Source organism: Pseudomonas petrae (genome assembly GCF_021728295.1).
GTDB classification, from domain to species: Bacteria; Pseudomonadota; Gammaproteobacteria; order Pseudomonadales; family Pseudomonadaceae; genus Aquipseudomonas; species Aquipseudomonas petrae.
This window is the reverse complement of the sequence record NZ_JAKJXE010000005.1, coordinates 229296-410882: the sequence shown is the minus strand read 5'-3', so window position 1 is coordinate 410882 and position 181587 is coordinate 229296. Positions and strand designations below refer to the sequence as shown.

Here is a 181587-nt window from a genome sequence, read left to right as displayed (position 1 = left end):
CCTTGCCTCAATAAAGCTGCAAGCGATCTCAAAAAAATGCCCCGTCTCAGCGGGGCATTTTCATGTGCAGCGACCCGTCAGTTCACCCACACCCCAACATGGTAATGCCAGCCATCGCCCCGGCTTTCCCAGTACGGATGTTGATAGCGATAGCCCGGCCGTACCGCTTCCCAGTGGCCGTGCTCGGCGACGTATCGGTTGCCGTTCCAGCGCCAGTAGCCGTGGGACCAGACATAGCCCGCGCGCGGAGCGGGTTCTTCTTCGATGACGCGCACCGGCGGCGCTTGCGGGGCGACGACTTCGACGTATTCGGCGCGGGGCGCGGGTCGGTCTACGACTCGCCGCTCGTGCACCACTCTTTCTTCCACGCACCCCGTCGCCAGGGCCAGCGCGCCAATCAGCGCTATGTATCGTAGAGACATATCGTCACCTCAGACTTTTCCAGACTCTGCTGCTCGCCGTGTTTTCTAACGGGGCAGCCGGCTTGCTACAGGTTTGTTGTAACAGGTGCTTTCTGTCTGGGGGCTGAATCGGCGGGACTTACAGGAGAGTTGGCGATCATCGGCGGGGGTAGGGCGCATCAAGAATGATGTCCCGAAGGGGCTGCGCTGGCGAGGCGATAGGTGTCGCCTCACTCCATGCGCATCAAAAAATCAGATGCCAACTGTCAATTGCGGACGGCTGAGGAAGCTGGTTCGGGTGGGCGGTGGCGAGAGTTGCTTGAGGTCGCCGTCGGTCATGGCCGCAAGGATCTTGATGGCGCTGTGGCCCTGTTCGATGGCAATGCCGAACTGGATGCTTTCGATCAAGCGACGCAGACGCTTGGGCGAGTTGCGTTGCTCAGCGCTAAGCAGGCGTTTGGCGACCACGCCTGACTCATTCGACAGTGTCAGCATGATGGTCCCGTCCAGGCCCTGAATACTCAAGTTGACCCGGTAGTCGGGATGGAAAGCGTCGGTGATCAGTTGAAAAGGGTTATCCATGGCCTGTTACCTGTTAACGATCTGCATAAGTTGACTGGGGGTGAATCCCTTTAGTTCTCGAAGCCGATCAACGGTTAATGATTCCTGCCCTGGCCGCTCTCGCTGAAGTCGCGGTGATATCCATAAGTGGTCCGTTGAAACGTCGTCTCATTGAGCGAGTCACTGCGCGCGGAGCCAATAAGTTCGCGGCGTGCAGGTGAGGTGTAAGCTCGACGATACAAAGCTTGCAGGGTTTGGGCCACAAGGGACGAAAGGTGTAAATGCTTCTAATAGCTGGCCCTCGGGGCTCTGAATCGAGAAGCAGGTCATTGTTTCGGCATCCATCTTGTACTGGCGAACTGCTTGGCATATTCCCACTTGGCACCATTTGCGCGCTTCATGCGTTCTTTGTGTGCGTAAGGTCGCAAATGAACTCGCCGCGTATTTATTGCGGCTCTTCATTCGAGCGCTCGGCGCTTGGTGACCGCGCAAAAAAAGGGGCGGGCCCGTTTCCCGGCCCACCCCTCATTAAGCAGTTCAGTGTTTCAAGGCTGCTGCATCAGCCGTGCAATGCTTCATCCTTCTCGAGAAATTCTTCTTCGAGCAACGCATCAGCACTGACGGGCTCGTCATCCAGATCGCTTTCAATCACCGGAGCCGCGCCGCGTTTGTTGCCGCGCAGTTTTCCGAAAAGATGTTCCAGGGCGTGGTCCAGTTTGACCGCTGCGCCATCCACTGCCTGATCGATCGAATCGGCCTTGTGGGTCACGGAAATAGGTTGGTGTCCTTTTGGCCGGGCTTCCATCTGGCAACGGATGTCATGCGGGCCGGGCTTGTCGCCGTTTTCGTCGTTGATGTGGACTTCAACGCGGGTCAGATCCTCTTCGTATCGTTCGAGCGTAGTTTCAACCGTGGTTCGTACCCACTCCTCCAGACGGACGCTGTTTTCGATGTGGTTATCGCTATTGACCTGGATTTGCATAGTTCTTCCCTTACTTTGGCTTGCTCGGGAGAGTCTGGACGAGGTGTTTTTCGTCTGCCCTCATTCACAGTGTTGGCGCCGATCCACGAACAATTCAACCCCTTGGAACCGAGAATATATTTCGCGAATGCGGGAACTCGACCGGCAGGTCCATTTTTACTGGGCTGCGCCTTTTCAGGGTCTAGTTTCAGGTGCTGCAGATTTGTGGCGAGATTCGTCGGACATCTTTTGCGCATGAGAATATTTATCATTAATATCGCGCCTCGCATCCTCCCCTCACCTCGTGCATGAACCATGATCGATCCGCCTCCGTCCTTGAACTCAGCGTGTCAGGACCTCGACCACGAGGCTCCGAAGGCTGCACGCGCGCGGTTTCTGGAGGTGTTTCTGTCCCAGCGTCCGCAAATGGAGGCGCTGGTCAGCCGAAGAGTGGGTTGCCGAGCGACGGCGGCGGACTTGGTGCAGGACCTGTTTCTCAGGTTCTGGCGGCGTCCGCTGGTGCAGGTCGAGGAGCTCAACACGTACCTGCTGCGCTGCGCTGGCAATATCGCCATTGACCATCTGCGCAATGAAAGCACCCGCGCCCGGCTCAGCGACGAGCTGCTGCCTGACGCGCATCGGCCTGAGACTGACGAACCTCAGGCGGCGCTGGAGGCGAGCAATGATCTGCGCCACATCGAAACGGCGTTGCGCGGATTGCCGGCGAAAACCCGGCAGATCTTCCTGCTCAACCGTATCCACGGACGCAAGTACGCCGAAATCGCCAAGGCCATGGGGCTTTCGCAGAGTGCCGTGGAGAAACACATGATGCGCGCCCTGCAGGTCTGCAAGGCGAGCATCAATCGGGACGTCGCTCGGGTTGTGCCCCTTGTCGGGAAATCCGGAGGTGGACGTCGATGAACGCCTTTCCTGATCCGAATGCTCATCCCGATATCGATCCCCACACCATGGCCCTGAGCTGGCTCAGTGTGTTGCACAACCAACCGACTATTGCCGATCAGGCGCGTTTCAGCCGCTGGCTGCACGCCGATCCTGCCCATGCCGAGGCTTACGCTCAGGCTCAGGTGCTGTGGGAACTCAGTGAAGAGCCTGCCGCCACACTGGCCGACGAAGACGCCGCCGCGCTCGACGCCCTGCTGCGGAAAATGGACGCGCCCACGCCGCAAAGGCTGCCGCGCTGGGGAGCGGCGCTGGCGATGGCGGCGTGTCTGGTGCTGACGGTGAGCGTCGGGCTTGGCTGGAATCCGCAGCGCTGGACAGAGGATTTGGGCGCCGATCATGTGTCGGCACCGGGGCAGGTCCGGACAGTGACACTGGCAGACGGGTCGCAGGTGACGATGGACGCCGACAGCGCGATCGCCGTGCATTTTGACGACGGAGAACGGCATGTCGAGTTGCGCCGTGGCGCCGCATTCTTTCAAGTCACCCACACCGGCGAGCCGTTTGTGGTCGATGGCGGACGCGGGGAAACCCGGGTGCTGGGCACGCAGTTCGAAGTACGGTTGCAGCCGGCCGGGGCGCAAGTCACCGTGCTTTCGGGGCGCGTTGGCGTCAAAGCGGCCGCCGATGCCCCGCAGCAGATTTTGACGGCAGGTCAACGGGCCAGTTATGACCGTGAACGCACCGGCGATCCGCAGCCCATCGACAGCGAAAGCCAGTTGGCCTGGCGTCAGGGCTGGCTCAATTACGCCCGCACACCCCTTGCTGACGTTATTAGCGATTTGAACCGCTATTACCCGGGCCGGATCATTTTGCTCAACGATCAGCTGGCCGCGAAGACCGTCAGCGGCAGCTTCCCCAGTCGAGATCCGCAGGCCGTGCTGGCGGCGTTGAAATCCGTCGTTGGTTTTCAACAGTACGAAGCGCTCGGGCGGGTGATTGTGATCCGTTGATCGCAAGCGAGTTGAGGTGTATCGCATTCAAACGGGGTTGGTTGATGTGAGAAGTAGGTTCGGCGTTTTGGTGATAGCGGTCTGGAGCGCGTGCGCTCAGGCAGCCGGGCCGGCCTACGACTTTTCGATCCCGGCCAAACCGCTGTCCCAGGCCCTCAGGGATTTCAGTCGGGTGACAGGGCAGGGCGTGATTTACACCCAGGATGCGCCCTACACCGTCGATGCCCCGGCGTTGATTGGCCCGTTCAGTGCGGAACAGGCGTTAGGCCTGCTGTTGAGCACGTCCGGCCTCACGTTCCGCCGTGCCACCGACGACACCTTCACGCTGGAATCCCGGCCCGCTGAGGGCGCGGTCACCCTTGGCGCGACGCAGATCGATTCCACTCGCAGCGGTGCCTATAGCTATCAGCCGCCTGCCGAGACATCGGTGATGCGCAGCGCGACGCCGCCGCTGGAAAACCCGCAGGCGGTCAGCGTTGTTCCGGCGCAAGCGTTGAGCGATCAGGCGCCGCGCAACCTAGACGATGCGCTGGCAAACGTGAGTGGCGTGACCCAGGGCAACACCCTCGGCAGCACCCAGGACACGCTGATGAAGCGCGGGTTTGGCGACAATCGCGACGGTTCGATCATGCGTGACGGCATGCCGGTGGTGCAGGGTCGCAACCTGAATGCCACGGCCGAGCGCGTCGAAGTTCTCAAGGGACCGGCGTCGCTGCTGTATGGCATTCAGGACCCGGGCGGGGTGATCAACGTGGTCAGCAAGCGCCCGCAGTTGCAGTCGGCCAACGCTCTGACCGCTCGGGGTTCAAGCTACGGCGCAGGCAAAAACGGCAGTGGGGGAACACTTGATAGCACCGGCGCGTTTGGTGGCGCTGGACGGGCGTCGACCGGGCTGGCGTATCGCTTCATTGCCGACCACGAGGATGAAGATTACTGGCGCAATTACGGCGTACATCGTGAATCGCTGATCGCGCCGTCGCTGGCCTGGTATGGCGATGACACCGAAGTGCTGGCGTCCTACGAGCACCGGGAATTTCTCTCGCCGTTTGATCGCGGCACCGCGATTGATCCACGCACCAATCATCCGTTGGATATACCTTCCACCCGACGTCTGGACGAGCCCTTCAACAACATGGAAGGGCGCTCGGATCTGTATCGATTCGAGCTCGACCACACGTTCGACGACACCTGGAAAGGTCACCTCGGTTACAGCTACAACCGCGAGACCTACGACGCCAGTCAGGTGCGCGTGACCGCCGTGGACCCGGCAACCGGCACGCTGACCCGCTCTATCGACGGGACCGGCAACGCCCTGAGCACCGATCGTTTCACCACGCTCACGTTGAGCGGCGACACCTCGCTGGCGGGCTTGCGGCACGAAGTGCTGATCGGCGTCGACGACGAATACCGCAAAGTCGCGCGGGGTGAATTGATCCGCCAGAAAAGCCAAGGCACGTTCAGCTACGTGAATCCGGTGTATGGCCAGGAAGCGGAGGGCACTCAGGTCAGTGCGACGGACAGCCATCAGCTCGACATTCTGCGCACTGACTCGGTGTTTGCTCAGGACTCCGTGCACCTCACAGATCGCTGGATTTTCGTCGCGGGTGCGCGCTACCAAGTGTTCGATCAGCAGGCAGGCAAAGGCTCGCCGTTCACGCGCAACACCGATTTGAACGGGCAAAAGTGGATTCCGCGAGCGGGCGTCGTTTACCGCTACAGCGATGAGCTGTCGGTGTATGGCAGTTACACCGAGGCGTTCAAGCCCAACTCCAGCATCGCTACGCTGGCGGGCGGCACGGTGCTGGATTCCGCAACGTTGCCGGAGGAATCCAGGGCGTGGGAGCTGGGTACCAAGTGGGATCCGGCCGACGGGATCAGTGCGACGCTGGCGCTGTTCGACATCAGAAAGCGCAACGTGCTGGTGGCGAATTTTGACTCGCTGACGGCGAACACGGTGTACACCACCGCAGGTCAAGTGCGCTCCCGGGGTCTGGAACTGGACGTGAGCGGGCAGCTGTCAGAGCGCTGGAGCCTGATTGGCGGTTACGCCTTCACCGATGCCTGGGTGGTTGAAGACCCGACGTTGAAGGGCAACCGCTTGCAGAACGTGCCCCGGCACAGCGGCTCCATCTCTGCGGTGTACGACTTTGGCGCAGTGTTGGGCGCCAGCCGGCTGCGGGCGGGAGCAGGCGCCCATTACGTCGGCGAACGTGCGGGCAATCCCGACAACGACTTTGACCTGCCCGGCTACACCGTCGCCGATGCCTTCGCGACCTATGAAACTCGTCTGGACGGGCAGAAAGTGAAGTTTCAGCTGAACGTGAAAAACCTGTTTGATCGCACCTATTACAGCTCCGCGGTGAGCCGTTATTTCGTGTCGCAGGGGGATTCGCGGCAGGTGGTCATGGCGACGACTCTGGAGTTTTAAGCCGTTACAGGCTGACCCGGTTCTGCCGGTAGACGCTTGATCCCTGTAGGAGTGAGCTTGCTCGCGAAGGCTTTGTTTCCGGCCATGCAGAATCGGTGGGAGTACCGGCCTCTTCGCGGGCAAGCGCGCTCCTACAGTTTTATATGGGGTTGACCAGTTGGTGTTGGTGGCTCTTGAAAAGCATTTACTGAAACGCAGCCCTGTACTCGCCTGCCGTCGCGCCGACTGACTGTTTGAACCGGTTGCTGAAGTGGCTGGCGCTCGCGAAGCCGCATTCCAGGGCAATCTCGCCAAACGGCTTGCGCGTCGAACGCAGCAGTTCTCGTGCGCGGTTGAGGCGCCGGGCGAGCATGTATTGATGAGGCGGCAGGCCGAAGCTTTCGCGGAACATCCGCGCGAAGTGGTATTCCGACAGCGCGCACATTCTTGCCAGTTGCCCGAGGCTTAACGGCTCGGCCAGATTCAGCTCGATGAACTCCACCAACCGACGGCGCAAGTGCGGGGCCAATCCGCCCTTCAAGCGCAATCCTTCGCGCAATCCCACTTGGCGCAGGACCATATGATCGAGCAGCTCATGGGCCAGGCTGCTGGTGAGCATGCGGTCGCCGGGCTCGCTCCAGTCCATGCGGATCAGGCGATGAAAGCGCTCGGCCTGTAGCGGATCATCCAGAAACGTGTGCTCCTGCAACGCCAACTGGCGTGGCTCGCGATCCAGCAGCGTGACGCAATTGAGGGCGAACTGTTCCGGGCTGATGTACAAATGCGCCAGACGGATTTCACCGTTCACCACCCAGGAAGACTGATGGCCGGCTGGCAGCGTGCAGATCTTGTCCGGAGCGCCTTTTCTGTCCGGTTGATCGCGGCGGAATGTCCCGGTGCCGCCGCCGATGTAGCACGACAGGGTGTGGTGCGTCGGCGCGTGGTAGTTCTGCGCGTCATGACGATTGTTCCACAACGCCGCCATCACCCCGTCACCCAAGGGTGCGCACTTCTCCAGCTGCGCGTGGGGCGAGCTGTTCAGGGATTGAAAAACCTGGATGGTTTCGAGTGACGACATGGGGACTCCTCTACGCCTCGCATCCTACTCCGAGCGCTGCCGCCTGCCAGCGGGATGACGATCAAATGCGCAAGTTTCTGCAAGTGAGCGCAGACCCGCGCCGCCAGACTGAGGCTTCACTGGGGAGCCCGACATGAACATCACGTTGTATCTGCTGACCGTTTTGATCTGGGGCACGACCTGGATCGCCTTGAAACTGCAACTGGGCGAAGTCGCTATTCCGGTGTCGATCGTCTACCGCTTTGGACTCGCGGCACTGATCATCTTCGCCCTGTTGCTGGTGACCGGGAAATTGCAGAAGGTCAATCGGCGCGGGCAGCTCATCTGTCTGGCGCAAGGGCTGTGCCTGTTCTGCGTCAACTTCATGTGCTTCTACACCGCCAGCCAGTGGATCCCGACCGGTCTGGTGGCGGTGGTGTTTTCCACTGCGACACTGTGGAACGCGCTCAACGCCCGGATCTTCTTCAAACAGAAAATCGCGCGCAACGTGGTGATGGGCGGCACGTTGGGGCTGATCGGTCTGGCCTGCCTGTTCTGGCCGGAGTTAGTCGGGCACAGCGCCAGTCGCGAGACCTTGATCGGCCTGGCGCTGACCCTGCTCGGCACGCTGTGTTTCTCGGCGGGAAACATGCTTTCCAGCCTGCAACAGAAGGCCGGCCTGCGCCCGCTGACCACCAATGCCTACGGCATGCTGTATGGCGCGACGATGCTGTGCGTGTATTGCGTGCTGAGCGGCACGCCGTTCGCGTTTGAGTGGAACGCGCGGTACATCGGCTCGTTGCTGTACCTGGTGATACCGGGCTCGGTGATTGGATTTACCGCGTATCTCACCCTGGTCGGCCGCATGGGCCCCGAGCGCGCGGCGTATTGCACGGTGCTGTTTCCGGTGGTGGCGTTGAATGTGTCGGCGTTTGTCGAAGGCTACCAATGGACCGCCCCCGCATTGATGGGGCTGGTGCTGGTGATGGCCGGGAACGTGCTGGTGTTCAGGAAACCGAGGGTGGTTGTGCCGGTGGGTGCGAAGTTGGCGTGATGGGCAACAGTGAGGAGCCGGCGATCAGAAAACCTGTGGGAGCCGGCTGATCGTTCCCGCGCTCTGCGTGGGAATGCAGCCTGTGACGCTCCGCGTCACCCTGCCCGAATGGCGCGGAGCGCCGGGAACACCATTCCCACGGGGACCGTGGGAACGATCATGAGGTATCGCGTCCAGTCAAAAGGGCGGCTCAGCCCTTCCATACCTGCGCATTCACCAGGTCCTGCGGCTTCTCGCCCAACAGCGCGGCGCGCAGGTTGGCGTAGGCGCGGTCGGCCATGGCCTGGCGGGTTTCGTCAGTCGCCGAACCGACGTGGGGCAGCGTTACTGCGTTGCTCCGGGCGAACAGCGGCGATTCAGACAACGGCTCTTTTTCGTAGACATCCAGACCGGCGCCGCGAATCGTGCCGTCCTGCAGCGCTTTGATCAGCGCCGGTTCGTCGACGATCGGGCCGCGGGCGATGTTTACCAGGATCGCGCTCTTCTTCATCAGCGACAGCTCGCGGGTGCTGATCAGGTGCTGGGTCTTTTCGCTGAGCGGCACCACCAGGCAGACGAAATCCGACTCGGCCAGCAGCTGATCCAGCGTACGGAATTGCGCGCCCAGTTCCTGCTCGATGGCGGTCTTGCGGCTGTTGCCGCTGTACAGGATCGGCATGTTGAAACCCAGACGACCGCGTCTCGCAACCGCTGCGCCAATGTTGCCCATGCCTACGATGCCCAGGGTCTTGCCGTATACGTCGGTGCCGAAATGCGGCGCCTCGATGCTGCGCTTCCAGTTGCCGGCTTTGGTGTAGGCGTCCAGTTCGGCGACGCGGCGGGCGCTGCTCATGATCAGCGAGAAGCCCAGGTCGGCGGTGCTCTCCGTCAGCACGTCGGGGGTGTTGGTCAGCATGATCCCGCGTTCGGTGAGGTAGCCGACGTCGTAGTTGTCGTAACCGACCGAAATGCTCGACACCACTTGCAGCTGTTTGGCATTCGCCAGTTGCTCACGCCCCAGCTTGCGACCGGCGCCGATCATGCCGTGGCTGTGGGGCAGGGCTTCGTTGAACTGCTCGTTCAGATCACCCTTTTTCGGGTCGGGGATGATCACGTTGAAGTCTTGCTGCAGGCGCTCGGCCATTTCCGGGGGCACGCGGCTGAAGGCAAGGACGGTCTTTTTCATCGGATAGCTTCTCTCGGGCAGGTCAGAAGGGCATTGCGTAGCAAGCTAACATTCTTGCCGAGGGATTGGCAGGGTCGATGGGGACGTCGCCCGTTGTGGCCGAGCGTTAAACCGTCTCCGGCAACACATGGGTCTGCAGGTCCGCTTCGTGGGCCGCCATGATTTCCGGCAGCGAGCCGCGCAGGTACTCGACCCAGGTTTTGATCTTCGCATCCAGGTACTGCCGCGACGGGTAGATCGCGTACAGGTTCAGCTCGTGGGACCGGTACTGCGGCAATACCCGCACCAGCGAGCCATTACGCAGGCCTTCGATGGCCGAGTAGATCGGCAGAATCCCGATGCCCATGCCACTGCTGATCGCCGCCTGCATGGCGTCGGCCGAATTCACCAGAAACGGCGAGCTGGTGATGGTCACGGTTTCCTGGCCTTCGGGGCCGTCGAACGCCCACTTTTCCAGCGGGAACACCGGGCTGACCAGGCGCAGGCAGGCGTGATTGAGCAGGTCAGCCGGCCGGTGCGCCATGCCGAATGCCTTGATGTAAGCGGGCGAGGCGCAAACGATGCTGTAGGTGATGCCCAGTCGCTGGGACACGAAGCCCGAGTCCGGCAGCTCGCTGGCGAGCACGATGGACACGTCGTAACCCTCTTCCAGCAGGTCCGGGACGCGGTTGGTCATGGTCAGGTCGAACGACACGTCCGGGTGATTGCGCCGGTAGCGGGCAATGGCGTCGATGACGTAATGCTGGCCTACGCCGGTCATCGAATGGACTTTCAGCTGCCCCGCCGGGCGCGCATGGGCGTCGCTGGCTTCGGCTTCCGCCTCTTCCACGTAGCCGAGAATCTGTTCGCAGCGCAGCAGGTAACGCTTGCCCGCTTCAGTCAGGGCGATGCGCCGCGTGGTGCGGTTGAGGAGTCGGGTTTGCAGGTGTGCTTCGAGGTTGGAGACAGCGCGCGAAACGTTTGCGGTGGTGGTGTCCAGTTGAGCGGCGGCAGCGGTGAAGCTGCCCGCTTGCGCCACGCAAGTGAAGGCGCGCATGTTTTGCAGAGTGTCCATTGGCCGTTCTCAGGTGAGATAGCAAATTGTGACATGAAGTAACTGATCCATGTCAGCCATACCAAAGGATTATCTCCGGATCCGTAACAAAGATTCGCAGAAGTCCCGGCTTATCGGCGGGCTAGACGCGCCCTAGAATCGCCGCAACATCGATTCCCCCTCCATTCAGGTAATTGCAGCAGTGCCGCGTCGTCTCGTCAGAGGGCTCAAGCCCCTCAGTGTGTGGGCTTTAACGTTACTCATCAGCGGCTGCATCGGAACTGGCGGAATCGCCCCACAAGGCACAGCGTTGTCGCCCGACGCGCTGGCCACCGACGACGCCATCAAGGCGGCCGACAAAGACGCCCACTGGCCGGCCGGTCAGTGGTGGCGCGCCTATGGCGACGAACAACTCAATCGCTGGATCGAACTGGCCGCGCTGGGCAGCCCCAGCCTGGCGATCGCTGCTGCGCGGGTGCGTCAGGCCAAGGCCATGGCGGGCATTGCGGAGTCGGCGGAATCCCTGCACATCTCCGGCGATAGCACGTTGAAACGGCATAACTGGCCGACGGATCAGTTCTACGGCCCGGGTGAGCTGTCGGACACCAGCACGTGGGACAACAACGCTTCGCTGGGCCTGAGTTATTCCCTTGATCTGTGGGGCCAAGAGAGCAATCACTCCGAACAGGCGCTGGACATGGCGCACATGAGCGCAGCGCAGGAGCGTCAGGCGCAGCTGGAATTGCAGGACAACATCGTCCGCGCGTACATCCAGCTGTCGCTCAACTACGCCCAGCGTGACATTGCCGAAGCGACCCTCGCGCAACAGCAGCAGATCGTTGATCTGGCCCAGCGTCGTCTCAAAGGCGGCATTGGTACCCATTTTGAAGTCAGCCAGGCCGAAACTCCGTTGCCTGAAACTCATCGCCAGATAGACGCCCTGGACGAGGCAATTGCCCTGAGCCGCAATCAGATCGCGGCGCTGGCGGGCAAAGGCCCGGGCGAGGGCGCGAGTCTGCAGCGCCCGACGCTTTCGCTGAACGCCGCGTTGAAGTTGCCCTCTGCGCTGCCCGCCGAATTGCTGGGCCAGCGTCCGGATGTGGTCGCCAGTCGCTGGCGAGTGGCGGCGCAAGCACGGGGTATTGATGTGGCCCATGCCGGGTTTTATCCGAACGTCGATCTGATGGGCAGCCTTGGTTACATGGCCACCGGCGGCGGCATGCTGGAATTCCTCGCCGGCAAGAAATTCAACTACAGCGTGGGCCCGGCGATCACCTTGCCGATCTTCGACGGCGGGCGTTTGCGTTCCGAACTGGGCGTGGCGTCAGCGGGCTATGACGAAGCCGTCGCGCAGTACAACCAGACCCTGGTGATGGCGCTGAAGAGTATTTCCGATCAACTGATTCGTCGCGAGTCGATGGACAAACAGCAACAGTTCGCCGATCAATCCGTGGCCGCCGCGCAGAATACCTACGACATCGCGATGGTTGCCTTTCAGCGCGGCCTGACCGATTACCTCAATGTGCTCAACGCGCAGACGCTGTTGTTCCATCAGCAGCAGGTGCAGCAACACGTCCAGGCCGAACGCCTGACGGTGCATGCGGAGTTGGTGGTGGCGCTGGGCGGCGGGTTGATGGCCGGCAACGACTCCCCCGCGCCGGAAAAGACCGCTGCGCCGAAAACGCCGGTGTCGTTGGCGGTGTTTGATCGGTGAGCCAGATGATCTTTCACCGCACGGACGGGCCCCATCGCGGGCAAGCGCGCTCCTACAGTGGAATGTGTTTGTCCGATAACGCGCGATCGGACATCGAGATGGGTGGGCCTGCCGAAACGCGATCCTTTGCCTACGCCGACGGGACTGCCGAAACGCCATCACCTGTGGGAGCGCGCTTGCCCGCGAATGCGTCGGATCAGCCACCACAGGGTTTGAATTAAGATGGTGCGAAATTGGCTCAAGTCCCTCGAATGGCGTCGCGGCCTGAACGATTGGGCACGCAGTGATGGCGTGACGTGGATCTACATCGGCAAGGTGCTGACCGCGGCATTCCTGACGTACTGGATCGCCATGCGCCTGGAGCTGGCGCAACCGCGCACGGCCATGATTACCGTGTTCATCGTCATGCAGCCGCAGAGCGGTCAGGTGTTCGCCAAGAGTTTCTACCGCTTGCTCGGCACGCTCGCCGGCTCCGTGGTGATGGTCACGCTGATGGCACTGTTCGCGCAAAACAGCGAGCTGTTCCTCGGCAGCCTGGCGATCTGGGTCGGCTTCTGCTGCGCCGGCGCCGCGCGCTATCGCAACTTTCGCGCCTACGGTTTCGTGCTGGCCGGCTACACCGCCGCGATGACCGGATTGCCAGCGCTCGCTCACCCGGACACCTCGTTCATGGCGGCCATGTGGCGGGTACTGGAAATCTCCCTCGGCATCGTCTGCTCGACTCTCGTCAGCGCCGCGATCCTGCCGCAAAGCGCTGGCGCGGCGATGCGCAATACCTTGTATCAGCGCTTTGGCACCTTCGCCCAATTCGTCATCAACGGCCTGCGCGGCGAGAGCGATCCGGCGTCGTTCGAAGCCAGCAACGTGCGCTTCATCGCCGATGCCGTGGGGCTCGAAGGCCTGCGCGCCGTCACCGTGTTCGAAGACCCGCACATGCGCCGACGCAATGGCCGGCTGAATCGCCTGAACAGCGAATTCATGACCATCACCACGCGCTTCAACGCCTTGCATCAATTGCTGGAACGCTTGCGTCGGCGCGGTGTGACGCCGGCGGTTCAGGCCATCGACCCCGGCCTGGCTGCGCTGACCCGGTTGCTGGAGCCCTTCGCCGGGCGTGCGCTGACCAACGCCGACGCCGCGCTGCTCGCCAATCGGTTGAGCGTGTACAAGGCCGATTTGCCCGAACACGTGCGCAGTCTGCGTGCCGAGTTCGTCAAGACCGGGCCCAGCGACGACGACCTGCTGGATTTCCACACCGCGTACGAATTGCTGTATCGCTTCGTCGACGACATGCACGACTACGCCCAGACCCACGCATCCCTGGCCGATCACCGCCATGCGCGGGAGAAGTGGGTCGAGCCGTTCGTGTCCACCACCAGTTGGCTGTCTTCGCTGGCATCCGGCGTGCGCGCGACGTTTATTCTCGGGGTCATGTCGGTGTATTGGGTGGCGACGGCCTGGCCGAGCGGTGCGTCGATGACCCTGGTGTCTGCCGCCACAGTGGCGCTTTCCGCGACAACGCCGAACCCGAGGCGCATGTCGTTCCAGATGGCCTGCGGGACGTTCCTGGGGGCGGTGCTGGGGTTTTTCATCACCTTTTTTGTGCTGCCGCGCATCGATGGTTTTCCCCTGCTGTGCATGGTGCTGGCGCCGGTGTTCGTGCTCGGGACGTTCCTGACCACGCGGCCGCAGTGGGTGGGATATGGGCTGGGGCTGCTGATTTTCTTCAGCATCGGCTCGGCGCCGGACAACCTCACGGTCTACAACCCGTATGCCTTCATCAATGACTACATCGCCATGGTCCTTGGCATGCTGCTGTGCGCGGCGGCGGGGGCGATCATTCTGCCGCCGAACAGTCGCTGGTTGTGGGAGCGGCTGGAAGGCAATCTGCGTCAGCAAGTCAGTTTCGCCATCAGCGCGCCGCTGCGCGGGATCCGCTCCAGCTTCGAAAGCCGCACCCGGGACCTCCTGCATCAGGCCTATGGACTGGCCGCCGGCAAACCGGAAGTGCAACGCAACCTGCTGCGCTGGATGTTCGTGGTGCTGGAGATCGGCCACGCGATCATCGAGTTGCGCCGCGAGCAGGACATCCTGCCGGTGCACCCCAGCTACGAATCGCAACCTTGGCGGCAAGCGATTCGCGCCATGGGCCGCTCGCTCATTCGGCTGTTCATCCAGCCTGATCGGCACAACCTGTCGCGCAGCCTGTCGGCCGTGGACCACGCCATCGTCTGTGTGCAGAACACCGACGAGCCCTTTGCGCCGCACTTCGACACCTCGGCGTTGCGCCGGGTGAAAAGCTACCTGCACTTCATCCGCACCTGTCTGTTGGACCCGCAATCGCCGCTGGCGGGCGCTGCGTCGGAGCAGGTGTCTGCGGCCTCGCCGCAAGGACAACCCAATGCCTCGTGAACTCGCTTTCCACGGCGTTTACATACCGACCGTGACCGTCATGTTTCTGGTCGCGATGGTGCTTTCCTGGGCGCTGGACCGCTTCATGTCCGGGCTCGACCTGTACCGTTTTTTCTGGCATCCGGCGCTGCTGCGTCTGAGCCTGTTCAGCTGCATTTTCGGCGCCATGGCGCTCACTGTTTACCGTTGAGGCACGTTGGTTGAGATGAAAAAGCTCTTCAGTCTGATCGCAACTTTGTTGATTCTGGCGCTGGCCATCTGGATCGGCCGGCTGCTGTGGATTCACTATATGGACACGCCCTGGACCCGCGACGGTCGGGTGCGCGCCGACGTGATCAACGTCGCCGCCGATGTCAGCGGCGTGGTGATCGATGTACCGGTGAAGGACAACCAGCCGGTGAAAAGAGGTGATCTGTTGATGCAGATCGATCCCGAGCACTATCAGCTGGCGGTGAAGCAGGCGGAGGCGATGGTGGCGTCGCGCAAGGCGACGTGGGAGATGCGCAAGGTCAACGCCAATCGACGCAAGGACATGGACGCCCTGGTGATCTCCGCCGAAAGCCGCGAAGACGCCAGCAACGTTGCCACCTCTGCCCAGGCGGATTATCAACTGGCGGTCGCGCAGCTCGAAGCCGCGCAATTGAACCTGCAACGCACCAAAGTGCTGGCGGCGGTCGACGGCTACGTCACCAACCTCAACGTGCATCGCGGCGACTACGCGCGCATCGGCGAAGCGAAGATGGCCGTCGTCGACAGGAATTCGTTCTGGGTGTACGGCTTCTTCGAAGAGACCAAACTGCCCCACGTCAGAATCGGCGATCCGGCGGATATGCAGTTGATGAGCGGCGAAGTGATGAAGGGCCACGTCGAGAGCATCGCCCGCGCCATCTACGATCGCGACAACCCGGAGAGCCGCGAGCTGATCGCCGACGTCAACCCGACGTTCAACTGGGTACGACTGGCCCAGCGTGTGCCCGTGCGCATTCACCTGGATCACGTGCCTGAAGGGGTTGTGCTGGCGGCGGGAATCACCTGCACGGTGATTGTGAATCCCGAAACGGAAGGCTCAGCACAGAACCTGTAGGAGCGCGCTTGCCCGCGAAGAGACCTGTGCGTCCGACGCATCTCTGTCGTCCATGCTGACGCCTTCCCGGCAAGCGCGCTCCTACACTTTGAGCTGCACCATGCGCCAGATTTGTGTCCTGCCGGAGGATGCAGGAGCGTGGTTCGTCCCGCGATCTGTTGCGCAGCGACGGTGACTGGGTTAACGCGATACGTCGGCTCAACACAAAACCTGTAGGAGCGCGCTTGCCCGCGAAGAGACCTGTGCGTCCGACGCATCTCTGTCGTCCATGCTGACGCCTTCCCGGCAAGCGCGCTCCTACACTTTGAGCTGCACCATGCGCCAGATTTGTGTCTTGCCGGAGGATGCAGGAACGTGGTCTGTCCCGCGATCTGTGCGCTGCGAGGGTGACTGGGTGAACGCGATACGTCGGCTCAACACAAAACCTGTAGGAGCACGCTTGCCCGCGAGAGGCCGGTGCGTCCGACGGATCTCCGTCGTCCATGCTGACGCCTTCGCGGGCAAGCGCGCTCCTACACTTTAAGCTGCACCATGCGCCAGATTTGTGTCCTGCCGGAGGATGCAGGAGCGTGGTTTGTCCCGCGATCTGTTGCGCAGCGACGGTGACTGGGTTAACGCGATACGTCGGCTCAACACAAAACCTGTAGGAGCGCGCTTGCCCGCGAAGAGGCCTGTGCGTCCGACGCATCACTGTCGTCCATGCTGACGCCTCCCGGCAAGCGCGCTCCTACACTTTGAGCTGCACCATGCGCCAGATTTGTGTCTTGCCGGAGGATGCAGGAACGTGGTCTGTCCCGCGATCTGTGCGCGGCGAGGGTGACTGGGTGAACGCGATACGTCGGCTCAACACAAAACCTGTAGGAGCACGCTTGCCCGCGAGAGGCCGGTGCGTCCGACGCATCTCCGTCGTCCATGCTGACGCCTTCGCGGGCAAGCGCGCTCCTACACTTTAAGCTGCGTCACACAGCAGACTCGCGTCCTGCCGGAGGATGCAGGAGGCCCGCGGTGGTATTCAGCCCTTCTTATCCAGCTTGAAGCGCTTACTCAGAATCCATTCGAGCAATGCCTTGGGCAGCAGCCGTTCCATGAGTGGCAGCGCGCGGCTGCCGTTGCCGGATCGCAGCAGACGCGGTGGATTGCTGCGTTGCACGGCGGTGAGCACGTCGCGGGCGAAGTCGGCGGCGGGTGTCGGATTGCCCTGCGAAGCATTGGCCCGGGCGCGGATGCTTTCACGCCACGGCCACCACGGCGAATCCGGGTGAATCACTTGCTCGGCCTCGTGGCTGGCGTTTTGCGCAAAATGGGTGTCGATGGCGCCCGGCTGGACTTCCATCACGCGTATCCCGAAGGGCGCCAGTTCCATGCGCAATGCGTCGGTCATGGCATGGACGGCGGCTTTGGACGCGCAGTACGCGCCCGCGAACGGCGTAACCAGCACGCCCGAAACGCTGCCGATATTCACCACCAACCCCTTATTGCGGCGCAGCGATGGAAACAGCGCGCGCGTCACGCCGACCACGGAAAACACATTGGTCTCGAACTGCCTGCGCATGGCCTCGACACCGCCATCCAGCAGCGGGCCAATGCCACCGTAGCCTGCGTTGTTGATCAGCACGTCGAGCCCTTTGCCGTGTTGATCAAGCTCGCAGACCAGCAGATCAATCGCAGCGCTGTCATTGACGTCCAGGGCCACGGCATGAAAACCGGCAGTGGTCAGCGCCTGCACGTCGGCCGGCTTGCGTGCGGTTGTCCAGACTTCATGGCCTGCCGCTTTGAACGCATCCGCCATGGCGCGGCCGATGCCGCTGGAACAACCGGTGATCAACACCACAGACATGGTTCAGTCCTTGAAAAAAGAGAAGGGCGGCGCTCAGCCGGAGAACGTGCCTTGCAGGCGTTCGGCGCGGAACTCCAGGGTCTGCGGCCGATAACCTGGTCGCAGCGGTGGCATCGGCAAGCAATCTTGCCACTGACTGCCGGGCAACAAATCGCCCGGCCCGCGATAACGCGGCGCGGTGTAAGTGTCTTCGGCCAGATTCACGGTATCGCCCGGCGCGTAGGCCGCGATCTTCCAGCGCAGTTCGGTGAGCGAAACAGTGTTGCCGTTATCGATCAGCACCAGCAACGGGCGACCCGTCGGGCATTGCTGCGGCGCATAGTTCACGCGCATTTGCAGGCGCTCAAGGCGCTGCTCGTCGCGGCTGTCTTCCCAGACCACAAACGCCGCCACCACTGCCAGCCCAAGCGCCGCCGCCAGTGAAACGGGCAGGGCTCTGGAGGGGTAACGCAGGAGCAGGACCAGCCAGGTGAACAGAAGTACGGCGCCGAAAATCATCGTGTCGATCTCGCGATTGCAGATGCGGGCATCGTACCGAAAGGGGAGGGATAGACCAAATGCCTGACTTCGCCAGTGGCTCCTGTTAATCGGAATTGAGCTAAAACTCCCGCGCCCCCCTTGCGAATAACGATAGGCGAGGAAGAGGCGCGAGCTGATGTGAAACTCGTTTTGACCGAAGATCAAAGTGAGGCGGATTGGCCGCTGCCTACACCTTACCCATGCGGCTTCTCGACATTGAGCTTACGTGAACGTGTAGTAGCCAGACTCCAGGCCCTTGACGAAAACATCTCCGTTTTCGATGTGCAAATAGCTGAGCACTCGGACCCTGTCACCCGCTTTAAAGTCGTTTTCTTGGATAACGACCTGCGTTTCTTGACCATTGACCACTGTGCCTGACCCATAAGGACCCGAATCAGTGTCGCCCACCAGGATTAAAATAACGGTGTCGTAGTAAGCGGATTCAAATGCCGGAAGAATCAATGTCAGCTTTGAACCCACCGGTATTTGGAAGTTTGCAGCGTCCTTGATAGACGGGGTGGTCAGTTTTTTGGCTTCTGCTTTGTCAAGCTCTCGTAATTTCTTGCCTTGGGTGATTTCTTTTAATTTCGCGTCCCAGTTCATGATGATGTTGCTCCTGAATATCAGCGAGGCGGTGTGCCTCTGCTATCCAAGCTATAGCGAGGCTATCAGCGTGACAACTGTCACTACTGACAGGTAGCGATGAGCAAAAAACGCGGGTGTGCACAAATAACGGACTGCGTTATCCAGTTAGAAAAGAAACAGTGAACTTGGTCAACGCGTATAGCCAATCGATCTACCTGGTCTTGACGTTGTCGCGGATAAACCGCACATGACGTGTTCCCACATTCAAATAAAAAAGCCCCCGAAAACCCTCTGCGGATGGGGAATACGCAGAGAGTTGACGGGGGCTAGTACTACTCGGTAAAGCGGTATTAACGCGCGATGGTCTGCGTCTTCACGCCGGCTTCGATGCCGGGGGTGGAGCGGCCGTAGACGTCTTCGAAACGTTCGATGTCGTCTTCGCCCAGGTAGCTGCCCGATTGGACTTCGATGATTTCCAACGGGATCTTGCCCGGGTTGCGCAGGCGGTGAACCGAGGCAATCGGGATGTAGGTCGACTGGTTTTCGGTCAGCAGGAACACGTTGTCGTCGCAGGTGACCTGAGCGGTACCCGATACAACGATCCAGTGTTCAGCGCGGTGGTGGTGCATCTGCAGCGACAGGCTGGCGCCAGGCTTGACGGAAATGCGCTTGACCTGGAAACGGCCGCCCATGTCCACGGAGTCGTACGAGCCCCATGGGCGATAGACTTCGAGGTGGTTCTGGGTTTCGCTGCGGCCTTGCTCGTTCAGCGTGTTGACCAGTTGCTTGACGCCCTGAACCTTGTCTTTGTGGACGATCATCATGGCGTCTTTGGTTTCGACGACGACGATGTTGTCCAGGCCGATGACGGTGACCAGTTTGCCGTTGCCCTGAATCATGCAGTTGCGGCTGTCCTGAATAACGACATCGCCCTTGGCAACGTTGCCGTTCTCATCTTTGGCGTGCACGTCCCACAGGGACGACCAGCAGCCGACATCGCTCCAGCCCGCATCAAGCGGTACTACACACGCGCGTTGGGTTTTTTCCATGACGGCGTAGTCGATGGAGTTGTCCGGGCAGCAGGCGAAGCTCGCCTCGTCCAGGGAGATGCTGTCGCCTTCGTGCTTGCTGCGCTCGAGGGTCAGCAGGCAATTGTCGTAGATGTCCGGATCGTGCTTTTTCAGCTCTTCCAGGTAACGGCTGGCGCGGAACAGGAACATGCCGCTGTTCCAGTAGTAACCGCCGGCCTGGACGAATTCCTGGGCGCGTTGTTCATCAGGCTTTTCAACGAACTGCTGCACGCGGCTGACGCCTTCCGGCAGCAGGGCATCGGCGGTGGACTTGATGTAGCCGTAGCCGGTTTCGGGCTTGGTCGCCGGGATACCGAACAGCACCATTTCGCCGCGCTCTGCAGCAACGGTGGCCAGGGCCAGCGCGCGTTGCAGGGCTTTCTGATCGTTGATCACGTGGTCGGCTGGCAGCACCAGCATCAACTCGTCGCGACCTTCGTTGGCCAGCATCATCGCGGTGATGGCAACGGCTGGCGCGGTGTTGCGACCAAACGGTTCCATGATCACGGCCTGAGTTTCCAGGCCCAATGCATTGAGCTGCTCGGTGACGATGAAGCGGTGATCCTTGTTGCACACCACAACCGGGTGCTGCATGCCGTCGAATTGCAGGCGCTCGACGGTCTGTTGGAACAGGGTGTGGTCGCCGGTCAGTGCCAGGAACTGTTTAGGAAACTGTTTACGCGAAAGAGGCCAGAGTCGGGAACCGCTGCCACCTGACAAGATCACTGGAATCATTTTGTTTCTCCGTTAAGCAAAAATCGTTCGAATGGGCTGTAGGTCTTTTCGGTCTTTCTGGTTTTTGTCTTGCATCGCCCGGCGCCCTCATGGCTGTCTGCTTGCTCCGCAGTGCCTGACGCCGAACGCTTTATCCGTGGCAGCGCGCGGGTGATCACGCGCGCTGCCGGCGGCCTCTCGGCCAGATTCAAATCTGTTACTGAGTGCCCGTCGGGCGCTTGACCCAGACTGGCGACAGGCTGCTACCGCTGCCGGTGACGTACAGCACGGCGGCCTCACCACGCTCCAGTGCAACTGGCTTCAGGTCAGCCACTTTCTTGTCGCCGTCAAACAGCGCGAAGCTGACTTTGACCGGGTTGATCTCACGCTCGCCGGTGCCCTTGGCAGACACAGCCTTGACCACGTCGGTCTTGCCGTCAGCGGTTTTCAAGGTCAGCGCCTTGTCGCTCAGGTTCTGTACGCGAACCAGAGACTTCTGCTTGTTCTTGAACGGCGGCTCTTCAACCAGTTGCGGGGAGCCGGATGTGTTGTTGACGATGGTGTAGTAGTGATCGCTGGCCAGTTTCACCGGCAGCGACTGGCTGCCGATCTTGGCGGTGTAGTCGCCCTGTGGCATGAAGCCGAAATCACTGCTGGCCAATGGGCCGACTTCGTTGAGGCTGGTGTTGCCGACGCTGGCGGAGATTTCGCTGCTGCTGGCGTTGTAAACACGCACGAAGGTCGAGCCTTTTGGTGCGGTCGGGCCATACAGGGCGGCGTCGCCGGCGAATGCGGAAAGGGATACGAAGCCCAGGCTCGCGGCCAGCACGCAGGTTTTCAGCAGGTTGGTTTTGCTCGAACGCACTGGCATTGGGTTCTGCGAAGTCATAGTCAAAGAGTCCTCTCAGTTTTGCGCCCGGTTGGGCGACTTGGAGTTGTTGGCGTTGTCCGCCAGATTCTGTTGGGGGTCACGGGCCTTTTTGAGTTCAGCGATCCACTGTGGGTCGAACTCGGTCAGGTCGTTGTGAGCGGGCAGGTAGCGTTCAGGGAATTCCCAGATCAGCACCTGTGGTGGGCTGCTTTTGAAGGCGTCGGTCTGCAGATACTTGAGCATTGGCAGGATCGGGCCATGGCCGTCTTCGGCGTAATTCACGACGTCTGCGTGCAGGGCCTGTTTGAGCGCACCGGCGAAGTTCCAGTTGGGGTTGGCGCTGTAGCTGGTGCCGACCAGACCCACCGCAACCGAGTCGTCAGCGAACAGGGCATCACCGCTTTCAGCGTCAGCCTGAGCCGGGTTGGTGCTGCGCTGTTGCAGGTCGTCCGGCTTGGGCAGCAGGTTGCTGAACAGCGGATCCAGCGGCAGGAAGTTGGTCAGATCGCCCTTATAGGGTTCGGTCGTCTTGGCTTCGGTGACGAAGTTCTGCGGTTCAACGTTCAGCGGTACTTGCTTGCTGATCACGTCACCCAACTGCTGGGCGACGATTTCCGCGCCCATTGGCGTCCAGTGAGTGTCGGTGCGCAGGAATACCTGGCCCTTCTCCTTGGCGCTTTGCAGCGGCGTCAGCAGATCCGGGGCAAGGATGCCGGCCTGATTCACTTGAGCGTGGAACTGCTGATACAGATCGGTGTGCAGCGTGGCCGGTTTGTTGTCACCGACGTGCTCCGGGTACAGACGCGTCTTGGCCGGAATAATCGCCAGCACCAGTTGCGTGCCTTGCTTTTTCAGGGTGTCTCGCACGCCCTGAATGATCGCCAGGTTGTCCGCTTCGTTCTGCTCGCTGTTGGCAACGGCGTCGAATTCTTCGTCGGTGTACAGCCACTGGTCTTTGCCCAGGATCACGCCCGGACGACCTTCGTTGAACACCTTGTAGTCCAGCGCCGCCCAGAGGTTGGTGCCCAGACGCTTGATCGGAAATGCTTCGTCGTAGTGGGTTTCCACCGCTTTGGTCCAGTGACCATTGAGCACGGTGGTTTCTTTCGACGTCGAGAAACCGATGAAGCTGCGCAGCGACCACAGGCCCAGCACCAGCAGAATCGCCAGAAACAGGAAGATGTAGAGGAAACGTAATGAACGGGTCATGTCAGGCTCCTCAGAACTGGAAGTAAAGGAACGGCGAGAAACTGGCCGCCGAGAGTTTCAGGATGGATGCAACAAACGCCAGCAGGATCAGGGCGCGCATGACATAGCGCGACCAGTCGGCGGTCCAGTAGGCAGGCTGAACCTGCGCTTCGGTGCCGACGATGTAACCCGGTTGATGGATGCTGCCCGGCTTGTCGCCTGGCACGGCCTTGATCAGGCCTGGCTCGGCAGCGGCAGGGCCGTCGGCCTGCACGGCTTTGTCGGTCGGCTTGGCCGGTGCCCGGTTGCGGTAGAAATCACGCAGGCCGAAGAAGGCGAGGGTGATGTACGCCACGACCAGGGTCGCCACTTGCAGGCCTGTGAGGCTTGCACGGTTGAGTTCCGACAGCCCGAAATCGCTGAAGCTGAACATGGCGCCGTACATGCGGGCGGCAACGTGCAGGTTTTCCGAGCGGAAGATGACCCAGCCCATGACCACCAGCAGGAAGGTGAACGCCCAGCGAACCACGTTGAACGTGCGCGGCGCAGTGTTCAGGCCGATGGCTTTTTCAATCGCCAGCCACACACCGTGCCAGGCACCCCAGACGATGTAAGTGATGTTGGCGCCGTGCCACAGACCACCCAGCAGCATGGTCAGAAACAGGTTGCGGTAGGTCGCGACCTTGCCGCCACGGTTGCCACCCAGCGTGATGTAAAGGTAGTCACGCAGCCAAGTCGACAGGCTGATGTGCCAGCGACGCCAGAACTCGGTGATCGATTGGCTGATGTAGGGCTGTTTGAAGTTTTCCATGAAGCGGAAACCCATCATCAGACCCAGGCCGATCGCCATGTCGCTGTAACCGGAGAAGTCGAAGTACAGCTGAGCGGTGTACGCCAGCGCGCCGAGCCATGCGTCACCTGTGGTCGGGTTCTGCAGGGCGAAGCAATGGTCGGCGACCACCGCCAGCGTGTCGGCAATAAAGACTTTCTTGATGAAGCCCTGCATGAACCGCGTGCAGCCTTCGGAGAACTTGTCGAGGGTATGCGTGCGATTGTTGAACTGATCAACCAGGTCGCGGAAACGCAGTACCGGCCCTGCAATCAGGTGCGGGAAGATCGCCACGAACGCTGCAAAGTCGATGAGATTTCGCGTTGCCGGCGTGTCGCCACGGTACACATCGATGATGTAGCTGATGGACTCGAAGATGTAGAACGAGATACCGATCGGCAGCAACACGTGGGTGAGGATGAACGGCTCAAGACCGATCGACGTCATCATTGCGTTGATGCTGTCCACGCCGAAGTTGGCGTACTTGAAGTAGCCAAGGATGCCCAGGTCGACCACCACGCCAAGCAGCAGCCAGCGCTGTGCCGGTTTGGTTCTGACCCCGGCGGCGCCTACGCGCAGGCCGATCCAGTAGTTCCACAGCGTCACACCTGCGAACAGTGCCAGGAAGTCCACTCGCCACCACGCGTAGAACACGTAGCTGGCGACCAGCAGCAGCAGGTTGCGATAGCGTTGCCCGCTCAGGTAGTACAAGCCGAGAAACATCGGCAAGAACAGGAACAGGAACACGTTGGATGAGAAAACCATCCTTTATCTCTCCATTTGTCCAACATCAAAGGCCGAAGCCCCCCCAGACCCCCCACGAAAAATGGAGGGGTGAAACGTAGATCTGAACTTCCGACGCTGACCCTGTAGGAGCGCGCTTGCCCGCGATGAGGCCAGTACATCCGACACAGTTATGTCGTCTGGAAAATCGCTTTCGCGGGCAATCGCGCTGCTACATTTTCACGTGGAGGCTCTTACGAACCGTCTTTGTCACCCTTTTCATGCGTCGGGTCATAAGTGCGGGTCAGGTCGCCGCCGAGGCGGAAGTTCTTGAACGGTTGCATCTTGTGTTTCTGCTCAAGCACATCCGGGCCGCAGTCATACAGCGAGCAGTACGGTTCCAGCCAGGCGAATTTCATGTCGGTTTTCAGGTCCGTCATGTCCTGCTTTTCACCGTCACGTGCTGCAAATTCGCTCCCTGAATTCTTCACGCCAGCCAGCACGCGATCACCCAGACGCTTGAGCGCACCGTTGTTTTCCGGACGCAGATCGACACCGTTGGCCTGGGCGAAACTCGCAATCATGGCCAGCGGCGGAAGCGCGTAGTTGTGGTACGCCAGCGCGCGTTGTTTGCGCTTGAGCTCGTTTGGCAGGAAACCTTGCGGGTCAACCTGATTGGCGGCGATCTTGAATTCCTTCACCGACCAGTCGAACAGGTCCTGGCGATTCGTCGCGACTGCCGTGGACATCACGGACCAGGCCGCCCAGTACGAGTGGTTGTTAGTCTTGTCGAGCGGCAGATTGTTCCAGTCGCTGACGACGTGATCCGCCAGTTTGCTGAACCAGGCTTCGATAACCTGCGTTTCCTGCTGGCGGGTGGCCAGAGGATGCGACTCGGAGAACTTCAGGCGCAGGTAGGCGGACGACATGCTGCCCAATGCCCATTTGCGCATCGACTTGCCGGTGTGGTTGAAGTCGGTCGACTCCAGCGCATCGGCCTTGGCCCATGTGGTCAGCATGTTCAGCGCGCAATCGAGCTGTTCAGGGCGACCGTCACGCATGTACTGCATCACCACCTTGCTGGTGGCGCGCTCCATGTTCGTGATGTCTTTGGTCGCGTCACGAAACGCCTGCTCGGAAGCAACGTTCAGCGTGGCGCGCGCCTTGTCCGAACCTTCGTATTTGCTGCGAAACTGCAGCGGGCCGGTGTAGGGCTGCGGTGCGGCGTCACAGCTGAACTTGCCCTGGCCCGTCTTGAATTTCTCGACACCTTCGTAGTAACCCTGCGGCGGCACGAGTGTCGACGCAGCGCTGGCGCCGGTGGCGAACAACGCCGAAGACATCATCGCCAGCGACAGAAGGGTAGGGAGCATCAGTTTTGGAGTGTGCATAAGAGCCTCATAACCCGGCTTGCGCGGTTTGATGCGCGACATTCGGGAACACGTTGCGTTTGCATACTTTCGCTTCGACCTGCTGTGGCGCAGCGCCCGCTTCCGGACCCTGCACTTCCAGTGCGAGCAATTGCTGGTCAGCCCAGTCCTTGTCATCGCGCAGTTCGAAGGAGAAGCGCCCGTCGGTTTCAGATGTTTCAGGTTTTTCGATCTTCAAGTCTTCGTGGCGACCGTTCATGTACCAGAGGCGCGCCTGAAGGGTTTTCACCGAGTTGTCGGCGAACTTGATGTCGATCTGATTACTGCCGTTGCGCACATCCTTAATGCCGTTTTTGCCGTTGACCAGCAACTCGTTGATCCCTGGTTTGAGGGTGGTGCTGGTGCTCATTAACGCCGGTTTGCCTTCACAGCCGTTGTCCAGCAGCGACATCATCTGGCGATAGATGGTCTCCTGATCCAGGCGGTAAAGCGGCGAGAATTCCCAGATGAGAATCTTCGGCGGGTGTTTCTGGAAGTCTTCGCTGCCCAGGTACTGCAGCATCGAACCTTCAAGGCCGCCGCCGGGGAAGGCGACGTTCAGCACATCAGCACCAATGTATTCCTGCAAAAAGCCGGAGAAGTTGTAGTTCTTCCCGCTGTGACTGGTACCGACCAGTGTGATTTCCGGGTTGCCGGAGTCACCAAACAGGTCGCCGTCGGCGGCTTCGCCTTTGGGTTCTGTCTCAAACTGGTCCATGTACTGGATGGCATAACTCGTGCCGCACAATTGACCGGCCATATTGTGCAGAGTGCCCTTCTTGCCCATGCGACCTGACAAGTGGGTCTCGAATTCACGGCGCGGAACACCGGCGAAGGCCTGCATCTTCTTCACGGAATCAGCGACGATTTTCGCCGTGCGCTGAGCGCCATACGGCGTCCAGTGCTGGTCACCGCGGAAGTAGAAATCGTGGGCCTGTTGCTCGTTGGTCAACGGCGACAGGTCCGGGACGGTGTAGCCCATTTTCGCGAAACGACCGAGCATGGCCTGGTAGTTACGCAACGCGGTGTTGTAGTCGAACTTGTCGCGTTCAGCCGGGAACAGCTTGTTGCGATCGACCAGCCCGCGGGTGGGTTGATACACAACCACCAGCTCGACACCCTTGCTCCTGAACGCGTCGTGCAGCATTTGCATGCGGCGATAGCCTTCAGGCGTGGTGTCGAATTCGGTGCGCAGATCTTCACGGGTCCGGAACAACCAGTCGCCCTCGGCCTGAACCAGCGTGGTGAAGTTCTGCTGGTAGCGGCTGACGTAGTTTTTTTCGTCGTGCGCTTCAGGGCACAGACTGCAGCAAGGCTCGGCAGTGAAGCTCGGGGCAGTGGTGTCCGCTGCATACGCGCCATTGCTGGCGGCGAACAGTGCAGCGGTCAGGCCCGAGAGGCTGAGCAGTTTGATCAAATGTGCGTGCATAGAAATATCTTCCTCAGTCCCGGAGTTGTTTCTGGCTTTCGACCGGGTCGATCAACACGGCTTTCTGTTGGCGCACCAGCAGATCGAGGATTTCGTCCTGACGGTCGCCCAGTACACCGTTAAAGCTGATCCCGCTGGCTTTGGTCGGTGCGAGCATCGAGACTTTGTACAGCTCGACGCTCAGAGGCGAGTCGATGGACAGCGGGCCTGAACCGTTGGAGGTCAGTTCGCCGCCGACCATGATCAGCGAGACTTCGGCATCGAATGGATCGAGCTTGATGTCGCGGTCAGTGTCCGACAGGTCCTTGATGTGGCCGTAGACGCCCATCAGACCGTTACCGATGGCCAGGTTTTCGTACAGCTTGATGTTGGTGCTGTTGCGAACCCGGATGCCGTGACGCTTGTTGGCGAACACACGATTGCCCCACAGCAGGTTGTCGGCACTCTCATACAAGGTGATGCCGTCGGTGTGGTTGCGGTAGATCTCGTTGTACGCCACCAGGTTGTTCACGCTGTTACGGTCAAGGACGATGCCGGACAGGTGGTTGTCGTAGCTTTTGTTGTTGATGATGAAGCTGTCGTTCACCTCACGGGAGACGATGATCCCGTGCTTTTTCTTGGTCCCGTACACCGTGTTCTCGGCAATGATCAGACCGTGGGAACGGTCATGGGGGTCGATGCCGTAGATGATGTTGTCGTGGTAGGTGCTGCCCTTGACCACGAAGTCGCGGGTTTCATAGCAGTAGAAGCCGTACCACATGTCCGAGAAGTCAGAATTAACGATCCAGCCGGTTGGCTCGGCGCGGTTCATCTGCGCCTTCATGTTCGGCGTGTACTGGGAAATACTGATGCCGTACGACTTGCTGTTGTTGTAACCCAGGCTCGCCACTTTGGTGTTGAACATGTAGGTCTGGGTGCCGCCCCAGGACAGCAGGAACGGACGGAATTCCTTCGGCGCCTTGAACGTCGACGGGCCGTTGGCTTTCTCGCTCCAGCCGGTCAGCTTGGTGTCCGACATAAACAGCAGGTTGTCGTTGACCAGAAACGCACCGGCATCCTGAGACAGGCGCAGCTCGGTAGTCTTCTTGTCAATTTCGAAGATGCCGTTCTTGCCGACAACGATCGGCAGACGCGCCAGGAAGACGCCCGGGGAGGTTTCGCTCAGGTACTGTTTAGGCACCTTCTTTGCCAGCTCCTGCAGGGTCATGTAGCCATCTTCGATGAAGATCGCCTGTGGGATGCCGTGCTGACGGGCTACCCATTCGGCCATCTTGTTGTCACCGCCGATGAATTCCTTCAGCGAGTCTTCCTGCATCATGCGTTTGATCGCAACCTTGCCCGGCTTGCTGCGCACGATCTTCTTCTGCATGGCCTGCTGGGTGTAACCCGAGAGGTCAGGCAGTTTTGGTTTGTCCATCAACAGCGGCTCAATGGGCGGACTGCTGATGGTGTAAGTCTTGGCCTGGTGCAGGCCTTTGACCACCACATCCTTGCCATCCGCCGGATGCGTCGCAGGGGCGGGAACCGGCAACGGGCTGTTGGCCATGGCCGCAGTGCTGGCGAGCAGCAGGGCGCTGCTCAGCACAGCGCTTTCCAGCAGGGCATAGGGCCATGCCCGGTGACGCAATCTGCTTGCTTGACTGTTCATCTCATTGCACTCCTATCGCGGCTTGCATCAGAAGCGCCAGATGACGTCGACGATGGCGCGGTGCATGTAATCGTCTACACCGCTGTGATACGCATCGCCCGGTTTGAACACGCCTGCACGCAGACGAATCAGCGCCGACGGTTCGTCGAACGACTGGCTTACCGCAGCAGGCAGCAGGCCTTGCTTGAAGTACTTGGTGACGACGAGGTCCATTTCCTGGCCCAGGTCCTTGCGGCCGTCTTCGAGCGGCAGCGAGGCAAATGTGCTGACGCCATCGTCATCGACATTTTCCTGAGCAGGGTTGATACCCGCGCCGCCGATTCCCGAATGGCCGTCGACACGACGGAACTTGTGGTAGATCAGCGAGGCGTCGTACTCGTCCTGCATCTGCCAGGACGCGAACAGCGAGCCCGACTCTACGTTGGCCATTTCGCCCTGGAACGCTTCACCGAAGCGATGCACGCGCGAGCGGGTACCGGTCCAGTTCGAGCGGTTGCTTTCCAGACCGTTCTGCTCGTAGTTCTTGCTGGCGCGGGAGTAGGCGCCGCCCACTTGCCACATCGGGTCCAGACGGAAACGCAGGCCCAGGTCGGTCGCCCAGCCGTTGACGTTTTCGTTGTTCTTCTCACCGGCCACGTACTGGTCGCCAATGGGGTCGTAAGTGGTGCCGATGCGGTCACGATCGCCGGTCAGCCAGGTCAGGCTGCCCCAATAGTTGACGGTGTTCAGGTTGCGGTAGTTGTACGCGTCGCTGTTGGCCTGCAGACCCAGCCAGGTCAAGTCGCCACGCGAAGTCTTGTCCAGATCGTCGATGGCTGAGCCCTGTTGTTTCAGGCTGCCGCCGTCATGACTGTGGTGAGCACGAACGCCGGCCCATTGGCCTGGCGTCCACTGGTATTCCACGTCGCCATAAAGGTGCGAGCGATCCTTGTCCTGTGCCGACAGCTCGGTCAGGTCTGTGCGGTATTCGCTGAAGCGCTGGGCGGCCCCCACTTCTGCCTTGAGCAGGGTGGTGTCGAAGGTCCAGTTCACCGCTTCGATGTTGGTGTCGTGCCACTGACCGTCGTCATTGCGCAGACGCTGCCGACCGACCTTCAGGATCTCGCCAGGGTAAGGCGTGAAACCGCGGTAGCCGATCCAGAATTCGCGCAGGGCCGCGTAGCTGTCATCCACTTTGCGGCTGTTTGACGTGCTGCGTGAACGTTGGGCGCTCTGACCGTTTGCGTCAGTGACCTGTTGATCCAGCGGGTCGGTCTGAATGGTGTCGGTAGCCGTGACTACCTGGCCCATCGCGTAACCGCTCCAGTTGCCCCACTCGCCATACGCCCACGGACGCAGATCCAGGCCGACACCGTTGACGTCGCCACCGCTGCGGGTACCGAGGTCACGGTCGTCTTCCATCTGGCCGGTCGCTTTGACTTCGATGCCGAAATTCTGAGTATCGGTCAGGGCTGCCAATGTCGGCGTGGCCCAGATCAGGGAGAAGCCCAGACCGAATCCGGCCGCCATCAGAGGGTTCAACTTAAGCTTCATAGAGGTGCGTCCCCGCCGTCTTTTTCTTCTTGCAGTGTCTGCAAGGCCAACGCGTTTTGCGCGGTTGTGCCGCGGACCTGCTGTTCTCGCTGGAGAAGACTCTGCGCCTGGGCGCGCTTCTCAGGCGGCAATTGTTCGTTCAGTTGTTGCGCAAGATCCGTCGCTTGCGGTGTGCCCTGGGCCAGTGCGAGCTGGCCGAAGACCCATGCGTTGATCGGATCAGGCTTGATACCTTTGCCTTGCGAGAACAACTGCGCGAGGGCGAAGTCGGCACTGTTCTGGCCACCGCGTGCGGAGGTCAGCAACTGCTCGACAGCTTTCTGCGGGTCTGGATGGCCCAGATAACCCCGGCGATAAAGCTGGCCCAGGTAGTAATGCGCGGAGATTTGCGTCGCAGCAGCCTTGGTCAGGTGCTCTTCGGCTTTCTTCGCATCCGGCAAGACCAGCTTGCCTTCGTAATACAGCTTGCCCAGCAGCAGTTCGGCGCGCGGTTGATCCGCAGCACGGCCGTTGTCCAGGTATTCCATCATTTTGTTGACGTCACCCAGCTCGGGGAAGTCGTACAGCAACTGCGCCAGGCTGACCCAGGAAGCGGGGTAACCGGGGGCAACTTTCTCCAGCAGCGATTGCGCGGTCTTTTCGTCCGGCTTGCCGAGGGTCGAATCCGCCAGCACGCGAGCGACGCTGTCGACACGCATGGCAGGTACGCTGCCCATGGCGTAGCCGCTTTGCATCTGCTCGATCAGCGCAGCCTGTTTGTCGGCTTCGCCGCGCTTCTGGTAGACCGTCGCCAGCTCGGTGTAGCAAACGTCAGTGGTGCGCAGCGCTTGCTTGCAGATGCTTTCGACTTCTGCCAGATGCTGGTCGTAGGTCCCTTGGGTGCGATACAGCAGCACCTGGGCCAGACCCGCTTCCGGGTAACCGGTAGCACGCCATTCGTTGATCTTCTGCTGCGCGTTCACGTTCGGGAACGTGTGCGGGTATTGCAGATAGAGCATCGCCAGCGGAATCAGCGTGCCGGCCTCGCCATTGGCGAAGGCCTTCTTCAACAGACCTTCGGCTTCACGTTGCTCGGCTTCGGTGGAGTTCGGCTTGACCGCCAGCAACTTGCCCAGACGCGATTGCGCCCGAGGCGAAGTGGCGGCTGCAGCGCGATAAGTCGCCTCGGCCTGCTTGATCAGCTCCGGGTCGCGGGTACCCACCTGGATATCCGCGAGGCCGACCTGTGCATCGCTGTAGCCCAGGTCCGCCAGTTGCCGATAGTTTTGCTCCGCCAGCGCGGTGTCGCCGCGTTTCAGGGCTTCGTTGGCCAGGCGCTGATCGGGCAGGCCGGCACAGCCGCCCAAACCGATAGCGATCGCCAGGCTCAACAATGTAGGGGCTGACAAGCTTCGTAGTGGGCTAGCCATGTTTAGAAACCTGCCGCCGTGGCTTTATCGATCAACCAGTTCAGCGACGGGCCGCGGGTGCTCACCACTTCAACCGGACGACCTGCCAGGCTGCTGTTGATGGCTTCGTCAGGCTGGATCTGAACGCGGATGTCGGAAGACAGGTCAGCAGGGCTCAGGGCCGTGGCGCTGACGATCTTGCCGCTGTGGTCGCCGTCTTCGCCAGCGACCTGGAAGGTCACGCGAGCGCCCGGCTGTACATCGGCGAACTGACGGTAGGTGAAGCGAGCATCGACATTGGCGGCAACGTTGCGCGGGACCATCTGGAAGATCACTTGACCTTTGCTTGCGTACTGACCGTCGGCGACCAACTGCTTGGCCACGACGCAATCGCAAGGGCTGGTCATGGTGCCGGCCAGTTGACGACCAAACAGCTCTTCGATTTTGGCCGGCTGCATTTCGTCCGGGTCCAGGTTGCCTTTCAACATGTCCAGCATGCTGGTGTTGAAGGTGGCCAGCGGTGCGCCTTTGGCGACGTTGCCGTTCGGCGTAACCAGGCTGGTCACGGTGCCTTCACGGGGCATGGTGACATCCAGGCTAGGTACGCTGACCAGGCCCGACGTGGAGTGGCTGACGAAGTACATGCCATAGACCGATTTGGCGACGAAGCCGAACGCAATCACACCAACGGCGAAGATACCGATGCTGAAGGTCACGGCGCGCAGACGACCGAAAGCGCTCAGGCCGCTGCCGCTGTCTTTGGATTTGCGTGCTTTGGTGAAGTTATCGCGCTGCAGGGTCGCAAGCACTTCGCCCATGCTGATGAGATCGCCCGACAGGTGCGAAGTGATCAGGTGACGCAGGGTCGAGATGTCTTGCGATTCCAGATTCTGGAACTGGCAGCCGACACGGCCGGTGTTCGAATCGATGGTGCGCACTTGCAGGTCGACGTCCATTGCCAGACCGAGGTTGTCGATCAGGAACTGCAGACGACCCTTGATGACCTCACCGACGCCTGGACGCAGGTTGGCAGGAGCGACAAAGCTCAGACCGCCTGCGGAAAGGTCTTCGACACGCACCAGCGGAGCGTTCGGCTGACCATTGAGCAGTCGCAGTTTGGCCGGGATCTTGACCCGTGCGTGCTGACGCTGGGCTTCGGATTCATGTACGACATTGGCATTCACGGCTGTATTCATGGTGGTAATTCCTGATTAATCGAGTTGATCCATTGTTTCGGTCAGAGGCCCGGTCAGACCATTGTCAGCAGCACGGCAACGAAGATGCTGCCAGCCGAGAAAGTCATGGTCCGCGACGACCAGGTGTTGAACCAACCCTGGAAGCTGGCCATGTCGCGGCTCAGTTTTGTGTCCTGGCGGGTCCAGGACTGTCGGTCGAGACGGAAGAAGACGTAGATCTTCATCAATGCGCCGACGATCTGGTTGTAATAGAGAATCATCGGATACGCCGGCCCGATCTTGTGCCCGCTGCACGACAGCAGCAGGGTCAGGATCAGACGTGTAATGCCGATCCACAGCAGGTATGCGAGCAGGTATTCGATGCCGAACTTGAGGCTTGCCAGCATGGCGACGGTCAGGCCAAGGATCGACGTCCACATCGACACGCGCTGGTCGAACAGCACGATGCTGGTGAAGACCCCGAGACGGCCAACACCAAGACCCAACGCACGGGAGTTCTGCCGAAGGTTGTTGCCGTACCAGCGGTACATCAGCTTGCGGCTGGCCTTCAGGAAGCTTTTTTCCGGCGGGTGCTCAACGGTGTTGATCGCGGCATCCGGCACGTAAAACGTGTCGTAGCCCAGGCGCATCAGGCTGAACCAGCTGGACTTGTCGTCGCCGGTCAGGAACTTGAAGCGGCCCAGACGCCAGTGCTGCAGCGAGTCGCTTTCCACGTCGGCGATGAAAGCCGGGTCCGTCACCACGGTGGCGCGGAACACCGACATACGGCCGGTCATGGTCAGCACGCGCTTGGACAGCGCCATCGAGCACATGTTGATATGACGCTGAGCGAAACGCAGCTTGTGCCACTCGCTCATGATGTAGCCGCCGCGTACTTCACAGAACTCGTTGGTGGTCAGGCCGCCGACGTTGCCGAACAGCTGGAACCACGGAACCGTTTTCTGCACCACGCCTTCAGCCAGAACGGTGTCACCGTCGACCACTGCAACCACGGCGCGGTCGTCCGGCATGTGGCGGGAGATGGCGCGGAAACCGAACGCCAGACCATCACGCTTGCCGGTACCGGCGATGCGCACGAAGTCGAGCTTCACGTGCTCCGGCGGGTTGTACTTGGCCCACAGTGCCTTGACCAGTAGCTCGTCGGACATTTCCACCAGGGAGCACACGATGGTGGTCGGGAAGCCGCAGTTGATGGCTTCGCGAATCACCGAGCTGTACACCTGAGCGGTGGTCAGCGCATCGATACGAAAGCTGGTGACCATCAGGAACACGTGGGACGGATCGGCTGCCTTGCCCAGCTTGCGCACTTTACGGCGCAGGTGCGGGTAGACGATGTACAGGAAAATCATGCCGCGCACGAAGTGCGTTGCGCCCATCGAGTAACGCCAGATACCGACGATACCGATCAGGAAAATGAAATCTTTGGAGTGCGAGTCAAACAGCGATGCAGGCAGCGCCATGGCAATGGCCGCCAGCAACGTCAGATAAAACAGCCAACCTGCGGCCTGGAGGAAGCCGTGCTTCAGCCTTTGCATAGTGTGTATCCCTAAGTCAGTTGCAACCTCAAGCCGCAAGCTTCAAACCTCCAGTCGCAGGCGCTGACGCCCGGGACTGAAGGGATGAAGCCTGAAACTTGCAGCTCGTGGCTTGCAGCTCGCTGTGTGTTACCAGCAGATACCTTCGATTTGACCGTTTTCGGTGGTGGTGCCTTTCATGAAGCCCACCAGGTCAATCACACGCTTGCCGGCTGGCGCATTGTTGGCGAGTGCACGGAAGCGCTCGTCGCGGTTGCCCAGGATGATCACGTCGGAGTTGTTGATGACTGCGTCGAAGTCCGAGTTCAGCAGGGACGAAACGTGCGGGATCTTGGACTCGATGTAGTCTTTGTTGGCGCCGTGAACGCGAGCGTATTCGACGTTGCTGTCGAAGATGCTCAGGTCGTAGCCTTTGCCGATCAGCATTTCTGCCAGCTCGACCAGTGGGCTTTCGCGCAGGTCATCGGTACCGGCCTTGAAGCTCAGACCCAGCAGGGCGACTTTGCGAGTGTCGCTGGCAGCGACGATGTCGAAAGCGTTCTGAACCTGGGAAACGTTGCTGCGCATCAGGGAGTTGAGCAGGGGGGCTTCAACGTCCAGAGTGCTGGCGCGGTAGGTCAGGGCACGGACGTCCTTCGGCAGGCAGGAACCGCCGAACGCGAAGCCTGGGCGCATGTAGTACTGCGACAGGTTCAGAGCCTTGTCCTGGCAGACCACGTCCATCACTTCACGGCCGTCGACGCCGACTGCCTTGGCGATGTTGCCGATTTCGTTGGCGAAGGTGACCTTGGTCGCGTGCCATACGTTGCAGGTGTACTTGATCATTTCGGCAACGGCGATGTCCTTGCGGATGATCGGTGCGTCGAGTTCTTCGTACAGGGACTGCAGAACGTCACCGGACGCTTTGTCGAATTCGCCGATGACGGTCATCGGAGGACGGTCGTAGTCAGCGATCGCGGTGCTTTCACGCAGGAATTCAGGGTTGACCGCAACACCGAAGTCAACGCCGGCTTTCTTGCCCGAGCAGTCTTCGAGGATCGGGATGACAACGTTGGCGACGGTGCCCGGCAGAACGGTGCTCCGCACGACGATGGTGTGACGGGTGCTCTTGTCACGCAGTACGAAGCCGATTTCGCGGCAGACCGATTCAATGAAGTCCAACTCCAGATCGCCGTTCTTCTTGCTTGGCGTGCCGACGCAGATCATCGACAGGTCAGTGGCGCGAATGGCTTCGGAGAAGTCGGTGGTGCCGCGCAGTTTGCCGGTCTTGATGCCGGTCTCCAGCAACTCGCCCAGACCTGGCTCGACGATCGGCGACTTGCCGCTGTTGATCAGGTCGATCTTGGCAGCGGAGATGTCCACACCAACAACATCATGACCACGCGCCGAGAGGCAGCCCGCGCAGACTGCACCGACATAGCCCAAACCAAAGATGCTGATACGCATAGTAATCTCCTCGATGTTTACGCCATTAGTTGGCCGAATATAAAAACTGTCTTACAACTTTCGCGCACTCGTACGCACGGCAAATGAATGTCGCGTGACAAGCACAGGCAGAATTAAGGGGTGAGTTACCTATATGAAAGGCAAACCCGAATGTTACAGATCAACAGTGTCGAGTCGCCCATACATATTTATATAGGTTCCCGATCTGGGATGTGGCAGGCACTCCAACGGATGGGTTGCGCGTCATGCTCAGGCGGTCAAGGACAAGGCTTTTGGCCGTCTCCCGATGAATCAGCCCCGATTCACGACTGCGGGCACCCGAATGGTGCTAGCTCATTTCACTTCAACTAGTTTGGTGCGTGACTCCTTGTACGTACCACTTGACCGACGGGTCTAACTTCGTTGAGAAGCAACTTCCAGATCTGTCCATGTGCCATGTAAGAGATCTCCTACATGGGGGACGAGAATTGTTACGGGATGTAGGAGCGTGGGCATTCCCCATAAGTTCCGGGCCGCTCGTCCTCTTTTTGAGATTTTTCGTACACTCAATGGTTTTTCACGGGATCCAACACGCGGGCAATCAAGGTTTGAGCCTTGGTTTATAAGGCTCTGGCCGGCTTGCAGACTGGAGTGCCACTAGTTCAAATCAACAGAACGAAATCTGAAAAAAAAGTTGTTAAATTTTTGAGAAAAAAAAGAACCATTAGTTTTTGACTTTTAGTTGGCGCCAATTAGTCGGCAGCACTACCGTTTGTCCGCGCAAACTGCAGGTTATGAACTAAGTAAGTGTGGGAATTTGCGACAAGATCACTGTTTGTCTTTGCCGCCGGTTGGGTGGGCGCATGCATTCGAATGATGGGATTAGTCGTTTCGCGTTAAAACGACTGGATAGTTGCCTTTCGAAACGCACCGAAGTGGGGATCAAATGGCGTCGCGGTGCCCGTCAACGGTTGGAAACGGGCAGGCGTTTTGGCGCTGGAAAGGAAAGATACACTCAGGCGTCTTGTTCGTCGCGCAGGAAAATAAGCTTGTCCGGGGAGGACAGCTCTTTGCTGTATCGATAGCCGTGGGCGTCGAACTGCGTCAGGTCCTTGGGCTTGCCGATGCGCTCGGAAATCACGAAGCGAGTCATCATCCCCCGGGCCTTCTTGGCGTAGAAACTGATGATCTTGTACTGACCGTTTTTCTGGTCGCGGAACTCGGTTTCGATGACACGGGCATTGAGTGCCGGACGCTTTACCGCTGAAAAATACTCGTTCGACGCCAGGTTGAGCAGCACGTCGTCGCCTTGTTCTTTCAGCGCTTCGTTCAGCCACCCGCTAATGCGGTCGCCCCAGAATGCGTAAAGATCCTTGCCCCTCGCGTTCGCCAGCTTTGTGCCCATTTCCAGCCGATACGGTTGCATCAGGTCCAGAGGACGCAGCAATCCATAGAGCCCGGACAACATACGCAGGTGCTTCTGGGCGTACGTCAGATCGGGTCCGCTCAGGGTGTCGGCGTCGAGACCGGTATACACGTCGCCCTTGAATGCCAGCAGCGCCTGTTTGGCGTTTTTGGGAGTGAAGGCCGGATTCCAGCTGCCAAAGCGGGCGGCATTGAGGCCCGAGAGTTTGTCGGACAGGTGCATCAGCTCACCAATCTGCGCCGGGGTCAGGTCGCGCAGCTGGCTGATGAGCTCCTGGGAGTGATCCAGAAATTGCGGCTGGGTGTAACGCGTGGTGGTGGGCGGCGTTTCGAAATCGAGGGTTTTGGCTGGGGAAATCACCATCAGCATGGGCAGGTCTCCTTTAATCGTCGGGCGATTCTAGGGGTTGCGTGCGGATCACTCCAGCTATGGTGTCGACAGGCGCGCTTCTACGGCAACGATGCCTGAATCCGGCAGTCTGGCCCAGGGCAAATCCGCTATAGTGCTTCGCCGGTTTTCGGCCTCTTTATCAAGGATTGGGAGCACGTCGTGTTGCGCATGCTGTTATTGATCGGAGCCTGTTTGCTGGGGCTCAACGCACAGGCGGCCACGGGCGAAATTGCGATGCTGGATCGCGCAGTCTGGCCGGAGGCTCTGGAAACGCCGCAGCTGTTCGACGTCGCGTCTCGCGCGCAAATTCTCAGCTTCGCCCATCAGTTGCTGGAAAGCGAAAACCTCAGTGACGCCCAGCTTGGGGCGCGCCTGGGCCTGCGCCAGATCAATCTGCCGACGGTGAACCTCATCCGCACACGGTTATGGACGCGCCTGTTCGAGAACTGGACATTCGCTGAAAAAACCTGTGACGCCGACGCCTCGTTCTGTGTGCTGGTTGACGATGTGCCCATGCTGCGCCAGCGCGCCGCCGAATACAAAGTGGCCGATGATTCCTTCTATGCGCAGTGGGCAGCGCCGGCCGATGCCTTCAACCAGCGTTATCTCAACGAACTGTTGCGCATGGCCGCCTTGTTCCCGCAGACCAGCAGCGAGATCGAGCGCTACAACTCCGACGAACTCAGCGGCGAGGAAATGCCGGACCGGACCTTCCTGCTCAACTTCGAGAGCGGTCCGACCGTCGCTGATGGGGCCACGGACTGGCTGGCTGACTTCATGCGCCAACAGAAGATCACCGCGACGTTCTTCGTCCTGGGCAAAAGCCTGCAGAGTCGTCTCGACAGCACTTCGCCGCAAGCGCTGCAAAACGTCTACCGGCAGCAATGCGTCGGCCTGCAAGGCTGGGAGTTCAGGTCCCATGCCCACTGGCGCGACTGGCAAGACTCCATCGAGCGTACGGCCGCGCTGGTGCAGCAGGTGCTGCCGGACAATTTCGTGCCGCTGTTCCGCCCGCCTTACGGGCATCGTCGTGCCGACAGCGCGCCGTTCTTCCGTGATCAGCAGCTGCGTGTCTCGCTGTGGAACATCGATTCCCAGGACGGCACCGGACGCATCAGCGCCGAGCAGGCTGCCAACCGGGTGCTCACGCTGATGCTGCTCTGGCGGCGCGGCAATGTGGTGTTCCATGACAGCACGGACAAGCCTCAGCAGGCGGTGCCATGGCTGATGGCCAATACCGCGCAAAGCGGGGTGATGTGGGAGGACTGTCATATCTATCCGCAGCAGTTGGCGGACGAAGAAGATGTGCCGGATGAGGAGGCTGACACGCCGGACAATGACGCCGCCGAAGAGCCGGTCGATCAGCCGGGTGCAGCGGTCAATCAGACGGCACCGCCAGCGAAACAAAAGGAATAGCGAGGGGGGGTATTTCGGAAATTTCTGAGGATTTGTCCCGGACCGGACTTCCGACTTTAAACGCGGCTGACCCATCCGCCAAGGGCTATTTCGCCCCCTGAAAAATAAACTTCAAAAAGCGCCGAAACGCGTTTTTATGTCATCGGTTTTGCGGTATTACGACAACAGACCGCCGAACCCTGCAACACAGGTGGCGTCATTCCAGACCCCACTTTGCGCAATTTTCTCCTGCCTCAAGGGGAAAGCCTCGGCGGCCTTTTCGTGGCGCAGCATCGCTGTGTGTTGCGTCACTTGGCTACTACAAAGGTGAGCGAGTATGGATGACCACGGACGCACCCCTTCCTCTAACCAGCCAATCCTCTACGTGCTCGATACCAACGTATTGATCCATGATCCAAACGCGCTTCTGAATTTCGAAGAACATCACGTTGCACTCCCCATGACGGTCCTGGAAGAACTGGACAAGCTCAAGGCGGGCAAGCACTCGGTGGCTGCTGAATGTCGGCAGGCGATCCGGTTGATTGACAAGACACTCGGCGAAGCGACCCCGGAGGAGGTCGAAAAAGGCGTACCGATCGATCGCGGTACAGGCGTTTTCAAAGGTTATCTGTCCATCCTCATGAACAAGCGGCAAGAGCCCAACCGTCTGCTGCCCGACAACCTCAATGACAACATCATCATCAACCAGTTGATCGACCTGCATGCGCGGAAAAAGGACACGCGTATCGTACTGGTCACCAAAGACATCAATATGCGCCTCAAAGCGCGGGCCTGCGGCATCGAGGCCGAGGATTACAGCACCGACCAACTGGTCGACGACGTGTCGATGCTGTCCCGCGGTTACCACAACATGACCGGCTCTTTCTGGGACCGGGTGAGCAAAGTCGACACCCGTCAGGATCACGGCCGTACCTGGCACAAAGTGCAGATGATCGAGCAGATTCCGTCTGTGCACATCAACGAATTCATCATTGATGAGCAAGGCTTCGTGGGTTGGGTCAAAGGCGTCAAACCTGATGAGTTGCTGTTGCTGGACATGCATCAAGAACCGCTGCTGCACCAGGAAGCGTGGGGGCTGAAGCCGCGTGACATCTATCAGGGGCTGGCGCTGTTCGCGCTGCTCGATCCGGATATTCATCTGGTCAACCTGTCCGGCGCGGCCGGTTCGGGCAAGACCATTCTCGCCTTGGCCGCTGCCATCGAGCAGACCATGGTCAGCAAGCGTTATCGGCGCATCATCGCCACCCGTAGCGTGCAGGGGCTCGACCAGGAGATCGGCTTTCTGCCCGGCACCGAAGCGGAAAAGATGGAGCCATGGCTTGGCGCGATCACCGACAACCTGGAAGCGTTGCACATGGATGACGAAAACACCCATGGCAGCGTCGATTACATCCTGAGCAAGGTGCCGCTGCAGTTCAAATCCCTCAACTACATTCGGGGCCGAAGCTTCCAGCAGAGCCTGATCCTGATCGATGAATGCCAGAACCTCACGCCGCACCAGATGAAAACCATCATCACCCGTGCCGGCGCCGGTTCCAAAGTGGTCTGCCTGGGCAACCTTGCGCAGATCGATACCCCTTATCTGTCGGCCACCAGTTCGGGGCTGACCTACCTGACGGAGCGCTTCAAGGATTTCCCCAACGGCGTACACATCAGTCTGCAAGGTGTCCCACGCTCGATCCTGGCTGAATACGCGGAGAGCCATTTGTAAAACGGTTTTGAATCTGCAGGAGCGCGCTTGCCCGCGAATGCGTCAGATCAGTCATAGAGATGTTGACTGACACAACGCGTTCGCGGGAAAGCGCGCTCCTACAGTTCGGGTCGCATCGGCGTTACAATCCCCGCTCCTGTTCAGGAGTCATCCCGTGCTCACTCATCTCGATTCCCAAGGTCGCGCCCACATGGTCGACGTCACTGAAAAAGACGTGACGTTCCGTGAAGCCGCGGCCGAAGCGCGCGTGCGCATGCTGCCCGAAACCCTGCAAATGATCGTCGCAGGCGGGCATCCCAAAGGGGACGTATTTGCCGTCGCGCGCATTGCGGGCATTCAAGCCGCGAAGAAAACCAGCGATCTGATTCCCCTGTGTCATCCGTTGATGCTTACGGGCGTGAAGGTCGAACTCACCGCCGAAAGTCCTGACACCGTGCACATCGTTGCTCGCTGCAAACTCTCCGGCCAGACCGGGGTGGAAATGGAAGCGTTGACCGCCGCCAGCATCGCCGCCCTGACGATCTACGACATGTGCAAGGCGGTGGACCGCGGCATGACCATCGAGCACGTGCGGCTGCTCGAAAAACTCGGTGGCAAGAGCGGACACTTCATCGCCGACGACCAGGTGAGCGCCCAATGACCATTCACGTGCAAGTCCAGTTCTTCGCGCGTTTTCGCGAAACCCTCGGCACCGAGAGCGAGAACCTCGAAGGCGTGTTCGCCACCGTCGACGCCGTGCGCCAGCATTTGCTGGAGCGCGGCGGTGTGTGGGAAGTGCTGAGCGAGAAAGGCATCATGTGCGCCCGTAATCAGGAGCTGTGCTCCCTGGACACGCCCGTTGAGCCGGGCGATGAAGTGGCGTTCTTTCCCACCGTCACCGGAGGCTGATATGAGCGTGCGAGTGCAAGCCGCCGCGTTCGATCCAGGCGCGGAAGTCAACGCCATGCACGACGCCAACGTCGGCGTGGGTGCGGTGGTCAGCTTTGTGGGCTACGTACGGGATTTCAACGACGGCCGTGAAGTGGCGGGGATGTTCCTCGAGCACTACCCCGGAATGACCGAGAAAGCGCTGCTCAACATCGTCGACGAAGCGCAACAGCGCTGGCCGCTGCTCAAGCTGGAAGTGATTCACCGGGTGGGCGAGTTGGCGCCGGGCGAGCCGATTGTGTTCGTCGCGGCAGCCAGCGCCCATCGCCAGGCCGCGTTCGAGGCCTGCGATTTCGTTATGGATTATCTGAAAACCCGAGCGCCGTTCTGGAAGAAGGAAAACACCTCAGAAGGCCCGCGCTGGGTTGAAGGGCGCGACAGCGACCACAAGGCTGCGGATCGCTGGAAATAGGAGGGCTAAACGCACGTAACTGTAGGAGCGCGCTTGCCCGCGAATTGCGCTATGTCTGTGACAGGCGGGCCAATTGACCCACCACGTTCGCGGGCAAGCGCGCTCCTACAAATAGCCATCATTCCGCCGCAGGAATCGCCCGCTGCACGCGCACCACCGGCCGTAACAACACGGTCGGCGGCGTTTCGCAGCTGATCTTGCGGCCCAGCTTCTCTTCGATCGACGGCAGCTGATACGAATCGTCTTCACCGGCGAAGCTGATCGACACGCCGTCTGCGCCTGCACGACCGGTGCGGCCGATGCGGTGCACGTAGTCGTCCGGGACTTCCGGCAGCGTGAAGTTGATCACGTGACTGATGCCGTCGATGTGGATCCCGCGCCCCGCCACGTCGGTGGCCACCAGCACGCGAATCTTGCCTTCGCGAAAGCCTTCCAGCGTCTTGATGCGCTTGTGCTGTGGCACGTCGCCTGAGAGCTGCGCGGCATTGATGCCGTCACGCACCAGGCGCTCTTCAATACGCCGCACTTCGTCCTTGCGGTTGGCGAAGACCATCACCCGCTCCCAACCGTGATCATTGATCAGGTTGAACAACAGCTTGTACTTGTCGGCGCCGGCCACGGCATAGATGTGCTGCTCGACGGTGTCGCTGGCGACGTTCAGCGATTCGATCTCGACAATCGCAGGATCTGTCGTCCACTGCTTGGCCAGGTTCATCACGTCTTCGGTGAAGGTGGCGGAGAACAGCAGCGTCTGGCGCTCGCCCTTGTGGGGAGTCTGGCGAATGATCGAGCGAACTTGAGGAATGAAGCCCATGTCGAGCATGCGGTCGGCTTCGTCCAACACCATGACTTCAACCATGTCCAGGTGCACGTCGCCGCGCTGGGCGAAGTCCAGCAGGCGGCCTGGTGTCGCGACCAGAATGTCGCAGTGGCGTGCTTCGAGGTGCTTGAGCTGCTTGTCGAAATCCATGCCCCCCACGAACGTCATCACGTTGAGGTCGGTGTACTTGGTCAGCGCCTCGGCGTCCTTGGCGATCTGCACCACCAGCTCGCGGGTCGGCGCAATGATCAGCGCGCGGGGTTCACCCATGTAGCGCTCTTTCGGGGGAGGCGTCTGGGTCAGCTGGGTAATGATGGAAATCAGGAAGGCGGCGGTCTTGCCGGTGCCGGTCTGGGCGCGGCCGATGGCATCTCGGCCTTTGAGGGTGTAACCCAGAACGCCAGCCTGGATCGGCGTGCAGTACGGGAAGCCCAGGTCCTGGATGGCATGCATCAATTCGGGGGCGAGGGGAAAATCGTGAAAACGGGTTTTGCCTTCCAGGGGCTCGACGGCGAAGTCTTCGAGGTTCCAGGGAATGACGACGGGCTTTGGCGCACGTTCTCGGCGCGGGCGTTCAGCCCTGACGGGCGATGTAACGGCCGGTGCGGTGGCTGCCAAATGCTCGGGCGCAGGCACGTGCACTTCTGCTGCTGACGGTTCCCGCGAGACGCTTTCGGTCTGGCGCTGGGGGACGGGGAGGGGAGCAGCAGGCGCGAGCGGCTCAGCCTCGCTTTTTCCGAACATCTTTTTAAGTGCTTTGAGCACGGTGATCTCATCGATTGATTTAGGAATGTACGCCGGGGAGTGTAAAGCAAGAACCCGGCGCGGCGTAGTGTCCTAGCAAATCCGCAACGTAATTGGAAGGATCAAATGAGTGGACTAGCGAAGCTTATCCGCGAGCCAGACACCTATGTCGGAAATTTCCTGCGGTAACACTTGGTGCTCCATTGAGTATTCCTGCCATGTCACGGTGACGCCCTGGGCCTTCAAATGCTCGTAAGCCGCTCGCCCCATGGCATGCAGAACCACCGGGTCATTGCTGCCGTGCAAGCAATAGGCCGGGATGCGTTGCTGGCTGGCGGACAGGCTCATTTCGTCGCTGAAAGTCGGTGCGTAAGTGGACAGCGCGAGCACGCCGCCGAGGGGGCCTTCCCAGCGCAGGAAGGCGGTGTGCAACACCACCGCGCCGCCCTGGGAAAATCCTGCCAGGAAGATTCGGGCCGGGTCGATGCCGCTGTCGCGTTGCTGTTCGATCAGCTTGATGACGTCTTGCGCCGAGCCTTCCAGCTCGCCGCTGTCGATGGCGCGGGCCGGGCTCATGGCCTTGATGTCATACCAGCTGGGCATCGCGTAGCCACCGTTGATGGTGACCGCCCGGGTCGGCGCCTGCGGCAGAATGAACCGCGTGGTCTTCAGCGTCTTCTGCAGCATCTCGGCCACCGGCAGGAAATCGTAGCGATCAGCCCCCAGGCCGTGCAGCCAGATCACGCAGGCGTCGACTGCCAGTTCCGGGTCGATGATCAGCGGTTCAGTCATGTGTGCTCCATTAGTGTGCAGTGCCGTCGGCGCAGCGCTTTAAGGCGGTGCGTTGGGCCGTCAACGTGGGATTCATCATGTCGCAAGGTTACAAGTTTTGATCTTGACCTGTCGCTAATTCGACATTGCCAGCATGGTGGTACGAGCTTTGCTACACAACCCGCGGAGTGAAGGCGATCACCTCGGGCGGTAACACTAATAGGCTATCAAGCAGACAGCCCAGTGTTGCGTCAGAGGCAGCATGGAATCATCGAGCAGGATTCCCGGCACGATTCGCTTTGAACCTCGGGGTTCAAGGACATCATGGGGCTTCAGTCTGCTGGACTCGCAACATGCCGAACACGCGATGACCAGATGCCTGGCGTCGGTGGCGGTAAACGGGTTCAACGTCGCATGACCCAAAAACAAGCCAACGCGGGTCATGAATGCCTCACAAGGGTGCGACGGGGCTAAGGCTCCTACACAACAAAGAGCAAACTGGAGGTTTGAATGAAGATGTTGAAATCCACCCTGGCTGTAGTGGCCGCCGCTGCAGCGCTCGGTCTGACCGGGTTCGCTCAAGCGGGTGCCAAGCTGGACGCCATTCAGAAGAAGGGCTTTATTCAGTGCGGCGTCAGCGACGGTCTGCCAGGCTTCTCGGTTCCGGACGCAAGCGGCAAGATCCAGGGCATCGACGCCGACTTCTGCCGCGCCGTCGCTGCTGCGATTTTTGGCGACGCGACCAAGGTCAAGTTCAGCCAGCTGAACGCCAAAGAACGCTTCACCGCGCTGCAGTCCGGCGAAATCGACATCCTGTCGCGTAACACCACCTGGACCAGCTCCCGCGACGCGAGCATGGGTCTGGTGTTCCCGGGCTTCGTCACTTATTACGACGGCGTTGGCTTCCTGGCCAACAGCAAGCTGGGCGTGAAAAGTGCCAAGGAACTGGACGGCGCTACAATCTGTATTCAAGCCGGTACCACCACTGAGCTGAACGTGTCGGACTACTTCCGCGCCAACAACCTCAAGTACACCCCGATCACGTTCGACACCTCCGACGAAAGCGCCAAGTCGCTGGAATCCGGTCGTTGCGACGTACTGACCTCCGACAAATCCCAGCTCTACGCACAGCGCTCCAAGCTGGCCTCGCCGAAGGATTACGTCGTTCTGCCTGAAACCATCTCCAAAGAACCGTTGGGCCCTGTTGTCGCCCGTGGCGATGAAGATTGGACCACCGTTGTTCGCTGGGTCGGTTACGCGCTGCTGAACGCGGAAGAAGCTGGCGTCACGTCGAAAAACGTTGAAGCCGAAGCCAAATCCACCAAGAACCCTGACGTGGCCCGCTTGCTGGGTGCCGACGGCGATTACGGTCCGCAGCTGAAGCTGAAGAAAGACTGGGTCGTGCAGATCGTCAAGCAAGTCGGTAACTACGGCGAAATCTTCGAGAAGAACCTGGGCGCAGCCACTCCTCTGGAGATCGCTCGCGGTCAGAACGCTCTGTGGAACGCTGGCGGCATTCAATACGCACCACCTGTGCGTTGATTGACCTGCGCCCGGCTGCGTGAATCGCAGCCGGGCGCTTTGTTGCATTTCTTCCGGGGCACTCCATGCAAAATCAAATCAGCGCACCAAAGCAGAGGCTCAGCCTCAGCGACCCTAAAGTGCGTGCGTGGCTATTTCAGATAATTACGGTTGTCGCCGTAGTCGCGATGGGTTGGTATCTGTTCGATAACACCCAGACCAACCTGCAACACCGGGGTATCACCTCAGGTTTCGGTTTCCTTGAAAACAGTGCCGGTTTCGGCATCGCGCAGCACCTGATTCCGTTCACGGAGTCGGACACCTACGCGCGGGTTTTCCTGATCGGTTTGCTCAACACGCTGCTGGTGACGTTCATCGGCGTGATCCTTGCGACTCTGCTGGGCTTCATCGTCGGCGTCGCGCGTCTGTCCAACAACTGGATCATCAACAAGCTGGCGACGGTTTACGTTGAAGTCTTCCGTAACATTCCGCCGCTGCTGCAGATACTGTTCTGGTACTTCGCGGTGTTCCTGACCCTGCCGGGTCCAAGGGCTGCCCACGGGTTTCTCGGGTCGTTCTTCGTCAGCAGCCGTGGCTTGAACATGCCTGCCGCGATTGCCACCGATGCGGCGTGGCCGTTTGTCATCAGCGTGGTGCTGGCCATTGTTGCCATCGTGTCCATGACGCGCTGGGCGAACAAGCGCTTCGAAGCCACGGGTGTACCGTTCCACAAGTTCTGGGCAGGCCTTGCGCTGTTCATTGTGATCCCGGCGCTCTGCGCGCTGGTCTTCGGTGCGCCGGTGCATTGGGAAGTGCCTGAGCTGAAAGGCTTTAACTTTGTTGGCGGCTGGGTGTTGATCCCGGAACTGCTCGCACTGACCCTCGCCCTGACGGTGTATACGGCAGCCTTCATCGCCGAAATCGTGCGCTCGGGCATCAAGTCGGTGAGCCATGGCCAGACCGAAGCGGCACGCTCGCTGGGCCTGCGTCCCGGGCCGACGTTGCGCAAGGTCATCATTCCGCAGGCGCTGCGGGTGATCATTCCGCCATTGACCAGCCAATACCTGAACCTGGCGAAGAACTCGTCGCTGGCTGCCGGTATCGGTTACCCGGAAATGGTTTCTCTGTTCGCCGGTACCGTGCTCAACCAGACCGGCCAGGCCATCGAAGTCATTGCCATCACCATGAGCGTGTACCTGGCGATCAGTATCAGCATTTCCCTGCTGATGAACTGGTACAACAAGCGCATTGCGCTGATCGAGCGGTGAGGAAACGCGCATGACATCCCATACTTTCAAACCCGACATGCCACCGCCGAGCAAAGTGTTCGGCCCGGTGGCATGGATGCGCCAGAACCTGTTCTCGAGCTGGATCAACACGCTGTTGACCCTGTTCGCGATCTACCTGATCTGGCTGGTTGTTCCACCGCTGCTGAGTTGGGCCATCTTCGATGCCAACTGGGTCGGCACCACGCGCCAGGACTGCACCAAGGCTGGCGCCTGCTGGGTGTTCATCGAACAGCGCTTCGGCCAGTTCATGTACGGCTACTACCCACAGGCACTGCGCTGGAGGGTTGATCTGACCGTCTGGCTGGCGATCATCGGCGTCGCGCCGCTGTTCATCAAGGTGATGCCGCGCAAGGCGATCTACGGCCTGTCGTTCCTGTTCATTTACCCAATCGTTGCCTACTTCCTGCTGCATGGGGGCGTGTTCGGCCTGGATCAGGTCGCCACCAGTCAGTGGGGCGGCTTGATGCTGACTTTGGTCATCGCCACGGTGGGTATTGCTGGCGCGTTGCCGCTAGGCGTGGTGCTGGCTTTGGGGCGTCGCTCCGAAATGCCGGCCATTCGCGTGATGTGCGTGACGTTCATCGAGTTCTGGCGAGGCGTCCCACTGATCACCGTGCTGTTTATGTCGTCGGTGATGCTGCCGTTGTTCCTGCCTGAAGGCATGAACTTCGACAAACTCCTGCGCGCGCTGATCGGTGTGATTCTGTTCCAGTCGGCGTACGTGGCCGAGGTGGTTCGCGGCGGCATGCAGGCCATTCCGAAGGGTCAGTACGAGGCGGCTGCGGCCATGGGCCTCGGCTACTGGCGCCGCATGGGGCTGGTGATTCTGCCGCAGGCCCTGAAGATGGTCATTCCCGGCCTGGTCAACACCGTGATTGCGTTGTTCAAGGACACCAGCCTTGTGATCATCATCGGCCTGTTCGACCTGCTCAACAGCGTCAAACAAGCTGCCGCCGACCCCAAGTGGCTCGGCATGGCGACCGAGGGTTACGTGTTCGCGGCCCTGGTGTTCTGGATCTTCTGTTTCGGCATGTCCCGCTACTCCATGCATTTGGAGCGTAAGTTGGACACAGGCCACAAGCGTTAGGAGTTTTGTGATGAGTGAAGCTATCAGTAAGCCTCTGGGCGCCGAAGGCATGATCCGGATGGAAGGCGTACACAAGTGGTACGGCCAGTTCCACGTGTTGAAAGACATCAACCTGAACGTGCGTCAGGGCGAGCGTATCGTTCTGTGCGGCCCCTCGGGCTCCGGCAAGTCGACCACCATTCGCTGCCTCAACCGTCTGGAAGAACACCAGCAGGGTCGCATCGTGGTCGATGGCACCGAGCTGACGTCGGACCTGAAGCAGATCGAGACGATTCGTCGCGAAGTCGGCATGGTGTTCCAGCACTTCAACCTGTTCCCGCACTTGACCATCCTGCAGAACTGCACGCTGGCGCCGATGTGGGTGCGCAAGATGCCCAAGCGCAAGGCCGAAGAAATCGCCATGCACTATCTGGAGCGCGTGCGCATTCCGGAACAGGCTCACAAGTACCCGGGCCAGCTGTCCGGTGGTCAGCAACAGCGGGTGGCGATCGCCCGCGCGCTGTGCATGAAGCCGAAGATCATGCTGTTCGACGAGCCGACCTCGGCCCTCGACCCGGAAATGGTGAAAGAGGTGCTCGACACCATGGTTGGCTTGGCGGAAGAAGGCATGACCATGCTCTGCGTGACCCACGAAATGGGCTTCGCCCGCACCGTAGCCAACCGCGTGATCTTCATGGACAAAGGTGAAATCGTCGAACAAGCCGCGCCGAACGACTTCTTTGACAACCCGCAGAGTGATCGCACGCGCCTGTTCCTCAGCCAGATCCTGCATTGATCGGTTGAAGTGGCAGCGTGAGAAACCCGGGCTCAGGTCCGGGTTTTTTATGCCTGCTGATCGCCCTGCGGGAGCGCACTTACGCACACATACCTGTAGGAGCGCGCTTGCCCGCGAAAAATCTGTCAGGCGATGACGAGAGGTCGGATGTACCTAAATCTTCGCGGGCAAGCGCGCTCCTACAGCATTGCGTACGTGCGCTCCAACGTGCTCCGGGCAGAAGCACATCTGCGGGTCTTGAGACTGTACCCAATCCGTCCCAAAACTTGTGTTCCGTGCTGTTCTCGAACAGGATGCCTTCTTTGCGCAATGCGCTGTTACATCCTCCTGCCCCCACGAGAATCCCATGACGACCAAGGCGCCGACGGCGAGCAGTCCCCGTTCCAATGCTTCGAATTACCACGACATCGACGAGCTGCTGATCGATGCAGAAGCCGATGACGCGCAAGTGCAGCAGCAACATCCCGTGCTCAAGCGTCCGTGGTTCCTGTTGTTGGGCCTGGTGTTGGTGGCGCTGAACCTGCGTCCGGCGTTGTCGAGCATGGCGCCGTTGTTGAGCGAAGTGTCACGAAGTCTGGGGCTTTCTGCGGCCACGGCCGGGTTGCTGACCACGCTGCCAGTATTGTGTCTGGGGCTGTTTGCGCCGCTTGCGCCGATCCTTGCGCGGCGGTTCGGCAGCGAGCGGGTGGTGCTGGGCATTCTGCTGACGCTGGCCTGCGGCATCATTCTGCGAAGCTCGTTGGGCGAGTTCGGTCTGTTCGCCGGCAGCGTCATGGCCGGCGCCAGCATCGGCATCATCGGGGTATTGCTGCCCGGCATCGTCAAGCGCGACTTCGCCAAGCAGGCCGGCGCCATGACGGGCGTCTACACCATGGCGCTGTGCCTGGGCGCTGCTGTCGCGGCGGGCTCCACGGTTCCGTTGAGCGAAGCGCTGGGTAACGGCAACGGCAGTGACTGGACACTGGGGCTTGGATTCTGGATCGTGCCGGCGATTCTCGCCGCAATCTTCTGGTGGCCGCAGACGCGCCAGCGCCACGGCCAGCATCAGGTGGCCTACAGGGTGCGTGGCTTGCGCCGCGATCCTCTGGCCTGGCAAGTCACCCTTTATATGGGCCTGCAATCGTCGCTGGCCTACATCGTGTTCGGCTGGCTGCCGTCGATCCTCATCGGGCGCGGACTGACTGCCACTGAAGCCGGGCTGCTGCTGTCCGGTTCGATCATGGTGCAACTGATCAGCTCGCTGACCGCGCCGTGGCTGGCCACGCGTGGCAAGGATCAGCGCATCGCCATTGTGCTGGTGATGCTGCTGACACTGGCCGGTCTGTTCGGCTGTCTGTATGCGCCGCTTGAGCAGTTGTGGGGCTGGGCCGTGGTGCTCGGCGTGGGGCAGGGCGGCACGTTCAGCCTGGCACTGACGCTGATCGTGTTGCGCTCGCGCGACTCTCACGTCGCCGCCAATCTGTCGAGCATGGCCCAGGGCTTCGGCTACACCCTGGCGTCACTCGGCCCATTTGCGGTGGGCGTCGTGCATGACTGGACCGGCAACTGGGACTCGGTGGGCTGGATCTTCGGCATCATCGGCGTCGCCGCGATCATTGCCGGCCTTGGCGCCGGGCGCGCGCTTTACGTGGGTGTCACCAGCGAGAAAGTCTGAGGGACGGTATTTCCCCTGCGAATGCTCATGGCAAAACGCCGTGCGGCCGCTTATCGTGCAGGCACCCTATTTCCATGGACGGCGTTCCTATGAGTGAGACCTTTTCGAGCGAGCATAACAGCGCGTTGATCACACGCTTTTACGAGGCATTCAGCCGTCTGGACGCCGAAACGATGGCCGCCTGTTACAGCGAAGACGTGCTGTTCAGTGATCCAGTGTTTGGCGAGCTGCGCGGGCGGGATGCCGGCGACATGTGGCGCATGCTGACCTCCCGCGCCCGTGACTTTTCGGTGGTTTTCGATCACGTCCGTGCGGATGCCACGACCGGCGCTGCGCACTGGGTCGCGACCTACCTGTTCAGCCAGACCGGTCGCACGGTGGTCAACGACATCCAGGCGCGGTTTGTTTTTCGGGACGGCAAGATCTGCGAGCATCACGACCACTTCGATCTATGGCGCTGGTCGCGTCAGGCGCTCGGTGCACGGGGCGCTTTAATGGGGTGGGCGCCGTTTGTGCAAAACGCCATCCGTGCACAGGGCCAGAAAGGGCTGAAGGCTTTTCAGGCCAATCGCTGACGCTTTGATAGAATCCGCTCCCCCCCTAATGCGCCACGGTCCTGCATGTCTGAAGCCGAAATCGCCACCGCAACCGTGCCCGAAGCCACGCCGGTCAAATCCTGGTTCGTGTATCTGGTGCGCGCGGCCAATGGCGCGTTGTACTGCGGCATCAGCAACGATCCGCAGCGCCGCTTTGCTCAGCATCAGAGCGGCAAAGGCGCGCGTTTTTTCAGTTCGAGCCCGGCGTTGGCGCTGGTGTATGTCGAAGTCTGTCGCGACAAGGGGGATGCCCTGCGTCAGGAACGCCTGATCAAAAAACTGCGCAAAAGCGCCAAGGAATGCCTGGCATCCAGCTACATCCAGCCGAGTGATGCCGCGCCATCAGCCTGAGCGGGTATGCCGTGAGGGCGCAGGAGGCTAAGCTGGGGCTTTCCCCCTGCGGATGGCCCGAAGCATGTCTGAGTTGATTCTTCATCACTATCCAATGTCACTGTTCGCCGAAAAAGCCCGGCTGATGCTGGGCTTCAAAGGCCTGTCGTGGCGCTCGGTCAACATCCCGTCGATCATGCCAAAGCCCGACCTCATGCCCCTCACCGGTGGCTATCGCAAAACCCCCGTTCTGCAAGTGGGCGCGGACATCTACTGCGACACCGCGTTGATCGCCCGGCGCCTGGAGCAGGAAAAGTCTTCGCCAACCTTTTACCCCGAAGGTCAGGAGTTCACTTCGGCAAGCCTGGCGGCGTGGGCGGATTCGGTGCTGTTTCTGCACGCTGTCAGTCTGGTATTTCAACCTGCTTCCATGGCTGCGCGTTTTGCCAAAGTCCCGCCTGAGGCCGTGAAGGCATTCGTTGCCGACCGCGCCACGTTGTTCAATGGCGGCAGCGCCAATCGCTTGCCACTGGAAGTGGCTCAGCATCAATGGCCGACGCTGATGGCGCGGCTGGAAACTCAGCTTGAGCGCAACGGTGATTTCCTCTTGGGCTCGCCCTCGATTGCTGATTTCTCGGTGGCTCACACCTTGTGGTTCCTCAAACAAACGCCTGTCACCTCCCCGCTGGTTGATGCCTATCAGGCGGTGCTGAGCTGGTACGAGCGGGTTATTGCTTTTGGCCATGGAGCACCAAGCGAATTGAGTTCGGGCGACGCCGTTGAAATCGCGCGTGCTGCTACCCCGGCGCCGGTGCCTGACGAAGATTTCACCGACCCGAATGGTTTTACCGTCGGCCAGCAGGTCACGGTGTCTGCGGTGGATTACGGCGTTGACGCGGTGGCGGGGGAGCTGGTGTTCAGCGGGCGCGAAGAGATCATCCTGGGCCGCGAAGACGACCGCGCGGGCACCGTGCATGTGCACTTCCCGCGCTTCGGTTTTCAAATCAAGGCGGTTTGAGTATCTGATGTGAAGATAAGCCCGGTGCAACGCCGGGCTTTATCGCGGCGCCGAATAAGCGCTTTGTTTTAATTGCGCATCAATCTGATGTATTAATGCACAGTCGTCGCTACTGTCAGTTGTGACAGTTGTTAAAAAAGCCACGCGGCTTACTCTCTTGTTTCATCTTGAATAAAAGTTGTCCGGTCAAGGAAAACGTCGGTGCCCCCGGGTGCCGCCGTTATCTTCAAATGCTCTGTGACATCGGACGGTTTATTTCCAGGGACAGGAGAGTACGTCATGGCCAACGCAAAAACGTTCGGGGTACCGCTACTGGTTATTGCACTGCAATGCGCTGATGTTTATGGGGCCAGTTGTGCTGATACGGCCAACGCGCTGAGACGTCAATATAACGATACAAGGGAAAACTGCGGCAAAGCCTCGTCACCTGCGTTTCTGTGCAACGGCGTTATATTCAGGGCTACCATTCCGTCGGATGACTACAACTCTTGGGATCCGAGCCCGGCCTCGGTCAAAAGCGGCGGTACGTCGTTCTCCTACCTGCGCAAGGACGCCAAGTTTTCCCGGCTCGTCCGCTATGAAAACAATGGCTACGTGCTCTTTCCCATCCAGGGTCTGCCGACGGACAAGACCCCCTACAACGTGCTGTGTACGTTCCCGATGGACGGCGGCACTGACTCGCGGATCGATAAAGGCTGCGGCACCTCGCCGGTGGCGACCGCGCCAGGCAAAGGCGCTGAATGCTTTTCGCAAAAGATCGAGACCGGTCGCCAATGGGCAGAACAGTACAAGACGCAGACCAAGGGCGATAACCGCAACGAGTGCGGTTTTGATGTGCGCGATCCGCTGGACCGGCACGCAACCGACAACTTCAATGCAAGTTTGAGCGCCATGCGCGAGATGGGAAAGACGTCTTTCAATAAGCAGAATGAACTCAGGCTGGACACCTGGAGTGCTGAAACGCCTGATAAGAACTTGCCGATTCAGGCCTTTTTCTATTTGCCCGAACCTGGGGGCGGCAAAGACGATGCCCGGTTTGATCAGCAACGCTATTACTCACAAACCGGTGTCTGGGTGCCGATTATCGCAATGACACTTCCGGATTCCCCCTCTAAAGACGCAACTTTTTCCTGTGACGCCGATGATCAGGCCGTCTCTGAATCGGGCAAGACCATCAATCGCTATATCCAGTCCGCCACGTGGGAGTTACGCCCTGACCCGGGCACGGGAGACGAAGAGTGGTCACTGTCGGTCGTGCTGACCGAATGGGGCAAGAAGCAAACGGGCTCTTCAGGCTCTGACGCGGTGTATGCCGAATTGGTCCGCAAGTACAAAAACGATTTTCAGTGGAAACAAAATGACGGCGGTGGCATGCGCCGTCAGTTGGTGTGCCACTTCAACATCGCGCGCAATAAAAGTGAATTCAATCTGGAGCCGTTCCGCCCCGATCTCTCTGAAGAGAAGGCCGAGGCGGCGGGTTGCAATCCGGTTTGACCCCGGCCAGCCAAGCGTTCGGTGTTACTTCAGCGCAGCGAGAATCTGCTCTTCGCTGAAGCCTCTGATCAGCGTGCCGTTCACGTCGATCAGAGGAATACCGCGACCGCCGAGCGCCTCATACGCTTTGCGCCCTGCAGCGTCCTTTTCGATATCGAATTCGGTGTAAGGGATGCCTTTGCTGTCGAGAAACCGCCGTGTCTGTTTGCAGTAGCCGCACCAGTCGGTGGCGTACAACGTCACCTTCGCGTTGGCCTGCGCGTGTTCCGATAAAGCTGAGGAGGGGTGAACCAGGTTTTCGATCTTGCCCCAGTTCTGGTACACGACCACCACCAGCATGATGAGCAAGAACTTCTTCAGCGTACGAACGAACATTCGGGTCTCGGCTCCTCGGCAGGGCTCAGCGGCGTTTAAGCTGATCGGTCAACTGAGTGGGCAGACCTTTGATGATCAGCGTGCCTTTCTCTTCGTCGTACTCGATTTTGTCGCCCAGCAGGTGCGCTTCAAAGCTGATCGACAGACCTTCGGCGCGGCCGGTGAAACGGCGGAACTGACTCAGCGTGCGCTTATCCGCAGGAATCTCGGGCGACAAGCCGTAATCCTTGTTGCGGATGTGATCGTAGAAGGCGCGCGGGCGGTCCTCGTCGATCAGGCCGGACAGCGCTTCCAGGGCGATGGGCTCGCCCATTTTACTCTGGCTGCTGGCGTAGTCGACCAGCGCCTTGGTCTTCTCGCGGGTCGATTCTTCCGGCAGGTCTTCGCTCTCGACGAAATCACTGAAGGCCTTGAGCAGGGTGCGGGTCTCGCCCGGTCCGTCGACGCCTTCCTGGCAGCCGATGAAGTCGCGGAAGTACTCGGAAACCTTCTTGCCGTTCTTGCCCTTGATGAACGAGATGTACTGCTTGGACGCCTTGTTGTTCTGCCACTCGGAAATGTTGATGCGAGCCGCAAGGTGCAGCTGGCCCAGGTCCAGATGCCGGGACGGCGTAACGTCCAGCGCTTCGTTCACCGCCACGCCTTCACTGTGGTGCAGCAGGGCGATCGCCAGGTATTCGGTCATGCCCTGCTGGTAGTGCGCAAACAGTACGTGACCGCCGACCGACAGGTTCGACTCTTCCATCAGCTTCTGCAGATGCTCGACCGCGATGCGGCTGAACTGGGTGAAATCCTTGCCCTGATCGAGATATTCCTTCAGCCAGCCACTGAACGGGTGCGCGCCGGACTCGGCATGGAACAGACCCCAGGCCTTGCCCTGTTTGGCGTTATAACTTTCGTTGAGGTCCGCCAGCATGTTCTCGATGGCCTGCGACTCGGCGAGTTCCGAGTCCCGGGCGTGGAGCACGGCGGGCGTGCCGTCGGGTTTTTTGTCGATCAGGTGGACGATGGCGTGGCGGATCGGCATGGATTTCTCGGCTGCTGAAGTGGAACTGAACGGGACCAGACCAGGCCCGTGCGAAGGTCGGCAAGTGTACCGCAGACGGGCCCCGGAACGCTCTGGAAGGGCCGAAAACGCTGACCTGGGCCCATTAATATGACTTTTTTACGCCTCTCGGGCGATAAAGCTGACCAAATGGGTAGGTAGGGGCGGATATTTGCGTTGCGCTGTGCTAGTTTTGCCCGGTCCTGAGCGCCCAAGCGCGCCAGGCGTGCAGTTTGTGGGCGTTCGGCCGAACCAAAGGCCGTTTACAGTATCTACATTTCGCGTCTGTACCACACTCTGCAAACCATTCGAATTTGATAGGGAAGGAACACCACCATGGCTCTGACTAAAGACCAATTGATCGCCGATATCGCAGAAGCAATCGACGCGCCGAAAACCACCGCGCGCAACGCTCTCGACCAATTGGGTCAAATCGTCGCTGACCAACTGGAAAACGGTAGTGAAATCACTCTGCCAGGCATCGGCAAACTGAAGGTCACCGAGCGTCCAGCACGCACCGGCCGCAACCCTTCGACTGGCGCAGCCATCGAAATCGCCGCCAAGAAAGTAGTCAAGTTCGTACCAGCCAAGGTGCTGACTGACTCGGTCAACAAGTAAGCGAAAACGCTGCTTGGATGAGGAAACCGTGTGACGGAGCAATCCGGACACGGTTTTTTTGTGCCCGCTATTTCTTGAAGGGGTTGCACCCGGCCGCTTTCGCCGCTGCCTCTGACACCACCGGGCGGAAGGGTTCCAGGTTCCAGTCAGCGCGTTGTGGATAGTTGCGCACGATGCAGGCGATTTGCTGCTTCATGCTGCCTAAGTCTCTTTCTTCATTGCGCCACTGCAGGTCCGAACCACGCAAGTCGTACAGCTCCTGATAAACGTCTTGCTGCTGACTCGCCTGCACTTTTTTGCCAAGCTCAGTCAGCACGACATTCAGCGTCCACTCCGTTTTACCCGTGCCTGGGTCCAGGCGCTGCTCCCAGTTGCTCCATGCGATGTATTTCGCGGTCACGTTGTGGTTGAGGTTCAGCGACACCCTTTGATCGGCGGCGCTGTAAGTGAAGCGTTGCCCTGGCGGCCGGGTGAAATCGATATTCAGAATGGGCACCGCGTAGCCCTGATCATAGAGTTTGCGTTGAAAGCTGCGCGCGTTGGCCAAGCCGTCCTGCTGTACCGCCGCTTTACCGTTGTCGCCTCGGACGGGGTAGTTGAACGTATTCTTGCCCTGGTAAATAAACGCATCGATGTCATCCATGATGTCGCTGCCGCCGGCGGCATTCTTGAGCATGAATTCGTTGAAGAAGTCCTTGCGCGAATAAGGGTCGGCGTTGGTGGTGGTCACTCTGGCTTCATGGGCCTGGATCATCGCGTCCCACTGCGCAGGCACTTCGGCGTTCCACGAGCACTGTGTCGTCTGAATCGGTTGTCGGGCGCCGCCCTGGTATTTCTGTTTCCACTGATCGGCCGTGTTGACGTTCTGATCGGCGCAGGTGCCGTAGGCCCATTCAGCGTTCTTGTTCGCCGTAGTGGGTTGGGAAGGGGGAACGAACGTGCTGTCGTTGAAGGGGCCGCAGCCGTACCACTTGCGATCCGGTCCGGTGTAACCATCGAAGGTGTAGATACAGGCCCAGCCCTCCTGCTTGACCGGGAGCTGCAGCGCGAGCCCGTCCGTTGGCGTCCTGAGGATGAAGCCAGCGGGGTGAACAAGCACTGTTGTGCTCAGGTCCCGGCGTATCCAGGTGTAGGACGTTGCCCCGGTTTGCAGGGCGTAGGGACTGTAATCCCAAGGATTGAAGTTGCCGTCATTGACCATCCGCAACGTGATGCCGCTGCAGTAGTAATGGCCCCGGGCGGCGCCGGTGTCCGGCTCTGTGCAGTGGTTGTCGATCCGGTTGTAACTGGCGTTGATGCGCCTGACAGTCTCGACCGGATCAAGGTTTTTTTTCAATTCAACTGCCCACGACGGGCAGTTCCAGACCATCAACACGCAGATAACGCAGGCTAAAGCGCGCATGGCTGACCTCCTTGTGCTGGGGCACGCGACGAGGATTCAGCTTATGAACGAGGATGTTTGCCGTCTACTGGTAGAAATGACACTACCATTTGGGACTCAGGGCTTGCGCGCGGTCCAGCGCTGTTCCCGCCAAGCGTGCTGACGAGGTCTGTCCTGAAAGGTCCAGGCGACGAAGCGGCTCTGTTTCTGACCCTGGCCCATCTCCACCGTATGGCTTTCAATGGCCCCGGCTTTTTTCAGCGCGCTTTGAATCAGCGGCAGGTTCGACGCCTTGGACACCAGCGTGCTGAACCACAACACCTGCGTCGCCACTTGCGCACTTTCACTGATCAACTGCGTCACAAAGCGCGCCTCGCCACCTTCGCACCACAGCTCCGCAGCTTGACCGCCGAAATTCAGCACCGGCAACTTGCGTTTGGGGTCTGCCTTGCCGAGGGCTCGCCATTTGCGCTGGCTCCCGCTTAATGCTTCCTCAGCCGAGGCGTGGAAGGGCGGGTTGCATACGCTGATGTCGAAGCGCTCATCGGGATGCATCAAGTGGGTCAGGATGTGCTTTTGATGGGTCTGCTCCCGAAAGCTGATGCTCTTGCTCAAGCCGTTGGCTTTGACGATGGTCGTCGCCGACGCAAGGGCAATCTTGTCGATGTCCGAGCCCAGGAACGACCAGCCGTATTCGCCCTGACCGATCAGCGGATAGATGCAGTTGGCGCCCGTGCCAATGTCCAGCGCTGTGACAGACGCTCCGCGCGGGATAACCCCGTCGTTGCGTTCCGCCAGCAGGTCAGCCAGAAAGTGCAGGTAGTCCGCGCGCCCCGGGATCGGCGGGCAGAGGTAGTCCGCCGGAATATCCCAGTGTGCAATGCCGTAGAAAGCTTTAAGCAATGCGCGGTTGAACACCCGCACAGCGGCCGGATTGGCGAAGTCGATGCTTTCCTTGCCATAGGGATTCAGGATCACAAACTTGCCCAGTTCGGGGCTGCTTTTGATCAAGCGGGGAAAATCGTAATGACCCTGATGGCGGTTGCGCGGGTGCAGGGTGGCTTTCTCACGCGGCGCGGCAGGCTTGGCCTGTTGAACAGGTTTGGCTTTCTTGCGCGCAGGTTTGGTGTGCAGTGGGTTTGTCATGGGTATCAATTCAGGTGACAGACACCGCACCCCTGTAGGAGCGCGCTTGCCCGCGATGACATCGGATTGAACGCCGCAGTCCCTACGATGGACTGATGGCGTCTGGGCTGGCCTCATCGCGGGCAAGCGCGCTCCTACAAGGATTTCGTTGCGACTGCCAGCCCGGTTGCAGGCTGGCAGGGCATTTCATCTGGAAGATGATACTTACAAACTCGCGATCCGCGCGTGCTGCTCGGCCAGTTTGCCCAGCGCCTGTTCGGCTTCGGCCATCTTCGCGCGTTCCTTGGCGATCACATCAGGCGGCGCCTTGTCGACGAACGCGGCATTGGACAGCTTGCCGCCGACCCGCTGCACTTCGCCCTGCAAACGCTGGATTTCCTTGTCCAGACGCGCCAGTTCGGCGTCCTTGTCGATCAGGCCGGCCATCGGCACCAGCACTTCCATCTCACCGACCAGAGCGGTCGCGGACAGTGGTGCTTCGGCGCCGGCTTCCAGCACGGTGAACGATTCAAGCTTGGCCAGCTTTTTCAGCAGGTGCTCGTTCTCGTTCAGGCGGCGCTGGTCTTCGGCGCTGACGTTCTTGAGGAACAACTGCAGCGGCTTGCCCGGGCCGATGTTCATTTCGCCACGGATGTTGCGCACGCCGAGCATCAGACTCTTGAGCCACTCGATGTCGCCTTCGGCTGCGACGTCGATGCGCGCATCATTCGCGACTGGCCACGGTTGCAGCATGATGGTCTTGCCTTCAACGCCGGCCAGCGGCGCGAGGCGCTGCCAGATTTCTTCGGTGATGAATGGCATGAACGGATGCGCCAGACGCAATGCGACTTCCAGCACACGAACCAGCGTACGACGGGTGCCACGCTGACGCTCGATCGGCGCCGTCTCGTCCCACAGAACCGGCTTGGACAGCTCCAGGTACCAGTCGCAATACTGGTTCCAGATGAACTCGTACAGCGCCTGCGCCGCGAGGTCGAAACGGAACTGATCCAGCTGACGGGTCACTTCGGCTTCAGTACGTTGCAGCTGCGAAATGATCCAGCGATCCGGCAGCGAAAGCTCGAACGCTTCGCCGTTCTGACCGCAGTCTTCGCCCTTGTCGAGCACGTAACGCGCAGCGTTCCAGATCTTGTTGCAGAAGTTGCGATAGCCTTCGACGCGACCCATGTCGAACTTGATGTCACGACCGGTAGACGCCAGCGAGCAGAAGGTGAAGCGCAGGGCATCGGTGCCGTAGCTGGCGATGCCGTCCGCGAACTCGTCGCGGGTCTGCTTTTCGATCTTCTTGGCCAGCTTGGGCTGCATCATGCCGGAGGTGCGTTTCTGCACCAGGGCTTCAAGCTCGATGCCGTCGATGATGTCCAGGGGATCAAGGACGTTGCCCTTGGACTTGGACATTTTCTGGCCCTGACCATCGCGTACAAGTCCGTGGACATACACGATCTTGAACGGCACTTGCGCGGTGCCGTCTTCGTTCTTCACCAGATGCATGGTGAGCATGATCATCCGGGCAACCCAGAAGAAAATGATGTCGAAGCCGGTAACCAGCACGTCGGTCGGGTGGAAAGTTTTCAGGAAATCGGTCTGCTCAGGCCAGCCAAGGGTGGAGAACGTCCACAGGCCGGAACTGAACCACGTGTCGAGCACGTCGTTGTCCTGCTGCAGGGCAACGTCAGGACCCAGGTTGTGCTTGGCGCGGACTTCGGCTTCATCGCGGCCGACGTAAACCTTGCCCGACTCGTCGTACCAGGCCGGAATGCGGTGGCCCCACCAGAGCTGACGGCTGATGCACCAGTCCTGAATGTCGCGCATCCACGAGAAGTACATGTTCTCGTATTGCTTGGGCACGAAGGCGATGCGTCCGTCTTCAACGGCGGCAATGGCGGGTTCGGCCAGCGGCTTGGTCGACACGTACCACTGATCCGTCAGCCACGGCTCGATGATGGTCCCGGAGCGGTCGCCCTTCGGCACTTTCAAGGCGTGGTCGTCAACGCTGACCAACAGGCCGGCGGCGTCGAACGCGGCCACGATCTGCTTGCGCGCCTCGAAGCGGTCCAGGCCGGCGTACTCGGCAGGGAGAGTGCCATCGACAGTATCGTTCAGCGTGCCGTCGAGGTTGAACACTTGCGCAGCGGGCAGCACGGCAGCGTTCTTGTCGAAGATGTTCAGGAGTGGCAGGTTGTGGCGCTTGCCGACGTCGTAGTCGTTGAAGTCGTGGGCCGGGGTAATCTTCACGCAGCCGGTGCCGAATTCAGGGTCGCAGTAGTCGTCCGCAATGATCGGGATGCGACGGCCTACCAGCGGCAGCTCGACGAACTTGCCGATCAGCGCCTTGTAGCGCTCGTCGTTCGGGTTCACGGCAACAGCCGCGTCGCCGAGCATGGTTTCCGGGCGGGTCGTGGCGACGATCAGATGGTCCAGACCTTCAGCGGTCTTTGCGCCATCGGCCAATGGGTAGCGCAGGTTCCACAGATGCCCCTTCTCGTCGTGGTTTTCCACTTCGAGGTCGGAGATCGCGGTGTGCAGCTTGGTGTCCCAGTTGACCAGACGTTTGCCACGGTAGATCAGGCCGTCTTCGTGCAGACGTACGAACGCTTCTTTAACGGCTTCGGACAAACCGTCGTCCATCGTGAAGCGCTCGCGGCTCCAGTCGACCGACGAGCCCAGGCGACGGATCTGACGGCTGATGTTGCCGCCGGACTGATCCTTCCATTCCCAGATTTTTTCGAGAAATTTGTCGCGACCCAGATCGTGACGGCTCAGGCCCTGGGCTTCGAGCTGACGTTCCACCAGCATCTGCGTGGCGATACCGGCGTGGTCGGTGCCCGGCTGCCATAGGGTGTTGCGACCCTGCATGCGGCGGAAGCGGATCAAGGCGTCCATGATCGCGTTATTGAAACCGTGGCCCATGTGCAGGCTGCCGGTGACGTTCGGCGGCGGAATCATGATGGTGTACGAGTCGCCCGCGCCTTGCGGAGCGAAATAGTTTTCGGACTCCCAGGTCTGGTACCAGGAAGTTTCGATGGCGTGCGGCTGGTAGGTCTTGTCCATGCGAGGCGGGAACCTGATCTGCTTTGAGTCGGAAAAGCCGACGAGTATAGCTTTTCAAGGCGGCGTCAAGCTACAAGCGGGAGGTCGGCGGCTATGAGCGGTGATGCCCGGAATCGTCGCGGGCATCTGTAGGACTGCGCTTGTCCGCGATGCCGGGTCGGGAAAGAGGACGGGTTCAGCTGTTGTATTGACTCAGCAGCCGTTCCATCCGCGCATCCAGGCGGCGTTTGATCTCGTTCTCGATGTGCGGGGCGAAGTCGTCGATCACGTCTTGCATGATCAATTGCGCAGCGGCACGGAGCTCGGCGTCCAGGTGCAGCAGCGCATCAGCGTTCGGGGCCTTGGCGCTCGAAGCGTTACCAGCTGGCGCCGGAGGTTTAATAGCCGCCGGGGGCTCGGGCGTTAGCAGGGGAATGTCGTTGAGGTGGGCTTCGTGTTCATCGAGCGTCACGACCTGGCCGGTGACCACGTCAAACAGCAGCGGAATCTGCTCGTCGCTGTGCACGGACTCGGTCAGCAGGGGAGGCTGGGCCGGATCATCGCCCAACAGTTGGCGAATGGACTCGAGGTCATCCAGCAGGTGCGCTGAATCTTTCAGGTGTTTTGAATTATCCATCGTGTGCTCAAAGACGCTGCAGCCGGTGATCTTGCAGAGGATAGCCCTGTTCGCGGTAGAAGCGAAAACTCTCGCGCGCCGCTAGGCGGATGGCTGGGTCCTCGACAACGATCTCGGCGACACGCGCGAATCGTTTGAAGAATTCCGGGATGCGCAGGTCGAGATTGACCAGCAGATCCTGATGTTGGCCGGGGTCGCTGCCGATACCCAGCGCCACGGGAGCGTCCTGATCGTCTTCGACCGAGCCATGGGGAACGAAAGCTTCGCCCCGGAAGCGCCACAGTCGGGCGTCCAGTTCCTCGCGTTGCTCGGCATCGCTGCAATGCAGGTACACCCGATGGCCGAGGCGCCAGGCTTTGTCGGTGAGTTTGCAGGCGAAGTCCAGGCGCGCGACGGGGTCGGCACTCGGCAGAATGTAGAAATCGACTTGGGTCATGGGTGATTCCAGAACGCTGAACGCGCCGACCGGGAGGCCGGCGCGTATGCAGCGGCTTAAACGCCAGCGCGGTCGATCAGGTATTGGGTCAGCAGCGGAACCGGACGGCCCGTTGCGCCTTTGTCCTTGCCGCCGCTCAGCCATGCCGTACCGGCGATGTCCAGGTGCGCCCACTCGTAGGCTTTGGCAAAGCGCGAGAGGAAGCACGCTGCGGTGATGGTGCCGGCCTTCGGTCCGCCGATGTTGGCGATGTCGGCAAACGGGCTGTCCAGCTGCTCCTGGTACTCATCGAACAACGGCAGCTGCCAGGCACGGTCGTCGGCGCGCTTGCCGGCTTCCAGTACCTGCGTGATGAGCGCGTCGCTGTTTCCCAGCAGGCCGGATGTGTGACCGCCCAGTGCGACGACACAAGCGCCGGTCAGCGTGGCGATGTCGATCACGGCCTGTGGCTTGAAGCGTTCGGCGTAGGTCAGCGCGTCGCACAGCACCAGACGGCCTTCGGCGTCGGTGTTGAGGATCTCGACGGTCTGGCCGCTCATGGTCTTGACGATGTCGCCCGGACGCGTCGCGTTGCCGCTCGGCATGTTTTCAGCCGCCGCGACGATGCACACCAGGTTGATCGGCAGTTGCAGTTCGAGCACGGCGTTCAACGTGCCGAAAACGCTCGCGGCGCCGCACATGTCGAATTTCATTTCGTCCATGCCCAGGCCCGGCTTGAGGCTGATGCCGCCGGTGTCGAAGGTGATGCCTTTGCCGACCAGCACGAAAGGCTTTTCGCTTTTCTTGCCGTTGGAATACTGCATGACGATCAGGCGTGGTGGCTGAGCGCTGCCTTGACCGACCGCCAGGAACGACCCCATGCCCAGCTTTTCGATGTCTTTCTCATCGAAGACTTCGACCTTGAGGCCCTTGTTGGCTTTGCCCATTGCCTTGGCCTGCTCGCCCAGGTAGGTCGGGTGGCAGATGTTCGGCGGCATGTTGCCCAGGTCACGGGTCACGGCCATGCCGGCGGCGATGGCTTGTGCATGTTTGGCCGCGCGCTCGACGTCGGCGACGTTGGCCTTGGCGGTCAGCAGGATGACTTTTTTCAGGGCGCGAGGATCGACTTTCTGGCTCTTGAACCGATCGAAGACGTATTCGCCGTCGGCCAGGGTCTCGACCAACAGGCGGTTCTTGCCATAAACGTCGCGATTCTTGACGTTCAGTTGATCGAGGGCAAAGGCTGCATCGACGCCACCCAGGCTTTTCAGGGTGCTGAGCGCGCCGCTGATGATTTTGCGGAACTGACGATCGTTCAATTCCGGCTCTTTGCCTGAACCGACCAGCAATACGCGTTCGGCTTTCAGGTTGGGCAGGCTGTGCAGCAACAGGCTCTGGCCGATCTTGCCCGACAGGTCGCCGCGCTTGAGTACAGCGCTGATGGCGCCGCCGCTCAGGGTGTCGAGGGTGTTTGCGGTATCGCTCAGCGTGCGGCCTTCACCGACGGCAACCACCAGTGTGGCGGTCTTCAAGGTTTCTGCACTGACGCTTTTAACAACCAATTCCATGTCGGGGTCCCCGAATAAACTGTGAGTTATCGCACTTGAGCACACGGCTCGGCAGCGGCGCAGAGGTATTTACACCGGCATGCCTGCGGCAAGGCCCGCAGTTTGACCCTGCGAGCCAATGGATGACAACCCCGTCCGGGTGCGCGCGTGTGCCGGTTGCAGAAGTATCCCGCGCGCGCAGTGACAGACACACCCAATCACAGGATAATGCCGCATATTTTTTTGGTGGTTCGCCGTCCCGCGCATCATGGCTGATCCATTTCATTGTCATGCCGCCTTAGCGTGACAACCCTGGAGTGTCTGGTTTGATTGTCTTCCGTTACCTGTCCCGAGAAGTGCTGGTTACCCTGAGCGCTGTCAGTGCTGTGCTGCTGGTAATCATCATGAGTGGCCGCTTCATCAAATACCTGGCCCAGGCCGCATCGGGCATACTCGATCCGGGCGTGCTGTTTCTGATCATGGGTTTCCGTCTGCCGGGCTTCCTGCAACTGATCCTCCCCCTGGGGTTGTTCCTCGGGATTCTCCTGGCGTACGGCCGGTTGTACCTCGAAAGCGAAATGACCGTACTGGCCGCCACCGGCATGAGCCAGCAACGCCTGCTGCTGATCACCCTCGCCCCGGCTGCGCTGGTCTCGCTGCTGGTTGCCTGGCTCAGCTTCAGCCTCGCCCCCCAGGGCGCGACCCAGTTCCAGCTGCTGATCAACAAGCAGGACGCGATGACCGAATTCGACACGCTGGTGCCGGGTCGCTTCCAGCTTCTGCGTGACGGCAGCCGCGTGACCTACACCGAGACCATGAGCGACGACCGCATCAACCTGGGCGGCGTGTTCATCTCCGAGAAGAAGCTCGACGAGAAGAAAGACCACGGCATCACCGTGCTGGTCGCTGAAAAAGGCCGGCAGGAAATCAAGCCCGATGGCACGCGATACCTGATTCTCGATAACGGCTATCGCTACGACGGCAACCCCGGTCAGGCCGATTACCGCGCGATCAAATACGACACCTACGGCGCCTTGCTGCCCAAGCCGGACATCAGCGATGAGATCACCGACCGCGATGCCATCTCCACCAGCGAATTGCTGAATGGCGAAGACACCCTGCGCAACAGGGCCGAGCTGCAATGGCGGGTTTCGCTGCCGATCCTGGTGTTCATCGTGACGCTGATGGCCGTGCCGCTGGCCCGGGTCAACCCGCGTCAGGGTCGCTTCCTCAAGCTCCTTCCGGCGATTCTTCTTTATATGGCTTATCTCACCATTCTGATTGCTGCGCGCGGTGCGCTGGAGAAGGGCAAGATCCCGATGGGCCTCGGCCTGTGGTGGGTGCATGCGCTGTTTCTGGCCATCGGACTGGCGTTGCTCTACTGGGAGCCTCTGCGCCTGAAGATCGCAAGTCGCCGCAGCGTGTCGGGGGTGGCTCATGGTTAAGCTTGATCGTTACATCGGCAAAAGCGTGTTCATGGCGATCCTCGCCGTACTGGGGATCATCCTCGGGCTGGCCTCGCTGTTCGCCTTCATCGACGAGATGGCCGACATCAGTGACACCTACACCTTCTGGGACGCTGGCAGCTTTGTCGTGATGACGGCGCCGCGCCGCCTTTACGACATGCTGCCGATGGCCGCGCTGATCGGTTGCCTGATCGGTCTCGGCGCGCTGGCCAGCAGCAGCGAACTGACGATCATGCGTGCCGCCGGTGTGTCGATTGGCCGTATCGTCTGGGCGGTCATGAAACCCATGCTGGTGCTGATGGTGGCCGGGCTGTTGATCGGCGAGTACGTTGCGCCGGTAACCGAAGCCTCGGCCCAGGCCGCACGCTCGCTGGCTCAAGGCACCGGCGACGCGCAGAGCGCCAGGCACGGTCTGTGGCACCGTCAGGGTGAGGAGTTCATCCACATCAACACGGTGCAACCGAACGGGCTGCTGTATGGCGTCACCCGTTACCATTTCGACGACCAGCGCCACATGCTGACGTCAAGCTTCGCCAAGCAGGCCAACTTCAAGACCGATTACTGGTTGTTGAAAGACGTCACCACGACGGTGTTCCACGACGGCCGCACCGAAGTGGTCACCGCCCCTGAAGAGCGCTGGAACGTCGCGTTGAGCCCGCAGTTGCTGAGCACGGTGGTCCTGCCGCCTGATTCGCTGTCGATGACCGGACTTTATGGCTACGCGCGTTATCTGGCCGATCAGGGGTTGAACAACGGTCGTTACTGGCTGGCGTTCTACACCAAGATTCTTCAGCCGCTGGTGACTGTGGCGCTGGTGCTGATGGCGATCTCCTTCATCTTCGGGCCGTTGCGCTCGGTGACGTTGGGGCAACGTGTCTTCACGGGCGTGCTCGTGGGCTTCACCTTCCGCATCGCTCAGGATCTGCTGGGCCCGTCGAGCCTTGTGTTCGGCTTCTCGCCACTCTTCGCCGTGCTGATTCCGGCAGGTGTATGCGCCCTGGCGGGCATCTGGCTGCTGCGTCGCGCTGGCTGATACCTGCTGCGTTCAGAAAAGCCGACCCCAGGGTCGGCTTTTTTGTGGGCGCATTGCACAGGTAGGGGAAGTCCGCGAGTGCGTTTCTCCACTGAACTGCGGCTGATGATCAGCTGCGGATGTACGCGAAACTCTGTAGGAGCCGGCTTGCTGGCGAACGCGTCGTGTCAGTCGCTGGATGGCACCGGTTGATCGGTTTCGCCAGCAAGCCGGCTCCCGCGGACCGTATCTCTCCGGTAAATGGTGGGAGTGTCGGCTTTTCCTGGGCGGGCTCACTTGTTGGTTCTGGGGACTCGCACCAGTTGTGTCTCGGAATACAGGTCATGCCAGCAGCGTTTCTGTGTGTCGTACAGGCTCCAGAAGAAACCCAGCCCGATACACAGCCACGATGCGATGGCGACGACGAAGCGCAGCAGTGCTTGCCACAGGCTGATGGCCGTTCCATTGGCGTTCTGCACGCGTATTCCCCAGACCTGCATGCCCAGGGTCTGGCCCGCGTGGGTCCAGAAATGGGCAAAGAAGCCGAACAGCGTGATCAGCAAAATCGAGGACAGCAGCGGGTCGGCATCAAGAGCGCCGGACTCGGAGAGCTGGCGCAGTCTGGCTTCGCCGACAACCCCCATCCAGACCAGCTTGTAGAGGAAGGTGGTGACCATCATCAGCGCCACGCACAGCAGCGCGTCGTAGCTGATCGCAGCCATGCGCCGGCCCAATCCCACGGCGGGAAAGTCGCCTTGGGGGCGTAACACCTGCGCGTCATTGTCAGCTGAGGTCATGGCAGCGCTCGTTCACACGGGAGCGGGCAGTTTACGGAATCACAGGCCAAAAAAAGCCCCTGATGTTGGCCATCAGGGGCTTTTGCGTTGCTAATCAGGCTTCAGCTTGTACTTCGTCAGCCTGCATGCCTTTTTGGCCCTGCACCGCGACGAACGTCACTTTCTGGCCTTCTTTCAGACTTTTGAAGCCGTTGCCTTGAATAGCGCGGAAGTGGACGAACAGATCCGGACCGCTTTCAGGAGTGATAAAACCAAAACCTTTTTCATCGTTAAACCACTTAACGGTGCCGCTCTGACGTGTAGACATTTTCTTATTCCCAAGCGCATAAAATTAATGACAGTCTCTTTCACACGAAAGAGTACTGGGCTGGTTGCAGGAAGAAGAAACGTAGAGCGGGATGTAGCATTGCTTTTGGCGCTACTGCCCGGGTCACGATCCCAGCGACCCATGCAAACACAGTCGAGAAACTCTACGCTAACTCTCGTCGAAAAAACAAGCCCCGTTTGGGCCAGTATTCATGGGGGGTTTCGGCTTTTTTAAAAACATTAACCACGTTCGGGAGATCGATAGTTTTTACTGTTTAGAGGGTTATCGAAGTTCAATATTTTGACAGTTTTGAATGCACTTAACGCTGGCGTCAGACTGCGGCACTCGCACAGTTTAATGCACTGTTGCGGTGCCGCATTTTTTGACGATGTTACTTAGCCGCGGAAGTAACGTGGCGGAACGAAAGGGGTTTTCGTCACTTGCATAGGAACCTTCTTGCCGCGGACGATTGCCCAGACCGGTGTTTCCAGCGCGGTGAAACTGGCGTTGACATAGCCCATCGCCAATGGCGCGCTCAGCGTCGGGCCAAAGCCGCCGCTGCAGACTATCCCGATGGTCGTTCCATCAGCGTCAACGATTTCAGCGCCCTCGCGCACCGGCGTACGTTCTTGCGGCAACAGGCCTACACGTTTGCGCGCCGCACCGCTTTGGTGCTGGGCGAAGATCTTGTCGGCACCGGGGAAACCCCCTGCACGCGCACCGTCGGCACGACGCACTTTGGAAATCGCCCACAGCAGGTTCGCTTCGATCGGCGTGGTGTCGGCGTCCATGTCATGGCCGTAGAGGCAAAGGCCGGCCTCCAGTCGCAGCGAGTCGCGCGCGCCCAGGCCGATCGGCGCCACTTCAGGCTCCGCGAGCAGTCGACGCGCCAGGGATTGCGCCTGATCCGCCGGCACCGAAATCTCGTAACCGTCTTCACCGGTGTAGCCCGAGCGGCTGACGAAGCAGTCGATGCCGTCGATCTTCGTCGAGGTGTACTGCATGAAGGTCATCTTCGCGACTTCCGGCGCCAGCCGCGCCAGTGCGGTGACGGCATGCGGACCTTGCAGGGCGAGCAATGCGCGTTCGTCGAACAGCGGCTTGATCTCGCACTGGCCGCCAATGTGTTGCTTCAGGTGCGCCAGGTCTTCGTTCTTGCAGGCGGCGTTGACCACCAGCATGAGCTGATTGTTACCCAGGTTGGCGACCATCAAATCGTCGAGAATGCCGCCGTTTTCGTTGGTGAACATCGCGTAGCGCTGCATGCCGACCGGCAGATCGATGATGTCTACCGGCACCAAGGTTTCCAGCGCTTTCGCTGCGTTCGCCCCGCTCAACAGGATCTGACCCATGTGCGAAACGTCGAACAGGCCGGCCTGATCGCGGGTGTGCAGGTGTTCTTTCATGACCCCGGCGGGGTACTGAACAGGCATGTCGTAGCCGGCGAATTCGACCATTTTCGCGCCGAGTTCACGGTGCAGGGCGTTGAGCGGGGTCTTCAGCAATTCGGTGGTCATGGGGGACTCCTTGAAAGCGGTTCCGGGTTCCCTGCGCAGGGCAGGGAATCCAATGAATTCGGGCTGATGTCAGCACTCGATGATGTTCACGGCCAGCCCGCCACGGGCTGTTTCCTTGTATTTGCTTTTCATGTCGGCGCCGGTCTGGCGCATGGTGCGGATCACTTTATCCAGCGAGACAAAATGCTGGCCGTCGCCGCGCAAAGCCATACGCACGGCGTTGATGGCCTTCACCGAACCCATGGCGTTGCGTTCGATGCACGGCACTTGAACAAGGCCGCCGATGGGGTCGCAGGTCAGACCGAGGTTGTGTTCCATACCGATTTCAGCGGCGTTTTCCACTTGTTGAACGTTGCCGCCCAGAACTTCGCACAGCGCGCCGGCCGCCATGGAGCAGGCCACGCCGACTTCGCCCTGACAGCCGACTTCGGCGCCGGAGATCGAGGCGTTCTCTTTGTAGAGAATGCCGATGGCCGCCGCCGTGAGCAGGAAACGCACGACGCCATCCTCGTTCGCCCCGGTGATGAAGCGCGTGTAGTAATGCAGCACCGCCGGAATGATGCCGGCCGCGCCGTTGGTGGGCGCGGTGACCACACGGCCGCCGTTGGCGTTTTCTTCGTTGACCGCCAGCGCGTACAGGTTGACCCAGTCGAGCACCGACAATGCATCACGCAGCGCGGCTTCCGGGTTTTTGCACAACTGGCGATGCAGCGCTGCCGCACGTCGTTTGACCTTCAGGCCGCCCGGCAAGATGCCTTCGTTGCGGCAACCCGCTTCGACGCAGTCCTGCATGACCTGCCAGATGTGCAACAGGCCTTGGCGGGTCTCGGTCTCGGGGCGCCACGCGGCTTCGTTGGCCAGCATGATCTGGCTGATCGAAAGCCCGCTGGCGGTGCAGTGTGCCATCAGATCCCGTGCCGTTTTGAAGGGATACACCAGCGGCGTCTGGTCTTCCACGATGCGGTCTGCGCCAGCGGCTTGCTCATCGACCACGAAACCCCCGCCGACCGAGTAATACTCTCGGCTGCGCACTTGCAGGCCGGAGGCATCGAAGGCACGGAAAATCATGCCGTTGGGGTGGTAGGCCAAGGGTTTGCGGATCATCGCCAGGTGATGCTTTTCGATGAATTCGATGCTGTGCTGGCCGAGCAGGTTCAGGCGTTCGCTGCTGCGAATCTGTTGCAGCCGAGCCGCCACAGTTTCGGTATCGACAGTGTCGGGATGCTCACCTTCAAGGCCCAACAGTACGGCTTTGTCGCTGCCGTGGCCTTTGCCGGTGGCGCCGAGTGAGCCGTAAAGCTCGACTTTGACGCAGATGATGGTTTCCAGCAGGCCATCGCGCTGCAAGCCTTCGGCAAATCGCGCCGCCGCTCGCATCGGGCCCACCGTGTGGGAACTGGAGGGACCAATGCCGATCTTGAACAGGTCAAATACGCTCAGCGACATGATTGGGTTCCGGGATTGTTCTTATTAGGTAAAGTCCCTGTGGGAGCCGGCTTGCTGGCGAACGCGTCAGATCAGTCAACATGAATGTTTATGATGAACGAGTTCGCCAGCGAGCTGGCTCCTCCAGAGATCGGCGCTCTGATGCAAACACATCGGAGCGCCTGGAACTGCCGCTTATGCGTAGTCTTCGATGGACGGGCAGGCGCAGATCAGATTGCGGTCGCCGAACACGTTGTCGACGCGACCGACCGGCGGCCAGTATTTGCTTTCGATTAACGACGCCACCGGGTAAACGGCTTGCTCGCGGCTATACGGATGGCTCCATTCGCCTACCAGCTCAGCGGCAGTGTGCGGCGCGTTTTTCAGCGGGTTGTCGTCCTTGTCCAGCACACCACTTTCGACCGCGCGGATTTCTTCGCGGATCTTGATCATGGCGTCGCAGAAGCGGTCCAGCTCCTCTTTCGATTCGCTTTCGGTCGGCTCGATCATCAACGTGCCCGCGACCGGGAAGGACATGGTCGGGGCGTGGAAGCCGAAGTCGATCAGGCGCTTGGCGACGTCATCAACGCTGATACCGCTGGTTTCCTTCAGCGGGCGCAGATCGAGAATACATTCGTGCGCAACCAGGCCGTTGCTGCCGGTGTAGAGCACGGGGTAGTGCTCTTCCAGACGACGGGAAATGTAGTTGGCGTTGAGGATCGCCAGTTGCGAGGCGCGCTTGAGGCCTTCGCCGCCCATCATGCGGATGTACATCCAGGTGATCGGCAAGATGCTCGCGCTGCCGAACGGCGCCGCGCAGACCGCGCCTTCCTTGCGCTCCATTCTGGCGTGACCCGGCATGAACGCCGCCAGGTGTGATTTCACGCCGATCGGGCCAACGCCCGGGCCGCCGCCGCCGTGGGGAATGCAGAAGGTTTTGTGCAGATTGAGGTGCGACACGTCGCCGCCGAACTTGCCCGGCGCGCAGAGGCCGACCATGGCGTTCATGTTGGCGCCGTCGATGTACACCTGGCCGCCGTTGTCATGAACGATGCCGCAGATTTCGCGGATGCCTTCTTCGAATACGCCGTGGGTCGACGGGTAGGTGATCATCAGCGCCGCCAGGTGCTCGCGGTGCTCGACGGCCTTGGCGAGCAGGTCTTCGATATCCACGTTGCCGCGGGCATCGCAAGCCGTCACGACCACGCGCATGCCGGCCATGTTGGCGGTGGCGGGGTTGGTGCCGTGGGCCGATGACGGAATCAGGCAGATGTCGCGACGCTCATCGCCACGGCTCTGGTGGTAAGCGCGGATCGCCAGCAGACCCGCGTACTCGCCCTGGGAGCCAGCGTTCGGCTGCAGGGAGATCGCGTCATAGCCGGTGGCGGCGCAGAGCATCGCTTCCAGTTCATCGGTCAGTTGTTGATAACCGGCGCTTTGCTCGGCCGGGGCAAACGGGTGCAGGTTGCCGAACTCGGCCCAGGTCACCGGGATCATCTCGCTGGCAGCGTTGAGCTTCATGGTGCACGAGCCCAGCGGGATCATCGTGCGATCCAGCGCCAGGTCCTTGTCCGCCAGGCGACGCAGGTAGCGCATCAGCTCGGTTTCGGAGTGATAGCGGTTGAACACCGGATGGCTGAGGATTGCCGACTGGCGCTTCAACTCGGCAGGCAGGCGCGCTTCCACGCTGTCAGCCAGCGCGGCGAAATCAGGCAGGGCCTGACCTTCTGCAGCGAAGAGAGACCACAGCACTTCGACGTCGGCTTGCTTGGTGGTTTCGTCCAGCGAAACGCCCAAACGCTCGACGTCTACTTCACGCAAGTTGATCTCGTGTGCCCGCGCCTTGGCGTGCAAGTCGGCGGTCTTGGCGCCGGTGTTCAGGGTGATGCTGTCGAAGAAGAATGACTGCTCGGCCTTCAAGCCCAGCTGGCTCAGCCCTTCGGCGAAAATCGCGGTCAGGTGATGCACGCGGTTGGCGATGCGCATCAGGCCACGCGGGCCGTGGTACACGGCGTACATGCTGGCGATGTTGGCGAGCAGAACCTGCGCGGTGCAGATGTTGCTGGTCGCTTTCTCGCGACGAATGTGTTGCTCGCGGGTTTGCATGGCCAAGCGCAGGGCAGTCTTGCCGAAGCGGTCGATGGACACACCGACCAGTCGGCCGGGCATGTCGCGCTTGTAGGCGTCGCGGGTAGAGAAGTAGGCCGCGTGCGGACCGCCGAAACCCAGCGGCACACCGAAGCGCTGCGCACTGCCGATGGCCACGTCAGCGCCAAATTCGCCGGGCGGGGTGAGCAGGGTCAGGGCCAGCAGGTCCGCTGCCACGGCGACCAGGGCGTTGGCGGCATGGAAGCGCTCGACCAGTTCGCGGTAGTCGAACACGTCGCCATTGCTGGCGGGGTATTGCAGCAGCGCGCCGAAAAACTCGCTGGCATCGGTCAGTTGAGACTCGTCCGCGACAACCACTTCAATGCCCAGCGGCTCGGCGCGGGTTTGCAGCACGTCGAGGGTCTGCGGGTGGCAATGGGCGGAGGCGAAGAACTTGTTGCTGCTCTTGTTCTTGCTCAGGCGTTTGCAGAAGGTCATGGCTTCGGCGGCGGCGGTGGCTTCGTCGAGCAGCGAGGCATTGGCGATCGGCAGGCCGGTCAGGTCGCTGATCAGGGTCTGGAAGTTCAGCAGCGACTCCAGACGGCCTTGGGAAATCTCTGGCTGATACGGCGTGTAAGCGGTGTACCACGCCGGGTTTTCCAGCAGGTTGCGCAGGATCGGCGCCGGCGTGTGGGTGTTGTAGTAACCCTGGCCGATGTACGTTTTAAACAGCTGATTCTTGCCGGCGATGGCTTTGATGTCGGCCAGCGCGTCGGCTTCGCTTTGCCCGGCGGACAAGCCGAGAACGCTGGTGCCTTTAATGGATTCAGGGATGACGCTGGCAGTCAACGCATCGAGGGAGTCATAACCCAGGGTGGTGAGCATGGCTTTTTCATCAGCGGCACGCGGGCCGATGTGGCGGGCGATGAACTCGTTGGCGGTGCTCAGTTCAATACGGTCAGTCATTGCGCGCTCCTCAGGCTTCGGCGTTGGCTTTGATCAGACGATCATAGGCGTCTTGGGTCAGCAATTGGCCGACAGCATCGGGATTGGAAGGAATAAAGCGGAAGAACCAGCCTTGGCCGAGCGGTTCTTCGTTGACCAGTTCGGGGTTGGCGTCCAGCGCGGGGTTGGTTTCGACGACTTTGCCATCAAGGGGCATGTACACGCCGCTGGCGGCTTTGACCGATTCGACGGTGGCCGCTTCTGCGCCCTTGTCGTAGGACTGCAGCTCCGGCAGTTGCACGAAAACCACGTCACCCAGTGCATCCTGCGCAAAGGCGGTGATGCCGACTGTGACGCTGCCATCAGCTTCGGCGCGCAGCCACTCGTGGTCTTCGGTAAAACGCAACTCGCTCATGAAATCTCCCCAGATGGCAAATCGCCCGTTATGCCCGGGCGTGATGGGGGAGTGCATAGCAAGTTTGCGGCCAAGGTGGGGGAGGGTGCCGTAAACGTTGGTTTCGGGCGATGGCTGTGTGTTTTCGCGGGGCAGCTGCTGGAACGAAATCGATACGCGGTACGTATGTTCAGGCAGGGGTGAATGAGCGACGGCCTACGGGACCTGAGGTGCGGGCGGTTGGAATGATTTCAATACGGTGTTTCGAAATCATTCCACGCAAGTGCGCTCTCATTCGCAGTGAATCCTTTTAATCCGGATCTTTCACGCTTATGCCATTCAGGAACAGATCTACCAAATGCCCAATACGCGTTTTAGATGAACCGTCATTTTCAATCGCGAGGGAAATGGCAGTTATTACGTAAATGAAATCCTCGTAAGTGACGTCGCGGCGGATGGTGCCTGCCTCTTGTCCACGCTTGAGGAGTCGATGCCCTTCTGCGGTGATCGCAGTACACCCTGGCGTCCCGCACTGGAAAACCATCCCGATCGAAGCAGCAAGGCTTTGATAAGTGCTCGTGTCCTTGGCCAGCTCCTCTAAATAAGCTCGCACCGCCTCGCCAGGGGTGAGATCCGGGTCGCGCGCACGGCTGGTCTCCGCCAGCGACAAGAAACGCTCATTGCTGGTAGCAGCCAACAGTGCCTCGCGCGTGGGAAAGCGACGATAAAGCGTACCGATGCCAACGCCTGCGCGCTTGGCAACTTCTTCCAAAGAAACGCCCGCTCCTTTTTCCAGGAAAAGCGCCTCGGCGGCAGTAAGGATCAGTTCGCGGTTTTTCTGCGCGTCAGCCCGGAGGCCAGGTTCAGTACTCAATTTTTTTCCTCTTTCGCTTGTCAAGCGGAGGCTACCTCCATATCTTATGTGGAGCAATCCTCCACTTATTAGATGGGTACCGGGAAATGACTAGGCGCTTCGAAAACAAAGTCGTAGTGATAACGGGTGGCAGCGATGGCATCGGCCTCGCAACGGCGAAACTTTTCGCCACCGAAGGTGCATACGTATACATCACAGGGCGCCGGCAGGAACTGCTCACCGAAGCCGTCAACGAAATCGGCCACGGGGCGGTCGGTGTGCAGGGTGACGTCGCCAACGCTGCTGATGTCGCTCGGCTTTACGATCAAATCCAGCGCGACCACCAAAAGGTCGATGTCGTGTTCGCCAATGCGGGCATTTACGAGGGCGCTCCACTCGATGCGATTGACGATACGCACTTCGACTCGACCTTTAACGTCAATGTCAAAGGCATGGTATTCACCGTGCAAAAAGCGCTGCCACTGATGAAAGCGGGAAGTGCCGTCGTCCTGAACGGCTCCATCGCTGGCAGCAAGGGCCTGCCAAACCAGTCTATTTACAACGCCAGTAAGGCGGCGGTGCGCTCGTTCGCCCGAAGCTGGACGAATGAACTCAAGGAGCAAGGCATTCGCGTGAAAGTGGTCTCGCCGGGTGGAACGGAAACACGCATGATCCGAAGTTACCTCGACTCACAACCAGAGGTCGAAGAGGCGCTGAATAAAAGCGTTCCGCTTGGGCGGTTGGGGGAACCGAACGAGGTAGCACGGGCAGTCCTCTTCCTGGCATCGAGCGAGAGCAGCTTTGTCGCTGGACATGAGCTTTTTGTCGATGGCGGTGTGGCCGCCATCTAGGCCTCGGGCTAATTTCGTCGAGCCCCATACCGGGTAATGCAATATCGAGCGTAGTCGAGAAGTCTTGAGCGACTGCGCGGCCTGTGTGCGACAGGACATCTCGTCCGGGTGTATCACTTTTCAGTCTTTCCCCGGAATCCCGTATTTCCGCAAGCGGTGGGCGATCGCCGTGTGGGATGTCTGTAGTCGCGCGGCCAATTGGCGCGTCGAGGGATACTGGCTGTAGAGCTTTTCCAACAGCGACTTTTCAAAATCCTCGACCGCCGCTTCAAGGCTTTCGATTTCGCCATCACTGCCCCTCGCCACCGACGTGCCGGCGATGTCGAGGTCGCCGATGTCGACCAGCGAGCTGTCACAAATGGCCGCTGCGCGGAAGATCACGTTCTGCAACTGGCGAACGTTGCCCGGCCAGCGATTGCCAAGGAGGGCAGGGTATGTAGTCGGCGCAAGGCGGCAGACCGGTCGCTGAATCTGCGTGCAGGCCTGCTCCATGAAATAGCGCGCCAGCATCAGGATGTCCTGACCGCGTTCACGCAGCGGTGGCACGTCCAGGTTGAGCACGTTCAGGCGATAAAAGAGATCTTCGCGAAAAGTGCCCTCCGCGACCATTTTCTCCAAGTCGCGGTGGGTGGCGCTCAAGATGCGCACGTTGACCTGCACTTCCTTGTCGCCGCCTACCCTCCGAAAGCTGCCGTCATTGAGAAAGCGCAGCAGTTTGGCTTGCAGGTATGGCGACATTTCGCCGATCTCGTCGAGAAACACCGTGCCCTTGTTGGCGAGTTCCATCAGGCCGGGTTTGCCGCCCCGTTGAGCGCCGGTGAAGGCGCCAGGTGCGTAACCGAACAGTTCACTTTCGGCGAGGTTCTCCGGCAACGCCGCGCAGTTCAGTGCGAGAAAAGGCGCTCCGTTGCGCGCGCTCACTGCATGACACGCCCGCGCCACCAGTTCCTTGCCCGTACCGGTTTCGCCCTGAATCAGCAGCGGCGCGTCCAGTGCCGCGACCCGCTGTGCGCGGGCTTTAAGCGTGCGGATCGGTGCTGAGTCGCCTAACAGCGCATCGAAGCCTTCGGCGTGATCGTGATGCAGTGCGGACAGGCGTTCGCCGATTCGGCTCGGTTGATAAAGGGTCAGCAATGCGCCCGCGTTGGTGATCGGCGTCGCGTCCAGCAGCAAGGCTTCGCCGTTCAGCGTGACTTCCCGCAGCGGCAGGCGAAAGCCGTTTTCCAGCAGCGCCGATTGCAGGCCCGCATCGGAAAACAGCTCGCCAATCGACTCGCCCGTCGGTTCCCGGCCATACAACGCAACCAGCGCCGGGTTCGCCAGCAACACATGGCCGGCACTGTCGAGGGCAAGCACCGGGTCGGTCATCGCTGCCAGCAGGGCGTCGAGCTGCAAGTGGCGGCGCTGGCCGGGAAGGATGTCGACCACCGTGATCGCTTCCACGCCGCGCACGCGAAACAGCCGGTCCTTGAGTTCTTCAAGCACGTCATGGCTCAGCGTCGGCGCGTCGATATAGACGTTCGGCGGCACCATTTCCACGGCATCGAGGTTCAGGTTGCGCGCGCCGAGGATGGCCAGCACTTCCTGGGTGATGCCGACGCGGTCAATGAACGTGACGTGAATGCGCATGGGGAGGGATAGGGTTCGCGGGAGTGAGGTGGGCGATTATGCCAGTAATCTCATTGCCCATCCCGAGACCGTGAAAGCGCGCTGGTCTATTCCAGATGCTCCGGCTTCACCGGATCACCGGATTTCATGTCGAGCTTGTGGCGGATGTCCTCGAACATCTGGTCGTACTCGCCGTGCATCGCGTGCAGGTCGGTGGTTCTCGGCAGGCCATGCTTCTCGAGTCTGCGCGAGGCCTCGCTGGCGAAGTTGTAGGCCTTGTCCTTGGGCAGTTCGAAAGTTTCATTGACCGCCTGGCCACTGATGTCGCCTTCCAGGGTGAACTGCATGCCCGGACCCGAATCGGTCTGGCTGACTTCGTAACGGATATGAAGGTCGTAGCCGACATCGTGTGGTTGCAGAGCGGGGTGGACGATGTGCAGATGACCTGGCTCGAACATGACGATGGCTCCTGGGAAAGTGAATGCACCTAAGAAGACAGACCCATGGGGCCGCCTCGGGTTCATACGCGACGCGAGGTTTGTGGGACCGGCTTTAGCCGGGAAAGCGTCAGACGTCACACCCCGGAACTGACAGTGTTCAAACCGGCCTCTTCCCGGCTAAAGCAGGTCCTACATTTCAGTGTCCGGGAGTGTCGTTACGATTGGGCGACGGAGACAGCGGCTGTGCGGGCGAAAGGCGAGAAGGCTCAGGCCGTGACCATATCCACAGATTGACCAGCACCATTCCGGCCACTGCGAAGTAGATCCACCAATTGTGTTTCAGCAGCACCAGCATCATGACCGCGCAGATCAGCATGGTGACCGTGGCGCTGATCTTAGCCTTGCGCGCAATCATCTTGCCGTTTCGCCAGTTGCTCAGCATCGGTCCGAACAGCCGATGGTTTTCAAGCCAGGCGCTTAAACGCGGCGAGCTTCGCGTTGCCGCCCATGCCGCCAGCAGAATGAATTCGGTGGTGGGCAGGCCCGGAATGAAAATCGCGATGATGCCGATGGTCAGGCTCACGTAGGCGAGAATGCCAAACAGGATGCGGGACAGTTTGCTGCCGGGTGGAGTACTGGTCATGGTCTCGGTAATGCAGAGTGAGCAGGTGTTGCGGGATTTTCACGTCCCGCAAAGGCGCTCAGCTTATCAGTGCCGAGCCCAAAAGACCCGGCGTCAGGCCGGTTCGGCTTCAGACGCTGGAGCGTAGGCGTGTTGCAGCAGCACGTTGAAGCGTTCGAAGGCCGCCACCGCACCGCGGTCTATCTCGCGCTCCTGCTCGGCGTTGAACGGCAGATCGTCAATGATCCTGATGAAGCGTTTCCAGCCATCGGCTCGACCGCCTGACGGTTCTCCCAGATGGCGGGCGCCGAAGGTCTCGCTGAGGTTCAAGGCCACGGCGCGTTTGATCAGAAAGGCGGCGCCCAGCTTCGAACCCTCCGACACGAACAGCCAGCCCAGCGCCTCGGCAAGATTGGGCGCATCGACGGCACCGGCGACGGGGCCGGGAAAGGGAGCCTGAAGGTCGAGCAGATCGGCTTTGGCCTGTTCGGCGCGGCAGCGATCGGGCAGGTCGGCAATCAGCTCGATCAACTGCGGGTGCGTGTACAGCGTTTTCAGTTCTTCCTGAAACAGGTATTGGGCGCTGAGGAACCGGCGGTAGCTGGCCAGCGTTTCGAACGGCGCGTTGGCTTTCACCGCTTTGTCGAGTTGTTCATGGGGGGCATGGGTGATCTGGTTCAGTCGTTGCGAGCGACGAATCGAGTGGTCGGTCATGGGGTCTTCCTTGTAAATGAGGCGCTTGTTGACGAGACGAGCAAGCGTCGCAGGAGCGTAAAAATCACGCGCCTGCAACGGGACTCGATCAGATGTTCCACACCACGTTGACGGCAAAATTGCGGCCTGGCTGGGTCAGTCGGTCGAGGTTGGCGGGGGCGGTGGCGCCTGCTTCGCCGACACTGTCGTAGCCGCGCACGTCGTCCCACAGCCAGTATTTTTTGTCCGCCAGGTTGTACAGGCCGCCGCTGACCGTGACGTCGTCGGAGACTTTGTAATAACCCGTGAGGTCAACGAGACCGAAGCCCGGGGTCTTGAACCGGGTAGCACCGTCGGGGGCGTAGTAGTTGCGGGTGTCGACGCGCGTTTTGCGTTTGACCAGCGTCCAGTTCAGCAAGCCGCCGTATGTGTTCTGGTCATAACCCAGGCCCAGCACGCCGGTGAGCGGGTTGATGCTGTTGATGGGCTGGCCGGTGTCGTTGTTGCGGCCGTACAGATAAGCCAGCGAGCCTCGGGTGTAGAGGCCTTCGGGTGCGCCGAAGCTGTCCAGGTTCAAACGACCCTTGAGCTCGATGCCCTTGATCGTGGCGTGCTTGATGTTGTTGGACTGGAAGGTCGTGGTGGTGGACTTGGCGGGAATCACCGCGTCCTCATTAATGAAGTCGCGGTACGTGTTGTAGAACACCGCGAGATCAAACGTGCCCTCGTCGAAGTGACCGCGCAGGCCGGTTTCGTAGCTTTTGCTAGTCTCCGGTTTCAGGTCGGGATTGGGCTCGACGACGTAATTGCCCCGGGTGTTCTCGAAGCGGCCATACAACGCCTTGGCGCTCGGCGTGCGGAAACCCTCGGCGTACTGGCCGTACCAGGTGTAGGCGTCGTTGAACGCATACGTCAGCCCTAGCTTGGGTGACAGGCGATGCCATTTTTTCGTGCTGTCGTCGAACTGGCTCTTGCTGGTCAGGTTGACGCTCTTCAGGAATGAGTCCGTGGCATGCGGGTCAAGCGCGGTGTAGTCGTAGCGGGCGCCGGGCATGAAGGTCCAGTCGCCCCATTTGATCTGATCCTGGGCGAACAAGGCGTAGCTGGTGATCGTCGGGTTCGGAAAGTCGTTGGTGGGTGCAACGATGTCCGACGAGGTGGTACTGACTGCGCCGAGAGTGCGACAGCTTCCGAGGACCGACGCACAGGTGGCTGATCCTGTTCGAAGCCCTGTCACCTTCTGTTGCTTGAGGGTCGTGCCGTACGTCAGCAAGTGCTGGGTGTCGCCAATGTCGAATGCTTTATCCAGCTGTGCGTCGAGGATCCATTGGCGTTCTTTGTACTGGGTGTCGCGCGTGCGCCAGACATCTCGCAAAACCGCCCCGCTTCTGGGGTTAGAGGGCAAATACCTTTCAAAGGTATTTTGATCAGTCTTGGCAATCTGATAGTTCAAGCTCCACTTGGCGTTGTCGGCCAACAGACTGTCCAGCGCAAAACTGTTTTCCAGGCCAAACCGCTCTCGAGTGATAACGTCGTTCCCTTCGCGTGAACCGTAGTAGCCGAAGCCACGACCCTCGTTGAAAGGCCCTCCCACCACACTCTTCTGATTCGTATGGGTATCGTCCTTGTACTTCTCGTAAGTGAACGCCAGACGATCATTGTCGCCATAGTTCCAGCCCAGCTTTGCCAGCACATTGGTGGCGCGGGCGTCTTCCGGGTTGGCCGCCGTGCGGGACAGCCCGGTCCCGCCATGCTCACCGTAGGACTCGGTCTCGTGGCCGTTGCGCTGACTGACGTGCAGCAAACCGTCCACATCCCCCGCGCGGCCGGCAACCGTGGATGAGTTCAGCCAGCTGTTGTCGGCCGAGCTGTAGCCGGTTTTCAGGCGGGCACCGACATCTTTGCCCGGCTTGATGATGTCCTCGGGGTCGAGGGTGTAATAACTCACCGCCCCGCCAATGGCGCTGCTCCCATACAGTGCCGACGCAGGTCCGCGCAGGATCTCGACGCGCTTGATGATCTCCGGATCCACGTAATTGCGGTGAGTATTGGCGAAGGGACCCTGGAAGAAATTGTCCGGCACTTCGACGCCATCCACCTGCGTCAGGATCCGGTCGCCATCGATGCCGCGAATGTTGTACCCGCTGGTGCCCGCGCGCTGGCCAGCCCCGCCCACGGAAACGCCAGGCTCGTCGCGTACCAGGTCGCGAATGCTGTTGACGTTGCGCCGATCCAGTGCCGCGCGGTCCTGTACCGTCACCGTACTGGGCACCGAATCCACTGATTGCGCCTGACGCGTGGCGCTGACCGTGATTTGCTCCAGTTCCAGCGCGCTGTCTTGCTCGGCGGCAGCGACGGCGGGGCTGTGCAGGGCTGCAGTGAAAATGGCGATCGTCAGCAGCGAAAGCCCGAAGTGGTGAGTGGCTTTGGGTGAGGAGAGTGGTACGAGGTTGAAGCTGGACAGCATGGATAGCGCTCCCTGTCGTGCGGGTCGTCATAGTTGTTGCGAGATGATTCAAATAGGAATCAATTGCATTGGCTATGACTAGACGTACGGGCTGCGGCTATCGCGTAAAAATAATTTCGGTGAGTGTCAGGACACCAGATTCGAAGCAATGGCGCCGCAGGCGGGCGAGCACAGTCCGGCGCTATGTTTTTTTCCGCGCAGCCAGCACCGCTGCGGCATCGAACACCGGTTGCGAGTGCCACACGGCTTCGGCGCTGGCGAACGCTTCGCGGTGGGCGGGATCGGCTTCGAGCCATTCCAGAAAACGCGCGTGTGTTGCGGCATCGGCGATTTCCAGTTCGATCAGCCAAGTCAGGGCCTGATCCATCGTCTCGGCGCGCGCCGCCTCGGCCTGGGTGCGGCGGGGTGATTGGGCGTCCGTCAAGCAGCGTCCTCGGTTCCACGGTTTGGGCGGCAGTGTAGCGTCACTCTCAAGCACCAGCTGACGATTCTTGCGGATGATGCTCAGTGATCCAGACGCGCGGCCACGCTCAGGCAGACCGTCATGATCAGCTTCAGTTCTTTTTGCACGGTGCTGGTGGACACCCCCAGTTGCTCGGCGATCTCCAGATAACTCGCGCCGTGGAGCCGACTGAGGGTGAAGATTTTCTGCTGCCGGGGCGACAGGGTTTCCAGGCTCGCGCTCAGGCTTTCCAGCAGACGGATGGCGTGGGCGGCATCCTCCAGCGCGGAGTCGGGTGCGACGACATTATGGATATCGCTAATCGGCGCATCGTCAATGATGGTGCGCGCGTGAGTGCGCCTGGCGCGCAGATGATCCAGCGCCAGATTGCGCGCGGTCTGGAAAACGAAGGGTTCAAGGTGCTCGATGGCTCGCTCGGTGAGCGCGCGGGTGACACGCAGGTAAGTTTCCTGGAGCAGGTCTTCGGCGGTGGTGTGGCTGCGGACCATGCGCTGAAGCGTGCGCAACAGCATGGTTCGCCGGGCGAGAAAGACAGTATTGAAGTGCGACTGAGTCACGGGGACACCCGACCAGAATTCAGCAGATGATAATGCTTATCATCTGGAGGTCAGGTCAAGGCAGGGATTTGCACAGATTGTAAGGGCCGTTCACCGGGACGGCAGTCATTACTGAGGGAGGGAGTTTGATCGCGAAGAGATCGGTGCATCCGCTGACTATCCAGCGGCTTGAAGTCCGTCTTCGCGAGCAAGCTCGCTCCTACACAGGGTGATCCCGTTACTTACTCGGCGTTCATCAACGCCAGGCAGTTATCCAGCATGCGGTTGGAGAAGCCCCATTCGTTGTCGTACCACGCCAGCACCTTCAGCAGTCGACCGCTGACTTTGGTGTGGTTCGCATCGAAGATCGACGACAGAGGGTTGTGATTGAAGTCGTGGGACACCAGCGGCAGGGTGTTGTAACCGAGGATTTTCGAATGCTGCGCCGCTTCTTTCATGATCGCGTTAACCTCTTCGGCTGTCGCATCGCGCTTGAGCTGAATGGTCAGGTCGACCAGCGACACGTTGATCACCGGCACACGCACGGCCATGCCGGTCAGCTTGCCCGCCAGTTCCGGCAGCACCAGACCGACCGCTTCGGCAGCGCCCGTCTTGCTCGGGATCATCGACTGAGTCGCCGAACGCGCGCGGTACGGATCGGTGTGGTAGACGTCGATCAGGTTCTGGTCGTTGGTGTAGGCGTGGATGGTGGTCATCAGACCGCTCTCGATGCCCAGCTCACGGTTCAGCACCTGAGCGACCGGCGCCAGGCAGTTGGTGGTGCACGACGCGTTGGAGATGACCTGATGGGACTGGCGCAGCACGTCATGGTTGACGCCGTAGACGATCGTCGCATCAGCGCCTTTGGCCGGTGCTGAAATAATCACTTTCCTGGCGCCGGCGGTGATGTGCGCGGCGGCCTTGTTGCGATCCGTGAACAGACCGGTGCATTCGAACACCACGTCGATGTTCAGGGATTTCCACGGCAGCTCGGCCGGGTTGCGGATGGCGCTGACCGCAATTCGGTCACCATTGACGGTCAGGCTTTCCTGATCGTGTTCGACGGTGCCGTCGAACGGCCCGTGCACGGTGTCGAATTTCAGGAGGTGGGCGTTGATCTCGCTGTCGCCCAGGTCATTGATGGCGACGACTTGCAGGTCTTGACGGTAGCCTTGGGTATAGAGTGCGCGTAGGACGTTGCGGCCGATTCGGCCAAAGCCATTGATTGCGATGCGGAGAGTCATACACCCGTCCTCAAGAATTTGTTGTTGGAATTACAAGATTATTCTCATAAAAATAGAAAACAACCCCTTTTAGTGGCAGTATTTTGTTTTATCTACAAATAGAAACCCGTCTGGCCGTCACAACTGGCTGAAAATCAAGTGCTTGCCGCCGCTCACGTCTGAGCCCGGATTTGATCGCAGCCTGGTGAAAGCGCCTGAACGGGTGACCACATCCGCTAGCCTGGAGTCCATGACATGCATCCCCGCGTCCTTGAGGTAACCGAACGGCTGATTGCTCGCAGCCGTGAAACCCGTCAACGCTACCTGCAATTGATCCGGGGTGCGGCGAGCGACGGGCCGATGCGCGGCAAGTTGCAATGTGCCAACTTCGCCCACGGCGTCGCGGCATGTGGTCCCGAAGACAAGAACAGCCTGCGCATGATGAATGCGGCCAACATTGCCATTGTCTCTTCCTATAACGACATGCTCTCGGCCCATCAGCCGTACGAACACTTCCCCGAACAGATCAAAAAAGCGCTGCGCGAAATCGGCTCGGTGGGGCAGTTTGCCGGCGGTGTTCCGGCGATGTGCGATGGCGTCACCCAAGGCGAGCCGGGCATGGAGTTGAGTATCGCCAGCCGAGAAGTCATTGCGATGGCAACGGCCGTGGCGTTGTCCCACAACATGTTCGACGGCGCGCTGATGCTGGGCATCTGCGACAAGATTGTTCCGGGCTTGCTGATGGGCTCGCTGCGTTTCGGTCATCTGCCGACGATTTTTGTGCCGGGCGGGCCGATGGTGTCGGGCATCTCCAACAAAGAGAAAGCCGACGTGCGTCAGCGCTACGCCGAAGGCAAAGCAACTCGCGAAGAGCTGCTGGATTCTGAGATGAAGTCCTACCATGGCCCGGGCACCTGCACGTTCTACGGCACGGCGAACACCAACCAGTTGCTCATGGAAGTCATGGGTCTGCATCTTCCGGGCGCCTCTTTCGTCAATCCTTACACGCCGCTACGCGATGCTCTGACACGCGAGGCGGCGTTCCAGGTTACGCGTCTGACTAAACAAAGCGGCGACTTCATCCCTCTCGGAGAGATTGTGGACGAACGTTCGCTGGTCAACTCGATTGTTGCCCTGCACGCGACGGGCGGTTCCACCAACCACACGCTGCACATGCCGGCGATTGCCCAGTGCGCGGGCATTCAGCTGACCTGGCAGGACATGGCCGATCTCTCGGAAGTCGTGCCGACCCTGTCCCACGTCTACCCGAACGGCAAAGCCGACATCAACCACTTCCAGGCCGCCGGCGGCATGTCCTTCCTGATCCGCGAGCTGCTCGATGCCGGCCTGATGCACGAAGACGTCAATACGGTCATGGGCCGTGGTCTTCGTCGCTATACCCAGGAACCGTTCCTGGAAGAAGGCACGCTGGTATGGCGCGATGGCCCGATCGAAAGCCTCGACGAAAACGTCCTGCGCCCCATCGCACGTCCGTTCTCGGCCGAGGGCGGCCTGCGGGTCATGGAAGGCAACCTGGGCCGTGGCGTGATGAAAGTCTCCGCCGTTGCGCTGGAGCATCAGATCGTCGAAGCACCCGCCAAAGTCTTCGAAGATCAGCAAGACCTCGCGGACGCCTTCAAGGCCGGTGAACTGGAATGCGATTTTGTGGCGGTCATGCGTTTCCAGGGGCCGCGGTCCAACGGCATGCCGGAGCTGCACAAGATGACGCCGTTTCTGGGCGTGCTGCAGGACCGTGGGTTCAAAGTGGCGCTTATTACTGACGGGCGTATGTCCGGCGCGTCCGGGAAAATCCCGGCGGCGATTCACGTTTGCCCTGAAGCCTCCGACGGCGGACCGCTGGCGTTGGTGCGTGATGGGGATCTCATTCGTGTCGATGGCGTGAAAGGAACGTTGCAAGTTCTGGTCGAACCGGCAGAATTGGCCGCCAGAGAGCCGGCCATCGGTCGCTTGTCACATAACGTGGGCAGCGGGCGCGAACTGTTCGGCTTCATGCGCATGGCCTTCAGCTCGGCAGAGAAGGGTGCCAGCGCCTTTACTTCGAATCTGGAGACGCTCAAGTGACATTGGCGATGGTGGGTGATATCGGCGGCACAAATGCGCGGTTTGCCATTTGGGAAGACGATCAGTTGCATTCGATCCGCGTGTTCGCAACGGTCGATTACGCCAGCCCTGAAAAGGCCCTGACGGTCTATCTGCAGGACCTGGAATTGCAGCGCGGTGATGTCACCTCCATTTGCCTGGCCGTGGCCGGGCCGGTGACCGGCGACGATTTCCACTTCACCAACAGCCACTGGAAGATCAACCGGCAGGCGTTCTGCGCCGAGCTGAAGATCGACCACCTGATCCTGGTCAACGACTTCACTGCCATGGCCTTGGGCATGACCCGCCTGAAGGACGACGAGTACCTGACCGTGCGCCATGGCAAGGGCGATCCTCGTGGTGCGCGGGTAGTGATCGGGCCCGGCACCGGATTGGGCGTCGGCACGTTGATCCGCTCTGGCGAAGCCCGCTGGTCAGCCGTACCCGGGGAGGGCGGTCACGTTGATCTGCCGATCGGCACGCCTCGCGAGGCCCTGCTGTGGATGCGTTTGATGGCGACCCATGAGCACGTCAGCGCCGAGACAATTCTGAGTGGCGCCGGCCTGTTACTGCTTTACCAGGTCAGCTGCGGGCTGGACGAGATCGAGCCCGAACTCAAATCCCCGGCGGCCATCACCTCGGCGGCGCTCAAGGGCGATCCGGTCGCCAGCGCGGTGCTGGAGCAGTTCTGCGTGTTCCTCGGGCGCGTAGCGGGTAACAACGTACTGACTGTCGGCGGACGCGGCGGCGTGTATATTGCCGGTGGCGTGATTCCGCGCTTCGTTGATTTCTTCATGCAGAGCGGCTTCAACAAGGCGTTCGCCGAGAAGGGATTGATGAAGGATTATTTCAATGACGTGCCGGTCTGGCTGGTCACGGCTGAGTACCCGGGCTTGATGGGTGCTGGCGTGGCGCTGGATCAGACCCAGCTCGCGCAGGCCTAGACATGTAGGAGCGCGCTTGCCCGCGAAAAATTGCTCTGGCGACCAGGATGTGTTGGATTGACTGCCGTCCTCGCGGGCAGGCGCGCTCCTACAGTGGCTTATGCCTGCGATGGGTTTCGTGGAAGCCGGTTCGCTGGTGAACCCAATCGTCAGGCTGATGTGTTATTTGTGCCCATAACAACAATCCATTGCTCACAAGGACGACCATGTGAACGCTGTCAGTAAATCGATTCTGGTGGTCGACGATGACCAGGAGATTCGGGAGTTGCTGCAAGCCTACCTGAGCCGGTCCGGTTTTCAGGTGCGCACGGTCGGCGATGGGGCCGAATTTCGTCAGGCATTCAACGAAGAGGCCAGCGACCTGCTGATCCTCGACGTCATGCTCCCCGATGAAGACGGCTTCAGCCTGTGTCGCTGGGTCAGGCAGCATCCGCGTCAGCCGCATATTCCCATCATCATGCTCACCGCCAGCTCCGACGAGGCCGATCGCGTTATCGGTCTGGAACTCGGCGCCGATGACTACATGGCCAAACCCTTCAGCCCCCGTGAACTTCAGGCCCGAATCAAGGCGTTGTTGCGTCGCGCCCAGTTCGGCCAGGAGCGCAGCGGTGGTGAAGTGCTGGTGTTCGATGAATGGCGGCTGGACATGGTCAGTCATCGGCTGTTCCACAACGACGGTGAAGAAGTGATTTTGTCCGGCGCCGATTTCGCGCTGCTCAAACTGTTCCTCGACAACCCCCAACAGATTCTCGATCGCGACACCATCGGCAACGCCACCCGTGGCCGTGAGCTGATGCCGCTTGAGCGCATCGTCGACATGGCAGTGAGCCGCCTGCGTCAGCGTTTGCGTGACACCGGGAAGGCGCCACGATTGATCCGTACCGTGCGAGGCAGTGGTTATCTGCTGGCAGCCAATGTGCAGCCGCAAGCCGGCAACGGTTACTAGCCCTTGATGGTGGCCGACAAGAAACGCCGCTTGCCGGTGCCGCGCTCGCTGCTCGGGCGCATGTTGCTGCTGACCTTGCTCGCCGTGTTGCTGGCGCAAACCCTGTCCAGCCTGATCTGGCTCTCACAATTGCGCGCCACGCAGATGGAAGGCCTGGTCACCAGTGCCCGCAGCCTGGGTTTTTCCATGGCGGCGAGCGTGAGTTACTTCCGCTCGTTGCCTGTCGCTTTTCGGCCGCTGGTACTCGATCAGCTGCGCAGCATGGGCGGCACGCGTTTCTTCGTGTCGCTCAACGATCGTCCGCTGGAAATGCAGGTGCTTGAGCCTACCGTGCGCAAGACGGCGGTCATCGATGTGGTCGGCCAGGTGCTGCGGCAGAACCTCGGAGCCGACCCGGATATCCTCGTGCGCTTCGTGCGTCCCGAAGACCTGCGGATTTTCAACAGCGGCTTGAGGCTCGACGAACTTCCGCGCTCATGGGCCCATTACGCGCTGACCCTCGAACCGGTCAATCCGCCCGTGCTGGTCACGCAGATCGAGCTGTCGCCCGGCGAATGGCTGTACATCGCCTCGCTGCTGCCTGAGCCCTACACCATGCTCGAGGCGGAAGGTCTGCCCTCGCAGCAAGTCTGGTTCATTGCCTTGACGAGTATTTTTCTGCTGGTCTTCATCGGCCTGCTCGTGCATTGGCAAAGCGGCCCGCTCAAGCGTCTGGCCCATGCTGCGCGGGATCTGTCGTTGGGTGCCGACGTCGAGCCGGTGGTGGAGGGCGGCGGCAGTGAAGTGGTGGAGGTGACCCGCGCGTTCAACACTATGCGTGACCGCATCAGCCGTTACCTGACTGAACGCGGCCAGTTGTTCAGTGCGATTTCCCACGACCTGCGCACCCCGATCACTCGCCTGCGGCTGCGCGTCGAGCTGCTGGAAGACGAACAGATGCAGGCCAAATTCACCCGCGATCTGGATGAGCTGGAGCTGCTGGTCAAAGGCGCGTTGCAGTGCGTGAAGGACACCGACATCCACGAGAACATCGAGCCGGTCGACCTCAACCACGCGCTGGATTGCCTGATCGAACCTTATCTCGCCCCCGACGGCGCGGGCCGTGTCACGTTGCAGGGCAATGCGATGTCGATGTACTACGGCAAGCCACTGGCGCTGCGCCGGTGCATGGGCAACCTGATCGACAACGCCATCAAGTACGGCGACCGTGCGCACCTGTTTGTGGAGGACGATGCCAATGCGTTCATTCTGCACGTCGAAGACGAAGGCCCGGGTGTGCCGGAGCAGCGGATGGAACAAGTCTTCGAGCCACACTTCCGGCTGGCCGGCAAACACCAGCAGGGGTATGGATTGGGGCTCGGAATCGCCCGCAATATTGCCCATAGCCATGGCGGCGAAGTGACGTTGCAGAACATGCGTGAGGGCGGCCTGCGGGTGACGCTGTATTTGCCGCGTGGCGCGGAGTAATCCGGCGCCGGATCTCCCCTGTAGGAGCGCGCTTGCCCGCGAAAATTTTTCCCGGCAACACAGGATGTGTCGAATGGGCGGCCGCCATCGCGGGCAAGCGCGCTCCTGCAGTCGACCGGGTCGCTTTATGAATGTCACAGCTTTGTGACATTCGCGCATCCCTTCGTTACCGTCCGCTCTGGGCCCTTGGTTAGAATCCACGCAGCGCAAGCGCCACGACTTGCTCATGCATAACAACAAGAAAGGTCAGATATGAATTCGATTTCCCGTCTCGCTGCACTTATTTCCCTCGCCTCGTTGTTGCCTCTGAGCGCCATGGCGGCTGATGCCAAAGGCACTGTTGAAGTTGTGCACTGGTGGACGTCCGGTGGCGAAAAAGCCGCTGTCGATGTGCTCCGGGCTCAAGTTGAAAAAGACGGTTTCACCTGGAAAGACGGCGCTGTCGCAGGCGGCGGCGGTGCAACCGCAATGACCGTGCTCAAGAGCCGCGCCGTTGCTGGCAACCCGCCTGGCGTTGCGCAGATCAAAGGCCCGGACATTCAGGAGTGGGCCTCCACTGGCCTGCTTGATACCGACGTGCTGAAAACCGTCTCCAAAGAGGAGAAATGGGACAGCTTGCTGGACAAGAAGGTCTCCGATACCGTGAAGTACGACGGTGATTACGTGGCCGTGCCGGTGAACATCCACCGCGTCAACTGGCTGTGGATCAACCCGGAAGTCTTCAAGAAAGCCGGTATCGAAAAAGCCCCTACCACCCTCGAAGAATTCTACGCAGCGGGCGACAAGCTCAAAGCGGCAGGTTTCATCCCCCTGGCCCACGGTGGCCAGCCTTGGCAGGACAGCACTGTTTTTGAAGCCGTCGTGCTCTCTGTCATGGGCGCCGATGGTTACAAGAAAGCACTGGTCGACCTCGACAACGCTGCGCTGACCGGTCCTGAAATGGTCAAGTCGCTGACCGAGCTGAAGAAAGTCGCCACCTACATGGATGCCGACGGCAAAGGCCAGGACTGGAACCTGGAAGCGGCCAAAGTCATCAACGGCAAGGCTGGCATGCAGATCATGGGTGACTGGGCCAAGAGTGAATGGACCGCCGCCAAGAAAGTCGCCGGCAAGGACTACGAGTGCGTAGCGTTCCCGGGCACCGACAAGGCGTTCACCTACAACATCGACTCCCTGGCTGTGTTCAAGCAGAAGGACGCGGGTACTGCTGCCGGTCAGCAGGACATCGCCAAGGTCGTGTTGGGTGAAAACTTCCAGAAAGTCTTCAGTATCAACAAAGGCTCGATCCCGGTTCGCAACGACATGCTGGCTGACATGGGCAAGTACGGTTTCGACTCGTGCGCCCAGACGGCTGCCAAGGACTTCCTGACTGACGCCAAAACGGGCGGCCTGCAGCCAAGCATGGCGCACAACATGGCTACCACACTGGCCGTGCAAGGCGCCTTCTTTGACGTCGTGACCAACTTCATCAACGACCCGAAAGCCGATCCGGCCGACGCGGCGAAGAAGCTGGGCGCTGCGATCAAGTCTGCCAAATAAACGCCAGCTACTAGCGGCAAGCTGCAAGCTGCAAGTCTGAAGCTGATCGATGATTGGCTTCTGACTTGTAGCTTGAGGCTTACGACTTGCAGCTGCTTTCACTTTTTATTGGATTTCACCATGAGTTCTGTTGCTGTGTTCAGCAAAGCCTCGCCGTTCGATGCACTGCAGCGCTGGCTACCCAAACTGGTGCTGGCGCCCAGCATGTTCATCGTATTGGTGGGCTTTTACGGCTATATCCTGTGGACGTTCGTTCTGTCGTTCACCAACTCGACTTTCCTGCCGACCTACAAATTCGTGGGTCTGGCGCAATACGCGCGGTTGTTCGACAACGACCGTTGGTGGGTAGCAAGCAAAAACCTCGCGGTGTTCGGTGGCATGTTCATCGGCATCAGCATGGTGGTTGGCGTGCTGCTGGCGGTCTTTCTGGACCAGCGCATCCGCCGCGAAGGCTTCATCCGCACCATCTACCTGTACCCGATGGCGCTGTCGATGATCGTCACCGGTACGGCCTGGAAATGGCTGCTCAATCCGGGCATGGGCCTGGACAAACTGCTGCGTGACTGGGGCTGGGAAGGCTTTCGCCTGGACTGGCTGATCGATCCGGACCGCGTTGTCTATTGCCTGGTGATCGCTGCGGTATGGCAGGCCTCGGGCTTCATCATGGCGATGTTCCTGGCGGGTCTTCGCGGCGTCGATCAGTCGATCATCCGCGCCGCGCAGATCGATGGCGCGAGCATGCCGAAAATCTACTGGAAGGTCGTGCTGCCAAGCCTGCGTCCGGTGTTCTTCAGTGCGGTCATGATTCTGGCGCACATCGCCATCAAGAGCTTCGACCTGGTCGCTGCCATGACGGCCGGTGGCCCGGGCTACTCGTCTGACTTGCCCGCGATGTTCATGTACTCGTTCACCTTCAGCCGTGGCCAGATGGGCATGGGTTCCGCCAGCGCGATTCTCATGCTCGGCGCCATTCTCGCCATCCTTGTGCCTTATTTGTATTCCGAGCTGAGGGCCAAGCGCAATGACTAGTCTCGCCAACAAGCCCGCCCTCAGCCTGAGCCGCGTCGCCATCTATGCGGTGCTGATCGTTGCGGTGTTCATTTACCTGGTACCGCTGGTGGTCATGCTGTTGACCAGCTTCAAGTCGCCGGAAGACATCGGCAGCGGCAACCTGCTCAGTTGGCCGACCGAAGTGACGGCCATCGGCTGGATCAAAGCCTGGGCGACGGTGAAAGGTTACTTCTGGAACTCGTTCCTGATTACTGTTCCGGCGGTGCTGATCTCCACCACCATTGGTGCGCTGAACGGCTACGTGCTGTCGATGTGGCGCTTCCGCGGTTCGCAGTTGTTCTTCGGCCTGCTGCTGTTCGGTTGCTTCCTGCCGTTCCAGACCGTCCTGCTGCCCGCGTCTTTCACCCTCGGCAAAATGGGCCTGGCCAGTACCACGACGGGGCTGGTGTTCGTCCACGTCGTTTACGGTCTGGCGTTCACCACGCTGTTCTTCCGCAACTACTACGTGAGTATCCCGGACGCTCTGGTGAAAGCGGCACGTCTTGACGGTGCCGGCTTCTTCACCATCTTCCGCCGGATCATTCTGCCGATGTCGACGCCGATCATCATGGTCTGCCTGATCTGGCAGTTCACCCAGATCTGGAACGACTTCCTGTTCGGCGTGGTGTTCTCCAGTGGTGATTCGCAGCCGATCACGGTCGCGCTGAACAACCTGGTCAACACCAGTACGGGCGTCAAGGAATACAACGTTGATATGGCGGCGGCGATGATCGCCGGGCTGCCGACCCTGCTGGTCTACGTGGTCGCAGGCAAGTATTTCGTGCGCGGGCTGACGGCCGGCGCAGTCAAGGGGTAATCATGGCAACGCTTGAACTACGCAATGTAAACAAGACTTACGGGGCCGGTCTGCCGGACACCCTGAAGAACATCGAACTCTCCATCAAAGAAGGCGAGTTCCTGATTCTGGTCGGCCCTTCGGGCTGCGGTAAGTCGACCCTGATGAACTGCATCGCCGGGCTGGAAAACATTACCGGCGGTGCGATCATGATCGGTGATCAGGACGTCAGCGGCATGAGCCCGAAGGATCGCGACATCGCGATGGTCTTCCAGTCCTACGCGCTGTACCCGACCATGAGCGTGCGCGAGAACATCGAGTTCGGGCTGAAGATTCGCAAGATGAATCAGGCCGACATCGACGCCGAAGTGGCTCGGGTTGCCAAGCTGCTGCAGATCGAGCACCTGCTCAACCGCAAGCCGGGGCAATTGTCCGGTGGTCAGCAACAGCGTGTGGCCATGGGCCGGGCGCTGGCCCGTCGTCCAAAGATCTACCTGTTCGACGAGCCGCTTTCCAACCTCGATGCCAAACTGCGCGTCGAGATGCGTACCGAAATGAAGCTGATGCACCAGCGCCTGAAGACCACCACGGTTTACGTGACTCACGACCAGATCGAAGCAATGACCCTGGGCGACAAGGTGGCGGTCATGAAGGACGGCATCATTCAGCAGTTCGGCACGCCGAAGCAGATCTACAACGATCCGGCAAACCTGTTCGTGGCCAGCTTCATCGGCTCGCCGCCGATGAACTTCATCCCGCTGCGCCTGCAACGCAAGGACGGTCGCCTCGTCGCACTGCTCGACAGCGGTCAGGCCCGTTGCGAGTTGCCGATGAGCATGAACGACGCGGGTCTTGAGGACCGTGAGGTGATTCTGGGCCTGCGTCCCGAGCAGATCGTGCTAGCGTCCGGTGATGCTGCAGGTCTGCCAACCATTCGCGCCGAAGTCCAGGTGACGGAGCCGACCGGTCCGGATACGCTGGTCTTCGTAACCCTCAACGAGAGCAAGGTCTGCTGCCGTCTGGCGCCGGATATTGCACCCGCTGTGGGCGAGACCTTGACGTTGCAGTTCGATCCGGCGAAGGTTCTGCTGTTCGACGCCAAAACCGGCGAGCGCCTTGGCGTCCTGGCACCGAGTCAGTCGGTAGAAAACATGGGAAATGTCACGCGGCTCAACCGCAACTGACCCCGACGTGCAGGAGCACTGCACAAACGAGCACCTGTGACGGGTGGATGTCTGCCGTACAAAACCCGTCATGCACACGATGTACGTGGTTACAACGCTGTTCAAAAGCTAATAACAATAAAACGAGGATCCAAGGGATGAAAAAGGTACGTAACAAGTCGCTTAACCAGTTTCAGCTGATCGGTGGGTTGTCTGTCCTGAGCGCGTTGACGATTTCCGGAACGGCGTCTGCAATGGAGCCTTTCAAAGCCAGCGAGCACATGACCGGTGACTGGGGTGGTCTGCGTCAAGAGCTGTACGACAAGGGTTACGACTTCCCGATCGAGTACGTAGGCGAAGCCGCCAGCAACCTCAACGGTGGTTATAACGACGACACGACTGCCCGCTACAGCGACCAGTTCGCGTTCGGCGTACAAATGGACCTGCAAAAAATCCTCGGCTGGCACGACGCAGAGTTCAAGCTCGCGATCACCGAGCGTAGCGGCAGGAACATTTCCAACGACCGGATCGGCGATCCGCGTGCCGGCACGCTCAGCTCCTCCCAGGAAGTCTGGGGCCGTGGCCAGACCTGGCGTCTGACCCAGATGTGGGTCAAGCAGAAGTATTTCGACGGCAAGCTGGATATCAAGGTCGGCCGTTTCGGTGAAGGCGAAGACTTCAACAGCTTCCCTTGCGACTTCCAGAACCTTTCGTTCTGCGGCTCGCAGGTCGGTAACTACGTAAACACCTGGTACAACTGGCCTGTCAGCCAGTGGGCTGCACGCGTGAAGTACAACATCACGCCTGAGTTGTTCGCCCAGATCGGTGTCTACGAGCAGAACCCTTCGTACCTCGAAACCGGCAACAGCTTCAAACTCAGTGGCAGCGGCTCCAAAGGCACCGTCGTACCGGTTGAAGTGGTGTGGTCGCCAAACGTCAACTCCCTGCCAGGCGAATACCGTCTGGGCTACTACGTGAGTAACCCGAGCGCCGACGATCTCTACGAGAACGAAAACGGTCAGCCTCAGGCGACTGCTGGCGGTAACTTCAAGTCCCACAAAGACAAGCACGGCTGGTGGGTTGTGGCTCAGCAACAGCTGACCGCTCACAACGGCGACGCATCCCGTGGTCTGAGCATTTTCGCCAACGCGACGGTGCACGACAAAGCCACCAACTTCGTCGACAACTACCAGCAGGTCGGCTTCGTCTACAAAGGCCCGTTCGATGCACGTCCGAAGGATGACATCGGTATCGGCGTCGCGCGGATCCACGTGAACGACGATGCCCAGGACAACCGTCGTCTGGTCAACGCCGTTAACGGTATCGAGGACTACGACAACCCGGGCTACCTGCCGATCCAGAAGACCGAATACAACTCGGAAATCTACTACGGCGTGCACGTAACCGACTGGCTGACCGTGCGTCCAAACCTGCAGTACGTGAAGAGCCCGGGCGGTGTGGACGACGTTCAGAACGCACTGGTTGCCGGTATCAAGATTCAGTCCAAGTTCTAAGTTAAAGCGGACGCTCCTCCGCGCTTCACAAACGATCAAGGGTCGTGTGTGCTTTACGGGCAGCCTGGCTGCCCGTTTTTTTTCGCGCTGTTTATTCCGCCGCAACGGCTCCGCATTTGGAGCATTTTTTCTCGCGTGACGAGTCACCGCTATCTGGAGTGCTACAACGATGCCCTTCAGGGACCCCGGCTCAACCGAGCATCCTCTTCAGCGTTTCTTCACCTCGGTGAGACCGCAACCGACCTTTCAGTGGGAACGCTACCAACAGCGTGATGTGCTGGTGATCAATCATGCGCAGTGCCAGGCCGTGTTCAGTCGGCAGGGCGCTCAGCTGTTGCATTTCGAACCTGCCGGGCAGAGACCCTGGCTGTGGTGTGCCGCGCATTGGCCCCTGGTCGGCGCGATCCGCGGCGGCGTGCCGGTCAGTTGGCCCTGGGTGGGACGGCATCCGGGCGAGAGCGGTTGGCCGGCCAATGGCTGGGGCCGACTGCTGGACTGGAAGCTGGTCGAAAGCCACGAGCACGAGGCGGGCGTGACATTGCGCTGGCAACTCAAGCTGTGGGACTGGCAGGCCGATCTCTACGCTGAGCTGGGGCATTCGATGGACCTGCGCCTGGAAACGCGTCACGACGACAGCGAGCCTTGTCACTTCGGCCATGGCTTGCACGCCTACTGGCGCATCAGCGATGTGGCGGACGTCGCGTTGCAGGGGCTCGACGGTGCGCACGGTTACGACGAACTCAGCCGCAGCGCCTGCGAGCAGAGGGGCGAGCTGCGCGTACATGGCAGTTGTCAGCGGGTGTTCGAGCACGCCGGCATGCTTGAGTTGCAGGACGACGCCTGGCAGCGGCGTTTGAGCATCGACACCGGCGACAGCGACAGCACCGTGGTCTGGCACCCGGGCAGCCGACCCTTGCTCGGTGTGGGTGGCGATGAAGCCATGGGTTTTTTGCGGGTCGAGGCGGCGTCAGGTGTTGAGGATTGCCTCCGCCTGGCGCCCGGGCAGCACGCCAGTTTGAGCCTGCAGGCGACTTTGGTGCATTGAGCGACGTGGCGACGAATGCAGTCAATCGACTGCCGCAACCCCTGTAGGCGCGCGCTTGCCCGCGAAAAACAGTTCCAGCGACAGAGATGTATCGGTCCGGACTGCCTCATCGCGGGCAAGCGCGCTCCTACAAATGAGGCGTTTCCTCAATTCAACTCATCGTCCGCCGGGTAACGGCTGGCGTTCAGGCTTTCCTTGATCTTGCGCAGGTGTGGCTGGAAGTCGACGCCCCGACGCAGGGTCATGCCGGTCGCCAGCACATCCAGCACCGTCAGTTGGACGATCCGCGAGGTCATGGGCATATAAATGTCGGTGTCTTCCGGCAGCGGGATGTTCAGGCTAAGCGTACTGGCTTTTGCCAACGGCGAGTCGGCGGCCGTCAGGCCGAGCACCGACGCGCCATTTTCACGGGCGATGCGCGCCACTTCCACGAGCTCGCGGGTGCGCCCGGTGTAGGAAATGATCACGAACAGCTCCCCGGTGTGAGCTACCGAGGCCAGCATGCGCTGCACCAGCACGTCTGCATGGGCCGTGACAGCGAGATTGAAACGGAAGAATTTGTGCTGCGCGTCCAGTGCCACCGGCGCCGAAGCCCCGAGGCCGAAGAAGTGGATCTGCCGCGCCTGAATCAACAAGTCGACCGCTTTGCTGATCAGGTTGGGATCAAGCACCTGGCACACGCTGTCGAGGGAGGCGATGGCGCTGCCGAAAATCTTGCGCGTGTAGGCTTCCGGGTTGTCATCGGCTTCCACGGCGCGGCTGACGTAGGCGGCGCCGCTGGCCAGGCTCTGGGCCAGCTGCAGCTTCAGCTCCGGATAGCCGCTGACATCGAATGAGCGGCAGAAGCGGTTGACCGTCGGCTCACTGACCTTCGCGGCCTGCGCCAGTGCAGCGATGCTGAACCGGGTGGCCTGCTGCGGATTACTCAGAATCGCCTCGGCGACCTTGCGCTCAGCCTTGTTCAGCTCTTCCAGACGATTCTGGATCTGCTCTAGAAGATTGCGTACGCGGTCCATTGTTTGTCCTTCTGATGAAACGTCGACAGGCGGGTGAACAGGCCTTTATTTGAAGAGTGGGAATTTGGGCCTTTAGCCTGTCGCAAAGGTGGCCTATCGTACTGAGGGCCAGTGGTGATCACCACCCTAATGTGGTTCCGGTGGGAATGTTGTGGTTATTACTACATTCGGCCTTGAGTAACGCCTTTAAAAAAGGTATTTGTAGCTTAACTTGATAAAAGAACCAACATTATGCTCTCGATTACGGTTGAACCGTGCACTTTTGCGTTGTTTGGCGCCTTGGGTGACCTGGCGGTACGCAAACTGTTTCCTGCGTTGTACCAGCTTGATCGAGCTGGACTGCTGCATGCCGAGACCCGAATTATTGCGTTGGCCCGTGAGCCTGGGACTCCTGAGGAGCACTTGGCCTACATCGACAAAAGCCTGCGCCGCTTCGTCCCCGAGGCGCAGCTTGAGACCGAGCATGTGGAGCGTTTTCAGGCCCGCCTGAGTTACCTGCACGTGGACTTCCTCAAGGGCGAGGATTACGTCGCGCTCGCCGAAGCCGTGGGCGACGCGCCGACCATGATTGCCTACTTCGCCACCCCGGCGTCGGTCTACGGCGCCATCTGCGAAAACCTCGCGCTGGTCGGCCTTACCGACCGCACCCGCGCCGTGCTGGAAAAACCCATCGGCCACGACCTCGCGTCGTCCCGTCGCGTTAACGATGCCGTTGCCAAGTTTCTCCCTGAAACCCGCATCTACCGGATCGACCACTACCTGGGCAAGGACACGGTGCAGAACCTCATTGCCCTGCGGTTTGCCAACAGCCTGTTCGAGACCCAGTGGAACCAGAATCACATCTCCCATGTGGAAATCACCGTGGCGGAGAAGGTCGGCATCGAAGGGCGCTGGGGCTATTTCGACCAGGCCGGTCAACTGCGCGACATGATTCAGAACCACCTGTTGCAGCTGCTGTGCCTGATCGCGATGGACCCGCCCAGCGACCTGTCCGCCGACAGCATCCGTGACGAAAAGGTGAAAGTGCTCAAGGCACTGGCGCCGTTCACGCCGGAGCGTCTGGCCACCCAGGTGGTGCGCGGGCAATACATCGCCGGTTACAGCGACGGCAAGCCGGTGCCGGGTTATCTGGAGGAAGAAAACTCCAACACCCAGAGCGACACCGAAACGTTCGTCGCCATTCGTGCCGACATCCGTAACTGGCGTTGGTCGGGCGTGCCGTTCTACCTGCGTACCGGCAAGCGCATGCCGCAGAAGCTGTCGCAGATCGTGATCCACTTCAAAGAGCCGCCGCATTACATCTTCGCCCCCGAGCAGCGCTTGCAGATCAGCAACCGCCTGATCATCCGCCTGCAGCCCGATGAAGGCATCTCGCTGCAGGTGATGACCAAGGATCAGGGCCTGGACAAAGGCATGCAGCTGCGCAGCAATCCGTTGCAACTGAGCTTCTCCGACGCCTACCGAAGCGCCCGTGTTCCGGACGCCTACGAGCGGTTGTTGCTGGAGGTCATGCGTGGAAACCAGAACCTGTTTGTGCGCAAAGACGAAATCGAATACGCCTGGCAATGGTGTGACCAGTTGATCGCTGGCTGGAAAAAGGCGGGCGACGCGCCCAAGCCTTACCCGGCCGGTTCCTGGGGGCCGATGAGCTCCATTGCTTTGATTACGCGTGACGGGAGGTCCTGGTATGGCGATATGTGAACTTGAATTTCCGGCGGGTCTGAAGGCCCACGAATTCGATAATCCCGAAGTGCTGGCGAACTCGCTGGCCGATCACGTGGCCGAGCGTCTGACGGCTGCGATTTCCAGTAATCCGCACGGCACGGCGACGTTGGTGGTGTCCGGGGGCAAAAGCCCCGTGGCGTTTTTCAAGGCGCTGGCCGAGAAGCCGCTCGAGTGGTCGAAAGTCTGCGTGAGCCTGGCCGACGAGCGCTGGGTGCCGACCGAGCACGCTGACAGCAACGAAGGCCTGCTCAAGCGTTTCCTGATTCAGGGGCCGGCGGCCGAGGCGGGGTTCTTCAGCCTGTACCGTCCGACCACGACAGTGGATGAAGCCGCAGCTGCAACGGACGAGGCGCTCAAGGAGCTGCCGAAGATTGACGTGCTGATTCTGGGCATGGGCGATGACGGGCATACCGCGTCGCTGTTCCCCAACAGCCCCCATCTGAAGGAAGCGCTGGACCTCAACAGCGACCGTCGTTGCCTGCCCATGCTTGCACCGACCGTCCCGCATCAGCGCCTGACCCTGACGCGTCCGCTGCTGGCGTCGGCAGCGACCACCATCCTGTCCGTTTCCGGTCAGGCCAAACTCGACACATTGCGCGCTGCACTGTCAGGCGATGACCTCGCCGAAATGCCGGTGCGCGCGTTCCTCAACCCGTCTCTAGAGATCTACTGGTGCCCATAAGCAAAGGATCAGCCGCCATGGAAAATACCCAAGTGAAACAGCCGTTGAATAGCATGGCGAGCAAGATTGCCCAGATCGACGCACTCTGCGCGAAAGCGAAGATTCTGCCGGTCATTACCATTGCCCGCGAACAGGATGTCCTGCCGCTGGCCGATGCCCTGGCCGCTGGCGGCTTGAATGCGCTGGAAATCACCCTGCGCTCGGAGTTCGGCCTCAAAGCCATTCGCATGCTGCGTGATGCGCGTCCAGAGCTGAGCGTTGGCGCCGGCACCATTCTCGACCGCCACATGCTCAAGGCGGCCGAGGAGGCGGGTTCACAATTCATCGTCACCCCCGGCAGCACCCAGGATCTACTCGAAGCCGCCGCGCTGAGCGAATTGCCGCTGCTGCCAGGCATCAGCAGCGCTTCGGAAATCATGATCGGTTATGCGCTGGGTTATCGTCGCTTCAAGCTGTTCCCGGCGGAAATCAGTGGCGGCGTTGGTGCGATCAAGGCGCTGGGCGGTCCATTTCCGGAAGTGCGCTTCTGCCCAACCGGCGGCGTCAGTGCGGCCAACCTGAAAAGCTACATGGCGCTGCCCAACGTGATGTGCGTCGGCGGCACCTGGATGATCGATAACGCGTGGGTGAAAAATGGCGACTGGCAGCGGATTACCGACGCCACTGCCGAAGCCATCGCGTTGTTCGACTGAGTCTGGATTCGCCGGTCAGGCGCAAGCGTCGACAGCCTCCGTTCAAGTGGGGGCTGGTTAACTGCTGAGCATGATCCGTTTATAGCGCCCTTCGGGGCGTTGCTGCAGAAGTCGTTGTTGCATGGCTTTTTAACGGTGTTCCTTGGTCGGGAACGCCGTTTTTTTTTGCGCTATTCATACGCAATACATATGTACCGCACAGTCAGTGGCGGGAGCGCTTATCTTTGCCACTCCTTTGTAGTTCGTTTCTCGATGGATTTACGGCGCCTTCGTCATGAAGGCGCCGTCTTTTTTTCTACGGGCTCACCGAAGGCTTTGATCCCGGCGCGGCCACACGGGAGCAGGCCCTAAGCCAGTGCCCGGAGTGCTGCGACCAACACGTCTACGTCCTTCGCCGACGTGGTGAATCCCGGCGTGATGCGAATGCACGTCCCGCAGGCCGAGCCTTCCCGTGTCACCGCAAAAATGCCGTGCTCATCAAGCAGGCGCTTGACCATGAGTTCCTGATCCGAGTGACTGCTGAACCGAAATGACGTGATCCCGCAATACAGCCGTGGGTCGTCCGGCGTCAGCACGTCGATGCCTTCGATGGTGCGCGCTTGAGTGACCCACAGGTCTCGCAGATAGGCCAAGCGTGCGCCTTTGGCGGGCGCGCCACCCATGGCGCGGTGATCGGCGAACACTTTTGGCAGGGTCATCAATGCCGGAATATTCGGCGTTCCGTAAGGCACGCGCCCGAGAATGTCGTCCGCGCCGTAGCGCTCGTCTGCCATGTCGGGGTCGATGGCGCTCAGGCGCTCCTGCTTCACGTAGATGAAACCCAGGCTCAGCGGCGCGCCAATCCATTTCTGCAGGTTGAAGCCGGCGAACGACACGCCAAGGTCTGCCAGTTCGAAATCCAGCAGACCCAAGGCATGGGCGCCATCCAGAATGACCTCGATACCGTGGGCTTTGGCCAGCTCGGCGATGGCCTTCACCGGCATCACCAGCCCGGTCCGGTGGGTGACGTACGTCAGCGCCACCAGCTTGAGACGTGGGTGAGCGGCAAACGCTTCGCGGTAGGTCTGCAGCAACCCTTCATGGCTCGCGGGGTGCTGGTGAGTGACTTCGATCACCTCCACGCCACGGTTCTTCGCCAGCCAGCGCATGCCGGTCTGCACGCTGTTGTAATCCAGGTCGCTGACCAGCACCTGGTCGCCTGCCACGAGGCCGTTGTAGTTGCGAATCAGCGCTTGCACCGCCTCCGACGCGGAGCGGGTGAGGGCCACTTCGCGGGCCGGCACGTTGAGCAGATCGGCGAGGTCAGCGCGAATGATCTCGCTGTCCTCGGTATCGAACTTCTGCCGCACGTAGACCGAGTTGCTGCGATTGACGTAAGCGAGGTTCTGTTCGTAATCCTTCAGTGCCGCGCGGGTCATGCGGCCGAAATAGCCGTATTCGAAATTGACCGGCCCAGGCTCGACGTCGTACTGCGCCGCGATCTGCTGCCAGAGCGCTTCGTCCCGAGCCTGTTCATCCGCCACTTCCGTTATTGCGTATGCAGTGCTGTTCATCAAGCGGCTCGCTGTTATCAATAGACGTTTTAGTTGAAGCGTATGGGCGTTTTCGAAGGGCCCGGCCGCAGCGGTTCGCGAGGTCGGGTGCGCAGAGGGTCCAGCAACGCCGAAAGGCCGTTGTGATCAATCTCGTGCATCAGTGCCAGCAGGCTGCCCAACTCCCCTGCCGGGAAGCCCTGACGGGCAAACCAGTTCAGGTAATCGCCTGGCAGGTCCGCCAGCAATCTCCCCTGATACTTGCCGAACGGCATTTCGCGAGTCACCAACAGTTTGAGTTTCTCCGGGTTCATCCAATAGCCGCTTATCCGTTCGAGTGAACTTGGAAGATACGTGCATTCTGCAATTGCGCAAACACACAGATCATGCAGAAAGCGCGGCCTAACTGTCGCTTGATATTGTTAAGTCATTGAAAATCAAAGATATTATTTATAGACAGAAGCTGGCACGCACAGTGCAATATTCCCTGTATCGAGTGTTTTGTTAACCAAGCCTTTGATAAACCTGCCAGAAAGGAACCGCAAAATGTCGGATATCAACAAAGAAGCCATCTCTGTTCTGAATGACTTGATCGAGACCAGCATTGACGGTGAAAAAGGTTTTCACACTGCTGCTGAAGACGCCAAGAACCCGGAAATCAAGGCCTACCTGCTTTCCCGCTCTTCTGGCTGCAAGACCTCTGTTGCCGAGCTGCAAGCTGAAGTGCGCGCATTGGGCGGCGATCCGGAAGACTCCTCAAGCGTTGCCGGCGGCGTACACCGCCTGTGGGTCAACCTGAAAAGCGCTTTGAGTGGCAAGAACGACGAAGCGGTCCTCAACGAAGTCGAAAGCGGCGAAGATCACGCGCTGAAGGCTTACAAAAAGGCCGCACAGGAAGCTACCGAGAAGAATTTGCCAGTCAACGTCACTACCCTGATCCAGCGCCAGCTGCAGGGCGTGCAGGCGAACCACGACAAGGTCAAAGCCCTGCGTGACACCGTTCGTGCTGCCAATAAGTAATTTGCAGTAGCTTCGAAAAACGCCAGCCAGTCTGGCGTTTTTTTATGTCTGCAATTCGGGGGAGGGCGCAACGTACGGTTCGACTTCTACGCGGTTCCTGCCATTTTTCTTGGCACGGTACAGGGCCCGGTCAGCGGCGTAAAAAAGGGGTTCCGGCAGGTCGTCGGTCGTCGGCAGATGAGTAGCGACGCCGATGCTTACGGTGATTGGCATGGTGTCGTCGGCGAATTGCGGCAGTGCTTCGATGGCCAGGCGCAGCTTCTCTGCGATGACACAGGCACCTGCCTTGTCGGTTTCCGGCAGCACCACCGTGAACTCCTCACCGCCGTAACGGGCGGCCAGATCACCGGGCCTGCGGATGCTGGCGGCGAGGGTCTCGGCGACGCTGCGTAGCGCAACATCGCCACCGTGATGCCCATGTCGATCGTTGAACGCCTTGAAGTGATCCACATCAACCATCAGTAACGCCAAAGGCCGTCCCGAGCGTATGCCTCGCGCCCACTCCTGCTTGAGGACCTCATCCAACCTGCGCCGATTGGCCAGGCCAGTCAGCTCGTCCGTGGCAGCGAGGCCCGACAATTCGCGCTCGGCATGCTGGCGCAGGCGCAGTTGGCGGCCCAACAGCCAAGACAGCCAGAGAATCCCCGCACACAGCAACCCGGTCGCCCCTGCTACCAGCAGCGCGTTGCGTTTCCAAACGGCATAGACGTCGTCCCGGGATTGAGCCACCACCACGATCAACGGCAAATCGCCTACACGTGAGAAGGTATAAACCCGCTGAGCACCGTCCAGGTCGGACGCGGCTGCGAAGCTGCCGTTGACCTCCCGCAAAATGCGTTTGAAGTTGGGCCGCATGCTGAAATTCTGGCCGATGAATGTCCTGTTGTTGTCATCGGGTTGCCGGGCGAGAAGCACCCCGTCTGCGTTGACCAGATTGATCGTGCTGGTGGGGCCGATGTCGAGCGTACGAAACAGTTGGTTGAAGTAGGACAGCCGCATCGAGGCGCTGGCGACCCCTACAAACGCGCCGTTGTCAGAGGAAAGGCGGCGACTGAAACTGATGCACAGGTCCTTGAACCCCCAGCGCGACAGAAATGGTCCGTCCACCCGCAGCGCCAGCGAGCTGTCGTCCCGGTGTTTCTGGAAACTCGGCCGATCTGAAAAATTGTCCTGCCGAGGCGTCAGCGAGGTGGAGTCCGCAACGATGCGCCCGGTGTCATCAAGCAGCACCAGGTCGCCTTTATAGGGCGCCGCCGTGGCGCGGTCGAACAGGACCAACCGCCGTAATTCCGGCGAGATGGTCATGACGTCAGGTCGTCGCCATGCGGCCATCAGGCCCTGAAGAGAGGTGTCGTACAGTTCGGCGTTACGCTGCACGTCCGCGTCGATCAACTGCACCACATTGTTTGCCGAGCGCACAGCGGCCTCGTTGGCCGTGCCCAGCTCCCGAAACAGCAACGAGGTCACGATGGCGAGGATGGCTGCCACCGCCAAGGCGCTGCCCAGCATCAGCATCTTCTCGGACCCTGATCTGATCCCTCGCGCAGATGGAGGCATGGCTGTCAGTGGCATCGATCATCTCTGAGGGTGAATGGACGCGTCGTGCAGCGGTAAGGCTTATTCGCCTTCGTCAAACTTGTTGTTGATCAGTTCTACCAGCCCCGCCAGCGCGGCCTCGGCGTCTTCACCTTCGGTGGCCAGGTGGATGAGGGTGCCCTTGCCGGCAGCCAGCATCATGACGGCCATGATGCTTTTGCCATCGACCATGGTTTCCGGCGTGCGGCCGACCCTGATCTGACACGGATACTTGCCGGCGACACCCACGAATTTGGCGGCGGCCCGGGCATGCAGACCCAGCTTGTTGATGATGGTGATTTCTAGAGCGGGCATCGCGATGGAGATCCTTTCAGCTTAGGTCGCGGTGGCGGACCTGAACATTCTTGAGCGATTGCTGCAGCACCTGACCCAGACGTTCGGTCAGGTAGACGGAGCGGTGGTGTCCGCCGGTGCAGCCAATGGCAATAGTGACGTAGGCGCGGTTGCTGGCGGCGAAGCGCGGCAACCACTTATTGAGGTACGTGAAGATGTCCTGAAACATTTCTTCGACGTCCGGTTGAGCCGCAAGGTAATCGGCGACCGGTTTGTCGAGGCCCGACTGCTCACGCAGCTCGGGCTTCCAGTACGGATTCGGCAGGCAGCGCACGTCGAACACCAGGTCGGCGTCCACGGGCATGCCGCGCTTGAAGCCGAAGGATTCGATGAGGAAGGCTGTGCCCGGTTCGGGTTTGTTCAGCAGGCGCAGTTTGAGGATGTCGCGCAGCTGATAGAGATTCAGGTGCGTGGTGTCGACCGTCAGATCAGCCAGGTCGATGATCGGACCGAGCAGGGTTTTCTCGTCACGAATCGCCTCGGCCAGCGAGCGTGTTGCCGTGCTCAACGGGTGGCGACGGCGGGTCTCGGAAAAGCGCTTGAGCAGGGTTGATTCATCGGCGTCGAGGAACAGCACGTCGCACTGGATGTGCCGGGCACGAACCTCGGCGAGCATGCGTGGGAATCGCGTCAGGTGACTGGGCAGGTTGCGGGCGTCGATCGAGACGGCCAGCAGCGGCTCAGCGAGCTCGGTGTTGATCAGCGCGCGCTCGGCCAGCTCCGGGAGCAGGCCGGCGGGCAGGTTGTCAACGCAGTAGAAACCGCTGTCTTCAAGGACATCGAGGGCCGTGCTCTTGCCGGAGCCGGAGCGGCCGCTGACGATGATCATGCGCATGATCAGTGACCGTTCTGGACGTCGAGCACGACGTTGTAGAGCTCTTCGTGGGTTTTGGCGCCGCGCAGGCGCTTACGCACATCGTCACGGTCGAGCATGCTGGCGATCTGGCGCAGCAGTTCCAGGTGAGCATCGGTGGCCGCTTCCGGGACCAGCAGCACAAACAGCAAATCAACCGGTTCGCCGTCGATGGCGTCGAAATCTGTGGGTTTTTCCAGATGCAAGACTGCGCTAACAGGCGTTGTGCAGCCCTTTAAGCGACAGTGAGGTATGGCGATGCCATTACCGAATCCGGTGGAGCCGAGCTTTTCACGGGCAATGAGGCTTTCAAACACAACCTGCTCATCCAGATCAGGCACTTGCTTGCCGATCATGCTGGCGATGTTTTGGAGTACGGCTTTTTTGCTGCCGCCTGGCACGTTCACGAGTGAACGGCCAGGGGTCAGGATATTTTCAAGTCGGATCATGAGTGGGGAGTGTCAGCGAGCAGTCGCGCCTTGCAGCAGACTTTGCTGTTTTTCCTTATGTTTTTTGAGTTGGCGGTCAAGCTTGTCGGCAAGCAGGTCAATGGCTGCATACATGTCGTCGTGTTCGGCGTTGGCAACCACTTCAGCGCCAGGAACGTGCAGGGTGGCTTCGATCTTCTGCTTGAGCTTCTCGACCTCCATCGTGACCTGCACATTCGTGATCTTGTCAAAATGGCGCTCCAATCGTGCGAGTTTCTCGCCGATGTAGGTACGCAGAGGTTCGGTCACTTCCAGTTGGTGTCCACTGATGTTGACTTGCATACAGCTTCTCCTTCGTTGCCAGTGCATTAAGAGGCAGGCGTAATGCCTGCCACTGGAACGCTTTGACGTGTGACCTTTACATGAGTCGCTTGCGTTCGCTGGACGGCGAGATCCCAAGGGATTCGCGGTACTTGGCGACTGTGCGACGGGCCACTTGAATGCCTTGTGCTTCCAGTAAACCAGCGATCTTGCTGTCACTCAACGGCTTTTTCTGATTTTCCGCGGCGACCAGTTTTTTGATGATCGCGCGAATCGCCGTTGACGAGCATTCGCCGCCTTCCGAGGTGCTGACGTGGCTGGAAAAGAAATATTTGAGTTCGTAAATCCCGCGCGGGGTGTGCATGAACTTCTGCGTGGTCACCCGGGAAATCGTCGATTCGTGCATGCCGACCGCTTCAGCGATGTCATGCAGAACCAGCGGCTTCATGGCCTCGTCGCCGTACTCGAGGAAGCCTCGCTGGTGTTCGACGATCTGCGTGGCCACCTTCATCAGCGTCTCGTTTCGACTTTGCAGGCTCTTGATGAACCAGCGAGCTTCCTGCAGCTGATTGCGCATGAACGTATTGTCGGCGCTGGTATCGGCGCGACGCACAAACCCTGCGTACTGCGGATTGACCCGCAGGCGCGGCACGGATTCCTGGTTCAGCTCAACCAGCCAGCGCTCGTTGTCCTTGCGCACAATGACGTCAGGCACGACGTATTCGGCTTCGGTGGACTCGATCTGCGAGCCGGGGCGCGGGTTGAGGCTCTGGACCAGTTCGATGACCTGACGCAGGTCGTCTTCCTTGAGCTTCATGCGGCGCATCAGTTGCGCGTAGTCGCGGCTGCCGAGCAGATCGATGTATTCGCTGACCAGCTTCTGCGCTTCCGCCAGCCACTTGGTTTTGGCCGGCAACTGGCGAAGCTGCAGCAGCAGGCATTCGCTCAGGTTGCGAGCGCCGATGCCGGCAGGCTCGAACTGCTGAATGCGGTGCAGAACGGCTTCAATTTCGTCCAGCTCGATATCGAGCTCGGGATCGAAGGCGTCGAGCATTTCTTCGAGTGTTTCGTCGAGGTAGCCCTGGTTGTTGATGCAGTCGATCAGGGTCACGGCGATGAGGCGATCGGTGTCCGACATGGGCGCCAGATTAAGTTGCCAGAGCAGGTGGCTTTGCAGGCTCTCGCCGACGGAGGTACGGGTGGTGAAATCCCACTCGTCATCGTCGTTGCTGGGCAGGCTGCTGGCGCTGGTCTGATAGACGTCTTCCCACGCGGTGTCGACCGGCAGCTCGTTGGGAATGCGTTCGTTCCAGTCGCCTTCTTCCAGATTGTCGACGGTAGGCGCCGATTCCTGGTAGGTAGGTTCCTGAACATCAGCGTTGGGCTTTTGCTCTACATTATCCGCCAAGGGGTCGGCGTTGTCGAAATCGTCGCCTTCCTCCTGCCGTTCCAGCATCGGGTTCGACTCCAGCGCCTCTTGAATCTCCTGTTGGAGATCCAGCGTCGACAACTGAAGCAAGCGGATTGCCTGTTGCAGCTGAGGTGTCATCGTCAGCTGCTGGCCCATTCTCAAGACTAGCGAAGGTTTCATGGCAGGGCTTAACACCTTATTCGCCGGCGCACTGCGCGCCATTTACTACCAGGGCGCCGAGGGCGCCAACTTAAGCAAATTATATGCCTGAAGCTGGAGGGTTTGCCTAGAGTGTGATGACAATTAAAAATGAGGTCGGCGATGGCGCACGTTGCGGGTTACCGCACAACCTCATGTCATCACTGCGGTTACAGGCGGAACTCGTGACCCAGATACACTTCCTTGACCAACTGATTGGCCAGGATGGATTCGGCGTCGCCCTCGGCAATCAGCTGCCCATCGTTGACGATGTAGGCGGTTTCGCAGATGTCCAGCGTTTCACGCACGTTGTGGTCGGTGATCAGCACGCCGATCCCTTTGGCCTTGAGGTGGTGAATAATCTGCTTGATGTCGCCTACGGAGATAGGGTCGACACCGGCGAAGGGTTCGTCGAGCAGAATGAATTTCGGCGAAGTGGCGAGGGCGCGTGCGATTTCCACACGGCGGCGTTCACCGCCCGAAAGGCTCATGCCCAGGTTGTCGCGAATGTGGGTGATGTGAAATTCCTGCAGCAGGCTTTCCAGCTCCTTGCGGCGGGCAGCGCGATCGAGCTCCTTGCGGGTCTCCAGGATCGCCATGATGTTGTCCGAGACGGAGAGCTTACGGAAGATCGACGCTTCCTGTGGCAGGTACCCGATACCGGCGCGTGCGCGGCCGTGCATCGGCTGGTGGCTGACGTCCTGGTCGTCGATCAGTACGCGACCCTGATCCGCCTGAACCAGACCGACGATCATGTAGAAGCAAGTGGTCTTGCCGGCGCCGTTGGGGCCGAGCAGGCCGACAATCTGGCCGCTCTCGATGGACAGGCTGACGTCACGTACGACCTGGCGGCTTTTATAGGCCTTGGCCAGGTGTTGGGCTTTCAGCGTTGCCATTACTGAGCCTTCTGCTGGTCGGTTTTCTTTTTCGGCTGGATGACCATGTCGATGCGAGGGCGTGGGGTGGTGACCTTGGTGCCATTGGCACGACCGGCGTTCACGACCTGCTTGACGGTGTCATAGACGATTTTCTCGCCTTCGGACGTGTTGCCGTCGTTGACCACTTTGGCCTTGTCGATCAGCACGATGCGGTTCTGGGCCGCGAAGTACTGGATGGTGACACCCCAGGCCTGAACGATCGGCTTGTCCACCGATGGCTTTTGCTCGTAGTAGGCCAGGTTGCCCACGGACGTGAACACGTCCACGTCGCCTTGCGGTGTACGGGTAATGGTCACCGTGTTGCCGGTGATCTTCATCGTGCCCTGGGTGATGATGACATTGCCTTTGTAAGTGGCGATGCCTTGCTTGTCGTCCAGCTGCGCGTCATCCGACTGGATGTGGATGGGTTGATCGCGATCCGTCGGCAGAGACCAGGCGCTCGCGCTTCCCAGTGCTGCGCCCAGGCCGAGCAAAAAAGGAAGGGTTTTAACGAGCCTCATACTGTCCTCTTACGTTGGATAGCAGGTTCATCCTGCTTTCTTTCAGATACGCTTTCATACCCGTGCCGGTCGTTACACCGCCAAGGCCGTCGATTCTAACGGGTTGGGCAGTTTCCGCATATTGCTTCTGCGGGAATACAGTCATGCGGCTGCTGGTGATGATGGTGGTGCGGTTCTTTTCGTCGGTGCGGTTGATGCGCACCGAGTCGATCAGCTCGACATGATCACCCCCCGGCGACACTTCGGCGCGAACGCTCTGCACGTGCCACGGGAAGGTAGAACCTCGATACATCTGCAGCACCGGCGTGGTCATCAGGGTGACGTCCGTGGCTTTCAAGTGCTCGACCTTGTCGGCGGTCATGTCGTACTGCATGGTCCCGTCGGGGAGGTACTGAATGCTGTGGGCGTTGGTCGCGTAGTAATCGACAGCGCTTTCATCCACGGCAGCCTTGGGTTGATCCAGGAAGCTTTCCGGACTGATGTTCCAGTAGCCGACCGCTGCCAGCAGCAGTGCCAGCACACCGAACAGCAGAAACGTTCGAAACTTTTTGCTCAGCATAAATGCACTTCTATAGGTAGGCGGCGTGAGCCGCTTCGAGGTTGTCCTGAGCCTTCAGGATCAACTCGCAGAATTCGCGGGCAGCGCCTTCGCCGCCACGTGCCTGGGTAATGCCGTGGGCATGCTCGCGGACAAAGCCGGCAGCATTGGCTACGGCCATGCCCAGACCGACCCGGCGAATGACCGGGAGGTCAGGCAAATCGTCACCCAGGTACGCGACCTGCTCGTAGCTTAGATTCAGTTGCTGCAAAAGCTCGTCGAGGACCACGAGTTTGTCTTCGCGACCCTGATAAAGGTGTGCAATGCCGAGGTTCTTCGCGCGCCGCTCAACCACGGGGGTCTTGCGCCCGCTGATGATGGCAGTCGTCACACCCGAGTTGATAAGCATCTTGATGCCCTGGCCGTCGAGGGTGTTGAACGTCTTGAACTCGCTGCCATCTTCGAGGAAATACAGGCGCCCATCGGTGAGTACGCCGTCGACGTCGAAGATCGCCAGTTTAATGTTCTTGCCGCGTTGCATCAGATCATTCATATCGGCGCTCATTTACATGACGCCTGCACGGAGCAGGTCTTGAAGGTTGAACGCGCCAACCGGGCGATCGTTCTCGTCGACCACGATGAGTGCGCCGATCTTGTTGTCTTCCATGATTTTCAAGGCTTCGGCCGCGAGCATTTCCGGGCGCACGGTCTTGCCATGGACGGTCATCACTTCATCGATGGTCGCTTGGCGTATGTCGATCGGGCGATCCAGCGTGCGGCGCAAATCACCGTCCGTGAAGATACCGGCCAGGCGGCCGTCGCTCTCGAGGATGGCGGTCATGCCCAGCCCCTTGCGGGTCATTTCCATCAGCGAATCGCGAAGCGGCGTGCCCCGCACAACCTGCGGCAGGTTGGCGCCAGTGTGCATGACATGCTCAACCTTCAACAGCAGCCGACGACCCAGCGCGCCGCCCGGGTGGGAAAACGCGAAGTCTTCGGCGGTGAAGCCCCTGGCGTCCAGCAGTGCAACGGCCAGGGCGTCGCCCATGACCAGCGCCGCCGTGGTGGAGGAGGTGGGCGCCAGATTCAGCGGGCAGGCTTCTTTCTCGACCCGCGCATTGAGGTTGACCTCAGCGGCCTTGGCCAGCGTTGACTCCGGGTTGCCGGTAAGGCTGATCATCTTGATGCCCAGACGCTTGATCAGCGGCAGCAACGTGACGATCTCGGCCGTCGTGCCCGAGTTGGACAGGGCCAGAATGATGTCGGCGCTGGTGATCATGCCCATGTCGCCGTGGCTGGCCTCGGCCGGGTGCACGAAAAACGAAGGAGTGCCGGTGCTGGCGAGGGTAGCGGCGATCTTCTTTCCGATATGCCCCGACTTGCCCATGCCGACCACGACTACACGGCCCTGACTGCCTAGAATCATGTCGCACGCGTTGACGAAATCGGCATTGATGTGCGCGAGCAAACCTTCCACAGCTTCTATTTCAAGGCGGATGGTGCTCTGTGCCGATTCAATCAGATTGCGCGCATTGGACATATCGGAAGGGGTCGCTTGGTGAAAAGCCGGGGATTATAGCGGCAATGTTCAAAAGCCTCACGCTTCATCGTTGCTGTTTGTTTAATGAAGGGACACGTCCTTCAGCAACTGCGTGATAAAGGCTGGCGATGGGTACGAAAATTCCACGCCCTCCTTGATACCCTTCTTTGTTTGCGACTTGACACGTTGAGGCTTGGGCGGCGTGCGACAGCGGTGGTATAGTCCGCCGCTTGTTCGGCCCCTCCAAAAGTGTGTCGTTCGTCAAGAACGCGGCATCTGAGAGACAGGTTGCATCGCAAGGAGTTTAGATGAGTGCCGATAACGCCTACGCGGTCGAGCTGAAGGGCGTTTCCTTCAAGCGCGGTACGCGCAGCATCTTCAATAATGTGGACATCCGCATCCCCCGGGGCAAAGTCACCGGCATCATGGGGCCGTCGGGCAGTGGTAAAACCACACTGCTGCGGTTGATGGGGGCACAACTGCGTCCGAGCGCCGGCGAAGTCTGGGTCAATGGCCAGAATTTGCCGAAGCTTTCGCGCAGCGATCTTTTCGATGCGCGCAAGCAGATGGGCGTGCTCTTTCAGAGCGGCGCGCTGTTCACCGACCTCGACGTTTTCGAAAACGTGGCGTTCCCGCTACGGGTTCACACCAAGCTGCCTGAAGACATGATCCGCGACATCGTTCTGCTGAAGTTGCAGGCGGTCGGGCTTCGTGGCGCGGTCGATCTGATGCCTGACGAACTGTCGGGTGGCATGAAGCGCCGTGTTGCACTGGCGCGCGCCATCGCGCTGGATCCCCAGATCCTCATGTACGACGAGCCCTTCGTGGGCCAGGACCCTATTGCCATGGGCGTGCTGGTTCGGCTGATCCGGCTGCTCAATGATGCGCTGGGTATCACCAGTATCGTGGTGTCCCACGACCTCGCCGAGACCGCCAGCATCGCCGACTATCTCTATGTCGTCGGTGACGGTCAGGTACTGGGGCAGGGCACACCGCAGGAACTGATGCAGTCGGATAACCCTCGTATACGTCAGTTCATGACGGGTGATCCCGACGGGCCGGTGCCTTTCCATTATCCGGCGCCGGATTATCGCGACGATCTTTTGGGGAAGCGCTGATGCGCAGAGTGTCTTTAATGGATCGCGTACGCCTGATGGGGCGTTCGGCGATCGATATAGTTGCAGTGTTGGGTCGTTCAGGGATTTTTCTGGTTCATGCGTTGCTTGGGCGCGGCGGAATTGGCGGCGGCTTTCAGCTGCTCCTTCGTCAGCTGCACTCGGTTGGCGTCATGTCACTGGCCATTATCGTGGTGTCCGGTGTGTTCATCGGTATGGTGCTGGCGCTGCAAGGCTTCAGCATTCTCGCCAAGTATGGCTCCGAACAGGCCGTGGGGCAGATGGTTGCCCTGACGTTGCTGCGTGAACTCGGCCCCGTCGTCACCGCTCTATTGTTCGCCGGTCGTGCAGGCTCTGCTCTCACCGCTGAAATCGGCAACATGAAATCCACCGAGCAGCTTTCCAGCCTCGAGATGATTGGCGTCGATCCGCTCAAATACATCGTCGCGCCGCGCCTCTGGGCAGGCTTCATCTCGCTTCCGGTGCTGGCGCTGATTTTCAGCGTGGTCGGCATATGGGGTGGTTCGTGGGTGGCAGTCGACTGGCTGGGCGTTTATGAAGGCTCCTTCTGGGCCAACATGCAGAACAGTGTTTCGTTTTCCGATGATGTGCTCAACGGTGTCATCAAGAGCGTCGTGTTCGCTTTTGTCGTCACCTGGATTGCCGTGTTCCAGGGTTATGACTGCGAGCCCACGTCCGAAGGGATCAGTCGTGCCACGACCAAGACCGTGGTCTACGCCTCATTGGCCGTACTGGGCCTTGACTTTATTATGACCGCCTTGATGTTTGGAGACTTCTGATGCAAAACCGCACCCTCGAAACCGGTGTAGGCCTGTTTCTGCTGGCCGGGATCCTGGCTTTGCTCCTGCTCGCCCTGCGCGTCAGCGGTCTGAGCGCCAGCGCCAACACCGACACTTATAAACTTTACGCAAATTTCGACAATATCGCCGGTTTGACTGTCAGAGCGAAAGTGACCATGGCCGGTGTGAACATCGGCAAGGTCACTGCAATCGATCTGGATCACGATACCTTCACAGGTCGTGTGACGATGGAAGTGAACAAGCGGGTCAACAACCTGCCTTCGGATTCCACCGCTTCCATCCTGACCGCAGGCCTGCTGGGTGAAAAATACGTCGGCATCAGTGTCGGTGGCGATGACCAGCTGTTGAAAGACGGCGGCACCATCCATGACACCCAGTCCTCGTTGGTACTCGAAGACCTGATCGGTAAATTCCTGCTCAATTCAGTGGGCAAAGACGCCAAATGAGGAGTTTTTTCATGATCTCGATTCTGCGCCGTGGCCTTCTGGTGCTGCTGGCCGCCCTGCCTTTGTTTGCTAACGCAGCGGCGTCCGATGCTTCTGCCCACGATCTGGTTGATCGCACCACCAAGCAATTGCTGGCTGACCTGTCCGCGAACAAGGAAACCTACAAGTCCAATCCGCAAGCCTTTTACGATGCACTTAACGGCATCGTTGGCCCGGTCATCGACGCTGATGGCATTTCCAAAAGCATCATGACCGTGAAGTATTCGCGCAACGCCACCCCGGCGCAGATGCAACGCTTCCAGGAAAACTTCAAGCGTAGCCTGATCCAGTTCTATGGCAATGCGCTGCTCGAGTACAACAACCAGGGCATCACCGTTTCCCCGGCCAAGCAGGAAGCTGCTGATCGCACTTCCGTCGACATGTCGGTCAAAGGCAACAACGGCGCGGTCTACCCTGTTTCCTACACCCTCGTCAAAATCGGTGGTGAGTGGAAAGTCCGGAACGTGATCATCAACGGCATCAACATCGGCAAGCTGTTCCGCGATCAGTTCGCTGACGCCATGCAGCGTAACGGTAACGACCTGGACAAAACCATCGACGGTTGGGCTGGCGAAGTCGCCAAGGCCAAGCAGGCCTCGGAAGCCTCCAGCGACAAGGTCGTCAAATGAGTCAAGCGTCCGTCACTGCCGCTGGCGGCGGAGAGCTGATGCTCTCCGGCGTGATCGACTATCGGACCGGCCCCGCCTTACGTGAGCAGGGCGCGGCGCTGATCAAGGCAAGCACCGCTGCGGCCCTGACGCTGGATTGTTCCGGCGTCGAAAAGTCCAGCAGTGTCGGCCTGGCTTTGCTTCTCGCCTTTATGCGGGATGCACAGGAGGAGGGTAAGTCAGTCACCGTCCGGGCGTTGCCTGAAGACATGCAGGAAATTGCCCAGGTCTCCGGCCTGACCGAGCTGTTGCAGCATCATTAATTGCTTTCATCGATCAAGCCCCTCGTCCGCCCCTTGCAAAGTAGGGTTCGCAACGAGAGGGCTTTTTTGTATGATGGCCGACCCGCGCGCGTAGGGCGCCGATTGAGGTTAAGCATGCAGGCCGTAGAAGTTAAAAGCTTCCTGGAAGCTAAGTTGCCAGATATCCAGGTCGAAGTTGAAGGCGAAGGCTGTAATTTCCAGCTGAACGTGATCAGCGACGAACTGGCCGCACTCAGTCCGGTCAAGCGCCAGCAGCAGATCTACACGCATTTGAACCCATGGATCGCCGATGGCAGCATCCACGCGGTCACCATGAAATTTTTCAGCCGCGCTGCATGGGCCGAGCGCACCTGAGCCAAAACGGCGTCGAGATTCCAATGGATAAACTGATTATTACTGGCGGCATTCGTCTTGATGGCGAAATCCGCATCTCCGGGGCGAAAAACTCTGCCCTGCCGATTCTCGCAGCCACGCTGCTGGCTGATGGTCCTGTGACCGTCGCCAACCTGCCGCACCTGCACGACATCACCACCATGATCGAGCTGTTCGGTCGCATGGGCATCGAGCCGATCATCGACGAGAAGCTCAGCGTCGAAATCGATCCGCGCACCATCAAGACCCTGATCGCTCCGTACGAACTGGTGAAAACCATGCGTGCGTCGATCCTCGTCCTGGGTCCGATGGTTGCCCGTTTCGGTGAAGCCGAAGTGGCGCTGCCTGGCGGTTGCGCCATTGGTTCGCGTCCGGTCGATCTGCACATCCGTGGTCTTGAAGCCATGGGCGCGGTCATCGACGTCGAAGGCGGTTACATCAAGGCCAAGGCGCCGGAAGGCGGCCTGCGTGGCGCTAACTTCTTCTTCGACACCGTCAGCGTGACCGGTACCGAGAACATCATGATGGCTGCTGCACTGGCCAACGGTCGCAGCGTCCTGCAAAACGCCGCGCGTGAGCCTGAAGTCGTGGATTTGGCGAACTTCATCAACGCCATGGGCGGTAAAGTCTCTGGTGCCGGCACCGACACCATCACCATCGATGGCGTCAAACGTCTGGGTTCGGCGACGTATCGCGTCATGCCCGACCGCATCGAAACCGGCACCTACCTGGTGGCGGCGGCGGCAACCGGCGGCCGTGTGAAACTCAAGGACACCGATCCGACGATTCTCGAAGCGGTACTCGAGAAGCTGCGTGAATCCGGCGCCGAGATCACCACGGGCAAGGACTGGATCGAGCTGAACATGCACGGCAAGCGTCCGAAAGCGGTCAACGTGCGCACTGCGCCGTACCCGGCTTTCCCGACCGACATGCAGGCGCAGTTCATCTCGCTTAACGCCATCGCCGAAGGCACGGGTGCGGTCATCGAGACCATCTTCGAAAACCGCTTCATGCACGTGTATGAAATGCACCGCATGGGCGCGCAGATTCAGGTCGAAGGCAACACCGCGATCGTCACCGGCTGCACCAAGCTCAAAGGCGCGCCAGTGATGGCGACCGACTTGCGCGCATCGGCGAGCCTGGTCATTTCGGCGCTGGTTGCCGAAGGCGACACGCTGATCGACCGCATCTACCACATCGACCGTGGTTACGAGTGCATCGAAGAAAAACTGCAGATGCTGGGCGCGAAGATCCGTCGCGTTCCGGGCTAGTCAGCTGCTGCGCGTTCGCCCGGGTCGATGTGATCGACTCGGGCGACGTGTCTGGCCATTGCGCCAGGACTTTCTGATTCGTTTCACCCTGGCTTCTTGAGCCGGAGGTTGTCGGGCGCCAGTTGCGACCCGGCACGCGCTGCTGATAAGGACTGACGTTTCCCATGTTGACCATCGCACTGTCCAAGGGCCGAATCCTCGACGACACCTTGCCGCTGCTCGCTGCGGCAGGCATCGTGCCGACCGAGAATCCGGACAAGAGCCGCAAGCTGATCATCCCCACGACCCAGGCCGACGTGCGCTTGCTGATCGTGCGTGCCACGGACGTGCCGACCTACGTCGAGCATGGTGCTGCGGATCTCGGCGTCGCGGGCAAGGACGTGCTGATGGAATACGGCGGTCAAGGGCTGTATGAGCCCCTCGACTTGCAAATCGCCCAGTGCAAGCTGATGACCGCAGGCGCGGTCGGCGCGGTCGAACCCAAGGGCCGGCTGCGTGTGGCGACCAAGTTCGTCAACGTTGCCAAGCGCTATTACGCGGAACAGGGCCGTCAGGTCGACATAATCAAACTGTACGGCTCCATGGAGCTCGCGCCGCTTGTGGGCCTGGCGGACAAGATCATCGACGTCGTCGACACCGGCAACACGCTGCGTGCCAACGGCCTCGAACCCCAGGACATGATTGCCCACATCAGCTCGCGTCTGGTGGTGAACAAGGCATCCATGAAGATGCAGCACGCCCGTATTCAGTCGCTGATCGACACCCTGCGCACAGCCGTGGAGTCGCGACACCGCGGTTGACTGCATCGCGTGACCCTCAACAGGATCACGCCCAGCTATCCGTGTCATAGCCAAATTTCTCAGGTGCCCGCGCGGATGGCTTGCTAGCTTAGGCATCTGCCTATCCTTGCACCTGAAATCGCCACCTGAGAAATCGCCATCCATCGAGGCCAAGCTATGACCACTTCCAACGCTATTCGCCGACTCAACGCTGCCGATCCGGACTTCGCCCGTCATCTGGATCATCTGCTGAGCTGGGAAAGTGTGTCTGACGACTCGGTCAATGAGCGTGTGCTGGACATCATCAAGAACGTGCGCGAGCGCGGCGATGCGGCGTTGGTGGAATACACCCGCCGTTTCGACGGGCTGGACGTGGCGTCGATGGCGGACCTGATTCTGCCGCGCGAGCGTCTGGAGCTGGCACTGACCCGCATCACGCCCGCCCAGCGCCAGGCGCTCGAAAAAGCCGCCGACCGCGTGCGCAGTTACCACGAGCGGCAGAAGCAGGATTCCTGGAGCTACACCGAGGCCGATGGCACCGTGCTGGGCCAGAAGGTCACGCCGCTGGATCGCGCCGGGCTGTACGTGCCGGGCGGTAAGGCGTCTTACCCGTCCTCCGTATTGATGAACGCCATTCCGGCCAAAGTCGCCGGCGTAGGCGAGGTGGTCATGGTCGTGCCGACCCCGCGCGGTGAGCTCAACGAGCTGGTGCTGGCGGCGGCCTGCATCGCCGGCGTTGATCGGGTGTTCACCATCGGCGGCGCGCAGGCGGTTGCAGCGCTGGCGTATGGCACCGAAAGCGTCCCGCAGGTGGACAAAGTCGTCGGGCCGGGCAACATTTATGTGGCCACCGCCAAGCGTCACGTGTTCGGCCAAGTGGGCATCGACATGATCGCCGGCCCGTCGGAGATTCTGGTGGTGTGCGACGGCCAGACTGACCCGGACTGGATCGCCATGGACTTGTTCTCCCAGGCCGAGCACGACGAAGACGCCCAGGCGATTCTGGTCAGCCCGGATGCGGACTTCCTTGATCGCGTCGCCGCCAGCATCGCTAGACTGATGCCGACGATGGAGCGCGCGGAAATCATCCAGACCTCGATCAATGGCCGCGGCGCCTTAATCAAAGTGGCCGACATGACTCAGGCCATTGAAGTCGCCAACCGGATTGCGCCGGAGCACCTGGAGTTGTCGGTGGCTGATCCCGAGGCCTGGCTGCCGCAGATTCGCCACGCCGGCGCGATCTTCATGGGCCGCCACACGTCCGAAGCTTTGGGCGACTACTGCGCCGGTCCCAACCACGTGCTGCCTACTTCGGGCACCGCCCGGTTCTCGTCGCCGTTGGGCGTGTACGATTTCCAGAAGCGCTCATCGATCATTTTTTGCTCGGAGCAGGGCGCGTCCGAGCTGGGCAAAACGGCCTCGGTGCTGGCACGCGGCGAGTCATTGACCGCCCACGCCCGCAGCGCCGAATACCGCATCGTCGACACCGAACAAGAGGGCAACTGAACATGAGCAAATTCTGGAGTCCCTTCGTCAACGACCTGGTGCCGTATGTGCCGGGCGAGCAGCCCAAACTGACCAAACTGGTGAAGCTCAACACCAACGAAAACCCCTATGGCCCGTCGCCCAAGGCGATTGATGCCATGCGTGTTGCGGTCAGTGACGAGCTGCGTCTGTATCCCGACCCCAACAGTGACGTGCTGAAGCAAGCCGTAGCGCGTTATTACGGCGTCGACGCGAATCGCGTGTTCCTCGGCAACGGTTCGGACGAGGTGCTGGCCCACGCCTATAACGCATTCTTCCGGCAGGACAAACCGCTGCTGTTCCCGGACATCAGCTACAGCTTCTATCCGGTGTACTGCGGCCTGTATGGCGTCGACTACGAAGCCGTGCCGCTGGACGAGCAGTTTCAGATTCGCGTCGAAGATTACGTGCGTCCCAATGGCGGCATCATTTTCCCGAACCCGAATGCACCCACCGGCTGTCTGTTGGCCCTTGATGCCGTCGAGCAGATCCTCAAGAACAGCCCGGATTCAGTGGTGATCGTCGACGAGGCGTATATCGACTTCGGCGGCGAAACCGCGATTAGCCTGGTGGATCGCTATCCGAACCTGCTGGTCACTCAAACGCTGTCCAAATCGCGCTCGCTTGCCGGGTTGCGAGTGGGCCTCGCGGTGGGGCATCCGGACCTGATCGAAGCGCTGGAACGGGTGAAGAACAGCTTCAACTCCTATCCGCTGGACCGCATGGCCATTGTCGGCGCAGCAGCGGCATTCGATGACCGCGAGTATTTCGAGCGCACCTGCCAGCGCGTGATCGCCAGCCGCGAAGCGCTTGTCGAGCAGTTGGAGGGCAAGGGCTTTGAAGTGCTGCCCTCGGCCGCGAACTTCATCTTCGCCCGCCACCCCCAGCACGACGCTGCCAGTCTGGCGGCGAAGGTGCGCGAGCAGGGCGTGATCGTGCGCCACTTCAAACAGGCGCGCATCGCGCAATTCCTGCGCATTACCATCGGCACGCCTGAACAGAATCAGGCGCTGGTGGATGCGCTGGGGGACTTGTCGAGCTGAGTTGACGGTTGCTGACCGGCAACCGATCAATCCTCCGCCGCAGGCGCCGTTGTCTGCGGTGGGCGCACGCCCACCTCGGCGTTCAGTTTCAATTCCTTGCCGTTGCGCATGACCTGAATGGCGATTTTGTCAGTGGGCTTTGTGCGAGCCACCTGGTTCATTGAGCGACGGCCATCACCTGCTGGCTCGCCGTTGATGCTCAGGATCACATCGCCCAGTTGCAAGCCTGCCTTCTGCGCCGGGCCGTCGCGGAAAATGCCGGCGACCACGATGCCCGGACGGTCCTTCAGTCCGAACGATTCCGACAGCTCCTGGGTCAGCGGCTGTACCTCGATGCCCAGCCAGCCGCGAATCACCTGGCCGTGTTCGATGATCGACTTCATCACCTCCAGGGCCAGCTTGGTCGGAATCGCAAAACCGATGCCTTGCGAGCCACCGGATTTGGAGAAGATCGCCGTGTTGATCCCGGTCAGGTTGCCGTTGGCGTCTACCAGCGCGCCGCCCGAGTTGCCAGGGTTGATCGCCGCGTCGGTCTGAATGAAGTCTTCGTAGGTGTTGAGGCCCAGTTGGTTACGCCCGGTGGCACTGATGATGCCCATGGTCACGGTCTGGCCGACGCCGAACGGGTTACCAATGGCCAGGGCAACGTCGCCGATGCGGATGGCATCAGAACGGCCCAGGGTAATGGAAGGCAGATTCTTGAGGTCGATCTTCAGAACCGCAAGGTCGGTCTCGGGATCGCTGCCGACCACTTTGGCAATCGTCTCGCGACCGTCTTTAAGCGCAACGACAATCTGGTCGGCGCCAGAGGTCACGTGGTTGTTGGTCAGCAGGTAGCCTTCCGGGCTCATGATCACAGCCGAACCCAGGCTCGACTCCATGCGCTTTTGTTTGGGCAGATTGTCGCCAAAGAACCGGCGAAACTGCGGGTCCTCGAACAGCGGGTGATTGGGTTTGTTGTTATTGACCATCTTGGTCGTGTACAGATTGGCCACGGCGGGCGCGGCGTTGCTGACGGCGTCCGCGTACGACACCGGGCCCTGTTGCACGAAGGCCTGCTGTGGCGCTTGCTGCAGGTTCACGTCCTGGCTGGGTAGCCCGACCCACTGGGGATAGCGCTGGATAATCAATAAAGCGATAAGCACACCAGCGAGCAAGGGCCAGCCGAGAAAACGCAGCGCTTTGAACATTGAGCGGAGTCCTGAAGGTAGAAGCGCCTAGCTGCGCCATAATGGCCGGCATTATACGAGGACCGACACGGTCTGGACTGCATATTTAGGAGACTTTTATGGCCGTTGCCCTGAGCACCCTGGTGGAAGAAGCGGACCGCTATCTCGGTAGCGCGCGGATTCAGGATTATTGCCCCAATGGCCTGCAGGTCGAGGGCCGGCCGCAGGTCAGCCGGATCGTCTCCGGGGTCACTGCGAGTCAGGCGTTACTGGACGCGGCGGTGGAGGCCAACGCCGATCTGGTGCTGGTGCATCACGGCTATTTCTGGAAAGGCGAGAACCCCTGCATCACCGGCATGAAACAGCGTCGGCTGAAAACGCTGCTCAAGCACGACATCAGCCTGCTGTCCTATCACTTGCCCCTCGACCTCCACGCCGACGTGGGCAATAACGTTCAGTTGGCCGAGCAACTGGAGATCACCGTCGAAGGCCCGCTGGACCCGGACAATCCGCGCATCGTCGGGCTGGTCGGCTCACTCAGCGAGGCGATGACCCCACGGGATTTCGCCCGCCGCGTGCAGACTGCATTGGGGCGCGAGCCGCTGCTGATCGAAGGTGACGGCATGATTCGCCGGGTCGGCTGGTGCACCGGGGGTGGGCAGGGCTACATCGATCAAGCCGTGCTGGCCGGCGTGGACCTGTATTTGAGCGGCGAGGCGTCCGAGCAGACCTTCCACAGTGCCCGGGAAAACGGCATCAGTTTCATTGCCGCCGGCCACCACGCCACCGAGCGTTATGGCGTGCAGGCCCTGGGTGATTACCTGGCGCGGCGCTTTGCCCTGGAGCATCTGTTCATCGACTGCCCGAACCCGATTTAACAGTCCGAGGGTCCGATGCCTGAGCTATATGGTTAGATCGTTTCGATCTATCCCCGCCGCTGAATAGAATCAGGCCCCATGATAAAGTGCCTCGCTCGATAGAGCCCGCAGGCTCTCCACACACGTACGTTATCCCGTGAGTAACCATGGTCGACAAACTGACGCATCTGAAACAGCTGGAGGCGGAAAGCATCCACATCATCCGCGAGGTCGCCGCCGAGTTCGATAACCCGGTGATGCTGTACTCCGTCGGTAAAGACTCTGCCGTGATGCTGCACCTGGCGCGCAAGGCCTTCTTTCCGGGCAAGCTGCCGTTCCCGGTGATGCACGTCGACACCCGCTGGAAATTCCAGGAGATGTACCGCTTCCGCGACAAGATGGTCGAGGAAATGGGTCTGGACCTGATCGTGCACGTGAACCCGGAAGGTGTCGCGCAGGGTATCAACCCGCTGACCCACGGCAGCTCGAAGCACACCGATATCATGAAAACCCAGGGCCTCAAGCAGGCCCTCGACAAGCACGGCTTCGATGCGGCGTTCGGCGGCGCCCGTCGTGACGAAGAGAAATCCCGCGCCAAAGAGCGCGTGTATTCCTTCCGCGACACCAAGCACCGCTGGGACCCGAAGAACCAGCGTCCCGAGCTGTGGAATGTCTACAACGGCAACGTCAACAAAGGCGAGTCGATCCGCGTGTTCCCGCTCTCCAACTGGACCGAGCTGGATATCTGGCAGTACATCTACCTCGAAGGCATCCCGATCGTCCCGCTGTATTTCGCCGCCGAGCGCGAAGTCATCGAGATGAACGGCACCTGGATCATGATCGACGACGACCGCCTGCGTAATCACCTGTCCGACGAGGACAAGAAGCGCATCGTCAAGAAGAAGGTCCGCTTCCGCACACTGGGCGACTACCCGTTGACGGGCGCTGTCGAGTCCGAGGCCACCAGCCTCACCGACATCATTCAGGAAATGCTCCTGACGCGAACTTCCGAGCGCCAGGGCCGGGTCATCGACCACGATGGCGCAGGCTCGATGGAAGAAAAGAAACGTCAGGGTTATTTCTAATTAGGGTGTCTGAACATGTCGCATCAATCTGAATTGATCAGCGAGGACATCCTCGCCTATCTGGGCCAGCACGAACGCAAGGAAATGCTGCGTTTCCTGACCTGTGGCAACGTCGACGACGGCAAGAGCACGTTGATCGGGCGTCTGCTGCACGATTCCAAGATGATCTACGAAGATCACCTGGAAGCCATCACCCGTGATTCGAAAAAGTCCGGCACCACGGGTGACGAAGTCGATCTGGCGCTGCTGGTCGATGGCCTGCAGGCCGAGCGGGAGCAGGGCATCACCATCGATGTCGCGTACCGCTATTTCTCGACGTCCAAGCGCAAGTTCATCATCGCCGACACCCCTGGCCATGAGCAGTACACCCGCAACATGGCCACCGGTGCGTCCACCTGTGACCTGGCGATCATTCTGGTCGACGCCCGCTACGGCGTGCAGACCCAGACCAAGCGCCACAGCTATATCGCTTCGTTGCTGGGCATCAAGCACATCGTGGTCGCCATCAACAAGATGGACCTCAATGGCTTCGACGAGAACATCTTCGAGCAGATCAAGGCCGATTACCGGGCGTTCGCCGACCGCATTGCGCTGAAGCCGACCACCATGGAATTCGTGCCGATGTCGGCCCTCAAGGGCGACAACGTGGTCAACAGGAGCGAGCGTTCGCCCTGGTACACCGGCAAGTCGCTGATGGAAATCCTCGAAACCGTCGAGATCGCCAACGACCGCAATTTCACCGATCTGCGTTTTCCGGTGCAGTACGTCAACCGTCCGAACCTGAACTTCCGCGGTTTCGCCGGCACCCTGGCGAGCGGCATTGTGCACAAGGGCGACGAAGTCGTTGTGCTGCCGTCCGGCAAGAGCAGCCGCGTGAAATCCATCGTCACCTTCGAAGGCGAGCTTGAGCATGCGGGCCCGGGTCAGGCCGTGACGCTGACCATGGAAGACGAGATCGACATCTCCCGTGGCGATCTGTTGGTGCATGCCGACAATGTCCCGCAAGTGGCCGACGCCTTCGACGCCATGCTGGTGTGGATGGCCGAAGAGCCGATGTTGCCGGGCAAGAAATACGACATCAAACGCGCCACGTCCTACGTGCCTGGCTCCATTGCCAGCATCACCCATCGTGTTGACGTCAATACCATGGAAGAGGGCCCGGCCAGTTCGCTGCAGCTGAATGAAATCGGCCGCGTGAAGATCGCACTGGACGCGCCGATTGCCCTCGACGGTTACGACAGCAACCGCACCACGGGCGCATTCATCGTCATCGACCGTTTGACCAACGGCACCGTGGCGGCGGGCATGATCATCGCCAAGCCGGCGGTCGCGGGTGGCGGGAGTCATCACGGCGCGCTGGCCCATGTTTCGGTAGAAGAGCGCGCTCAGCGCTTCGGCCAGAAGCCGGCGACCGTGCTGTTCAGCGGTTTGTCGGGTGCAGGCAAAAGCACGCTGGCGTATGCCGTGGAGCGCAAGCTCTTCGACATGGGCCGTGCGGTGTTTGTCCTCGACGGCCAGAACCTGCGCCACGACCTCAACAAGGGCTTGCCGCAGGATCGCGCCGGTCGCACCGAGAATTGGCGTCGTGCGGCGCACGTTGCGCGTCAGTTCAACGAAGCGGGCCTGCTGACCCTGGCGGCGTTCGTCGCGCCGGACGCGGGCGGTCGGCAGAATGCCAAGGCCCTGATCGGCGATGATCGACTGATCACCGTGTACGTTCAGGCGTCGCCGCAAGTCTGCCGCGAGCGTGACCCGCAAGGGCTCTACGCCGCCGACAAGGACAACATCCCGGGTGAATCCTTCCCCTATGATGTCCCGCTGGACGCCGACCTGGTCATCGACACGCAGTCGCTGAACGTCGAAGAAAGCGTCAAACAGGTGCTGGATCTGCTGCGGACCCGCAGCGTGATCTAAACGCCGTACGCTGTACAAAAAACCCGCCAGTGATGGCGGGTTTTTTGTTGTCGGGCCTGTGCTGGTCGCAAAGGGTGTGCCTGGCGCAATTCCAGTGTAGGAGCGCGCTTGCCCGCGAACGCAATCTGTCTGCGCCCTCAACGTCGTCTGACCCACTACCTTCGCGGGCAAGCGCGCTCCCACACTGATCCGTCGTCGTATCGACATGATATGGCTGGCGTGGAACTCGTACATACCGGCTTGCGATGAGCCATCCACCCACAAAAAAGCCCGCCCCTGATCACCTCAGGGGCAGGCTTTCGTACGTGTTTTTCTTCTTCAATCAGTGCTGCAGCAGTCATGCAATCGGCTTGCGTACTGCCAGAATGCCGGAGTCTTCTTGCATGCAAATTTCCTGCAGGTAGATGCTCATCTGGCTCATCATGCGGCGTATCCGGAAGTGTGTAACTCAACTTTTCTCAGATTAAAAAGATAATTAAGTTCTACTGCATCATCGCTCCCAGGTGAGGTACAGCGCAGCGGGCGGGTGAAATCAATCAGCTGCTGCCGCATAAGCAGATGCCTGTTTAACCACGCAAAGTCGATAGGGCAGAATCTTATGGGTTAGGAGAAATGTTGCCTAAACTAGCGACTTTTGAATTTGATGATCAAATGTATCCAGAAAATCATTCATGCTGATTTCTCCGAGATCTACAGCTTTAGCGCCGCCGGCCGCAATAAAGGTGACATCCGTGATACCTAGGACGTTCAGGATCAGTTTCAAATACTGGGTCGCAATGTCACGGTCTCTAATCGGGGAGTCATTGGTGTATACACCTCCCGAGGCGATCAGCACCGTTGCCTTTTTACCGGTCACCAGCCCTTTACCATCGAAGCCCAAGGTCAGGCCTTTACGTACCACGTGATCCACCCACGCCTTGAGCGCCGCAGGGACGTTATAGTTGTAGACCGGCGTTGAAATAACCACGTGATCGGTTTCCAGTAACTCGGCGGCAAGTTCATCGGATAGCTGCAACACGGCTTTCATTTCAGGCGAATGTTGGGCTTCTGGGGTGAAGTAAGCCTGTAACCAGGGGGCGGTGACGAACGTAAGCGGAGTGTCCGTTAGATCCCTTATTTGAGTGGCGCCCCTAGGGTGTGCGGCTTCCCACGCGGCCACAAATCGGCGAGTGAGCTGCCGGGAGATTGAAGTATCCCCACGTGGGCTGGTTTCAATGGTGAGAAGCCTGGACATGAAAGTAACTCCTGCGCGGTGACGCGGCGGTATGTTTTGCGTTGTCGCTCTAGGCGATGTGCGACACACTCTACCCAATGCGATCTCTACGCAGGAGTGATGTAAATATGATTGAGTCCATCTGTTTAAGTGATGGGTCATGATCGAAAGTCTCAGCCTGGATCAGTTGCGGATCCTCGTAACCATTGCTGATACAGGCAGTTTCTCGGCAACGGGACGTCACCTGCGGCGTGCTCAATCTGCCATTAGCCAGTCGATTGCCACACTTGAGTCAGTTCAAGGTGTGAGGCTGTTTGATCGAAGCGGCCATCGTCCAATTCTCACTGAGGTCGGTAGAGTGCTCGTGGTTCAAGCGCGCGCAGTGCTGGCAAGCGCTGCCCAGTTTGAAGCGGTGGCCGCAAGTACGGCAGCAGGGGTTGAGCCAGAGTTAGCGCTCGCCATAGACCCTTTAGTCCCTAGCGCACCGCTCATCGAAAGCCTGCGCGCTATCCGAGAGGCTTTTCCGCATCTGGCAGTGAGTTTTTCTACAGAAGGCCTAGGCGGCGCAGAGCGACGATTGCGCAGCGGCGATGCGGCACTGGCGCTTTGCACATTGATTCCGACAGTGCCCGACGATGTGACCGCACTGCCGCTGCTCAGCGTCGACTTGAGGCCGGTAGTAGCCAGCGGGCATCCCCTTGCTATGTTAGGCCGTCAGGCAACAAGTGCAGACCTCAAGCCTTATGTGCAACTGGTACTTTCCGATCCGGTTTCTCCTGACAGCCCTAGCTATGGGGTGACGGGCAGTCACCAGTGGCGGTTTGTAGATTTGGCTCGGCGGCTGGATTTTTTGCTCGCCGGGTTCGGTTGGTGCCGAATGCCAGAGCATCTGATTGCGGATCATCTGGCTTCCGGACGCCTCCTGCCGATCGAGTTAACCGCCGAACTTCAGCGCACACCAGACACACTTACGATCTACGCAGCGCACATGCAAAATCACTCTTTAGGGAAAGCAGGCCGATGGCTTCTGAATGATCTGACCCGTCGTCTGTGCATGTGATGATACTAAGACGACTAACGTTAGCGGTTTGGTTATCCCGTTGGCCCAAGGATTAATGGGGTTAGTCGAACCGTTTGTGCAAGGACTGCAACGGCCGTAATCGTTTGTGCGTATGTCGCAAGCCAAGATGTGATGCCTGCCCGCTCAGAGCGCCAGTTAAAGTGGCGGAGGATAGTCTATGAAAGTTCGATACTGGTAAGAAATGGCGAATCAACGAGGCCCCGAGTCATGCGTGTTGCACGTCGAGGTGCAGTGTGATGCGTTGACAGGAGAAATCGATGGGCCAGCCATTGAGCCGCTTAATCAGGAATTCGGGATGCCGATGCTGTTAAGCGAAGCAGACGGCAATACGGAGCATGGTGTTATACGCCAGTCATGCTCTGGTGCCGCGCGGTCGGAGACCCTGCGCACGTCGGGAAGTCCTTTGAACAGAAACTGGGAGATCTCAGCGGTGCCCGGTGCGCAAGCACCGGGCGGGCAGGATAGGCCAAAAGCCGTAACCCTGCTGGCCACGCCGCTGAGCAGTCGGATACGTCCTTAGTACCTGAGAAGCCGTCGAGCAAAGGGCCCGGCCCTGCGGAGAGAGTGGAGGACAGTGGCGTAGCCAAGGGAAACACCGACAGGCTTCCAGCGACCCGGACACAGAGCCGGATTGGTTGCGCGTCGATGGGACTTGAAGGTGTACGTGAAGTAGCCCGAAGGAACAAGGGCATGCAGTTCACGGCATTACTGCACCACATCACACCACAGTTATTGACGCAGAGCTTTTATGTCCTTGCGGTGGGGGGGACGGCATTTCGTGGCGAGACTATGAGGAAGATCCTCTCCAGCGTGTGACCGAGTTGCACGGAAGGCTGATGTTTCTGGGGCACCGGATTGCAGACCGGCGCTTGCTCGGGCTTATCTGCAAATGGCTTCAAGCGGGTGTTATGGAGGATGGCCGTAGGGTGGCTGCGACCAAGGGGACTCCCCAAGGCGCAGTGATATCTCCGCTGCTGGCGAATATCTATCTTCCCTACGTACTGGACTGCCGCGACCAGTGGAAATGGAAACCGACTGTTTTTAACAGCGTCAGCCTATAAAACCCGCTCATCAAAGGTTGCATTCCGCAGACGTTCAAAGAAAGGAAAACAATGTGACCGTATCGTATCCGTCCGTCAAAATGACCTACCCAGCACCGCAAAGCCAAGACATGGTGAGCATTTAAACTTAAGTGGGCACCAGTACTAGCCTTTTAAGTGGGTATTTCATACGGCCACCCCGCCGCTCCTGTCTGGCTGGATGCTCGCCGATTGAACCAAGGTAAATTTCACTGGCCAAGCATTCGCCATGGCTATGAAATACAGTTGGACGCCGAGCTACTTCAAGCCTTGGTACTGCGCCTGCCCTGGCAATACGTGAGTTCTGGCGGCGCGATCACACTGCTCTAACGGCAGCCATTAGCCTATCGGTCTATCGCAGCGAATTGCCCGCTCTGGCAAAATCCGCAGCGTGACTTCTTCGCCCAATCTCGACCAAATGTCCCCCGATCAACAATTGAGGTCTAAATCCCATAAAAAAAGCCCGCCCCTGATCACCTCAGGGGCGGGCTTTTCGTGAAGCGTGTGCGCTTACTTCTTCAAGCCGTAATGCTCATCCAGCATGCCGGGGGAGTCACCCGACTTGGGCGCGTAGTCCTTCGGCGGTTCAGCGGCGGTGCGCGGTGGCGTCAAGCGATCGCGGGGTGGCTGAAGGGCGTCCGGGTGCAGCGCGGCCAGCAGGCGTTGACGGGTGATGTCGTCGGTGGCCAGGCGGTTGGCGCCTTCGGCCAGATGCTCCTGAACATCGTGGTAGCTTTGCGACAGCTTCTGCACCAGATTGGCTGTGCTGTTGAAGTGAGTGATCACCTCATTCTGATAGGTATCGAAACGCTCCTGAACGTCATCCAGCTGGCGCTGGGTCCCGTTAGGCACGGCATTGGGCAGCGCGCGCGCCACAAAGAATCCGATGATCACACCAACCACCAGGGCGATGGTCGGCAGCAACCAAACTAAGAGCGAGTAATCCACGAGTCCTTCCTCTATAAACGGCTTTGCTTTACGTTAACGGCTCGAACCTGCGCTGTATAGCGGCGACGCGTCGCCAGCATGCCAGCCACAGACAATCAGCTAGACGAGTCGACCCAATTGAAGGTCACGGAGTTCATTCTTGCTCATGCGTGAGACCCCTGTTTTCATCGACGGCCCGGCGGGCCAACTTGAAGCGTTGTACCTCGATCTGGATGAGGCCAGAGGCATCGCGCTGATATGCCATCCTAACCCGGTTCAGGGCGGCACCATGCTCAATAAAGTGATCTCGACCCTGCAACGCACCGCGCGCGATGCCGGCCTGATTACCCTGCGCTTCAACTATCGCGGCGTTGGCGCCAGCGCCGGCAGCTCGGACATGGGCGAGGGCGAAGTCGACGACGCACAGGCGGCGGCGAGTTGGCTACGCGGCAAGCATCCCGACCTGGCCATGACCTTGTTCGGATTTTCCTTCGGCGGTTTCGTGGCGGCCACCTTGGGTGGGCGGCTTGAGGCTGAGGGCGAAACCCTGAAGCATCTGTTCATGGTCGCCCCCGCCGTGATGCGCATCGCCAACGTGGAGGCATTGCCGCAGAAGGGTGCGCTGACGCTTATCCAGCCGGAAACCGATGAGGTCGTTGACCCACAACGTGTGTACGCATGGTCTGACAAACTCCCGCGCCCCCATGAGCTGCTGAAAGTGGCAGAATGCGGGCACTTTTTTCACGGCAAGCTGACCGATCTCAAGGATCTGATCCTGCCGCGCCTTTCGAATTGATCGCAGCACCCAAAATAAGCGACTAGCCATGACCACTCGTATCCTGACCGGTATCACCACCACCGGCACGCCGCACCTGGGCAACTACGCCGGCGCCATCCGCCCGGCCATCGTTGCCAGCCGCCAGAGCGACGCCGACTCGTTCTACTTTCTGGCCGACTACCACGCGCTGATCAAATGCGATGACCCGCTGCGCATTCAGCGCTCGCGTCTGGAAATCGCCGCGACCTGGCTCGCGGCAGGGCTGGACGTCGAGCGCGTCACGTTCTATCGCCAGTCCGACATTCCGGAAATCCCGGAACTGACCTGGCTGCTGACCTGCGTTGCCGGCAAGGGCCTGCTCAACCGCGCCCACGCCTACAAGGCCTCGGTGGACAAGAATGTCGAAGCCGGTGAAGACCCGGACGCGGGCATTACCATGGGGCTGTTCAGCTATCCGGTGCTGATGGCCGCCGACATCCTGATGTTCAACGCCCATCAAGTGCCTGTCGGCCGCGACCAGATCCAGCACGTCGAAATGGCGCGCGATATCGGTCAGCGCTTCAATCACCTGTTCGGGAACGGCAAAGAGTTCTTCGTGATGCCGGAAGCGCTGATCGAAGAAAGCGTCGCGACCCTGCCTGGCCTGGACGGCCGCAAGATGTCGAAAAGCTACGACAACACCGTCCCTCTGTTCAGCAGCGCCAAGGACATGAAAGAGGCGATCTCGCGCATCGTCACTGACTCCCGCCTGCCGGGCGAAGCCAAGGATCCGGATACGTCGCATCTGTTCACGCTGTACCAGGCATTCGCCACGAAAGAGCAAGGCGACGAGTTCCGCGCCGACCTGTTGCAGGGGTTGGGGTGGGGCGATGCCAAGCAGCGCTTGTTCCAGTTGCTCGACGCCGAGTTGGGCGAAGCACGCGAAAATTACCATCGCCTGATCGAGCGACCAGCCGACCTGGAAGACATCCTGCAAGCGGGCGCCGAGAAGGCCCGTCGTGTGGCCACCCCGTTTCTGGGTGAGCTGCGCGAAGCGGTTGGCCTGCGTTCATTCCGCACTGCGGCGCAAACCGTCACGGCGACCAAGAAGAAGGCCAGCAAAGGCGCGCGCTTCGTCAGTTTCCGTGAAGACGACGGCAGCTTCCGCTTCCGGCTGCTGGCGGCCGATGGCGAGCAACTGCTCCTGTCGCGCAACTTCGCAGACGGTAAAGCGGCCGGGGCCGTGACCAAGCAGCTGCAGCAGGGCGGTGAGCTGGACATCCGGCCCGAAGGCGATGCCTTCACCCTGTGGCTGAGTGATGCCTATGTCGCCGACAGCCCGGCGTTCGCCGATGCCGCCGCCCGTGACGCCGCGATCGAGAGCCTGAAGCTGGCGCTGGCGCCGCAACAGGATTAATTGCCATTCCAATGGGCCATCGCTACAGTGACGGCCCGTTTTTGCTCCCTTGCAAGCGACTATGACCCCTCTAGAACGATACCAAGCTGACCTGAAGCGTCCGGACTTTTTCCAAGACGCCGCCCAAGAGAATGCGGTGCGCCATCTGCAGCGTCTGTACGACGATCTGGTCGCCGCCCATGACCGCAAGCCGGGATTGCTGGGCAAGCTGTTCGGCAAGAAAGAAGCCCCGATTGTGAAGGGGCTGTATTTCTGGGGCGGTGTGGGCCGGGGCAAGACTTACCTGGTCGACACCTTCTTCGAATCGCTGCCGTTTGAAGACAAGACGCGCACGCACTTCCACCGCTTCATGAAGCGTGTGCACGAGGAGATGAAAAACCTCAAGGGCGAGAAGAACCCGCTGACCCTGATCGCCAAGCAGTTTTCCGAAGAAGCGCGTGTGATCTGTTTCGACGAATTCTTCGTATCGGACATTACCGACGCGATGATCCTCGGCACGCTGATGGAAGAGCTGTTCAAGAATGGCGTGACCCTGGTCGCGACGTCGAACATCGTCCCGGACGGTCTCTACAAGGACGGTCTGCAGCGTGCACGCTTCCTGCCGGCGATTGCGCTGATCAAGCAGAACACCGAGATCGTCAACGTCGACAGCGGCGTCGACTATCGCCTGCGTCACCTGGAGCAAGCCGAGCTGTTCCACTTTCCGCTGAACGAAGCGGCAGAGGAGAGCATGCGCAAAAGCTTCCGCGCGCTGACCCCTGAATGCACCAAGGCCATCGAGAACGATGTGCTGATCATCGAGAATCGGCAGATCAAGGCCATCCGTACGTGCGACGACGTGGCGTGGTTCGACTTCCGTGAGCTGTGTGACGGGCCACGTAGCCAGAACGACTACATCGAACTCGGCAAGATCTTCCATGCGGTGCTGCTCAGCGGTGTCGAGCAGATGACCGTGACCACCGACGATATCGCGCGTCGGTTCATCAACATGGTCGACGAGTTCTACGACCGCAACGTCAAGTTGATCATCTCGGCGGAAGTCGAATTGAAAGACCTGTACACCGGCGGCCGCCTGAACTTCGAATTCCAGCGCACGCTCAGCCGGTTGCTGGAAATGCAGTCCCACGAATTCCTGTCGCGGGCGCACAAGCCCTGATGCCACTCAGTCGGGGGCGTTCCGGAAAATTTTGTCGGAACGCAGACCTGTAGGCGCCCGCTTGCTGGCAAACGCGGCGTGTCAGTCGGCTTATTGAGCGCAGACACACTGCATTCGCCAGCAAGCCGGCTCCTACGATCCGAATCTGCCAAAACCCTGCATGTCCGCAGGGTTTTTTCGTTTCAGGCCGCCTGCTGAAACTGCTGCCGGTACTGGTTCGGCGACAGGTCGGTGTGTTGGCGGAACAGCCGCGCGAAGAAGCTGGCGTCGTCGTAGCCCACTTCATAGCTGATGGTCTTGATGCTCTTGCGTGAGCCCGACAGCAAGCCCTTTGCCGTTTCGATGCGCAGGCGTTGCAGGTAATGCAGCGGCTTGTCGCCCGTTGCCGTCTGGAACCGGCGCATGAAGTTGCGGATGCTCATGCCGTGCTCGCGGGCCACATCCTCGAAACGGAATTTGTCGGCGAAGTGTTCTTCAAGCCAATGCTGAATCTGCAGGATGATCACGTCCTGATGCAGCTTCTGCCCGCCAAAACCAATCCGCCCCGGCGCGTAGCTTCGCTGTACTTCATAGAGAATGTCGCGGGCGACGGTCTGCGCGACATGGGCGCCGCAGAAGCGCTCGATCAGGTAAATATAAAGATCACACGCTGAAATCGTGCCACCTGCGCAATACAGGTTATCGGCGTCGGTCAGGTGCTTTTCCTGATTCAGCAGCACGTTCGGAAAACGCTCGGCGAACTCGTTGAAAAACCGCCAGTAGGTGGTCGCTTCCTTGCCGTCGAGCAGTCCCGCATCGCCGAGCCAGAACACGCCGCTGGCTTCTCCGCAGAGCACGGCGCCGCGCGCATGTTGCTCACGCAGCCACGGCAGGATTTGCGGGTAGCGTTCACGCAGGGTGTCGAAGTCTTCGACGAAAGCCGGAAGGATGATGATGTCGCTGTGTTCAAGCACACCGTCTACAGGGATGACGACATCGCTGAAACTGCGGACTTCCTTGCCGTCCGGGCTGACCAGTCGGGTTTCGAAGGCCGGCTTGAAGCCCTGTCCCAACTGCTTGCCGTAGCGCAGGCTGGCGAGGTGAAAGAAGTCTTTGGCTTGCATGAGCGTGGAGGCAAAAATTCCATCAATCGCAAGAATGCTGACACGCCGCAACGGCGTGTTGGGTTGAATAGACATGATCTGTTGTTCTTATATGGGAAAGTGGTCAAGCAACGGCGTGATCGTCTTATTTTTTGTCGGATGTGTCCAGTGTCGCCGTCATCTCGCTGGGCCTACGCTCTGCTGAGGTTTTGTCCGACAATCCTTCGCATCAGGTGCAGCCATGCTTCCCAGAACACTCTTCAGCTCAGAGCATGAGCTTTTCCGCAACAGCGTCCGCAAGTTCTTCGAACAGCACGCGGTGCCCTTTCATGCCCAGTGGGAAAAGCAGGGCCACATCGATCGTACGCTGTGGAACCGGGCGGGGGAGCAGGGCATGTTGTGTTCGCACCTGCCGGAAGAGTACGGCGGCATGGGCGCGGATTTTCTCTACACCACGGTAGTGATCGAGGAAATCTCCCGCCTCGGCTTGACCGGTATCGGTTTTTCCCTCCATTCGGACATCGTCGCGCCTTACATCCTGCATTACGGCAGCGAGGCGCTGAAGCTCAACTATTTGCCCAAGCTGGTCTCCGGGGAGCTGGTCACCGCCATCGCGATGACCGAGCCGGGCGCAGGGTCCGACCTGCAAGGGGTCAAGACCACTGCGGTGCTGGACGGCGACAAATACGTCATCAATGGTTCGAAAACGTTCATCACCAACGGATTTCTCGCTGATCTGGTGATCGTCGTCGCGAAGACCGATCCCAAGGCGGGCGCGAAGGGCACCAGTCTGTTTGTCGTGGAAGCGGGCACGCCCGGCTTTGCGAAGGGCAAGCGCCTGGAGAAGGTCGGCATGAAGGCGCAGGACACGTCGGAATTGTTCTTCCAGGACGTGAGAGTGCCCAGGGAGAACCTGTTGGGTCAGGCCGGGATGGGTTTCGCGTATCTGATGCAGGAACTGCCGCAGGAGCGTCTGACGGTCGCCATCGGCGCCATTGCCTCTGCCGAAGCCGCCTTGCAGTGGACGCTCGACTACACCCGGGAGCGCAAGGCGTTTGGCAAGGCCATCATCGACTTCCAGAACACCCGCTTCAAGCTGGCCGAAATTGCCACTGAAGTTCAGATTGGTCGTACGTTCATTGATCGATGCCTGGAGTTGCACCTGGAAGGGAAGCTGGATGTACCAACGGCGGCCATGGCGAAATACTGGTCAACCGACCTGCAATGCAAGGTCCTGGACGAATGCGTGCAGCTGCATGGCGGCTACGGTTTCATGTGGGAATACCCGGTCGCCCGGGCGTGGGCGGACGCGCGGGTGCAGCGGGTCTATGCGGGCACCAATGAAATCATGAAAGAGATCATTGCCCGGTCGCTTTGAAGGTCGACATAGGACTGTAGGAGCGCGCTTGCCCGCGAAATGGCGGTAGGTCAGTCAAACCGTCAGTGACTGATCAAACGCTATTCGCGGGCAAGCGCGCTCCTACAATTAATCACCGATCAAGGCGCAGGATTCGGCTGATCCTTGTGAATCGCTTCAATGCCCGCCAGCACTTCATCCGACAGCACCAGTTCCGCGCTCGCCAGGTTGCTTTCCAGCTGCTCCAGCGTGGTGGCCCCGATGATGTTGCTGGTGACGAAGCTGCGCCCGGTCACGAACGCCAGGGCCATTTGCGCCGGATCAAGACCGTGCTCGCGAGCCAGGGCAACGTAGCTCGCGCAGGCCGCTTCCGATTGCGGATTGAAGTAGCGCGTGAAGCGGCTGTACAGGCTCAAGCGGCCCTTGGCAGGGCGGGCGCCGTCGGCGTATTTGCCAGACAACATCCCGAACGCCATGGGCGAGTAGGCCAGCAGGCCGCATTGCTCGCGAATCGCCACTTCTGCCAGACCTACTTCAAAGCTGCGGTTGAGCAGGTTGTAGGGGTTCTGAATGGACACCGGACGCGTCAGGCCATGGGCATCCGATTCGGCGAGAAACTTCATGGTGCCCCACGGCGTTTCGTTGGACAGACCCACATGGCGGATCTTGCCGGCCTTGACCTGCTCGTCCAGCGCTTCGAGCACTTCCAGCAGCGGGGTGAACTGTTCCTCACTGTGCTTGTAACCCAGCTTGCCGAAGAAATTGGTGCTGCGTTCAGGCCAGTGCAGTTGGTACAGATCGAGGTAGTCGGTCTGCAGGCGTTTGAGGCTGGCATCCAGCGCTGCGACGATGTGATCGCGGTTGAATTTCAGCTGACCGTCACGAATGTAATCGATGCCGTTGCCGGGGCCGGCGATCTTGCTGGCGAGGATCCAGTCGGCACGGTCGCCGCTCTGCTTGAACCAGTTGCCGAGGATGGTCTCGGTGCTGGCGTAGGTTTCTTTCTTCGGCGGGACCGGATACATCTCGGCGGTGTCGATGAAATTGATGCCGGCGGCCTTGGCCCGTTCGATCTGCGCGAAGGCCTCGGACTGGCTGTTCTGCTCGCCCCAGGTCATGGTGCCGAGGCAGATTGCGCTGACATTGAGGTCGGTTCTGCCCAGTTGGCGGTAGTCCATTTGGCTCTCCTGTTTAAAAGAGCCATAAAAGCAGGTTGAAATTTTTTTCGCAATCTGCATAATTCCGCTCCTCTTTGTCGCTGGAGTGATGCCCTGCGACAAAAGAAACCGCTGCGATCGAACGCGCTGACCCGAGCCCCCTATAGCGTTCGTGCCCGGCGGCCTTTGACTTGTCAAAGACCGTACTAATGAGTATGCTCCGCCGTCTATTTTTTCAGGGCGGCCTTTGAGGCTATAAAGAATGAAAACTTTTACCGCTAAACCGGAAACAGTAAAGCGCGACTGGTTCGTCGTCGACGCTGCTGGTCAGACCCTGGGTCGTCTGGCCACTGAAATCGCGAGCCGTCTGCGTGGCAAGCACAAGCCGGAATACACTCCGCACGTTGACACTGGCGACTACATCGTCGTGATCAATGCCGAGCAGATCCGTGTGACCGGTGCCAAGACCACCGACAAGATCTACTACTCTCACTCCGGTTTCCCGGGCGGGATCAAGTCGATCAACTTTGAAAAGCTGATCGCCAAAGCTCCTGAGCGCGTGATCGAGACCGCGGTCAAAGGCATGCTGCCTAAGAACCCGCTGGGTCGCGACATGTATCGTAAGCTGAAAGTCTATGCGGGCGCTGCACACCCTCATACTGCTCAGCAGCCCCAAGAACTGAAGTTTTAACGGAATAGTTCATTATGTCGGCGACTCAAAATTACGGCACTGGCCGTCGCAAGACCGCAACCGCTCGCGTTTTCCTGCGTCCGGGCACCGGTAACATCTCCATCAACAACCGTTCCCTGGACTCGTTCTTCGGTCGCGAAACTGCCCGCATGGTAGTTCGTCAGCCGCTGGAACTGACTCAGACTGTCGAGAAATTCGACATCTACGTCACTGTCATCGGCGGTGGTGTGAGTGGTCAAGCTGGCGCAATCCGCCACGGTATCACCCGCGCTCTGATGCAGTACGACGAAACCCTGCGTGGCGCTCTGCGCAAAGCAGGCTTCGTAACTCGCGATGCTCGCGAAGTTGAACGTAAGAAAGTCGGTCTGCGTAAGGCGCGTAAGCGTCCGCAGTACTCGAAGCGTTAATTCGCTTCCGTTCAAAAAGAACGCTCAGTTTCTATACGAAGCTGGGCGTTTTTTTATGGCTGTCTTTTATGGCTGTCTTTTATTGATGCTGAGGGCCTGGCCAAGGAGATCTCGGATGCTGACGGGAGAGGACCGAATGGCCAATGACGGCGTTAACACGGGCCGGCGTCGCTTCCTTGTGACGGCCACGTCTGTGGTGGGCGCAGCAGGAGCGGTCGGCGCCGCAGTGCCGTTCGTGGGCTCATGGTTCCCGAGCGCCAAGGCCAGGGCTGCGGGAGCGCCTGTCAAAGTCAATATCAGCAAGATCGAGCCCGGCCAGCAGATGATTGCCGAGTGGCGCGGTCAGCCGGTGTTCATTCTCCGTCGCACGCCAGAAATCCTTTCCAGTCTGGGCCAGATTAGCGGGCAGCTCTCCGACCCCGAATCAAAGGACTCCGCCCAGCCCGCCTATGTCGATCCGGTGGTCCGCTCCATCCGGCCTGAAATCCTGCTGTTGATCGGCATCTGTACCCATCTTGGCTGCTCGCCTACGTTTCGCCCCGAAGTCGCCCCCGCCGACTTGGGCAAGGACTGGGTCGGCGGATATTTCTGCCCCTGTCACGGCTCCCAGTACGACTTGGCCGGACGCGTCTATAAGGGGCAGCCTGCACCGCTGAATCTGTCAGTGCCCCCGCATTCCTACGAGTCGGACTCAATCATCGTCATCGGTGTGGATCAGGAGAAAGCGTGATGAGCAGGCTCATGGACTGGATCAACGCGCGCTTTCCCGCGACTTCAATGTGGGAAAACCACCTCAGCAAGTACTACGCGCCCAAGAACCTTAATTTCTTCTATATTTTCGGTGCACTGGCGCTGCTGGTGCTGGTCAACCAGATCCTCACGGGCATCTGGCTGACGATGAGTTACACGCCCACGGCAGAGGGGGCCTTTGCCTCGGTCGAGTACATCATGCGTGACGTCGAATACGGCTCGATCCTGCGGCTGTTGCATTCGACCGGCGCGTCGGCGTTCTTCATCGTCATCTACCTGCACATGTTTCGCGGGCTGCTGTACGGCTCGTATCAGAAGCCGCGCGAGTTAGTCTGGATCTTCGGCATGCTGATTTATCTGGCGCTGATGGCGGAAGCGTTTACGGGCTACCTGCTGCCGTGGGGGCAGATGTCGTACTGGGGCGCTCAGGTGATCATTTCGCTGTTCGGCGCCATTCCCATCATCGGCAATGACCTCGCGCAGTGGATTCGCGGCGATTACCTGATTTCGGGCATCACCCTCAATCGCTTCTTCGCGCTGCACGTCGTGGCCTTGCCGATCGTGATCCTGGGGCTTGTGGTACTGCATATTCTGGCGCTGCATGAAGTGGGCTCGAACAACCCCGACGGCGTCGACATCAATAAGTACAAGGATGAGAACGGCAAACCCCTGGACGGTATTCCCTTCCACCCGTACTACACGGTCAAGGATATCCTCGGCGTCGTGGTGTTTCTGTTCATCTTCTGTTCGGTGGTGTTTTTCTTCCCGGAGATGGGCGGCTACTTCCTCGAGAAACCTAACTTCGAGCAGGCCAACGCCCTCAAGACGCCGGAGCACATTGCGCCGGTCTGGTACTTCACGCCGTTCTACGCGATCTTGCGCGCCATCCCGGACAAGCTTCTCGGTGTCATGGCCATGGGCGCGGCCATCGCCGTACTGTTCGTGCTGCCGTGGCTTGACCGCAGCCCGGTTAAATCGATGCACTACAAGGGTTGGCTGAGCCGCGTCTGGCTGCTGCTGTTTTGCGTGTCCTTCGTGACGCTCGGGGTGCTGGGCGTTCTGCCGCCGAGCCCCGGGCGTGCATTGCTGTCGCAGGTCTGCACCTTCACGTATTTCGCCTACTTCATCCTGATGCCGTTCTACACGCGAATGGAGCGGACGAAGCCGGTGCCGGACAGGGTGACGAGCTGATGAACAAGCTGCTCGCTGTCTTGCTCATTGCCCTGTTGCCGGCGTTTTCGTTCGCCGGTGAGCATGGCGCGGACCTGGAAAGCGTCGACATCGACGTCTCGGACAAGGCTGCCATGCAGGATGGCGCGGGGACGTTCGTCAATTACTGCATGGGCTGCCACAGCGCCAGGTTCCAGCGCTACGAGCGCGTTGCGGACGATCTCGGTATTCCCCACGAGCTGATGCTGGAGAAGCTGGTGTTCACCGGGGCGAAGATCGGCGATCACATGACCATCGGCATGCAGCCGGCGGATGCGAAAAACTGGTTTGGCGCAGTGCCGCCCGACCTGGCCCTCGTCGCACGCGTTCGCGGAACGGACTGGCTCTATGGCTACCTGCGTTCGTTCTACGAGGACCCGACGCGGCCCTGGGGCGTGAACAACAGGGTTTTCCCCAATGTGGCCATGCCCAATGTGCTGGAAGGGCTTCAGGGGCGTCAGAGGATCGGCTGCAAGGAGGTTCAGCGCGTTGAAGACGGCAAAAAACAATACGACCCGCTTACGAGCACGCCTCAGACTCATGAAACCTGCGATCAGCTGATCATCGTGCCCGACACTGGCGCGCTGACTGAAGAACAGTTCAACCAGAAGGTGAAGAACCTCGTCACCTTCCTCGCTTACTCGGCCAACCCGGACAAACTGCAACACCAGCGCATCGGCACCTACGTGCTGCTTTACCTCGCCGTGCTGTTCATCCTGGCCTGGCTGCTCAAGCGCGAATTCTGGAAAGACATCCACTGAGCGGACGTCTGATTCGCGGGTCTGCGCCGCTTGCCGCTGCGCTGTTTCAGGTAATGAGGGGAGAGCAGGTATAGTGGCTGGCTGAAGATTGCAGAATCTACCTTGAGTAAATGAGCTATCTTGTCGCCCGCGTTGAACACCCGATCATCGTGGACGTCGCCGAAAGCGCCCTCGCGGCGCATCCGTATTTCTGCTTTTTGAATATCTACAAGCGAGGAGGACCGCCATGGGCGTGACCAATCGGTTGGCCTGTTACTCCGACCCCGCCGACCACTATTCCCATCGCGTGCGCATTGTGCTCGCCGAGAAAGGTGTCAGCGCCGAGATCATTGAAGTTGTCGAGGGCCGTCATCCGCCCAAATTGATCGAGGTGAATCCGTACGGCAGCGTGCCAACCCTGGTCGATCGTGACCTGGCGTTGTACGAGTCGACGGTGGTGATGGAATACCTGGACGAACGTTATCCCCATCCGCCGCTGCTCCCGGTCTATCCGGTGGCGCGTGCCAACAGCCGCCTGCTGATCCACCGGATTCAGCGCGACTGGTGCGGTCTGGTGGATCTGATTCTGGACCCGCGCAGCAAAGAAGGCGCACGTGTTCAGGCGCGCAAGGAACTGCGCGAAAGTCTGACCGGCGTATCGCCGTTGTTCGCGGATAAGCCTTTTTTCCTGAGCGACGAGCAAAGTCTGGTCGATTGCTGTCTATTGCCCATACTCTGGCGCCTGCCGATTCTGGGTATCGAATTGCCGCGGCCCGCCAAGCCGCTGCTTGACTACATGGAGCGCCAATTTGCGCGTGAGGCATTTCAGGCAAGTCTGTCTGGTGTCGAACGCGACATGCGCTAAGGCCTTAGGAGCCGTTTGATGAACTCCAGTCGCCCTTATCTGATCCGCGCGCTGTATGAGTGGATCGTGGATAACGATTGCACACCGCACGTACTCGTCAATGCCGAGTACCCGGCGGTACAAGTCCCGCAAGGCTTTGCCAATGACGGGCAGATCGTTCTGAACATTTCACCGAGCGCCGTTCGCCATCTGCACATGGACAACGACGCGGTGAGTTTTGAAGGCCGCTTCGGTGGCGTTCCCCACAGCCTGTACGTGCCGATTGCCGCGATCATGGGCATTTACGCCCGCGAAAACGGGCAGGGCATGGTCTTCGACCTGGAGCCTGCTGTGGATGAAGACGAAGATCTGGACGTCGAAGACGACATGCCGCCACCGAACGACGAGCCGCCACGCCCTACGGGCCGGCCGAGTCTGAAAGTGGTCAAGTAAGTCGCTTCTGCAGTAAAGAAAAAGGCGATCCCGAGGGATCGCCTTTTTTGTGTGCGCTGATATCCATCCAAACTTGGTTCAGGTTCGCTGAATCGTGTATGTCACTTTGCGCTTCCCGTAGACTGCAATTTTCATGACCTCGTTACGGACGCTAACAGCTTCAGCAACTTTGATGAGCTTGGTCATGCTGTTGATCGTGCTCGTCTTTGACTGACATTTGAACCGTTCAATTTCGGCAATGGAGCATGCTCGATAGGCACTTCGGATCACCCCGCTCTTCTCAAGCAGATCAATTTTCTCTGGCCGAATCCATGAAATCAGCTCGATAATTTTGTGGATTTTTTCATGTAAATGATCCACTGCCTGCTGCTCGTCCGTAACGCCGAAGCGCTTCCATGCCGGCTCATGGTGGAACACTCGGTTACGAAAGTTGCGAACAAGCGAAACTCGGTCTTTGCAGAACTGGAGCATGTTCGCACTCGTAGGCCATGTGCCTCTAAACACCTGCCCCAGATTCTTCGGCCAAATCAGATTGTTGCCCATGAATTCATTATCAAGGACGAACTCCCATGTGGAGAAATCAGCTTGGGAGACGATCTCTTGGTGATCGGGAGCGCCATTGCTGCCCGGTCGTTTCCCTTTTTCCCTTCTGGCAATCTTGAAGGCTGACTGGAAATTATTGGTCAAATATTCAACTGGCTGCGGCGTGTTCACAATGCCGGCGGTGTAGCTTCTGTAGCGAAGCTTGCCTTTTTTCCACCAGAATTTACCGATGTCAGCCGTTAAAGCTGAGTCAATCGCATTCCTCAGCGTGACTTCAGCAGCGCTGAGCAACGGTTAGAGGGACGCGCAGGCATGGGAATTCCATAGGTATGCGCCGACCAGCTCCACGTCATTGGTGACGGAAAAAACCTTGCTGTAGCTGGAGATTCGGTGAGAGCTGATGATCTGATCAATCAGCACGGGTCTGTACTGGACGGTGTGCGGCATGCTCGGCTTCCTTTCCGCGAGGGGCCTGTATGAATGTGGGTTGACATGCATGTCAACCAACCATAGGATTCGTACCAGGTTGGCAATGAGCTCCAATGAGCGAAAGCTTAAGACTTTTTGCAAAGACCACGAAACACCCACCCCGGCCTCGAGTCGGGGTTTTTGTTTCTGGAGGTTTTCCAGCTCGCGTGTGCGTCGGTTCTATTTGCTTGCCAATCGGGCGGAATAGCGCCGCAACTGGAAAAGAAGCCGCCCCCGCCAGTCTGCCGGGCTACCATCAATGTAGACCCACTTATCGTTAAATCCTGGCTGGCACTCGGACCCAAAGCGATGCAATAAAAAGCCCTCACTTGGAGGGCTTAAAAATGTTTGGCAAATCTGACGCTGCAAACAAGCGCTGTATCGCCTTTGTTGTATGCGCCGATTGGCGGCTGCAACACCGTCAGTCGATGTACTCAAACAGCTTCACGATCTTCTGCACGCCGCCGACGCCTTGCACCAGGTTGGTGGCGCGGGTGGCTTCTGCCTGGGTCAGCAGGCCCAGCAGGTAGACGATGCCGTTTTCAGTCACGACCTTGATGCGCGAGCCGGGGATGGCGCTGTCGGTGAGCATTTCGGTTTTAATCTTGCTCGTCAGCCAGGCGTCGTTGCTGCGCGCCAGCATCGAGGACGGGCCGGTGACCTGCAGCTCGTTGTTGACCTTCTTGACCTTTTGCACCTGGCTGGCCGTTTGCTCGGCCAGTTGCTTGAGGTCGGCGCGCGGTGTCTGGCCTGCCAGCAGCACGATGCCGTTGAAACTGGTCACGACGATGTGCGAGGCGTTGTCCAGATCAGGATTGGCCTTGGCGATGTTGACCGAGACCTTGGTCTCGATCAGTGAGTCGTCGATCTTGCTGCCGAAGGTGCGTGTACCGCGATCGTCATCGATCGGCGCTTCGCGACTGGCGTTGATCACCGAGCTGCATCCGCTGATGCCCAGGCAGAGCGTCACGGCCAGCAGGCTAAGACGTTTGGATATCATTCTTCACTCCCGAACAGTTGGCTGTCGATCAAGTCGCAAAGGCAGTGGATCGCCAGCAGGTGGACTTCCTGGATACGTGCGGTGACTTTTGCCGGGACGCGGATTTCAACGTCCTCCGGCAACAGCAACGACGCAACGTCGCCGCCATCGCGACCGGTCAAGGCTACGACAATCATTTCACGATCATGTGCGGCCTGGATGGCCTGAATAATGTTCGCCGAATTGCCGCTGGTGGAAATCGCCAACAGCACATCGCCCGGCTGGCCCAGCGCACGAATCTGTTTGGAGAAGATTTCGTTGTAGCTGTAGTCGTTGGCGATGGAGGTGATGGTGGAGGTGTCGGTGGTCAGCGCGATAGCGGGCAGGCTCGGTCGCTCGCGTTCGAAACGGTTGAGCAGCTCCGAGGAAAAGTGCTGGGCATCGCCAGCCGAACCGCCATTACCGCAGGCGAGTATCTTGCCCTCGTTGAGCAGGGCGTTGACCATCACTTGGCTGGCTTGCTCGATGTGGGGTGCAACAACATCCATCGCCTGTTGCTTGGTGTCGATGCTGGCCTGAAAAAGCTGGCGAATTCGGGATTGCATGTCCATCTATGAAAACCTTAATAGGGGCGGCTGATCGGGACGGCGTCCGATAAGGCATCGGCGTCCCGGCACAAAACTGTGCAGCCCGCAAAGCAAAGAGCAAAAGAGCCAGTGTGGTTCGTTGGGTAGTAAGGAATAAAGCTCAGCAACAGAGCTTCCCGGCTAAAGCCGGTCCTACAAAGCTAAAGCAGGTCCTACAGGGCCAGATGCGCCTCCAGTGGGACCGGCTTTAGCCGGGAAGGCGGCCGATCTTACGCTGCAAACCCCACGGAATCATCGCGTTTCAGCAATCGAACGCATTCGTCAGCCAGTTAAGCGCGGGTGACGTGCCGGGGTCACCATTGATCGCGACGACGTCGAAGCGACACGGCGAATCGGCCCAGCGCACCTCGCTTTGCAGAAAGGATTGAGCCGCCAGTGTGAGCTTTTCCTGCTTGCGAAAATCGACGCTTTCCAGCGCGCCACCCCAACCGGCGTGGCGACGATACCGAACTTCGACGAATACTACTGTATCGCCGTCGAGCATGACCAGATCAAGCTCGCCGCGTTTGCATGACCAGTTGCGGGTAATCAGCTGCAATCCCTGCTGTTGCAGGTGACGCAGGGCGTAGGCTTCGGCCTCGCGCCCTGCAGTTTGACGGGTCGTGCCTGAGGTCAAGGCGCGGTGTCCGGCAGGCGCTGGACCTTGCCGTCCACAAACTCTGCCCATGGCAGCTGACGCTCGATGCGTTGGCCCTGACCGATCGCCAGGCTGCCGGACAGGCCATCGATGCGGCTGTCGGGCAGGGTTTTCAGCTGAGTCAGTCGTGGCGCCAGACGGTACGCGTCGATGCCCATGGCGTAGAGACGGCCAAGGCTGCCGGCTGCTTGTGGCCATTGAGCGGTCACTTGCTGGCGCAGCGGGTCGTTTGCGTTCAGCAACCACGGGGTTTCGCAGAAACGCACGCCGTTCAGGTCGTTGTACATCGCCGCGTCGCCGCTGTTGGTGAACAGGTGCGAAGTGGCATAGACCGGAACATCGCCAGCGTACTGGAAGACCATGGTCGGCTTGATCTGCTGAGCCTGTTGAGGCGTTGCAGCGAGGAACATAAAGTCTACGTCCTGGCGACGGGAAGGCTGAGCGGCCATCTGCGTGCCAGTGGCGCTTTGCACGCGCTGGGCGCGGCCTTCGCTGTTGCGCAACTGGAACAGATCGGCAACCTGTTGAGCGAGTGCGACCGGCTGATCGATGCGTTCAGCACCCAGCAAGGTGCCGCCTTTGGCCTGCCAGCTTTGACGGAAGGCCTCCAGTACGCGATCACCCCATTCGCCCTTCGGCACCATGGCAACCGCACTGCGCTTGCCATCGGCCCAGGCACGGCGTGCCACTTCGCGGGCTTCGTCTTCGGCCGCCAGCCCGAACTGGAACAGCTCGGCAGGGCCCTGAGTGCTGGAATCGCTGTAATTCAGCGCCAGCGTGGTAATCGGCAATTGAGGGCGAGCGCTCAGCTGTTTAACCAGTGGCTTCTCCAGCGGACCCACCACCAGTTGCACGCCTGCAGCTTTGGCTTGTGCATAAAAGGCGTCCATCGAGGTCACGCGGGAACTGTCGAATACTTCGATCGCAGGCGGCTTCTCGCCGGCCTGCTGAGCTTGATAGTTCGCGGCCATGAAGCCGTCACGCAGAGCGCGTGATACCGAGGCGAGCGGACCGTCTTGCGGCAGCAGCAACGCGATCTTGGTCAACGGCTGGCTCTTCAGTTCACGCAATTGCGCGAGGGCAGTCGGCAGCTGACGTGCCGCCGGGTGCTGCGGATTCTGCGCTTTCCAGTTGTCGATAGCCGCCTGTTGCTGTTCCAGCGTGCCGGCGCCCTTGACCGCGCGGGCCAGGCTCAGCCAGCCGCCCATGTCATCGTTGGCCGAGCTTTGCAGCTGTTCGGGTGGCAGCGCGGCAACCAGCGTCCAGATCGCGTCGTTGTTGGCGTTCAGGGCGTCGCCTTGCAGCAATGGGCCCATGAACACGCGCTCACTCGCGGCTGCGAGGGTCTGGCCGTCTGCCTCAAAAGCGCGGGCGCGGACGGTGTGAGCACGGGTTTGCAGGTCAACCGGCATTTCGCCCAGATGCTGCATGCTCGGGTGATTGAGAGCGGTCAGCGCGGCTTTCGGCTGGCTGCGACCCAATGCCAGTTCGGCAGACAGGGTGTTGGCATAGATTTGTTTGTCGGTCTTGAGCTGGTCCAATTGCACCTGCTCAAGGATGCTTGCGGCGCGGCTGGGGTTGTTCTGGCGCGCTGCCAGGTCGGCCGCCGTCAGTTTCAGCAACGCTGCCTGATCAGGCGACTTTGCCGCAGCGGCCTGTTCGAGCAGTTGTTCGATGCTGGCATCGGGGGTGCGTGGCAATTCGCCAAGGCTGGAGGAGGGCGAACCGGCACAGGCAGCCAGGAGGGCAGCCAGGCAGAGGGCAGAGAACAGCCGCAGGCAAGCGATCATGTGTATGTTCCTGATACTCGAGCAAATTAGCGTGGAAGTGTACCCAAGCACTGGCCGGGGCGCGACGTTGAAGGCGTTAAAGCGGTGATATTGGTCGTCTCCGGGCGCGTCAGTTGACGTGAGTCGGACTGTCGCGGAGTCGCTGCCGTGCTGCTGGCGTTCGAGCTGCTTTTCTGGACTCACGGGGTGCGACGTCCTGTTTTGTCCGCCGCAGCCTGTACAATGCAGGCTTTTACACAACATGAGGTGTGCGCTTTGACTGCTCCGGGTGCTTCGAATTCCACTACAGGCGCGCTTTATGTGGTGGCCACGCCGATCGGCAACCTGGATGACATCAGCGCCCGTGCCTTGAAGGTGCTGCGCGATGTTTCGCTGATTGCCGCCGAGGATACCCGCCACTCGTTACGGCTGATGCAGCACTTCGGCATCCCGACCCCTTTGGCCGCCTGTCACGAGCACAACGAGCGCGAGGAGGGCAGCCGCTTCATCACCCGACTGCTGGCGGGCGATAACGTCGCGCTGATATCCGATGCCGGCACGCCGCTTATTTCCGACCCTGGCTACCACCTGGTGCGTCAGGCACGTGCAGCAGGGATTCAAGTGATCCCCGTGCCGGGCGCCTGCGCCCTGATTGCCGCGCTGTCGGCGGCGGGGTTGCCCTCGGACCGCTTTATCTTCGAAGGCTTCTTGCCGGCCAAATCGGTGGGCCGAAAGGCGCGGCTCGAACTCGTCAAAGAAGAACCGCGCACGCTTATCTTCTATGAAGCGCCCCATCGCATTCTCGAATGCCTTCAGGACATGGAAGACATCTTCGGCCCGGACCGTCCCGCCGTGCTTGGCCGCGAATTGACGAAAACGTTCGAAACCCTCAAAGGACTGCCGCTGTCCGAGCTACGTGCCTTCGTTGAAGGCGACAGTAATCAGCAGCGAGGCGAGTGCGTGGTGCTGGTGGCAGGCTGGAGCGAACCCGAAGGCGAGGATGTGATTGGCGCCGAAGCGCGGCGGGTGCTGGATCTGCTGCTGGAAGAAATGCCCCTCAAGCGTGCAGCTGCGCTGGCAGCAGAGATCACCGGCGTACGCAAAAACCTGCTTTATCAGGTGGCGCTGGACAAACAGAAAGGCGTGTCACGGGATGTCGCGGGCAACTTGGCAAATGGCCGGAAACCCGATTAAAGCTTGTTCTTGAGCCGTCCTCCCATTAACCTTGGCGGCGGAGAGTCGATTGGACAGTCGCTGCCTTTCATTGTTCTGCAATGGAGGGGGGAGGAAAGTCCGGGCTCCATAGGGCGGAGTGCCAGGTAACGCCTGGGGGGCGCGAGCCTACGGAAAGTGCCACAGAAAATAACCGCCTAAGCACTTCGGTGCCGGTAAGGGTGAAAAGGTGCGGTAAGAGCGCACCGCACGTCTGGCAACAGTTCGTGGCTAGGTAAACCCCACTCGGAGCAAGACCAAATAGGGTTCCAAGGCGTGGCCCGCGCTGGAACCGGGTAGGTTGCTAAAGACGTCCGGTGACGGCCGTCGTAGAGGAATGACTGTCCTCGACAGAACCCGGCTTACAGATCGACTCTCCACCTCTTTCTCCCCCTCGTTTGTACGATTTATCCCCTTCGGTAATACCAAAAAAATCTTAAACCTCACAAATCACTTTAACTTCGAACGTCATCCATTTGTTCGTCCTCGGAAATATCCGTAGGACCGATCCGAAATCCGCCACATCTCCTTCGTAAGTGCTCCTAAATATCCGTCCTATAAGGGTTTTCCTCGTGAAGTCGCCTTGACGGTGTGGTGGGCGCATTCCTATAGTGTGCGCGAGTGGCGGAAAGTGGCGTGAAGTGGGTTTTTTAAGCTCAAAAAGATAATATTTGGAGATCGCGCCTGTGTTCCGTGGTGCAAACGCAATCAATCTCGACGCAAAGGGCCGTCTCGCTATGCCGAGCCGGTACCGTGACGAGTTGGATTCGCGTAGCGCAGGGCAGTTGATCGTCACCATTGATACCGTCGACCCGTGCTTGTGCATCTATCCGCTTCCCGAGTGGGAGCTGATCGAGGCCAAGTTGCGCGAGCTCGCCACGTTCCGTGAAGAAAACCGTCGTCTGCAGCGGCTGTTGATCGGTAATGCGGTGGATCTGGAGCTGGACGGCAGTGGGCGTTTCCTGGTGCCGCCACGTTTGCGTGAATACGCCAAGCTCGATAAGCGAGTGATGCTGGTAGGCCAGCTCAACAAGTTTCAACTGTGGGATGAGGACGCCTGGAACGCACTTGCTGATGCGGACCTTGCGGCCATTCAAAAACCGGGTGCGATGCCCGATGAACTGCGTGATTTGATCCTGTGACTACGAATAGCGGCTTTACCCACATCACCGTACTGCTCGAAGAAGCCGTCGAGGCTCTCGCGGTGCGCGCCGATGGCTGCTATCTGGATGGCACGTTCGGTCGTGGCGGACATAGCCGCCTTATATTGCAAAACCTGGGTCCGGAGGGTCGGCTTCTCGGATTCGATAAAGATCCCCAAGCGATTGCCACCGGGCAAACGCTGGCGGCCGAAGACGGCCGCTTTGTCATTGTGCAGCGCAGCTTTGCTGAACTGGGCGCCGAAGCTCAAGAACGCGGGTTGGCGGGCAAGGTCAGCGGCATTCTGCTGGATCTCGGTGTGTCGTCGCCACAACTGGACGACCCCGAGCGCGGCTTCAGCTTCATGAACGATGGCCCCCTCGACATGCGCATGGACCCGTCCCGCGGCGTCAGCGCAGCCGAGTTCGTCAATACCGCTCCCGCCGAAGAAATCGCCCGCGTTTTCAAGGAATACGGCGAAGAGCGTTTCTCCCGCCGCATGGCAGGTGCTGTCGTGGCCCGTCGCGAGACTCAGCCGTTCGAGCGCACCGGCGATCTGGCCGAAGTCCTGAAAGTTGCCAATCCGGCGTGGGAGAAGGGCAAGAACCCCGCGACCCGCGCCTTCCAGGGCCTGCGCATTCACGTCAACAACGAACTGGGTGATCTTGAAGCCGGCCTTGACGCTGCGCTGGAAGCCCTCGAAGTGGGCGGCCGTCTGGTGGTCATCAGCTTCCATTCGCTGGAAGACCGCATCGTCAAATTGTTCATGCGCAAGCTGGTCAAGGGCGAAGCCGACAACCTGCCGCGCAACCTGCCGATCCGTCATCAGGCCTTCGAGCCGCGCATCAAGCTGATCTGCAAGGCACAGTTCGCTTCCGATGACGAAACCCGCGCCAATCCGCGTTCGCGCAGCGCCGTCATGCGCGTCGCGGAGAAACTCCGATGAGCCGCGGTTTCTTCAAGCCTCTGCCGGGCGGCAGCTTCTTTATGCTCCTGCTGTATGTTGCCGTGCTGGTTTCGGCGATCGGTGTGGCGTACAGCGCGCACTGGAACCGTCAGCTGCTCAACTCCCTTTACGGTGAGCTCAGCGTGCGCGACAAGGCGCAGGCCGAGTGGGGCCGTCTGATTCTTGAGCAAAGCACCTGGACCGCCCACAGCCGTATCGAAGCCCTGGCCACCGATCAGCTGAAAATGCGCATCCCGAACGCCGCCGATATCCGGATGGTGTCGCCATGATGAAACTCGAAGGGGCGCTCTACCCGTGGCGGTTCCGTGTCGTGGTCGGCCTGCTGTCGGTCATGGTCATCGCGATCTGCTACCGCATCGTCGACCTGCAAGTCATCGACCATCGTTTCCTGATCGAACAGGGCGATGCGCGCAGCCTGCGTACCGTTTCGATCCCTGCCCACCGTGGTCTGATCACCGACCGTAACGGTGAGCCGTTGGCCGTCAGTACGCCGGTCACCACCATTTGGGCGAACCCGTCCGAAATGCAGGCCGACAAGACCAAGTGGGTCCAACTCGCGCAGGCTCTGGGGCAGGAACCCAAGGCACTGACGGATCGCCTCAATGAACAGGCAAGCAAAGAATTCATCTATCTGGTCCGTGGCCTGACCCCGGAGCAGGGTCAGTCGGTACTCGATCTGAAAGTCCCGGGCGTTTACGGCAAGGAAGAATTCCGCCGTTTCTACCCTGCGGGCGATGTCACCGCGCACATGGTCGGCTTTACCGACCTCGATGACCACGGACGTGAAGGCGTAGAGCTGGCGTATGAAGACTGGCTCGCCGGTGTCCCCGGCAAGCGCCAGGTCATCAAGGACCGGCGCGGCAGGATGATCAAAGACCTGCAAGTGAAGAAAAACGCCAAGGCCGGGAAGACCTTGGCTTTGTCTATTGACCTGCGCCTGCAATACCTGGCGACCCGTGAGCTGCGCAACGCCATTCAGGAAAACGACGCCAAGGCCGGCAGCCTGGTGATCATGGACGTGAAGACCGGCGAAGTACTGGCAATGGTCAATCAGCCGACCTACAACCCGAACAACCGTCGCACCATGGTGCCGGCAGCGATGCGCAACCGCGCGATCATCGACGTGTTCGAGCCGGGTTCGACCATGAAGCCGATCTCCATGACCGCCGCACTGGAAAGCGGCCGCTGGAAACCGAGCGACAAGGTCGAGGTGTACCCGGGCACGTTGCAGATCGGCAAATACACCATCCGTGACGTGACCAAAACCGAAGGCCCGATCCTCGACCTGACCGGCATCCTGATCAACTCCAGTAACGTCGGCATGAGTAAAGTGGCGTTCGACGTCGGTGGCGAAGCGATTTTCCGTGCCATGCAGCGTGTGGGCCTGGGCCAATACACCGGCCTCGGCTTCCCGGGCGAGCGCGTCGGCAACCTGCCGAACTACCGCGAGTGGCGCAAGGCTGAAACCGCAACGCTGTCGTACGGCTACGGCCTGTCCGTCACGGCGCTGCAGCTGGTGCACGCCTACGCGGCACTGGCCAACAACGGCAAGATAGTGCCGTTGACCATTCTCAAAACCGATACGCCAGCCGAGTCGGTGCAGGCCATTCCGGAAGCGACGGCCAAGACCGTGCAGGGCATGTTGCAGCAGGTGATCGAAGACCCGCGCGGCGTTTACCGTGCGCGCGTTCCGTCGTATCACGTGGCGGGTAAGTCCGGTACCGCGCGGAAAACGTCCGTGGGCACCAAGGGCTACGCCGAAAACTCGTACCGTTCGCTGTTCGCCGGTTTCGGCCCGATGAGCAACCCGCGCTATGCGGTCGTTGTGGTTATCGATGAGCCGAGCAAAGGCGGTTACTTCGGTGGTCTGGTTTCCGCTCCAGTCTTCAGCAAGGTGATGTCGGGCACGTTGCGTTTGATGAACGTGCGCCCGGACAACCTCGCGCCGGTTCCGCCTGAGCAACAAGCCAACGCTGTGCCCGCCGTCGCCCCAGTCAAGGGAGGACGTGGCTGATGTCTTTGAATTTGAGCAAGCTGTTTGCGCAGTGCAATCGCGATCTGCTGATTCGCGAACTGACCCTGGACAGCCGCAAAGTGCGTCCGGGCGATCTGTTTCTGGCGATTCCAGGCCTCAAGGTCGACGGCCGTGAGCACATCACCGACGCCATTGCACACGGCGCGGCGGCCATCGCTTATGAAGCCGAAGGCGCCAAGGTACTGCCGATCACTGACATCCCGATGATGCCGGTCAAGGGCCTGGCAGCACAGCTGTCCGACCTCGCCGGGCGCTTCTATGGCGACCCGAGCCGCAACCTGAACCTGATCGGCGTGACCGGCACCAACGGTAAAACCAGCGTGACTCAGCTGGTGGCGCAGGCGCTGGACAAGCTCGGGCAGCACTGCGGCATCATCGGCACGCTGGGTACCGGGTTCTATAGCGAGCTGAAAAGCGGCATTCACACCACGCCGGATCCGATCTCCGTGCAATCGACGCTCTACGACCTGAAAAGGGCCGGGGCCAAAGCGATTGCCATGGAAGTCTCGTCCCACGGGCTGGATCAGGGCCGGGTTACCGCGCTGGCTTTTGACGTGGCGGTGATGACCAATCTGTCCCGCGACCATCTCGATTACCACGGCAGCATGGAGGCCTACGCTGCCGCCAAGGCCAAGCTGTTCGCCTGGAATGACCTGCGCTGCCGTGTGGTCAATCTCGACGACGCGTTTGGTCGCCAGCTCGCAGCTGCGCCTCACATTTCGCGTCTGATTACCTACAGCCAGGAAGACAGCAGCGCTTACCTGTTCTGCCGCGATGCGCGTTTCGATGACGATGGCGTGCGCGCGACCTTGGTAACGCCCCAAGGCAGCCATGCGCTGCGCAGCAGCCTTTTGGGTCGTTTCAACCTGAGCAATGTGCTGGCTGCGGTCGGCGCTTTGATGGGTCTCGATTACCCGCTGGATGACATTCTCAAAGTCCTGCCAACACTGGAAGGCCCTGCTGGCCGGATGCAGCGTCTGGGCGGTGGCTCGCGTCCGCTGGTCGTGGTCGATTACGCCCACACCCCTGACGCGCTGGAAAAAGTGCTCGCGGCTTTGCGCCCGCACGCTAAAGGTCAGTTGACCTGCCTGTTCGGCTGCGGCGGCGATCGCGATCGCGGCAAGCGTCCGCTGATGGCCGAAGTGGTCGAGCGTCTGGCCGACAAAGTGCTGGTCACCGACGACAACCCGCGCAGCGAAGACCCGGCGCGTATTTTTGATGACATCCGTGCTGGATTCGTCTCGGCGAACGCCGTCGATTTCGTTGCCGGTCGCGGTCAGGCCATCGCGCAGATCATTGCTCAGGCGTCCGCCGCTGATGTGATCGTGCTGGCAGGCAAGGGCCACGAGGATTACCAGGAAATAAACGGACAGCGTCAACCGTTTTCCGATCTGGAAGAAGCCATCAAGGCGCTCGACGCCTGGGAGGCCGCACATGCTTAAGCCGCTCTCGTTCAGTGAACTGCTCGTGCCGCTCGATGCGCGTCGTGTGGGCCATGACTGCAGTTTCTCCGGTGTCAGCATCGACAGCCGCGCGATCACGCCCGGCCAATTGTTCGTGGCGCTGACCGGCCCGCGCTTCGATGGTCACGACTACCTCGATCAAGTGGCGGCCAAAGGCGCAGTCGGCGCGTTGGTTGAGCGCGAGATCCCGGGGAGTTCGTTGCCACAGTTGATCGTCGGCGACACCCGCAAAGCCCTCGCGCAACTCGGCGCGCTGAACCGCAATGCCTTTATAGACAAGCCGGTCGCTGCGATCACCGGTTCCAGCGGCAAGACCACCGTGAAGGAAATGCTTGCGAGCATCCTGCGCACCCGCGGTCCTGTGCTGGCGACGCGCGGCAACCTGAACAATGAATTGGGCGTGCCGCTGACGTTGCTGGAACTGGCGCCGGAATTTGACGCCGCGGTCATCGAGCTGGGCGCGTCGCGGGTGGGCGAGATTGCTTTCACGGTCAGCCTGACCAAGCCCCACGTCTGCGTGCTCACCAACGCCGGGACCGCCCACGTTGGCGAGTTCGGCGGCCCGGAAAAGATCGTCGAAGCCAAGGGCGAGATCATCGAAGGCCTGGACGCCCGCGGCGTGGCGGTATTGAACCTCGACGACAAGGCGTTCGATATCTGGGTGGCCCGCGCCGGCTCACGCAACGTGTTGAGTTTTGCACTCAAAAACAGCCGTGCCGACTTCTATGCCAGTGATCTGGGCGTTGATGCGCGCGGTTGCCCGGCGTTCACGCTGAACACCCCGAACGGCTCCGCGCCGGTGCAATTGAATCTGCTGGGCACACACAACGTTGCCAACGCATTGGCCGCTGCTGCTGCCGCCCATGCGCTGGACGTGTCGCTGGCGGGGATCGTTGCCGGGCTCAATGACGTACAGCCGGTCAAAGGCCGCACCGTCGCGCAGCTCGCGCCGAACGGCATGCGGGTCATTGATGACACTTACAACGCCAACCCCACTTCCTTGGCTGCCGCGACCGACATCCTCACCGGTTTCCCGGGCCGCAAGGTTCTGGTGCTGGGCGATATCGGCGAGCTGGGCGCCTGGGCGGAACAGGGGCATCGCGATGTCGGCGAGTACGCCGTCGGCAAAGTCGACGCGCTGTATGCCGTCGGTCCGTTGATGGCCCATGCGGTCAAGGCTTTCGGGCAGGATGCCCGCCATTTTGAAACTCAGGCCGAGCTGATCGAAGCGCTCGGCGCCGAGCACGATAAAAACACCACCATTTTGATTAAAGGTTCACGCAGCGCTGCGATGGAAAACGTCGTAGCGGCCTTATGCGGAACACGCCTGGAGAAACATTAATGCTGCTGCTGCTGGCCGAGTATCTGCAACAGTTCTACAAAGGCTTCGCGGTCTTTCAGTACCTGACCCTGCGCGGGATCCTTGGCGTGCTCACTGCACTGTCACTTTCCCTGTGCCTGGGCCCGTGGATGATCCGCGCCCTGCAGAGCAAGCAGATCGGTCAATCCGTACGCAATGACGGACCCCAATCGCACCTGTCCAAGTCCGGTACGCCGACCATGGGGGGGGCGCTGATTTTGTCTGCGATCGGCATCGCCACCTTGTTGTGGGCTGATCTGAGCAACCGTTATGTGTGGGTCGTGCTGATTGTCACGCTGCTGTTCGGCGCCATCGGCTGGGTCGACGACTACCGCAAGGTCATCGAGAAGAACTCGCGCGGGCTGCCGAGCCGCTGGAAATACTTCTGGCAATCGGTGTTCGGCCTGGGCGCGGCGATCTTCCTTTATATGACTGCGCAATCGCCAGTGGAAACCACGCTGCTGATCCCGATGCTCAAAGACTTCAGTATCCCGCTGGGCATTGGCTTCGTCGTGCTGACCTACTTCGTGATCGTCGGCTCCAGCAATGCCGTGAACCTCACGGATGGCCTGGACGGTCTGGCGATCATGCCAACGGTGATGGTTGGCGGCGCACTGGGGATCTTCTGCTACCTGTCGGGTAACGTGAAGTTCGCGGAATACCTGCTGATCCCTTACGTGCCGGGCGCGGGCGAATTGATCGTGTTCTGCGGCGCGCTGATCGGCGCAGGTCTGGGTTTCCTCTGGTTCAACACCTATCCGGCTCAAGTGTTCATGGGCGACGTCGGTGCACTGGCACTGGGCGCGGCGCTGGGCACCATCGCTGTGATCGTCCGTCAGGAAATCGTCCTGTTTATCATGGGCGGCGTCTTCGTAATGGAAACCCTGTCAGTCGTTATTCAGGTCGCATCCTTTAAATTGACCGGCCGCCGCGTTTTCCGCATGGCGCCCATCCATCACCACTTTGAACTCAAGGGCTGGCCCGAGCCGCGTGTGATCGTCCGTTTCTGGATCATCACCGTGATTCTGGTGTTGGTCGGCCTTGCCACGTTGAAACTGAGGTAGAACGAGTGTCACTGATCGCTTCTGACCACTTCCGCATCGTTGTCGGCCTCGGCAAGAGCGGCATGTCCCTGGTTCGCTTTCTGGCGAACCGGGGTGTGTCGTTTGCTGTCGCCGATACGCGGGAGCATCCGCCAGAACTCGCGACGTTGCGTCGTGACTACCCGCAGGTCGAAGTGCGTTGTGGCGAGCTGGACGTCGAATTTCTGTGCCGCGCCGATGAGCTGTATGTCAGCCCCGGCCTGGCCTTGGCGACCCCGGCTTTGCAGCAAGCGGCCATGCGCGGCGTTAAGTTGTCCGGCGATATCGAGCTGTTCGCTCGCAACGCCAGGGCGCCCATCGTGGCCATCAGCGGATCGAATGCGAAAAGCACGGTCACCACGCTGGTGGGCGAGATGGCTGCGGCAGCGGGCAAGCGTGTCGCGGTCGGCGGCAATCTCGGCACGCCGGCGCTGGACCTGCTCAGCGACGACGTCGAGTTGTATGTGATGGAGCTGTCGAGCTTCCAGCTGGAAACCACCGATCAGCTCGGCGCTGAAGTGGCGACCGTGCTGAACATCAGTGAAGACCACATGGACCGCTACAGCGGCCTGCCGGCTTATCACTTGGCCAAGCACCGGATCTTCCGTGGCGCGCGGCAGGTGGTTGTCAATCGTCAGGACGCATTGACCCGCCCGTTGATCGGCGAAGGCGTGCCGTGCTGGACCTTTGGTTTGAACACGCCCGACAGAAACGGCTTCGGCTTGCGCGAAGAGAACGGCGAGAAATATCTGGCCTTCCAGTTCGACAACCTGATGCCGGTCCGCGAGCTGAAGATTCGTGGCGGCCACAATCAGGCCAACGCCCTGGCTGCGCTGGCGTTGGGTCATGCGGTGGGTCTGCCGTTCGACGCCATGCTTGCCAGCCTCAAGACATTCGCAGGTCTCGTTCATCGCTGCCAATGGCTGCGTGAGCTCAACGGCGTGAATTACTACGACGACTCCAAAGCGACCAACGTCGGTGCCGCGCTGGCAGCGATCGAAGGCCTGGGCGCCGACATCGACGGCAAGCTGGTGCTGATTGCCGGCGGCGATGGCAAGGGCGCGGATTTCACCCCGCTGAAAGCCCCGGTTGCCGCCCATTGCCGCGCCGTCGTTCTGCTGGGCCGCGATGCGGATCTGCTCGCCACGACCTTTGGCGATTCGGTGCCTCTGGTACGCGTCACTACATTGGAAGAAGCCGTGCAACGTGCTGCTGATATCGCGCAGGAAGGGGATGCCGTGTTGCTGTCGCCCGCCTGCGCAAGCCTGGACATGTTCAAGAATTTCGAAGAGCGCGGACACCTGTTCGCCCGGGCCGTGGGGGACTTGTCATGATTTTTGGCGTGATCAAGCCGTATCCGTCGCCGATCATCAGTGGCCGTGGCGTTGACGTCGATTTCCCGATGCTCGCCGGCTGCCTCGCGTTGCTGGGCCTTGGCCTGGTGATGATCACTTCCGCCTCGTCGGAAGTGGCTGCCGTGCAGTCGGGCAACGCGCTGTACATGATGACCCGTCACCTGATCTATCTGGTGCTCGGCCTGATCGCCTGCGTCGCGACCATGATGGTGCCGGTCGCCACCTGGCAGCGCCTTGGCTGGCTGATGCTGATTGGCGCGTTCGGCCTGTTGATCGCGGTAATCGTGCCCGGCATCGGGCGTGAGGTGAACGGTTCGATGCGCTGGATCGGCTTCGGCATGTTCAACGTGCAGCCGTCGGAAATCGCCAAAGTATTCGTGGTGATTTTCCTGGCCGGCTACCTGATTCGTCGCCAGCAGGAAGTGCGTGAGAGCTGGATGGGTTTCTTCAAGCCGTTCATCGTCTTGCTGCCCATGGCTGGCTTGCTGCTGATGGAGCCGGACTTCGGCGCCACGGTCGTAATGATGGGCGCGGCGGCTGCAATGCTGTTTCTGGGCGGCGTCGGTCTGTTCCGTTTCAGCCTGATGGTGGCCCTGGCGGTCGGCGCCGTATTTGTGCTGGTTCAGGCGCAGCCTTACCGGATGGCGCGTCTGATTACCTTCACCGACCCGTGGTCCGATCAGTTCGGTTCCGGCTACCAGTTGACCCAGGCGCTGATTGCCTTCGGTCGCGGCGAATGGTTCGGCGTCGGCCTCGGCAACAGCGTGCAGAAGCAGTTCTACCTGCCGGAAGCGCACACCGACTTCGTGTTCTCGGTGCTGGCCGAAGAGCTGGGCGTGGTGGGTTCACTCGCGACGGTCGGGCTGTTCGTGTTCGTCAGTATCCGGGCGATGTACATCGGTATGTGGGCCGAGCGCGCCAAGCAGTTCTTCGCCGCGTACACCGCGTATGGCCTGGCTTTCCTGTGGATTGGTCAGTTCCTGATCAACATCGGCGTGAACGTCGGCTTGCTGCCAACCAAGGGTCTGACCCTGCCGTTCCTCAGCTACGGCGGCAGTTCGTTGATCATCTGCTGCGCCAGCCTGGGCCTGTTGCTGCGCATCGAGTGGGAATCGCGCAACAACATGGGCAGTGAAGAGGCCGAGTTCCAGGAAAGCGACTTTGCCGAGGAGCCGACCCATGGCCGCCGGTAACGTTTTGATCATGGCGGGCGGCACCGGCGGACACGTGTTCCCGGCGCTGGCATGCGCCCGTGAATTCCAGGCCCGCGGCTACACCGTGCACTGGCTGGGGACACCGCGCGGCATCGAAAACGAACTGGTGCCTGCGGCAGGTCTGAAGCTGCACTTGATCAACGTCACCGGTCTGCGTGGCAAGGGCCGGCTGTCGCTGGTCAAGGCGCCGTTCATGTTGATCAAGGCCTTGTTGCAGGCGCGCAAGATCGTGCGTGAGTTGTCGCCGGTCTGCGTCGTCGGCTTCGGTGGCTACGTGACAGGCCCTGGCGGTCTGGCGGCGAAGCTGGCCGGTGTGCCGCTGATCATCCATGAGCAAAACGCTGTGGCGGGCACGGCCAATCGCAGTCTGGCGTCGTTCGCCGCGCGAGTGTGTGAAGCGTTCCCGCAGACGTTCGCGGCGTCGGCCAGGCGCCGCACCACCGGTAACCCTGTGCGCGCCGAGCTGTTTTTCGAGACGCCGCGCCAGACGCTGATCGGTCGCCGGCCTCGCTTGCTGGTGCTGGGCGGAAGCCTGGGCGCCGAGCCGCTGAATAAATTGCTGCCGGAAGCCCTGGCGCAAGTGCCTGCCGACATTCGCCCTGAGGTGTTTCATCAGGCCGGCAAGCATCACGATGAAGTGACCGCCGAGCGTTACCGCGCCGCCGGTGTAGAGGCGCAGGTCGCCCCCTTCATCAAAGACATGGCCCAAGCCTATGGCTGGGCGGATCTGGTGGTCTGCCGCGCAGGTGCGTTGACCGTCAGTGAACTGGCTGCTGCCGGACTGCCGTCGTTGCTGGTGCCTTTGCCCCACGCGATCGACGATCACCAGTCGCGCAACGCCGAATATCTGGCTCGCGAGGGCGCTGCCTTCGTCATGCCGCAAGCGACAACTGGCGCCGCCGAAATGGCCGCTCGCCTGAAAGAGGTTTTGATGCAACCCGAACAATTGAACCGCATGGCCGTCACGGCTCGCCAACTGGCCAAGCCTGACGCCACCAACACCGTCGTCGATATCTGCCTGGAGGTGGCCCATGGTTGAGAATCAACGCGCCATGCCACAGCCGGAAATGCGCCGTATCCGCCGTATCCACTTTGTGGGCATCGGCGGCGTGGGGATGTGCGGTATTGCCGAAGTGTTGCTGAACCTGGGCTATGACGTGTCCGGTTCCGACCTCAAGGCATCGCCGGTGACCGAGCGTCTCGAATCGTTCGGCGCGCAGATTTTCATTGGCCATCGCGCGGAAAACGCCTCGACGGCTGACGTGCTGGTGGTGTCCAGCGCAGTAAACACCTCCAACCCGGAAGTGGCGACTGCCCTTGAACGTCGCATTCCTGTCGTGCCACGCGCTGAAATGCTGGCCGAGCTGATGCGCTATCGCCACGGCATCGCGGTCGCGGGTACCCACGGCAAAACCACGACGACCAGCCTGATTGCCTCGGTGTTCGCGGCGGGTGGCCTTGATCCGACCTTCGTGATCGGCGGGCGTCTGAACGCTGCCGGCACCAACGCTCAGCTCGGCACCAGCCGTTACCTGATCGCCGAAGCCGACGAAAGCGACGCCAGTTTCCTGCACCTGCAGCCGCTGGTGGCCGTGGTCACTAACATCGACGCCGACCACATGGCGACCTACGAAGGCGACTTCAACAAGCTGAAGAAAACCTTCGTTGAGTTCCTGCACAACCTGCCGTTCTACGGTCTGGCCGTTGTCTGCATCGACGATCCGGTGGTGCGCGACATTTTGCCTTCGGTCAAGCGGCCGATCATGACTTATGGCTTCGATGACGCCGCCGACGTGCGCGCAATCAACGTGCGTCAGGACGGCATGCGTACTCACTTCACCGTACTGCGTCGTGACCGCGAGCCACTGGACGTGTCGGTCAACATGCCGGGCAAGCACAACGTGCTGAACTCCCTGGCAACCATCGCCATCGCCACTGACGAGGGCGTCTCTGACGAAGCCATCATTCAGGGCCTGTCGGGATTCCAGGGCGTTGGCCGGCGCTTCCAGGTGTACGGCGAACTGCCGGTGGAAGGCGGCAACGTAATGCTGGTCGATGACTATGGTCACCACCCGCGTGAAGTGGCTGCCGTGATCAATGCCGTGCGCGGTGGTTGGCCGGACCGTCGTCTGGTCATGGTCTACCAGCCGCACCGCTACAGCCGCACCCGCGATCTGTACGACGACTTCGTGCAGGTCCTCAACGAGGCCAACGTGCTGTTGCTGATGGAAGTCTATCCGGCAGGTGAAGAGCCGATTCCGGGCGCGGACAGCCGTCAGTTGGCCCACAGCATTCGTCAGCGCGGTCAGCTTGATCCGATCTACATCGAGCGTGGCGTCGAGTTGGCCCCGCTGGTCAAACCGCTGCTGCGCGCCGGTGACATTCTGCTGTGCCAGGGCGCCGGCGACATCGGCGGGCTCGCACCGCAATTGCTGAGAAGCCCGCTGTTCACCGGTGCAATCGTGGCCTCAACCGAAGGTAAGCTGAAATGACAGCCGCCCTGCAGTCCGCCCTGTTTTCGACGCTGGAGCCAAAACGCTTCGGTCGCGTCGCCGTGCTGTTCGGCGGCAAGAGCGCGGAGCGGGAGGTGTCCCTGAAATCCGGCAGCGCAGTGCTCGAAGCCCTGCATAGCGCAGGCGTCGACGCGTTCGGTATCGACGTGGGCGAGGATTTCCTGCAGCGGCTGGTCAGCGAAAAAATCGATCGCGCGTTCATCGTGCTGCACGGTCGCGGTGGCGAAGACGGCACCATGCAGGGTCTGCTGGAGTGCCTGGAAATCCCCTACACCGGTAGCGGCGTACTCGCGTCGGCGCTGGCGATGGACAAGCTGCGCACCAAGCAGGTCTGGCAGAGTCTCGGCTTGCCAACGCCCCGCCATGCCGTGCTGAGCAGCGAAGCAGATTGTATTTCTGCGGCGACGGAACTGGGCTTTCCTTTGATCGTCAAACCCGCCCATGAAGGTTCCAGTATCGGTATGGCCAAGGTGACCGGCGTCGATGAACTGATCGCCGCCTGGAACGCCGCCCGTACCTACGATTCGCAAGTGTTGGTCGAACAATGGATCGAAGGTCCGGAGTTCACCATCGCCTCTCTGCGTGGGCAGGTATTGCCTCCCATCGGCCTGGGTACTCCCCACAGTTTTTACGACTACGACGCCAAGTACCTGGCTTCCGATACCCAGTACCGGATCCCGTGCGGCCTCGATGCAGCCAAAGAAGATGAACTCAAGGCACTCACGGCTCGGGCCTGTGAAGCGGTCGGCATTGCCGGCTGGGCGCGCACCGATGTCATGCAGGACGCCGACGGCAAATTCTGGCTGCTTGAAGTCAACACCGTTCCCGGCATGACCGATCACAGCCTTGTGCCTATGGCGGCGCGTGCGGCCGGGCTCGATTTTCAACAGTTGGTGTTAGCCATTCTGGCCGACAGCGTCCAGGTGCGAGGGTAGATCATGCACGGCGCAACGGTTCGTCATCAGCAATCCGCTACCGGCCGCAACAAGCCGGTACCGCGTGGTGCCAGCCGCATGGTTGCCAAGGAGCCCATGTCGTCGCGCATGCCGCGACCGAATTTCGGTTTCCTGCGCAGCCTGATGTGGCCGGTGCTGCTGGTGGTATTCGGCTTTGGTACGTACGAAGCCGCACAGCGCCTGCTGCCTTATGCCGACCGCCCGATTTCGCGAATCAACGTGCAGGGCGACCTGAGCTACATCAGTCAGCAAGCCGTGCAGCAGCGGATCGCGCCGTTCGTGGCGACCAGCTTCTTCAATATCGATTTGGCCGGCATGCGCACCGAGCTTGAGCAAATGCCGTGGATCGCCCACGCCGAGGTCCGCCGCGTCTGGCCGGATCAGGTGGTGATCCGTCTGGAAGAACAATTGCCGGTTGCGCGCTGGGGCGATCAATCCCTGCTGAACAACCAGGGTCAGGCATTCACCCCGCGTGAGCTGGCCAATTACGAACACCTTCCGCAGTTGTTCGGGCCTCAACGGGCTCAACAGCAGGTGATGCAGCAGTACCAGGTCCTGAGCCAGATGTTGCGCCCGCTGGGATTCTCCATCGCTCGCCTGGAACTGCGTGAGCGAGGCAGCTGGTTTCTGACCACTGGCGCAGGCAATGCAGGCCCAGGCCTGGAGCTGCTGCTGGGACGAGGCAATCTGCTTGAGAAGATGCGCCGCTTTATCGCCATCTACGACAAAACACTGAAAGACCAGATCACGAACATTGCGCGAGTCGACCTTCGTTACAACAACGGCCTGGCCGTTGGTTGGCGCGAACAGGCAGCAGCGCCAACGACGGACAAACCCGCCGTCGCGAAGAATTGATAAGAGGCAGGACCCATGGCAAACGTGCAAAGCGGCAAAATGATCGTCGGATTGGATATCGGCACCTCCAAGGTGGTGGCGCTGGTAGGCGAAGTCGCGGCTGATGGCACGCTGGAAATCGTCGGTATCGGCACTCACCCGTCCCGCGGCCTGAAGAAGGGCGTGGTGGTGAATATCGAATCCACCGTGCAGTCGATCCAGCGCGCAGTAGAAGAAGCGCAGCTGATGGCCGGTTGCCGCATTCACTCGGCGTTCGTCGGCGTTGCGGGCAACCACATCCGCAGCCTGAACTCCCACGGCATCGTGGCGATTCGTGACCGCGAAGTAAGCTCGGCCGACCTTGAGCGCGTGCTCGACGCTGCCCAGGCCGTGGCGATCCCGGCTGACCAGCGCGTGCTGCACACTCTGCCGCAGGACTACGTTATCGATAACCAGGAAGGCGTTCGTGAGCCACTGGGTATGTCGGGCGTGCGTCTTGAAGCCAAGGTTCACGTCGTGACCTGCGCGGTGAATGCTGCACAGAACATCGAAAAATGTGTCCGTCGCTGCGGCCTCGAAGTCGACGACATCATCCTCGAGCAACTGGCCTCGGCTTACTCGGTGCTGACCGACGACGAGAAAGAACTGGGCGTGTGCCTGGTGGATATCGGCGGCGGCACCACTGACATCGCGATCTTCACCGAAGGCGCGATCCGCCACACCGCCGTGATCCCGATTGCCGGCGATCAGGTCACTAACGACATCGCCATGGCGCTGCGTACACCGACCCAGTACGCCGAAGAAATCAAGATCCGTTACGCCTGCGCTCTGGCCAAACTGGCCGGCGCCGGCGAAACCATCAAAGTGCCAAGCGTCGGCGACCGTCCGCCGCGTGAACTGTCCCGTCAGGCCCTCGCCGAAGTGGTCGAGCCGCGCTACGACGAGCTGTTCACCCTGATCCAGGCCGAGCTGCGTCGCAGCGGCTACGAAGACTTGATCCCGGCCGGCATCGTGCTGACCGGTGGCACCTCGAAAATGGAAGGCGCGGTCGAACTGGCCGAAGAGATCTTCCACATGCCGGTCCGCCTCGGCGTACCGCACAGCGTCAAAGGGCTCGCGGACGTCGTTCGCAACCCGATCTACTCAACCGGCGTCGGCCTGTTGCTGTACGGACTGCAAAAGCAGTCTGACGGCATCTCGCTGTCCGGCCTTTCCGGCTCCGGTAGCAGTTATAGCGATGAACCGAAGGCCCCAGTGTTAGAGCGTCTCAAGCGCTGGGTTCAGGGGAATTTCTAAGATTCAAAAAGTGGTAGGCAGGCAACAGGCGACATAAAACTAGAGAACTGAAGGAGAGGGAACATGTTCGAGCTCGTAGACAACATCCCACAAAGCCCGGTAATTAAAGTTATCGGCGTTGGTGGTGGCGGCGGCAACGCAGTCAATCACATGGTCAAGAGCAACATCGAAGGCGTCGAGTTCATCTGCGCCAACACCGATGCTCAGGCCCTGAAAAACATTGGCGCACGTACCATTCTGCAATTGGGTACCGGCGTGACCAAAGGCCTGGGCGCAGGTGCGAATCCTGAAGTCGGCCGTCAGGCTGCACTGGAAGACCGCGAGCGCATCGCTGAAGTGCTGCAAGGCACCAACATGGTCTTCATCACCACCGGCATGGGCGGCGGCACCGGCACGGGTGCTGCACCGATCATTGCCGAAGTGGCCAAGGAAATGGGCATTCTGACCGTTGCGGTCGTGACGCGTCCGTTCCCGTTCGAAGGCCGCAAGCGCATGCAGATCGCCGATGAAGGCATCCGCGCGCTGTCCGAAAGCGTCGACTCGTTGATCACCATTCCCAACGAGAAGCTGCTGACCATCCTCGGTAAAGACGCCAGCCTGCTGTCGGCTTTCGCCAAGGCTGACGATGTACTGGCCGGTGCCGTTCGCGGTATCTCCGACATCATCAAGCGTCCGGGCATGATCAACGTCGACTTCGCTGACGTGCGCACCGTGATGTCCGAAATGGGCATGGCGATGATGGGCACTGGCTGCGCCAGCGGTCCGAACCGTGCGCGTGAAGCCACCGAAGCGGCCATCCGCAACCCGTTGCTCGAAGACGTGAACCTGCAAGGTGCTCGCGGCATTCTGGTCAACATCACCGCCGGTCCTGACCTGTCTCTGGGTGAGTACTCCGACGTGGGTAGCATCATCGAAGCGTTCGCCTCCGAGCACGCCATGGTCAAGGTCGGTACCGTTATCGATCCGGACATGCGCGACGAGCTGCACGTCACTGTGGTTGCCACCGGCCTGGGTGCAAAAATCGAGAAGCCTGTGAAGGTCATCGACAACACCATGCAGACCACTCAAGCCGCACCTGCGCAGCAACACGCCGCACGCCAGGAGCTGCCTTCGGTCAATTACCGCGATCTGGATCGCCCAACCGTGATGCGCAATCAGGCACACGCGGGCGCAACAGCCGCAGCGAAGATGAACCCGCAAGACGATCTGGATTACCTGGATATTCCAGCGTTCCTGCGTCGTCAGGCTGATTAATGGGTTCTATCAGGGGTATAAGGGTGATTGGTGTTCAGCAAAGGCGGGGTCTGCTATCATCGCCAGCCTTTGTTGATACTAATTCGCGATACGCGCTGAAGCGGCCAATGCCATGATTAAACAACGCACCCTGAAAAATATTATCCGTGCCACAGGTATCGGCCTGCACTCGGGGGAGAAGGTTTACCTGACCCTCAAACCAGCACCTGTGAACGCTGGCATTGTGTTTTTCCGTACCGACCTTGAGCCGGTGGTCCAGATCAACGCTCACGCGTTGAATGTGGGTGACACCACGCTCTCCACGACGCTGTTCAATGGCGACGTGAAGGTCGATACGGTCGAGCACTTGCTGTCGGCCATGGCCGGCCTTGGCATCGATAACGCCTACGTTGAACTTTCTGCCTCCGAAGTTCCAATCATGGATGGCAGCGCAGGTCCCTTCGTATTCCTGATTCAGTCGGCTGGCCTGGAAGAACAGGACGCACCGAAGAAATTCATCCGCATACTTAAAGAAGTGTGTGTAGAAGAAGACGGCAAGTCCGCCAAGTTTTTACCGTTTGAAGGTTTCAAGGTGGGGTTCGAGATCGATTTCGATCACCCGTACCTGAAGAATCGTACACAGACGGCTTGCGTGGATTTTTCCAGCACTTCGTTCGTTAAAGAAGTGAGCCGTGCGCGGACATTCGGTTTCATGAAAGACATCGAGTATCTGCGTAAGCACAACCTGGCTCTGGGCGGCAGCGTTGAAAACGCGATCGTCGTGGACAAGGACGGCGTGTTGAACGAGGACGGTCTTCGTTATGAAGACGAGTTCGTGAAGCACAAGATTCTGGATGCCATCGGTGACCTGTATCTGTTGGGCAACAGTCTGATCGGCGAGTATCAGGGCTTCAAGTCGGGACACGGTCTGAACAATCGTTTGCTTCGTGCGTTGATCGCTCAGGAAGACGCTTGGGAAGTTGTGACCTTCGAAGATGCCAGCACCGCACCGATCTCTTACATGCGCCCCGTTGCGGCGGTGTAAACAGTCTCTTCTTCCTAGTTTTGATGTTTTCAGGCCACCCTCGGGTGGCCTTTTTTATTGGGAAGTGGCCATCGCGAGGGCAGTTGATGGATCGCCGATAAGATAGCGTGCATATCCGTTTTTTGTGTTTACTGGAATTATGGTTCCGCCCTTACGGCGGGTCACTTTTTCCAAGAGCCGAAAAAGTAACCAAAAAGGCCCTGCTCCTGGTTTGGCCCTTCCTTCGTCAGGGTTCCTTCACTCCGGTCTCGCTCCGTGGGCCCGCGCCGAACGGACATCCATGTCCTGACGGCGCTCTCGCCGCATCCGTGCGGCTCAGCCCACTCCGCGAGACCTGCGTTCAGCCTGCACCAAAGTCGCGTTTTGCGGTGTTTGGGGCTTCTGTGTACGAAGATCAAAAGCGCGTTTAAAGCAGATCAAAAGCTTCCCGGCTGAAGCCGGTCCTACTGACCTCCACAGGTTCCACTGACTGCACGCGATGCTTTTTAGTGGGACCGGCTTTAGCCGGGAAGAGGCCAGTGCGAGCGCCGGGATTCTCGGAGCTTATGATCCCCCAGCCTCTTTCGGCGCCGCATGGGCCGCCAGCCGTTCTAGCGCGGCGCGCAGTTTCGGGTCGGTGATGCCTTCCGCCGTCGCTGTGATGGTCTCCGCCGCCGCAACCGAAAGATCCCGCGTATGCCCGGCCGCGACACGATGGGTTCTCGCGGGCTGAACCTTCAACTGCAAACGGGTGAGGTTGGCGAATTCGTTGAATGCGACGAGTTGCCGTTGCAGCCGTTTCTGTTGATAGCGCAATCGTGTCGCCCAGTGGCCGTCGGTGACGATGAGTAGAAGCGTGCCTTCGCGCCACGATGCCACGTGGCAGTGCTCGCGGGCGGCGGGTTGTAGCTGGCTTTCCAGCAGGCGCTGCAAATGCGCAAGGCGTTGGGCATGGTTGAAGATGGCTTTGAGCGGGCGGGCTTCGCGCAGGAGAACAGCGGGTGCGCGAGCCGGTAGGGGACGAAATGCCATGATGGGATGCCTTGTGTTGCCAGGGCGTGATCTTAGCAGAATCGGTTGACGCACCTTTGCGTCAGGCGTCCAGGGTGCAGATGCGCCGCGCGATCATGAAAAAACATTAATAAAACTTCTCACCCGCATGGGTTGAAGTCACGGGAAATGACCCTATTGTACTTCTGCCCCGTAACATTGCTGTGCCAGCATCGTGGAATAACGCCACTTTCCTCACCACCATTTCCGGGTAGAATGCTCGTTCGCATGCGGCCATGAGGGCTGCTCGGGCGACTCACGGGGCCGCCCTCCATCCCTATGTGTGGAAGATCCTTTCGATATGTTTGCACCTTTGTTAAAAAAACTTTTCGGAAGCAAGAACGAGCGCGAAGTGAAGCGCATGCTCAAGACGGTCCAGGTCGTCAACAGCTTCGAAGAGCAAATGGTCGCCCTCTCGGACGAACAGCTGCGCGCCAAGACCGATGAGTTGAAGGCCCGCATAGCCAAAGGTGAGACCCTCGACCAGCTCTTGCCCGAAGCCTTCGCGGTCTGCCGCGAGGCGGGTAAACGCGTGATGGGCATGCGTCACTTCGACGTACAACTGATCGGCGCCATGACATTGCACGAAGGGATGATCGCCGAGATGCGTACCGGTGAGGGTAAAACCCTCGTCGCGACCCTCGCGGTTTACCTTAACGCACTGTCCGGCAGAGGCGTGCACGTGGTCACGGTGAACGACTACCTGGCCCGCCGTGACGCCAACTGGATGCGCCCGCTGTATGAATTCCTCGGTCTGACCGTAGGCGTGGTCACGCCTTTCCAGCCGCCGGAAGAGAAGCGCGCCGCCTACGCCTCCGACATCACCTACGGCACCAACAACGAATTCGGTTTTGACTACCTGCGCGACAACATGGCGTTCAGCCTGGAAGACAAATTCCAGCGCGAGCTGAATTTCTCCGTGATCGACGAAGTGGATTCGATCCTCATCGACGAAGCCCGTACGCCGCTGATCATTTCCGGTCAGGCCGAAGACAGCTCCAAGCTCTACACCGAAATCAACAAGCTGATCCCCAAGCTCGAGCAGCACATTGAGGAAGTGGAAGGCGTAGTCACCAAGCAGGGCCATTTTTCCATTGACGAGAAATCCCGTCAGGTGGAGCTGAACGAGTCCGGTCACCAGTTTATTGAAGAGATGCTCACCGAAGTCGGCTTGCTGGCTGAAGGCGAGAGCCTGTATTCCGCGCACAACCTGGGCCTGTTGACCCATGTATATGCCGGCCTGCGTGCCCACAAGCTGTTCCATCGCAACGTCGAGTACATCGTTCAGGACGGCCAGATCCTGTTGGTCGACGAACACACCGGCCGTACCATGCCGGGTCGTCGTCTGTCCGAGGGCCTGCACCAGGCCATCGAAGCGAAGGAAGGCCTGAATATTCAGGCCGAGAGCCAGACACTGGCCTCGACCACTTTCCAGAACTACTTCCGTCTGTACAACAAGCTGTCCGGCATGACCGGTACGGCAGACACCGAAGCGTTCGAATTCCACCAGATCTACGCCCTGGCCGTGATGGTCATTCCGCCGAACAAGCCGTTGGCGCGCAAAGACTTCAACGACCTCGTGTACCTGACCGCCGAAGAGAAGTACTTGGCGATCATCACCGACATCAAGGCCTGTCTGGCCGAGCAACGTCCGGTGCTGGTGGGTACGGCGACGATTGAAACGTCGGAGCACATGTCCCGCCTGCTGGTGCAGGAAGGCATCGACCACAAGGTTCTGAACGCCAAGTTCCACGAAAAAGAAGCTGAAATCATTGCCCAGGCCGGTCGTCCGGGTGCACTGACCATCGCCACCAACATGGCCGGTCGCGGCACTGACATTCTGCTGGGCGGTAACTGGGAAGTTGAAGTTGCCAGCCTGGAAGACCCGACCCCTGAGCAGATCGCGCAGATCAAGGCCGACTGGCAGAAGCGCCATCAGCAGGTGATTGAAGCGGGTGGTCTGCACGTGATCGCTTCCGAGCGTCACGAATCCCGTCGTATCGACAACCAGCTTCGTGGTCGTGCCGGTCGTCAGGGTGACACCGGTTCGAGCCGTTTCTACCTGTCGCTGGAAGACAGCCTGATGCGCATCTTCGCCTCTGACCGGGTGAAGAACTTCATGAAGGCGCTGGGCATGCAGTCCGGCGAAGCGATCGAGCACCGCATGGTGACCAACGCGATCGAAAAAGCCCAGCGCAAGGTCGAAGGCCGCAACTTCGACATCCGCAAGCAGCTGCTCGAGTTCGATGACGTCTCCAATGAACAGCGGAAAGTGATCTACCACATGCGTAACAGCCTGCTGGCTGCGACCAACATTGGTGACACCATTGCCGAGTTCCGCGAAGAAGTCCTCGACGCCACCATCTCCGCGCACATCCCGCCGCAGTCCTTGCCTGAGCAATGGAATGTCGCGGGTCTGGAAGCCGCGCTGAGCAGCGATTTCAGCGTGAAGCTGCCGATTCAGCAGTGGCTTGACGAAGACGATCACCTGAACGAAGACACCCTGCGTCTAAAGTTGATGGAAGCCATTCTGGCGGCCTACAACGAGAAAGAAGACCAGGCCAGTGCCGAGGCGCTGCGCACGTTCGAGAAGCAGATTCTCCTGCGCGTGCTGGACGACCTGTGGAAAGACCACCTGTCGACCATGGATCACCTGCGTCACGGTATTCACTTGCGCGGTTACGCTCAGAAGAACCCGAAGCAGGAATACAAACGCGAATCGTTTGCCCTGTTCCAGGAACTGCTCGATTCGATCAAGCGCGACGCCATTCGTGTGCTGTCCCACGTTCAGGTTCGCCGCGAAGATCCGGCCGAGGAAGAGGCTCGTCTGCGCCGCGAAGCCGAGGAGCTGGCGCAGCGCATGCAGTTCCAGCACGCCGAAGCACCGGGTCTGGATCAGCCGGACCTGCTCGCTGAAGAAGGCGAAGACGTTGCAGTTGCTGCTGCCGCCGCACTGTCGCCGGTTCGCAACGACCAGAAGCTGGGTCGTAACGAATTGTGCTGGTGTGGTTCGGGCAAGAAATTCAAGCACTGTCACGGCCAGATCAACTGAGTTGTGAACCGCGACGGGCTGTAGCTGAACTGTAAAATCACGCCGCGACCGGCTCTGCCGTCGCGGCGTTTTTCAATCAATCGAGCCGTGTCGGCGATGCCGCATGGCGTGACTGTCTTTCAAGGAGCGCACTTCATGGCTGTTGGTCTTGGTCCTTTGCCGACGCTGCACCCGGTTCCTGGTTTTGAACTTGGCATCGCTTCCGCTGGCATCAAGCGCCCGGGGCGTAAAGATGTCGTGGTCATGCGCTGCGCCGAAGGCTCCAGTGTGGCAGGCGTGTTCACCCTGAACGCCTTTTGTGCGGCGCCGGTGATCCTCGCCAAGCGACGCGTGCAAGGCACCGTGCGCTATTTGCTGACCAACACCGGCAACGCTAATGCCGGAACTGGCGAGCCGGGCCTGACCGCTGCCGAGCGCACCTGCGCCAAGCTGGCCGAGATCACCGGGGTCGATGCCAGCGCGGTGCTGCCGTTTTCCACTGGCGTGATCGGCGAGCCATTGCCTGTCGAGAAGATCGAAGGCGCACTGCAGGCGGCGCTGGATGATTTGTCCGTCGACAACTGGGCCGCAGCGGCCACCGGCATCATGACCACCGACACGCTGCCCAAAGGCGCGAGCCGTCAGTTCGTGCTTGATGGTGTGACCGTCACCGTGACCGGCATCAGCAAAGGGGCGGGCATGATTCGTCCGAACATGGCGACCATGCTCGGCTACATCGCCACCGACGCCAATGTCGCGCCGAGCGTGCTGCAGGACCTGATTCGCGACGGCGCCAACAAGTCGTTCAACCGCATCACCATCGACGGCGACACGTCGACCAACGACTGCTGCATGCTGATCGCCACCGGCCAGGCCGACTTGCCGGCTGTGACCGAAGCCAGGGGCCCACTGTTCGAGGCGCTGAAAAAAGCCGTCTTCGAGGTGTGCATGGACGTCGCTCAGGCCATCGTCCGTGACGGCGAGGGCGCGACCAAGTTCGTGACCGTTGAAGTCAACGGCGGCGGCAATCATCAGGAGTGCCTGGACGTGGGTTACACCGTTGCCCATTCGCCGCTGATCAAAACCGCGCTGTTCGCGTCGGACCCGAACTGGGGCCGGATCCTTGCGGCCGTGGGTCGCGCGGGCGTGCCGAACCTCGACGTCAGCAAGATCGACGTGTTTCTGGGTGACGTGTGCATCGCCAGCAAAGGCAGTCGCGCCAGCACCTACACTGAGGAGCAAGGCTCGCTGGTGATGGCGCAGGAAGAAATCACCATCCGCATCGAGCTGGGCCGTGGCGATTGCAGTGAAACCATCTGGACCACCGACCTGTCGCACGAATACGTGAAGATCAACGCGGAATACCGCACCTGAATCACGAGCGAGTCCACCGGTTTCAACGGAGCCAAGACATGAGCCTGCACCTGATCATCGGCGACAAACGTTATTCCTCCTGGTCGCTGCGCCCGTGGCTGGCGCTTGCGCTGACCGGCGAGGCGTTCACCGATCAGGTGATTCGCCTGAATCAGGCTGACACCACGCGGCTGATTCTTGAGCATTCGCCAACCGGTAAAGTCCCTGCGCTGAAGTGCGAGCACGGCACCATCGTCGACTCATTGGCGATCTGTGAGTATCTGGCAGAGCGCTTTCCGAATGCAGGGTTGTGGCCGGCGGATGTCGCCGCCCGCGCTCAGGCTCGGTCGGCATGCGCACAGATGCACAGCGGCTTTGTCGGACTGCGCTCGCGTTTACCCATGGATGTGCGTCAGGACGAGGCGCTGGAGGTCATCGCGGTCGACGCTCAGGCAGATATCGACCGCATGGTTGCGCTGTGGCGTGAGTGCCGAGCGGTGTCGGGTGTGAGCGAGGGTTTCCTGTTCGGCACGCCGGGCATCGTCGATGCGTTCTTCGCCCCGGTCGCCGTGCGCTTTCGTACCTATCGCGTCGAGCTGCCAACAGACGCGGCAGCCTACGTCGAAACGATTTATCAGTGGCCTGAGTTCAAGCGCTGGCAACAGGCGGGTCTGGAGGAAGTTTGAACGTGAAACGCATCCATGTGGCCGCGGCGGTTATCCGTGGCACCGACGGCAAGGTCCTCATCGCCCGACGCGCCGACAAACAGCATCAAGGCGGCTTGTGGGAGTTTCCCGGCGGCAAGGTAGAACCTGATGAATCGGTCGAGGCCGCGCTGTCCCGCGAGCTGCACGAAGAGCTCGGCATCGTCGTGACTGCGGCGCGTCCGCTGATCAAGATCAAGCACGACTACCCGGACAAACAGGTGTTGCTGGACGTCTGGGAAGTCTCGTCGTTTACCGGCGCGCCCCACGGTGTTGAAGGGCAACCGCTGGCCTGGGTATCGCAGCGGGAATTGGCCGAGTATGAATTTCCGGCAGCGAATCGGCCGATCGTGGCCGCCGCGCGTTTGCCGGGTGAATACCTGATCACCCCGGACGATCTGGAAACGCCGGAGCTGCTGCGTGGCATACGCACGGCGGTGGCCGGCGGCATCAAGCTGGTTCAGCTGCGGGCGCCGAATATGTACGACCCGAAATACCGTGACGTCGCGGTTGACGCGGTCGGGCTGTGCGCGGGCAAGGCGCAGCTGATGCTCAAAGGGCCGCGCGAATGGCTGGGCGACTTTCCAGCGGCGGGCTGGCACCTGACCAGCGAACAGTTGCGCAAATACGCCAGCAAGGGCCGTCCGTTTCCTGAAGATCGCTGGCTGGCGGCCTCGTGTCACAACGCCGAAGAGTTGAGTCTGGCCGAGCAGATGGGCGTGGATTTCGTCACCCTCTCGCCCGTGCTGCCGACGCAAAGCCATCCTGATGCAATGCCGCTGGGCTGGGAAAAGGCCCGCGACTTGATCGAAGGGTTCAGCAAGCCGGTGTATCTGCTGGGCGGGGTAGGGCCGACGGATCGTCAGCAAGCGTGGGAATGTGGCGGGCAGGGTGTGGCCGGAATTCGCGCGTTCTGGCCGCAAGGCTGAAGAGGATCACATGGTAGGAGCGCGCCTGCCCGCGATTGCAAGTCTCAGGCGCTCCCCCAGGATCAAGCTGATGCCGAAACCCCTAGAGCCGGCTTGCTGGCGAACCCACCGCGCCAGGCGCCATCGATGTTTCTGAACGGACGCGTTCGCCAGCAAGCCCACTCCTACAGATTGTGCGAATCCGTCAGCCACGCCAACGGCAACCAGGCGTCAATCTCCTCCCGTCAGGCTGGAAGGCGCTGCGATCACTGCGGCTTCTTCGCAGGCTCCCACAAAATCTCCGCGACCCCCTCACGCCGGGCAATGATCCGTGCCGCGACAAACAGCAAATCCGACAGCCGATTGATGTACGCCAGACCAACCCCGGCCAGTGGCTCGACCGCGTTCAGGTGCTGACAGCGTCGCTCCGCCGTACGCGCCAGGCTCCGGCAAACGTGGGCCTGTGCAATCAGCGTCGAGCCGCCCGGCAAGATGAAGTTCTCCAGTGGCCCCAGCTCTTCATTCCAGTGATCGATCGCCGTTTCCAGACGCTCGATCTCCGCCGCATTCAACGCCTGATATTCCGGCATCGCCAGCTCGCCGCCCAGGTCGAACAACCGATGCTGACAGGGCGCCAACACGTCGATGACTTCCTGCAACGCCGGATGAGTCGCGACTGCCGCCGTAAGGCCGGCCAGCAGCACCCCGACCTGACTGTTCAGCGAGTCCACTTCCCCAATGGCCTCGACCCGCGGGTGGTCCTTCGGCACCCGACGGCCGTCGCCCAAACCCGTTTCGCCGGTATCACCCGTGCGTGTGTAAATTTTCGACAAGCGAAATCCCATGGCGCTACTCCCGGTCGTTCTGACCAATGACCTGTGGTGCAGGCATATCTATTGAATTGTCCACCAGCGGCAAGCGCAAGGTGAAACAGGTGCCCTGGCCGAGGGTGGAATGCACTTCCATCTGGCCTTTGTGGTTGTTAGTGATAATGAAATACGACACCGACAGCCCGAGGCCTGTGCCCTGGCCGATTTCCTTGGTGGTGAAAAACGGCTCGAAGGTGCGCTTGCGCACGCTTTCCGACATACCGATGCCGTTGTCCTCGACCTGTATCTCCGCCCAGGGCGGGTTCAAACGCGTGCGTAAAATGATGCGCCCCGGCTCGCGGTTGTCCTCGCGCTGATGGATGGCCTGGGCGGCGTTCTTCAGCAGGTTGAGCAGCACTTGCTCCAGTTCGTTGGCCGTCGCAGGCACCGGGCCCAGATCGGGATCGAACTGGCGGATGATGTTCTGGCCCTTGAAGTCAAAGCCGATGGTCAGATCGAAGTCGTTGCTGGCGATCTCCACCGCCTGATCGATCAGCGACGGCAGATCACAAGGCGCCAACTGACGGTTACTGCGTCGGCTGAAGCTGAGCATATGGCTGACGATCTTTGCCGCCCGCGCTCCGGCCGACTGAATGCCGTCAAGCAACTGCGGCACTTCCCGGGCGATCAGGTATTGATTCACCGCCGCCAGTTCGATGCCTTGTTGCTCGGCCTGCTCCAGATTCTTCGGCAAATCGGGCGACAGCCGACGGCGGATGTTCTGCACGTTGTGCATGATCGCGCCGAGGGGGTTGTTGATCTCGTGGGCCATGCCGGCGGCAAGACCACCCACCGAGAGCATTTTCTCCGACTGGACCATCATTTCCTCCAGCGACAGGCGCTGGGTGATGTCATCGATACGGATCACCGCGCCACGGCCGGCATCGCCGGTGAGAGGGTAGAAGGTGAGGGCGTAATGACGCGACTCTTCGTCCTTGACCCAGGTGACACGCTCGATCTTGGTGACGGTGTGACGCTCGACGGTCTGCTTGATCTGCGGCAAAAACGCGCGCATCGGCGGGAACGCCGAGTAGATGGGCTGGTTGAGCGCCTCGTCCAGCGGCGTGCCGGAAAGAGCGCCGGCCTCCTGATTCCACTGGGTGACGTAGAGCTGCTCATCCAGGGCAATCAGCGCCGAGGGCATGGAGTCGATGATGCTGTTGAGGTAATTCTGAAAACCCGTGAGCTTCTTCTCGATCTTGCTGCGCACCTGAACCTCAAGCTCCAGCTTGCGGTTGGTGTGGCGGGTTTCTTCCGCCAGACCCTGCGCCTGATCGTAGGCTTCCTGGGATTCATCGCGGGCGCGTCTGAGCTGCTGCTCACGGGCTTCCATGCGCGAGAGCATGGTGTTGAACGCCTCGGCCAGCGACCCGATTTCGTCCTTGTTGCCAGGGGTCGCTCTTAACGCATAGTTCTCCTCGCGGGTCACCCGCCGTGACAGGTCTTCCAGCTGGTAGATCGGCTCGGTGATAAAGCGTCGAATCTGCCGGGCAACGCCGGCCCAGAGCAGGATGCTGAAGATCAGGATGCCAATACTGGCGGTGAGGGTGCCGGTGTAAAAAGCCGTCGGCAGTTCGCTGCTGGCGACCAGCAACAAATGGCCCTGCGCCTGCCCGGCTTTGGGAAGGGGGATGACCTGAGTGTTGCGAAACTCAGTAATACGCCAGCTCTCCAGATCCCGGTAGTGGTCGGGCATGCGCAGTTTGTCGCCTTGCTGCATCTGCGCCAGACGCGTACCGCTGCTGTCATACACCGCCGCCGCTCGCAACGGGCCGTAGTTTTTCAGTTCCTTGAGCAGCGCCTGGGCGTTGTAGGTCGAGGACAGGGCTTGCTCGGACAGCCCGGGATTGCTGATCAGCCGACCGATCGTCTGCAATGCCTGGGGTGCCATCGCCTCCTGAGAGATGTAATAGGCGGCGCTGATGAATGTCAGGTTGGCGACCACCAGCACGGTGGTGAGCAACACCAGCAAGGCGGCCAGGAGTTTTTGACCGACCGGCAGGTTTTCGAGGCGCTGGCGCAATGGCATGGGGCAGGTCACCGGAATGAGGAGCGGGCAGGTTAGCGCTGTTCCGCCCGTGAGCAAACCCGTCAGTCGCTGGGCAGGCCCCGGGCGCTGAGGTGTTCGATCAGGCGCAGGCGTAACTGGTTCAGCTTCGGCGTCGGGCAATCAAGGGCAGCCGCCGCAGCGCAGACATGCCCGAGCAGGTAGCGGATCTCGGTGCGACGGCCTTGGGCGACATCCTGATACATCGAGGAATAATTCGCGGCGGTGGCGGCAATCACCTGTTGCACTTGATCCAGCAAACCTTCAGCCGCGCCGGGCTGACCGCAGCGTTGCAACACGTGGCCGAGCTCGACACACAGCGCGGTCACTTCCTGTGCATGAGCCTGCAGCTCTCCGTTGGGGCATTGATGTAACACGGTCAGCGGGTTGATGGCGCAATTGAGCGCAAGCTTGCGCCAGAGGCGTTCGAGGATGTCAGGGGTCCATTGATGCGGAATGCCCGCCCGCTCAAGCTCGCTCAACCAGGCCGGCGCCGCGCCGCGTCTCGTGTCCCCCAGCCAGTTGAAGCCCTGTCCGGCGAACACCACGCTCCAGTGTGCATCGCGGTACGCGCCTTCGGTGCTCGAGACAAAAATACAGCGCGCGTGCGGGATCATGGCGGCCACGGCGTCCTGGCTGCCGAGACCGTTTTGCAGGAGCAGCACGTCAGCCTTGTCGGACAGGCGAGGGGCGATGGCTGCAACCGCGCGCTCGGCGTCATAGGCCTTGCACGCCACCAGGAGACGCTGGATGGGTTCATCTGCGCTGACCGTCTGCGCCAGGATGGCAAAGGTCTGGCGCTGACCCTTTTCGTCAAGCGCCAGACCGGCTTGCGTGTTGTAGGCCGCCAGTCGGGCATCGTCGCGCAAGATCAGCCGCACCGGCAGGCCCGCCCTGGCCAGTCGGGTGGCCCAGAGACTGCCCAGACTGCCCGCGCCCAGAACGTGCCAGCACACCGGATTCAAGGGAAATCACGCCCGACGCGAATGAATGCAGGGTCAAAGGAAAACGAAATCAACATCGCAGGCTCACATGAACGTGGGAAAACTCTCGTTATAATGACCGGGCTTTCATACCGTCAAGTCAGGCGTGCTCCATCCACATGTTGAGCCGCGCCGTATCAATTGGAGAATCTACATGCCCTCGTTCGACGTAGTGTCCGAACTGGATAAACACGAAGTCACGAATGCCGTCGACAACGCCATCAAGGAGCTGGACCGCCGCTACGACCTTAAAGGCAAAGGCAGCTTCGAGTTCACGGAAAAAGACCTGCTGATCAAGATGACTGCCGAAGAAGGTTTTCAGCTCGAAGCCATGATCGAAATCCTCAAGCTGGCCTTGGTCAAGCGCAAGATTGATGTGCAGTGCCTGGAACTGAAGGATGCCTTCGCATCCGGCAAGGTCATGAAGCAGGAAGCCACGCTCAAGGAAGGCATCGACAAGGAGCTGGCGAAGAAGATTGTCGCTCACATCAAAGACGCCAAGCTCAAGGTTCAGGCCGCGATTCAGGGCGAGCAAGTACGCGTCACCGGCAAAAAGCGTGATGACCTGCAAGAGGCGATCGCTGCGCTGCGTGGTCACGAGTTCGGCATGCCGCTGCAATTCAACAACTTCCGCGACTGATACCCCCGCGATTTGCCCTGCGATTTCATGTTGGCTCAGGAACCCGAGGGGTTCCTGTGCGTCCGAATGCAGGTCTCGCTGAAATAACGGGCCCACTCGGCGCCGTTGCTTCAGCCTTCCATGTCGCGACCCGAGGAGAAATAGATGGACTTGGATTTAAACGGCCAGGTAGACCATCTGGTGAAAGCGTCTCAGGCCTGGATCCCGATGGTCATGCAATACGGCAGCAAAGTGCTGCTGGCAGTGGTCGTCTTGCTGGTTGGCTGGTGGCTGATCAATAGACTGACTTCCCGCGTGGGCGCGCTGTTGGCGCTGCGCCACGTCGACCTGGCATTGCAGGGCTTCATCAGCAGCATCACCAATATCATTCTGAAGATTCTGCTGATCGTCAGCGTCGCCTCGATGATCGGGGTTGAAACCACCTCATTCGTTGCCGCGATCGGTGCGGCCGGCTTGGCCATCGGCCTGGCGTTGCAGGGCAGCCTGGCGAACTTTGCCGGCGGCGTGTTGATTCTGCTGTTCCGTCCGTTTCGCATTGGTGACTGGATCGAAGCGCAAGGTGTGTCGGGCACCGTGGACGGCATTCAGATCTTCCACACGGTGCTGCGCACCGGCGACAACAAGACAGTGATCCTGCCCAACGGCAACCTGTCCAACGGCATCATCACCAACACCAACCGCCAGCCGACGCGCAAGATCACCTTCGACGTGGGCATCGACTACGACGCCGACCTCAAGCAGGCGCTGCAAGTGCTGATGGACATGGCGGATGATCCGCGCATCCTGCAGGACCCGGCGCCACAGGCGGTGGTCGCGGCATTGGGCGACAGCTCGATTACCGTGTCGCTGCGTGTGTGGACCAAGACCGGTGACTTCGGTGACGTGTCGAACCGCTTCAACGCTGAAATCCGCGACCGCCTGCGCGCGGCCAACATCGACATACCCTTCCCGCAGCGGGTGATTCGTGTCGTGCAGGACGAGCAGCCCGCGAAGGCATAACGCTCGTCCGCAGAAACCAAAAAGCCCCGACTCGTGAGAGTGCGGGGCTTTTTGTTGAGTGGGCGTCGGCGCCTTTGCATGATCGGGTGCGCATTCACTTTGTAGGAGTCGGCTCGCTGGCGAACGCGGTGGGTCAGGCTAAATTGCTGGCGCTGGCAGATCGCATTCGCGGGCAAGCGCGCTCCTACAGTTGATTTTTGCCGTCCGTTAATCTTCGCCTAGGGGTGGTGCCAGGCGAAGAATCCGGGTTCGCCGCAGATGCCAAGCCGGCTCCAATAGAATCGGGTTTGCCGGCAAAACGCCTTACAGAACCGAATCCGCAGGCTTGGCGGCTTCTTCGGCTTCTTCGGCTTCTTCCCGCTCTTCCCGCGCTTCTCGGCGTGCTTCCTGCGCCCAGTGCAGAGCGATCATGAACAGCGTCGGCACGCCCATCAGCGCGGTGGCGAGGAAGAAGTTGTGATACCCCAGCTTCTCCACCATGACCCCGGAATAGCCGCCAATCAGACGCGGCAACAGCAGCATGATCGAGCTGAGCAGCGCGTATTGAGTGGCCGAAAACTTGAGGTTGGTCAGGCTCGACAGATAGGCCACGAACGCTGACGTCGCGAGGCCTGAGCTGAAGTTGTCCAGCGAGATCGTGACGATCAGCATCTTCAGGTTCGGGCCCATGTCGGCCAGCATCAGGAACAGCAGGTTGGTCGCTGCCGATGTCACGCCGCCGACGAACAGGATCGGCAGGATGCCGAAACGCACGATCGCCAGGCCGCCAAACGCCGCACCGGCCAGCGTCATCACCAAGCCGAAAATCTTGCTGACGCTGGCAATCTGATCCTTGGTAAAGCCCTGGTCGATATAGAACACGTTCGCCATCACGCCCATGACCGTGTCGGACATGCGATACGTGGCGATCAGCCCCAGCAGCAGAAAAGCTTGCCAGCGATAGCGCAGAATAAAATCGTTGATCGGCGTCAGCACCGGTGCCAGGCCGCGGCGACCCATGGACGACAGGCACGCCACGGTCAGCAGGGTGTAGAGGATCGCGCGCAGAAAGGCGCGGTCTTCCATCAGCAGGTCTTTCCAGGTGGTGCCCTGAAACAGCACGCTGGCGAAATCGGTGTTGTACAGCTGGGTGAACATCGCCGGCACCGAGACCAGCAAAATGATCAGCACGAACACCGAGGCCAGTTGATGAGCAAAACCGTAGCGCACGGCCGAGAGCTGGGTGCGGATCGGCACGGACGGTTCACGGATGATCAGGCTGGTGATCAGCGCGGGCACCATGAGCAGGCCGAACAGCACATACGTACCGGCCCAGGCCGAGTGCTTGTAGGCGAAGCCTGTCGAACCGAAGCCTTCGGCGAAGTACAACGCGCCGGCAGTCGCGAGGAGGGCGGCGACGCGGTAGCCGGCCATGTAGCTGGCGGCAAGGGTCGCTTGCTGGCTGTCGCTGGCGATCTCCAGGCGGTAGGCGTCGATGGCGATGTCTTGGGTCGCGGATGAAAACGCGACCAGCACCGCAATCGCGATCAGCCACGAGAGATGCTGCTGCGGGTCACAGAACCCCATGCCGATCAGGCCCAGGGTCACCAGCGCTTGCGAAAGCACCAGCCATGAGCGACGTCGGCCGAGCCGGCCCAACAAAGGAAGGCTCCATTGATCGAGCAGCGGCGACCAGACCCACTTAAAGGCATAGGCCAGACCGATCAGGCTGGCGTAGCCAATGGTTTCACGCGCGACGCCGGCTTCACGCAGCCAGACCGAGAGCGTTGAGAACACCAACATGTAGGGCATGCCCGCGGCAAAGCCGAGCAACAGGAGCACAAACGTAGAGGGGCTGGCATATGCGGCGAGCGCGGCGCGCCAGGTTTTGCGGGGCATGGGCTGGAATCTGCCTCAGGTTACGTAAACAAAGCGCGCACTCTAACCGTTGTGCTCTGTCGGGCGCCAGCCATGACGCTGCATATCCACACGATTGTTACGGATGGTCACGCCCTCGGCCCTCAACCGCGCCCTTTGCTCCTCGCCCGACACGGTTCCGGGTGCCAGGCTGATGCGCCCGCCGGCGCCAATCACGCGATGCCAGGGCAAACTGCTGCCGTCCGGCAACTGACTCAACGCCCTGCCGACGAAGCGTGCCGCCCGTCCCAAACCCGCCAGCTCGGCCAACTGTCCGTAACTGACCACTTTGCCTTCCGGTACTTGATGCAACGTGAGGTATAACGCCGTGCGCCGTGCCTCTGCAGGGGAGAGGCCGGCGGGGTCGTCATGCGCGGGAGATTGTTCGATCACGCATTCGTTCCTGTAAAAGGGATGAACGGGAATTTTCGATAAGGAACTAGGGAAATTTCCTACGGTCAGTGTTACCTGTATCGGCGGTCTGCCGATTGCCAAGACGTTATCTATCCGGATAATGCCCGATTTTCCGCGAACCAGAGCCTTGTCGTTGCTTATGTTGTCCAGAACCCTGTTGTGCGTTGCTATTGCCAGTGCTTCTACCCCATTGCTCGCTGACACCGTCTGGTTGAAAAACGGTGACAAGATGACGGGGACCATCAAGTTCTTCGACGGCGGCAAGCTGCTGATCAATACCAAATATGCAGGCGACGTCCCGCTGGACTGGAAGGAAATCAAGACGCTGGAAAGTGACCAGCACCTTCTGGTGAAGCAGGACGCCACCACCGGCGAGATCTCCAAATCGCTGCAGCCGGCCGAAGACGGCAAGGTCACGCTGGCCAACGGCGATGCGCCGAAGACGGTTGA

At 60.1% G+C, this 181587-nt stretch carries 164 protein-coding genes, 1 other RNA gene and 3 pseudogenes (1 of these 168 cut by a window edge); 90 read left to right on the top strand and 78 right to left on the bottom strand.

Annotated features, from left to right (window positions below; genetic code table 11):
- Positions 1-77: 77 nt before the first annotated feature.
- The 3 genes from L4G42_RS11520 to L4G42_RS11510 all read right to left on the bottom strand — a co-directional run bounded on the left by L4G42_RS11520 (position 78) and on the right by L4G42_RS11510 (position 1944).
- Positions 78-422 (bottom strand): hypothetical protein, encoded by a 345-nt coding sequence (locus tag L4G42_RS11520; protein ID WP_237250648.1) that lies wholly within the window; start codon positions 420-422, stop codon positions 78-80.
- Positions 423-653: 231 nt separating this feature from the next.
- Positions 654-983 (bottom strand): DUF3509 domain-containing protein, encoded by a 330-nt coding sequence (locus tag L4G42_RS11515; protein ID WP_237250649.1) that lies wholly within the window; start codon positions 981-983, stop codon positions 654-656.
- Between the two features lie 538 nt (positions 984-1521).
- Positions 1522-1944: an HPF/RaiA family ribosome-associated protein gene (locus L4G42_RS11510; protein ID WP_065991892.1), complete on the bottom strand. Its 423-nt coding sequence runs from the start codon at positions 1942-1944 to the stop codon at positions 1522-1524.
- Positions 1945-2238: 294 nt separating this feature from the next.
- On the opposite strand from L4G42_RS11510, the gene L4G42_RS11505 reads away from it, so the two are divergent.
- From L4G42_RS11505 to L4G42_RS11495, 3 genes are all read left to right on the top strand, one after another.
- Positions 2239-2844 (top strand): RNA polymerase sigma factor, encoded by a 606-nt coding sequence (locus tag L4G42_RS11505; RefSeq protein WP_237250650.1) that lies wholly within the window; start codon positions 2239-2241, stop codon positions 2842-2844.
- A complete protein-coding gene (locus L4G42_RS11500; RefSeq protein WP_237260816.1) occupies positions 2841-3836 on the top strand; it encodes a FecR family protein in 996 nt (331 codons plus the stop codon). Before L4G42_RS11505 ends, L4G42_RS11500 begins: the two co-directional genes overlap by 4 nt.
- A 67-nt stretch (positions 3837-3903) precedes the next feature.
- Entirely contained in the window at positions 3904-6264 is a 2361-nt protein-coding gene (locus tag L4G42_RS11495) for a TonB-dependent siderophore receptor (RefSeq protein ID WP_237259598.1), read from the top strand.
- Positions 6265-6448: 184 nt separating this feature from the next.
- Here the strand turns inward: L4G42_RS11495 and L4G42_RS11490 are convergent, their stop codons facing one another.
- A complete protein-coding gene (locus L4G42_RS11490) occupies positions 6449-7321 on the bottom strand; it encodes a helix-turn-helix domain-containing protein (protein ID WP_237250653.1) in 873 nt (290 codons plus the stop codon).
- A 133-nt stretch (positions 7322-7454) separates the two neighbouring features.
- Between L4G42_RS11490 and L4G42_RS11485 the strand changes: the two genes are divergently transcribed.
- A complete protein-coding gene (locus L4G42_RS11485; RefSeq protein WP_237250654.1) occupies positions 7455-8354 on the top strand; it encodes a DMT family transporter in 900 nt (299 codons plus the stop codon).
- 190 nt (positions 8355-8544) lie between these two features.
- On the opposite strand, the gene L4G42_RS11480 is transcribed toward L4G42_RS11485, so the two are convergent.
- Both L4G42_RS11480 and L4G42_RS11475 read right to left on the bottom strand, forming a co-directional pair.
- Entirely contained in the window at positions 8545-9519 is a 975-nt protein-coding gene (locus tag L4G42_RS11480) for a 2-hydroxyacid dehydrogenase (RefSeq protein ID WP_237259597.1), read from the bottom strand.
- A 106-nt stretch (positions 9520-9625) separates the two neighbouring features.
- Positions 9626-10573 carry a LysR family transcriptional regulator gene (locus tag L4G42_RS11475; RefSeq protein ID WP_237250656.1) on the bottom strand — a complete coding sequence of 316 codons (948 nt, stop codon included), beginning with the start codon at positions 10571-10573 and terminating at the stop codon, positions 9626-9628.
- A 181-nt stretch (positions 10574-10754) separates the two neighbouring features.
- Between L4G42_RS11475 and L4G42_RS11470 the strand changes: the two genes are divergently transcribed.
- The 4 genes from L4G42_RS11470 (at position 10755) to L4G42_RS11455 (ending at position 15762) form a co-directional block, all read left to right on the top strand.
- Entirely contained in the window at positions 10755-12266 is a 1512-nt protein-coding gene (locus L4G42_RS11470; protein ID WP_237250657.1) for an efflux transporter outer membrane subunit, read from the top strand.
- 222 nt (positions 12267-12488) lie between these two features.
- Entirely contained in the window at positions 12489-14678 is a 2190-nt protein-coding gene (locus tag L4G42_RS11465) for an FUSC family protein (RefSeq protein WP_237259596.1), read from the top strand.
- On the top strand, positions 14668-14868 hold the full coding sequence (locus L4G42_RS11460; RefSeq protein ID WP_237250659.1) for a DUF1656 domain-containing protein: 201 nt from the start codon (positions 14668-14670) through the stop codon (positions 14866-14868). The genes L4G42_RS11465 and L4G42_RS11460 overlap by 11 nt, the downstream gene beginning before the upstream one ends.
- A gap of 15 nt (positions 14869-14883) precedes the next feature.
- Positions 14884-15762, top strand: a complete 879-nt coding sequence (locus L4G42_RS11455) for an efflux RND transporter periplasmic adaptor subunit (protein ID WP_237250660.1) — start codon at positions 14884-14886, stop codon at positions 15760-15762.
- Positions 15763-16774: 1012 nt separating this feature from the next.
- Here L4G42_RS11455 and L4G42_RS11450 read toward each other — a convergent pair.
- From L4G42_RS11450 to yaaA, 16 genes are all read right to left on the bottom strand, one after another.
- A complete protein-coding gene (locus L4G42_RS11450; protein WP_237259595.1) occupies positions 16775-17599 on the bottom strand; it encodes an SDR family oxidoreductase in 825 nt (274 codons plus the stop codon).
- A gap of 33 nt (positions 17600-17632) precedes the next feature.
- The gene (locus L4G42_RS11445; protein ID WP_237250662.1) at positions 17633-18097 is read right to left on the bottom strand and encodes a multidrug transporter; all 465 of its coding nucleotides are present in this window, start codon (positions 18095-18097) and stop codon (positions 17633-17635) included.
- A gap of 243 nt (positions 18098-18340) precedes the next feature.
- Complete coding sequence (locus tag L4G42_RS11440; RefSeq protein ID WP_237250663.1) at positions 18341-18721, bottom strand: hypothetical protein; 381 nt, start codon at positions 18719-18721, stop codon at positions 18341-18343.
- 332 nt (positions 18722-19053) lie between these two features.
- Positions 19054-20508 (bottom strand): mannose-1-phosphate guanylyltransferase/mannose-6-phosphate isomerase, encoded by a 1455-nt coding sequence (locus L4G42_RS11435; RefSeq protein ID WP_237250664.1) that lies wholly within the window; start codon positions 20506-20508, stop codon positions 19054-19056.
- Between the two features lie 196 nt (positions 20509-20704).
- A complete protein-coding gene (locus L4G42_RS11430) occupies positions 20705-21358 on the bottom strand; it encodes an alginate O-acetyltransferase AlgF (protein WP_237250803.1) in 654 nt (217 codons plus the stop codon).
- Positions 21359-21391: 33 nt separating this feature from the next.
- On the bottom strand, positions 21392-22567 hold the full coding sequence (locus L4G42_RS11425; protein ID WP_237250665.1) for an alginate O-acetyltransferase: 1176 nt from the start codon (positions 22565-22567) through the stop codon (positions 21392-21394).
- 10 nt (positions 22568-22577) lie between these two features.
- Positions 22578-24140 carry an MBOAT family O-acyltransferase gene (locus L4G42_RS11420; RefSeq protein WP_237250666.1) on the bottom strand — a complete coding sequence of 521 codons (1563 nt, stop codon included), beginning with the start codon at positions 24138-24140 and terminating at the stop codon, positions 22578-22580.
- Between the two features lie 212 nt (positions 24141-24352).
- The gene (locus L4G42_RS11415) at positions 24353-25489 is read right to left on the bottom strand and encodes a mannuronate-specific alginate lyase (RefSeq protein WP_237250667.1); all 1137 of its coding nucleotides are present in this window, start codon (positions 25487-25489) and stop codon (positions 24353-24355) included.
- A 7-nt stretch (positions 25490-25496) separates the two neighbouring features.
- The gene (locus L4G42_RS11410; RefSeq protein ID WP_237250668.1) at positions 25497-26936 is read right to left on the bottom strand and encodes an alginate O-acetyltransferase; all 1440 of its coding nucleotides are present in this window, start codon (positions 26934-26936) and stop codon (positions 25497-25499) included.
- A 13-nt stretch (positions 26937-26949) separates the two neighbouring features.
- The gene (algG, locus tag L4G42_RS11405) at positions 26950-28584 is read right to left on the bottom strand and encodes a mannuronan 5-epimerase AlgG (RefSeq protein WP_237250669.1); all 1635 of its coding nucleotides are present in this window, start codon (positions 28582-28584) and stop codon (positions 26950-26952) included.
- A 27-nt stretch (positions 28585-28611) separates the two neighbouring features.
- Entirely contained in the window at positions 28612-30117 is a 1506-nt protein-coding gene (locus tag L4G42_RS11400; RefSeq protein WP_237250670.1) for an alginate export family protein, read from the bottom strand.
- Positions 30114-31526, bottom strand: coding sequence for an alginate biosynthesis TPR repeat lipoprotein AlgK (gene algK, locus L4G42_RS11395; RefSeq protein ID WP_237250671.1), 1413 nt, complete (start codon positions 31524-31526; stop codon positions 30114-30116). Before algK ends, L4G42_RS11400 begins: the two co-directional genes overlap by 4 nt.
- 2 nt (positions 31527-31528) lie before the next feature.
- Positions 31529-32701, bottom strand: a complete 1173-nt coding sequence (locus L4G42_RS11390; protein ID WP_237250672.1) for an alginate biosynthesis protein Alg44 — start codon at positions 32699-32701, stop codon at positions 31529-31531.
- A 53-nt stretch (positions 32702-32754) separates the two neighbouring features.
- Positions 32755-34236, bottom strand: coding sequence for a mannuronan synthase (gene alg8 / locus L4G42_RS11385; protein WP_237250673.1), 1482 nt, complete (start codon positions 34234-34236; stop codon positions 32755-32757).
- A 129-nt stretch (positions 34237-34365) separates the two neighbouring features.
- Positions 34366-35682 carry a nucleotide sugar dehydrogenase gene (locus L4G42_RS11380; protein WP_237250674.1) on the bottom strand — a complete coding sequence of 439 codons (1317 nt, stop codon included), beginning with the start codon at positions 35680-35682 and terminating at the stop codon, positions 34366-34368.
- 994 nt (positions 35683-36676) lie between these two features.
- Positions 36677-37456: a peroxide stress protein YaaA gene (gene yaaA, locus L4G42_RS11375; protein WP_237250675.1), complete on the bottom strand. Its 780-nt coding sequence runs from the start codon at positions 37454-37456 to the stop codon at positions 36677-36679.
- 183 nt (positions 37457-37639) lie between these two features.
- Between yaaA and L4G42_RS11370 the strand changes: the two are divergent.
- The 5 genes and pseudogenes from L4G42_RS11370 to moaE form a co-directional block, all read left to right on the top strand.
- A pseudogene (locus L4G42_RS11370) lies at positions 37640-38800 on the top strand (polysaccharide deacetylase family protein); the annotation flags it as partial.
- Positions 38801-39209: 409 nt separating this feature from the next.
- Positions 39210-40604 carry a PhoH family protein gene (locus L4G42_RS11365; RefSeq protein WP_237250676.1) on the top strand — a complete coding sequence of 465 codons (1395 nt, stop codon included), beginning with the start codon at positions 39210-39212 and terminating at the stop codon, positions 40602-40604.
- A gap of 154 nt (positions 40605-40758) precedes the next feature.
- Positions 40759-41244 carry a cyclic pyranopterin monophosphate synthase MoaC gene (gene moaC, locus L4G42_RS11360; protein ID WP_237250677.1) on the top strand — a complete coding sequence of 162 codons (486 nt, stop codon included), beginning with the start codon at positions 40759-40761 and terminating at the stop codon, positions 41242-41244.
- Positions 41241-41492: a MoaD/ThiS family protein gene (locus L4G42_RS11355; protein WP_272903959.1), complete on the top strand. Its 252-nt coding sequence runs from the start codon at positions 41241-41243 to the stop codon at positions 41490-41492. Before moaC ends, L4G42_RS11355 begins: the two co-directional genes overlap by 4 nt.
- A gap of 1 nt (position 41493) precedes the next feature.
- Positions 41494-41943 carry a molybdopterin synthase catalytic subunit MoaE gene (moaE, locus tag L4G42_RS11350; protein ID WP_237259591.1) on the top strand — a complete coding sequence of 150 codons (450 nt, stop codon included), beginning with the start codon at positions 41494-41496 and terminating at the stop codon, positions 41941-41943.
- Between the two features lie 118 nt (positions 41944-42061).
- Here moaE and rhlB read toward each other — a convergent pair.
- Positions 42062-43342: pseudogene (gene rhlB, locus L4G42_RS11345) on the bottom strand (ATP-dependent RNA helicase RhlB); the annotation flags it as partial.
- A 300-nt stretch (positions 43343-43642) separates the two neighbouring features.
- Entirely contained in the window at positions 43643-44299 is a 657-nt protein-coding gene (locus tag L4G42_RS11340) for an alpha/beta hydrolase (protein WP_237250680.1), read from the bottom strand.
- Positions 44300-44788: 489 nt separating this feature from the next.
- Here L4G42_RS11340 and L4G42_RS11335 point away from each other — a divergent pair, with 489 nt between their 5' ends.
- From L4G42_RS11335 to L4G42_RS11295, 9 genes are all read left to right on the top strand, one after another.
- Positions 44789-45820, top strand: coding sequence for an amino acid ABC transporter substrate-binding protein (locus L4G42_RS11335; RefSeq protein ID WP_237250681.1), 1032 nt, complete (start codon positions 44789-44791; stop codon positions 45818-45820).
- Between the two features lie 65 nt (positions 45821-45885).
- Positions 45886-47067, top strand: a complete 1182-nt coding sequence (locus tag L4G42_RS11330) for an amino acid ABC transporter permease (protein WP_237250682.1) — start codon at positions 45886-45888, stop codon at positions 47065-47067.
- Between the two features lie 10 nt (positions 47068-47077).
- On the top strand, positions 47078-48175 hold the full coding sequence (locus L4G42_RS11325) for an amino acid ABC transporter permease (RefSeq protein ID WP_237250683.1): 1098 nt from the start codon (positions 47078-47080) through the stop codon (positions 48173-48175).
- A 10-nt stretch (positions 48176-48185) separates the two neighbouring features.
- Positions 48186-48950 carry an amino acid ABC transporter ATP-binding protein gene (locus L4G42_RS11320; protein ID WP_037014923.1) on the top strand — a complete coding sequence of 255 codons (765 nt, stop codon included), beginning with the start codon at positions 48186-48188 and terminating at the stop codon, positions 48948-48950.
- A gap of 346 nt (positions 48951-49296) precedes the next feature.
- Positions 49297-50604 (top strand): CynX/NimT family MFS transporter, encoded by a 1308-nt coding sequence (locus tag L4G42_RS11315; RefSeq protein ID WP_237250684.1) that lies wholly within the window; start codon positions 49297-49299, stop codon positions 50602-50604.
- Positions 50605-50693: 89 nt separating this feature from the next.
- Positions 50694-51179 carry a nuclear transport factor 2 family protein gene (locus tag L4G42_RS11310; protein WP_237250685.1) on the top strand — a complete coding sequence of 162 codons (486 nt, stop codon included), beginning with the start codon at positions 50694-50696 and terminating at the stop codon, positions 51177-51179.
- Positions 51180-51224: 45 nt separating this feature from the next.
- Positions 51225-51551 carry a GIY-YIG nuclease family protein gene (locus tag L4G42_RS11305; RefSeq protein ID WP_237250686.1) on the top strand — a complete coding sequence of 109 codons (327 nt, stop codon included), beginning with the start codon at positions 51225-51227 and terminating at the stop codon, positions 51549-51551.
- A gap of 64 nt (positions 51552-51615) precedes the next feature.
- On the top strand, positions 51616-52548 hold the full coding sequence (locus tag L4G42_RS11300; RefSeq protein ID WP_237250687.1) for a glutathione S-transferase family protein: 933 nt from the start codon (positions 51616-51618) through the stop codon (positions 52546-52548).
- 279 nt (positions 52549-52827) lie between these two features.
- Positions 52828-54042 (top strand): DUF2599 domain-containing protein, encoded by a 1215-nt coding sequence (locus tag L4G42_RS11295; protein ID WP_237259588.1) that lies wholly within the window; start codon positions 52828-52830, stop codon positions 54040-54042.
- A 24-nt stretch (positions 54043-54066) separates the two neighbouring features.
- On the opposite strand, the gene L4G42_RS11290 is transcribed toward L4G42_RS11295, so the two are convergent.
- Together L4G42_RS11290 and yejK are read right to left on the bottom strand one after the other, a co-directional pair.
- Complete coding sequence (locus tag L4G42_RS11290; RefSeq protein ID WP_237250690.1) at positions 54067-54417, bottom strand: glutaredoxin family protein; 351 nt, start codon at positions 54415-54417, stop codon at positions 54067-54069.
- 25 nt (positions 54418-54442) lie between these two features.
- A complete protein-coding gene (yejK, locus tag L4G42_RS11285; RefSeq protein ID WP_237250691.1) occupies positions 54443-55444 on the bottom strand; it encodes a nucleoid-associated protein YejK in 1002 nt (333 codons plus the stop codon).
- A 354-nt stretch (positions 55445-55798) separates the two neighbouring features.
- Here yejK and L4G42_RS11280 point away from each other — a divergent pair, with 354 nt between their 5' ends.
- A complete protein-coding gene (locus L4G42_RS11280) occupies positions 55799-56080 on the top strand; it encodes an HU family DNA-binding protein (protein ID WP_037014905.1) in 282 nt (93 codons plus the stop codon).
- A 67-nt stretch (positions 56081-56147) separates the two neighbouring features.
- Here L4G42_RS11280 and L4G42_RS11275 read toward each other — a convergent pair whose 3' ends face one another.
- The 6 genes from L4G42_RS11275 to L4G42_RS11250 all read right to left on the bottom strand — a co-directional run bounded on the left by L4G42_RS11275 (position 56148) and on the right by L4G42_RS11250 (position 64257).
- Positions 56148-57482 (bottom strand): DUF2599 domain-containing protein, encoded by a 1335-nt coding sequence (locus L4G42_RS11275; protein ID WP_237260814.1) that lies wholly within the window; start codon positions 57480-57482, stop codon positions 56148-56150.
- A gap of 96 nt (positions 57483-57578) precedes the next feature.
- The gene (gene rlmF, locus L4G42_RS11270; RefSeq protein ID WP_237250693.1) at positions 57579-58607 is read right to left on the bottom strand and encodes a 23S rRNA (adenine(1618)-N(6))-methyltransferase RlmF; all 1029 of its coding nucleotides are present in this window, start codon (positions 58605-58607) and stop codon (positions 57579-57581) included.
- Positions 58608-58811: 204 nt separating this feature from the next.
- Complete coding sequence (locus L4G42_RS11265; RefSeq protein ID WP_237250694.1) at positions 58812-61658, bottom strand: valine--tRNA ligase; 2847 nt, start codon at positions 61656-61658, stop codon at positions 58812-58814.
- A 175-nt stretch (positions 61659-61833) separates the two neighbouring features.
- A complete protein-coding gene (locus tag L4G42_RS11260) occupies positions 61834-62274 on the bottom strand; it encodes a DNA polymerase III subunit chi (protein ID WP_237250695.1) in 441 nt (146 codons plus the stop codon).
- Between the two features lie 7 nt (positions 62275-62281).
- The gene (locus L4G42_RS11255) at positions 62282-62710 is read right to left on the bottom strand and encodes a DNA polymerase III subunit chi (RefSeq protein WP_237250696.1); all 429 of its coding nucleotides are present in this window, start codon (positions 62708-62710) and stop codon (positions 62282-62284) included.
- Positions 62711-62766: 56 nt separating this feature from the next.
- Positions 62767-64257: a leucyl aminopeptidase gene (locus L4G42_RS11250; protein WP_237250697.1), complete on the bottom strand. Its 1491-nt coding sequence runs from the start codon at positions 64255-64257 to the stop codon at positions 62767-62769.
- A gap of 305 nt (positions 64258-64562) precedes the next feature.
- Between L4G42_RS11250 and lptF the strand changes: the two genes are divergently transcribed.
- Positions 64563-65681 (top strand): LPS export ABC transporter permease LptF, encoded by a 1119-nt coding sequence (lptF, locus tag L4G42_RS11245; RefSeq protein ID WP_237250698.1) that lies wholly within the window; start codon positions 64563-64565, stop codon positions 65679-65681.
- Complete coding sequence (lptG, locus tag L4G42_RS11240) at positions 65674-66735, top strand: LPS export ABC transporter permease LptG (RefSeq protein WP_237250699.1); 1062 nt, start codon at positions 65674-65676, stop codon at positions 66733-66735. The genes lptF and lptG overlap by 8 nt, the downstream gene beginning before the upstream one ends.
- Positions 66736-67007: 272 nt before the next feature.
- Here the strand turns inward: lptG and L4G42_RS11235 are convergent, their stop codons facing one another.
- The 7 genes from L4G42_RS11235 to L4G42_RS11205 all read right to left on the bottom strand — a co-directional run bounded on the left by L4G42_RS11235 (position 67008) and on the right by L4G42_RS11205 (position 75061).
- Entirely contained in the window at positions 67008-67511 is a 504-nt protein-coding gene (locus L4G42_RS11235; protein ID WP_237250700.1) for an RDD family protein, read from the bottom strand.
- Between the two features lie 94 nt (positions 67512-67605).
- The gene (locus L4G42_RS11230; protein ID WP_003227496.1) at positions 67606-67818 is read right to left on the bottom strand and encodes a cold-shock protein; all 213 of its coding nucleotides are present in this window, start codon (positions 67816-67818) and stop codon (positions 67606-67608) included.
- 395 nt (positions 67819-68213) lie between these two features.
- Positions 68214-69335 (bottom strand): glycine cleavage system aminomethyltransferase GcvT, encoded by a 1122-nt coding sequence (gene gcvT / locus L4G42_RS11225; RefSeq protein ID WP_237250701.1) that lies wholly within the window; start codon positions 69333-69335, stop codon positions 68214-68216.
- 69 nt (positions 69336-69404) lie between these two features.
- Entirely contained in the window at positions 69405-70781 is a 1377-nt protein-coding gene (locus L4G42_RS11220) for an L-serine ammonia-lyase (RefSeq protein WP_237250702.1), read from the bottom strand.
- A gap of 174 nt (positions 70782-70955) precedes the next feature.
- On the bottom strand, positions 70956-73814 hold the full coding sequence (gene gcvP, locus L4G42_RS11215; protein ID WP_237259586.1) for an aminomethyl-transferring glycine dehydrogenase: 2859 nt from the start codon (positions 73812-73814) through the stop codon (positions 70956-70958).
- A gap of 10 nt (positions 73815-73824) precedes the next feature.
- On the bottom strand, positions 73825-74208 hold the full coding sequence (gene gcvH, locus L4G42_RS11210) for a glycine cleavage system protein GcvH (RefSeq protein WP_237250704.1): 384 nt from the start codon (positions 74206-74208) through the stop codon (positions 73825-73827).
- Positions 74209-74497: 289 nt separating this feature from the next.
- The gene (locus L4G42_RS11205) at positions 74498-75061 is read right to left on the bottom strand and encodes a TetR/AcrR family transcriptional regulator (protein WP_237250705.1); all 564 of its coding nucleotides are present in this window, start codon (positions 75059-75061) and stop codon (positions 74498-74500) included.
- Positions 75062-75147: 86 nt separating this feature from the next.
- Here L4G42_RS11205 and L4G42_RS11200 point away from each other — a divergent pair, with 86 nt between their 5' ends.
- On the top strand, positions 75148-75891 hold the full coding sequence (locus L4G42_RS11200; RefSeq protein WP_237250706.1) for an SDR family NAD(P)-dependent oxidoreductase: 744 nt from the start codon (positions 75148-75150) through the stop codon (positions 75889-75891).
- Between the two features lie 120 nt (positions 75892-76011).
- Here the strand turns inward: L4G42_RS11200 and L4G42_RS11195 are convergent, their stop codons facing one another.
- The 8 genes and pseudogenes from L4G42_RS11195 to gap form a co-directional block, all read right to left on the bottom strand.
- Positions 76012-77520, bottom strand: a complete 1509-nt coding sequence (locus L4G42_RS11195; protein ID WP_237250707.1) for a sigma-54-dependent transcriptional regulator — start codon at positions 77518-77520, stop codon at positions 76012-76014.
- A gap of 86 nt (positions 77521-77606) precedes the next feature.
- Complete coding sequence (locus L4G42_RS11190; RefSeq protein ID WP_237250708.1) at positions 77607-77957, bottom strand: DUF5064 family protein; 351 nt, start codon at positions 77955-77957, stop codon at positions 77607-77609.
- 178 nt (positions 77958-78135) lie between these two features.
- Complete coding sequence (locus L4G42_RS11185) at positions 78136-78582, bottom strand: YbaN family protein (RefSeq protein WP_237250709.1); 447 nt, start codon at positions 78580-78582, stop codon at positions 78136-78138.
- A 93-nt stretch (positions 78583-78675) separates the two neighbouring features.
- Complete coding sequence (locus L4G42_RS11180) at positions 78676-79275, bottom strand: biliverdin-producing heme oxygenase (protein WP_237250710.1); 600 nt, start codon at positions 79273-79275, stop codon at positions 78676-78678.
- An 88-nt stretch (positions 79276-79363) separates the two neighbouring features.
- Positions 79364-81583 (bottom strand): annotated as a pseudogene (locus tag L4G42_RS11175) (TonB-dependent hemoglobin/transferrin/lactoferrin family receptor); the annotation flags it as partial.
- A 319-nt stretch (positions 81584-81902) separates the two neighbouring features.
- Positions 81903-82145 carry a FecR/PupR family sigma factor regulator gene (locus tag L4G42_RS11170; RefSeq protein WP_419789366.1) on the bottom strand — a complete coding sequence of 81 codons (243 nt, stop codon included), beginning with the start codon at positions 82143-82145 and terminating at the stop codon, positions 81903-81905.
- An 80-nt stretch (positions 82146-82225) separates the two neighbouring features.
- Complete coding sequence (locus L4G42_RS11165; RefSeq protein WP_237250712.1) at positions 82226-82741, bottom strand: RNA polymerase sigma factor; 516 nt, start codon at positions 82739-82741, stop codon at positions 82226-82228.
- A gap of 221 nt (positions 82742-82962) precedes the next feature.
- The gene (gene gap / locus L4G42_RS11160; RefSeq protein WP_237250713.1) at positions 82963-83964 is read right to left on the bottom strand and encodes a type I glyceraldehyde-3-phosphate dehydrogenase; all 1002 of its coding nucleotides are present in this window, start codon (positions 83962-83964) and stop codon (positions 82963-82965) included.
- Positions 83965-84198: 234 nt separating this feature from the next.
- On the opposite strand from gap, the gene edd reads away from it, so the two are divergent.
- The 10 genes from edd (at position 84199) to L4G42_RS11110 (ending at position 96507) form a co-directional block, all read left to right on the top strand.
- Positions 84199-86025: a phosphogluconate dehydratase gene (gene edd / locus L4G42_RS11155; RefSeq protein WP_192171800.1), complete on the top strand. Its 1827-nt coding sequence runs from the start codon at positions 84199-84201 to the stop codon at positions 86023-86025.
- Positions 86022-86987, top strand: a complete 966-nt coding sequence (locus tag L4G42_RS11150) for a glucokinase (protein WP_237250714.1) — start codon at positions 86022-86024, stop codon at positions 86985-86987. Before edd ends, L4G42_RS11150 begins: the two co-directional genes overlap by 4 nt.
- Positions 86988-87195: 208 nt before the next feature.
- A complete protein-coding gene (locus L4G42_RS11145; protein WP_237250716.1) occupies positions 87196-87933 on the top strand; it encodes a response regulator in 738 nt (245 codons plus the stop codon).
- Positions 87934-87939: 6 nt separating this feature from the next.
- A complete protein-coding gene (locus L4G42_RS11140; protein ID WP_272903969.1) occupies positions 87940-89400 on the top strand; it encodes an ATP-binding protein in 1461 nt (486 codons plus the stop codon).
- Positions 89401-89652: 252 nt separating this feature from the next.
- Positions 89653-90939 (top strand): ABC transporter substrate-binding protein, encoded by a 1287-nt coding sequence (locus L4G42_RS11135; protein WP_237259582.1) that lies wholly within the window; start codon positions 89653-89655, stop codon positions 90937-90939.
- Positions 90940-91059: 120 nt separating this feature from the next.
- A complete protein-coding gene (locus tag L4G42_RS11130; protein ID WP_037014845.1) occupies positions 91060-91968 on the top strand; it encodes a carbohydrate ABC transporter permease in 909 nt (302 codons plus the stop codon).
- Positions 91961-92806 (top strand): carbohydrate ABC transporter permease, encoded by an 846-nt coding sequence (locus tag L4G42_RS11125; protein WP_133772127.1) that lies wholly within the window; start codon positions 91961-91963, stop codon positions 92804-92806. The genes L4G42_RS11130 and L4G42_RS11125 overlap by 8 nt, the downstream gene beginning before the upstream one ends.
- Positions 92807-92808: 2 nt before the next feature.
- Positions 92809-93969 (top strand): ABC transporter ATP-binding protein, encoded by a 1161-nt coding sequence (locus L4G42_RS11120; protein ID WP_122535892.1) that lies wholly within the window; start codon positions 92809-92811, stop codon positions 93967-93969.
- Between the two features lie 137 nt (positions 93970-94106).
- A complete protein-coding gene (locus tag L4G42_RS11115; protein ID WP_237250719.1) occupies positions 94107-95462 on the top strand; it encodes a carbohydrate porin in 1356 nt (451 codons plus the stop codon).
- A 169-nt stretch (positions 95463-95631) separates the two neighbouring features.
- On the top strand, positions 95632-96507 hold the full coding sequence (locus L4G42_RS11110) for an aldose epimerase family protein (RefSeq protein ID WP_237250720.1): 876 nt from the start codon (positions 95632-95634) through the stop codon (positions 96505-96507).
- Positions 96508-96653: 146 nt separating this feature from the next.
- Here the strand turns inward: L4G42_RS11110 and L4G42_RS11105 are convergent, their stop codons facing one another.
- Entirely contained in the window at positions 96654-97523 is an 870-nt protein-coding gene (locus L4G42_RS11105; protein ID WP_237250721.1) for a MurR/RpiR family transcriptional regulator, read from the bottom strand.
- A gap of 231 nt (positions 97524-97754) precedes the next feature.
- On the opposite strand from L4G42_RS11105, the gene zwf reads away from it, so the two are divergent.
- Genes zwf through L4G42_RS11090 form a run of 3 tightly spaced genes read left to right on the top strand, consistent with a single transcriptional unit; the run spans position 97755 to position 100622 of the window.
- Positions 97755-99224, top strand: a complete 1470-nt coding sequence (gene zwf / locus L4G42_RS11100; RefSeq protein WP_074884335.1) for a glucose-6-phosphate dehydrogenase — start codon at positions 97755-97757, stop codon at positions 99222-99224.
- Positions 99211-99930, top strand: a complete 720-nt coding sequence (gene pgl, locus L4G42_RS11095; protein WP_237250722.1) for a 6-phosphogluconolactonase — start codon at positions 99211-99213, stop codon at positions 99928-99930. The genes zwf and pgl overlap by 14 nt, the downstream gene beginning before the upstream one ends.
- A 17-nt stretch (positions 99931-99947) precedes the next feature.
- Positions 99948-100622 (top strand): bifunctional 4-hydroxy-2-oxoglutarate aldolase/2-dehydro-3-deoxy-phosphogluconate aldolase, encoded by a 675-nt coding sequence (locus L4G42_RS11090; protein ID WP_122535897.1) that lies wholly within the window; start codon positions 99948-99950, stop codon positions 100620-100622.
- Positions 100623-100969: 347 nt separating this feature from the next.
- On the opposite strand, the gene L4G42_RS11085 is transcribed toward L4G42_RS11090, so the two are convergent.
- Both L4G42_RS11085 and L4G42_RS11080 read right to left on the bottom strand, forming a co-directional pair.
- Positions 100970-102175 carry an aminotransferase class V-fold PLP-dependent enzyme gene (locus L4G42_RS11085; protein ID WP_237250723.1) on the bottom strand — a complete coding sequence of 402 codons (1206 nt, stop codon included), beginning with the start codon at positions 102173-102175 and terminating at the stop codon, positions 100970-100972.
- Between the two features lie 29 nt (positions 102176-102204).
- Positions 102205-102468 (bottom strand): DUF3820 family protein, encoded by a 264-nt coding sequence (locus L4G42_RS11080; RefSeq protein WP_133772135.1) that lies wholly within the window; start codon positions 102466-102468, stop codon positions 102205-102207.
- A 232-nt stretch (positions 102469-102700) separates the two neighbouring features.
- Between L4G42_RS11080 and L4G42_RS11075 the strand changes: the two genes are divergently transcribed.
- Entirely contained in the window at positions 102701-103174 is a 474-nt protein-coding gene (locus tag L4G42_RS11075) for a PA2169 family four-helix-bundle protein (protein ID WP_237250724.1), read from the top strand.
- 42 nt (positions 103175-103216) lie between these two features.
- Here L4G42_RS11075 and L4G42_RS11070 read toward each other — a convergent pair whose 3' ends face one another.
- The 11 genes from L4G42_RS11070 to L4G42_RS11020 all read right to left on the bottom strand — a co-directional run bounded on the left by L4G42_RS11070 (position 103217) and on the right by L4G42_RS11020 (position 111830).
- On the bottom strand, positions 103217-104746 hold the full coding sequence (locus L4G42_RS11070; RefSeq protein ID WP_419789365.1) for a sensor domain-containing diguanylate cyclase: 1530 nt from the start codon (positions 104744-104746) through the stop codon (positions 103217-103219).
- A gap of 45 nt (positions 104747-104791) precedes the next feature.
- A complete protein-coding gene (locus tag L4G42_RS11065; RefSeq protein ID WP_074884356.1) occupies positions 104792-105064 on the bottom strand; it encodes an HPr family phosphocarrier protein in 273 nt (90 codons plus the stop codon).
- A gap of 16 nt (positions 105065-105080) precedes the next feature.
- On the bottom strand, positions 105081-105938 hold the full coding sequence (gene rapZ, locus L4G42_RS11060; RefSeq protein WP_237250726.1) for an RNase adapter RapZ: 858 nt from the start codon (positions 105936-105938) through the stop codon (positions 105081-105083).
- A 2-nt stretch (positions 105939-105940) separates the two neighbouring features.
- Positions 105941-106405 (bottom strand): PTS IIA-like nitrogen regulatory protein PtsN, encoded by a 465-nt coding sequence (ptsN, locus tag L4G42_RS11055; protein ID WP_237250727.1) that lies wholly within the window; start codon positions 106403-106405, stop codon positions 105941-105943.
- A 12-nt stretch (positions 106406-106417) separates the two neighbouring features.
- Entirely contained in the window at positions 106418-106726 is a 309-nt protein-coding gene (gene hpf / locus L4G42_RS11050; protein ID WP_037014798.1) for a ribosome hibernation-promoting factor, HPF/YfiA family, read from the bottom strand.
- Between the two features lie 76 nt (positions 106727-106802).
- On the bottom strand, positions 106803-108296 hold the full coding sequence (locus L4G42_RS11045; protein ID WP_237250728.1) for an RNA polymerase factor sigma-54: 1494 nt from the start codon (positions 108294-108296) through the stop codon (positions 106803-106805).
- 188 nt (positions 108297-108484) lie between these two features.
- Positions 108485-109210, bottom strand: a complete 726-nt coding sequence (gene lptB / locus L4G42_RS11040) for an LPS export ABC transporter ATP-binding protein (protein WP_074884367.1) — start codon at positions 109208-109210, stop codon at positions 108485-108487.
- Positions 109210-109752, bottom strand: coding sequence for a lipopolysaccharide transport periplasmic protein LptA (lptA, locus tag L4G42_RS11035; protein WP_237250729.1), 543 nt, complete (start codon positions 109750-109752; stop codon positions 109210-109212). Before lptA ends, lptB begins: the two co-directional genes overlap by 1 nt.
- Positions 109739-110311: an LPS export ABC transporter periplasmic protein LptC gene (gene lptC / locus L4G42_RS11030; RefSeq protein ID WP_037014789.1), complete on the bottom strand. Its 573-nt coding sequence runs from the start codon at positions 110309-110311 to the stop codon at positions 109739-109741. The genes lptA and lptC overlap by 14 nt, the downstream gene beginning before the upstream one ends.
- A 10-nt stretch (positions 110312-110321) precedes the next feature.
- A complete protein-coding gene (gene kdsC, locus L4G42_RS11025) occupies positions 110322-110855 on the bottom strand; it encodes a 3-deoxy-manno-octulosonate-8-phosphatase KdsC (protein WP_237250731.1) in 534 nt (177 codons plus the stop codon).
- Positions 110856-111830, bottom strand: coding sequence for a KpsF/GutQ family sugar-phosphate isomerase (locus L4G42_RS11020; protein ID WP_237250732.1), 975 nt, complete (start codon positions 111828-111830; stop codon positions 110856-110858).
- 308 nt (positions 111831-112138) lie between these two features.
- Here L4G42_RS11020 and L4G42_RS11015 point away from each other — a divergent pair, with 308 nt between their 5' ends.
- From L4G42_RS11015 to hisC, 10 genes are all read left to right on the top strand, one after another.
- Positions 112139-112948 (top strand): ATP-binding cassette domain-containing protein, encoded by an 810-nt coding sequence (locus L4G42_RS11015; RefSeq protein ID WP_237250733.1) that lies wholly within the window; start codon positions 112139-112141, stop codon positions 112946-112948.
- The gene (gene mlaE, locus L4G42_RS11010; protein ID WP_237250734.1) at positions 112948-113745 is read left to right on the top strand and encodes a lipid asymmetry maintenance ABC transporter permease subunit MlaE; all 798 of its coding nucleotides are present in this window, start codon (positions 112948-112950) and stop codon (positions 113743-113745) included. The genes L4G42_RS11015 and mlaE overlap by 1 nt, the downstream gene beginning before the upstream one ends.
- Positions 113745-114212, top strand: coding sequence for an outer membrane lipid asymmetry maintenance protein MlaD (gene mlaD, locus L4G42_RS11005; protein ID WP_237250735.1), 468 nt, complete (start codon positions 113745-113747; stop codon positions 114210-114212). Before mlaE ends, mlaD begins: the two co-directional genes overlap by 1 nt.
- Positions 114213-114223: 11 nt before the next feature.
- Entirely contained in the window at positions 114224-114880 is a 657-nt protein-coding gene (locus L4G42_RS11000; RefSeq protein WP_237250736.1) for an MlaC/ttg2D family ABC transporter substrate-binding protein, read from the top strand.
- Positions 114877-115182, top strand: coding sequence for an STAS domain-containing protein (locus L4G42_RS10995; protein WP_237250737.1), 306 nt, complete (start codon positions 114877-114879; stop codon positions 115180-115182). The genes L4G42_RS11000 and L4G42_RS10995 overlap by 4 nt, the downstream gene beginning before the upstream one ends.
- A 114-nt stretch (positions 115183-115296) precedes the next feature.
- Entirely contained in the window at positions 115297-115536 is a 240-nt protein-coding gene (locus L4G42_RS10990) for a BolA family protein (RefSeq protein WP_065992095.1), read from the top strand.
- Between the two features lie 23 nt (positions 115537-115559).
- Positions 115560-116825: a UDP-N-acetylglucosamine 1-carboxyvinyltransferase gene (gene murA / locus L4G42_RS10985; protein ID WP_237250738.1), complete on the top strand. Its 1266-nt coding sequence runs from the start codon at positions 115560-115562 to the stop codon at positions 116823-116825.
- Positions 116826-116989: 164 nt separating this feature from the next.
- Positions 116990-117625, top strand: a complete 636-nt coding sequence (hisG, locus tag L4G42_RS10980; RefSeq protein ID WP_065992096.1) for an ATP phosphoribosyltransferase — start codon at positions 116990-116992, stop codon at positions 117623-117625.
- Positions 117626-117781: 156 nt separating this feature from the next.
- Positions 117782-119110, top strand: a complete 1329-nt coding sequence (gene hisD, locus L4G42_RS10975; RefSeq protein WP_237250739.1) for a histidinol dehydrogenase — start codon at positions 117782-117784, stop codon at positions 119108-119110.
- Positions 119111-119112: 2 nt separating this feature from the next.
- Positions 119113-120171, top strand: coding sequence for a histidinol-phosphate transaminase (gene hisC, locus L4G42_RS10970; RefSeq protein WP_237250740.1), 1059 nt, complete (start codon positions 119113-119115; stop codon positions 120169-120171).
- Positions 120172-120197: 26 nt separating this feature from the next.
- Here the strand turns inward: hisC and algW are convergent, their stop codons facing one another.
- Positions 120198-121361 carry a Do family serine endopeptidase AlgW gene (gene algW, locus L4G42_RS10965; protein ID WP_237250741.1) on the bottom strand — a complete coding sequence of 388 codons (1164 nt, stop codon included), beginning with the start codon at positions 121359-121361 and terminating at the stop codon, positions 120198-120200.
- Between the two features lie 98 nt (positions 121362-121459).
- Between algW and L4G42_RS10960 the strand changes: the two genes are divergently transcribed.
- The 3 genes from L4G42_RS10960 (at position 121460) to cysN (ending at position 125196) form a co-directional block, all read left to right on the top strand.
- Positions 121460-122218, top strand: coding sequence for a Nif3-like dinuclear metal center hexameric protein (locus L4G42_RS10960; protein WP_237250742.1), 759 nt, complete (start codon positions 121460-121462; stop codon positions 122216-122218).
- Between the two features lie 146 nt (positions 122219-122364).
- Positions 122365-123282, top strand: coding sequence for a sulfate adenylyltransferase subunit CysD (gene cysD / locus L4G42_RS10955; RefSeq protein WP_122535916.1), 918 nt, complete (start codon positions 122365-122367; stop codon positions 123280-123282).
- 15 nt (positions 123283-123297) lie between these two features.
- The gene (gene cysN, locus L4G42_RS10950; protein ID WP_237250743.1) at positions 123298-125196 is read left to right on the top strand and encodes a sulfate adenylyltransferase subunit CysN; all 1899 of its coding nucleotides are present in this window, start codon (positions 123298-123300) and stop codon (positions 125194-125196) included.
- A gap of 619 nt (positions 125197-125815) precedes the next feature.
- Here cysN and L4G42_RS10945 read toward each other — a convergent pair.
- Positions 125816-126430, bottom strand: a complete 615-nt coding sequence (locus tag L4G42_RS10945) for an FMN-dependent NADH-azoreductase (RefSeq protein ID WP_237250744.1) — start codon at positions 126428-126430, stop codon at positions 125816-125818.
- Between the two features lie 139 nt (positions 126431-126569).
- On the opposite strand from L4G42_RS10945, the gene L4G42_RS10940 reads away from it, so the two are divergent.
- Positions 126570-127469 carry a LysR family transcriptional regulator gene (locus tag L4G42_RS10940; protein WP_237250745.1) on the top strand — a complete coding sequence of 300 codons (900 nt, stop codon included), beginning with the start codon at positions 126570-126572 and terminating at the stop codon, positions 127467-127469.
- Between the two features lie 1610 nt (positions 127470-129079).
- On the opposite strand, the gene L4G42_RS10935 is transcribed toward L4G42_RS10940, so the two are convergent.
- Positions 129080-129517: a Z-ring associated ZapG family protein gene (locus L4G42_RS10935; protein ID WP_237250746.1), complete on the bottom strand. Its 438-nt coding sequence runs from the start codon at positions 129515-129517 to the stop codon at positions 129080-129082.
- A gap of 145 nt (positions 129518-129662) precedes the next feature.
- On the opposite strand from L4G42_RS10935, the gene L4G42_RS10930 reads away from it, so the two are divergent.
- From L4G42_RS10930 to zapE, 3 genes are all read left to right on the top strand, one after another.
- Positions 129663-130292 (top strand): alpha/beta hydrolase, encoded by a 630-nt coding sequence (locus L4G42_RS10930; protein ID WP_237250747.1) that lies wholly within the window; start codon positions 129663-129665, stop codon positions 130290-130292.
- Between the two features lie 28 nt (positions 130293-130320).
- Positions 130321-131670: a tryptophan--tRNA ligase gene (locus L4G42_RS10925; protein ID WP_237250748.1), complete on the top strand. Its 1350-nt coding sequence runs from the start codon at positions 130321-130323 to the stop codon at positions 131668-131670.
- 61 nt (positions 131671-131731) lie between these two features.
- Positions 131732-132826 carry a cell division protein ZapE gene (gene zapE, locus L4G42_RS10920; protein ID WP_237250749.1) on the top strand — a complete coding sequence of 365 codons (1095 nt, stop codon included), beginning with the start codon at positions 131732-131734 and terminating at the stop codon, positions 132824-132826.
- Positions 132827-133008: 182 nt separating this feature from the next.
- On the opposite strand, the gene L4G42_RS10915 is transcribed toward zapE, so the two are convergent.
- Entirely contained in the window at positions 133009-133929 is a 921-nt protein-coding gene (locus L4G42_RS10915) for a GlxA family transcriptional regulator (RefSeq protein ID WP_172612965.1), read from the bottom strand.
- Positions 133930-134149: 220 nt separating this feature from the next.
- Between L4G42_RS10915 and L4G42_RS10910 the strand changes: the two genes are divergently transcribed.
- On the top strand, positions 134150-135286 hold the full coding sequence (locus L4G42_RS10910; protein WP_237250750.1) for an acyl-CoA dehydrogenase family protein: 1137 nt from the start codon (positions 134150-134152) through the stop codon (positions 135284-135286).
- Positions 135287-135405: 119 nt separating this feature from the next.
- Here the strand turns inward: L4G42_RS10910 and L4G42_RS10905 are convergent, their stop codons facing one another.
- Positions 135406-136443 carry an NADP(H)-dependent aldo-keto reductase gene (locus tag L4G42_RS10905; RefSeq protein ID WP_237250751.1) on the bottom strand — a complete coding sequence of 346 codons (1038 nt, stop codon included), beginning with the start codon at positions 136441-136443 and terminating at the stop codon, positions 135406-135408.
- A 241-nt stretch (positions 136444-136684) separates the two neighbouring features.
- Between L4G42_RS10905 and rplM the strand changes: the two genes are divergently transcribed.
- The 7 genes from rplM to L4G42_RS10870 all read left to right on the top strand — a co-directional run bounded on the left by rplM (position 136685) and on the right by L4G42_RS10870 (position 141516).
- On the top strand, positions 136685-137113 hold the full coding sequence (gene rplM / locus L4G42_RS10900; RefSeq protein ID WP_019693576.1) for a 50S ribosomal protein L13: 429 nt from the start codon (positions 136685-136687) through the stop codon (positions 137111-137113).
- Between the two features lie 14 nt (positions 137114-137127).
- Complete coding sequence (gene rpsI, locus L4G42_RS10895; RefSeq protein ID WP_065992123.1) at positions 137128-137520, top strand: 30S ribosomal protein S9; 393 nt, start codon at positions 137128-137130, stop codon at positions 137518-137520.
- Between the two features lie 136 nt (positions 137521-137656).
- Positions 137657-138250 carry a ubiquinol-cytochrome c reductase iron-sulfur subunit gene (gene petA, locus L4G42_RS10890; protein WP_237250807.1) on the top strand — a complete coding sequence of 198 codons (594 nt, stop codon included), beginning with the start codon at positions 137657-137659 and terminating at the stop codon, positions 138248-138250.
- Complete coding sequence (locus L4G42_RS10885; protein ID WP_237250752.1) at positions 138250-139461, top strand: cytochrome b; 1212 nt, start codon at positions 138250-138252, stop codon at positions 139459-139461. The genes petA and L4G42_RS10885 overlap by 1 nt, the downstream gene beginning before the upstream one ends.
- Positions 139461-140240 (top strand): cytochrome c1, encoded by a 780-nt coding sequence (locus tag L4G42_RS10880; RefSeq protein ID WP_237260810.1) that lies wholly within the window; start codon positions 139461-139463, stop codon positions 140238-140240. Before L4G42_RS10885 ends, L4G42_RS10880 begins: the two co-directional genes overlap by 1 nt.
- Before the next feature lie 226 nt (positions 140241-140466).
- Positions 140467-141084 carry a glutathione S-transferase N-terminal domain-containing protein gene (locus L4G42_RS10875; RefSeq protein WP_237260808.1) on the top strand — a complete coding sequence of 206 codons (618 nt, stop codon included), beginning with the start codon at positions 140467-140469 and terminating at the stop codon, positions 141082-141084.
- Positions 141085-141102: 18 nt separating this feature from the next.
- A complete protein-coding gene (locus L4G42_RS10870; protein ID WP_065992131.1) occupies positions 141103-141516 on the top strand; it encodes a ClpXP protease specificity-enhancing factor in 414 nt (137 codons plus the stop codon).
- Between the two features lie 78 nt (positions 141517-141594).
- Here the strand turns inward: L4G42_RS10870 and L4G42_RS10865 are convergent, their stop codons facing one another.
- The 6 genes from L4G42_RS10865 to L4G42_RS10840 form a co-directional block, all read right to left on the bottom strand.
- Positions 141595-142350, bottom strand: coding sequence for a CAAX protease (locus L4G42_RS10865; RefSeq protein WP_237259579.1), 756 nt, complete (start codon positions 142348-142350; stop codon positions 141595-141597).
- Positions 142351-142353: 3 nt separating this feature from the next.
- Positions 142354-142506, bottom strand: a complete 153-nt coding sequence (locus L4G42_RS10860; RefSeq protein WP_237250755.1) for a hypothetical protein — start codon at positions 142504-142506, stop codon at positions 142354-142356.
- A 442-nt stretch (positions 142507-142948) separates the two neighbouring features.
- A complete protein-coding gene (locus L4G42_RS10855) occupies positions 142949-143527 on the bottom strand; it encodes a BON domain-containing protein (RefSeq protein ID WP_237250756.1) in 579 nt (192 codons plus the stop codon).
- On the bottom strand, positions 143524-144117 hold the full coding sequence (locus L4G42_RS10850; protein WP_237250757.1) for a phosphoheptose isomerase: 594 nt from the start codon (positions 144115-144117) through the stop codon (positions 143524-143526). The genes L4G42_RS10855 and L4G42_RS10850 overlap by 4 nt, the downstream gene beginning before the upstream one ends.
- A gap of 277 nt (positions 144118-144394) precedes the next feature.
- Positions 144395-144769 carry a YraN family protein gene (locus L4G42_RS10845; RefSeq protein WP_237250758.1) on the bottom strand — a complete coding sequence of 125 codons (375 nt, stop codon included), beginning with the start codon at positions 144767-144769 and terminating at the stop codon, positions 144395-144397.
- Positions 144766-146580 carry a penicillin-binding protein activator gene (locus L4G42_RS10840; RefSeq protein ID WP_237250759.1) on the bottom strand — a complete coding sequence of 605 codons (1815 nt, stop codon included), beginning with the start codon at positions 146578-146580 and terminating at the stop codon, positions 144766-144768. Before L4G42_RS10840 ends, L4G42_RS10845 begins: the two co-directional genes overlap by 4 nt.
- A 222-nt stretch (positions 146581-146802) precedes the next feature.
- On the opposite strand from L4G42_RS10840, the gene rsmI reads away from it, so the two are divergent.
- From rsmI to lpxC, 18 genes are all read left to right on the top strand, one after another.
- Entirely contained in the window at positions 146803-147753 is a 951-nt protein-coding gene (gene rsmI, locus L4G42_RS10835) for a 16S rRNA (cytidine(1402)-2'-O)-methyltransferase (protein WP_419789364.1), read from the top strand.
- 41 nt (positions 147754-147794) lie between these two features.
- Positions 147795-148152, top strand: an RNA gene (rnpB, locus tag L4G42_RS10830) — RNase P RNA component class A.
- A 305-nt stretch (positions 148153-148457) separates the two neighbouring features.
- The gene (mraZ, locus tag L4G42_RS10825; RefSeq protein ID WP_037017349.1) at positions 148458-148913 is read left to right on the top strand and encodes a division/cell wall cluster transcriptional repressor MraZ; all 456 of its coding nucleotides are present in this window, start codon (positions 148458-148460) and stop codon (positions 148911-148913) included.
- Positions 148910-149857 (top strand): 16S rRNA (cytosine(1402)-N(4))-methyltransferase RsmH, encoded by a 948-nt coding sequence (gene rsmH, locus L4G42_RS10820; RefSeq protein WP_237250761.1) that lies wholly within the window; start codon positions 148910-148912, stop codon positions 149855-149857. The genes mraZ and rsmH overlap by 4 nt, the downstream gene beginning before the upstream one ends.
- The gene (gene ftsL, locus L4G42_RS10815) at positions 149854-150147 is read left to right on the top strand and encodes a cell division protein FtsL (RefSeq protein ID WP_237250762.1); all 294 of its coding nucleotides are present in this window, start codon (positions 149854-149856) and stop codon (positions 150145-150147) included. Before rsmH ends, ftsL begins: the two co-directional genes overlap by 4 nt.
- Positions 150144-151892, top strand: coding sequence for a peptidoglycan D,D-transpeptidase FtsI family protein (locus tag L4G42_RS10810; RefSeq protein ID WP_272903958.1), 1749 nt, complete (start codon positions 150144-150146; stop codon positions 151890-151892). The genes ftsL and L4G42_RS10810 overlap by 4 nt, the downstream gene beginning before the upstream one ends.
- Entirely contained in the window at positions 151892-153355 is a 1464-nt protein-coding gene (locus tag L4G42_RS10805; protein WP_237250763.1) for a UDP-N-acetylmuramoyl-L-alanyl-D-glutamate--2,6-diaminopimelate ligase, read from the top strand. The genes L4G42_RS10810 and L4G42_RS10805 overlap by 1 nt, the downstream gene beginning before the upstream one ends.
- Entirely contained in the window at positions 153348-154718 is a 1371-nt protein-coding gene (locus L4G42_RS10800; protein WP_237250764.1) for a UDP-N-acetylmuramoyl-tripeptide--D-alanyl-D-alanine ligase, read from the top strand. The genes L4G42_RS10805 and L4G42_RS10800 overlap by 8 nt, the downstream gene beginning before the upstream one ends.
- Positions 154718-155800, top strand: coding sequence for a phospho-N-acetylmuramoyl-pentapeptide-transferase (gene mraY, locus L4G42_RS10795; protein WP_037014691.1), 1083 nt, complete (start codon positions 154718-154720; stop codon positions 155798-155800). Before L4G42_RS10800 ends, mraY begins: the two co-directional genes overlap by 1 nt.
- Before the next feature lie 5 nt (positions 155801-155805).
- Positions 155806-157152, top strand: a complete 1347-nt coding sequence (gene murD / locus L4G42_RS10790) for a UDP-N-acetylmuramoyl-L-alanine--D-glutamate ligase (protein ID WP_237250765.1) — start codon at positions 155806-155808, stop codon at positions 157150-157152.
- The gene (gene ftsW / locus L4G42_RS10785; RefSeq protein WP_037014687.1) at positions 157149-158366 is read left to right on the top strand and encodes a putative lipid II flippase FtsW; all 1218 of its coding nucleotides are present in this window, start codon (positions 157149-157151) and stop codon (positions 158364-158366) included. The genes murD and ftsW overlap by 4 nt, the downstream gene beginning before the upstream one ends.
- Positions 158353-159426 carry an undecaprenyldiphospho-muramoylpentapeptide beta-N-acetylglucosaminyltransferase gene (murG, locus tag L4G42_RS10780; RefSeq protein WP_237260806.1) on the top strand — a complete coding sequence of 358 codons (1074 nt, stop codon included), beginning with the start codon at positions 158353-158355 and terminating at the stop codon, positions 159424-159426. The genes ftsW and murG overlap by 14 nt, the downstream gene beginning before the upstream one ends.
- Complete coding sequence (gene murC / locus L4G42_RS10775) at positions 159419-160879, top strand: UDP-N-acetylmuramate--L-alanine ligase (protein ID WP_237250767.1); 1461 nt, start codon at positions 159419-159421, stop codon at positions 160877-160879. Before murG ends, murC begins: the two co-directional genes overlap by 8 nt.
- On the top strand, positions 160876-161835 hold the full coding sequence (locus L4G42_RS10770; protein ID WP_237250768.1) for a D-alanine--D-alanine ligase: 960 nt from the start codon (positions 160876-160878) through the stop codon (positions 161833-161835). Before murC ends, L4G42_RS10770 begins: the two co-directional genes overlap by 4 nt.
- A 3-nt stretch (positions 161836-161838) precedes the next feature.
- On the top strand, positions 161839-162711 hold the full coding sequence (locus L4G42_RS10765) for a cell division protein FtsQ/DivIB (protein ID WP_237250769.1): 873 nt from the start codon (positions 161839-161841) through the stop codon (positions 162709-162711).
- A 15-nt stretch (positions 162712-162726) separates the two neighbouring features.
- Positions 162727-163986, top strand: a complete 1260-nt coding sequence (gene ftsA, locus L4G42_RS10760) for a cell division protein FtsA (protein WP_037014678.1) — start codon at positions 162727-162729, stop codon at positions 163984-163986.
- Positions 163987-164049: 63 nt separating this feature from the next.
- Positions 164050-165240, top strand: a complete 1191-nt coding sequence (gene ftsZ / locus L4G42_RS10755; protein ID WP_237250770.1) for a cell division protein FtsZ — start codon at positions 164050-164052, stop codon at positions 165238-165240.
- A gap of 112 nt (positions 165241-165352) precedes the next feature.
- Positions 165353-166264 (top strand): UDP-3-O-acyl-N-acetylglucosamine deacetylase, encoded by a 912-nt coding sequence (gene lpxC / locus L4G42_RS10750; RefSeq protein WP_065992158.1) that lies wholly within the window; start codon positions 165353-165355, stop codon positions 166262-166264.
- A gap of 543 nt (positions 166265-166807) precedes the next feature.
- Here the strand turns inward: lpxC and L4G42_RS10745 are convergent.
- Complete coding sequence (locus L4G42_RS10745; RefSeq protein ID WP_237250771.1) at positions 166808-167275, bottom strand: DUF721 domain-containing protein; 468 nt, start codon at positions 167273-167275, stop codon at positions 166808-166810.
- A 319-nt stretch (positions 167276-167594) separates the two neighbouring features.
- Here L4G42_RS10745 and secA point away from each other — a divergent pair, with 319 nt between their 5' ends.
- The 4 genes from secA (at position 167595) to L4G42_RS10725 (ending at position 173310) form a co-directional block, all read left to right on the top strand.
- Complete coding sequence (gene secA, locus L4G42_RS10740) at positions 167595-170345, top strand: preprotein translocase subunit SecA (protein ID WP_237260804.1); 2751 nt, start codon at positions 167595-167597, stop codon at positions 170343-170345.
- A gap of 135 nt (positions 170346-170480) precedes the next feature.
- Positions 170481-171698 carry a bifunctional glutamate N-acetyltransferase/amino-acid acetyltransferase ArgJ gene (argJ, locus tag L4G42_RS10735; RefSeq protein ID WP_237250773.1) on the top strand — a complete coding sequence of 406 codons (1218 nt, stop codon included), beginning with the start codon at positions 170481-170483 and terminating at the stop codon, positions 171696-171698.
- Between the two features lie 38 nt (positions 171699-171736).
- Entirely contained in the window at positions 171737-172363 is a 627-nt protein-coding gene (locus L4G42_RS10730) for a glutathione S-transferase family protein (protein ID WP_237250774.1), read from the top strand.
- A gap of 2 nt (positions 172364-172365) precedes the next feature.
- Positions 172366-173310, top strand: coding sequence for a Nudix family hydrolase (locus tag L4G42_RS10725; protein WP_237250775.1), 945 nt, complete (start codon positions 172366-172368; stop codon positions 173308-173310).
- Positions 173311-173555: 245 nt separating this feature from the next.
- Here L4G42_RS10725 and L4G42_RS10720 read toward each other — a convergent pair whose 3' ends face one another.
- From L4G42_RS10720 to L4G42_RS10710, 3 genes are all read right to left on the bottom strand, one after another.
- Positions 173556-174134, bottom strand: coding sequence for a cob(I)yrinic acid a,c-diamide adenosyltransferase (locus tag L4G42_RS10720; protein ID WP_237250776.1), 579 nt, complete (start codon positions 174132-174134; stop codon positions 173556-173558).
- Positions 174135-174138: 4 nt separating this feature from the next.
- Positions 174139-176187 (bottom strand): sensor histidine kinase, encoded by a 2049-nt coding sequence (locus L4G42_RS10715; protein WP_237250777.1) that lies wholly within the window; start codon positions 176185-176187, stop codon positions 174139-174141.
- Positions 176188-176249: 62 nt separating this feature from the next.
- Positions 176250-177161 carry a putative 2-dehydropantoate 2-reductase gene (locus L4G42_RS10710; RefSeq protein WP_237250809.1) on the bottom strand — a complete coding sequence of 304 codons (912 nt, stop codon included), beginning with the start codon at positions 177159-177161 and terminating at the stop codon, positions 176250-176252.
- A gap of 181 nt (positions 177162-177342) precedes the next feature.
- Between L4G42_RS10710 and L4G42_RS10705 the strand changes: the two genes are divergently transcribed.
- Complete coding sequence (locus L4G42_RS10705) at positions 177343-177828, top strand: YajQ family cyclic di-GMP-binding protein (RefSeq protein ID WP_237250778.1); 486 nt, start codon at positions 177343-177345, stop codon at positions 177826-177828.
- Between the two features lie 150 nt (positions 177829-177978).
- The gene (locus L4G42_RS10700; RefSeq protein WP_133772600.1) at positions 177979-178827 is read left to right on the top strand and encodes a mechanosensitive ion channel family protein; all 849 of its coding nucleotides are present in this window, start codon (positions 177979-177981) and stop codon (positions 178825-178827) included.
- A gap of 303 nt (positions 178828-179130) precedes the next feature.
- Here L4G42_RS10700 and L4G42_RS10695 read toward each other — a convergent pair whose 3' ends face one another.
- Both L4G42_RS10695 and L4G42_RS10690 read right to left on the bottom strand, forming a co-directional pair.
- Positions 179131-180705, bottom strand: a complete 1575-nt coding sequence (locus L4G42_RS10695) for an AmpG family muropeptide MFS transporter (RefSeq protein WP_237250779.1) — start codon at positions 180703-180705, stop codon at positions 179131-179133.
- A 42-nt stretch (positions 180706-180747) separates the two neighbouring features.
- Positions 180748-181116: an MGMT family protein gene (locus tag L4G42_RS10690; protein ID WP_237250780.1), complete on the bottom strand. Its 369-nt coding sequence runs from the start codon at positions 181114-181116 to the stop codon at positions 180748-180750.
- 160 nt (positions 181117-181276) lie between these two features.
- On the opposite strand from L4G42_RS10690, the gene L4G42_RS10685 reads away from it, so the two are divergent.
- On the top strand, positions 181277-181587 hold the 5' portion of the coding sequence (locus L4G42_RS10685) for a DUF481 domain-containing protein (RefSeq protein WP_237250810.1). The gene runs 697 nt beyond the window's last position; 311 of the gene's 1008 nt are visible here — the first part of the coding sequence; it begins with the start codon at positions 181277-181279; the stop codon falls past the right edge of the window.

What these genes read in the sequence shown, in the direction of transcription:
- L4G42_RS11110 (WP_237250720.1), top strand. Translation starts at nt 95,632, where the DNA reads ATGCCCTTCAGGGACCCCGGCTCAACCGAGCATCCTCTTCAGCGTTTC.
- zwf (WP_074884335.1), top strand. Translation starts at nt 97,755, where the DNA reads ATGCTCTCGATTACGGTTGAACCGTGCACTTTTGCGTTGTTTGGCGCC.
- lptC (WP_037014789.1), bottom strand. Translation starts at nt 110,311, where the DNA reads ATGCTGAGCAAAAAGTTTCGAACGTTTCTGCTGTTCGGTGTGCTGGCA.
- L4G42_RS11435 (WP_237250664.1), bottom strand. Translation starts at nt 20,508, where the DNA reads ATGATTCCAGTGATCTTGTCAGGTGGCAGCGGTTCCCGACTCTGGCCT.
- L4G42_RS11400 (WP_237250670.1), bottom strand. Translation starts at nt 30,117, where the DNA reads ATGAAGCTTAAGTTGAACCCTCTGATGGCGGCCGGATTCGGTCTGGGC.
- L4G42_RS11085 (WP_237250723.1), bottom strand. Translation starts at nt 102,175, where the DNA reads ATGAACAGCACTGCATACGCAATAACGGAAGTGGCGGATGAACAGGCT.
- L4G42_RS11310 (WP_237250685.1), top strand. Translation starts at nt 50,694, where the DNA reads ATGAGTGAGACCTTTTCGAGCGAGCATAACAGCGCGTTGATCACACGC.
- L4G42_RS10810 (WP_272903958.1), top strand. Translation starts at nt 150,144, where the DNA reads ATGATGAAACTCGAAGGGGCGCTCTACCCGTGGCGGTTCCGTGTCGTG.
- lptB (WP_074884367.1), bottom strand. Translation starts at nt 109,210, where the DNA reads ATGGCAACGCTGAAAGCCCAACACCTGGCCAAGGCCTATAAAAGCCGC.
- L4G42_RS10850 (WP_237250757.1), bottom strand. Translation starts at nt 144,117, where the DNA reads ATGGACATGCAATCCCGAATTCGCCAGCTTTTTCAGGCCAGCATCGAC.
- L4G42_RS11140 (WP_272903969.1), top strand. Translation starts at nt 87,940, where the DNA reads ATGGTGGCCGACAAGAAACGCCGCTTGCCGGTGCCGCGCTCGCTGCTC.
- murC (WP_237250767.1), top strand. Translation starts at nt 159,419, where the DNA reads ATGGTTGAGAATCAACGCGCCATGCCACAGCCGGAAATGCGCCGTATC.
- alg8 (WP_237250673.1), bottom strand. Translation starts at nt 34,236, where the DNA reads ATGCAAAGGCTGAAGCACGGCTTCCTCCAGGCCGCAGGTTGGCTGTTT.
- argJ (WP_237250773.1), top strand. Translation starts at nt 170,481, where the DNA reads ATGGCTGTTGGTCTTGGTCCTTTGCCGACGCTGCACCCGGTTCCTGGT.
- L4G42_RS11305 (WP_237250686.1), top strand. Translation starts at nt 51,225, where the DNA reads ATGTCTGAAGCCGAAATCGCCACCGCAACCGTGCCCGAAGCCACGCCG.
- L4G42_RS11335 (WP_237250681.1), top strand. Translation starts at nt 44,789, where the DNA reads ATGAAGATGTTGAAATCCACCCTGGCTGTAGTGGCCGCCGCTGCAGCG.
- L4G42_RS11075 (WP_237250724.1), top strand. Translation starts at nt 102,701, where the DNA reads ATGTCGGATATCAACAAAGAAGCCATCTCTGTTCTGAATGACTTGATC.
- L4G42_RS11000 (WP_237250736.1), top strand. Translation starts at nt 114,224, where the DNA reads ATGATCTCGATTCTGCGCCGTGGCCTTCTGGTGCTGCTGGCCGCCCTG.
- L4G42_RS10800 (WP_237250764.1), top strand. Translation starts at nt 153,348, where the DNA reads ATGCTTAAGCCGCTCTCGTTCAGTGAACTGCTCGTGCCGCTCGATGCG.
- L4G42_RS11460 (WP_237250659.1), top strand. Translation starts at nt 14,668, where the DNA reads ATGCCTCGTGAACTCGCTTTCCACGGCGTTTACATACCGACCGTGACC.
- L4G42_RS11295 (WP_237259588.1), top strand. Translation starts at nt 52,828, where the DNA reads ATGGCCAACGCAAAAACGTTCGGGGTACCGCTACTGGTTATTGCACTG.
- L4G42_RS10995 (WP_237250737.1), top strand. Translation starts at nt 114,877, where the DNA reads ATGAGTCAAGCGTCCGTCACTGCCGCTGGCGGCGGAGAGCTGATGCTC.
- mraY (WP_037014691.1), top strand. Translation starts at nt 154,718, where the DNA reads ATGCTGCTGCTGCTGGCCGAGTATCTGCAACAGTTCTACAAAGGCTTC.
- L4G42_RS11180 (WP_237250710.1), bottom strand. Translation starts at nt 79,275, where the DNA reads ATGACCGACCACTCGATTCGTCGCTCGCAACGACTGAACCAGATCACC.
- murG (WP_237260806.1), top strand. Translation starts at nt 158,353, where the DNA reads ATGGCCGCCGGTAACGTTTTGATCATGGCGGGCGGCACCGGCGGACAC.
- L4G42_RS10925 (WP_237250748.1), top strand. Translation starts at nt 130,321, where the DNA reads ATGACCACTCGTATCCTGACCGGTATCACCACCACCGGCACGCCGCAC.
- hpf (WP_037014798.1), bottom strand. Translation starts at nt 106,726, where the DNA reads ATGCAAGTCAACATCAGTGGACACCAACTGGAAGTGACCGAACCTCTG.
- L4G42_RS11220 (WP_237250702.1), bottom strand. Translation starts at nt 70,781, where the DNA reads ATGTCGCTGAGCGTATTTGACCTGTTCAAGATCGGCATTGGTCCCTCC.
- L4G42_RS11425 (WP_237250665.1), bottom strand. Translation starts at nt 22,567, where the DNA reads ATGACCCGTTCATTACGTTTCCTCTACATCTTCCTGTTTCTGGCGATT.
- L4G42_RS10840 (WP_237250759.1), bottom strand. Translation starts at nt 146,580, where the DNA reads ATGATCGCTTGCCTGCGGCTGTTCTCTGCCCTCTGCCTGGCTGCCCTC.
- L4G42_RS11355 (WP_272903959.1), top strand. Translation starts at nt 41,241, where the DNA reads ATGACCATTCACGTGCAAGTCCAGTTCTTCGCGCGTTTTCGCGAAACC.
- petA (WP_237250807.1), top strand. Translation starts at nt 137,657, where the DNA reads ATGGCCAATGACGGCGTTAACACGGGCCGGCGTCGCTTCCTTGTGACG.
- L4G42_RS11430 (WP_237250803.1), bottom strand. Translation starts at nt 21,358, where the DNA reads ATGCCAGTGCGTTCGAGCAAAACCAACCTGCTGAAAACCTGCGTGCTG.
- L4G42_RS11125 (WP_133772127.1), top strand. Translation starts at nt 91,961, where the DNA reads ATGACTAGTCTCGCCAACAAGCCCGCCCTCAGCCTGAGCCGCGTCGCC.
- L4G42_RS10805 (WP_237250763.1), top strand. Translation starts at nt 151,892, where the DNA reads ATGTCTTTGAATTTGAGCAAGCTGTTTGCGCAGTGCAATCGCGATCTG.
- gcvT (WP_237250701.1), bottom strand. Translation starts at nt 69,335, where the DNA reads ATGACCACCGAATTGCTGAAGACCCCGCTCAACGCCCTGCACCGTGAA.
- L4G42_RS11045 (WP_237250728.1), bottom strand. Translation starts at nt 108,296, where the DNA reads ATGAAACCTTCGCTAGTCTTGAGAATGGGCCAGCAGCTGACGATGACA.
- L4G42_RS10945 (WP_237250744.1), bottom strand. Translation starts at nt 126,430, where the DNA reads ATGTCCAGGCTTCTCACCATTGAAACCAGCCCACGTGGGGATACTTCA.
- kdsC (WP_237250731.1), bottom strand. Translation starts at nt 110,855, where the DNA reads ATGAGCGCCGATATGAATGATCTGATGCAACGCGGCAAGAACATTAAA.
- L4G42_RS10770 (WP_237250768.1), top strand. Translation starts at nt 160,876, where the DNA reads ATGACAGCCGCCCTGCAGTCCGCCCTGTTTTCGACGCTGGAGCCAAAA.
- L4G42_RS11260 (WP_237250695.1), bottom strand. Translation starts at nt 62,274, where the DNA reads ATGGATAATTCAAAACACCTGAAAGATTCAGCGCACCTGCTGGATGAC.
- L4G42_RS10915 (WP_172612965.1), bottom strand. Translation starts at nt 133,929, where the DNA reads ATGCAAGCCAAAGACTTCTTTCACCTCGCCAGCCTGCGCTACGGCAAG.
- L4G42_RS11065 (WP_074884356.1), bottom strand. Translation starts at nt 105,064, where the DNA reads ATGCCCGCTCTAGAAATCACCATCATCAACAAGCTGGGTCTGCATGCC.
- L4G42_RS11255 (WP_237250696.1), bottom strand. Translation starts at nt 62,710, where the DNA reads ATGACCCAAGTCGATTTCTACATTCTGCCGAGTGCCGACCCCGTCGCG.
- L4G42_RS10885 (WP_237250752.1), top strand. Translation starts at nt 138,250, where the DNA reads ATGAGCAGGCTCATGGACTGGATCAACGCGCGCTTTCCCGCGACTTCA.
- L4G42_RS10715 (WP_237250777.1), bottom strand. Translation starts at nt 176,187, where the DNA reads ATGCCATTGCGCCAGCGCCTCGAAAACCTGCCGGTCGGTCAAAAACTC.
- rpsI (WP_065992123.1), top strand. Translation starts at nt 137,128, where the DNA reads ATGTCGGCGACTCAAAATTACGGCACTGGCCGTCGCAAGACCGCAACC.
- L4G42_RS11190 (WP_237250708.1), bottom strand. Translation starts at nt 77,957, where the DNA reads ATGTTCGAGCCAGGTCATCTGCACATCGTCCACCCCGCTCTGCAACCA.
- L4G42_RS11515 (WP_237250649.1), bottom strand. Translation starts at nt 983, where the DNA reads ATGGATAACCCTTTTCAACTGATCACCGACGCTTTCCATCCCGACTAC.
- lptG (WP_237250699.1), top strand. Translation starts at nt 65,674, where the DNA reads ATGGTTAAGCTTGATCGTTACATCGGCAAAAGCGTGTTCATGGCGATC.
- rsmI (WP_419789364.1), top strand. Translation starts at nt 146,803, where the DNA reads ATGCAGGCTTTTACACAACATGAGGTGTGCGCTTTGACTGCTCCGGGT.
- moaE (WP_237259591.1), top strand. Translation starts at nt 41,494, where the DNA reads ATGAGCGTGCGAGTGCAAGCCGCCGCGTTCGATCCAGGCGCGGAAGTC.
- ftsZ (WP_237250770.1), top strand. Translation starts at nt 164,050, where the DNA reads ATGTTCGAGCTCGTAGACAACATCCCACAAAGCCCGGTAATTAAAGTT.
- L4G42_RS11195 (WP_237250707.1), bottom strand. Translation starts at nt 77,520, where the DNA reads ATGCGCATTCACGTCACGTTCATTGACCGCGTCGGCATCACCCAGGAA.
- gap (WP_237250713.1), bottom strand. Translation starts at nt 83,964, where the DNA reads ATGACTCTCCGCATCGCAATCAATGGCTTTGGCCGAATCGGCCGCAAC.
- cysD (WP_122535916.1), top strand. Translation starts at nt 122,365, where the DNA reads ATGGTCGACAAACTGACGCATCTGAAACAGCTGGAGGCGGAAAGCATC.
- algG (WP_237250669.1), bottom strand. Translation starts at nt 28,584, where the DNA reads ATGAACAGTCAAGCAAGCAGATTGCGTCACCGGGCATGGCCCTATGCC.
- L4G42_RS10855 (WP_237250756.1), bottom strand. Translation starts at nt 143,527, where the DNA reads ATGATATCCAAACGTCTTAGCCTGCTGGCCGTGACGCTCTGCCTGGGC.
- L4G42_RS11340 (WP_237250680.1), bottom strand. Translation starts at nt 44,299, where the DNA reads ATGACTGAACCGCTGATCATCGACCCGGAACTGGCAGTCGACGCCTGC.
- mlaD (WP_237250735.1), top strand. Translation starts at nt 113,745, where the DNA reads ATGCAAAACCGCACCCTCGAAACCGGTGTAGGCCTGTTTCTGCTGGCC.
- L4G42_RS11235 (WP_237250700.1), bottom strand. Translation starts at nt 67,511, where the DNA reads ATGACCTCAGCTGACAATGACGCGCAGGTGTTACGCCCCCAAGGCGAC.
- L4G42_RS11390 (WP_237250672.1), bottom strand. Translation starts at nt 32,701, where the DNA reads ATGAATACAGCCGTGAATGCCAATGTCGTACATGAATCCGAAGCCCAG.
- L4G42_RS10875 (WP_237260808.1), top strand. Translation starts at nt 140,467, where the DNA reads ATGGGCGTGACCAATCGGTTGGCCTGTTACTCCGACCCCGCCGACCAC.
- L4G42_RS11520 (WP_237250648.1), bottom strand. Translation starts at nt 422, where the DNA reads ATGTCTCTACGATACATAGCGCTGATTGGCGCGCTGGCCCTGGCGACG.
- hisG (WP_065992096.1), top strand. Translation starts at nt 116,990, where the DNA reads ATGTTGACCATCGCACTGTCCAAGGGCCGAATCCTCGACGACACCTTG.
- L4G42_RS11290 (WP_237250690.1), bottom strand. Translation starts at nt 54,417, where the DNA reads ATGTTCGTTCGTACGCTGAAGAAGTTCTTGCTCATCATGCTGGTGGTG.
- yaaA (WP_237250675.1), bottom strand. Translation starts at nt 37,456, where the DNA reads ATGCTGATGGTGATTTCCCCAGCCAAAACCCTCGATTTCGAAACGCCG.
- L4G42_RS11465 (WP_237259596.1), top strand. Translation starts at nt 12,489, where the DNA reads ATGGTGCGAAATTGGCTCAAGTCCCTCGAATGGCGTCGCGGCCTGAAC.
- L4G42_RS10910 (WP_237250750.1), top strand. Translation starts at nt 134,150, where the DNA reads ATGCTTCCCAGAACACTCTTCAGCTCAGAGCATGAGCTTTTCCGCAAC.
- L4G42_RS11015 (WP_237250733.1), top strand. Translation starts at nt 112,139, where the DNA reads ATGAGTGCCGATAACGCCTACGCGGTCGAGCTGAAGGGCGTTTCCTTC.
- L4G42_RS10930 (WP_237250747.1), top strand. Translation starts at nt 129,663, where the DNA reads ATGCGTGAGACCCCTGTTTTCATCGACGGCCCGGCGGGCCAACTTGAA.
- L4G42_RS11505 (WP_237250650.1), top strand. Translation starts at nt 2,239, where the DNA reads ATGATCGATCCGCCTCCGTCCTTGAACTCAGCGTGTCAGGACCTCGAC.
- algW (WP_237250741.1), bottom strand. Translation starts at nt 121,361, where the DNA reads ATGTTCAAAGCGCTGCGTTTTCTCGGCTGGCCCTTGCTCGCTGGTGTG.
- lpxC (WP_065992158.1), top strand. Translation starts at nt 165,353, where the DNA reads ATGATTAAACAACGCACCCTGAAAAATATTATCCGTGCCACAGGTATC.
- L4G42_RS11105 (WP_237250721.1), bottom strand. Translation starts at nt 97,523, where the DNA reads ATGGACCGCGTACGCAATCTTCTAGAGCAGATCCAGAATCGTCTGGAA.
- gcvH (WP_237250704.1), bottom strand. Translation starts at nt 74,208, where the DNA reads ATGAGCGAGTTGCGTTTTACCGAAGACCACGAGTGGCTGCGCGCCGAA.
- cysN (WP_237250743.1), top strand. Translation starts at nt 123,298, where the DNA reads ATGTCGCATCAATCTGAATTGATCAGCGAGGACATCCTCGCCTATCTG.
- L4G42_RS11440 (WP_237250663.1), bottom strand. Translation starts at nt 18,721, where the DNA reads ATGAACTGGGACGCGAAATTAAAAGAAATCACCCAAGGCAAGAAATTA.
- ptsN (WP_237250727.1), bottom strand. Translation starts at nt 106,405, where the DNA reads ATGATCCGACTTGAAAATATCCTGACCCCTGGCCGTTCACTCGTGAAC.
- L4G42_RS11420 (WP_237250666.1), bottom strand. Translation starts at nt 24,140, where the DNA reads ATGGTTTTCTCATCCAACGTGTTCCTGTTCCTGTTCTTGCCGATGTTT.
- L4G42_RS11070 (WP_419789365.1), bottom strand. Translation starts at nt 104,746, where the DNA reads ATGCCACTGACAGCCATGCCTCCATCTGCGCGAGGGATCAGATCAGGG.
- L4G42_RS11200 (WP_237250706.1), top strand. Translation starts at nt 75,148, where the DNA reads ATGACTAGGCGCTTCGAAAACAAAGTCGTAGTGATAACGGGTGGCAGC.
- ftsL (WP_237250762.1), top strand. Translation starts at nt 149,854, where the DNA reads ATGAGCCGCGGTTTCTTCAAGCCTCTGCCGGGCGGCAGCTTCTTTATG.
- L4G42_RS11300 (WP_237250687.1), top strand. Translation starts at nt 51,616, where the DNA reads ATGTCTGAGTTGATTCTTCATCACTATCCAATGTCACTGTTCGCCGAA.
- hisD (WP_237250739.1), top strand. Translation starts at nt 117,782, where the DNA reads ATGACCACTTCCAACGCTATTCGCCGACTCAACGCTGCCGATCCGGAC.
- L4G42_RS10695 (WP_237250779.1), bottom strand. Translation starts at nt 180,705, where the DNA reads ATGCCCCGCAAAACCTGGCGCGCCGCGCTCGCCGCATATGCCAGCCCC.
- L4G42_RS11130 (WP_037014845.1), top strand. Translation starts at nt 91,060, where the DNA reads ATGAGTTCTGTTGCTGTGTTCAGCAAAGCCTCGCCGTTCGATGCACTG.
- L4G42_RS11120 (WP_122535892.1), top strand. Translation starts at nt 92,809, where the DNA reads ATGGCAACGCTTGAACTACGCAATGTAAACAAGACTTACGGGGCCGGT.
- L4G42_RS10940 (WP_237250745.1), top strand. Translation starts at nt 126,570, where the DNA reads ATGATCGAAAGTCTCAGCCTGGATCAGTTGCGGATCCTCGTAACCATT.
- L4G42_RS11500 (WP_237260816.1), top strand. Translation starts at nt 2,841, where the DNA reads ATGAACGCCTTTCCTGATCCGAATGCTCATCCCGATATCGATCCCCAC.
- yejK (WP_237250691.1), bottom strand. Translation starts at nt 55,444, where the DNA reads ATGCCGATCCGCCACGCCATCGTCCACCTGATCGACAAAAAACCCGAC.
- L4G42_RS11280 (WP_037014905.1), top strand. Translation starts at nt 55,799, where the DNA reads ATGGCTCTGACTAAAGACCAATTGATCGCCGATATCGCAGAAGCAATC.
- L4G42_RS11410 (WP_237250668.1), bottom strand. Translation starts at nt 26,936, where the DNA reads ATGCACGCACATTTGATCAAACTGCTCAGCCTCTCGGGCCTGACCGCT.
- L4G42_RS11490 (WP_237250653.1), bottom strand. Translation starts at nt 7,321, where the DNA reads ATGTCGTCACTCGAAACCATCCAGGTTTTTCAATCCCTGAACAGCTCG.
- L4G42_RS11135 (WP_237259582.1), top strand. Translation starts at nt 89,653, where the DNA reads ATGAATTCGATTTCCCGTCTCGCTGCACTTATTTCCCTCGCCTCGTTG.
- L4G42_RS11485 (WP_237250654.1), top strand. Translation starts at nt 7,455, where the DNA reads ATGAACATCACGTTGTATCTGCTGACCGTTTTGATCTGGGGCACGACC.
- zapE (WP_237250749.1), top strand. Translation starts at nt 131,732, where the DNA reads ATGACCCCTCTAGAACGATACCAAGCTGACCTGAAGCGTCCGGACTTT.
- lptA (WP_237250729.1), bottom strand. Translation starts at nt 109,752, where the DNA reads ATGAGGCTCGTTAAAACCCTTCCTTTTTTGCTCGGCCTGGGCGCAGCA.
- L4G42_RS11230 (WP_003227496.1), bottom strand. Translation starts at nt 67,818, where the DNA reads ATGTCTACACGTCAGAGCGGCACCGTTAAGTGGTTTAACGATGAAAAA.
- edd (WP_192171800.1), top strand. Translation starts at nt 84,199, where the DNA reads ATGCATCCCCGCGTCCTTGAGGTAACCGAACGGCTGATTGCTCGCAGC.
- L4G42_RS11115 (WP_237250719.1), top strand. Translation starts at nt 94,107, where the DNA reads ATGAAAAAGGTACGTAACAAGTCGCTTAACCAGTTTCAGCTGATCGGT.
- L4G42_RS11330 (WP_237250682.1), top strand. Translation starts at nt 45,886, where the DNA reads ATGCAAAATCAAATCAGCGCACCAAAGCAGAGGCTCAGCCTCAGCGAC.
- L4G42_RS10745 (WP_237250771.1), bottom strand. Translation starts at nt 167,275, where the DNA reads ATGGCATTTCGTCCCCTACCGGCTCGCGCACCCGCTGTTCTCCTGCGC.
- L4G42_RS11445 (WP_237250662.1), bottom strand. Translation starts at nt 18,097, where the DNA reads ATGATTTTCGGCGCCGTACTTCTGTTCACCTGGCTGGTCCTGCTCCTG.
- hisC (WP_237250740.1), top strand. Translation starts at nt 119,113, where the DNA reads ATGAGCAAATTCTGGAGTCCCTTCGTCAACGACCTGGTGCCGTATGTG.
- L4G42_RS10960 (WP_237250742.1), top strand. Translation starts at nt 121,460, where the DNA reads ATGGCCGTTGCCCTGAGCACCCTGGTGGAAGAAGCGGACCGCTATCTC.
- L4G42_RS11315 (WP_237250684.1), top strand. Translation starts at nt 49,297, where the DNA reads ATGACGACCAAGGCGCCGACGGCGAGCAGTCCCCGTTCCAATGCTTCG.
- ftsA (WP_037014678.1), top strand. Translation starts at nt 162,727, where the DNA reads ATGGCAAACGTGCAAAGCGGCAAAATGATCGTCGGATTGGATATCGGC.
- L4G42_RS11415 (WP_237250667.1), bottom strand. Translation starts at nt 25,489, where the DNA reads ATGCACACTCCAAAACTGATGCTCCCTACCCTTCTGTCGCTGGCGATG.
- pgl (WP_237250722.1), top strand. Translation starts at nt 99,211, where the DNA reads ATGGCGATATGTGAACTTGAATTTCCGGCGGGTCTGAAGGCCCACGAA.
- L4G42_RS10705 (WP_237250778.1), top strand. Translation starts at nt 177,343, where the DNA reads ATGCCCTCGTTCGACGTAGTGTCCGAACTGGATAAACACGAAGTCACG.
- L4G42_RS10870 (WP_065992131.1), top strand. Translation starts at nt 141,103, where the DNA reads ATGAACTCCAGTCGCCCTTATCTGATCCGCGCGCTGTATGAGTGGATC.
- L4G42_RS10860 (WP_237250755.1), bottom strand. Translation starts at nt 142,506, where the DNA reads ATGCCGCACACCGTCCAGTACAGACCCGTGCTGATTGATCAGATCATC.
- L4G42_RS11275 (WP_237260814.1), bottom strand. Translation starts at nt 57,482, where the DNA reads ATGCGCGCTTTAGCCTGCGTTATCTGCGTGTTGATGGTCTGGAACTGC.
- L4G42_RS11365 (WP_237250676.1), top strand. Translation starts at nt 39,210, where the DNA reads ATGGATGACCACGGACGCACCCCTTCCTCTAACCAGCCAATCCTCTAC.
- ftsW (WP_037014687.1), top strand. Translation starts at nt 157,149, where the DNA reads ATGATTTTTGGCGTGATCAAGCCGTATCCGTCGCCGATCATCAGTGGC.
- L4G42_RS11480 (WP_237259597.1), bottom strand. Translation starts at nt 9,519, where the DNA reads ATGAAAAAGACCGTCCTTGCCTTCAGCCGCGTGCCCCCGGAAATGGCC.
- rlmF (WP_237250693.1), bottom strand. Translation starts at nt 58,607, where the DNA reads ATGACAAACCCACTGCACACCAAACCTGCGCGCAAGAAAGCCAAACCT.
- L4G42_RS11080 (WP_133772135.1), bottom strand. Translation starts at nt 102,468, where the DNA reads ATGAACCCGGAGAAACTCAAACTGTTGGTGACTCGCGAAATGCCGTTC.
- L4G42_RS10990 (WP_065992095.1), top strand. Translation starts at nt 115,297, where the DNA reads ATGCAGGCCGTAGAAGTTAAAAGCTTCCTGGAAGCTAAGTTGCCAGAT.
- L4G42_RS11020 (WP_237250732.1), bottom strand. Translation starts at nt 111,830, where the DNA reads ATGTCCAATGCGCGCAATCTGATTGAATCGGCACAGAGCACCATCCGC.
- secA (WP_237260804.1), top strand. Translation starts at nt 167,595, where the DNA reads ATGTTTGCACCTTTGTTAAAAAAACTTTTCGGAAGCAAGAACGAGCGC.
- L4G42_RS11475 (WP_237250656.1), bottom strand. Translation starts at nt 10,573, where the DNA reads ATGGACACTCTGCAAAACATGCGCGCCTTCACTTGCGTGGCGCAAGCG.
- L4G42_RS11250 (WP_237250697.1), bottom strand. Translation starts at nt 64,257, where the DNA reads ATGGAATTGGTTGTTAAAAGCGTCAGTGCAGAAACCTTGAAGACCGCC.
- L4G42_RS11185 (WP_237250709.1), bottom strand. Translation starts at nt 78,582, where the DNA reads ATGACCAGTACTCCACCCGGCAGCAAACTGTCCCGCATCCTGTTTGGC.
- L4G42_RS11380 (WP_237250674.1), bottom strand. Translation starts at nt 35,682, where the DNA reads ATGCGTATCAGCATCTTTGGTTTGGGCTATGTCGGTGCAGTCTGCGCG.
- murA (WP_237250738.1), top strand. Translation starts at nt 115,560, where the DNA reads ATGGATAAACTGATTATTACTGGCGGCATTCGTCTTGATGGCGAAATC.
- L4G42_RS11325 (WP_237250683.1), top strand. Translation starts at nt 47,078, where the DNA reads ATGACATCCCATACTTTCAAACCCGACATGCCACCGCCGAGCAAAGTG.
- algK (WP_237250671.1), bottom strand. Translation starts at nt 31,526, where the DNA reads ATGGCTAGCCCACTACGAAGCTTGTCAGCCCCTACATTGTTGAGCCTG.
- L4G42_RS11510 (WP_065991892.1), bottom strand. Translation starts at nt 1,944, where the DNA reads ATGCAAATCCAGGTCAATAGCGATAACCACATCGAAAACAGCGTCCGT.
- mlaE (WP_237250734.1), top strand. Translation starts at nt 112,948, where the DNA reads ATGCGCAGAGTGTCTTTAATGGATCGCGTACGCCTGATGGGGCGTTCG.
- L4G42_RS11455 (WP_237250660.1), top strand. Translation starts at nt 14,884, where the DNA reads ATGAAAAAGCTCTTCAGTCTGATCGCAACTTTGTTGATTCTGGCGCTG.
- L4G42_RS10880 (WP_237260810.1), top strand. Translation starts at nt 139,461, where the DNA reads ATGAACAAGCTGCTCGCTGTCTTGCTCATTGCCCTGTTGCCGGCGTTT.
- gcvP (WP_237259586.1), bottom strand. Translation starts at nt 73,814, where the DNA reads ATGACTGACCGTATTGAACTGAGCACCGCCAACGAGTTCATCGCCCGC.
- L4G42_RS11450 (WP_237259595.1), bottom strand. Translation starts at nt 17,599, where the DNA reads ATGTCTGTGGTGTTGATCACCGGTTGTTCCAGCGGCATCGGCCGCGCC.
- L4G42_RS11320 (WP_037014923.1), top strand. Translation starts at nt 48,186, where the DNA reads ATGAGTGAAGCTATCAGTAAGCCTCTGGGCGCCGAAGGCATGATCCGG.
- L4G42_RS10730 (WP_237250774.1), top strand. Translation starts at nt 171,737, where the DNA reads ATGAGCCTGCACCTGATCATCGGCGACAAACGTTATTCCTCCTGGTCG.
- L4G42_RS10765 (WP_237250769.1), top strand. Translation starts at nt 161,839, where the DNA reads ATGCACGGCGCAACGGTTCGTCATCAGCAATCCGCTACCGGCCGCAAC.
- rplM (WP_019693576.1), top strand. Translation starts at nt 136,685, where the DNA reads ATGAAAACTTTTACCGCTAAACCGGAAACAGTAAAGCGCGACTGGTTC.
- L4G42_RS10905 (WP_237250751.1), bottom strand. Translation starts at nt 136,443, where the DNA reads ATGGACTACCGCCAACTGGGCAGAACCGACCTCAATGTCAGCGCAATC.
- L4G42_RS11090 (WP_122535897.1), top strand. Translation starts at nt 99,948, where the DNA reads ATGGAAAATACCCAAGTGAAACAGCCGTTGAATAGCATGGCGAGCAAG.
- rapZ (WP_237250726.1), bottom strand. Translation starts at nt 105,938, where the DNA reads ATGCGCATGATCATCGTCAGCGGCCGCTCCGGCTCCGGCAAGAGCACG.
- L4G42_RS10720 (WP_237250776.1), bottom strand. Translation starts at nt 174,134, where the DNA reads ATGGGATTTCGCTTGTCGAAAATTTACACACGCACGGGTGATACCGGC.
- L4G42_RS11265 (WP_237250694.1), bottom strand. Translation starts at nt 61,658, where the DNA reads ATGGACAAGACCTACCAGCCGCACGCCATCGAAACTTCCTGGTACCAG.